The organism is Candidatus Neomarinimicrobiota bacterium (assembly GCA_021734025.1).
GTDB lineage: Bacteria > Fidelibacterota > JAANXI01 > JAANXI01 > JAANXI01 > JAANXI01.
In genome coordinates, this window is the sequence record JAIPJS010000003.1 from 1 (window position 1) to 230,686 (window position 230,686).

Below are 230,686 nucleotides of genomic sequence, written 5' to 3' on the forward strand. Positions count from 1 at the left end.
TATATCGAGATCTTCTATAACCGCCAGCGGAAACACTCCACCCTCAACTACCAAAGTCCGGAACAATATGCACAGATGCTCCACAACCAAGCCGCCTAACTACTTCGGGTGTCCATTTTATTGTTGCAACTCCAGGGAACGGGTTTTTCACGCTAGGAAAGCCCTGTTCCCCCTCTCTTCGAAGAGAGGGGACCCAGGGGGTGAGTTGAATCAGACGCTGCGAATCCCAAATACTGAGTGAGTTTAATAGTCATAATTTTTTTATGGCTATTAAGTTACCCCATGAACATAGAGGAACGATTAGCCCTTTTCTCCCAATTGGATATAACGTAACCTTTTGTAATTCTTGAACGTAGAGACGTGCCATGGCACGTCTCTACAGAAGAAGAAATCGTGACTTGCGCTGTATTTTCTACCAAGTGTTCTGTCATCCTGAGTAGATTAAATAAACATAATTTTTTTACCCGCAATTAGTTATCTGTCAGTTTTTTCATCCAGTCAATCCTGTTAATCCTGTCTAAAAGATGTCGTTTGATGGGAATCAATTCCTCCGGCGGATTAAATGCAGGGCATACAGGTACTCATCTTTTTCCTTGATCGGCAAAAAAAACGATATTATAAACACAGTTCAATTGTACAATTCCGGTTATATTAGAACTTTCGTAGCAGTCAACGACGGAGCCATTGTATTAGTATCAGAATTTTCCAAACTCTATAGAGTATGAGAAGTATCTTCCGGAATATTGAGTGAAGCGATGCCGGAACCAATAGAGTTATAAAATAAAAACTTACTTATATCTAAATTCGAAGATCTGCGAAGATATGGCCTGTCTCTTGGTTAACATAATCTACTAGTCTTGCGGGCCAATGTGATAACCAGGTGTTGATGGTCGTCAATGCTGCTGCGGGATTGTCCTGTGTAGTTGTCTCATTTCCTGAATAGATGAAATGCTAAAAACTAGAGTAGCGATTTGAAAAATTCATTTTGGAGCATACTATGTTGAAACTTTTGAAATTCCTTATAGTCCCATATTTGGTTTTATTTTTAACAAGACCCTGTGTCGGAAATGACGACTATACCTTTGGAATAAAAGCCGGGCCAACCATCAGCAGAATGGCAATGCTCGATGGATATAAATGGGCCAAGCATGAGCACCGGTATCCCCTGGGAATGTCAATCGTTGGCACGGTCGAAACGCCAATCTCTCACATCTTTCATTGGGGAGGAGCGTTTGGATATTATTTTTCAAACCAAAAAATCCAGATCACTGAAATTGATAAAATTAACAATTCCTACACATTTCACTTTTTATCGGGTTCTATTTATACCAGAGTTGCGAATCTTCTACCACTGAAGTTTGCTTTCCTGGGTGGAGTAGGAATTGATTATCTGGTTCAAGCTAAGGGGGAGCTGTTCAATGCTTCATATGGAGCATTATTAGTACAAGATGAAATAACCGATGAATTTCCTAGGTTTAACCCGACTATCTGGTTCGGGATTAGAAAACCTTTTAAAGTAAAATTTGGACAACTGTATTTTGAACTAACCGGCCAATTAGGATTAAGACGATATAACCATAATAATTTACGTTGGAATAATGTAGGTCTCTCCCTCTTAACAGGCGTACAATTTTAGTTCAGCAGATTTTTCCACTATTGGTGCGCTGTGAAGAAATTTTTACTTTAGTTATTCCGCCGGTTTCTGCTTCTTAAAGCTTAAAAACCCAATCAAATGCCAGATGCCCCAAATCAGGCCCAGGTACCCGATCAAAATTCCCAGGGTGACCCAGTAACCGAACAGGGAGTTCCCGAAGACATTCATCGGCACGTTCAGGACGATGAGTAGCGGGAAGCCGGTGAGCAGGGCAACGCCGCTGCCGTAGACCAGGTCTTCCGCCACCGGCGTCCGGAACTCCGGATCGGTGACTCTCACCAGCACCAAGCCGGAATTGATGGTGCCAGTCATTTCGCCGAAAATGCCGATGAAACGCTCGAAGTGGTTATCGTCGAACGCGCGGTACTGGAGCCACCGGCAGAGGAAATAACTTCCGATCCCGCCAGCTGCGGACATCAACACTAGCGGCAACCAGTATTGTCCGACGATGACCAGCGAAATGGCCGCAATAGCGCCGACGACAAGATAATCCACGAACACCCCCGCCGAGCGGGTCATAAGGCCGGCATCAATGAGATAACTCTTTTTGGTCATATCCATGACCTTCCGGAAACCGATGGAGAGGAGGTTCCCCAGCACGAAGTGGAACGACCAAAGTGTGCTGGTAAAATCGTGGAGTCCGGCAGACTCCATAAGTCCCGACAGGAAATAGACCAGGGCATAGGTCAGCAGATAGATAAAGCCGATGAGTCCCAGCTGGAAGGCATACGGCTCGATGGCTTCCGTGGAAAGCGTCAGCCGGCCGGCGACTTCCGGTTCCTTGTCCTGCACAACGCCGATCCGCATATCTCTGGAGATCCCTTCCATCCCGTCGATGAGTTTGGTCTCCCGGCGTTTAATCCCGATCTGGATAAGCCAGATTCCGGCGAAATAGGCGATGAGATATCCGATGGCCGCAAAGGTAAGTCCGACGTTCCCGCCGCCGACAAACCCGAACGCCTCCCAGGAGTGTCCCATGGTATACGCCACGCCGGGGCCCATCCCGTATCCGAGGGGCAGCAACAAGCCCATCCCGGCGAACAGGTCAGGCATTACCGTGTAAATCAGAATTAAAGCGATCGCCAGCCCGAGGATCCCCTGGATGAGATAGTTTGATACAAAGGCCAGACCGGTGCTGATGGGCCCCTTGCCCCAATCAGATTTCTCCTCCCGGAGACCGATGGCGATAAACGTGAGCGCCAGGAGGTGATACACGTACAGGCCCAGGCGATCGCTGGTGATATCCGTAATCCCCAGGATCTGGGGTCCAACGATCAATGCCAGAAACCCCGCCACGATATTGTTCGGGATAAGGAACTTCTGGAAGAAAGTCACATAGCGCCGCAAAATGGTTGCGATAACCAGGAACAGACTCAGCAGACCAAAATCTATAACCACGTCCTTCAAGTTGACGGTAAGATCCCAGGCGTTCACGGGGTGCTCCTTTCAAGATTGGTGGAATGAATCGTGACGTTGAGTGGAAACGAAATTTCGGAGATTCTGGCTGAGAAAGCAACTGATTCTATTACTGCCCCTGTCGATGACCGCTATCAGCGTCGCCGACAGTTGTTTATAGCAAAGTGCCAGCTTGCATAAAGAGGGGGGAGGGGAGTTCCTTTTGATTTTTCAGATTAAAACAAGAGGGCACATTTTTATACACACTCCGCTCATCGTGAATTGGCAGTTGGAGTCACGACTCCGCCTTTGAATGAGATTCAAAGGCTACATTTTAGCCTCGCAATCTCATTGCGAGGCGGGATTCATACCGCTTTACGAGATTCCTCGGTGCGTCCCTGAGCCATCAGAAACATACTCGGAATGACTAATATTTTCTCAATACCAAATGGTAAAAGTATCACCAGTCATCCTGAGCGAGTGGAGCGAGTCGTCCCAACGGGATCCCTTCGGGGAAGGATCTGGTAATTATACCTTTAGAGCCCGAATGGCGAGATTCCTCCTCCAGCAGCTGCCAGACTCAGTCGGAATGACTCATCAATGAAAAAAACCTCGCCTTTGAATGAGATTCAAAGGCTACATCAATAGCCTCGCAATCTCATTGCGAGGCGGGTGGTCATGCCGGGGGAGAAAAACTCGCGAGATTCCTCGGCTCCCCCGGTAAACCGGGGTCGCTCGGATAAGCTCCCTCCGCCGTCGGTGATCGCTGTAAGCGTCGCTGACGGTTGGGCCTGCAAACACCGCGATAGATTATAAACAATGGTGGGAAGTCACTGAATTGTATTTCCCAGCCGACCCAGTCCATCCGCTGCGACAGTCACCCGGTCACCCGGGTGGAGGATGCGGCGGGATTCTTCTGCGGACTGCGCCGGGCTAAAGGCCAGCACCTCTCCGGAGTGCAATTTTCCATCTTTGCTTGTTTCGGCAATGATTTTCGGGAGGGTCTGTAACAAGTTTCCCCAATTACCATTGGATATGGATAAATTATTAATCATTACATTAACATCGAAGCTGTTCCCATCCGGATCAAATTCGTCTATTGTCACCAGCCACGGCCCGACTGAAATGGCAGAGCATTCGCTGTTCGCATCGCTGAGATGCACCCAGGTCAGCAGGCTCAGGCCAACAATATGGGTTATGGCATCCTCTGCTGAGAGATCCTCTCCCGGCTTCCAGATGATTGCAGCGATGGCGTAATCGAAGGTCAATTGAGTTTCCTCCGGTGCCTTGAGCGTATCGCCAGGACTGATGAGCTCGGGAGATTCCAGTTTGAACAGCAGAGCTGGGCTCAGCATCTGTGTAGAATCCGAAGCGCTAGTCCCTTCATTGGAAATAGGCATCTCTGGCAATCTGTACACAGTAACCGATGGCGGAGCAGGAATTGGCGGAAGTAGTGTCGCCTGGCCAGCGGGGAAGTACAGTTCCGGTCGCCTCGCAGGAGTTGTGCTTTCGAACATGTCAACAGCGATTGGATGAAAGTCATCGAACCGGGCGACAAACTCTGGTAGCGTTTCCGGTATGGTGGTATTGCCAAATGATCTGGCTGCATTCGGAATGTCGAAGATCCGGCAGTCCGAGCTGAAACCACAGGAGATTAAACCGTCTCGCATGTACGAAATATATTTCATAGTATGCTCCGTTCTACATGGAAATCTCTGCAAAAAGGGAGGTCAGATTCAGTGCCTGGGAATCATAATACATTACTTGCTTTTTGTTCAAAAGGCAAGCGGACAGATGTCAGGTCGACCCGCCGGGGAATACCAGGGGCAGATGCGAAAAAATGTTCATTGCAGGTTGGTTTCGGCGTTTGCTCCTATCTGTGAAAATAGTTACATTTTGTGCTCAGATGTGGAACCTAACAAGAAAATATATCAGATTTTCGACCGACCGGTTAAAATCCTGTCGTTCTTTTAATATTCCTGGTTATTTATATTTAAATCTGTCCCTAACAACATGAGGTAACGACCCATATGAGTAACAACAATTCTGAAGCGCAGCAGTATAACGAAGTTGAACGGCGTGAATGGCTGGAATCGCTGGATTACGTTCTGGAGCATGGCGGCCCGGATCGGGTTAAGCAGCTATTGCAGGTCATGGAAAACCGGGCATACGAGGAAGGAGTCCGGCTTCCGTTTACTGCGAATACGCCGTACGTCAATACCATCCACGTGGACGAGCAGCCGCCATTCCCTGGCAGCCGGGAAATTGAACGCCGCATAAAAAGCCTCTGCCGCTGGAATGCCATGGCCATGGTGGTCCGGGCGAATAAAGAGGAAGACGGCATCGGCGGGCACATCTCGACGTATGCGTCGTCTGCCACGCTATACGAAGTCGGATTCAACCACTTTTTTCGCGCTAGTGAAGACGGCTACGGCGGCGATCAGATTTATTTCCAGGGACATGCCTCGCCGGGAATGTATGCCCGGGCGTTCCTTGAAGGGCGCCTCACTGAGACCCAGTTACGAAACTTTCGCCGGGAGTTGCGAGAGGGCGGAGGCGTCTCCTCCTATCCGCATCCCTGGCTGATGCCGGATTTTTGGCAGTTCCCCACGGTGTCCATGGGACTCGGGCCGATTCAGGCTATCTATCACGCCCGGTTTATCCGCTACCTGGAAGACCGGGGACTGAAGGAACCGGACGATCACAAGGTCTGGGCGTTTCTCGGCGATGGCGAAACGGACGAGCCGGAAACGCTGGGAGCTATTTCGCTGGCCTCCCGGGAGAACCTGGATAACCTCATCTTTGTGATTAACTGTAACCTCCAGCGTTTGGACGGGCCGGTACGTGGCAACAGTAAAATCGTACAGGAACTTGAAGCCGTATTCCGTGGCGCCGGTTGGAATGTAATTAAAGCGCTCTGGGGTAGCCAGTGGGACCCCCTTTTCGAAAAGGATGAAGACGGCGTTTTGAGTCAAAAGTTGCTGGATATCGTGGACGGCGAATCCCAGAAACACAGCATTGAGTCCGGTGATTATATTCGCGAGCACGTCTTTGGCGGTGACCAGCGCTTACAGTCCCTCGTTGAAGATATGAGCGACGAGGAACTGGAGAAGATGAAGCGCGGCGGACACGATCCGGAAAAGGTTTACGCCGCGTATAAAGCCGCGGTGGAACACAAGGGATCGCCGACTGTGATTTTGGCGAAAACGGTCAAAGGATATGGCCTCGGCGAGAGTGGTGAAGGCAAGAACATCACCCACCAGCAGAAAAAGCTGAACGAAGAGGAGATGAAGGAATTCCGGAGCCGGTTTGCCATCCCGCTCTCCGATGATGACGTGGCCAAGATGCCGTTCTACAAGCCGGATGACGATTCGCCGGAGATGGAATATCTCCACGAGCGGCGGAAAAAGCTCGGTGGCTATCTGCCCAAGCGTAATACGGAAGCTCCGGAGCCATTGGACGAGCTAGATCCGGAAATTTTCAAGGAATTTCACGAAGGCACCGAGGACCGGGATGTGGCCACGACTATGGCATTTGTCCGAATCCTGGCTAAACTCCTCCGGAACAAGGATATAGGGAAATACATTGTCCCCATCGTGCCGGACGAGGCGCGAACCTTCGGTATGGAAGCGCTGTTTCGTCAGGTAGGCATCTACTCCCATTCCGGACAGCTCTATGAACCGGTTGATGCTGATACTCTTCTGTATTACAAAGAAGCCAAAGACGGTCAGATCCTGGAAGAGGGCATCACCGAGGCCGGTTCCATGTCCTCGTTCATTGCGGCTGGGACGGCGTACTCTAATCACGGCATCAATACTATTCCGTTTTTCATTTACTACTCGATGTTCGGATTTCAGCGAATCGGGGATTTGATCTGGGCAGCCGGCGATTCCAGAGCCCGCGGATTTATGGTCGGCGGGACTGCCGGTCGCACCACGCTGAACGGTGAAGGCTTGCAGCATCAGGACGGTCACAGCCATCTGCTGGCATACCCGTTACCCAACCTGAGAGCTTACGATCCGGCGTTTGCATTCGAACTGGCGGTTATTATCGAGCACGGTATCAAGGAGATGTACGTCGACCAGAAAAATGTGTTCTATTATCTCACCGTGGAGAACGAGCCGTATCCCATGCCGGCGATGCCGGACGGTGCTGAAGAAGGTATCATTAAAGGATTGTACAAGTTTAAAACGTCCGGGAAAAAGAAGGCCAACCATCACGCGCAGCTCATGGGCAGCGGCGCTATCATGAACAAAGTCATTAAGGCTCAGGAAATCCTGGAGGAGGACTATGACGTCGCAGCCAACGTCTGGAGCGTCACCAGTTACAAGGAGCTCCATCGGGACGCCCTGGATGCCCAGCGATGGAACATGCTGCATCCCGAAAACGATGAGCGCGTGCCGTACGTAACAGAATGTTTCTCCAGTGAAAAAGAGAGCGTTTACGTCGCCGCCTCAGATTATATGAAAGCGCTTCCGGAATCGATTGCATCTTGGATCCCGGGGCGACTGGTATCGCTGGGAACAGACGGATTCGGCCGCAGCGATAGCCGTCAGGCCCTTCGTGACTTCTTTGAAGTGGATGAGCGCTACATTGTGGTGGCAACGTTATACGGGCTCGCCAAAGAAGGGAAAATCGAGATGGCCGAGGTCAAAAAGGCCATCGACGATCTGGATATCGATCCGGAAAAACTGAACCCTATGATTTCGTAAACTGAGAGGTATAGGGCATAAGGTGATAGTGCATATGGCGTGTTGTTTTTATTCCGCTCTCCTGGTCTGATTTAAAAGGAGAAGGGAATGCGGAGAAGGCAGAAGGGTAAATAGATAAAAGAATACGGAAGGAGCGGTATTGGCAATTTCTAATTATAATGTGAGATTTTGTTGTTTCTCCCTGCTCCTTTCTCCTTTTTCCATCCTTCACTATTTTACGCAATACGCGGTACGCAATTTTCAAAATTACGGAGACAAGAGATTGCGCGAGCATCTATTCTTGATTAAAAATACAGCATAACAAAGGATTACCCACATGGCACAGGAATACAAACTTCCCGAACTCGGTGAAAACGTCGAATCCGGCGATATCGTTGGTATACTGGTCGCGGAAGGCGATTACATAGAGGAAGACCAGAATATCCTGGAGATCGAAACGGACAAGGCAGTCATTGAGGTGCCGTCTTCCATAAGTGGCACAGTGAAGAAAATTCATATCTCAGAAGGTGATACCGTCGAAGTCGGCGCCACAATTTTTACCATAGAAGAGGGTGACGCCGCGGCCGAAGCGGAGACCGACGAGGCAACCGAAGAGAAAGCAGAGCCGGAGAAAACCGAGAAGGAGCAGGAGGGGGACACATCCGAGGAGCCAGCGGAAGAAGAACCTGAGCCGGAACCCGAGCCGGAAGCTGCAACCGAAGCGGCTCCTGCTGAAAAGCCGGAAACAGTTGAAACCGCTGGCGGGCGGAAACTCGTACCGGCAGCACCGAGCGTCCGGCGTCTTGCCCGGGAAATTGGCGTGGATATCGCCGAAGTGCCCGGAACCGGCCCTAAGGGACGCATCAGCAAGGAAGACGTGAAAGCGTTTTCCAAGAAATTGCACAAAGAACGCGGAACCGCCGGTGGCGGTGGATTTGCCATGCCGTCCGAACCGCTACCGGACTTCGAAAAGTGGGGCGAAGTGGAACGGGAAGCCATGAGCAACGTCCGGAAAAGCACCGCGGAGCATATGGTGGCGTCGTGGACGCCGGTACCGCACGTGACCCAAAATGATGAGGCCGATATCACCGAACTGGAACGCCTCCGGAAGCAGTGGGCAAAACGGGTGGAAAAAGCCGGCGGAAAACTCACAGTGACCGCAATCCTGTTAAAGGTGGCAGCCGCCGCCTTAAAGAAATTTCCGCAATTCAACGCCAGCATCGATATGGAGAAGAAGGAGATTATCTATAAGAAGTATTACCATATCGGCGTGGCCGTGGACACGGATCGCGGTCTGCTGGTACCGGTGATCCGTGACGTGGATCAGAAGAATATCGTTGAATTATCAGCGGAACTCTCCGAAGTCGCCGAAAAAGCCCGAAACCGCAAACTCGGCCTCGAGGACATGAAGGGCGGATGTTTCAGCATCTCCAACCTCGGTGGCATCGGCGGAACGTCGTTTACCCCGGTGGTCAACAGACCGGAAGTCGCCATACTTGGCGTTTCCCGCGGTAAACGGAAACCGGTCTACATAGACGGCGAATTTGTTCCCAGGATGATGCTGCCGCTCTCGCTCTCGTACGACCACCGCATCATAGATGGCGCCGATGCGGCGAGATTCACCCGTTGGATCTGCGAAGCGCTGGAGGAGCCATTATTGCTGGCGCTGGAAGGATAGGTTTTTTCTTAATCCTAATCTTACTCTTAATCTTAATCCCCGTGATGAGATGAGGTTACGATTTACTCAAACTGCTGAAAAGGTGAAATACCGTGAAATCACAAGATAAAGGCAAGCCCGTTAAGAGCAGGACGTATTTTGATCATGAAAAACTCAAGGTATATCAAATATCTCTAAAATTCCTTGGTTGGTTGGAAGAATTATTTCCCGAACGTCCAAAAGGAAGAGCTGTCATAAAGCAACTCGATCGTGCAGCCGTTTCTATTCCATTGAATATTGCTGAAGGTAACGGTAAATACACCCAGTCAGATCGCTGTAATTATTTTGATATAGCCAGAGGCTCGGCATTAGAATGTGCCGCCAGCCTTGATGTGCTCGTCGCTCAGGGGATTAAGGAGTTGACTGATATTGAATCCGGGAAAGGTATACTACGATCAATCGTTTCGATGCTTGTGGGATTGATAAAAGCGAATTCAGATCGCGTTCATGATCCGTTAGATGATGTTTACGCCAGTGATTTTGATGAAGCATAAAAGATAACAGCGATTATGAGTAAGATTAGGATTAAGATTAAGAAAAAACGATTGAGTTTAATAATTGTAATACGATAGGATTATAATCGATGGCAAATAAATCTACTCAGCTAGCAGTCCTCGGCGGCGGGCCCGGCGGATACGCCGCGGCGTTTATGGCCGCCGATCTGGGACTGGACGTGACAATGGTTAATCTGGAAGAGAACCCCGGCGGTGTCTGCCTGTATCGGGGATGTATTCCGTCCAAGGCGCTCCTCCATGTGGCGAAAGTGATTACTGAGTCCAGAGAAGCCTCCGAGTGGGGGATTACATTCGACGAGCCGGAGATTGACCTGGACAAGCTGAGGTCATGGAAGAACGACGTAGTGAGCCAGATGACCGGCGGACTCAAAACCCTCAGCGGGCAGCGAAAAATCACCTATATCCAGGGACGCGGACAGTTCACCGGCCCAAACTCCATGAGCATTGAAACTGATGATGGCGAAAAAACTCTGGAATTTGAACACGCTATCCTCGCCACCGGTTCGGTGCCCGTAGAAATCCCCGGACTGTCGCTGGATGACGAGCGAGTCATGGACTCCACCGGAGCGCTGGAACTCCCGGAACTCCCGGGGAAAATGCTGGTCATCGGCGGGGGATATATCGGACTGGAACTGGGACAGGTTTACAGCGCACTTGGTTCGGAAGTCTCTGTAGTGGAAATGATGTCCAATTTGCTACCCGGCGCGGATCAGGATCTGGTGAAACACGTGGCGAATCGAGTCAAAAGCCAGTTCGTCGATGTTATGACCGACTCTAAAGTTACTGAGATGAAAGCCCAGAAGAACGGCATCAAGGTGACCATCGAAGACAAGGACGGCGGGCAGCAAAACAAGATTTACGATCGGGTGCTGATGTCAATTGGACGAAAGACGGTCACCGACGGACTGGGACTTGAGAACACTGCCATCGAAATTGATGACAACGGATTCGTCGTCACAGACGAACAGTGCCGGACGGCGGAGGACTCCATCTTCGCCATCGGTGATATCGCCGGCGAACCCATGCTGGCGCACAAAGCATCCCACGAAGGCATCGTTGCTGCCGAGGTTATCTCTGGCGAAAAGGCGGCGTTCGAGCCGTACGCCATTCCCGCAGTCGTGTTCACCGATCCCGAGCTGGCGTGGGCCGGACTCACCGAATCTCAGGCAAAGAAAGAGGACATTGATTACGAACTGGCACGATTCCCATGGGCAGCGTCTGGACGCGCAACCACATTGGGCCGCAGCGACGGCATGACCAAACTCCTCATCGATCCCGAAACCGAGCGCATCCTTGGAATGGGCATTGTCGGGCCCGGCGCCGGTGAGCTGATCGCCGAGGGAGTGCTGGCTATTGAAATGGCCGCCACTGCCGAAGATCTGAAAATGAGCATCCATCCCCATCCGACTCTTTCGGAGACGGTGATGGAATCCGCAGAAGTCTTCTTTGGGCACAGTACGCATATTTACCGGCCGAAGAGGAAATAAATCTCTGTAAAACTGAAACGTAGCGCTTGAAGTCCTGGTATCGGGACTTTAAGCGCTTTTCTTATTTAGAGCCGTTACTCTCCGCTTGAATCTGGAACGGGGAGGGAATATATTCATCTGTTGCAGAGGAATTGAAGAGAGATTTTTGACAACTGAGGCTGTGCTAGACGGGGCGGTAGCGGTGCCCTGAACCTGCAACCCGCTATAGCAGGGTCGACGGCCGGGATGAGGATTGCCGACCTGGGCGGTTTGCGGTGAGCGGTGTTGAACACTGGAGTCCTGCGCAATAGGAAAATGCCAAACCCCGTCAGGCCCGGAAGGGAGCAGCGGTAGGCATCGTACTATGTGCCGCAGGGTCACTCCGGTGGAGCTGGCTGCTGTAAAGCGTTCAGCCACCGGCGGTTCGAACCTGGTGCACAGCCTTTTTTTATATTGGGGCTGAAGCCCCGCATTTGATATCGATTGAATAATTTGAATTATTAATGGTGAATTTTACAAACAACTCAACTCCATCCCTCCCAAAGGGGTGAGTTGTGTTTTATGTTCGACCTCTAATGACTATGGAATTTATATTACTTTGAAAACCACACCATCTAACCAGGAATAATAACCTCACATGGCCTATCAAGTCCTGTCCAGAAAATGGCGGCCTCAGAAATTCGAAGATGTCATCGGCCAGCAACATGTGACGTCCACACTGCAGAACTCCATCGAGCAGGACAGGCTCGCCCACGCCTATCTGTTTACCGGGCCGCGTGGCATCGGGAAGACGACGACGGCACGTATCCTCGCAAAATATCTGAATTGTAAAAATCCCAAAGATCTGAATCCGTGTAACGAGTGCAAGAACTGCACGGAAATCACAGCCGGACGGAGTTTTGATGTCCGCGAGATTGACGGCGCGTCCAATACCGGGGTGGACAACATCCGGGATCTCAGGGAAGAGGTCAAGTATCCGCCAACGGACGGCGACTTCAAGATCTACATCATCGATGAGGTACATATGCTCTCCACCTCGGCGTTTAACGCGCTGCTGAAAACCCTGGAGGAGCCGCCCTCACACGTCAAGTTTATTTTCGCCACCACCGAACCGGAAAAAGTCCTGCCGACCATCATCTCCCGAACCCAGCGGTTCGATTTCAAACGGATCCCCTTACCAAAGATTATCGGGTTGCTGAAGACTATCTGCGAGTCGGAAGACGTGGACATCAGCGACGGAGCACTCACACTTATCGCCCGGAAGGCCGACGGCAGCATGCGGGACGCCGAGAGCCTGCTGGATCAGGTGATTTCGTTCTCCGGCGAGGAAGTCACCGACGAAAGCGTCGCCAGCATCCTCGGTATCGTCAGTTACGATCTGTATTTGCACCTCAGCGAAATTTTGCACGAACACGATGTCTCCGGTGCGCTGGATCTGATATCCGAAGTCATGAGTGCCGGGTATGACCTGAGCGAATTCCTGGACGGCCTCTCCGACTTCTGGCGGAACCTGTTGGTGCTGGACTCCACGGACGATTACTCGCTGCTGGACGTCCCGGACAGCTACCGGGAAGAATTCGAATCAGCCGCTGCAGAATACGACTCCCGGGATCTGTTGCGTCTGCTGAATCTAACTCTCTCCGCTCAACAGCAGTTTCGCGATGCCCGGAGCCATCGCATCTTTGTGGAGAACTTTCTGCTAAAACTGGTACACTTTACTGAGAGCATCACTCTGGATCAATTGGCAGGCGACGGGAAGGGGGGAAGTCCTCCGGAATCAACACCCTCCGAAAAACAAACTGAAGAATCCAAATCATCGAAATCTTCCTCAGGGACCACTTCCAAGACCCGGCGGAATATCGGACAAAAAAAAACTAGACTTCCTGGCTCAGAAGACAAATCCGGGAAAGTATCCGACAAATCAGGGCAGAAATCCGCCAATCCAACAGGGAAATCCGGACAAAACCCCGGAAAACCGGCTGTTGAATCAGCGAAAAAGCCGGAAACACAGGAATCCAAGGCATCAGAGACCCTGCCGTTAAGTGAATTTCAGGAGAGATGGCCGGAGTTCGCGGAATTTGTCCACGAGAACAAGCCCATCCTTGGAGAATACCTGAGCGAGTGCGTGCCGAATCGGGCTGAGGGTAAGGTTTTGAGCGTAGTATTCGATACTTCAGCGAAATTCCACATGAAGAGCATAGAGCGGAAGTCCAGACAGGTGGAGAAACTCATTAAAAAATTCTTCGACGCAGAAGTCCGGTTCAAGTGCCTGCTGGGTGATACCGGGAAAAAGTCGGAAGATGACGAGGGGGAAGATATCATCGACGATCCCATCACGCAGGCGATCATCAGCAACTTCGATGGGGAAATTATTAACTGAAATACTAATTGCACGCAGATGAACGCAGAAAAAACGGATTACCACAGATAAATTTGAAACTCAAAACAGAAAATATTTTTTTAGCCGCGAAGGAACGCGAAGAAAGCACAAAGAACAGAAAGAACAAGTAAACCAATGAACGAACATCATCCCAATCTCAGGTGCTACTAATATGTAATGCAATCCATTTATAAGCCTATGAACTCAACCATTGACCGATTTTAACTGGAACACTGGAACACATGAACACTTTAACACTACGATACCGAACGGTAAGAATCTATATTGCCCGAGTCAGAAATCAATAATTTAGAAAACAAAAGAGGGGTCAGAAGAAATATGGCAAAAGGCGGAATGGGCAACCTGATGAAACAGGCACAGAAAGCCCAACAGAAAATGGCAGAAGCACAGGAACAGCTCGGCGACATTACGGTCGAGGGTACGGCCGGCGGCGGTATGGTCACCGTAACAGCCAACGGCAACCAGGAGATCCTGGAAGTGGACATCGAGGAAGAAGTGATGGAAGACGATGTGGAGATCCTGGAAGATCTGATCGTGGCGGCCGTCAACCAGGCGCTTGAGAAAGCGAGCGAGGCCGCGCAGGAAAAGATGAACGAAGCCACCGGCGGACTGCTGGGCAACCTCCCGAAAGGGATGAATATCCCGGGACTGTAACCCATGCAGGGAATCCCCGAGTCGCTGCAGCAGCTTATTGACGAATTCAAAAAATTCCCCGGCGTTGGGCGGAAGACCGCCCAGCGGTTGGCGTTCCACATTCTGAAGGTCAACCGCGAAGACGCCGCATCCCTGGCCAACGCCATCCTGGCCACAAAGGATAACATCAAATATTGCAGCCAGTGCTATAACATCTCCGAGGCCGATCCCTGTGAAATCTGTGAAGATCCCAAGCGCGATCGCTCGGTGCTGTGCGTGGTGGAGGACGCCATGGATGTCATCGCCATCGAGAAGACCAGCGAGTACCGGGGACTGTATCACGTGCTTGGCGGACTGCTCTCGCCGCTTGACGGCGTCGGCCCGGACGATCTGAATATTCAGGGCATCGAAAATCGTCTGGACGAAGTGGAGGAGGTCATCCTGGCCACCAATCCCAGCGTGGAAGGGGAGACCACGGCGCACTATCTCACGAAACTATTAAAATCCAACGATGTGAACGTCTCCCGGCTGGCGCGGGGCATCCCCGTTGGCAGCGACGTGGAGTACATCGATGAAGCAACGCTGGCACGGGCGTTAGAAGGTCGAGTGACAGTCTGATGGCAAACGGTTCGTTGCCGCATCCCTTTGTGGCGCGGCTCCCCAATATTCTGACCTACCTGAGAATTCTCCTGACTCCTGTATTCCTGATACTGATTTTTTCCGCAGGATACGTGAACCACATTTTCGCGCTTCTCGTATTTATCATCGCCTCAACCAGCGACGCATACGACGGGTATATCGCCCGTAAATACGATATCGTCACCGAGCACGGTAAGTTTGTGGACCCGCTGGCGGACAAGATACTCGTCCTTTCGGCCTTCTTTGGCTTCTGGTATCTCGACCTGTTTCCGTTCTGGATGCTCGCCATTATCATCCTCCGGGATGTCGTCATCACTGGGCTCCGCATGTGGATGATTGTCCGGGAACAAACAATGGAAACCAGCATCTTCGGCAAATCCAAAACCGCCGTCCAGATGACCGCCATCTACATCCTCATCGTCTTCGTGACCATCCGCGGCTGGGAGCTGTTCGACTTCCTCAGTCCCGCTCTCATGTGGATCTACACCCACAACATCCTCTGGTGGATGATGCTTGCCGTCTCGCTCCTCACCGCAGCATCCGGCATCCACTACCTTAAGGTCAATTGGGGCACCATTAAACAATTCGTAGCAAGCCAGTCGTAGATGTCCGCACCGTCGAGCGACTCGTGGACTGACCGGCTGAACCTTCTCTTTGCCACAGTCGGCGGCTCCGGATTACTGCCAATAGCTCCGGGGACGTGGGGGAGCCTTGTCGCAGCCATTATATTCTGGTTACTCCCAGAGATGCTCCCAGCGATGGAACTAGCGATCATCGCCCTGCTGCTTCTGCTGGGTGTCTGGAGCAGTGCCGTCGTCGAGCAGCGGAACGGAATCACCGATCCCGGCCTCATTGTTATCGATGAACTCGTTGGAATGTGGATCGGATTGCTCTTCCTGCCAAAAACATTTGTACTCTACTTGTTCGCCTTCCTGATCTTTCGTATATTTGACATCGTGAAAATTCCGCCGGCCAAACAGCTGCAAAACCTCCACGGAGGATGGGGCGTGATGCTCGACGACGTGGCCGCCGGATTATATACGCTCATTCTCATGCAAATCGGACTCGCCATTCTGTGAAATCAGCGCTCCTGAACATCGGAAACGAACTCCTTTCCGGCGCCACGGTGAACACTAACGCCGCGTGGCTCGGGAGGACACTGTTGTCCATCGGACATCCGGTGTCGCAAACTCTGGTAGTCAGCGATTCCAGAGATGCAATCCTGGACGCGCTTACTCATCTTTGGGAATATCATGACATTATTATCGTCACCGGTGGACTCGGCCCCACTCACGATGACATCACCGTGTCAGTCGTGGCGGAATTTTTTGGCAGCGAACTGGAATTTCATCAGATCACATTCGACGCGCTCGAAAAACGATTGAGTGAACGGGGAATCGAGGTTACTGAGCGCCATCGCCAGCAGGCGACCCTGCCAATCGAAGCAAAGGTGATTCTAAATCAGGCCGGTACCGCCTCGGCGCTGCATTTCGATCGAGATAATAAGCACCTGTTTTGCCTCCCAGGCGTGCCACACGAGATGCGCCACCTGATGAGCAACAAAATTCTGCCGTTTCTGGAAAATCTGAGCAGCGAACATTACAAGACTCAACTGTTTCGTACAATTGGGTTGCCCGAATCCCGGCTATACGAGGACGTGAAGGATATCATTGAGCCGCTGCAGGAGGGCGCCGTGGCATTCCTCCCTCAGATTTACGGAGTCGATTTAAGGCTGATTGAGAAAAATGACAACTTGGAGCAAGGATTTCTCCTCGAAATCTCAGAACAAATCCGGAAACGAGTTGGAGAGAACATTTATGCGGAGGAGGATATCCCACTGGCACAGGTCATCGGCAACATGCTCCGGGAGCGGGACATGACCCTCGCCACGGCGGAGTCGTGTACCGGCGGACTCCTGGCGGATATGATTACCGATATCCTCGGCAGCTCGGACTACTTCCTGGAGGGATTCGTCACCTACAGCAACACCGCCAAGATGCGCGATTTGGGCGTGCCGGAAGAATTGATTCAGCATCATGGCGCCGTCAGTGAGCCGGTTGCGAAACACATGGCGCTGGGTGCGAAAAATGCCACCGGAGCGGACGCGGCACTCTCCACCACCGGCATCGCCGGCCCCACCGGAGGAACGGCTGAAAAACCGGTGGGACTTGTCTATATTGGCTGTGCGGTGGATGATAATGTGACGGTAAAACGCTACCGGTTCTCGGATGAACGCCGGCTGAATAAACAACGCTCGGTGTACGCAGCGTTGAATTTGTTACGGGGTCAGATGCAAAAGATTTAAACCATACATATTCTGTAGAGACGTTTCATGAAAAGTTTCTACAGAAGAAAATTATGTAATGATGCTATCAATAACCTCACCCCCTCCAAAGGAATCCCTAAGGGAAAACCCCTCTCCTCCAATGAGGAGAGGGCTTAAAGAACGGATAAAATTTAGGAAAGGCATGAAATCTTTTTGCTCTCCTCCCTTTGAGAAGGAACGGGACAGAGAGTGAGGTTAATTGACTTCTGTCGACGGTAATTTAAGCATAGAGGAACCATGCAACGTATATTTTTCGCCATCCCGTTAACGCAGGAAATTAAAGACGTGTTGGCAGACGTGCAGAATCAGATGCAGGATCTGCCGGGGCGACTCAAATGGGTGAAGCCGGGGAGCACGCATCTGACGCTGAAATTCGTCGGCGAGGTGGAGTACGGCAAGCCCACGGAATACGCGGATGCAATCCGTGAGCTAAATTTACCGGAACCGTTCACCATCACCCTGGGAGATACCGGCGTCTTCCCGCATCCGAGGAAGGCACGGGTGCTCTGGGTTGGACTGCAGGACTCCCCCGAACTGGCATCCATGGCCAACGATATCGACGACAGGCTGGAAAAGGAGGGCGTCAAACCGGAAACCCGGGAATTTCACGCCCACCTTACCGTCGCCCGTGTCAAAGGCCGCGGGCTCCCCGGGGAAACACTGAATACTTTTTTGAATCTGGAGATTCCGGATGTGTCGATGGAAGTGGACGCTGTGGTGTGCTACGAGAGTGACCTGCAGCCGAGTGGAGCGGTTTATAGTGTGTTGGAGACAATCCCCCTAAAATAGGATCTCCCTGATAGAATCAATTAACTACTTTTGCGATGCTATGGAACTGAGGATACCATATACTAACCCTGTTACCCCTTTTTTCTTGAGACTTGTATGGAATACCTGGACATCAAAAAAGGGGTAGAAAAAATCAAGCCTCAAAGAGATCCCTACGGGAGAAACTCAGAACTCTCACCCATATATCGAATCATGGTCTTTCATAATTAACATAAGAGGAATTGGGAGATCATGAATTTCCTATCCGGGTGCTCAAACACTGAATCTCCAGAAAAAAACTATAACGGGTATTCAAGGCTATTTCGTCTCAATGCCCGCCGCACCGAGGAAACCGGTGCCGTTGTATGGGGAGAGTTTTATTAACTGCAGAATTAGAGGTGCAATCTAAATTGGAAAACCGATAATATGGTTTTTCGGTATTGGCATTCGTTTCTTAGAATTTCTGGCGGTTGACCGTCACCAAACCCAGCTGTTTGACGACGCGAAGCGGAGGAGTTCTGGGTTTGGTAGGGAAACCGCCGTAGAATTTCTTGAAACGGATGGCGTAACCGGATTTTTTCGCACTTTTTTCTAAAAAAAGTGCATTAGAAAGAACTCATGAAACCCATTGAATACTTCCGGAAAATTGTTAATTTCCACAACCATGATAGGTAGCCTTGGTGATTGTACCCTTCCGGAAGCACAGTGGTTATGAAGTTGTCACCTTTTAGATGAAATACACGAATAATTAAGAATGAAAAATGAAGAATGCAGAATGAAGAAGTAATAAGTGAGCATGGTGGATGGACAACGTGAACACCCGAACACCTGAAAACTATAACACTTTATAAGGAGAAACCATGGCAGACAATAACAAAGAAAAAGATAAGGCGGTCGAACTCGCCGTCTCGCAAATTGACAAACAATTCGGCAAAGGATCTATTATGCGTCTGGGTGAGGAGGGAGCCAAGGTGGACATTCCGGCTATCCCCACTGGATGTCTTTCTCTCGATGCGGCGCTGGGTGTCGGTGGATTCCCGCGTGGTCGTATAGCCGAAATTTACGGGCCGGAATCCTCCGGTAAAACGACACTGGCACTACACATCATTGCGGAAGCTCAAAAACGTGACGGATACGCCGCGTTCATCGACGCCGAGCATGCGCTGGATCCGATCTATGCCAAAAAGCTGGGTGTCGACGTGAACAATCTACTGGTATCGCAGCCGGATAACGGTGAACAAGCGCTGGAGATCACCGAAACACTTGTGCGATCCGGCGCTATTGACGTCATCGTTATTGACTCGGTGGCGGCGTTGGTACCGCGCGCCGAACTGGAGGGTGAGATGGGCGACGCCCACGTGGGACTCCAGGCGCGTCTCATGTCCCAGGCACTCCGGAAACTGGCCGGTGCCGTAAATAAGTCACACACTTCGGTTATTTTCATCAACCAGATTCGCGAGAAAATCGGCGTAATGTTTGGGAATCCGGAGACAACATCTGGTGGGCGTGCGTTGAAATTCTATACCTCTGTACGGGCGGATATTCGACGAATCGGTTCCATTAAAGATGGCTCAGACGTGGTGGGCAACCGCACCCGCGTCAAGATCGTCAAGAACAAGGTGGCGTCTCCATTCAAACAGGTAGAGTTCGACATCATGTATGGTCAGGGCATCTCGTACGAGGGTGACCTTCTTGATTTGGCTGTAGATGCCGACATCATAGAGAAGGCTGGCTCGTGGTACTCCTACGGAGAAGAACGGCTGGGCCAGGGTCGCGAAAACGCCAAGGATTTCCTCATGGAAAACGATGACATCCTGGAAGAAATCGAGCACGAGGTGAAGCTATCCCTGGGGATGATTGAAAGTGAGGAAGAGGAAGCCGAGACTGCGGAGAACGGGGAAGATGAGGAATAGGGATTAGGTATAAGGGTATAAGGGTATAGGGTAGGTGGTTCTTAATCCTAATCTTAATCGTACTCTTAATTCCTTTGTTTGTAGTTCGTAGTTTGTTGTTACCGCATTGTGAATTGCCCCGCATTTCCATGGGGAGATAAGAGAAGGGAAAAAGCCCCAAAGGGGCGCAATATGAATAGCCCCAAGCGGAGCCTGGGGACCATAAACGCGTATACAAGTAGAGCCCTGAAAGGGTGAAAGAATGGCTCAATTAAAGAATGATTAAATGAGGAATGGAAATCAAAGAATGCAGAAATGCTAAATTCCAACCGCAGAATATCCAACTCCCAATATCCAGGTGCCCAACTCAACACCCCGGTTGAAGAAGGCAAAATGAAAAATGAAGAATGAAGGCAATCACAGTGGAGAAGAAAAAAGAAGCCGAAAAAAATAGGTGCCGGCGACCGAGGACACCGAACTCATGGCAGGTTTAACCGATAACACTATAACACAATAACACGAAAACACAGGGTTTACCAGAACACTCGAACACCTGAACACTTTAACACCGTCGTTAAATCCGCGTTCATCTGCGTACTTTTTTTTGTATCTTTTCTTCCATGCAAGTCACCAAAATTGCCCAGCAGAAAAAAAACAAACGCCGCTATTCGATCTTCCTCGACGGCGAGTTCGGCTTTGGTATCCACGAAGCGATTCTGCTCGAATCCGGACTACACTCAGGGGATAAACTCACTCATTATGATATAGCAAAATTAGAGCATCAGGATGCCGTCTATGCAGCGAAGGAGGCGGCATTCAATCTGCTGAAATACCGTCAGCGAAGTGTTGGGGAGATGCGTTCGAGGTTATACAAGAAGGATTTCGACGACGCGGTAGTCGAGGAGGTTGTAGAACATCTGCTGGATAAGGACTATCTCAACGATGAGGAATTTGCGGAGACCTTCGCCGAAGATCAGCTCACCCGGAAAAACATCGGGCCAATACGGCTGAAGGCGGAGCTCTCCAAAAAGCGGATCCCTGATAAAATTATCGAGGACACCGTAGCGTCAATGTATCAAAAATTTAATGTTGTGGATCTTGCGAGGGAAGCAGCTGAGAAGAAAATGAGTTCCCTGCGCAACGTTGATTACGAAACTGCGTATCGGAGACTCACCAGCTATTTGGGGCGACGCGGGTTTCCCTGGGATGTGATCAATGAGGTGATAGATCTGGAAGAATGGGATTGAATTTAAGCCGGTACAGAAATACTTTTGTAGACTTGATGGGAAACGGAAAAAAATAGCACGCTGTCCCCGACAAGTCGGGGAACGCAGAAACGACAAGATTGACGCAGATTAAAAGAGAAATACAAAATGTTTTCCGAACTTTGTGATCTGTGTTTATCTGCGTTATCTCTGATATCTGCGTCATCTGCGTGCCATTATCTTTTAAATCTTTTGGAGTGATAATAAAACAGATATGATGACATCATCCGAAATTCGCCAATCGTTTATCGACTATTTCAAGGATCACGGGCACAAATTCGTCCGGAGCAGTCCGGTGGTTCCCATCGATGATCCGACGCTCCTGTTTACCAATGCCGGTATGAACCAGTTCAAGGGGATCTTCCTTGGAGTGGAGGATATTCCGGATCCGCCGAGAGCCGTAAACTCACAGAAGTGTATCCGGGTCAGCGGCAAGCACAACGACCTGGAGGAGGTGGGGAAGGATACCTATCACCATACCTTCTTCGAGATGCTCGGCAACTGGTCGTTCGGCGACTATTATAAAGAAGGCGCCATAGAATTCGCTTGGGAACTGCTTACCAAGGTGTGGGGACTCCCAAAAGAGCAGTTATACGCTACCGTTCATTATTCCGATGATGAGGGGCGGGATCTCTGGCCAAAGGTGACCGACATCCCGGAAGAGCGCGTCCTGGACTTTGGGGACAAGGATAACTTCTGGGAGATGGGCGACACCGGCCCCTGCGGCCCGTGTTCGGAAATCCATATCGACCGGGGCGAGGGCTATTGCGACAAGCAGGATGTGGAAGACCATGAGTGCTGGGTGAATAACGATTGCGCACGGTTCATCGAGGTCTGGAACCTGGTCTTTATTCAGTTTAACCGGGACGAAGAGGGCGACTTGCACGACCTCCCGAATAAGCACGTGGACACCGGCGCCGGTTTCGAGCGCATCGTGGCGCTTTTGCAGGAAAAGACTTCAAACTACGATACCGATCTGTTCATGCCGCTGATTGAGCACATCGAGGATTTGAGCGGAGTGAAATACGGCGACGGCCAGCAGGGAACGCCGCATCGGGTCATTTCCGATCACGTGCGGACACTGGGATTTGCCATCGCCGACGGCGCGCTTCCCTCCAATGAAGGACGGGGCTACGTCCTCCGCAGAATTCTCCGCCGTGCCGCCCGGTTCGGCCGGGAACTCGGCCTGAAGGATCCGTTCATCTACAAACTGGTGGATACCCTGGTCGGCAAGATGGAGGACGCCTTTCCGGAGCTCCGGGAGAAGCAGACTCACGTGGAGAAGGTCGTCAGGGCGGAGGAGGACTCGTTCAACGAGACTCTGGATCGCGGTCTGGAGATCTTTGAGTCGATGGTCGAGGACATGGAAGAGCGCGGTGAAACCGTGCTTCCCGGCAAGGATGCGTTTCAGTTATACGATACCTATGGATTCCCCGTGGATCTCACCCGGCTGATGTTGGAGGAGCGGAATTACGACATCGACATGGACGGCTTTCAGGATCATATGGAGGCCCAGCGGGAGCGCGCGCGACAGGCCGGGAAATTTAAGGGAGGCACAGAGGAAGACGTCGGTGACTGGATTTCGGTCTCCGAAGGCCCGCACTCGAAATTCGTTGGCTATTCGGAATACGAAGTCGATACCGTTGTGCGAAAATATCGCCATACCGATGAAGGTGCGGAAGTGGTGATGGAGACGACACCGTTTTACGCCGAGGCCGGTGGTCAAGTAGGCGACACCGGTGAAATCACTGGCGAAGGTTTTACCTTCCGTGTACAGGACACTCAGAAACACCCGGACGGCGAGACGTCTCTGCATCAGGGGGAATTTACCGAGGGCGACGAGATCACCGTACCGGAAGTCCACGTCAAAATCGACGTGGAAAAGCGGTTGCGCACCATGCGAAACCATACGGCGACGCATCTGTTACACAAAGCGCTGAAAAAGCACGTCGGTGAGCACGTGAATCAGGCGGGTTCGTTGGTGCATCCGGATTATCTGCGGTTCGACTTTACCCATTATGAAAAACTCACTCCCAAGCAGATCGAAAAGATCGAGCGGGAGGTCAACTCCAATATACTGAAAAATATCGCACTGGACGACCACGTCACCGAATTCGACAAGGCCAAAGAAGAAGGCGCCACGGCGCTGTTTGGCGAGAAATACGGTGATGAGGTGCGCGTCGTGCAAATCGGAGACTATTCCAAAGAATTGTGCGGCGGGACGCACACCCATCGCACCGGGGATATCGGACTGTTCAAAATCACGCAAGAGACTTCAATTTCTGCTGGAATGCGACGTATTTTTGCCATCACAGGCGATGCCGTGGAAGAGGAACTCCGGAAGAAGGATTCGGTACTTGAGGAAGCGCGTCAGCTGCTGAGTTCCCGCGTCGAAGAAATCCCTGAACGGATTGCCTCGCTCCAGGAGCAGACCAAACAGATGGAGCGGGAACTGGAGCAGCTTAGGCAAAAGCAGCGCGCTGAAAATCTGGATGACCTTATGGCGGAGGCGGAAGAAGTAAACGGCTACCGGGTGATCGCCAAGCGGATTCCGGATACCGATCGCGACGGACTGGAAAACTATGGGGATCTCCTGCGAAATCAGCTCCAGAACAGCGACGGCGGGGGAATCGGAATCCTTGGGACAGTTTACGAGGAGAAGCCGTTCGTGGTCTGTGTCGTCTCGGACAATCTCGTCGAGAAAGGCGTAAAAGCCGGAGACATCGTTGGAAAAATCGGGAAGGCGCTTGGTGGTGGTGGCGGCGGACGCCCACATCAGGCCACGGCCGGCGGCCGGGATACGGACAAACTGAACGGCGTCCTGGGCAACATCGAAGACTATCTCCCGGAGATAGAAAAATAAATACTAATTGCGCGCAGTCCCCGACAAGTCGGGGAACGCAGATATCACAGATAACGCAGATTGTCACAGATAAAAACAAACTCTGTACAATACTATATTTTCATTTTTTTAATCTGTGGTTATACTGTCGTTTCAGCGTCATCTGCGTGCTATTTCTTTAAAAGGTTTAATCTATGTCAACATCGCTACTGAATGAGCTGAGCACCCCGGGCAAGCAGGGTTGCACGCTGCCGGAGTGCGACGTGCCGAAACAAGAACTATCAAATCTTATCCCTGAAGAATATCTCCGGGATAAACCGGCGGAGCTGCCGGAGGTGAGCGAGCCTGAACTGGTGCGGCACTTTACCAATCTCTCGGCGAAGAACTATCACGTGGACAAGAACATGTATCCGCTGGGCAGCTGCACCATGAAGTACAATCCCAAGATTAACGACGCCATTGCATCGCTGCCGGGTTTTGCGGAAGTTCACCCCGAGCAGCCTGTGGAGACGCTCCAGGGGGTATTGCAATTATATTACGAGTTGGAGCAATTGCTTTGCAGCATCACCGGGATGCACTCCTTCACGCTGCAGCCGGCGGCGGGTTCTCACGGCGAGTTGACCGGCGTCATGATCATGCGGAAGTATCACGAGATGCGCGGCAACAAACGGAAACACATTATTATTCCGGATTCGGCGCACGGGACGAATCCCGCCAGCGTGGCAATGGGCGGATTCGAGGCGCTGGAGGTGCAGTCCAACGATCGCGGCATGGTGGATGTGAATGACCTCAGGAATATCATCACCGACGACGTAGCCGGGATGATGCTCACTAATCCGAATACGCTTGGATTATTCGAGGAGGATATCCGCGAAATCACCGACGTACTCCACGAGGTGGACGCACTGATGTACATGGACGGCGCCAATATGAATGCGCTGCTGGGTATTGCGCGTCCCGCCGACATGGGCTTTGATATTACGCATCTGAATTTACACAAGACATTTTCAACCCCGCACGGAGGAGGCGGCCCGGGTTCCGGGCCCATCGGCGTGACCGAGGAACTGGCGAAATTCCTGCCGAAGCCGATTATCACATACGATGAGGAGCAGGACTGGTATGACTTCGACTGGGACTTACCTGAATCCATTGGAAAAATCCACGGATTCTACGGCAATTACGGCATGATGGTGCGGGCATACACGTATATCCGCATGTTGGGTGCACAGGGATTAAAGGAACTGTCGAAGAACGCCATTATCAACGCGAACTATCTGAAAGAGCAGCTGAACGAGACCTTCGACGTGGCGTATCCCCAGCACTGCATGCACGAGTTCGTGCTGAGCGGGACGCGCCAGAAGAAGCGCGGCGCCAATACCATGGATATGGCCAAGCGGCTCCTGGATTACGGATTTCACGCGCCGACGGTCTACTTTCCGCTTATCGTGAAAGAGGCGTTGATGATTGAGCCGACCGAGTCCGAAACCCGCGAGACGCTGGACAATTTCGCCAGCGTTTTGAAACAGATTGATCAAGAAATTGACGAAAACCCGGAACTGGTGCACGACGCACCGCATACGACGCCACTCCGGCGACTTGATGAAGTAACCGCAAACCGCGAACCAAACCTGAGGTGGTAAACGATATGAACGTAGAAAAAACCAATTACGGCTATTATATCCAGCTCGTCAAGGGCGATAAAGTGATGGACAGTCTAACCGAATTTGCGAAGGAACACGGATTGACCTCCGGAACATTCTCCGGGATTGGCGCCTTCCGCGAATTGACGGTAGGTTATTTCGATACCGAGACCCAAAGTTATCCCGAGCGCCATTTCAAGGAGACTCATGAAGTTCTCTCTTGCAAGGGCAATTTTTCGCTGAAGGACGGCGTGCCGTTTCCGCACTGCCACATTGTCTTCGCCGACACTGATTATAACGCCAAGGGCGGCCACCTCATTGAGGCCACCGTTCAGGTCACCGGCGAATTCCGCGTCCTTACCTCGGACAACGAAATTACCAGGGAATACGACGAGGAGATCGGCCTGCATCTCTGGGATTTTTAACGGCAGTGTTTCCGCCTTAGGCGGAGTGTTTCCCGGAAGGGACTCCTCCCGGAGCATGTGTTAAGGTGTTCGGGTTCCCGCCCTCGCACCGCCCAAGAAATTGGTAGGGCTGAACCTAGTACCCCTGATTTGATCTAACTACCCCAACTGTATAACGGACCCCCGCCGAAGGAAAGCGGTACCAGACCGGAACTAGACAGTCATTTGGACCGAGCGCAGGCGAGTGTCCCGTGAGGGATCCCTTTGGGAGAGGAATCTCGTGAAGGAACCTCCACCGGTAGAAAACGAGATCCTTCGACTAAGGTTCTGGCGAACCTTCGCTCAGGATGACTCATTTGCTTATTGACCTTTTCAGGGGTCAACGACCCTGATTAAAAAGGGTCATCTAACACGACGAAGCACAGAGCGGTCACTTAGAGCGCTGCAGATCAATCCGTAAGGTGCTTGGGTTCGCCTTTGAATGAGATTCAAAGGCTACCAAAGTATGTTTTTGGAAATCTCGGTTAACCTCCATATTCGGTATTGAGCCTCGCAATCTCATTGCGAGGCGGTGGGAGGGCGCCTGACTGTCGGTGTCAGGTGAATCACATAACCCACCCGCAGCGAATACAGTCATCCCGACCGAGTCCGGCAGCCGCCGGACGAGCGGAGGGATCTCGTGAAGGAATCTCCGCCGATAAATCAGCGAGATCCCTCGACTCAGGTTCTGGCGAACCTTCGCTCGGGAAGACTGGTTTGCTTTACATAGCCAGGGCCCGAGAGGGAAGTCATTTCGACCGGAAGCCGGCAGCCGCTGGATGGAGTCGAGGAATCTCGCTTGCGATACTCCGAAGTTGAGATTAAGAGAACGAGATCACTCCCTACAGAGATCCCCGCGGGGCTTTTTCCCTTCCAGTCTCCGGTTTATCCCCCTTCTCCCTTCGTCATTTTTTATTGTTCACTCTTCAATCGGGACGCGGGGAAGTGGGCGCCTGGACATTAGAAATTGGATATTCGGCGATTGATATTCGCTCCGTTTTCCTTGCTCTGTGTGAGAAAACCTGATTACGATTACGAAAACACACAACTTTAACACGGTAACACGGTAACACAGTAACACAGTAACACAGTTTTCCCTGTCAATTCATGTCGTGCTTTTTGTATTATTAACGTCATGGAAAAAATCCAACAGCGGCTGGACGAAATTGCGGAAACCTATCTAGAGCGTTCCGGGGAGGAGACCTGTCTGCAGCTGACCGGCGCCGTGGATTCGGTCTTGCTGAAGGCGGCGAGCCATTTCCGGGAAAAGGTGCTGCTCATCGGCATCGGCGGATTCGGGCGCCGGGAGCTTTCCAGGTTTTCGGACGTGGATCTCCTGGTGCTTTATTCGGAGGCCGATAAGGACGAAATAGAGGAACTGCTGAAGCAATTTCTGCATCCGCTGTGGGATGCACGTCTGGACGTGAAATACAGCGCGCATACGCTGTCCGAGGTCGAAGCCAAAGCGGTTGAAGATTCGGATTTCGCCAGTGCGCTTACCGAATACCGTATCCTGTTCGGCCGGGAAGACCTGGCCAAAGATTTCAAGGGCTGGGCTGATAAGTATTTCGATGGCGGAAAAAAAGAATTTGTTAATATTAAACTTGAGGAATCCAAAGCTCGCCGGGATAAATACGGCAATACCTATAAGTTGCTGGAACCGAATATTAAGGAATCCGCCGGCGGTCTCCGGGATTTGCATACCATCCACTGGATTGCGGTGGGCAAAGGCTGGTGCACCCCCGGAGTCACCTCGGAAGAAAGCATCGGCTCCTCCGAAGTATTACAATGGATGGTTAACAACGATTTTATTACGTCCAGGGAATATGCAGCCATTAAAGACGCGTATGACTTTTTGCTCCAGGTGCGGCACGGCACCCACTTTATTACACAGTCGAAGGGGAGCAAGTCCAACTTCCTGGATATCAACATCCGGCACACACTGGCGGAGCAGTTCGGCTATATTCTGAACGGGGAGCCGGACGTCCAGGCATTTATGCTGGCGTATTACCGGGCGGCCAGGGAACTGGATTACGCGCACAATTTTTTTCTGCAGGAAAAGCGCTACCGGGAGCAATCAGGACAACGTTTCCGGCGCACCAAATCGCTGAAAGGGTTCCCGGGGTTGTTGCGTCAGGGAAACAAGGTCATATTGGATGAAAAGCAAAGTCTGCCGAAGGAACCGACCTTACTGGTGAAGTTTATCCTGTACGCCCAGGAACACGATCTGCAACTGACAAGCGGCGTTCGCCACACGATTGAACAGGTCGTCCATTCCCTGGACGATTCCGATTTCCAGACGCCGGAAGTCGGGGAAATCCTGAATAATATTCTCCTGAATCCGGACGCCGGAGAAATGCTCCGGACATTACTTTACACTGAGATGCTGGTCAAAATTATCCCGGAGATCTCCACGATCCGTCGGCTCCACATCCAGAGCATGTTCCATTATTATACCGTGGATGAACACACCTTCAGGGCCATCGATAACCTTCAAAATAAACTGTTCAACTCATCGAACAGCGATCCTTACAAGTTCGAAGAAGTCTACGAGAATCTGTCCGACACCATCCCCCTCTACTGGGCACTGCTGTTACACGATTTTGGCAAAGCGGTGGATCGGGATGAGCACGATGAGATCGGTGCGGAACTTGTGGGAACTATACTGGAGCGGCTCGGCCAGGAAAAGTATACCGACACCGTTAAATTCCTCATCGCCGAACACATGGAGATGGAGATGCATGCCCTTCGCCGGGATGTGAACAGGGAAGAGACCATCCGTTCCTTCGCAGAGATAGTGCAGGATGAGGATTCGCTGCGGCTCATGTACCTGATGACGTTCTCCGACATCAGCGCGGTGAAGCCGGATCTCTGGACGGACTGGAAGGCGACGCTGCTCTACGAACTCTATTGGAAGACGCGGCAGTATCTCCGGAAAGAGCCTATTCGACCGCCAAGTGATGAAATCGGTGGAATTTCAGAGGAATTGCAGGAGGAATTTCATATTCACACCGACGAAATGGGATTCCGGTACACGGCGCTCTTCTCCGAGCAGGAGATTCAGGAGCATATCCGGGCCATCAACCGCCTAAAGGATCCTGACGATGAGCGCAGCGTAGTCGTGTATCAGGTAAACGAGGTTGGATTTACCAAATTGTCCGTCATCACCAGGGATCGCCCCAAACTTCTCTCAACCGTCTGTAGCGTCCTGACTTCGCACGATTGCGACATTATCGACGCCTCCATTTTTACCAGAGAAGACGATATCGCTATCGATCAATTTCGTGTAATACCTGTGGGCGGCGGTACCCATCTTAATAGTGATTCGCACAAAGCCATCAGGAAGACGCTTGAGAAGGTGTTTGCCGATGAAGAGACGCCGGAGCAACTCATCGAACAAGCGGAACAGCGCTGGCGATGGCACGCCCAAAGCAGTTTCGGTGTCGCCGTCTCTCCGCATATTCAATGGACGCGGGAGCAGAAATACATCGTGCTAGAGGTGACCGGTCAGGATCAGACCGGATTATTATACTACCTGACTCGAATGATCGCCGAAGTCGGGTTCAATATTCACTCGGCGAAAATTCACACCGAAAACCACGAGATTACCGATATTTTTTATTTGGGTCCGCCGAACGGCTATGGTGTGGATTCTGAAGAAACGAATCAGGTGCTGAATGAGTTGGAAAAAACTTTACGTAAATTCCTGAAGTAACTTTTTCCGAAGTGTAGTGTTTGCCTCTTGCCCGCGTTGCAACGTTTCCCGTACTGTTTCCTCCAGAGACTCCGGCCCCCCGAACCCGGCATTGACAGCAAGATAGTCCCGTTTTTGTGCATCGATTGGCACGGAATTGATGGAGCCCTCAACGAATAATCCCAGAAACCATCGTAATCGCTGATAAAATGCATAAACCTCTCTGAGAGTATACACGGAATCACCAGAGACCTGAACGCCGGGAAGATCAACCCATTCCAGGCTATTCCGGACAGGAAAATATCCACCGGCCTGAAAGGAGAAATCAAAGCCTTTGGTCGAACGTTTTTGGCGATTAACCGTCGCTTCCCACTCCAGTAATGAGTCCCAGAAGTTCCGTTTAGATATCCGGTTATGTACCTGCTCATCCAGTAACTCAGACGCATTGTTCCAGAGAGACCGTTCACCCCAGAGATGGTACGCCTTGGTCATGGCCTGGAATTCCCACCCGGACATCCGTTCCCTGATGTAGTGTTTATAGTCATTAACCGGCATTATCAGGGGAGAAGAAGACCCCTCCGGCCGCAGCCTGAAATCGAATGACACCAGCCGGCCCTGCACAGTGTATTGCTGGAGTGTAGCGACATATTCCTGGACGGCTTCCGTGATTTCGGTGTAGATGTCCGTTTTGGAGACCAGAAACACCAGATCCAGGTCAGACGAGAAAACCATGGAATTTGTTGCCGCCGATCCGGCAATGATGACACAGAGATCCTCGCGGTAGTCCTGTAGCCAGTAATCCAGAGATGCAGAGATTAGCGCACGGTGCGCGATGGCGAACTGGGCTTGCGTTTCCTGTAATGTCATATGATTGGCTATCCAGTGGATGATAACAGTCAGGAGGACATCGTGGTGCAGATTCTGTGCTTCTTCGAGCCAGTTGTCTTCGTCTATTTCGCGGTGACTCAGCCGGGCATAGATTTCCGGGAAATGATCGTCCGGTATGCTGTCGGAAGGCAAACTGATGAGCGTATCCAGGAGTCCGGGCTGCTGGATAATCCATGGAATGACCTTGGGAGCGACCGAAATGAGCCGGAGGAAAAGCGAGAGCACTTCCGGATTTGACGTAAAAATTTTATACAGACTGCCCAGGGCATAATACGATCGGAGCACCCGCTCGAAGTCGGTCAGCGCCTGCGCCGGAGCCGGTTGATCTTCCAGTTGCGACAGCAGCGTGGGGCAGAGATCCCAGAACGCCTCCCGTGTTGGTGCGTCGTGATGATTGGGGAATTTCCCGGTCGCCAGCGACTGGATTTGGGTGGCCGCCTTTCGCGGTTCAGAGAACCCGGCGTCGGAAAAGTATTGATACCAGTCTTCATCGGAGTAGTTACTGTAGTCATCGCCGCCGGCTTCACTCGTAATATCGAAAACCGAGTTGTAGATATCCCGGATAACCTCCATAGTTTCCGTCGCTTTTTGGTACAGGGTATCATAATCATCGAACTTGATGGAGGAGGCGATGAGCTGATTGTCCGGTTCTTCCCTGGGAAGGATATGCGTCTGCCGGTTCTCCTGCAGCTGGAGTGCATGTTCGATTTGCCGGAGAAATTTATACGCCGCCTGGAGGGTGAGGGATTCATCCGTGGTCAGGTACCGGTCGTCAACGGAGAGTTTTTTAAGGCTTTTTACGGAATTGCCGGAACGGATGTCGGGGTTTTTTCCGCCAAATTGCAGATGGAGAGCCTGCACAATAAATTCGATGTCCCGGATACCGCCGGGATCGGACTTCACATTGAGGCCGTCGGAAGTAATAGTCTCGGACTTTTTCCGCATGCCAACCACCTCTTCCAGCGGTGACTGTATTGATTTCGGAAAAATAAAGGGCTCGAACCGCCGGAGCGCTTCCTCACCGAATTGGATATCGCCGGAAACGGGTCTGGCCTTGAGGAGCATCTGCCGCTCCCAGAGCCGGCCGCGGATTTCGTAGTAATGGAGATACGCCGACAGCGACTGGCAAAGAATCCCTGAGGTGCCGTCCGGCCGCAACCGGGTGTCCACGCGGTAGAGCATGCCGTGCTCCGACTGCTCGTTCAAGATGCGGCATATTTCCTCGGCGATCTTCTGGTAGGCCGCATTGTAAGATTCGCCGCTGGGCAGCTTGCCGTCTTTATCGTAAATGAACATCAGATCGATGTCGGAGCTGTAATTCAGTTCAGCGCCTCCGAGTTTGCCCAGTGCAATAACCGTAAACTGGGAATCCGGCAGCCGGTCCTTTGCTGCGAACGACCGTGTGACCATCCGGGTAACGATCCGGATCAGGGTTTCCGCCAGGTTGCTCAGGTCGGTGGTCGTTCGCTCAAAATCGCTAATCTCCAGGAGATCCCGGATGGCGATCCGGAGAAAATGGCGCCGGTGCAGCCGGTGCAGAAAGGAATGCCGGCGATAGGGTGATTCGAACGAGAGCACCGTATTTTCGAATTGCCGCTGCAGGGCCGTCCGTTCCAGGTCTCGCCCCAGAGAGGATTCTTCGATGAGCCAGTAAAAATCTTCCGGATTCCGGATCAGCAATTCGGCAATGTAGGGCGCTTTGGAGAGGGCGTTCCAGAGAATTTCGAAGGCGGACGGATACGATTCCAAAAAATCGAACAGTGTCGACGGTTCGGACAGAGAATCCAGGAAGCGCTCCAGGTGGTTCAGGCCGATCCACGGCTTATCGCTGTGCTGAACCCAAAAGATGGCATTCGCAAGTACCGTGGGATAGTCGGTGTCGAATTGCTGGAAAATCCGCTCCCAGTTCCGCAGAAACCGCCGGGAATCCGGAAGGGAATCGGCGAGGTAGTGCCCGGCAATGCGATGTGTCGGAAAATCCATGATGCAATGTAGCTTACAGGAGAGTTGATGGCAAATGAAAAGCGCGTCAACAACAGTGGTATAGTGTTACAGTGTTCAAGTGTTCAGGTTAACCACGGCTTGAACAGCGTTATCCCCATACCATTGATTACAGGATTTGGTTGGTGATAATCGGTCTACCCTGGCGGGACTTATGACGGAATAGGTGCTTTGAATACCCACCAATAAGTTGGTGGGCTAAAATCGATCGTCCCTTCGGGACTAAAAACGGCAAAAAAGCATCTACCAACCGAACGAGTTCTATTAGAAACAATAGGGACGATAATGAATAGCCCCGGGATTTATCCCGGGGAATCCGGGAACAAAAATAGGTAAAGTCCCACCAGGGACGGCTGACAAATCCACCACCGGCAATAATATATAACGCGAGCACTACCCTAGGGGCTGTCCCGGTCAATAATTTTCATAACAAAATAACACTAAACCACCTCACCGCGTTTTTACTTGCCCCGCAGGGATCCCTTCGGGAAACACTCGAACACCTGAACACTTTACCTCTTAACACTGTTTCAACTGATATAACGTTGACATTATTGGGGGAGGATCGTAAAATCTTTTTCTGCTTCACAATCCAATCTGCTTGGAATTCAATTACACAATTATGAGGGAATTATGGGGAAAAAGGTAATTGAAACAGCCAATGCTCCAAAGCCCGTCGGAACATACAGTCAGGGAATCGTTGCGAACGGTTTTTTGTTCTCAGCCGGTCAGATAGGGATCGATCCCAAAACCGGTGAACTGGTGACCGACTCTTTTGCTGCGGAAGTCCGCCAGGTCTTTCACAACCTCCAGGCTGTGTTATCCGGTGGCGGTCTTACCCTGGACAATGTCGTCAAATTCAAGGTATTTATGACCGACCTGAGCCAGTTCGGAACGGTGAATGAAGTGTTTGCGGAATACTATCCCACGGAACCCCCGGCGCGATCGGCCGTTGAGGTCAGCGCTCTCCCAAAAAACGCCAATATCGAAATCGAATGTATCGCCGTCTGCGAATAAATTAATGGCTGCTGCCCATCGGTATAAAATTATTGCCAACCCGGCCGCCGGCCACGGTAAAACTCTACGTCATCTGGACGAAGTCCAGCATTACCTCATCGACGCCGGACTGGACTATACTCTCGAGTTTACCCATACCCCGCTGGAAGCGGCGGATATTGCTCACAAAACGACTCATGAAGATTACGACGTAGTTGTAGCGTTTGGTGGTGATGGAACGATAAACGAGGTTCTGAACGGGTTAGTTGGTGAGGATTGCCACCTGGGAATTATCCCGTGCGGCACCGGCAATGACTTTGCCCGGAGTGCGGGGATTCCAAATGATATTGGTGCCGCTATCGAGATTCTGAAAGGTCACTCCGTGCAGTCTATTGATATTGGGAAGGTAGGGGGACGATTTTTTATCAATAGTGTTGGCGTGGGATTTGATGCGCTAGTGAATCATCAGGCCACCAAAATTACTAGACTCCGCGGCGAGGCACGGTATGTTGCCGCGCTGATAAAGTCTCTGTTGCAATATGCGGCCATTGACATGGAAGTCAAGTTCAATGGTACTATCAAAGTTGGGAGGACTTACTTGGTGGCTTTGGGTAATGGACATACGGTTGGCGGTGGTTTCCGGCTGACACCTGATGCTGTACTCAACGACGCTTCCTTTGATATTTGCTACATCGAGGATGTTTCAATTGGCACCATTTTGCGGCATTTTCCCAAATTGTTCAACGGGAAAATCGGCGCCGTCCAGCAGGTCACCATGGAACGGTCCCCGGATTTATACATTACCAGCGACCACAACCTGCCCGTGCACATGGACGGTGAAGTGTTCGCTATGAATGCCAGAGATATTCATGTGCAGATAGTGCCGGATGCGGTGAAAGTCATCGGAAATTGGGACCGAAACGCGACTATTGTATGATGGGCTCTTCTGTATCTCCGCCATTAAACTCCGGGATCGGAGCGCGGCTTTGGTTCGGATTCCTTTTGGTGATAATCCCAGCGATAATCCTGCCGCAGTCTCCTCCGGACACAGCAGACAATTTACCGTCCCCCAGGGGAGCGCTGATCAGATCTGTAATAATTCCGGGCTGGGGACAGGCCTACACCGGGCATTATCTGAAAGCCGCCGGTTTTTTGGGCACGCATGCCTTTTTCGCCTATAAATTTTACGATGTCCATCAACAGCTGGATACGATATCGGATGTAACGGAAAGGAATAAAACCGAATATCGCCGAAATACATGGGCCTGGCGATATTTGGCGGCGTATTTGCTCTGTATTACTGATGCTTACGTTGATGCACATCTGGCGGGATTCCCGGAAGACGATACGGATTTATCGCTGGGATTCACACCGACGGACATAGGGTGGCAGATGAATATCGGGATAACTTTTTAAACGACGAGACGCACCGGAGGATACACAATGGATTCTCAATTGACTCGCGAACACTGGGGATCGCGGCTTGGCTTTGTGCTGGCGGCGGTCGGCTCCGCTGTCGGACTGGGGAATATCTGGAAATTTCCGTACATCACCGGCGAAAACGGCGGGGGCCTGTTCGTCCTGATTTATCTATTTTGTATCGCGTTGGTTGGAATCCCCATCATGATGGCGGAAATCACTATCGGCCGCTCCAGCCAAAAATCGCCAGTGGGCGCGTTCGCTGAGCTAGCTGGCGAAAACAGCAACTGGAAGCTGGTCGGATTTCTCGGCGTATTGTCCGGTTTTGTGATTCTGTCTTATTACAGCGTAGTCGCTGGCTGGGCTCTTAACTATACCTTTATGTCCCTGACCAATTTTTTCGAGGGAAAAACGCCGACCGAGATCGGGAATACCTTTACGACGCTGTATACTTCGGGCGGAATTAACGTCTTCTGGCACGCCATCTTTATGGTGCTAGTGGTCGGAGTCGTTATTGGCGGTGTGAAAAAGGGGATTGAACGCTGGAATCGGTTTCTCATGCCGGTGCTTATCATGATTTTCGTCATCCTTGCGATTATTTCAATGTTTCTCAGCGGCTGGGGCGAAGCGGTGGATTTTGTCTTTTTCCCGCATGTTGACCGACTAAAGCCGTCAGGCGTTTTGGAGGCGCTGGGGCATGCGTTTTTCACACTGAGCCTTGGTATGGGCGCCATGTTAACCTACGGAAGCTATCTGGAACGCGATTCGGATATCCCGAAAGCCTCCATCATGATCGGCATCCTGGATACCTTTGTAGCCTTGCTGGCGTGTATGGTCATGTTCCCTATCATCTTTACCTACGGCCACGATCCGCAGGCCGGACCGGGTTTGGTCTTCCAGACGCTCCCGATAATATTTAGCGAAATCGGCGGTGGAGGGATGTTCCTCTCATTCCTGTTCTTTGTCCTGATCGTCTTTGCCGCGCTTTCTTCGGCGGTGTCGCTCCTCGAAGTTGTTACATCGTATTTTATTGATCAAATGGAGTGGGACCGAAAGAAGGCGACGCTGCTGACCGGGGCCATTGTATTCCTGTTCGGAATTCCGAGCGCACTCAGCGGCAGCGGGGATCTGTTTCCCCAATGGGAGGCCATGTACGGTAAAAACTTCTTTGATACCGTGGATTACCTCGCGAGTAACTGGATGCTTCCGTTGGGCGGGCTGTTTATCTCCATTTACGTTGGCTGGGGACTGGATCCGGCACTCCGGAAGGCGGAGTTGACCAAGGGAACCAGCTGGACCCAATCCTGGTTCTACAAGGGATGGGTAATTCTACTAAAATATATTGCCCCTGTGGCCGTGATGCTGATTATCATCCAGCGGGTCGGGCTGATCGATATCGATGCGCTGCTTCGCTAATTTACTGGTTTTCGTGGTGATAGCAGGCGCGATCTCTCCGGTGAGGTGTGATGAGCCGGTTGTGAGCCTGCCGGATGAGCCAATAAGAAATACCATAAGCCTGAAAATGCCTCCATCCTGGAAGCAAATAGATAAGATGAAGCATATGACATCCGGTTTTATGCTGGTGATGACCTCCGGATACTACCTTCGGCAGCGTGAGGATGGAGCGCTGATCCCTTCACTGGGAATATCACTGGGGATAGGCGTATTAAAAGAGGCGAGAGACTATTGCGCTGAGGAGGGCGTCTTCAGCTGGGGTGATCTTGTGGCGGATGCTGTCGGGGTGATCGCCGGGGGAGTGGTCCTGCATCAGGTGTCGAAATGAGCAGATTCTGTTTGGGGCTTGTGAAGTGGAATGGGTTCTCTTAATATTAAGGTTATCAAAAATAACGAGGCAGAAAAATAAACCATGTGTGGAATAATTGGCGTTCACAATAATCCGGAAGCATCGGTGCTCAGTTACCTTGGCATGTATGCGTTACAGCACCGGGGACAGGAAAGTGCCGGGATTGTCTCGACAGACGGGAATGTGGCATTTAAGCACCACGGGATGGGGTTGGTCGCAGATGTGTTTTCGGATCGGAAGATCCTGGAAAACCTGAAGGGCGGAAGTGCTATCGGGCATAATCGGTATTCCACCACTGGCGGCTCGCACATGGTGAACGTCCAGCCGCTGCTATTCAATTATCGCGGTGGTAAACTGGCGATCAGTCATAACGGTAACCTGGTAAACATCGCCGAGATTCGCGATCGGCTTATCAATAACGGGGCATTGTTCCAGACGACGTCTGACACGGAAATCATCATGCACCTGATCGCCCACAGCGATAAGGACACCCTGGTGGATCGAACGCTGGACGCCTTTCGGCAGGTCCAGGGGGCATATTCACTTTTAATTCTGACCGAAGATGAACTAATTGCTGCCAGGGATCCCCATGGATTCCGGCCGCTCTGTATGGGGAAACTGGGGGAGACCACTATCTTTGCAAGTGAGTCGTGTGCGTTTGATCTGATTGGCGCCGAGTATATCCGGGATATTGAGCCGGGCGAGCTGGTAAGCGTCAATAACAGCGGACTCCAGTCATACGAAATTACCAACCAAATTGACCGAAGACACTGTGTCTTCGAGTACGTTTATTTTTCGCGTCCGGACAGCCGGATTTACAGCGATAACGTGGACAAAACCCGCCGGAAACTCGGGAAGAACCTGGCGCACGAAGCGCCATGTCCCAACGCCGATATCGTCATCTCCGTTCCGGATTCCAGTAATACCGCCGCCCTGGGATATGCCCGGGAAAGCGGTCTCCGGTTCGAGCTGGGACTCATCCGGAATCACTATGTTGGGCGGACGTTTATCCATCCGACCCAAACCATGCGGGACACCAGCGTGCGCATCAAGTTTAACACCGTCGAAGGTGTACTCAACGGAAAAAAAGTCGTGGTCGTGGAAGATTCAATTGTTCGTGGCACCACGCTAAAATCTCTCACGAAACTTCTCCGGGAATCCGGTGCGGCAGAAGTGCACATCCGGGTCAGCTCACCGCCGATTAAGCATCCCTGCTTTTACGGATTGGATTTTCCGGAACGAGACAGTCTCATCGCCAATAATATGAGCATTGAGGAGATGCGGACATTCCTGAACGTGGACAGTCTGCAGTATCTTTCCATAGAGGGGATGATCACCGCGTCGGACCTCGATCCTGACGATTTTTGCCACGCCTGCTTTTCCGGTGATTATCCCGTGTCGATCCGGGACGAGGGGATGCACGATAAAACCCGGTATGAATCCGAACCGGAGGTCGCCGCCCCGTAAACATCGTTTCTTCAATCACAAAATTCCCCGAGGTCTCTGCCTCGGGGTAGTTCATTTTAGCGGCACTGTGGTGTATTCACTTTATCATACTCCTCACAAGAATCCTTTGGACTCGGAATTAGGAAAAATTACAAGATCCTGAAAAGTTTTGTATCCTGACAGAATTAGCCTGCAGAAAAGTGCGGGCCATTAACAGGCTGACCCGGGAATTTCTATCATTTGCCTGCCCACAAATGTGTCAGACATTTCTTCGTATTGTAACAAGGTTAAACCCTTTACAATATGGATTATAGATGTATTATCTGATAATCTACTTGAAGTCAAATTTTCTGAGCCCACAATAGATATACCAGACGGCAATGAGAACCTGAGCAACACCTCGAGACTTGGAAACCATGACTGCATCGAAGGATCTCCGGAAAAACCTCTACTATTGCTTGAAAGACGACTTCACTATGGTTTTGTCTCTTCAAGTACAGTAACAAATTGAAATATAGTAGGATATAAGGAGAAGTAAAAGTATCACATGAGGAACGCGCTCCGGGAGCCACTTGCTTTAAGGGGGATTTTATACGTACGAAGATATTGGACCGCATAGCTTCGGAATTATCACTTGAAATATCGATTACCGCATTTATGCTAAATCCTGAAGATTAGCATGTTAAATTTAATTGACAATTGACGAGTGGTTGTTGATTTTAAAAGTACATTTGATTGTTAAATTGCCCTGATTATAGACTGAAAATTATCGAATTGCATAGCGTTCAAAATAGGACGTATGCCGCGGAAAATATTTTTTGTTTCGGGAAATTGTGGATTCATTTTTTATCACATCGGTCGATATTAGAATATGGTATATAGGGTAAAGTTATATAAAGGGTCTGAGTTTTTTCTCTGACTATGCGACGGTTGCGTAAAATATCGAATTACCTCTCTGCCTTTCAGGGGTTCCCTGGAATTTGCTTGTTGGTGCTCTTCCTCAGTCTGCATTTAAATTTATTTGCCAAGCAGGAGCTTGGTACCTTTGAACCCCTGACGGTAGAAGACGGGTTGTCCCAAAGTGCCGTTAACGCTATCCTCCAGGATGAAAGAGGATTTATCTGGTTTGGCACCGATGAAGGTTTGAATAAGTACTCCGGGTATGATTTTGAAATATTGAAATCATCCTTCACGGATACTGCCTCTCTGCGAAATAACAAGGTTCTGGCACTTGCGCAAAACACTCCGGGTTACATGTGGATTGGCACCGGAGGCGGTATGGACAGGCTAAATATCCGTACCGGAGCATTTCAAAAATTTCCGGAGCAGTTTCGCGTCGAAGGTAACTTGACGAATAGTTATGTCACGGATTTGTATGCAGAGAATGACAGTCTTCTCTGGATAGCCAGTGCCTGGGGACTAAATAAATTCAATATCGAAGAGAATAAGGTTCTTCAGTACCTGGAATGTGATTATGATACGACACCCGACTCAGTTAATATGGCTAGGATTTGGAACATCTATGACGATGAAAATGGGCTCCTCTTATTGGGAACGGATGGTGGAGTCAGGTTCTTCGACAAGACGAAGGGAGAATACGTTGCTCCCTACAGCGAATTTGCGGATTTCTTCTATGGAATAGAGGATTTGCAGGTGAGCGCGGTCACCGGCACAGGCAACACTGAACTGTGGCTCGGGACGGAAAACGGATTATATCATCTCAATCGTGAAACCGGGGATATCCGGCACTATGTACAGGATCCCAATTCCGAAAACACCTTGTCGAATTCCACAGTATTATCTCTGCTGCAGGATGATGATGGAAATCTGTGGATAGGAACCAACTGGGGACTGAACAGATTTCGGCCGGAAAGTCAGGAATTTAATCAGTTCCATCACGTTCAGGGCAATCGGTACAGTTTGAGCAGCAACGGCATCTCCACCATGTATATGGACAAAAGTGGAATCCTGTGGTTTGGAACCTATCGCAACGGTGTGAATAAATATGTCCCGTCTAAGCAGGTATTTAATAATTATCGGAGTATGACCACCGCATCCGGTGAGACACTGCAGGACAGAGATGTACATGGCCTCCAGGAAAAAAATAGCCAGGAAATATGGCTCGGAACTTACACCGGCATCTATATACTGAATCCGGAAACCAATACACTTAATAAATTTGAGCCGGACCAGTGTGATCTCTCAGAAAATTTTATTCGGGACTTTCTTATCGATAGTCAGGGAATTCTTTGGGTTTCAATTACCGGTCAAAACAGCCCTCAGCTCCTGAGGTATGAAATGAAGTCCGGCGATTGCCGGGTTTTTCAAAACGATCCGGCGGATGCGGAAAGTCTTCCCCGGGCAGGCGTACTCGCAATTTACGAGGACCGGTCCAACACATTGTGGCTCGGCACGGACGGAGCAGGGCTCATCCGGTATGACAAAAAAACCGATCGGTTTATTCAGTACGTGACGCCGGATTATGAGGACACCACGGCAATCGCCGGGAATTATGTGGTAAATATGATGGAGGACCAGCAAAATAATTTTTGGATTGCAACAGACGGCGGTCTCAGTTTGATGGACCGGAAGTCGCAAACTTTTACCACAATACCGACCCGGGATGTACAGCCTGGCGGGCTCAGTCATTATGAAATTACCGATATTTATGAGACGCGCGACAGTGTACTCTGGGTCGGGACATCCAACGGTCTCAACCGTTACGATTCCAAAGCCGATACCTTCAAAATCTTCAATGAAGATGATGGCTTAAAGAGTAGTAATATCTATGGTATAACGGAGGATGAAAATGGCGGGATCTGGATAAGCACTTCACGCGGCCTCGCAAGATTTAGCCCGGACAGTTACTCCTTTGCCGTTTTCAGGCGCTCTGACGGGATTATTGTATCGGATTTTAATCTTGGTTCCTGTATTACCACGGAGTCAGGGGAAGTCTTTTTTGGTGGTCGGAAAGGGCTGGTGAGTTTTAAACCTGGTAAATTAGAGCCATCTCAAATTAAACCGCCTGTCGTCATTTCTGAGTTTCGTCTGTACGAGGAGCCCCATATCATACCGGAGGATCACAGCATTGAGCTCCGACATGATCAACAATTCTTTTCATTCGAATTTGCAGTGCTGGATTATACTCATCCGGAAGAAAACAAATATCAGTACATTCTGGAAGGGCTGGACACACAATGGCGCAGGGCAGGAACGCGGCATGCAGTCGGTTACACCAATGTGAGTCCGGGTGAATACACATTTCGGGTGCGTGGGGCGAATGTCTGGGGACAATGGAATGAGGCAGAACCGGTGCATATTACCATCATTCCGCCGTACTGGCAGAGAGCCTGGTTTCAAATATTAGTCGGACTATTCATTGTTGGAATAATTGTTGGAACAATCCGATATAGGGTTTATCAGGTTAATGCCAGGGAGCGGGAATTAGAGCACCAGGTTAATGAACGTACCCGGCAGATACGGCAAAAGAACAAGGAACTCATCCGTACCCGGCAGGCATTGGCCGAGGAGAAGGAACGGTTGGCTGTAACGCTCCACTCCATCGGTGACGGGGTAATTACCACGGATATCCATGGGGATGTGGTTCTGGTGAATGAGGTAGCCGAAAAACTGACAGGATGGCCCCACGAAGTGGCCATGGGAAAGCCGCTGGAGGAAGTCTTCAGGATTATCCACGAGCGAACCCGGAGACCTCTGCCAAATCCCGTAGAAAAGGTACTGGAAAGCGAATCGATTGTCGAGCTGGCCAACGGTACGGTACTGGTAGCCAAAGATGGTACCGAGCGGATTATCGCCGACAGTGGCGCACCGATCAAAAGCCAGGATGACGAGACCATTGGCGTTGTGCTGGTTTTCCGGGATGTCACCAAGGAGCACCGTCTGGAAGAAGAGATACAGAAGACCGAGAAACTCCGGTCAGTGGGAATCCTTGCCGGCGGAATTGCGCACGATTTTAACAACGTTCTGGCAGTCATTGTGGGGAATTTATCCCTGTCAAAGTTGAAACTTGAGGAGGAGCACCCGGTTAATAACTATGTTTCGATTGCGGAAGAAGCCGCATGGCGGGCCAAGGAGCTCACCCAGCAGTTGCTGACGCTCTCCAAAGGTGGTGAGCCGGTCCGGGAGATCGGCACCATCGAAGAACCGGTATCCCAGGCCGCAGAGATGGCGCTGAGAGGGTCAAACGTCTCGTGTGACATCGATATACCGTCCGACCTGTCCGAAGTAATGATTGATGACAGTCAAATTCATCAGGTGGTCAAAAACCTGGTAATTAACGCGGACCAGGCGATGCCGGACGGCGGGAACATCAGAATTAATGGAGAAAATGTAACCATAAAATTGGATTCAGAAGTTCCGTTGAATCCAGGGGATTACGTCTGCATCCAGGTGCGTGATGCCGGGGAAGGTATCCCGCCGGAAAACCAGGACAAAATTTTCGATCCCTATTTTACCACGAAAGAGGATGGCACCGGTTTGGGACTCTTTGTTGCCTATTCCATCGTAAATAAGCACGACGGCTTACTTACCGTTGATTCACGTCCCGGCGAAGGAGCAACCTTCACGTTTTACCTGCCTGCGGCCGAAAATGTATCCGGGGAGAAGGAACAAATTGACACTGAAGCCTCGGGCGAACAGGACGTGGTGCCCGCTGATAAAAACACAGAAGAAGTAGGGGAACTGAGGATCCTGGCTATGGATGATGAGGACGCGGTGCGTCAGGTGGTCAGGGATATGCTGGAAATCCTGGGCTATAAGGTCATCACCGCCAAAAACGGGGAAGAGGCAGTCACTTCGTATCAGGAAGCGATGGAAAACGAAAACACGTTTGATGCCGTCATACTAGATTTGACGATTCAGGGAGGAATGGGCGGCAAAGAGACAATTGAAAAACTCCAGGAAATCGACCCGGACGTTCGCGCAATTGTATCGAGTGGATATTCCAATAATCCGATTATGGCTAACTACGAAGAATATGGATTTAGGGGTATGGTTCCCAAGCCGTATAAATTAAACGAGATGCAAACGGTGCTTCGGAAGGTTGTACAAAGTTAACGGCAGTATCTGAGTGTTAGGGTGATCAGGTAACGGCGTGTTATGGTGTTACTGTGTTTTCGGGTTATCGTTAATGGCGGTTAGGAGTCTTGAGTCCTTCGTCCGTGTGTCAAACGTTTTAATAGTATCTACTTCAGCGGATAATCGATAGTAGTTGGTTGTTTATAGTTCGTTATGCTCGTTACCCCCTCTCCTTCTTTCATCTTACTAAAAATCCACGTACAGCGAAAAAAATCAGATAAAAATATATATTCGCAAGTCTAGTGATCAACGATCCACAAACAACGGACAACCTACAGTTTTTCCCCTTCTCCCTCCTGCTTTCTCCTTTCCAGGTAACAACCGAGTATGAGTAAGATTAAGAAATACCGTACTCTCTATACCCTTATACCTTTATCCCTCTTTTTCCCGAATTCCCGCTATGAGAAATACACGCAGAATGCTACCTTAAAGGCTGGTAACCACTGACCCGAGGAATAGTCTATATCCATGTTAGATGACAAAATTTTTCAGAAGATTCACCTGGAGACCTTTATATCCCTGGACACCGAAACCACCGGCTTCGATCCGTTGCAGGACGACATCATCGAATTTGCTGCTGTGAAGTACGAAAAAGGGGAACCGGTTGATGAAATCAGCTTTCTTATTCAGCCACGAAAGACGGTGCCGGAAGAGATTACCCGGATTACGGGTATTTCCAACGATATGGTCAAAGATGCGCCGCGATATGAGGATTTCCACAAAGAAATCCGGGACTTCCTTGCCGATTATCCCGTCGTAGCGCATAATATTGATTTTGACATTAATATGCTGGAAGCCCACTATCAGCGATCCGGTAGTGATCCGCCGGAGAATCAGCTGTATGACTCGCTGATCCTGGCCAGAACCTTTGCCTGGTGGCTTGTGGATCACAAATTGAAGACGGTGGCCAGGGCGTTCGGCGTGGAACGTTCCAACGAGCACCGGGCGCTGGCCGACGCGAAGATGGCCGGCGACAGCTTCCTGAAACTCGTCGGTATGATGGTCGCTACGCCGCTGGAGACCATACGCCAGTGCAATCACCTGTTGTCAGACGTGGACGTCCACACAAAGCAACTGTTTGTCGACGTGGCCAACCTCCTGATTTCCCGGAATGAACCTGAGGGTATTGGCGAGCCGCCGCTGAAGCCACCGAAGCGATTCAACATCTATGGGGAAGGCGGCCTGGAGTTCGACGGCATGGGGGAACCGCTGGAATCCATCGATACGTTCGAGCTGACCCGCTATTTTACCAAAGATGGCGCCCTGGGACAGTCCCTGAGCAAATTCGAGGAGCGGGACGCCCAGGCGGCTATGGCGGAAGCTGTGGCGAATTCATTGAACGATGGCACCTTTCTGGTGGCGGAAGCCGGCACCGGAGTCGGCAAGTCCCTGGCGTATACGCTGCCCGGCATCCTCTGGGCGCTGAAAAATAACGATCGCGGCGAGCGGCTGGTCATCAGCAGCAACACCAAGAATCTCCAGGAGCAGCTCTTTTACAAGGATATCCCGTTTATTCACGACAGGCTCGGACTTGAGTTCAAAGCCGTCCTGCTGAAGGGGCGATCCAACTATCTTTGTAAAAACAAGTGGGCGGACTTTTTCAGGAACGTCAGCCGGTTTGCAAAGAGGGAGCGTGTCGGAGCGCTGCCAATTGTGATTTGGGCGTCACAGACCGAAACCGGGGATATTTCCGAAAACAACGGCTTCCATGAGGGGCGCAATGCCAATCTCTGGAACAAGGTTGCCAGTGAGAGTGGGTACTGCACCACCAAGCGGTGCCAGAAATTCAACGGCTGTTTCCTGGGGCCGCTGAAAAAGCATGCAACCAACGCACATTTGGTATTGGTGAATCATTCGCTGCTGTTGGCGGATGCGGCATCCGGGCACATGGCCATTCCCGAGTATCACCATCTGGTGGTGGATGAGGCGCACAACCTGGAGAACAGCGCGTACCGGTATTTTGCGTCGGAGTTCGACATCTGGAAGATACGAAACGCGACAGGAACGCTTTACACCAAGAGTCGGGCGGAGTACGGCATCCTGGCGACGCTCAGGGTGGCTGTGACGCAAATGGACGAGGAGAAGGAGACTGGTGGTCTTGAATCCCAAATCGATGCTTCCATAGAAGGCTTAAGCGCCCTGGAGAAGGCGGCAGATGCGTTCCTTTCTGACTTTCACACCCAGGCCGCCCGTAATCAGCGCCAGTTTACCTACACCGAACGGGTGCGCTATACCAGCGAGTCCAGGCCGTTCGATTCGCTGGGCAAGCAAATCCAGGTAGTAAGGAACAGCTTTAAAGAGGTGATGGGCGTTCTGAAGGAACTCCATCAGCACCTGAAGGATTTCAGCGACGACTATATCACCGATGTGGATCAGATCCGGCAGGATATCCAATACAGTTACGATGAGCTGATAGAGATTGCGCATACCTTCCACGCCATCACCGAGGCCGCGGATCCCGAACAGATCTACTGGTACGAGCTGCCGGTGAGCGAAAAGGGCCAGCCGAAGTTCATTACCACGCCGATTTCCGTTGGGGAGGTGCTGACCATGCACATGTACGACGAACTCCGCACGGCCGTTTTCACCTCGGCAACGTTAAAGGTGGCCGATTCGTTTAAGTATTTTAAGAGTCGCACCGGACTGGATACGTTGGAGGAACGGGAAGTGGTCACCGCGGACTTCGGGAGCCCGTATTATCTTTCGGAGCAGATCATCGGCTGCGTGACATCCTATGTTGAACGCCCGGGATCGGAGGAACACAGCAAGCAGTTAGCCGAGATTGTCAGGAATATCACCGAACGATATCAGCGCGGTACTTTGGTGCTGACGACCTCATACCGGAATATGGATCAGATCTTCAGCGGCATCGAGAGCTACTACCGGGAGATGGAAATCGGGCTCTTGCGGCAAACCAGAAACATCTCCCGCACCGACCTCATCGAGCAGTTCCGGGATGAGCAGTCCTCGGTACTCATCGGCACCGAAAGCTTCTGGGAGGGGGTAGACGTACCCGGGGAAGCGCTCCAGGTGCTGCTCATTGGCAAACTGCCGTTTTCGGTGCCCACCGATCCGGTGGTGGAGGCCAATACGGCGGCTATCGAGGAGGCCGGCGGGAACGGATTTATTGATTATACGCTGCCGGAGGCCATCATCCAATTCCGCCAGGGCTTCGGCCGGCTCATCCGCTCCAGCACCGACTCCGGTGTGGTCATCATCGCCGATCCCCGTGTCGCCACTAAACAGTACGGCCGCTACATTGCCGATTCGCTCCCCATCGACCTGGAAATCTGCCAGACGCAGGATGCACTGTTTGATATGCTGGATAACTGGTTCCGGCGGAATTGAGGGATTTGTAAGCATCTTCACATGGCTTGTTATTAAATTTGTTTAGACGGAGGGGATTGGATTCAGCGGCCGTCCCTGGCGGGATGTTTCAGTTTCTTGGCTCATGAAACCCCGGGATGAATCCCGGGGCTATTCACTTGTCGCCCATGACAGAACTATTCCATGATCACCAGTATAGTCCCGGAGGGACGATTGCATTTAGCCCACCACGATAGTGGTGGGAGAATGATCCACACCGATTATAAGTCCCGTGGGCTCGTTAAATGTTTGCGTAACATTGATAGCGAAAGGCAATTTTTGAAGTTCGAACAGATGCTGTTGCTAAAATAACATTAACTCTTCAGAATCAATTAAAAAAGCCCCGGCTTGCGACGCGCCGGGGCTTTTTGTATATAATTGAAGTTTGGCTTTCTTTAAGTTGAGTTCATAAACAAATTCTTTTTGGCCAGGATTTCCGATCTGTAGTGACATGCCATGGCATGTCACTCATTCCGTGGTTAATCAATCCGCTGGCTGAATCCACGCCAATTCATCTTCCTGTAATTCACGTTTTCTGAACAGGGGATAGCCGCAGGAGCAGTGAAACATCTCCTCATCCCGGAGCCAGGCGTATTCGGTCTCGGCGGTGGACCAGGTGGTGTTGCATATAGGGCATTGAATCCCTTGCTGATCTGTGAGTGTGCTCTCCATAATAACCTCCGTTTCCTGTATTACACTTATATTATCGGCATGTTCCGGGAAAAGCAACAGTAAAGAGTACAAAAAGTGAACAAAAGGCGGGCAGGTGATTTATATCATAGAAATGGTGAAGTGAAAATTGGGTAGACGTTTCAGGCGCAAATCGGTAATATTTATTAGACTTAAAAAAATAGCACGCTGATTAACGCAGAAACTAAAGATAAACACAGATTAAAAACCGGGAATTTATTGATCTGGATAAGGTGAATATCCCTGATGATAATTAGTTAATGGATATCTCAATAAAAACTTAAAGTAAGGAGGAGTAAATGCCTGATATAAAGAACATTCTGTATACCACAGATTTCTCTGAATATTCAAAGTATGCGCTCCCGTATGCCGTCGAAATGGTGGAGAAATTCAATGGAACGCTCCATTGTATGTATGTAGTTGAACCGATTAATGCGCCGGTGGATTTCGGGTGGACCCAGGTGAATTATGCCGAACTGGAGGAGAATCACACCGAGCACGCCAAAAAGAGCCTGGATTCGATTATTGAAGAGGATGTGCCTGCTGGTATTCCAACCAGGTCAGAAGTTCGTCTCGGCCGGAGTTTTAAAGAGATTATAGATTACGCCAGGGAAAACGACATCGACATGATCGTGATGGCTACACATGGCCTGAGCGGACTCAGCCACATCCTGTTCGGCAGTACTACGGAAAAGGTTGTCCGGAAGTCTCCATGTCCAGTGCTGACCATCCGTCACCCGGAACACGAATTCGAAATGCCGTAGTTTGCATAGATCTTATCACCACGCAATCTGGATTATACTCCTCCTCTGTGGAAGTCTGTCGGCCCAGCCCGTACCGCCGATTCCTGGCGACAGCCTGTTACGGGCCGGTATCCATCATATGTACAACTACGATCGACGCCAGGGGAAAGAGCTGTTTCAGCAGGTTACAGAGCGGTACCCGGAACACCCGGCAGGGCCGCTGCTCATCGGGGTGGCGGACTGGATGATCGTCCGCGGCACCCACGGCGTGGAAGCCAGCGAAGAGACGCTCTTGGTGCGGATTGATGAGGCAGCGAAGCTTTGCGAGCCGTATGTGGAAGCGCATCCCGGCGATCCGTATGGCTGGTTGCTCTACGGAATGTCGCTGGGGATCCAGGCGCGGGTCGATCTGGCGCGTAAACACTGGGTGAAGGCGGCAGTTCACGGATATTCCGGAATTCAAAAGGTCAAGAAAGCCGAGGAATTAGCGCCAAACCTCGCGGACACAAAACTCGCGATGGGCGCGTTTCACTACTACGTTGGCATGTCCGGAGCACTCCTCAAAACGGCGGCCCGCATCATCGGGTTGCACGGTACCAGGGAAGAAGGGAAAGCGGAGCTGACGCGGGCAGCCAATCACGGGCGATACGGACATCCTGAAGCCAACAGCATCCTGATGTACATCGATGGCTATCTCGAGGATAATGTTCCCGCAGCGCTGGCGCGGGCCGAGTCGCTGACCGCGGTCTACTCCGGAAGCCCGTACTATTGGGCAATGCGCGGCGATTTCGAGTATGCCGTCGGAGACACAACAGCGGGTAAGGCGTCACTGGACACACTGCAAAAACTCATCCCCGGCTTAGACCGCTTTTACCAGGAGGAATTCGGCAATAAGGTAACCTACCTGCGGGGATTGCAGCTGTTTGCCAGAGATGAGTCTCGGAGCGCTATCGATTGTTTACAGGTTTATCTCAGCAATAATGTAGACGAATACGATTTCCACGGAATTAACGCGAATTTGGTTATTGGGCGGGCGTATCTGCAGCTCGGTGAACGGCACCAGGCAGAACAATATCTTGACAAAGTAACCTCGGAGGATATACCATCACGGATGCGAACAGAGGCCAAAAAAGTTTTACAAACCTTGGAATGAGGGTTACAGTCATTTTTTCTTGTAAATATCAAAAGATGTATAATTCCGCTTGTAGTCCGATGAAATCGGGTTCAAACGGGAGAGCCTCTGGGGTAGTTTTTTTGAACGAGCAAACTGGAAAAAATTCCATTTGATTCCAAATCCCCCCGCGGCTACTTTTCATCAGTGATGAATCAGGATAATTTTATGAGTAACTCTTCCCACAGAAAAGCGACCCGGCAGGTGATGGTTGGCAACGTTCCGGTGGGCGGAACGGCTGCGATTTCCGTGCAGTCCATGACCACGACGAAGACTGAAGATGCCGTAGCAACCATCGATCAAATCCAGCGCCTGGAAGAAGCCGGTTGCCAGATTATCCGCGTGACCGTACCCAGCCAGGAAGCCGCGGCATCTTTGGAAAAAATTAAGCAGGCGTGTAGTATACCGGTAGTTGCCGATATTCACTTTAATCATGTGATGGCGTTGCACGCAGTGGACGCCGGCGCGGACAAGATCCGCATCAATCCCGGGAATATTGGAAACGCCCGACGGGTGGCAGAGATTCTGGCGAAAGTCAAATCAGCTGGGATTCCGATACGCATCGGCGTCAACGCCGGAAGCCTGGAAAAGGATCTGCTGGAGAAATACGGCTATCCCACCGCTGATGCCATGGTAGAGAGCGCCGCCCGGCACATCGATATCTGCCGGGAACACGGATTTGACGATATTATCGTCTCGCTCAAAGCCTCAGACGTCCCATTGATGATCGCGACGTATCGCAAATTTTCCAAGCAGTATGACTATCCATTGCATCTCGGTGTGACGGAGGCGGGGCCATACCGGCAGGGCTCCGTTAAATCTGCCGTAGGCATCGGAACCCTCTTATCCGAAGGTATTGGTGACACCATTCGGGTTTCTCTGGCTGACGATCCGGTGAAGGAAGTGCAGGTGGGTTACCAGATCCTGAAATCGCTGAATCTCTCTACGAAGGGCGCCACGGTGGTGGCGTGTCCCACCTGTGGGCGGTTGGAGGTCGATCTGTTTCCCATGGTGGAGCAGGTGGAATCGTATCTGGAGAAGACCGACAAGACGCTGAAAGTCGCCATCATGGGATGTGCGGTGAACGGCCCCGGCGAAGCGGGCGATGCGGATATTGGCGTCGCCTGCGGGAAGCACGAGGCGTTGTTATTCCGGGCCGGTGAGCCGATCGGGAAGATTCCGGAAGACCAGGTGGTTGAGCGGCTTATTCAGGAAATTGATGCCTGGCCGGAAGAGGAATCACTCAAACCAGAGGTTGCATGATGAAGATTACCGGATCGCTTTTTCTATCGCTGGGAATAGTTTTATTGGGTTTTGTGCCGGTTATGGGACAATCAAAAGCCGCCGGTCAAAAGCCTTCGGCTTCAAACACGGAAGTCGTGTCAACCGGGATGGCTATCTATTGGAAGGCCATGTCGCAGGAAGAGAAGAATACATTCCTCACCGGGTATCTTACCAGCCACTATGAAATTGTAAAAAAGACGGAATCCTCCCGAGCAAGTCATTCCAAAGAAATCCGGGAATTGCGGGAAGAACTCAGAAAAACGATATCATATCTGAAGGTCAGTTCGTACGAAGACCGGCAGGCATTCATACAGTTGATTGACCGGTTTTACCGGCGGAATCTGCACAAGGGCAGCGATTTTGAGGACGCGCTGGCCTACGCCTACCGGATGCTGCCATCGCAGCAACAGTCCTCAGCAGCAGAGTAGTCGTACCGAAGTAAAACGAGTTCGTAGGTAGTGCCTGCGTTGACATCAGTCTTGCAGGATAAGTATTTCCGTTTCAGTTAAAAAAAATTGGAGAATGCAATGTTTGCACAAGTACTCAGCAGTACGGTACTGGGCATCGATGCCTATATCGTTAAGGTCGAGGTACATCTGGAAGATCAGGTGCCGAAATTTTTCATGGTGGGACTGCCGGAAGGGGCGGTGAAGGAGAGCAAGAGCCGGGTCTTTTCGGCTATTAAGAACTCCGGCTATTTTTATAAAGCCAAGCGCACTACCATCAATCTGGCGCCGGCGGATATCCGCAAGGAAGGTAGCGCATTCGATCTTCCCATCGCTATCGGCTTGCTGGCGGGACACGGTCACGTGAAGCATGAGCTGCTGGAAGAGTATATCCTGCTGGGAGAGCTGGCACTGGACGGCAATCTCCGGCCGATTCACGGCGCGCTGCCAATCTCCATTTGCGCCAAGTCCAATGATGTGAGGGGCATTATCCTCCCGGAGAAGAACGCGAAGGAGGCGTCGCTCACCGACGAGCTGGAGATTATCCCGGCGAAGAATCTCCGGGACGTGGTGGACTTCCTGAACGAGGAACACTCCATTCCGCCGTATTCCATAGATATCGAATCCATATTCGAGGAGCAGTCCCAATACCGCATCGACTTCACCGACGTCAAGGGGCAGGAGCACGTGAAGCGCGCTCTGGAGGTTGCCGCTGCCGGAGGACATAATATTATCATGATTGGGCCGCCCGGTTCCGGGAAAACCATGATAGCCAAGCGATTTCCGACGATCCTTCCAAAGATGGCGCTGGAGGAGGCGCTCGCTACAACGAAAATCCACTCCGTCGCCGGTCTGATGCCGGATGGTGAGGGTATTATTGCAACCCGGCCGTTCCGGAGTCCGCATCACACGATTTCCGACGCCGCATTGGTTGGCGGCGGACGAATTCCGCGTCCCGGCGAAGTCAGCCTGGCGCACCACGGTGTGTTATTCCTGGACGAGCTGCCGGAATTTAAAAAGAACGTGCTGGAGGTCATGCGCCAGCCGCTGGAAAATGATACGGTAACCATCTCCCGGGCTATGGTTTCGTTGTCGTATCCGGCCAACTTCATGTTGATCGCTGCGATGAATCCGTGTCCATGCGGCTACGCCACCGACCCGACCAACACATGCAGCTGTTCCGTCCCACAGATTCAGAAATACATGAGCAAGGTGAGCGGGCCGTTGCTGGATCGGATCGATATCCACATCGAGGTGCCGGCGGTGAAGTTTTCCGAACTGAGCAGCGACCGGAAAGGCGAGCCGTCGGAGTCCATCCGGTCGCGGGTGCAGACCGCCCGGGAGCACCAGCTGGAGCGATTCCAAAAGCGGAAGGATATGTTCTGCAACGCGGATATGGAGAGCAAGGACATCCGCAAGTATTGCCAGGTTGGAGAGCAGAGCCGATCGCTGTTGAAAGCGGCAATCAACAAACTCGGCCTCAGTGCCCGGGCGTACGACCGGATTCTGAAGGTCTCCCGCACCATCGCCGACCTGGAGGGTGCCGAAGACATTCGACCGGAGTTCATCAGCGAGGCCATCCAATACCGGAGTCTGGATCGGCAGTTGTGGGCGTAACGACAGTGTTCAGGTATTGGAGTGTTCAAGTGTTCAGGTTCTGGTTTCCTTTATAAGGGAGAAGTATTAAAACGGGAAGTTGGAAACTATACCAACAGCCAATCGTCCGTGCCGGGACTATGGTTTGATTTCGACTCTGCCACCCACCACTGACGTGGTGGGCTGAAGGCACTCGTCCCTCCGGGACTCTTTCAAACAATGACCGCTTACACTGGAAATTAATGGTGTCGCTTTCCGTCCCGGCAGGGACGGACTGCTTTCAGCCTCGGGCGTTAACCCGGGGAACAATGGTCTCATAAACAAGAAAGTCCCGCCAGGGACGACTGATACCCGGTAAAACTTGTCAACAATGGAGAAAATGTTATGGCACATTCGTATGCAGCCCTGTTTATCCATTATATTTTCAGCGCGAAAAACAGACAACACCTCATCACCCCGGACATCGAACCCAGAGTCTGGAAATACCTCGGTGGCATTGCCCGGGATAATGATATGAAATCGCTGGCCGCCGGTGGGACGTCCAATCATATTCACATGCTCGTGGAGCTCCCCCGGACAATGTTTGTGGCGAAAGGCATCCAGCTTATTAAAACCGGATCGTCCAATTGGATTTCGGAGACGTTTAAATCATTGAATGATTTCGAATGGCAAAGAGGGTACGGCGCGTTCACGGTGAGTGTTTCCCGCATTGAACCAACCATCGAATACATTAAAAATCAAAAAGAACACCATCGGCATCGCACGTTCAAAGAAGAATATTTATTGTTTCTGGATAAGCATGGGGTTGATTACGATAAACGGTACGTATTGGATTAATTGGCAGCCGTCCCTGCCGGGACTTGGGGTTGATTGCGACTCTGCACTCTTTTAAACAATGAACACTTGCCCTGGAAATTAATGGTGTCGTTTTCCGTCCCGGCAGGGACGGACTGCTTTTAGCCCCGGGCGTTAGCCCGGGGATTAGTGGATCATAAACCAGAAGTCCCGCCAGGGACGACTGGCACCGGTGATATCTCAGACCATTTCCACTTAAACCGTAAATATCAGGGTATTCTCAGGAGAATCTCAGGGGATCACCCTATAGATCTCTCTCCGTCACTCTAGTATTATTTTACCGACTCAATTGGAACACATTTATATCAGAGGAGAGAAAAAATTGGCGAGCAAATTTTTTTACTCAGCATTTGTTTAAAATATTGTGATGAAGCGTTGCAGAGGTATACGATAATTTAATCGGAATCATCGAAAACGGGGGAAACTAAACTACCTTTACACACAATTATTCTCCCCCAAAGTAACAGACCGTACCCCGCAACGTCTTCCCCTCTTCCCGGGTCTCCCCGCCCGGGAAGTTTTTTTTTGCCTTGAATAAAAGCATCTGAAAAAGAGACAATCTGTCATTACATTAATTTTTCCAATCTATCCTCTATTCTTTGAAAGGAAAGGATCTTTGCATGCAATTCAACGAAAAGGAAGATCACAGCATCACACTCGAGCAGGCCAGGCGATGGACAAAGAACTACAGAGAAACAGCTGGGAAAGATGCACCGCTTGGTGCGTTTTACGGTAAAGAAGCCGTATTGGAATTACTCATACAGGAGGAAGTCGTCGGATTTCGATATTATAACGCAATTAATGATGATGGCGATTCTGTTTTGGTATTAGTAGGCGTGAACAGTGACGGAGACGATGTGTATGAGGGCAACTTAATGGAACTTGGAGTGCCGTGTCCTCCGTACTGTTCCTCAGCCAATCCGTTAAACACGTGATGAGTGGGACCATACCGGTTTACATTTATATCTCTTCACTTTCGGCGTGGATACCTGCTGTTGTAGGTATTATCGCCTGGCGGAAATTATCTGACGATTTAAAAATATTTTTGATTTTGTTTCTAATAGCAGGGACTGTGGAGATCCTGAGCCTTGTACTGGCGAATTTAGGAGTACGCAACCTATTGCTCGGGAACCTGTTTATCATGTTTGAGTTCAGTTTTTTTGTCTATGTCATTTCTATGTGGAAAACAGGACTCCGGCGAAAATTGCTCGTTGGACTAATTCCGGTATTTTTAACGGTGTATGTGGTTTTACAGCTCATGTACTACTCATGGCAGGATATCAATCAACTCGGAAAATTACTCCAATTACTGATACTGATTATTGTAGCACTCTTTTCGCTTTATGAAGATGTTATTTTGTCGCTCCAAAGTGTCGTGCGGAATTACAAAACGTGGATTCTCCTCGGAATGCTCTTATATTTTGGTGGGACAGCATTCAGCTTTTTGCTAGGTGAGGCAATGTTTGCCGGCGAAATGCCACACGGGTGGTTAGTTCACTCAATAATTAATACAATCGCAAACGTAAGCTACGGTGCAAGCTTTCTATGGGCGAGAGTGGAGAATTAAATTGGATCGTACTGTTCGGAGGCACGCTCACAATCCTTTTGTTTATTGTGGCGATTTTGCTCCTCTCCTGGGCCAGTCACCGCCGGCTCCTGAAAGCGGAGGCGTTCACCCGGCAGATAATCGACAGAACATCGGCACTCATTGTTTTGATTAATTCCACCGGCAACATTTCCAGTTTCAATAATGCGTTTGGAAGCCTGTTTAAATCGCAACTGTCGGATAATGACACGCAGAATTTTTTTAAGATTCTTCCCCTGGAGCAATCCAAAATTGACGCGATCCGGGGCGGGAATGAAGTCAACGTTGAAAGTTTTGTGGTAACGGGCGGTGAAGAAAACGTAGGGGACAGAATCTATATCGACTGGATTTTCCGTCCGTTTCAGTTTGAGTTTGGCGATGAACAATTAATTCTGGCCACCGGGATTGATGTGACTCAGCGAACTCAGGCGGAAGAAAAGGTACGGTTACACCAGAAGCGATTAAAACAACTCTCCGCCCAATTGATTCACGCACACGAACAGGAACGGGAACGGATCGCACGGGAATTGCACGATGAATTCGGACAAGCGTTGACCGCAATCCGGGTGAATTTAACCGAAATTGAATACGATATCCGCGAGAAGAAAGAAGAAAGCCTGGCCCACCGGATTCAGGACTCGAAGGCATTGATCGCCTCCAGCATCTCGAATATGCGGGATTTGGCACACGAACTCCGCCCGAGTATTATCGATGACATCGGGCTAGTAGCCGCCGTCCGGTCCTATGGAAATCAATTCGCGAACCGGTTAAATATCGGTTTCGATTTTAGAATAACCGGTCAGGAACGGAAACTGTCCCATGAGGAAGAGATTGTCATTTACCGCATTGTCCAGGAGGCGTGTAATAACATCACAAAGCACGCAGAGGCTGCCAACGTATGGATTCACATAAGCTTTCAAGACTCCAGGGTGGATCTGACAATCCGGGATGATGGCAAAGGGTTCGAACCGTCCCGGATTGAATCGAACGGCGACATCCGGTGCGGCATCGGATTGCTGGGTATGGAGGAGCGCGTCTCGCACATCGGCGGGCAATTTCAGGTGGAATCCCAGGTTGGCAATGGAACAAAAATTCACGTCAGTATACCGGAAGGGGGGGGACATGAGTAAAATCAGAGTGGTACTCGCGGACGACCATACTGTTGTGCGTGAAAGCATCCGTGATCTGCTGAATCGAACAAATAAATTTGAGGTGGTTGGCGAAGCGGCCACCGGATCGGAAACCATTCAACTCGTGCAGGAAGTGGAGCCTGACGTAACCGTAGTAGATATCGGGATGCCTGAGCTAAACGGTATCGAAGCGACAAAACAGCTCCTCCGCCGGGATGAAGATATTAAAATCATTATCCTCTCGATGTATTCCAATGAAGAGTATATCTCGCAGGTCTTTAACTCCGGAGCACAAGGCTATATTCTGAAGGATTCGGCGTCGGAAGAATTAATCGAAGCCATTCAAACCGTTCATACCGGGGGAAACTACATTACATCAAAACTCTCAACTCTCATCGTGAATGAATACATCAAGCCAAAAAAGAAGGCATATGATCCGCTTGATGAACTGACCGAGAGGGAACGCGAGGTCTTGCAACTCATCGGCGAGGGACACACCAACCAACAGATTGCCGAAAAACTGTTTATCAGCGTCAAAACCGTGGAAACCCACCGGACGAACCTCTCTAACAAGCTGGACATCCACAATAAGTCCGAGTTGATTCGATATGCGGTGAAGAGAGGTATCGTCACGATTCAGTAAATCGAATTTGTACTGTTGTTCCCCCAAGTATGCCATGCGGGGAAAACCATCCCGCCTTACTAATTGATTCTCGTCCTCCCCCGGAGTAAATTTACACATCCAACCGTAATTTCCCGATTGTCATGCACAACGGATAACTGACCAATGCCTGACCGGCATTTTTTCTATATCAAGATACACTATTTCCCTAAACCATTCCGTGGAGTCAGCCGCTGAAAGCACCGAAAGGAATTGTACAATGATCCGTTTATCCGTCCCGAAAAAATTGACTATGGTCGTCTTGTGTTTCGTAATCGGCACAGGGATACCGGCACAGGACTCACCGGAAATGACGGCAACTGTCCAGATTTCCGAAACCGGGGAGCCAATCCATCCGTACGTCTACGGTATGTTTACTGAACTACTGGGCAATATCTTCGAACACGGCCTCTGGGCGGAGATGCTGAGCGATCGAAAGTTCTTTTATCCGGTGGATACGACGACAACACTTACCCCGGTGAATACCCGGCGCAACCAGAATCGATGGCGTCCGATTGGCGGGCCAACCATTGTAGAGATGGACAGCACGAATTCCTATGTCGGCGAACATACGCCGATGCTACCGCTCTCCGAAACTCAACCCCGCGGCATACAGCAATCAGGATTAACCCTTGCCAAAGATATGGGATATACCGGCCGGATTGTCCTCGCCGGTGATCCGTCTGCCACGGTGAATGTAAGCCTGGTCTGGGGGCTTAATCCGGAAGAACGGGAAACCGTGACAATTCGTTCGGTGACCGATGACTATTTGAAATATCCGCTCTCATTCACAGCAGGGACTGATACGGAAAACGGCATTCTTGAAGTAACTGCAACTGGAACCGGGAAGTTGTACGTCGGCGCCGTTTCGCTCATGCGGGCGGATAATATCCAGGGCTTTCGATCCGACATCGTCGAACTATTGCGGGAACTCGACTCCGGGATTTACCGCTGGCCCGGCGGGAACATGCTGGCGGGATACAACTGGCGCGACGGCGTCGGCGATATCGATAAGCGCCCGCCACGATACGATTATGCCTGGAATGCGGTTGAGTCCAACGATGTGGGAACTGAGGAGTTCTTGGTGCTCTGTGATCTGCTGGGTATAGATCCGTATCTCGTAGTCAACATTGGATTCGGCGATGAACAGACCGCGGCTGACTGGGTGGAATACGTAAACGGATCTCCGGAATCGCCGATGGGACGCCTCCGCGCGATGAACGGTCATCCGGAGCCGTATGAAGTGAAATGGTGGGGGATCGGTAATGAAATGTACGGAGAGTGGCAATTAGGCCATATGTCCATCGAGCACTACATCCTGAAACACAATTTGTTTGCCGAGGCCATGCTGGATGTTGATCCATCCATCAAACTGATTGGCTGCGGGGCGAATCCGTTCGAGACAAGCACCACTGCCAGACATCACAGAAAGCCCCTGCCGGACAGCCTGCCGTATGAGTTTGGATCGCGGCAGGACTGGTCCGGGAAACTCCTGGATGGCGCATCGCACAACATGGATTTTCTGGCGGAGCACCTCTATCCTGTAACGGACCAGGCATTCGATGCAGACTCACAGAAATTCGTCCCCGTGAATGATCCCGTGGTTGATCAGGTGCGCCGGGTGCCGAACCGGGTGAAGGCGATAGCGGAATCCTGGGAGCATTACGTGGAGGCGATGCCGCAGCTAAAGGAGAGCAGCATCACCTTTGCCGTGGATGAATGGACCGGCGGCGGCTGGGGCAGCGGCTTCGTCAGAACGTTATGTGCTGCAGAAGGATTACACGAAATGTTTCGGCATTCTGATATCATCACCATGGGAGGGTACACCGCCGTAACGTCTAACGTCCGCTGGACGCCCACCGATGCCACCTATACTTCAATCGGACTATTATTCAAACTCTATCGTCACCATTTCGGGACGATACCGGTGCAAATCACCGGAAATTCTCCTCAACATCACGTGAAAGGCACCATTGGCGTCGATCTTCCGGCGGAAACGTCCGGAAGCGATACCTACCCGCTGGATGTGGTCGCAGCGCTCACAGAAAATGGCGACACAGTGACGGTTGCCATAACAAATCCAACAGAATCCGTGCAGGAAATATCCCTGGAATTTGATGGCAGCAGATTACGCAATAATACAAAGCAATACCAAATCGCTGTGCCGGAATTGCAGACACGAAATGTTCCCGGTGAAGAACCGGCCATCATGATCGAGGAGACGGACATCGGTCGTATGCCGGGTACCATCGAGGTTGCGCCATGGAGCATTACGTTGTACGAAATTGGATTACGATAGAAGGGCATATCCTGATTTCAGCCGTCCCTGGCGGGACTATGGGTTGATTTCGGCGCTGGAACCCACCACTGACGTGGTGGGTTGAAGGCAGCCGTCCCTTCGGGACTAAACCGAGGAGTATGGGATTTTCATCCCACAAAAATTGGTGCTTTACGGCCAATCGTCCCTGGTGGGACTTGGGTTTGATTTATGTTCGGCAACCCACTAGCGTGGTGGGCTGAAGGCAGCCGTCCCTTCGGGACTAAACCGAGGAGTATGGGATTTTCATCCCACAAAAATTGGTGCTTTACGGTCAATAGTCCCTGGCGGGACTATGGGTTGATTTCGGCGCTGGAACCCACCACTGACGTGGTGGGTTGAAGGCATTCGTCCCTTCGGGACTCCCTCAAACAATGACCACTTGCACTGGAAATTTATGGTGTCGTTTTCCGTCCCGGCAGGGACGGACTGCTTTCAGCCCCGGGCGTTAGCCCGGGGAATAATGGCACCATTACCAAGGGAGTCCCGCCAGGGACGACTGAATATGCCTGATAATTTTCCCGGGACACCACACATTGAATCTCACCATCCATATTGCCTATATTTACAACAATTATCACCCTTCCAATTTGAATCAAAAATCGCGGGGAGCCCACCATGAATTTCGAATTCCGCTTTTCTTCCGTCTGTCTGCTGGTAACGATTATACTGATTTCACCTGATCTGTGGAGTGCCGATCGCGACACCTATTACGATTACTGGGATCAATCTCAAATCCATGAGACGTGGATCGATATGAACGGCAACGGGACCATGGAACCGTACGAAAATCCGGAATTATCTACGGAAAAGCGAATAACCGATCTGGTATCGCGTATGACGCTGGAGGAAAAAACGGAGCAGCTGCAGAACTCAGCACCGGAAAACCACAGGTTGGGTATCCCGGATTACCAATGGTGGCTGGAGGGACTCCACGGCGTCACCGGCGGGGACTGGAGTATGCCGGGCGTCGGCACGGTGTTTCCCCAGACCATGGGAATAGCAGCTTCATTCAATACTGACCTGGCCAGCGATGTTTATGCCGCTGTCAGCACCGAGGCGCGGGCAAAGTACCATCATGAAGGCAGCCCGGGGCTTAATTTTTATTCGCCGGGAGTGATGGGCGTCATGCGTGATGCCCGCTGGCAGCGGACGGAGGAATCGTTCGGCGAAGATCCGTATCTCATCTCGAAAATCGGGGTGGCTACCTTTCGGGCGTTCCAGGGAGAAGACGAGGATGTCAAATACCGCAAGGCAGAAGCCACGGCCAAGCACTTTGTAGCGAACCGCGGCCCGTTCGGACGGGATCATCCATATACGGATAAGAAGGGGCCCATCTCCGAGCGTCTGCTCCGGGAAATTAGTTTGCTTCCATACGAGGCGGCTATCCAGGAAGGAAACGTTGGCGAGATTATGGCCTCGTACAGCCGGCGTCCCACCGGACTGTCACCAGCAATGGTACCGGCCAGCTTCAGCAAGCCGCTACTGACCGGTGTCCTCCGGGAAGAGCTGGTATTTACAGGACACATTACATCGGATTGCGGTGCAATCGCGGAATCGATGGGACTGTTTAATTCGCCAGAGATGACAAACACGCGTCCCGGTGCCGCCGCAGCCGCGGTCATCGCCGGGATAGACGTGAACTGCGGAAGTATGCTGGGCTCCGGCTTGCTTATCGAAGCCGTGGAACTCGGCTTAATCGAGGAGTCCGTTATCGACGCGACAGTCAGCAGGCTTTTCAGGTCGCGTTATAATCTGGGTCTGTTCGACCCGACGCAGATGAATCCGTATACCGAGATCTCTGCCGATACTATCGGTTCCGAAACGCATACCAGGATTGCACTCCGGGCAGCCAGGGAATCTATGGTATTACTTAAAAATGAAGGTGATTTGCTCCCGTTGAGCGAAGATGTTTCATCAATAGCGGTAATCGGGCCGTCGGCGGATGTGGCAGAGTTCGGCGGATACAGTGGCAGAGCGCCGTATCAGATATCTCCGCTGGAAGGAATACGCAAATTCGCTGGTGATAAAGTTGAAGTAAACGCCGATGCTGCCGGGATGTTACACGGCGTAAGCCAAGCCAGGGAGGCCGCAAGTGGGAGTGAGGTCGCTATCGTTGTTGTCGGTCCGCCGGAAGAAGGAGAGAACGCCACCCGCCCGAATCTTGCTGTCCCCGAATCGCACCTGAAAATATTGCGGGCCGTCCATGAAACGGGCGCTCCCACGATAGCCGTACTGATTAACGGAAGCCCGTTTGCCAGCGACTGGCTGAAGGAGAACGTGCCGGCTATCCTGGAAGCGTGGTATCCCGGCATGGAGGGCGGCACCGCTATCGCCGAAGTCCTGTTTGGTGAGTATAATCCAGGTGGGAAACTACCCATCACCTTTTCCCGTCCGGGGAAGGAACCGCTGTATTATAATCACAAAGGCGAAATCACCTATGACGAATCCACCTATCTCTGGCCGTTCGGATACGGGCTGAGTTACACTGATTTTGCATACAGCAACCTGCAGGTAACTCCCGCAGAGTCCCGTCACGGAGACGTGACGGTGAGTGTGACGGTCGAGAATACCGGCGACCGCTCCGGAGATGCCGTAGTCCAGATGTATCTCAGGGATGTGGAAGCCAGTGTCGACCGACCGGTGAAGGAGTTGAAGGGATTCGACCGCATTTCGTTGGCACCGGGCGAGAGCCAGCAAGTGAAGTTCCAAATTACTCCAAAGATGCTCAGCCTCTACGATCGGGCTCTGAACAGGGTTGTGGAATCGGGTGAATTTGAGGTAATGATCGGAAAATCGTCACAGGATATCGTCCTTGAGAAAACTTTTACCGTCCGGCAAGATTCGGTGATTACGCGAGGCCCGTCACTCGAATATGCGGATCTGCAACTTTCCAAAGAGGAAATTCTGGCTAACGAGCCGCTGTTCGTGGAGGCAACCCTTCAAAACACCGGAGAAATGACCGGATGGGATGAGACCGTTGTGATGCTCGATGGGGAAGATTACGCCTCTGCGATGTTTGGTATCGGTCCGAATCAGGATGAGAAGGTGAGTCTGCAAATACAGCTCTATGAACCGGGAGAGCACAAGATCTCGCTGGGGGGATTACCGGCAAAAACGGTGACGGTCTCTGTGCGGGAACCGGTATTCCGTTTCGACAGCCTGAATGTCACCTCTGATGTGCGATTTGGCGAACCGGTCGATGCGAGCGCGACGATATGGAACATGGGCAGCCGTGAGGGAGATCTCACTGCCAACCTATTTGTCGATGGGATGTTGGCGGAATCAAAAACTTTATCGGTGACACCTGGTTCCGGCGGTGGGAAGTCGACAGTTAGTTTTCGGCATCAGTTCGAGGAACCCGGAACGCATCAGATAGGTATCGGGAATCTCGCCCCGCAACCGCTGTTGGTATGGACGCAATTATCTGAACTCGCCGGTTACAAACCGGTAAAGCCGGCATTCCTGAATTCCAGTGGAAAATTCGGGAATTCCATCTCGGTTGGAAGTGATGAATATATTCAGCTGGTGGATAAAATTGCTGAGATCACCGACGGGGAAAAGTCCTCATTCTTTCCGGAAGATGGCGAATTTACCATCGCATTCTGGTTTAAACCTGACCGGGAACAGTGGGGGCCTGCCACCCTGTTTGACGCCACGCAAAATCCCATTTATTTCTATATTTCCGGAACAGACAGCACTATCGGTTTACACTTTGAGCCTGCTGACGACAGTGACATGGAGATGGAGACCCGGTATCGCTTTCAGCCGGGGCAGTGGTATCACCTTGCAGCGGCCGGTCGCTTCTCAACCATCGAACCGCAGCGTCTGTATATCAATGGGAAGCAGATTGCCGAGCGGCAGGCGAAGGTAGTAAATCACGGCGTAACCGGTCAGCCGATCCTGGGCGCTTCGCGCGAGAATTATGGCTCGCCCAATACCGGATTTGCAGGCAGTTTCGACGAATTGCGGATGTACCGGCGGGCATTGTCAGCAGAGGAAATCCAGCGGATTTTCGAGGAGAATGCGGGAGATGTTGAGGGCCAGGTATTACATGTTTCATTTGATGAGTAAAGAGTAGCAGTCGTCCCTGGCGGGACTCCGGGCGTTTATTGAGTTTTTGCATCCCACCACTTGCGTGGTGGGTTAAAGGCAATCGTCCCTTTGGGACTCTGTTAAACAATGACCACAGGCACAGGATTTTAGTGTTGTTGTTTTCCGTCCCGGCAGGGACGGACTGCTTTCAGCCCCGGACACCAGTCCGGGGAATCATGGTACCAAAAATAATGGAAGTCCCGCCAGGGACGCCTGAACGACCTATAGCTTCGCTAATTATCCCGCATCATTTTATCCCGAATTGACCGAAATTCTGTGCCTTCACGCCAGTTGGGAAAATATCTAACACCTTAACATGAACCCGACAGGGTTCCTTACAAGATTTTATTTTCCTGTTGTGTTTCGTTACCAATCAGAGTAGTATAACTTGAATTAACTGATACTCTCATCAGTTAACTGCATTCGGGTTTCAAAGATGGACAACTTATAGATGCTGTTGGATGGTTAACTGTCATCCTAATGTGGGAATTTTGGGTATAGACTCAATTTCCTGAACACCTGTTCAATTGGAATCCGAATATGATTTCCTGCGCAAATAAATCCATTTTCCCAGTACTCTTTATACTATTATTTCCCGGCCAATTTCTCACGGCTGCCGGTACCAACTTTGTTCCTGAATATCTGACCATCAATGATGGGTTATCGTCTAATTACATCACCGATATCCACAAAGATCCCTCTGGATACATGTGGTTCGGGACAATGGACGGCCTTAACAGGTATGATGGGTATTCTTTTCTAGTCTTCAGAAATATGCCCAATGACGAAGAGTCATTGCTGGGCAACCGTATCACAGCCATTGAAGAAGACCACCATGGGAATTTTTTTATTGGTACCACCACGCCGGGACTGAACTATTTTTATAGAAACTCCACCCGGGTTAAAAGGATTCCCTTAGCGGATTCAACCGGCCGTGTTTTCTCGTCTGTGCATACAATCAAATGTGCGAACGACAGCCTGGTCTGGTTAGGGACAATTGACGGATGTATCATTCGGTTTAATTCAATAAGGGATTCGATAGAGTGGTATACCAGGATTCCCAGCGATTTTCCCAATGGTGATCAGAATACGATCAATGGATTTTATCCGGATTCGACAGAGAACCTGTACATTGCATCGGAATTCGGCGGACTGGATTGTTTGCCATCCACCCGGAGCGCAATCACGCATATTTTACCGGCTGATACATTAGACGAGGAGTTCAGGCGAAACGGGTGCCGGGGAATAATAGAAGCTCGGGACGGTAACCTGTGGATTGCGCGGGCTGCGGGTGTAACTGCGTATAATCCGAGGACAACAGAAATAAAGCAATTTTCCTTCGCGGACGGTAAGGGGGAGATGTTGAAAGCGCGGAATCTACAGATAAACCGGGATGGAAAGATAATCTTAAGCTCCTATCATGACCTGCTGATGATAGATCCTGTGACTGGAACTCACACGAATATCACCAGTGTTTTGCCGCAATATTTCACCTCAGCGCTTCTTGTGGATGAGAACAATATTATTTGGGCCGGTACCAACGGATATGGCGGGGTAAAAATTGATCCACGGAAAAGCCGTTTTCATAACAGTACCGGTAGTTTTCTTCCGGAGGTTTTCGGAGAGCAATTCAGCGCTCTCTCAGGTTATCCAGGTGTGAACCAAAGCCTTCGTGATATGAACTTCCTGTCAGTAATCCGGGACCGGCACAGCAATCTCTGGGCGGCGACACAGTTCTCTGGCCTTTATAAAGTGGAACATGAAACTGCGATGGTCCGGATTTTCCGCATGGGGACTCCGGATCTTCGCGGACGATATCAGGTAATGTATGAAGTATACGAAGGGCAGGATGGCCGGATTTGGGTAAGCACGGTCGGCGGAATATCCCTGTTGGATGAGAAGAACGGATCTTTTACATACTTTCGCCTCTATCCCGGAAAAGAGACAGCAAGCTTTGCCCTGAATAGCCGGGGATATTTTGACATCAGCTGCATGTATCAGGACCGCAACGGGACATTCTGGCTGGGCACACCGGAGCTTGGCTTGCTCTCTTTTCATCCCGTTACAACTTCCGGAAAGAATATACCTGTCATCTATGGGATCTCCGGGAAGGGACTTTCTTTTCCCATCTTAACTATTGCAGAAGATCCCACAGAACCCGACGACTATCTTTGGTTAGAGACCGAAGGTAATGGTTTAGTGCAGTTTGATAAGCGCACAGAGGAGATGTCTTTTTTCAATACAGGGCACGGTTTACCCAACAATATTGTCAATGGTATCCTGACGGATGCGCGCGGCCATCTCTGGATGAGTACGAACAGAGGAATATGCACGTATGACCCGGTGGGGGAACGTTTCGCACATTACGACAAGCGGGATGGATTACAGTCAAACGGGTTCAATCGCCGGGAATTTTACAAAACCGCTGACGGCGAAATGTACTTTGGGGGAGTGTACGGCTATAATCATTTTCATCCCGGCGACGTACTTGAGGTGACTGAAGCCCCGCCAATCGTGTTGACCGGGGTAAAACTTTTGAATACGCCACTCGATATTGGAGCTGTAGCAGAGGAGTCCAACCACTTTCCTCCATTAGAGAATAGACTGGTTCTGAAACACCATCAAAATAAAATGATCACATTCAATTATACTGCACTGGCGTATACTGATGCCCACAGAATCCGTTACGCGTATAAACTGGAGGATTTTGACCGGAGTTGGATTAACAATGGCCCCAACAGATCGGCAGTTTATACCAATCTAAATCCTGGCGAATATTTGTTTCGGGTACGACAGTACCGGGATATTACCAACCCGGAGGCCCCGGAGCTTACTTTAGCCCTGACCATTTTACCATCGGCCTGGGGGACCTGGTGGTTTCGTCTACTGTTGAGCGCGGCATTCGTAGGGCTCATCAGCATGTATTTCCTGGTTCGTCAAAAAAACCTGGTTGCGAAGACCCGGCAACAACAACGGTTTGCGCAACAGCTCATCCTGGCACAGGAAAGGGAACGCAAACGAATTGCGAGCGAACTCCACGACGGACTCGGGCAGAACCTGCTCATCATTAAAAATAAATTGATGGCGGGACTCAAAACACCGTACGGTTCGGATAAACAGGTGAATTTTATCACGGAAGCTTCGGATTTGACTTCCCGGACACTTGAGGAAGTCCGGACCATTTCCCAGGGTCTTCACCCGAGTTACCTGGAATACCTGGGATTGACCATGGCGCTCGAATCCACGGTTGACCATGTTAGTGAAGCACCGGATATGACCTTCCACGTGGAGATAGAAAACATTGACGGGATTGTGTCCCGTGAGAAAGAGATCAACATCTACAGGATAATTCAGGAAAGTATGAATAATATTCTCCGTCACTCCGGGGCGGCTGAAGTATTGATCACTGCAAAGAAAACCGATGCACAGGTCGTAATCAGGGTGGAGGATAACGGACGGGGATTCAATTTCGAAAAAACAGTTGCCAGCAGGCGGGGACTGGGAATCGGCAGTATGTTCGAGCGCTCCATGATCCTTGGAGCGACCTTTACTATCGACTCATCACCGGGAAGCGGAACGAAAATCTCTCTCACAATCCCAGTGGAAGGGACGAGTCATGACTCAACCTGAACCCCGACAATCTGTAAATATCCTTGTTGCTGATGATCATCCACTGTTCCGTGCCGGTGTTGTAACCGAACTAAAGAAAAACCCGGATTTCACCATCGTTGCGGAAGCCTCTGACGGACAACAGGCGTTTGATTTAATCGTCGAGCACGAACCTGATGTTGCCGTGTTGGATGTGAAAATGCCGGTGCTGACCGGACTGGAAGTCGCCCGGAAATTGCAGGAAAAAGACGTCACAACGGAGGTAATCCTGCTAACCATGTTAACTGAACAAAAGATTTTTCTGAAAGCACTGGGATACGGAGTACAGGGATATGTGCTGAAAGATGCTGCCGTGCAAAATATTTCAACCGCAGTGAAGCGGGTTGCAGGGGGCTGCTATTATCTGAGCCCGGAAATGACCGGGGTGTTAGTGAAAAAATCCCCCGAACCTGCCACAACTGACACGCCTGATGAAATACAGTCGCTGACTCCGGCGGAACGCACTGTGCTGTCCCACGTGGCGGAATTGGAGTCAAACCAGGAAATTGCAGAAACATTATTTATCTCTGTCCGCACGGTGGAAAACCATAAGGTCAACATTAATCGGAAGTTGGGATTGCAGGGCAGAAACACCCTGCTGAAATATGCGATAGCGCATAGATCTTACCTGTAAGTCTCTTCATTTAAATCTGCCGCATTATGGTAGCAACAATCCGATCGTCCCTGGCGGGACTTGGATTATCATTTTTAAACCATAATCTGTGCGTAAACCCACAGGTATGTGCGTTAACGCATAGAAATTTGAGTACTTCCCCCTATTCAAATCAATTCAGTCATACGGTACATTTCAATAATCCAGGATCCGGTTCACCACGAAAGATGGGTGGAATGGGTGTGTTAATCGGCGAGGACAAGCCGGAGTGTCGTTATAACATCCGGGAAATGGGGGACTGTGAGAACCAAATCATCCGGTGTTCCGAGCCGTTCCCCGTCGATGACCTCCTGTGGTCATTGGCTTTCACATGGATACCAATTTTGGCTGCCAACTCGTTAAAAAATGGGAAAATTAAAATGAAAACGAAAACTTTTGGAAAACTTTTGTTTGGGTTGGTTTTATTAATTGGCCTGACAGGACCAGGCTGGAGTGTATCCTATCCAACTGCAACTGCACCCGCAACCGGGGATGGCAGCAGCGGGAACCCGTATCAGATAGCCAATCTGGAAAATCTATACTGGATTGCAGCTCCGGAGGCTGTAGTAGCAAGCCCGACACAAGCGACCCGCTGGGCAGCCCATTATATACAGACTGCGAATATTGATGCATCGGATACCGATGGAGGAACTGGGTGGGGTACAGCAGGTTGGTCACCAATTGGCAACAGTACCACTAAATTCACAGGTTCATATGATGGAGACGGGTACATTATCGATGGACTGTTCATCAGCCGTTCAGCGACAAATTACCAGGGATTATTTGGGTATACTGACGGTGCTACAATTTCCAACATGGGGATCGCAAACCTCGATATAACCGGTCTTGATAACGTCGGCGGTCTGGTTGGATATAGTAATAACTCTGCCATCAGCACCTGTTATACAAGTGGCACCATCGTTGGCAATCCTAGTGGGATGGCGTATACCGCTGGTCTCGTCGGATACGTCAATTCGGGTTCCGTCAGTAACTCGTATGCCACATGTTCCGTCACTGCTAGCGGGAGATATGCATTGCTTGTAGGGCAGGTGATAGGTGGAACCATAGAATACTCATACAGTACAGGTCGGATTGGCGGAAGCGGTGGATTGGGACTAATAGGATATCAGTCTACAGCGACCATCACGAACTGTTTCTGGGATATGGAAGCCTCGTATTATACAACTCAGCCTTCCGGGAGTTTTGGTGGTGGAACCGGAAAAAACACTGCAGAAATGATGCAACAAAACACCTTCACAGGTTGGGATTTCACCGCCACCTGGAATATCTATAGTAACGGGGAAAGCTATCCTTATCTCCGGAAGATGCAAACGCCTCCGTCGCTTTTAAGCACCTCGGTTTCCGGTGGTGACGTGAATCTTTCCTGGGGTGCTCCGTCCCCGGCGCCAAATGGGTATAACGTCTATCGCAACGCTGAGAAGATTAACGCAAGTTTAGTTACAAGTCTCACATATAATGATACGGAAGCGACAATAGGCACGAATTATAATTATTATATAGAGGCAGTCTATACAACCGGCCTTTCCCAGCCATCAAATTTTACACCATACCTTGATTTACGGTTTACTGCGGGTACGGGAAAGTCCGGCGCTCCCTACCAAATCACCACGCATTCACATCTAAATTACATCGGGGACCACCTGGGGTACCCCTATGTCTCGTTTAAACTAATGAACGCCCTGGATCTTACATCCGAATGTGCGTCAGGTGGCACATATTATAATAGCGGTGCCGGCTGGGAGCCCATTGGGACCTCGGGTACCGGAAATCAGTTTCAGGGCGGTTTCGATGGTAATGGATATGTAATCACCGGTCTGATGATTAACAGGGCTTCAACATCCGATATCGGCCTGTTTGGGGAGGTGAAGAGTGCGAGTTTTAGCAATGTCAAACTTGAACAAGTAAATGTGACCGGGAACGATGATGTCGGTGGACTGGTTGGTTACAATGGCACTTCCCCTATAAACAACTCCTATGTAACCGGTGTGGTAAATGGAAGTGGCGCGGTAGGCGGCCTGGTAGGATATAGTCAGAACTCTGCTATAAGTAATAGTTACACCACCGGTGAGGTGACAGCCAGTGCCTGGGCCGCTGGCGGACTCGTTGGATACAGTTATGCCGATACCATAACTGATGCGTACTCCGAGATGACAATCAACGGTAACAATGGTGTTGGCGGGCTGTTTGGAGAGAGCGATAATTCTGTCATCAGTACTAGCCATGCGACCGGGAGTGTCACCAGTCCAGCTGGCTATGGGGGTGGGTTTGTCGGGTATTCCTCTAGTAACACCTTCACCAATTGTTATGCCGACGGGAATGTGGAAAGTTCAGGACAATACGCAGGAGGATTTGCCGGGTACTTTTCGAATGATGACGTGAATAACTGCGACGCCAATGGCGATGTCACAGGGATGACTTCAGGTAATTCATATGCCGGCGGTCTGGCGGGATACAGTTATCAGACAACGGTGAGCAACGCCTCCGCGGATGGTAAAGTTACCGGTGATATTTGGGTCGGAGGACTAGTAGGATTTAGCCGGCTCGGTAGTATCGAGTACTCCTCGGCGACCGACACGGTAGACGGCGGGGAGATGCTCATTGGTGGACTGGTGGGAGAAGCGGAAGGCACCGCAATCAGTAACTCTTACGCCTCGGGCATCGTTACCGGTAACACCGGGACGCCACCATCTGGTCATTATTATACGGATGTTGGTGGCCTGGTTGGATATGCGGATGTGTATTCCGGCACGGTGACGGCGATCACGAATTCCTATGCCTGTGGTTCTGTAACCAGTGAGGAAGAAGTCGGCGGACTGGTCGGCTATCTCACAAGCACCTGTACAATCAATAACTCGTATGCCGTCGGAGTTGTGACCGGCAACACGAATGTCGGCGGGCTGGTTGGTACGAACGGCTCCACGGATAACTCTAACGTCACCAATTCCTTCTGGGATACCCAGCACACCGGGCAGGCATCCAGTGACGGCGGCACCGGCAAAACCACGGCGGAGATGAAGAGCGTCGCCACGTTCACCGACGAAAGTACCGCCGGTCTGACCACCGCCTGGGACTTCGAGACCGATCCCAACGATGACGCGGCGAACGAGGATTACTGGGATATGGATCTGTCCGGGACCATCAATGGGGGCTACCCGTTCCTTTCATACCAGAACGGCACCGACTGCTCGCTGCCGGTGGAACTGGCGGCGTTTACCGCGAAAGTCACGGACAAGGGCGACGTGCTCCTGCAATGGATCACGGAGAGTGAGATCGAGAATCTGGGGTTCAATCTCTACCGGAGCGCCAGCGAGACCGGCGATTATCAGAGAGTAAACAGCGCATTGATTCCGGGCGCGGGATCGTCGCCGGACCGGCACACGTACAATTATACCGACAAAAAGCCCGGTCCGGGCCACGTCCTCTGGTACCAGCTGGAAGACGTGGATTTTACCGGGAAAACCACCCGGCACGAGGCCATCTCCACCGCCCCGGTGGTGAACGCCAGGCCCGAGGCGTTCCGGCTGTACCCCAACTATCCCAACCCGTTCAATCCGGTGACACGATTCACCTACGAAATTCCGGCAACCCGGGAGGTACACATCGCCATCTATAAAATTACCGGGGCAAAGGTCTGCGATCTGTTCAATGGGAAGCAGGCGCCGGGCGCCTATACCCTGCGCTGGGACGGAACCAATGCCGGTGGTCAGGCACTCCCCTCCGGTATTTACTTTGTGGTGATTCAGGCAGGCAGGGATTATGATAAATTCAAAATGACCCTGCTGCGGTGATATCCCTCGACAAAGATTCTTAAACCGGTCGTCCCTGGTGGGACTTGAATTGTTCTTAAATATCCTTTTCCCCACCACTGACGTGGTGGGCTAGTCAGCGATCGTCCCTCCGGGACTTGCCCATTCACAAAATTGGGGCACAAGCAATGTCATTGGCGGAAATTATAATAATGACCCCTTTAGGATCTGCAACCCATAAAAGGGGCAATGTAAATAGCAAACCTTTCACGGATTTCGTATGGTGTGGCATACATTTTGGGGACTGGTGTTTGATCGATGTCCCGCATATCCCTGCAAAAAAAGTGGCAGGCTATACATCGATCGTCCCTCCAGGACTTGAGATATTGCCCCAGGCTACTTTTACCCACCACTTCAGTGGTGGGCCGAACGCCACCGTCCCTGCCGGGGCTTGCCAAATAAGAACCGTGAGAAATACGGTCGGTTTTTTGTCCCGCCAGTGACGAAACGCCTTCATCCCCGGGTGGCAACCCGGGGGAAAGAATGCCCATACAAATCCCAAGTCCCGGCAGGGACGTTCGGAAAATGAATATTACAGCCCATCGAAGCTCAGGTTGTCGGAAAATTGTAGAGTGTCCGTTGTGTGGGGACGACCCGCAATTCGAATTTTCCGGAGATGCAATGCAACATCTTGGAAGGGACTTCTCGTGGAGGAATCTCCGGCGGGATAGTGTAGGCTCTGTAATCGTGTCATTCCTCCGGTTAAACCGTTATCTGTTTTTTGTGATTTGGGACAAAATTTATTTTAGTAATTTTTATTAAGAAATAAATGCTAAGTGACAGTTATTATTACACCTTATAAAAGCAATTTAATTAGCATAAGGGGATACAATTGATAAATGCAGGTTATCTCTGTTCTTTTATCTTGACAAAGCTGAAGTTTCGTATGTAAACTTATTCTCAAAATAGAAGCCTTTGATGAACATTGTATTAAATTGGCCGATAACACCTTTTGTCATTTGCAATGCATTTTGTCAGTACTTTCATTTCTATTTCCTTAAAACTATAACTGCTCCGTACATTGATTTATTTCCACGGTTTCAGACCAAAAACCATTTCAGGTCTTTCACTTAAATATGAGCTGTACTCCCAAATATACTTTCAAATTTCTCATTCCTGACTATACTCGGTTTTTCCCGTCCGGGTATAATAAACCGGGTCTCCCTTTTGGAATTACAGTAACTCATATATAGCCTGTCGGGAGTCATTCAGGCTAAATTCCCGAGGTGTAACGAGGGCCTGAGGGGTAGATTTAACCATTTCAGGAATTTCACTTTTGTTGATACGGGGTTGAATAATGACAATTTTACGTGCGTTTGAGGTAAATCGGTGGATGATGTATGTGTGTATGGCTATGTATATTCCAGCGATATTTGCAGGTACGATATATGTCGATGCCTCTGCTTCCGGCAATAACGATGGCACTGACTGGAGTAATGCACATACTTCCTTGCAGTCCGCACTGAATGCGGCTTCTTCCGGAGACGAAATTTGGGTGGCAAAGGGGACATACTATCCCAGTTCTGTCTACTCTCTGACCAATACGTCCCGTTATTATCATTTTGAAATGATAAATGGCGTGACCATCTATGGTGGGTTTGCCGGTACAGAAAGCGCTGTAGCTGAAAGAACCAGCTATGGATCAGGCGAGACTAACGAAACCACGCTAAGTGGTGACATCGGAACGGTAGGGGATAACAGTGATAATTGTTACCATATTTTTTACCATCGAGACAATACTTCGCTAAATAATACGGCAATTCTGGACGGGTTTACGATTTCAGATGGCAACGCCAGTGGGAGTTCTCCGCACACTAGTGGTGGTGGAATTTATAATTATTATAATTCACCTCGTATCAGAAACTGTGTCTTCATTGATAATTCTGCCAGTTCTGGTGGGGGTGGTATGTATAATGGAACAGGTTCTCCCGCACTTTTAGAGAATTGCCAGTTTATTTCAAATACATCACAATATGGTGGTGGGGTTCATAATTCATCTGCAGCTGCAACCTTCAAGAATTGTGTTTTTCGCGCCAACTCGGCAAACCTTCAGGGTGGCGGCATGTATAATTACGCAAATTATGAGGTAACCGTGACCAATTGCCTGTTTTACCAAAATACTACTGGAACAGGGACGGGAGGCGGTGTCTATAATTATTCAAATGGACCAGTTTTCAATAATTGTACCTTTACGGAAAACATCGCCAGTAATGGTGGCGGTGTTTCCAATCGCAGCGGGTCTGTTCAAACCTACAACAATTGCATTTTTTGGAGCAATAGCGCATCAAGTAATGGTGATGAGATTTATATGGATGGTGGGACCGGTACCACCCTCAATTATTCCTGCTATCAAAATGAAGAGGGTGATATTTATGGGACCCTAACGACATCGCACTGTATCAACACCGATCCACAATTCGTGGGTGTGTTAAATAATTCAGATCACCCCTACAGCATCGGTGGAATCTCCCCCTGTGCTGATGCCGGCGATAACACCTATAACAGCGAGCCGTACGATATCCGTGGTCCAGGTTTCCCCCGTACATTGAATAAATTAGATGGCACCTCAGGCACAATTGATATGGGGGCGTATGAGTACAAGATTGGTACCGACGCTTCATTGCCTGTCACTCTCTCATCCTTTATTGCTACTGCCGGCAATGGTGAGGTGACTTTACGTTGGACTACGGAGTCCGAAATCGACAACCTGGGGTTTAATATCTACCGTAGCTACTCAGAGTCCGGAATCTATGAAAAACTGAATAGCCGGATCATCCCCGGGGCAGGCTCTTCACCGGATCGGCACGAATACTCGTATACCGATACCTACTTGGCGAACGGAACGACATATTGGTATAAACTTGGGGATGTGGATTTCAGTGGATACACGGTCCTTCACGGACCAATGTCCGCCACCCCATGCGTCGGAACAGTTCCTGTCGTCTTCCGACTCTATGCGAACTATCCCAATCCCTTTAATCCGGTGGTGGTTATTCCGTACGATCTTTCTGGTGATTCGTACGTCAGAGTTTGCATTTACGATGTTGCGGGGAATCTGGTTCGGGACCTTTATAGCGGACGCCAGGTGCCTGGCAGCTATACATTGCGCTGGGATGGCACGGGGCAGCATGGCCGGGCAATGCCCTCGGGACTGTATCTGATTCACCTGAAGGCCGGGACAAGATCCGCCGTTTCACGGGTGACCTTGGTGCGATAGACGCGAATAGGGGTTTTTGGTCGTCCCTGATGGGACTTGAATTATTTTACGTGGTCTTTTAACCCACCACTTAAGTGGTGGGCTATTCAGCGGTCGTCCCTCCGGGACTTACCAATAAAACTTGGGGTAAGGAATCACAATCATGTCGTAGTTGTCAGCCCTGCCAGGGGTGATTAGCGGTTAGCCCCGGGTGTCAACCCGGGGATCCCGGGAATCAAAAAAGAAAAAAGTTCCGCCAGGGACATTCGAAAACAACGTGGCCGCTATACCTGTCCTGCGATTGACCAACGAGCGGCAATCACCAACAACTCTCTCGCCCTCACACAGAATTACCTCTCTTGGTGGTTCTCTGTCTTTCGCTCTTCAATTTTTACTTCTCACCGTTTTTTTATTGCTTATTGCTGAATAGCTCTTGTCATCCACCCCTTACCGACGCACTGTATTCTCTCACGTTTCACTGTTTTTCCTCTCCATCATTTCATCGCGTATAGCCCGAAATTCCGTTCCTTCCTTCCAGTTCGGGAATTCATTGGACTGACTCAATTGATATCCGATCTGGAAATACATTTGCGTATCCTGGACAGCGCCGGCCAGGTCCCAGGTATCCTCATTATAGACATCTGATGGCTTATGGTAATGCTGCTCCGTCCAGGAATCAATGGCCTCAAGCATCCATTCTTCACCGTGGTCCGCATGCTCTGCTCCGTGTTCTGTAGCCAATGCGGGAATACCCTTTTTGGCGAAGCTGAAGTGATCCATGCGGTAGAATCGTCCCTTCTCGGGTTCAGGATCAGGCCGGACATATCGTCCTTGTTCCTCCGCAACCTCTTCCACGAGATCATCCAGCTCGGAATTTCCGTACCCGATGACCGTAACATCCCTGGTCGGACCCCAGATGTTCAGCGCATCCATGTTGATCACTGCGACCGTGTTCTCCGGCGGGATAACCGGATGGGCAGCATAGTATTTTGAACCCAGCAGCCCACGTTCTTCGGCCGTCACCGGCAGAAACAAAATTGACCGGTCGGGAGGATCCGGCTGCTGGGAAAATTGTCTGGCGATTTCAATCATGGCTGCCAGGCCGGTGGCATTATCTCTGGCGCCGTTATAGATTTTGCCCTCGCCATCGACGCCAAAATGGTCCCAGTGCGCCGTATAGATAATAAATTCATCAGGCCGGGATGCTCCCGGGAGCTTTGCCAGCACATTTCTGGAAGCCGACTTCTCAATGGAATTGTGCAGGGAATAGGTGAGTGAGAGATCTAACGGTATCGCCGAAAAGTCCGGCTGCAGCGCCCAGTCTTTCATGGTCTCAAGGTCCATATCTGCTTTGGAAAATAGCTTTGTAGCGGCATCGACGGATATCCAACCCTCAATTTCGGTTCGAGACATATTCCCGTCCTCTGACTCCATTAAAAACTGCGGACCGCCGAAGGAATTCTCTACGACTTCCCATGGATAGCCGGCCGGACCGGTTTCATGGACAATCAGCACGCCAGCTGCGCCCTGGCGGGAGGCCTCCTCAAATTTGTACGTCCACCTACCGTAGTAAGTCATAGCTTTGCCGTTGAACAGTGAATCATCTTCTGTGGCATAACCAGGATCGTTGACGAGGACGATAACCGTTTTCCCCTCGACGTCGAGTCCTTCGTAGTCGTTCCACTCATACTCCGGGGCGACAATGCCGTAGCCGGCAAAGACGAGTTCGGAATCCTTCAGGGAAATTGTATCCACCATTCGTCGGGTGGAGGCAACCATCTCCTTTTTGAATTGCAGATGAAACGACTGATTCCGTCCGGTGATTTCCATAGAATCGTCGTAATCCGTGTCGAACTTCACCAGGGGCACCTCCTGGAAGTAACTTTTGTAGTTCCCCGGCTGCAATCCCAACGACTGAAACTTTTCCCTGAGATAATTGACGGTTTTCTCTTCGCCTGGTGAAGATGGCGCGCGCCCTTCGAATTCATCGGAGGCAAGCGTCTTAATATGGGATATAAGATTTTCCTGACTGATTGATTCCGAACGTTGACTCATAAAAGATCCTTTCTTCACTAATATTCGTAATAAAATAACCTCTGTGATGTTGAATACACACCCCGAATTACGTCAAAACCCGTTTGTAACCCAAATTGACTCGGTTCCTCTAAACAAGTGAATTAAGAATAATAAAAGCATCAGGAAGGGAATGAGCCCATGGCCAAGCCGAAACGAAAATTTAAGACGTTCAAGTATGAGACGAGTGTTGACTGGACTGGGAATCGTGCCGGAAATCTGACGGCTGAAGGAAAACCTGACGTTGAAGTCTCCAGTCCGCCGGAATTCAAAGGTGAAGCAGGGAAGTGGTCACCTGAGGACCTGTTTGTGGCTGCCGTGGAGAGTTGTACCATGACGACTTTTTTGGCGCTCGCGTTCCATAAAGACCTGCCGTTGGAATCCTACGAAAGTTCGGCCGTTGGCACCATGGAAAACGATGGCGGCGGATACGAGTTCACGAAGATAGTGGTGAAACCAGTAGTGAGAGTGGAAACGGAGGAGGCAATCGATCTAGCCGAACGTCTGATGGAAAAAGCGCACGACCGCTGCCTGATTTCCAACTCCATCAAAGGGAAGACCAGGGTAGAGGCGGACATCCAGAGTTTGTAGATAGAACGGATTAGGTGGAGATGGGGCTATTGGACTGCGTATCGCGTGATGGAATTTTACGACGTAAAACACGCAATACACAGTCCGCAATAAGAAGATAATACTATCATTCGCTAAGAGATGCAGAGTACGATTTTGGCCACCTATATATACCCTTTTAACAAATTTCTCTTAACCTATCTCATTATGGGCTTTGTTCCGGTAACGGTCACACTCAGTACTTCAGCATCCGATTTCAGGAATTTTTGTACCTCCGGATCATCCCTGTATTTTTCCAGCAGATCTTCGGGAATGGGAACTGAGCGTTTTTCTTTCACTTCCGGTTCGGGAAATCCGGCCGTCTTAATTATCTCCAGATACTCCTCCAACTGAACGGCTCCGGCAATACACCCGGTGTAAAGCTCGACCATTTCCATGAAGCGTGGGGACAACTGTCCGCGGGTGACGATATCGGAGACACAAAACGTCCCACCAGGTTTCAGTACCCTGTAGATTTCACGAAATGCAGCCTGTTTGTCCGGGACTAAATTCAAAACACAATTGCTGAGTACCGTATCTACAGAAGTGGTTTCAACCGGCAGATCCTCGATATCGCCAAGCCGAAATTCTACGTTTTGGAATCCAAGTTTGGCCTGGTTCCGCTCGGCTAAATTGATCATCTTTTCCGTCATATCCACCCCGATGACTGTACCGGAGTCGCCAATAATTGATCGGGCGACGAACACATCGTTTCCGGCTCCCGATCCGAGATCAAGGACAGTTGTACCCGGCTTCAGGTCAATATGGTTGGTCGGAATCCCGCATCCCAGGCTGAGGTCGGCATCTTCAACGTATCCGTTCATTTGGGAATAGTCCTCCGCAAGCGTCTCGCAGTTTCCGGAGTCTGAGGACTGTGATGAACAACAGCATCCCCCCGCTTGATCGGCTCTCTCTCCATAGGCTTGTTTCACTTGCTCTTTCAGTTCTGCATTTGATGGCATGGTTGACTCCTTTTTTGTTTGTGTGCGCATATATGCATGCATATAGTTAAAAAAATCGGGTAATCAGCAGCAGTTCGGATAGCAGACCCGGACGCAAGTTTGCAGCTTTTGTGCGATTTCTTTCATCTTCCCGGAAAACGATTTTGCATCGACGCGATAGTAGACGTGGCGCCCCTCTTTCTCCGACCTGACAATGCCGGTCGATTCCAACAGTGAGAGATGCCTGGATATGACAGATCTGTCCTGGGGCATATAATTGGCGATGGTGCCGATATCTGATCGGCCCTGTAACAACAATACCTTTAATAGTTCGATCCGGACCGGTTCGGCTAGAGATTTAAAGAACGCCGAGTCCAGAAATTCGACTAATTCCCCGGCAACCTGTTCTTTGGTGATAATCTCATTCATTATGTGTGCATGGTAATGCATGTTTGATGAATTGTCAATACTTTAGATCCGCAATATGATAGAAAAGTCAATTCGAAGACATGGTATGACTTCATTTATCTGTCGACTATATTTAACTTCTTGATTGCAGGGCTAAAAATAGAAAAAGGGCGCTCAGATTCCATTGGTTCCGGGAATTTGATTCCTGCATACTTTAAATCTACGGAAACCCAAATTATCCGACTGGAAGAGGCAGATGAAGTTTTTCTATAAATCAGTTATTGCATTCTTCTCTTTTTTGCTAGTACTGGCGTGCTCCGATTCACCGACAGATCCGGAAAAAAACCTCGTTGAGCGTGGCGCATACAAGGAAGTTGTGCAACTGGAACAGTATAGTGCGGAGACAATAAGAAATGCAGTGGAGCAGAACGACTACGAATCGCCACTGGAATTCACATCGGACGTTTCCGTATATCGCATTGTGTATTATACCGTCGACCTCGCTGGTGACATTGTGGAGGCATCAGGCGCGTTAATGTTACCAGCGGAAGCCAATACATCGCCAATGCTGAGTATCCAGCACGGGACCGTTTTTGAGCAGACCAGTGTGGCTTCGGAAGGGGCATTCATGGCGGCCGAAGGGATGCTCGGAGTGGCGTTCGCGTCATCGAATTATGTTACGATTCTTCCTGACTACCTGGGCTACGGCATCTCTGATATGATGCACCCGTACGTCCATGCAAAGGGGAATGCCAATGTAGTTATCGATATGCTCCAGGCAGTGAAATCGTGGTGCGCAGAGAATAACGTTAATTTGAACGATCAAATATTCCTGGGTGGATATTCGGAAGGTGGCTATGTTACTATGGCTGCACAGAGACTAATTGAAGCAGAATACAATACTGAACTTCCGCTGACCGCAGTAGCCCCCGCTGCCGGGCCGTTTGATTTAAGCGGTTTTGTGGTTGATGTCATCAATGGAATGGATTATCCCGAACCAGTGCTCGCCGGGTTTCTCCTCACCGCCTATGATGAAATTTATAACTGGAATTTATTGGATGAGATCTTTGTGGCAGCATTTGCCGATCAAATGCCCACCCTCTTCGATGGCAGTAAATCCGGAAATGATCTGCGTAACATTCTGCCGGATTCGATTGGAGGTTTAATCCGCCACCAATTTGTCGAGGGCTACCGGGCCGGCGATTTCCCTGAAGTTGAATCCGCATTTGCGGAAAATACCTTGTTAGACTGGTCACCGCAAACCCCGATACACCTGTTTCACGGGAACGCCGATAACGTGGTAACTGTTCAAAATTCGCTGCGTGCGTATGACTCGTTGTCAGCAAAAACAAGTGCCACGATCGATATCACCACCTACGAGGGATTAGGACATCAGGCTGCAGCAGAACATGTGTATTATGACATTGCATTATGGTTTGAGTCGTTTCGATAATCAGTCAATCTGCAAATCGTTTATTCAATAACTTCTTGTCAATGATGAAATTCCTTAAAAAGAAGCGGTATCCCATCGATTTCCGCTTCGTAACGGAATAAGAGCGTCGTATATTTGTACTGTTATGGATAATATTACCGAGCTAGTCCGTTCATACGCAAATTTCTTTTACCGGGTGAACAGAGAGGCACCCCCGGCCGGCGAACGGATTTTAACACTCCCGTTGTCGAAGGCCCTTGGCTGGGCGAAAGAACTGCTTCCGGATCTCCATCCGGATGAAATTTCGGTGAATATCCTCCCTGAACATATCCGGGAAGAGATCATCGAGATCATGGAAGATTCGCCGGATCAACTGCTCATGGATGCCAGGTATCTCTATCTGGAACAGTTCCTGTCACAGTCATTTTTTTACTATTTCATCCTGCAAGCCTCGTTAGGCCATGATGAGGATGAGATTAACCGGATGGCCGAAGAAGATTTTAATATCACCGGGGAATACAAGATCTATAAACCACCCCAGCACCGGAACAAGTATGCCTCGCGGAAGACAACTATTTTTCTGGATTGGGACGACACCATTGATACGGGTTCCATCCGGGAAAAATTTAATGAGTTTATCGACCACTATCGCACGAGCAATTATGTGACCACCGGGCATTCGTATTCGCTTGTGGTAACCTCCGCCTCTATTTCTCTGGAGGAAAAGCTCAAACGGCTGGATAAAGATCTGTTACACGGACTGGATGCGGTCTATACCGTACCGGCCTGCTCCAACTGGGTCCCAAATACCGGGAAACTCACCGAACATGCAGATTATCCCGGGTTCTACCGCCACAATAATTTCGGAATTAGCGAGGTATCGCGGCTGGTGACACCCGATATGCACAATGCCGTGCTGGGTAAACTCTATACGGATGTCTCTCAGCAACTGGATGTCGATCCGGAGCACGCCATAATTATCACCGACCAGTTTGCGGATCAGTCTGCCGACAAAAGTATTCCGCTGGTTACGTTGGTAGTTCCCAGAGATGAATCTGTCGGTGCGGATATCTGGATCCGGGCGATTAACTTTCTGGAGAATAAAGGCGATTTTAATATTTATCATGGCGCGAACCGGCTTACCTGGGGGCTACAGCGACCACGTGGGAATTACGAATTTCGTCGGTACAAGGCTGCGGACGGTCTGGAACTCTACCGGACTCCGCGATTCCCGAACTGCTATTTCCTGGGGCACGCGCCGACCTTCAAAGACGGAATCATCAGGTTCTAATCACATTATCTCTGAATTCATTTTTCCACGGACTCATCGATCGTGACTCTGGAACGAACCATCCACATTGACCAAATCGGTCCCGTCCGATTTGAACGGAGCAAGCGAGCGCAGAGACTGAACATCTCCCTGCGGCCGTTTGCCGGAATCCGGGTAGCTGTTCCTCCAGGGGTACCGCTTCACACAGCGAGGAAGTTTGTCCTATCCAAACAGCGGTGGTTGGCGCGTCGGACGGATCAGATGCGGGAGACGGAAGCACAACATCAGTGGATGGTGGACGCCTTACGGGATTTGGAACCATCCAGTGTGAAAAAAGAGCTTCGGCAGCGCCTTGATGACCTGTCACAGCGGCATATGCTTCCCTATAATGCTATGACACTTCGCCATCAAAAAACCCGATGGGGGAGCTGCTCTTCACAGAACAATATCAGCCTGAACATCCAGCTAGTGCTTTTGCCTGATGAATTTTGTGACTATGTGTTGACCCATGAGCTGGTACACACCGAGGTAAAAAACCACGGGACCAAATTCTGGGAGCATCTCGGTAAAATTATTGACCACCCGAAAAGAGTCGATAGCCAGCTCAGGCAATATCCCATTATCCCGAGGGAAATTATTGGTTAACAAAGTTTAGTGTTCCAATCCTGCTGTTCCTATTTTACCGGGCAGTGCTTAATCTATGACTGGAAGATGTGATTTCATGGATAAACTGTTTACATATTTGGGACGGAAAGCTGGCCGAACCTACGTAAAAGGCAAATGGATATTCCAATCCGTTTTCGGCTCAGAAGAAGAGGGAGTGGCAGCGGAGAACGATCTCGGGAAGGCGCTTGCCAAAGATTTGGAATCACAGGAAGCGCTTATCCGGGACTCCACGCTCGAAGGGGAGGTAAATGGTATAGGGAAGGAGCTGACGGCATGCGTCACTGCGCCAGACCGAACATTTCGGTTTCGGATTACTGAATCCAAAGAGGTGAATGCTTTTGCCCTGCCGGGCGGATTCATTTATTTCACCAGCGGACTACTGGAATTGCCAGGCATCTCGAATCATGAAGTGGCCTTTGTGATGGGCCACGAGGTTGGCCATGTCATTCGTGGGCATCCCTTTGATAAGCTGCTGGCGAACACATCCATGGGATTTTTGAAAAAGATTATGGGAGCCACAACACCGGCGGGTGGATTAACGCAAAAAGCCATCGGGGCGCTGCTTCGAAGTGACTATTCGCAAGAGCAGGAGCTGGAAGCGGACTGGTTTGCCGTCAGACTGATGGCTGCCGCCGGGTATGATGTGCAGGCGGCAATTGATATGCTGCACCGATTCCAGGCTCTTAGAGGAGAATCGGGGACCGCTCTTTCGTATTTTGCCAGCCATCCATCGCCGGATGAACGGGTCCGACATCTTTCGCATCGCCTGGGGAAATAGGAATGGAAGAGTATGTGGAAATAATGTGTCCGTACTGCGGGGAGTCTAATGAATTGTTTATAGACTATTCCGGCGGGAAACGCCAAACATATTATGAGGATTGCCGAATCTGTTGCCAGCCCTGGCAGGTTGATGTTACCATTTTAAATGAAACACCATCTGTCAGAATTCGTCGTGCAGAGTAAAGGCCGGTTAAGTTAAAGCACGAAAGAAACCCCGCTTTCCCCTGATTGACCGGGGATTCCGTGATAATTTAACTTTTTTTTGAGATTGTTCTTTTCTATAATACTGCTCAGCATGATTTGTCAAATTTTATGGTGTTATAATTTGCATTCAACCTGTATTGGACAATCGAGTTAACGAATGACCAACTATAATCGGATAGCCACATCACTGTTGATTTTTCTGGTGGCACTCATGAGTACAATCGCTGCCCAGGAATCCCAAACTTCCCAAAAATTACTAACGGCTGGGATGGCTTGGGTGGAAGCCTCTAACCTCAATGTACGCGCCGAACCATCCCTAAATGCCAATGCCATTGGTTCATTCTCCGAAGGAACCGTGGTGGATGTCCTCAGGACGCAGGGCAACTGGGCTCGGGTACGATCCCGGGGGACGGAAGGATGGGTTGCACAGGATTACCTGAACATGGGACAGACGGCCTGGGTAAATGTCTCTATTCTGAATCTGCGTGAAAGTCCCGATTCTAATGCTGACGTCGTGTTTAAACTGGTATACAACCAACGGGTTATAGTGCTGAACAGACAGGAGGGATGGGCATTTGTTGTCACGGATGAATATGACGGCTGGGTTGCCGAACAGTATCTTCGGACGGAATATGCAGCCTGGATTTCAGCCGCAGTCCTGAACATGCGGACTAACTCATCGCTGGACGCAGAAGTCGTGGCCCAGCTAGAACAAGGGCAAAAGGTCGACGTCTTAGATGAAAACTCCGAATGGGCAAGGGTCGCCGCAGGTAATGACACCGGCTGGGTTTACAAAACCTACCTGAGTACTGAACCCGTGGCGGATGCCAGCGTGGAGCTGGAGCGCCGGAGAGAGTACCTGGAGACCAATCCCGATCTGCCGAATGTTATTAAGTCCGCCATTCAAAGTGGTTCGTTCCGCATCGGGATGAACAAAGAACAGGTACTTGCAAGTCTGGGGAAACCCGACCGGGTTGAAAAAGGGCGGGACGTGGATTCCAGCGAAAAATGGATCTATAAAAATAACGGTACGATTACCACACTGAATTTCAGCAGCGATTATCTTTCATCCTGGAGCCGGGACATCCCGACTGAAAATTAACTTCTGTCTTTTGTACCATCTGATATCACAATCTATTTTTTTCCGGAATTCCCACTAATCAGAGATATTATTGCACCGGTATATCGATCGCTGATCTCTATTTTATCGAAATTTCAGTTGATGTCGCTTGCGATGGCCATCCACAGATCAACGATTATCTATACGTAAATTGAACTTTCCCGGCCGGCCTCCAGCTCCTCGACCATCGCGGTGTGCTCTTCCTGGGTGAGGGGATATTGGGATACAATCCATACGGCTACAGCCAGGAGGAACATCGGAATAAATGAAACGCCAATTCGTATGGCCGTAAGCGCGGAGTCTGGTTGCTCTGCATTCGCCACATATCCGGAATAGGCCAGGATATTTCCAAGGAAAAAGAGGCCAACTCCGGTGGCGACCTTGCGCATAAAGGTGAGTATGCCAAAATAGATACCCTCTCGCCGTTCACCGGTAATTAGTTCGTCAACTTCCACTACGTCTGCGGCAAGGGCCATCGGGATCACGTGAATGGCGGCAACACCAACTCCACTTAATATGGCCACGGTAAACAGTGGTCCGGGAGATTTCGATGGAATGAAAAAGAGCAAAACGAGGTTGGACATCCAGAAGGCGATGGCGATAATATAAGTCATCGGCTTGCCGAACGTGTTCGAGAGCCAGAGAATCAATGGTATGCAGAGTGCCGAAGAGATAAACAATGCGCCGAGGATAGCGGGAAACATCGGTTTGAGTTGTGCCACATAGGTCACATAATATTCCATGGATGCAGCGACTACATCAAGCACCATCCAACTGAATAAAAACACCAGAGCAGCGATTCGAAACGCGACATTTTTCCAGAGCGTAGAAACCGTCTCCCGGAACGAACGAATCCGGTTTGGAGCGGCTTTGAATTTTTCCCGGGTGGTAAACGCGGTTACCATCATTGGAATAAAAATGAGGGCAGAGAAGGTCAGCCCCATAAGCATATAACCGGTGAGGCGATCCGGCTGGCTGTCTTTGACCAGAGGCGGGAGCGCCGCAGCCACTAGCCCAAACAGTATAGAGAAAACCATACGGTAACTGAAAAGGCTGGTCCGCTCGTCGTAATCCTGTGTCAGCTCTGCCGAGAGCGCATTGTACGGGACAATGACAACGGTCAGGGCCGTACTGTGGAGGAGAAAGATGGCTGTGTAATAAATAAACTCCAGACCGCCAGTGATAAATGCCGGTTTTATCCAAAGAAGAATGAACGTGATGGCGTACGGTAATGCGCCCCACATCATATACAAGCGCCTTCTCCCGAAATTACTGGCAGTCCGGTCGCTGATGATGCCCATAGCGGGATCGGTAATGGCGTCCCAGACTTTGCCGAACAGCAGCACGTATCCCGCCAGCCGCGGATCGATGCCCACTACATCGGTCAGGTAAAAAAGAAAAAAGAAACTGACGATCGTGAACCCGGTCGTTTGAGAGATGTCGCCGATGCCGTAACCGAGTTTTTTCCAAATTGTAAGCTTCCTATGCCCCATATAACCCTAATTTCCGTCGAAAAGTTTTTGAAAAGTGCTGTGCCTCCGGTACACCACCCCGCCGACCGCTTCAATGCTGCGTTGCATCAGCCAGTTCTCTTCGCCGGTCCAGGCGGCGAGTACTTCGGTGAACCGTGGATGCTGATCCCGGAAATGGCGGATACCCTTTACAAACATACCTGCTTCAAGGCCGAGACGTCGGTACTTTTTAATAGTACCGTATGCCAGTACCCGGAGCCGGTCAATTTTCCGCTTATGCCAGAGAAAGCGTGGGAGCGTAAGCAGGTTCAGTTTCCCGTTCAGATACCGCAAAGCCTGGTTGATATCGGGGATTGTCAGGACGAAGGAAGCGGGTTCGCCGTTTACGAACGCCAGCCAGGCACCTTCGGGAAGGAGAATGGGCTTGAGCTCCTGAATCATCTGCTGTACGGTCTCTTTGGTCAGCGGGGTAAAGGTGTCGAAAAAGTTATCGATATCCATCTCCTGCCAGGCTGTGTTATAAATGTGGCGGATGGTCTCCGCTTCGGATTCCAGCCGATTCGTATTTATCATCCGGATTTCGATATTCGTCCGTCCTAATACTCGCCCGGCTATTTTGACCAGGCGCTCCGGCAGCGGCTTCTCCAGGCCGATGACATATGAGAGCTGCCCGTGCCGCTTGGTGAAACCGTACCGTCTCAGCAGATCCACGTAATACGAAGGATTGTAGTTCATGCCGTACGCCGGGACGGTTTCGAAATTTTCGATGAGTAACCCCCACCAGCGATCAGTTTCACCAAAGTTGATGGGGCCGCGCATGCCATCTAAATCTCTTGCCTGTAACCATCCTGCGACAGCATCGAACAGGGCGGAGGCAACAGAATCATCGTCGATAGATTCAAAAAAACCAAAGCCGCCCAGAGATGGCTTTTGCTGGTAATCTTTGGCACGGTTGACCATACCGGCGATGCGTCCGACCGGCTCATCATCCAGGAATGCAACGTACCGCACGGTCTCGCCCTTCTGGTAGAAGGCATTTTTCTCAGAGTCGAAAACCGACTCTATATCGCTGTGGAGCGGCTGGACCCAGGAATCGTCTCCGGCATAAATCTTCCGGGGAAGAGTGTAAAACACCTGGTTCATTTGTTTGGTTTCAACCTTCCTGATTTCCAGGGACATAGGCTTACCCGGTTGAAGTAAATTTTTAAGTAAGAATGGAAATTCTTAATTTGAATGGATTAAAATTTCGGCTCTAAGAAAAGGATGTGCAAGGAAAGAATGGCTTGCAACTACGTTAGCGCCTTGGGATGAGATTCCGAACCTGAACCCCGCAACCTAGTTGCGGGGTGATACACTACGAAGAATGCAGATCAGAACCACTTCTTCTTTTTGAAGTAAAACACCATACCTGCCCCGATGATTATCATAAATCCCCAAACGGTGGGGTAGCCCCATTTCCACTGGAGTTCCGGCATGTAGTTGAAGTTCATTCCGTAAATGCCGGCAATAAACGTCAGCGGAATAAAAATTGTCGCGATGATGGTGAGTACCTTCATCACGTCGTTCATACGGTTACTCAGTGTGGAGAGGTAGAGATCAAGCAGGCTGGAGAGCATATCACGATAGGACTCAATGGTGTCCATCACCTGGATGGTGTGATCGTAGACATCTCTGAGATACACCAGGGTTTTCTTCTGAAACAGGGAAGATTCTCCGCGATTAATCTGGGCGATGACCTCCCGAAGCGGCCAGACTGATTTCCGAAATAATATCATCTCCCGCTTGAGCCCGTGGATGGATTCCAGATCCTCCTGTTCCGATTCCTCCATCAGTTCTCCCTCGATATCGACGATAGTTTCGCCAATGCCTTCCAGCGCAACGAAATAGTGATCCACAATGGCGTCGATCAGGGCATATGCCAGATAATCGGCCCCGAGACTACGGATCTGTCGCTTGGAGTTTCGCAACCGTTCTCTGACTGGATCAAACACGTCGCCGGGCTTCTCCTGGAAGGTGATGAGAAAATCACCCCCAAGTATCATGCTGAACTGTTCATCTTCTATCTTTATGTCATTTTCATCGGTGGTCAGCATACGAAGGACGATGTAGACATAATCATCGTAATCCTCAACCTTGGGCCGCTGACGGGTACTAAGGATATCCTCAAGCACCAGAGGATGGATGTCATATTGCTCACCCAGTGTCTCTAACATGTCAACCTCATGGAGCCCATCGATGTTAATCCAGGTGACCGATCCGGTATCTTTATACGGGGCGCATTCGTTGATATCTTCTATGGTGCGTTCGGCGAGACCCTGTCCGTCATAATCGATAACAGTGATTTGCACATCTTCCGTTCGCCGTTCGCCGGAATGGACCAAGGTGCCTGGAGCGGTACCAGGCTGTTTTGCGCGACCAAATTTCGGTAATCTGGGTTTAAGCATATCGGAGACTCCTGTCTGGATTCATTTTCCTTAATAATACGAAATAATTTATTGGAGTGAAATCGGGAAGAGAAAAGCAGGTATAAGGGTATAGGGTATAAGGTATGAGGAAAAGCCGCCGATACCGATCGCTTTACGTGACGGTGGGAACCGTGGACAATTCCACTTTAATACACGAACACTATCCTAACTACTCATATACCTCCGCCAGATCTTCCAATCCTTCAACATCGGTCAGGTAAATATCCCGCTTTTTCACCGCGATGAGCCCCTCGCGTTTTAAATTGTTTAACTCGGTGGTGGTCGTCTCCCTGGTGGAGCCGATTAGATTCGCAATCTCCAGGTGCGTCAGAGGAACATCGAGCAGCAGTCCCTCAGGTTTTTCCACACCATATTTTTCTGCAAGATTTAACAGCAGGTGAGCGAGTCGTCCGGGAACGCTGCGAAATACCATATCTTCCAGCCGGCTTTCGATTTCCCGGCGGCGTTTACCGATCTCTTTGGTCAACTTTAGTGACAGCTCCGGCTGGTTTTTCAGCATATCTTCAAAATCCCGCCGGTAGACGGTACAAACCAGGGCATCGTCCAGCGCTTCTGCCATGGTTGAGCGGGTTTTGCTGTCACTGTACAGAGCGCTTTCCCCAAAAATTTCACCCGGTTCCAGAATCACCATGGTCATCTCCTTGCCATCCTCGGAAAGTCGGGAGACCTTGACCCGCCCTTCTTTCAGAAGATAGACCTTGTCACTGCGATCGCCAGGAAGATAGACTAATTCTTTTTTCTTAAGAAACTTGTGAATGGCAAATTTTTCCACCTTCTGCAGCTGGGGTTCTTTCAAGTCCTGGAAAATATCGATCTGTTTGAGGTACCACATCTTGTCCATAACGGAACTCCGATAAATCATGGGCAGTTGAAAACAATGAAGCATAAAAGTATAGCTTCCCTGGTCAATCTGCAATACGGGATACTACCCCATATATTCATTGGAAAAAATGTAAGTCGCTTTACATAAAGGCCAAATAAATTGACGTATTATCTGACTACATGAGGAAATCCCTGAATAATTCATTGCTTCAACTGATCCAACACTGTTTCAACCTATAAAGCATGTACACTTTTTCCTATCCGGCAGAAGACAGTACGGCATATCCGGCGGTATCCGCTAAAGAAATGACTAAGATCGATCGGGCGATGTTTGATGTATCGCAGGTATCGATTTACCAGATGATGGAGCGGGCGGGGGAGGCTGTCGCAGAAATTGCTGAAAACTATACCTCTGAAGACCATCCGAAGGTAGCCGTCCTTGTCGGAAAGGGGAACAACGGCGGGGGCGCATTATCGGCTGCCCGCCAGCTGGCAAACCGTGGTGCAGAATTACAGGTTATACTCACGACGCCGGTACAGGAAATTGGGGAGGTACCGGCAACTCAACTCCATATCCTGCAATCTCTGCATCCCGGAACGCCAGTGCATGATATGAGCAAGGTGCATGCAGATAATCTGCCGCCCATGCCCAAGTGTGACATCATCATCGACGGGCTGCTGGGATATAACATCCGGGGAGTCCCCCGGGAGCCGATTTCGACACTGATTACAATCGCGAATAATGCGGAAGTCCCAACCATCAGCGTTGATATGCCCAGCGGATTACATCCCGATACCGGCGAACCGGCATTTCCGACAATACTGGCATGCGCCACGGTGACCTTGGCATTACCCAAGCAGGGATTCCGGAAACCGGCGGCAACTTCATATCTCGGTGAATTGTATCTTGCCGATATCGGGATCCCGCCGTCGCTTATTGAAAAAAATATTTCTGTCCACAATTTTCCCCAGCGACTACCGTCAATTATGTATTTAGTGAATAAGCATTCGGGTTCATTTTCCCCTGATAATTAACGAAGCCGGCATCCAACAAAACATTAGACCTGTTCTTATTTATTATGAGTTTTCTTTTATTGACTGTGGGTGGGAATACCCAGGTGATTGATGATTCGCCTTTCAGGGGCATGCTTCCGAAGGATGCGATACAGGCTATACCAGAGCCGGAATATGTGTGCGGAAAAGCTCGGAATTTTCGGACACAAAAGAACCACGACAGGGCAGGGCCATTCTCAATTTAAAAAGTAAATTCGCATATGATCGTAACTGATGATAGCACTTCGATAAACCTGATTTCCGGCAACTCAGAATCTCTACCACTTGATCTGCAAAGATTTAACGTAACTCAGGCATACTTGGATGGCTGGCACAATTTCTATCCTGAAACCAAGATTATCCGTCCGGAATCCGAATAGATCTATTTCATCTGTTTTCTGGGAATCGTATTATATTTTAACCATAGTATGGTGATTACCTGATTAAGGCAGTCCGGAATTTTACACAAAGAGATAGGGATCGGTTGCATGTCGGATTTACAAAGTATGACCGTGAACGAAAGACAGGATGAGGTTATCAGCGAATTTGAGGAGATGGGCGCAGACGGAATGCAAAAATACGAATATCTCATCAATCTGGGACACCAATTGCCTGCGTTCGGAGACAAGCACATGACAGAGGAGAACAAGATTAAAGGATGCCAATCCTCTGTTTGGCTGCATAGCTATGTAGAGGATGAGAGAATATTTTTTCAGGTGGAGAGTGATTCTGCCATTATCAAAGGGATTGCCGGACTGTTGATCAAAGTATTTTCCGGGGCACCGCCTGTGGATGTAGCGAATGCAGAATTATACTTTATCGAGGAAGTCGGGCTGCAAAAGCACCTGTCGCCAACCCGTTCCAATGGTTTGCAGGCTATGGTGAGAGAGATGAAACTAAGAGCAGAAGATTATGTTACCCGTGCGACAAAATCACGGGAGTAGTTATTCTGGCTGACCCGTCGCTATGGGATTCTCCGGATTCCCACTCCATTCGAACCAGCCCCCGTCGTACACTGAAATGTGCGGCCACCCCATAAGCCAGGCATTAAAAAACGCCTCGCTGCCACGCCAACCGGTCCCACAGTAAAAAGCGAGCCGCTTGTCCGGCGTAATCCCGGCCTCCTGCCATAATGCTTCGATTTCGTGATATTCCCGGGTGGTATGATCAGGATTCCGGTAATTTTCCATGTGATAGGCGTCGGTCCCGCAGTCAGCGAATACGGCGCCGGGAATGCGCCCCGTTTTCTCTATATAATTATAGCCGCTCACCTCGCCGATAAATTCCTTCCAGCTTCGCACGCTGACCAGAGCACCGTCCTCAGCACTTAACAGTGCCTTTGCTCCTGGAAGGTCTGTCGCTATCCCGGGATGCGCCGGAATTTCTGGGCCAAAATCATCAATAGGCTGAGGGACCGTCTCCTCTATAGTGAGTGTGTATCCGGCATCTTCCCACGCCTGAATGCCTCCATTCAATACTCGTACGTCCTCCACACCGGCGTACATCATGATAAAGGCGCATCGGATGGCTCCAAGGTGACCGGCGCTGCTTCCCGGAAACGCGTCATCGTTTTTCGGATACGAAAACCGGCCGTACAGGACAACGGTGGTGTCATGGGTGATACCGAGGCTTTCAAGTGTGTCCCTGAGTTCCGCAGGAGAACGCCTGTTCCAGGTTTCCGGTGACTCCAGCGTCAATGTATTAAGTGGTATTGCGCCCGGAATATGTCCCTTTTCGTAATCCTCCGGATTGCGATAATGGGCATGGCAAACCACAAAGTTTTCTTTTGCATGATGTTGAGGCGTCCCCCCGTCCAGCAACGATTTAATCCATGGAGCCGGGACCAACTGTTGATACTTTTCCAGCCGTTCCATCGGCAATTCGGGATCCGCGGCCCATTCGTCAGTAAAATCCGAGTAGATTTGTATATCCGAGTACCCTGCCTTCTCAAATGACTCCCGAACGCGAAGTATCTCTTCTATATCATAACCATAGAGTACGATTGGATCACCGGTTTCAATACCCTTTGACCGGACGATTTCGATCCAGTCGAGATAGGTCGTCCACTTAGCAGGGAGGCTCTTTGCACCAGAAATATGTCCGCCGCGGAACTCATCTTCAAGTTGCCATCCGTTGTATGCGTCAATCGGACGGACGTCAATAATCCAGGTATCGTCTGATGAAATGAGTTGGCGCATTGCTCTGGTTGATAACGTGTTGCTACCTGTATCCGGATCCATAGAAATGAAAACCTCGTCGTGTTTATTATTAAAAGCCCGTAACTATTAAAACCATCAAAATAAAAATTTAGAGACTCCAAGGACAACATGCACTGGATAATAGTTCAGCACTTCACCCAGGTCATGCCCGTTATCACGATCCGTGGCATAATGTACCCTGAGGATGACATCTCCGGCGAATTTCCTTACATTCTCTTTGACGTGAAGACCAACAATAATACTGGCCGGAGATAGACTGATGACCTACGTAATTGGCTCGCCGTGCGTGGCGGTATGTGACACCTCCTGCGTGGAGGTTTGTCCGGTAGACTGCATTTATGCGCCGATTCCAATCGATGAAATACACGAAAAGCAGATAGAGTCGGGAACACCGGTCGGCGAGCAAGTGGAAAAATTGCAAGGCATTCAGCTGTATATTCATCCCGATGAATGCATTGACTGTGCGGCGTGTGAGCCGGAGTGCCCGGTGGATGCTATCCGTGCGGAGGGCGCGTCCCATGAAGAATACAACGTGGAGAAATATCTGCAGATAAACATTGATTTTTTCGAAGAGGGGAACGATGCATACAATTCCACGGGCAAATATTGAGAAAATAGTGATTATGTATTTGTGTATTCCGGTATTAGTGTAACATTTTTCGTTTCCACCCCATAACAGATTTGGGTATGACCAATAAGTCAGGGACGATTGTAGTTGCCCGATTTGTTTTCATAAGTGAAACCTGCTTATTAGCTTCTAGAGCCAAATGGGGAAATTATGTGATATAATGAGATTGCTACCTACCTATATTTTGTCAGTTTTACTTCTCGTAACCTGTCTCCCAGATGGGCTTCCCGGGCAAATAACTGATTACAGAGATGATTTTCACTCCCTGGAGCACTGGAAGCATTACAAATTTCCAAATGTTGATCGGGCGACTCAATACGAGATCACCGTGATGGGTAAAGATACCGTTCTTAAGACATCCAGCGACAATTCGGCATCATTGCTGCTGCTCCGGAAAACGTTTGAGGTGGATTCTTTCCCGGTACTGGAGTGGAAGTGGAAGGTCGAAAATATCTATGAAAAAGGGGATGAAATAACTAAGGCCGGTGACGACTACGCTCTGAGAATTTATGTGAATTTTAAGTACGATCCCAGCAAGGCATCACTGTGGGAGAGGACAAAATACAGTGTGGCGAGATCTGTCTTCGGGAAATACCCGCCGCATAGTGCCCTCAGCTATATCTGGGCGAACACCGAGCACGAAAAGCGAATCCTTCCGAACCCGTTCCAGGAGAAAGCGCAAATGGTCATTACCAGAGAAGGCGAATCAGGGGTAGGCGAGTGGCATACGGAACGGGTCAACATTCTGGCTGATTATCGGGAGGCGTTCGGGGCGAAACCACCAGACATTGCATCGCTTGCAATTATGAATGACTCCGACGGCACCGGGGAGAGTTCGGTCTCTTACCTGGATTATATCTTGCTGGAGCCAGCGGAGTGAGTCCGGGTGTCCCGTCATCTTAAAAACCATCCCGCCGTTATGGGGTGGATAACTAATTTTCAATGTGGGGAATTCAACGACACCCCGTTCCTGCCTGGAGGCGTGCACCGAACCCCGGCTATGATGCCAGGAGACCCATACAATTTTTAGTACTGACTTGGTGAAAGGAGGCTCCTTCTAATGAAGGCAATCGCTGTTGCGCCAGGAGAAAAAAATTCCATACATCTCCGGGATATTCCAAAGCCTTCGATAAATGAAATTGCAGCCGGCTGTGGTGTATTGGTTAGGGTGTTGCGGGTCGGAGTGGACGCCACGGACAAGGAGATAAATGACGCAGAATACGGGGCGGCGCCCGAAGGGGACGACTACCTGATCATTGGCCACGAATCGTTCGGCGTTGTCGAAGAAATCGGGGAAAACGTAGAAAGGTTCTCACCAGGTGACTATGTTGCAGCCACCGTTCGTCGTCCTGGTGATTCGCTGTACGATCGGATCGGATTATCGGATATGTCAAGTGATGAGGAATATTATGAACGAGGGATCAACCGCCTTCACGGATTTTTAGCAGAATATTTCGTGGAATCGGAGAACAATCTTGCCAAAGTGCCCGGAGCCTGCAGGGATGTCGGCGTATTGATGGAACCGACGAGTATCGTCGTGAAAGGCATCCGGCAGGCCTTCGAAATTCAGCGGAGAATGCAAATCTGGCAGCCGAAACGCGCTGCCGTAATGGGGACCGGTACACTCGGCCTGCTCGCCACTATGATACTGCGCCTCAGAGACATTGACGTGGTTGCGTTCGGGTTGGATCAGATGCCATATAAAAACGGGGAATTGGTAGAACAACTTGGTGGAAGGTATTTCAGCGTCAAAGACAAAACGCTAGGGGAATCAAAAGAACAGTACGGGCCGTACGATCTCATCTTCGAAGCCACCGGAAACTCGGGAGTCGCGTTTGAGGCAACCGAACATCTCGGAAAGAACGGGGTCTTGATCCTCACCAGCATCACCGGCGGTGAGCGGAAAACCGAAATCCCGTCCGACAAGATTAACCTGGAATTTGTGTTGGGCAACAAGGTGATGTTCGGCACAGTCAGTTCGAATCTGACTCATTTTCAGCTGGCCGCGAAAGACCTTTCGCACGCCGTATCTCAATTTCCGGGATGGTTGAACCAGCTGCTAACCCACCCAGTGAAAGGGCTGGAGGAGTACGAGACCATGATCCGGCTATTGGAATCCTCGAATGACGCAATCAAAATATTTGTGGAGGTCTAATGATGGTTAACGTGAGGAAAGGATGCTATTAAAATGGTGTATCAGCCCATAGAGAATTATGGCGTGATCGGGGATACCCGAACGGTTGCGCTGGTGGGAATGAACGGTTCCATTGATTGGTTTTGCTTCCCCGACTTCGATTCACCGAGCCTGTTCGCGAAGATACTGGACGATGAGAAAGGCGGATATTTTTCTATTGCGCCCGTCCGGGACGGGGTGACTCAAAAGCAACTTTACTGGCCGGATACCAACGTACTGGTGACCCGCTTTTTATCCCCGGATGGTGTGGCCGAGATAATCGATTTTATGCCGATTAATGAGGAGGGAGTCAGCAATCAGGCCCGGTGTATTATCCGGCGGGTGGAGTTGGTCCGTGGGAGTATGGACCTTGAAATGCGCTGTTTCCCCGCGTTCGATTATGCCAGGGATCCACACGAGATCGCCTTCTCCAGGGACGGAGCTGCGTTTCATGCATCCGATTTGAGTGTAGGGCTTGCAAGTCCGCTAGAGATTAAGCAATCCGAAAACGGGGTGGTTGCGGAATTTACGCTCCGGGAAGGACAAAAAACTAACTTCATCCTGCGGGAAATTGAGCCAGATGCCACCTGTGGATTTGCGCTCACCAGGGAGGAGGCGGATGCTGAATTCCAGGACACGGTTAAATACTGGCGAAACTGGATTGCCCAGTCCACCTATGAAGGGCGCTGGCAGGAGATGGTGGAACGCTCTGCACTTACGCTGAAACTGCTCACCTACGAGCCAACAGGTGCGATTGTCGCCGCTCCGACTACCAGTCTGCCAGAAGCAATTGGTGGCGAGCGTAACTGGGATTATCGGTATACCTGGATTAGAGATGCGGCATTTACGCTCTATGGTTTGTTGCGGATCGGATTTACTGAGGAGGCGGCCAATTTTATGAAATATATAGAAAGCCGGAGCCACGAACTGGAACCGGACGGCACCCTGCAGATCATGTACGGCATCGACGGGCGTCACCAGCTCACGGAAGAGACACTGGATCATCTCAAAGGATACCAGGGATCAACGCCGGTCCGCATCGGGAACGGCGCTTATGATCAGCTCCAGCTGGATATTTATGGTGAGTTGATGGACTCCGTCTACCTCTATAATAAATACGGCAGTCCCATATCGTATGATCTCTGGACTCATTTGCGGAAGATGATCAACTGGATTGCGGATAACTGGAAACAGGAAGATGAGGGAATTTGGGAGACCAGAGGTGGACGAAAACACTTCGTCTTCTCCAAACTCATGTCCTGGGTAGCGCTGGATCGCGCACTTCGGTTGGCCAACAAAAGGTCGTTTCCAGCGGACAGGAATAAATGGGAAAAAGTCCGGGATGAAATATATGAAGACATCATGGCAAAGGGCTGGAATGAGGAGCGAAAAGCTTTTGCCCAGAGCTACGGAAGTAATTCCCTGGATGCCTCTAACCTGATCATGCCCCTGGTGTTTTTTCTTTCACCAAACGATCCCCGGATGCTGCAGACACTGGACGCCATTAACAAACCGCCGGAAAAGGGAGGATTGGTATCCAACAGCCTGGTATATCGATATAATGTGAAAGAAGTCAATGACGGACTCCGCGGCGAAGAAGGCACGTTTAATATATGCACATTCTGGCTGGTGGAGGCACTCACCCGTGCAGGGAAAACCGACAAGGACCGACTGGAGGAGGCCCGGCTTATTTTTGAGCGTATGCTTGGCTATTCCAACCATCTCGGATTATATGCGGAAGAGACGGGACCGTGCGGGGAAGCCCTGGGAAATTTCCCTCAGGCGTTTACCCACTTGTCCTTAATCAGCGCAGCATATAACCTGGACAGAACGCTTGAATAGTCCGAAGATTCCGCTACCTTGTAATTGTAGTAAGTAACCGCCCGATCAGCGAAGTAAGGTCGCTTTTCTCATTGCAGAGTGGAGCACGGGGGATACCGGGTCGGAAATATCAAATTGCACACTCCCTCCCAGGCCACCTGGGACAATCATCAGGTTTTCCACAATCTCCACGCCCAGCAGTTCATAATTATTGACGTCTTTAGAACTCATCGCCCGAACAATTGACAGGTTCTGTGCCATCATATTCGAGGTACAGATCGTCAAAATCAGGGAAAAGTTGGCTATTATCACAAACTGCTGGGGAGGTGGAAACCTTTTCATACAGTATCATACCTATTTATCATTCGCAAAGACGTAGTCATCTCCGTCGGCCCCGGCATGGCAGGAAATACATCCCGAATCCATACCCTTGGCGACAGCACCGGCCAGTTTCATCCCCTTGGGATTGGTATCGAGCGTTCCATCCGGATTATATTTAACCCAATACCAGTCATAATTGTCGCTGTCATATCCCTTGAGACGCGCCATCACCGTGACCGGTCCCAGTTTTTCCGCATCTTTGGCCATATAGTTTTCTTTGATGATAATGGAACCGTAAGGAAATTCGTCCGTATTGCTTTTGGCCGTTTTATTCAGGTAGTACTTCAGGAATTTTCCGTGAGGACTGTTGCCCGGTTGAAATCCTTTGAGACCAGGATACTCCACCCAGGTGTCCTGATATCCCTCGATGGCAGACCAGAGCAATTTGGCCATCTGGACATCCTGCATAGTACCGAACGGCGCCTTTTTCATTTTCTCCGATTCGTGTGATTCTGATCGGGCACTGATAACAATAAAGATTCCAACAAAAACCAGTGATAGAACAACAGCAAGTCGTTTCATGGTTTCCTCCCTGGATGAGATTCACATTTGAATTATGCATTCTAAATTATGCATTCTAATTGTAACCACGTCGCAGGTCGGGTTGTGTAATAAAGCCAACACTTATGGAGGAAATTTCCAGTATGCCCTGTGTTGAACAATTTGAAATCGGTTGGTAAGTTTACTTCAGCATGAAATTTTCAGACCAACTTCTTCGAGTAGTAACCCTGGTATTCCAATGATTTAAAAACGATCGGAGCACGCAATGGCCCATGACAACAGTAGGAGAATTTTAGTAATTGGCGGCGATGCGGCCGGAATGAGCTTCGCCAGTAAAATTAAACGTGAGCAACCGGAATGGCGAGTAACCGTGCTGGAGCGTGGCAACTATGTGTCCTATGCTGCGTGTGGGATTCCCTATTATGTATCCCGGGACGTTGAGAAACTGGAAAACTTACAGATTGTCACAGCCGACCAGTTCCGCAAAAAACGTGGGGTGGACGTCCGGATGGGGTGGGAGGCAATCTCCATTCATCGGGACGACAAATCCGTACGCGCACAGCACGTCGAATCCGGTGAGAAGGAAAATTTCCAATACGATACCCTGATGATTGCCACTGGCGCCGATCCGGTGAAGCCGCCAATCGATGGTTTGGATCTTGATGGGATTTTTTCCGTCCGGGACCTGAACGACGCCGATCGCATTCACACATTCATCGATGAGCAAAAGCCTGAAACCGCCGCGATTATCGGTGGAGGGTATATCGGCCTGGAGATGGCCGAAGCGCTCCGGTCCAGAGATCTGCAAGTATATCTGATCGAAATGCTGCCGCAGGTTTTGAATCCTATGGATAAACCGATCACGGAGAAAGTGATGGCGGAACTGGACCGGCATGAGGTCCGGACCCGGCTGAACACCAGGGTGAAGCCAATCCGGGGCGAAGGCGGAACCGTCAACACCATTGATATTGGCGAAAATGACGAATCCCTTCCTGTCGAAATGATTATTCTGGGAACAGGTATCCGGCCCAATGCTGATCTTGCTGAACGCGCCGGTTTGGCAACCGGAGAATTCGGCGGCATAACCGTGGATGATCACCTGTTAACCGACGATCCGGATATCTACGCGGCCGGTGATTGCGTGGAGCAGCACCATCTGGTGAGTGGAAAGCCTGCATACGTTCCGCTGGGGCCGGCCGCGAACAAGCATGGGCGGATTGCTGCACTCCATCTCCTGGGTGAACCTGTTGCGTTTCCGGGGATAGTTGGTACAGCCGTAATGAAGGTATTTGATCTGACCGTATCCAGAACCGGATTAACGGAGTCCCAGGCTGAAGAAGCCGGATTTAACTATTTTAGCCAGACGGTGAAAAGCCGGGAACGGGCCGGTTACTACCCGGGCAGTGGAGAACTGACCATACATTTGGTGATCGAGCGCGAGTCAGGCCGATTACTCGGCGCCCAAATCGCCGGCGGAGAAACAGCTGCCAAGCGTATCGATCCGTATGCCGTGGCATTACACAATCAGATGCGAATCCAGGATATTGCGTTACTGGATTTGAGCTACGCACCACCGTATTCCCCGGTGATAGACCCTGTCGGGCTGGCTGCTCAGGTTGCTTCAGGAAAAATGAATAAAATGCCGGGAACCTGAAAGGGAACAGAGAATAATCAAGCGATATGGAAAATTTGGAGCAAAGGTGTCTTTCGGAAGACCCTCATTGTACTTGTAGACATTTGAGATGAGATATGAACGAGTAAAACTGCAGAAATTTACGTATGATAAATTCCTGCTCGGTTTGTATATTCATGCGGAATGAAAAGAAACAACCCCGCACATAACAAACATATTGGTTATTATCGGGTTAACATGAAGAATGTGGGAAGACATATATGACTCCAGAACAATTCTTGCAAATTGAAAGAACCGCCAGGCCAGATTTAGATGAGGACGGCACCGAGACTGCTGAATTATTCGACGACACGGTCTCGAAATGGGGAAATGAGTGGCAGGAATACGGGAGTTTTCGGTTGACCACGGGAAAGCACGGTCTTGCGCTTCATTTTCAGTTACCCACCGGGAAGCGTGAGGTGGCGATATTTTCACTTCGAGCTGAACACGAGCACGGAAATTTCAATCTGAAAGGCCCCGATGCCGATCGGGAACGCAGGAAGCTTTCAGATAGGGAGCTGGACCTCCTGGATAAAATGTACGATAACTGGCGTGCACTTCCGGATAATGAAGGACAGGGCACCAAGGCGATTACACTCGATTTTTCCAATACGTCTGAAGACGCCCTGAAAGATTACCTTGACGTCGCAATCACTACCGCCGAAAAATGGTTAAACGGACAAGAGTAATCCTCAGGGCATTCACTGCAACAATTTGTTCAACTAAGTACCTATTACACTAGCTTTATGGATTATCCCTTGTGGTACATTTGAATATTCTCTACATTAATCGACATTAGAAAATGCGAATATTCTAATATAATGATATAATTCGATGCAAATTGACTATCAAAAAGAGTCTGAGATTTTGAAAGCGCTGTCAAACCCAATCAGACTGAAGATTATTGACGCCATCCGGGAGCGGGAGGTTTGTGTGAGTTCGCTGGAAGAAATTACCGGCGCGAGCCAATCCTGTGTCAGTCAACATCTGTCAGTGTTGCGAAACCTGGGGATGGTGGAGACTTCACGGAATGGAAATCTGATCTGCTATTCTTTGAACAATCGACTGGCAGAGCGGATAGTCAATAGCATCTATGAAGAATATAAATCTGATTAATTGCAAGTAACGAAGGAGGATTTATCCTATGGCTGCAAATACTGTTGAACTAACGGATGATAATTTTCAGAATGAAGTGATGGAGTCGGACGTTCCGGTACTGGTAGACTTTTGGGCTGACTGGTGCGCACCTTGTAAGGCGATAGCCCCCGCAGTGGAAGAGATCGCAAATGAGTACCAGGGAAAAGCCAAGGTCGGTAAACTGGATGTGGATAACAACCAGCAGACCGCGATGAATTACGGTATCCGGAGCATTCCGACGTTGCTGATTTTCAAAGACGGGGAAGTGGCCGAGCAGATTGTTGGCGCCGTACCAAAGAAGCAATTGAGTTCCAAACTGGACTCGGTTATCTAACCGTCCAAAACTGAGAACTCCTTAAATATATGCGGAGGCTCTCCAATACCGGAGAGTCTCCGCTTTTTATTACGAAATCTTATGGAACCGACAGCACAGAACGTTGCTTGGGTGGATGAACGTCTGGCAGAGGAATACGGAAGACAGGAGCAAAAGTCCCGGCCAGGTCCACTTGATGACCTGATAAAGACTATTCTCTCCCAGAATACTTCCGATGTAAATAGTCGACGGGCATATGCATCCCTGCGGGAACGATTTGATACCTGGGAAGATGTCCGGACGGTCGAAGCAGAGGAGATTGCTGAAGCCATTCGGAGTGGAGGGCTGGCAAATCAGAAGAGCCGTCGGATTCAACGAGTATTAAACTGGTTACATGAAAATTACGACTCTCTGGATATTGAATGGATTTGCCGTGAAGATCCGTATAAGATGATTGACCTGTTTACCGGTATAAAGGGGATTGGTGTCAAGACAATCTCCATAGTGCTCTGTTTTTCCTGCCATAAGAATATTTTCCCGGTGGATACCCATGTGAACCGTGTCTGTAGGCGACTCGGATTATCACCGAAAAATGCTACGCCAACAAAGACGTTTTGGATTATGGACGACCTGGTGCCGGACGGAGAAGCCAGGACATTGCATCTCAATGTAATCCGGCACGGACGAACCGTCTGCACTGCCAGGAATCCCGGGTGTGAACAATGTGTATTGCTACCACAATGCAACTATGGAAAAGTACAAATGCAGGATAAATCATAGATGACGAAAATCGCAATTTACCTGACCGGCACAACCTATCCGGAAATTCGGTATTCCTACGGCGATTTTGAGGATTGGTTCGCCAGAGGACTCACTAAATTTGGTGTTCAGACTGTTACCTGTGATGTCCGGAAGGAGGAATACCCGGCCTTGGATCAGGTTGATGGCATTGTAGTAACCGGGTCACCTGCTTCGGTCGTCACCGATCCCGAACCATGGGTAGAGCCACTGAAAAAGCATTTACGCACGGTGCTGGAGTCCGATATTCCCACACTTGGGGTCTGTTTTGGACATCAGATCCTGGCAACCGCAGCGGGAGCAAGGGTGGAGCCGCATGCTCTTACCAGAGAGATCGGCACTGTTGAGCTTTCGTTAACCAAAGCGGGGGAAGATCATCCATTATTTCAGGATATCCCAGTACAATTCCGGGCGCAGGAAACCCACGAAGATGTGGTGACCGGTCTGCCGCCAGGTCTCGGTATTGAAATACTTGCGGAAAACCCGCATAACCCATATCAGGCGCTGGCGTATTCCAACAATGCATTCTCCGTCCAGTTTCACCCGGAAATTACCGCAGATATTATGCATGCCTACCTGCAAATCTATGGGAAGAAATTAGTTAAAACCGGGGAGCTCTCGTCAGAGGAATATGAGGAAATTAAGCAGGGCATTCGGGAAACATCCACAGGTGATACTGTCTTCAGGAATTTTTGTCGTATCGTATCTGCCCGGCTGTGATAATTCCGGCCCCAAACTTTCTCCTGGATCACTCGTTCAACTTCCGGAAAAAATATATTTCCATGGTTCAGCACTCATCTGCATGATACAATATTCTTGATTTTATCGCTGGACACCCCTAACCTTTTCAACATAATAATTCATCTATCTGAAAATACCTTTTCGGATAACAAGGTTCACTAACAGAATATAAGAGGTTATGCTTCAGGAAGCATTTATACAGCTATTTACCGGCGAAAAGATCGTCTGGATGAATCTGGCGAACGCCGTGGAAATTGCAGGCTATGCAATCGTGATTGCCCTGCTGGTCAGCATTCCATTTGGCCTTCTGATCGGGATTGAGCGTTTTCCCGGAAAACGCCTGCTCCTGTTCCTGGTTCATCTCTGGATGTATGTCCCGGCTGTCGGCCTCGGTATATTTCTGTATTACCAGTCAACCGGTGAATTTATTTCCCCAATCGGACTCATCCTCTGGAGTGCAATACTGATTATCCCATTGATGACAGGGCTGATTGCCGATATCCTTCTGGAGCGGGACCAGCGAGTTGACGAGGAAATCTATGCACTCGGTGCCTCGAAATTGCAGATGTACTTTACCCAGATGAATGAAAAGCGAACAGCAATTTACGGCGCCATCTCTGGAGGCTTCGCCCGGATATTTATTGAAATTGGTTCGTTTTACCTCGTGCTCAGTTTCCTGTTTGGACAAGGATTTCCATCGAAGCCGGTATTCAATTTGTCTGGAGCCAGTGCGCACCTCGCTGTTGCGCTGGGGTTATTCCTTATCGGCGGAATAATTTATCTCGGTATTCATTTTCTGCAATTCTACCGGAGGCGTTTATAGATGCCGAACCTCATCGAAATTAGCGATATCCATCACCAGGTACATAAGCGCCTGTCTATCGATATCGATCAGCTCTTCTTCCAGGATGGGCCGATCTATGGACTGATTGGTGAGGCCGGCTCGGGTAAAACAACTCTCCTGAGAATTTTAGCACTGCTCCAGCCGGTGGAAAAAGGAAAGATTACCGTATTTGAAACTCCGGCCGATGCGAAAAAACACCCGAAACAACTCCGTCGGCGCCTCGGCTATCTGCCACAGCAGCCCACGATGTTTTCCGGAACGGTGGCGGACAATATCGCCATGGGGCTCCATTTTCGACGAAAGGATGAAGAGGAAATTGAGGCGCGTGTAAAAAACCTGCTCGCGGAATTCCATTGTAGCGATCTGGGACGCGTACCGGCGAATCAACTCTCACGGGGACAACAACAGATTGTCGCCCTCTTGCGGACGCTGGCGCCTTACCCGGAAGTACTGCTGATGGATGAGCCCTCTACGCACCTGGATAAGGATCAATACGATCTGTTTCTCAACTATATCAAAATGCTCAACAATGATCGTGGCGTTACTATTATACTTTCCACCAAGTCCAAAGATATTGTACGGCGGGTTGTGAATATTTCTATCAGCATGCGGTACGGCAAAATTGTCCGGATACGAACCGGGGAACACCAGCTCAAAGACGAAAACGGTTCAGGCCCCCGTATCTCGTGACAGTAGACCGGAATCATCCCTGGGATTTAAGCCCCGCCGATGCCATACACCTCCAACAGGAAATTAAAGAACTGATCGTCCATCACTGGGACAATCGAGAGGTCCGGACAATCGCAGGCGCGGATGTTTCGTATATCCGGCGGTGGCAACAGGCGTTTGCGGTTATAGCGCTGTTTGAAGTCGAATACGGTAGTTCCGGAATAATCCTGCATCACCTGAAATCGGTGACAGACTCCCGGGAGATAACGTATCCGTATATTCCCGGTCTTTTGGTGTTCCGGGAAGGCCCGGCGCTGGAAAGCGTCTGGCAACGCCTGGAGAAGAAACCGGATCTATTGATGTTTGATGGTGCGGGAATAGCCCATCCACGGCGATGCGGGTTGGCTGCACACCTGGGATGGCGGTGGAATATTCCGGCCATCGGATGCGCCAAGTCCCGGCTGACCGGTGAGGCGGAAGAGGTTGGTATCGAAAAAGGGGCACACGTTCCGTTATTCCACAAGAAAACGCAGATCGGAAACGTCGTTCGGACACGGACCCGGGTGAAACCGCTATACGTATCCCCGGGACACCTGATGGATTTTGAAACGGCGGTGGATTGGACCCTCCAAACTACAACAAAATACAAATTGCCCAAACCGACCAGAATTGCAGATAACCGGACTAAAAAGTTAGTGCGGGAATATCAATCCACTCATGAAACCTGAGTTTACGGATATTGACGATGTTCGTAAAATTGAGCCTCTGGTAGCCGTCACAGTGTACCGAAATTATACGACCGGTATCCCTTGTAAAATATTCCGTTTCACACTATCGTCGAATCCCGTAAATTATAGTCTATGACAGCATCGTCGCTACGGCAGGAACGGGAAAATATGGTGAAGGTCCAGCTGAAAAGGCGGAATATTGCTGACAAGCGGGTACTGGATGCCTTTCTGAAGGTCCCCCGCCACGAATTTGTCCCGGAGAAATATCGGAAATCGGCATATACTGACAATCCGATCCCTATCGGATATGACCAAACCATCAGTCAGCCGTATGTGGTGGCACATATGCTGGAGGAGGTCTCGATTCAGGAGACCGACCGGGTGCTTGATATCGGTACAGGATCAGGGTACGCTGCGGCAGTTGCAAGTCTGCTATGTGATAGGGTTTACGGCGTTGAGCGGATTAAACCGTTAGCCGAGCGAGCGCAGCGGGTGTTAACATCACTGGGGTATGACAATGTGGAGGTGAAATGTGGCGACGGTTTCAACGGTTGGCCGGAAAAATCGCCGTTCGATGTTATAATGTTAGGAGCAGCACCGGCTGAGGTGCCTGACGCATTAAAAGAACAACTTGCAGACGGCGGGCGGTTAATAGCACCGGTCGGTGAATTGCAACAGGAACTCGTGATTTTAATCCGGACTGGCCATTCATTTGAAGAAACAACTGGTACAATGGTTCGGTTTGTCCCAATGAAACACGGTAAATACTCAACAGAGGAGAATTCCAGATGAAACGGCTCTACAAATCCAGAACTGACCGGGTCATTGCAGGTGTCTGCGGCGGAGTTGGAGAATATTTTAACCTCGATCCCGTATTGATCCGCATTTTGTGGGTGCTCTTTGCGGTATTGGGTGGCAGCGGAATTCTTGCCTATATCATCGGAATGATCATTATTCCGGAGCCACCTGAATCCGTAGCGGAAAACCACGGCTCTTCCACTCCGAAACGGGATCGCTCAACCACCCAAACGGTTTGGGGAGTTATTCTGATTGGCATTGGCCTAATTGTGTTGTTACAACAATTCCATATTTTTCGGTTCTTCTCCGCCCGATTCTGGCATGTGAGCTGGGGAGTCATTTTTCCGATATTTATCATACTCATCGGAATACTTATCCTTTTCCGGCGTCAGGAGTCCCGAAAAAATACATCGAATGTATCCGACAGCGATGTGGGCGAAGAAGGTTCTAAATCAAATATTACCGGCGGAACAATTGTCCGCCCGAAACGGGACAGAAAACTTGCCGGAGTCTGTTCCGGGTTAGCGTACTACCTGGAAATCGATCCGACAATTGTGCGGTTATTATGGGTGATTGGCGTCTTTGCCACCGGCGGAGTTGCGGTGTTACTCTATATCATATTGGCTATTGTATTACCCGAAGATAGCTTTGAGGAATTTGACGATACTGCGTCTGCGCAGGCAAGCAGCTCACCTGGCGATAAAGGAAATACCTAAACGATTGTTCACTCCGAAAAGGTTGTATAGGCCTGGCGGGTTGGATGAACGGTGAGGGTATCACTCTCGCTGATGAGGAGTAATTTCGAGTGTGGTTGAATTTGTAAATCGCCTACAATCCGCCAGGTGTTTTCTGCCAGAGTTGCGTGTAGTGTATCTCCAGCCGATGTAAGTACAACCTGTGTGCCCTCAGTTACCTCCCCAGCTATGGAGCCGTCCGACACTTCTGTTATAACCAGAAACGGTTTCCCTTTGCTAAGCCCCAGATGATACTGGTAGAGTGCCTCCAGAGAATCCCCATGTACCGGCGCTCCTCCTGGACCGGCTGCCATCTCGTCAACTGTATGCTTTAACTCTGCCGGGGAAAGATCCGCCGCAAACTGGTCACCATAGAATGAACCGCCCGGGCCGTGGCATCGGGCACACTGGTTATTAAAGTATGAGATAGGGCGGAAGTCCAGGGTTTTACTCCCGGCGACAGAATCGGCACCTGAGAGTGGTGGAATTTTGGCGATGAAGAAAAAGAGAATGCCGAGAAAACCTAACGGTAGAAGATATCTGTTCATCAGCGACCAGTATATGTGATTCTGTAAACACGTCCGCCGTGGTCTCCGCTGAACAGAATTGAACCGTCTGGTGCCTCCACACAATCAACCGGGCGCTCCAGTACGGTTTCGCCGTCATCCGCCAGGGTCTGGACAATTTCCAGTTCACCGTACGGATCGCCGGTTACGTCGTCAAACAATACCCGGACGACGGCGTATCCAACCTTGACACTGCTGTTCCAGGAACCGTGCTGAGCCACGAAGGCATCACCCTGATGGTCGGGAGGGAAGTGGTTATTTTCAAGGCTGACGAAGGTGAAGCCGTTGGTGGCCACGTGAGCTCCGAACATCCACTCCGGCGGTACCGTTTTCGACGCGAGATCAATGATATCGTCCCGGTCGTAATATTCGACGCGCGGCAGAATATTGCCCACGATAAACGGATGTCCGTAGAATTCGCCTTTTCGGTAATGGTTAAACTCATCCGGTGGATTGTGATCCGTAATCGGCTGTTGGGCACGAGTATCGCCGATGGGCCGCCCGTACCAGTCACTACCGTGATCGGCGCCCCAAACTTCGTCAGTACCAGGGCGAAACCGCAATTTTTCGGTGTTTCGGATACCGGAGACAAAGAGTTCTTTTTCCATCCCATCAAGTGAGTATTTCCAGATCTTCTGCCGCTCGGTCTCCGTCTGGATACTGATATTCCCGCCGTCACCGATTGAGGTATATATTCCATCATCCCCCACTAGGAGTGAGCGCCACCAGTGTCCGCCTCCTTTGCTGTAGATTCTTTCTTCCGGGATCACCGTTTCTACTTCGTTGGAAACGCCGTCTCCATCGGTATCGCGGCTTTTGTGTACGGCGCCGGTCTGGGTGAACCAGAGCCAGCCGTCTTTGTAGTGTAAACCGTGCACTCTGGAATAATTTTCCACGTAAGTAGTACGGGATTCGAAGAATCCATCACCATCCTGGTCAGTGAGCCCGACGATATCTTCATGCCGCGGTCGGCTGACATACAAGGTACCGTCGTCGCCCATCTCCAGGAATCGGGCATTATCCAGATTATCTACGGCGAGTGTGACTTCGTAACCCGGACGTACCTTAAAGTCCGGCAAATCTTCCTCGGTCATATTTTGTGCACACGCAACGCCGGTAATACTAAAAAATGTTAAAACTATTGTTGCAATACCCATCGTTGGAATAGTGATAAAACGTATATATCTCATTCGTCGCTTCTCCGGTTTGTGTATTCGCTATCGCCAATTGACGAAATAATTCATGCGTCCCTGTAACAGTCGCCATGTAGCCATGTAAATATAATAAAAAATCGGTCTCACCCGTGACAATTGCAACATTTCCGTATTCAATCTTTAATATCCCCGTTTGGAATTCCGATGTTTTACAGAATTTTTACTTTGGACTTTTTCCAGTCTGCTTTATACTTGTCTGACGAATTCATAATGGGAGATCTATTTGTGGCCAGACAAATCCTGATTGCCGACGACGAGGAAGATTTTCTGGAAATTCTCACCTACAACCTTGAGAAGGAAGGATTTGACGTTATCGCAGTGCAGGATGGCAAAGCGGCAATGGATGCCCTGGATACTAATCCCGATCTTATCATACTTGACGTGATGATGCCGGAGATGGACGGATACGAAGTGTGCAAGGCCATTCGCGCTAAAGGCATCGACACGCCGATTATTTTCCTGACTGCCAAAGATTCGGAATTCGACGAAGTCCTGGGCCTGGAGATCGGCGGTGACGATTATATTACCAAGCCGTTCAGCCCGATGACGCTGATTGCCAGGGTACGGGCTCATCTGCGCAAGTTACAATCCGAACCAACCCCAGAGATAATCCACATCGGCAAACTCGCCATCGATCCCGAGAATTATACGGTGAAATTGGATGGGGAAGAGATAGATTTTACCAAAACCGAATTTAATTTGCTTGCATATCTGGCGCAACGTCCCAATGTGGTCCACAGCCGGGAAACACTCTTGTCAAGTGTGTGGGGGAATGATACTTTTGTCATTGACCGAACCGTGGATGTTCATGTCGGGAAAGTCCGGAAAAAGCTAAAAGATTATGGCCAATATATTGAAACCAAGGCCGGCGTGGGATATCGACTGAACACCCGCCGAATTGAAAATGGGAATTAGACGCAGACTCCACCTCTCTTTTGGTGGGATTATAGTCGGCGGGCTTATCCTGCTCACCGTCTTACTCTCTATCCTCACAAAAAGTTATCTGTATGACCTGCTAACCGACAATCTCCGCAAGGAAGCACACGCTATTGAACAGATGCTGGAGTACCTGCCGGAGAATGAATTCGCTCTGGCACTGGATTCCCTCGCGACGACGCTCAGCCGACAACTGAAAATCCGGGTGACCTTCATGTCCGAAACCGGCGATGTTCTGGCGGACTCAGATGTGGACTATGCCGCTCTGGATACAGTGGAGAACCACATTAATCGCCCCGAAGTGGGCGAGGCCCGTGAGATTGGCTGGGGTACCGGCCGGCGCACCAGTGCTACAGTACAAGAGCCGTTTTTGTACGTCGCCATACATCAAATTGAGCCGGCAACTCCCGTGTCCTATGTCCGCTTGGCTATGCCGCTTAGTGAGGTCAACAGCACTGTCCTGCATTTACGGATGCTCCTGATCATCGGCGGTGTTATCATACTGATTATTGTGAGTGGCACGACCTTTTATATGTCTTCCCGGATTACGAATCCGTTGAATAAGATGGCGCGAACGGCGCAGGCCATTGCCGATGGAGATTACTCAGCGCGGACCAGGGTCTCCGGCGAGGATGAAATGGGTAAACTCGGCGATGCGCTGAACCGAATGGCTGAAACAATCGAATCCGACATCCGGCAGATGCGGAAACTGGAACGGATGCGCACCGAATTTATAGGAAATACTTCCCACGAGCTGAAGACGCCAATCGCGTCGATTAAGGGATACATTGAGACGTTGCTCTCTGGTGGGCTTGATGACAGAGAGGTGAATGTCCGGTTCCTGGAACGAACGCTACAGAATGCCGACCGCCTCCAGCTGCTAGTGCAGGATCTTATCCAGATATCCCGAATCGAGAGCGGTGAAATGCGGATGAGCCTCCGGTATTTTAATATCCTGGAGCTGGCCAGAGATCTTGAACAGGAATACGCCCCGCAATTCAGGGACAAAGCGGTCGATTGGCGGCTCAGGATACCGGAGCAGGGTGATTTGAAAGTCCGGGGGGATATGGCCAGGATTAAACAAGTACTCACCAATCTAATAACCAATGCAATGAAGTATACCCATGAGGGTGAGGTCGTACTGGAAATCGAAGATTGGGAGAACAAGGTCAAAATTGCTGTCAGGGACACCGGCCCCGGCATTCCTCCTGAATACCAAAGCCGGGTATTCGAGCGGTTTTATCGGATCGATAAGGACCGCTCGCGCAACATCGGCGGCACCGGGTTGGGACTGGCTATCGTAAAACACATCGTCTCTGCTCACGGTTCGGAAATTCAGCTGGATAGCGACGGGCAATCCGGATCAACCTTCTGGTTCCTGCTTGAAAAATAGAGAAATGTGTCTGGCCGTCTGCCGGGATTTTACAAAATTTTTACATATCTTTAATACTTGGATTACATTGATGTGTTACACTCATTTATCTATGAGAGGGAAAATATTGTCTAAAGTAATATCGCCGGGTTTAAGTCAACAATCTTCATTTCATTTTATAACTTACACATCGGCTAAAATTGAGGGGGCATCATGAAGAAAGTATTACTGTTTGTTACCGCGGCATTCTTATTAATTGGATGTGGCCAAAAGCAGCAAGAGGGCATCACCGGGAAAATTTCAATTGATGGATCAAGCACAGTGTACCCAATCACCGAGGCGGTGGCTGAGGAGTTTATGAAGGAGTACAGTCGGGTACGTGTGACCGTTGGCACGAGCGGTTCCGGGGGCGGCTTCCAGAAGTTTACTTCCAAAGAGACAGATATCTCGGATGCGTCGCGCCCTATCAAAGAGACTGAAATTTCCAAGGCGAAGAAGAATGGCGTGCAATTTATCGAACTCCCGGTGGCGTTCGATGGATTATCCGTGGTCGTGAATCCGAAAAATGACTGGGTGGACTATTTAACTGTCGAAGACCTGGAGCGGATGTGGAAACCGGAAGCCCAGGGAAAAATTACGCGCTGGAGCCAGGTTCGATCCGAATGGCCGGACAGGGAGTTAAACCTGTATGGTCCGGGTGTCTCCTCCGGGACGTTTGACTACTTTACGGAAGCAGTTGTTGGCAGAGAAGGTGCAAGCCGGGGCGATTATACCGCCAGCGAAGACGATAATGTGCTGGTGCAGGGCGTAGCCGGTGATATCAATGCACTCGGTTTTTTCGGATTTGCATACTACCATGAGAATCAGGACAGGCTCAAAATTGTGCCCATCGATGACGGAAATCCGGATAACGGTAAAGGCCCGATTGCTCCGACTTTTCAAACCATTGGGAACGGGACATACCAGCCGCTGGCCAGACCGTTGTTTATCTACGTTAGAGAGGAATCAGCGAACCGGGCAGAGGTGCAGGAATTTATTCACTTCTTCTTTGAAAATGCCCCCCAACTGGTACAGGAGGTTGGCTATATTCCGCTGAGCGACACCACATACGCGCATGCAATGGATCGGTTCGAGGAGCGGGTAACGGGATCTGTGTTCAGCGGCGGCTCCCAGGTCGGTGTTAACATCAATGAACTGCTGCAGACCCGGTAACGGTAACCGTCATATACCGAGGAGTTCAGGGGTAAAACGTGAGTAGTACCCAAAAATATCGTGGATTTCGACTGCCCCGGAAGCAGTATATTACGGAGAGAATCATTCGGGGCCTGCTGTTTGGAAGCGGAATTCTCTCCATCTTTGTAACGATCAGCATTGTGGTTATCCTGGTCCTGGAATCGTCTAAATTTTTTGGCTATGAAGATGTGAGTCTGATCAAATTCCTGACAGATACCCAGTGGACCCCGTTATTTGCAGACAAGCACTTCGGTATTATGCCGCTGCTAGTCGGAACGCTGATGGTGGCATTTATCGCCTTACTGGTGGCGCTGCCGCTGGGATTGTTGAGTGCCATCTATCTGAGCGAATATGCCAAGCGTAACGTGCGATCGTTTTTAAAACCTCTGTTAGAGATTCTGGCGGGGATTCCGACAGTTGTATACGGATATTTTGCGCTGGTGACTGTCACGCCTTTCCTGCAGAAACTGATTCCGGGACTGGGCGTCTTTAATGCGTTGAGCGCCGGAATGGTGATGGGAATTATGATTCTGCCGATGGTCTCCTCATTAAGCGAGGATGCCATTCGGGTGGTACCGCAGAGCCTCCGGAATGCATCAACTGCATTGGGTGCAACGAAGTTCGAGACCACAACGAAGGTGGTGGTCCCTGCGAGCCTGTCGGGAATCGTCTCGGCATTTATTCTGGCGGCATCCCGGGCCATCGGTGAAACGATGATCGTTGCCATTGCCGCCGGGATGAACCCCACACTTACGTTTAGCCCGTTCAATTCCGTAGAGACGATGACCGCGTATATCGTCCAGGTGAGTCTGGGGGATACTCCGGTGGGGACGCTGGAATACCAGAGCCTGTTTGCTGTGGGTATGGCGCTGTTTGTAATGACACTGTTCTTTAACCTTATCTCTCATTTAGTAGTGAAGCGCTACCGGGAGGTGTACCAATGAGCAGTCTCAATATTTCCAGCAGAGAAAATCAGGAATTGTTTCCCGGAAAACCCACCAGATCCCTGGGAGAGAATAACTCCACCATTGAAAGGAGCCACCGGTATGGCACCATATTTAAATGGGTGGCGGTAGGGGCAGCCTCCATTGCTGTGGCCGTGCTAGCAGTGTTGCTGTTTGACATCTTCACCGATGGTGCCGGGAGGGTTAACTGGGAATTTTTCCAGAACTATCCATCCAGGCATCCGGAAGGAGCTGGTATCAAATCGGCGCTATACGGGAGCATCTGGGTCATTGTATTCACTGTAATCATTTCGCTGCCGTTGGGAATTGGCGCGGCGTTCTACCTGGAGGAGTTCGCCCCCAAAAACCGGCTGACGGAGATCATCAACATCAATATTGCGAATCTGGCGGCTGTGCCCTCCATTGTATACGGTATCCTGGGACTGGCGCTCTTTGTTAGAGCATTTTCCCTGGGACGCTCGGTGCTGGCAGGCGCGTTTACCATGGGGCTGTTGATTCTACCCATCATCATTATTGCTTCCAGAGAAGCCATACGTGGTGTGCCGAGCTCTGTCCGGGAGGCATCGATGGGGTTGGGAGCCACCAAATGGCAGACCGTGCGGCATCATGTCTTCCCGCAGGCGTTTCCCGGCATCCTGACCGGAACGATCCTGGCACTGTCCCGCGCAGTGGGGGAGACGGCGCCGCTGATTATGATTGGCGCGCTGACCTTTGTTCCCTTCGTCCCGGGGAACATTGAATCGTTGTCAGATGTGCTTTCCGATCCGCTGGCGCTCATCACCTTTGCGCCGTTCGATGGATTCACCGTGCTCCCGATCCAGATTTTTAACTGGGTCTCGCGGCCGGAAGCTGCTTTCCATGTGGCAGCCGCGGCAGCAATTGTGGTGCTCCTTGCGATACTACTCTCTATGAATGCACTGGCAATTTTTCTCCGCTATCGATTTGAGAAGAAAGGACCGCAGAACCGATGAACGAAGCGCTCATTGCCAACGAAGGATTTGACGGCGCAACTGAAAAAATGGAGAGCATTAACCTATCGGTCTCCTATGGTGATGACCCTGCCATCAGTGAGGTTTCGATGAAGGTATACGAAAACGCCATTACGGCGTTAATTGGTCCGAGCGGATGCGGGAAAAGTACTCTTCTGCGAAGCTTTAACCGGATGAATGAATTGATACCGGGGGTGAAGATAGACGGACAAGTGCTTTTTCATGGAGAGGACCTGTATGCCAAAGATGTCGATCCTGTTGCGGTGCGCCGACGGATTGGTATGGTCTTCCAGAAACCGAATCCATTTCCCAAATCCATCTATGATAATGTGGCGTTTGGACCTCGAATTTATGGGTATCAGGGTAACATGGATGCCTTGGTGGAAGAATCGCTGAAGTCGGCGGCTCTCTGGGACGAGGTTAAAGATAAACTGGACAGTAACGGGCTGGAACTCTCCGGTGGCCAGCAGCAGCGGCTCTGCATCGCCCGGACCATAGCGGTAAAGCCGGAAGTTATTCTTATGGACGAACCGACCTCAGCCCTTGATCCGATAGCGGCCGGTAAAATTGAAGATCTGTTGCAAGAGCTCAAAAAAGAATATACAATACTTATTGTGACCCATAACATGCAGCAGGCAGCCCGAGTGAGTGACCTGACGGCGTTTATGATGATTGAGGAAGAACGCCGGACGGGAGTATTAGTAGAATACAACCGAACGAATGAACTCTTTACCAATCCGATAGTCCAGAGTACCCAGGATTATATTACCGGACGATTCGGCTAATAGAGCGCAGGAGCAATCTATGACAAAACGTTTTGTCAGAGAACTGGAACGGCTCCGGGATCTTCTCCTGGAGATGGGGAGTCTGGTTGAAGACCAGATCAACGGGATGATTAAGGCGCTGATGACCCGGGACAAAGATCTGGCCAGAGAACTCATTGAAAAAGATAAAGAGATCGATGACCTGGAAATTAAGATTGACCAGCTCTGCGAGGAAATTATCGCGTTGTCTCAACCGGTGGCATCCGACTTGCGTCTTATTGTCGCCGGATTTAAAATGAGTAACGACCTGGAGCGCATGGGGGATCAGGCGAAGAATATCGGCATACAGGTCGTACATATGAAACCGGTGGACGAATCCACCCTTAAGAAAATGCGGTTGGACGTGATGACGTCTTTTGTGGAGGACATGGTCACCGACGCGCTGGATGCCTTCGTCCACGGCGATGCACCCCAGGCAAAGAGTGTGTGCGATATGGATGATGAAGTCGATAACATCAATCTCTACCTGATGAAAAAATTCGGTGACGAGGATGGGTTCGGGCTCTCCGACGCCCAGCGGGTTAACCTGCTGATTATTGTGCAAAATCTGGAGCGGATCGGCGACCTTGCAACAAATATCGCTGAAGATGTAATCTTCCTGGTGAAAGCGAAAGTTATTAAACATGGATATGAAGAATTTGATGAATCCTGAATCTTTTTTGGCTTCTTAATTTCTGTCAGTATTGCAGCGAATGAATCAATTCCAACCTTTATTGGTTCGGCTTCATGACCACATTCGTTCATATTTAAATGAGAATGCCTCCTTTTGTCCTGTAATCCTCACCGATCTTGAGGTTGACTTTGATAATTCTTTTGTAAGAAATACCCTTATTCCGGCAATGCGGTGGTTTCAGATAAAATATGGTATAAACCCGGGTTTTTTGGCTTCCGGGAGGAATACCAGCGATGGCAAAATTTTAAAATCGCTGGAAAAACACTCGGGACCATTCCGGCTCCAAATAGATAAGAACTTGATAATTAATCGGGACACCCTTTCGTCTAGCCCGGAAGACTATCTCAGGAATCAGGGATACCAGGCGATTGTGTGGATTGGCGAAGGTGGTCCGGTTGAAGATGAACATCAGTTGATAATAACACCGGAGGAGATTTCGCGCGCCGCTGGTGGAAATTATGGGCTCTCCCAGATAATTACCGAGCAGGATTTGCCGGACAGTATTTTGTATTGCTGGCATGGTATCAACGATTACGAAAATCTACGTCGGTTTTTGGACTCTTCAGTTCAGTGGGGAGAAGTTGACGTTCGTGTTGACCCGGAATCCGGAGAGCTTATCTCCCGACACGATAGTCTCGCCAGATCGCCTAGGTTTAGTAATGAGGAATTTCTGACACTCCGGGAATCGCTGGTTAGATTTAAAAAAAATGATCGCGGCGTGAAAGTTGACCTCAAGATGGGTGGTGCGGTAGTTGCGGAGACCCTCAAACTTCTAAAATCACTGGGATTCTCCGCAGAGGAGGTATGGTTTCATGCAGATATCCAGGTCATCGGAATTCGTGGATTTAACTCACTCGTTACGACGTACCCGTATGCTATGGTACAGACCACCATTGATCCGTTGGCGCCGTTTATTGCGGGAGTTCCGCCATTCGGCAAATGGATGTTGCGTTTTGCGAGACACTGGGGCGTGAACCGGTTTCTCCAGACGTGGAAAAGCCGGTACCGGGTACGGGTTTTGGAGAGGATGGAGAGATGGGGATTACCGGTAAACCTGTACCAGATCCCTGATCTGGAGGAATTCCTGAAGGCCGTACTCCTGCTGCCGTCCTCAATTACCACCGATTTTAATTTTCCGGAATGGGGATATTACGGTCGGGGTTCCGGGCAGAATCTGCAGTGGCATGAATACCCGGATCACTGTTGAGGTTTTTTTCGCCCGCCAATTTATAGGTGGGTGCCAGGGACGCCCAATCATTCCTTTTGATAATAGCTGAAAATTTTCTCCGCCATCCGGCTTGATAGGTTCTGCAATTCTCTCTAAATTAAGTAATTTTAAAATACCAAGTGCAGGAGATCTCGAAAATGCGAAATGTGACATTGATAATTATGGACGGATTGGGGTTGCGGGAAGATGAAGAGGGTAATGCCGTCGCCAAATCCGGGGTTCCCCATCTCAAGCGATATATGAAGGAGTATCCTATGGTGCCAATCAGCGGTTCGGGGACCGACGTCGGGCTTCCTGATGGCATTATGGGAAACTCGGAAGTCGGCCACATGAATATCGGTGCCGGCCGGGTAATTCCACAGGATGTGGTGCGGATATCCAAGGCAGCTCAGGAGGGCGACCTGGCGGATAATGACACCATTCGAGCCCAGTTGAATCATGTAAAGGAACACAACTCGGCCTGGCATCTCATCGGATTACTTTCTGACGGTCAGGTACACAGCTATAACAAGCATGTCTATGCCTTGCTTAAGGTTGCCAAAGATGCCGGAGTTGAGGACGTCTATATCCATTGTTTTATGGACGGCCGTGATACGTCGCCTACCGGGGGGAAGGACTACCTCGCCGAACTCCAGGCACAGATCGACGAAATCGGCGTCGGAACCATTGCGTCGGTGATCGGGCGCTATTACGCCATGGATCGCGATAACCGGTGGTCGCGAACGGAAAAGGCTTACCGTCTGCTCACATATGGCGAGGGCAATGAAGCCTCCGATCCGGTGGAAGCGGTAAAACAATCTTACGATGAAGACGTGACGGACGAATTTTTGCAGCCCATCGTTATAATGCGGGACGGCGAACCAGTGGCAACGATTGATGACAAAGACGCTGTCTTCGGATTTAACTATCGTGCTGATCGGATGCGCCAGATTACAAAAGCGTTTACGCTTCCGGATTTTGAGCCGTTCGACCTGAAAAATATGGATATCAATTACGCTACGATGACTCAATATGACGAAGAATTTGACCTGCCAGTTGCGTTTCCACCCATCCACACTGAACAAGTGCTTGGGGAAATTATCGCCAATCGGGGTTTGAACCAGCTGCGGATAAGTGAAACGGAAAAATATGCGCATGTGACCTACTTTATGAATTGCGGCCGGGAAGAGCCGTTTGCGAACGAAGACCGGGTCTTGATCCCGTCTCCCGACGTAGCGACGTATGATCTACAGCCCGAGATGAGCTGCCCGGAAGTGACGGAACAGGTCCTGGAAGCCCTGGACAGCGAGAAATATTCCCTCATTATTATGAACTATCCCAACCCGGACATGGTAGGCCACAGTGGCGATATCGAGGCCACAACGAAGGCCGTCACAACTGTTGACGAAGCGGTTAACCGGGTTGTGGAAAAAATCCTCGAACAAGACGGAATTGCCATTCTAACAGCTGATCACGGTAATTCAGAGCAACTTATTGACGAAAATGGTGGACTCCACACCTCGCATACCACGAATCCTGTCCCGTTTATCGTTATCGATAAGCACAAAAAACATACCCTGCGGGAGGGGGGCCGGTTAAGCGATATCGCCCCGACCATTCTCAGGTTAATGGAAATTGAACAGCCCGAGGAAATGACCGGCACCTCACTGGTCACTGATTAAATATGACACAGGACGAGACAACTGCTCTCCTGGAATCTCTTCAGGATTTTCAGGGAAAAAATATCGCCGTCGTCGGTGACGTAATGGTGGATATTTACCACCGCGGGACAGTCAATCGCATTTCACCGGAAGCACCGGTCCCGGTGGTCAGTATTGACAGCGTTGAGCACCATCCCGGTGGAGCAGCAAATGTCGCCATGAATTTGAAAGCGCTCGGCGCCGAAGTCGATTTGTTGGGCGTGACGGGTGAAGATGTCAATGGCGATGTGTTAATGAGTCTCCTCAGAGAGGCCGGTATCCGGATTGACGGTTGTGTTTCCGATCCGGACAGACCGACTACGGCAAAAACCCGTGTTATTGCCGGATCGCAGCATGTAGTCAGGACCGATCTCGAGACGACCAACATATTATCTGATCGACACCGTGAGGCCCTGGTAGAATTTTTAAAGGCCGGATTGTCCAAGTATGATGCCGTGATCTTACAGGATTACAACAAAGGTGTCCTCCAGCCGGATACTATCAGGACAATAATCAAAACCTGTCGTTCCAACGATGTAATCGTAACGGTGGATCCGAAATTTCAGCACTTTTTTGAGTATCGGAATGCTACGATGGTCAAACCGAATCTCAAAGAAGTAGAAAGCGTGCTGGGTCGAACCGTTCAGACGGACGGACAGATTGCCGACGCCGGTAAAGAGCTCATCGAATCTCTGGAATCGGATTATTTGCTCGTGACATTGGGGGCGAGAGGTATGGAACTCTTTGCAAGGTATGATACCTTTGAACGGTTTCCGACACAGGCAAAAAAGGTGGCCGATGTTTCCGGCGCAGGCGATACGGTGATTGCGACAGTTACGCTTGCCCTGGCAGCCGGCTCGGATCCGAAAACGGCGGCTATCCTTGGCAATATCGCTGCCGGCAGAGTTTGTGAAGAGGTTGGGATCGTCCCGATAACTGTTGAGACTTTGCGGAACAGTATTTCCGGGTAAACGTACACAGGTTGCACAAATAGCGCATTCTGAGAGGGACTTTCTGCTTTGCACTTCCCTCTGTGGTGCATAATTTCGGATAAAAGTTAACCGTCGCATTTACAATTATATATGACGCATACTAAAATCATCCTTGTTTTCGTTGGCCTCTTTGTATTTCATTCCACCGCTATCTGGGGTCAATCCGAACGGGCCGCCCGATATGAGCCCGGAGACTGGATTACCTACGGTAATTTTCACTATATCACCGGTTTTGCCAAAGGGGATAATCAATTCTTTATCGGGACTACACACGGAGTACTTCGATATGATCAGTTGTCCCGGGAGTGGAAATATCCGTATACCGCCGGGAGTGGTTTGTCCGATAGTTATGTCTTGAACGTCCAATATGTGGATTCCAACCAAAAATTATGGGTTTTTACGCGGGGAGGAGTGGATGTCATATCCCTGGTGACCAATCGTTGGGAGCATATCGAAAATACGGAACACATCCTTCGATCAGACGTCCGGCGAGTAACGGTTCGAAACTCAGGACAGGATGTGTATGTTGTCAATGGAGCCAATCGTGTCTACCGAATCAATAAGTTCACACATTACGTCAGGGAAATTGAGAATTTGCCCTCGAATATCGGATCGGATACCCAGGCAATTCCGAATCCGTTACCGCTGTACAACCTGAACGGACCGTGGATAATCGATCGCAATACGAACCGGCTGGAGGATGACAATTTCCGGGAATATCCCTTTACTTCGATGGTCAGGGATTCACGCCAGCAAACCTGGTTGGGAACCTGGGGAGCGGGGTTTATCCGGGCAGATGCCACCTCCAAAGTGGGACGAGTGTGGCGTATTGGTCCAATTAGCAACGCGGTCGGAGCCATGTATAAAGATGGGGAGCAGTTCTGGTTCGGCGGAGCGCAGTCTCGTTATTCAGGGCCGCCCTCAATCGAAGGTGAACCGGGCATCTCCTACTGGGATATGGACCGGGATGAGTGGCACCATTGGCGTCAGAATGAAGAATATCGTATCAATGACGCAACTATTTATAATATCGACGGAGACGAGCACAGTGTATGGTTTGGGACAGAACGCGGCCTCCTGCATTACAGTAAGGAAAAATCCCGGTGGATGAATATTTCCAACTCATCGCTTGGATCCCATCAAGTGTACGAGGTGCTTGTTCAGGATACCTCCGTCTGGGTGGCCTCCCGATCCGGACTGTACCGTGTAAGCAATCCCACCGGGGGATTTACAGAGAATATCTCCATCCTGAAAGAGCGCATGATAGGAGTATACGCGTTGGCTCGAATCAACAATATACTTTATGCCGGAACAGATAATGGATTAGTTGAGTTAGATTTGGCAACTATGGAAATGAAATATTACGACCGGAACGGCAATTATGTCCCTGCGGAAAAATTCAGTGAATTTCGGGTGTATGCTATCGCAGCTGGGAAAAACAATGTATATTATGCCAACGATTTTGGATTATTTGAACTGAATCTCGTATCGAAATCGGTGCAAGAACTCCCGAAAATCGGTATTTACGCCCGGTCAATTCCACGAAAAATTGAAGTGGGCCCTGGTGGAGTATGGGTGGCTTTCGATGATGGGTTGGGCCAGTACAACCCGGAAAACCGGGAATGGGAATACTTCACACGCGAGGACGGATTGGCCTCGAACCTGGTTTATGATATCGTTCCTGAAAACGAGTATATTTGGATTGCTACTCACCAGGGTGTGACGCGATTCAATCCATCAAATCTCAACTTACGATAGAGAGCCATGATGAGAGAACTCATATTGATTATATTAGGTGCTGGCGTCTTGTGTATTACAGCAACGGCATTTGGCCAGTTTGAGTCAAAGATGCGGGAACCAGGTACTCCGGTTTACCATACTGAGGTCATCCGCTATCCTACTGCGAATGCAGATTCCAGTAGGATTACGGTCTATGTGAAGATGCCGTACGATAACCTGCAGTTCGTCAAATTTGATTCCGTGTACCGTGCAAAATATGAAATATCCCTGGTACTGTTTGACAGGGAAGGAATCCAGGCGGACAGCCGGATTGACCGGCAAAATATTGAAGTCGAGTCATTTGAGGCAACAAATCGTCAGGATATCTTTGACGTCTCCCAGTTTTCGTTCCAGCTCCATAATTCTGTGTACAAATTGAGTGTCGGTTTGATGGATCTGGATACCCGGAAGACAACATATCGGAAACATACTATTGATTTAAAATCGTTTGGTGAGGGCGCAGTCCAGATTTCTGACTTACTCATTGTGGATCAAACAATAGGCCAATCTCCGGACAGCACGACCAGGTACGTCCCGAACGTCACCAATATTCTTGACGATAGCCAGAAGGATTTCTACTTATACTTTACAGTAGCCGGTAACGAAGGCCCGGCTTTTGTAAAGGCAGATATTCTGGATACGGATGGGAACAAGGTACAGTCACAGCGGGATACCATTTCAGTTTCTGCTGCCCCGACTGAAGTCTTGATGAAAATGCCTGGTGAGCATCTACGATACAATCGTTACAAGTATCGGGTCAGGTTTACGCAGGGGGACGAGGAGAGCGAGCGAACCAAAGATTTCCGGGTCGGCTGGGTTGGCATGTCGAACTATATTTCCAACCTGGATAAAGCCATAGACCAAATGGTGTACATTATTTCATCGAAAAAAATAAATAATATGAAAAACGCCAAACCGGAAGAGAAAAAGCGTCTGTTTACCGAATATTGGGACCAGAAAGATCCATCGCCACAGACAGATGGTAATGAATTAATGAATGAATATTTCCGTCGTGTAAGTTACGCCACCGAACAGTTTGGCTCCTCCATTCGGGAAGGCTGGCGTACGGACATGGGTATGGTCTATATTCTGTTCGGTACTCCCAACGATATTGAACGCCATCCATTTGATTTGGGGAACAAGCCGTATCAAATATGGTACTATTTTGATATCAATCGCCAGTTCGTGTTCGTTGATGATTCCGGTTTTGGAGATTATCGCCTTGTCACCCCCCTTTACGACACCCACCAATCGGCATTTTAAATACGGGATAATCTCTACACTCCGCAGATTTCACCATGCGGCACGGTAAGCCATGAAAAAGAAAATTGCAGTAATCCCCGGCGATGGGACAGGGAAAGAGGTAACCCGGGAAGCGACAAAAGTTCTCGAAACCCTCACCGATCTTAACCTCATTCAGTTCGAAATCACCACCTTTCAATATGGCGCGGATCATTATCTGGAGACAGGTATTGGATTGCCTGATGAAGCCGTAGAGGAATTTCGCAAGAATTATGATGCCATTCTCATGGGATCGTTGGGGGACAGCCGGATTCCCAACATGGCGCATGCCAGAGAAATCATCCTGAAATTGCGTAATAAACTTGACCTGTATATCAACGAACGCTGGATCAAAGTCCTGGATCCCGAACTGTATCCGCTGAACTACGGAAATCCCGAAAAAGTTGATTTTCACATATTTCGTGAATCAACAGAAGGGGCCTTCGTTGCGGCAGGTGGGGCAACCTATGAGCACACAGAAAAGGAAATTGCGGTACAGGAGATGTTGTATACCCGAAAAGGTGTGGAACGTATAATCCGCTATGCATTCGAATATGCGGTGGACCACGGGATGCAGAAAGTCACCATGGCGGATAAAAGCAACGTGTTGCGCTTCACCGACGGCCTTTGGCTGCGAGTATTCCGGGAAGTCAGTGAAGAGTTCGAAGAACAAGTCACGAGCTCGCATGTTTATATTGATCATCTTGCATATGAGTTGCTCAAAAGGCCACAGGAATTCCAGGTAATCGTCACAACTAATCTGTTTGGGGACATTTTATCTGAGATTGGAGCTGTCCTCCAGGGCGGACTCGGACTGGCGGCCTCCGGCAATTACAATCCCGGGGAAATAGGTGTTTTTAAGTCGATTCATGGCTCCGCCCAAAATATCGCCGGGAAAAATATTGTTAATCCATTCGGCGCGATCTTGTCCATTCAATTGATGCTGGAATTTTTCGGGAAACCGAAGTTGGGCCTGTTGATTGAGGATGCTGTAAAGCAATGCCTCCGGAACGGACTGGTGACCAGGGATTTGGACGGCAGCCTGGGTACTCAGGAGGTTGGGGATTCACTTTGCCAGATCCTGGAAAACCTGTATAAGAACCATTCCCGGTGAGATGTAGTGGAGATAGGGTTTAAGGTATAAGAGTATAGGGGTATAGGGGTATAGGGATATAGGGATAAAATGGAGAATCGAGAAAGAAGAAAGGAAATATCCAATATCCAATTTCCAATTTCCAGGTTCACCACACAACAGGAGAAAGCCGTTGGGAGTCATCGCTTCAGCCGTTTTTTGGTTTTGAAAAAAGAATGAAAATTGAAGAAGTGAGAAACAACGAACTAAAGCGCGACGAATGCCGGGACTACCAACGATCAAACGGTAATACTGTATCATTCCGCCGTCGTGGTAAAACGGCGGAAATAAGGTAACCCTTTCTGTTTACACTGCAATAAACCCCACAATTACATAGATAACCAATGCGATTCCGGCGCTGACGAGGGCATACGGAATCTGGGTGTTAACATGGTCAATATGGTCGGTGGCTGCGGCCATGGAGGCCACGACTGTAGTATCCGATATCGGGGAGCAGTGATCGCCGAACACGCCGCCGCCGAGCACGGCGGAAACCGCCAGGGGAATGCTGACCCCTGCGTCCATCGCTAAGGGAAGCGCAAGTGGCATCATAAGCGCAAAAGTACCAAAGGAGGTACCGGTGGAGAATGCGATAAATCCGGCGGTTATAAACACGACGGCCGGAATCAGTGCCGGCGTAAGAAAACCTGAAGCCATGGATGCGATATATTCGCCGGTACCGAGTTCGTTGCATGTATTCCCCAGGGCAAACGCCAGTAGCATAATCGCGCCCAGAGATATCATACCGCCGGCACCTTTCACAGAGACGTCCACCACTTCGGTGACTTTCATAATCCCGGTACTACGATACAGTATGCCAGCAGCGCCAATCGCAAACATTACCGCCCAAAAGACCGATGTTGAGCCTGAACCCTGCGTAATACTTCCATCACCTGTGATATACATGGCTACCGGCATCGTTCCCACCATCACGAGGACCGGAATCACCATATTGCGGGCATGATGCCTGATGTCCGGCTTCGCATCGAGCATTGTGATGCTTTCATCCATCAGCGGCATAGCGCCCTTCCGTAAAAGGGCGCCCGTCTCCCTGATCCTGGTTTCGGCTTTATGCATTGGGCCGAAATCCGATTGACTGAAGATGATATAAAGCACAAAGAGTATGGCTACGATGGAGTAAAAATTCATTGGAATAGACCACAACAGCTGCCGCACCGGATCGTCAATACCCTGGGCAGCGATTAATCCAATGGCAAACGCACCCCACGCATTCAATGGGACCAGCATACAGGCCGGGGCCGACGTGGAATCCAGGATATATGAGAGCTTCTCCCGGCTGATTTTCATGGTGTCAAACAAGGGACGTGAAATTGCTCCGGCGACTAATATCTTGATGCTGCTTTCAATGAATATGATAATCCCGAGAATCCAGACCAGGAGTTGCGCCGTAAAGCGGTTGGTAATGAGTTTTTTCCGGATTACGTAATCCACAAAGCCTTCCACACCGCCAGAACGCTGCATCAGAGCAATTAAACTCCCTACCAGCACGCTAAACAGGATCACGCGGGTGCTGCCGGCGTCAGCGAAAACCGTCACCAGAGAGCCGAGCGCGTCCGTGAGTCCAGCCAGCGGATTCCAGGAATTAAGCAGCATCCAGCCAAACCATATTCCGGAAAACAGGGAGAGGATAACCTGTTTCGTGCGCATTGCCAGGAGTATCGCCACCACCGGCGGGAGAATGACCAGCCAGCCAGGTTCTGTCATAAGAACTGTCCTATGTCGGTTGTCGGGAAGAAATTCGGAGAAAAATAATAAAACCGGGTCCGAAATGCGATGGGTGAATTGCGTATCGCGATCAATCCGCCATTTCTCAACTTGTATTGAAAACGAGAGTTTTGTACTCTTTAATCACTCTTAATGAGTCTGCCAGAGAATTGTTGTATATTACGAGCCTATGAAACCACTCAGGTTTATTCACACTGCTGATTTGCACCTCGGAAGCCCGCTGAAAAGTATCGGCGAGGTTTCCGGAGAGCTACAGGAGCAGCTTCACAACGCCACGTTTACTGCATTGCGACAAATCGTTAGTGCTGCTATTGAGCTGGAGGTGGACTTTGTCCTGATCGCCGGAGATTTATATGATCTGGAATCCAGGAGTATCCGCGCCAACCGAATTGTTGCTCAGCAACTCCGCCGATTGGATGAAGCCGGAATCAACGCTTATCTCATCGCCGGGAATCATGATCCGCTTACCAGAGAAGGAGCGGATGCCTTTGATCTTCCAAAGAATGCCCATGTCTTTGGCACCGAAACGGAAATATGCGAATATTCCAGAGATGGTGAAGTAGTTGCAAGGATTTTAGGGCAATCATACCGTTCGTCATCCGAACCACGGAAAATGTACAGCGGGTTTACGCCGCCGGATGCATCGGTTTGGAATATCGGGATGCTGCATACAGCGCTTGACCCGAATAACACAAGATACGTTCCCTGCCATCCTGACGATTTGGCCTCAAAACAAGAAATTCACTACTGGGCGTTAGGTCATGTCCATCAACAGCGGGTTGTGCAATCCGGAGAGCAGCCGATTGTCTATCCCGGGAATCCGCAGGGACGCGATACCGGCGAAACCGGTATCAATGGATGCGTACTTGTTGAAATGACACCGGGCGAGGAACCGGATATCTCGACGATCCCGACTTCGTCAATTATCTGGGATATCAAAGACATCAGCATTGATCCGGGTGATTCTGAGCCACCAGAATCAATTGATGCTTTACTCGATCAATTCCGAAGTGCAATCGAAGATATGCCTGACGAAAATTATATAGACGAACCTATACTGCCGGCACATCCCAATTTCGAGGACGAATATAGGATCGATGGTCACATCATCCGGTGGCACGTGACAGGGAAAGGGCCGCTTCATGACGAGCTGGCCAAAAATCGGGAGGAGGCTGGCGAAACAATCACCGAGGTTCTTCGTGAGGAATTTGGGCAAATGTCGCCATTCGTCTGGACCGAATCCGTTCGGATTCGCACCGGAAAACCGGTCCCACCGATCGAGGAACTCGCCGGGAACAGCGAACTATTCAGCGACATCCGAAAAATTATGGATGAGTTCTCATCCGGGGAGCCATCCGTAGACTTCGATGATATTTTGGGCAAGATATGGGATACATCAGGTGATTACGAGAATATGAATCCGGAACGGTTTGTCGCCGGGCAGAGAGATATTGAAGGGTTCATCGAAGAAGCCGGCCAGCGAATTGTCGAGAGTATCCTGGAACGGAGAGACGACTCATGATCATCAAATCTCTCCTGATACAGGACTTTGGCATAATTCAGGGGCAGGAACTTCGGGACTTGAATAATGGGATCAATGTGATCGCCGGGCCGAATCGTGCCGGAAAAACAACCCTGATGCAGTTGCTTCGATATCTGGGGTATAAATTTCCGAAAACAGATCTTATGCCAGCGCCAAAAGTCTCTCGCCGGGCCAGGGCAACGATGCAACTCGAGGACGGCGCAGAAGTTATTCTGGAGCGGGACGGGCAGTCTGATCCTGTCCTCGCGGTTACCAGTGGCAGCAGGGATATTTCCATAGAGGACATTTTTCATGTAGATGATTTTACCTATCGTCAACTATTTACTATCAGCCTGGATGAGTTGCGCAGATTCCCGGCAGGTGTAGATGGTAAAAAAGAGAGCCGTCGGCTGCAGTCGGTGTTACTTGGTGCAGGATTGACGGATGCGGCCAATTTGTCCGAGGTTTTGCGGGATTTTCGGAAGCAAGCGGAGGATATTGGGGGGAAGCACGGAAATCAACGGGTTTCGGAGTTTAAAGATCACAATCAGGATATAAGGGAGGCCGTTGAACAGCGGAAGGAGGCCAACCAACAAATCCGGATCTACCAGGAGAACCTGGAAGAAAAAAACGAGGTCGAATCTGAGCTGGCTGCACTAAAAGAGCAGAAGTCTTCTCTGGAAAAACGGCGCGTCCGGCTGGAGTTTTTGCATCAGTATGCGGAAACATTTTTAAATTATCGGAATTTGACCGATGAATTATCCGGTGAAGAGAACCGGGAGTTACTCACTGATTTCGAAGAAGAATATTTGTCGACAGCCAAACGCTTGCTGGAAACATACCCTGAGGTCATAGAGAAGTACGGAGAGGCAAAGCGGGATTTTAAGCGTCAGGTGCCCGGTGATAAGTGGCAGGAAGTGAAAAACTCGCTACTGAATGCAACTGACGAAATTCGACGCTGGGAGCGGGAACTCTCGGGACTCCGGGAACAGATACAAACCTTTCGAAATGAACAACAACAGATCGCGGAGAAACGAGAGGAAATTGCCACGGATTTAGGGCAGGTAAACTCCGACTGGGGCGAAGATTTTACAGCCCTTGAGACGATCCGGACTGACCGGGTTGATCGCGCAGTACTCCGCGAAAAAATTGCCGAATTCCTCAGAGTAACCGACCGGAAGAGAGGCGCCAGCCAGGAGATTGATACGCTCGAACAGCAAGTCGAGTCGATAGAGGATGAAATTTCAGAAATTGAATCGCACCGGAAAATCGACCCTGTGAAAATGTATGGAGTCGGGTTGTTAATCATAATCTCAGGAATTCTCCTGGGAATACTGACCTACCCCTGGATTGGTTTACTGGTGGGAATTGGCGGTGTTGGAGTGCTGGTGGTCAGATATCTGGGCGAAACAGAAGCCCGGCAGCAGATGAGTCGGCTTGAATCGGAATTGCGGCAAACGAAGAAACAGTTACAGTCCCGAAAGTCAGAACTTGAAGATCTTGAAAGTAAGTGGGAAAAATTAAACGAAGAGGTTGGCCAATACCGTGATACCCTGGGATTACCGGCTGAGGTACACCCGGAGAGTCTCCGGAATTATTTTGACGATGTAGCAGATCTCAAGAAACGTATAGCACAGTGGAACTCCCAGCGTGAAGACCTGAAGCGGGCAGAGCAAGATATATTGGAAAACCTGGATGATCTCCGCGGTGTCCTGGACAATATTTATCCGGAGGATATTGGGGAACCCGCTATTGACGATGCAGACGAATTGATGCATCGAATAACGCAGGCATCGGAGTGGCTGGACTCGGCGAAAGATCTCAATTCTCTGGAAGAACAGAAGGAAGACCAGGAGAAACAAATACATCGCATCTGTTTTCCGGATTCGGGACAGATGAACCTGGACGATGCGCCGTCTACCAGTGAAGATTATATTCGCTCTCTTGAAGAGTTTGTTGAGGAAGGACAAAGATATTCTGAGCTGACGGAAAAGGAGGACGAGGCGGAAAGGTTAGCATATTCTCTGGAAAACGGTTTTAACGCCCGTGTCAAGAGTGTATTCACCAAAGACTCCATGGAGGACGCCCCGGACACTCTTGAGGATTTACTCAATATTTTGGAGGAATATTACGAGCAATTTGCCAGTGAAAAGGAGATAGCCGATAACCTTCGATCGGTGGAAAATTCCATTGAGCAGGTGACCGGAGAGATTACGGATGCGCAGAAGCGCGTGGAACGCCTGAACGTTCGCCTGGAAGAATTGGCGACCACGGAAAAGCTGGAACAGGCCCAGGAACAGATCGACAAGGCCAGGAGCCGCCTTGAACCGCTTGCGAGGGAATTTGCGATAAACAGGATTGCAACCGCTATTCTGGAGCAGGCCCAGGAGCGATTTATGCATCGAACGCGGGATGAACTTCTTACGTCAGCCAGTGAATATTTTAGGAGAATCACTTCTGACGACTATGCAAGTATCGCCCTTCCAAAAGAACTGGAAAATGCTGATTTCGTGAGCCTGACCGAGGACGGAAATTCGGTGGAGACCACCCGGTACCTGAGCCGGGGCACCAGAGAACAACTGTTCATGAGCGTCCGGCTGAGTCGCATCAAAGAGATTACACCGCCGCTGCCGGTTATCCTGGACGACAGTCTGGTGAATTTTGACAGTGCACATCGGAGACAGGCAGTTCGGGTGCTACAGGAATTGGCAAAAACGAATCAGATATTTGTGATGACCTGTCATCCCGAACTCGTGGAATTCCTTCATGAGGCTGGTGACGAGATAAGTTATATGACAATCGACGCCGGAGTAATCGCCGGGAGCAGTTATACTAAAGTACTGGAGCATCTCCGTAGATAATTACCTGGTGTGAAAAAGTAGTACGTACTGCGCAGCGGGGGACTCGAAACTGGAACACCTCAACACTCGAACACTCCGCCGCAGGAGGATACACTGCCGTTAAAACCGTAACATTGGAAAAAGTCCCATGAATAAGTCATTCCTCATCTGTCTTGGAGTTGCATCTGCATTTGTATTAACTGGAAACCTGCAACTGTTTGCGCAGGGTACCGATGAATTCGGTCGATATGAGCGGAAATCTATCTCCTATATCCCTGCCGTGTATATTCCGCGCTCAGAAGCCTATGAGATGAAAAATCATGAGATCGAATTTCTCATTGAGACAGTGAAAGACTACATCGAAATGCCCCGGTTCGATTACAACGAACTACCGGAAGAGATTACGGATACATTTGTGAAGCGCGCCCGGAAAAAGGGCGGTGTGACGCCATCCGAAATGAAGGAATTGCTGAACGAAACCGTTGTCCCGGTGATTATGGACATCCTGAACACCCAGGCGGAAATCCGGGCCAGAGATTTGGTCACCGATGAGCAAAAAGAACAGTTCATAGCTACAAAGGCTCAGTCGTATGGGATTAACGCCGATCAACTCGAAACCATATTGAATTCCGCTTACCTATATATCCCGTATGTCGATTGGGTAAATTTTGATAAGGACGAAGGAATGTTTACCTGTACAGTGCGGGGTGGATTGCTCTGGTTTCACGTTATACCTGACTCTGAAAATCCACGCGTTGAGTCTTTGTTAACCCAGGAGACCAGCTCATTTGGAAAGGGACAGGATGATCAGCGGTACTCTTTCCGGAGTAAACTCCTGGATGGCGATGAATTCGCACTGTATTCGGCGGTAGACAACTTCGCCCGGAATTTGCAGGTGGCAACCCAGTCAATACCGGAATTTCAGCTCACGGGAATGGTCCAATACGTGAATAAGCAGAAGGTGGATTTTGATTTAGGCCGCCGTGAAGGTATCAAGGTAGATGATGGCTTTTTCATCAAGGAACAGTACCAGTCAGGAGATGGAGAGATTGATCAGCGCAAGGTCGGTTTTGTCCGTACCGTCTCTGTCGGCGACAACACAGACGATCAGATAGCAGCATCGCAAGCAGTTGCCGTTACCGGAAACGAATTCACACGAGGAATGGCGTTGGTTGAGCATCCCCGGCTGCCGCTCGATATCAGTTTTAGGATTAGGACGTTGAATTATAATCTCTACAAAAATAGCGGGTACATCGCGATCGATTTTCCGTTCACCAAGACGGAAATTCTGGAGGCATATTTTGTGGAAAGTTATTCAGGCGGGATCCCGGCGGTGGATCTGGAAGCAGCTTACCACATCGGTCGCTGGTTCGACGTCCCAATGCTCTTGGCAAACGTAGGAGCAACTGCTGGCGTCGTTCCTGTAGAAGTACAAGTGCGTACCTTCGAGGATCACCAATATCATTGGGAATCCACAAACCCCACGCTGTTTCAGTTCCGGTTCGGATTAACCCAAAAATATTTTTACCGACGGTTCGGCCTCCAGTTCGGCGCAGATGTCGGACTCTCGGCTATGTCAGCCACCGATCAGATCTGGTGGTTTAACGAAGACTTCGAGCTGGAACAATATAATATTTCACTCTCAAACAGAACTGTAGGAGGATCACTATACGGCGGTTTCGAAATGTTCCTGACGCCGGATATCACTGCCGGATTCGTTACCGGATTCCAGGCCTACCCTGAATCAGCCGCCTGGAGCTTTGATGTTGCCAGCGATTCCTACGATATTACCAACCTTGCAGAAGATCGGCCGAGTTATGACATCTCCGGTCGATTTATGAGCGTGTATGTCCAGTATCGGCCGCCGGCGCTCCCGTTTGATCCCTGGAATCTGATACGGGCCTCCCTGGGGATTTAATACTACAGGTATAAGGTATAAGGGTATAGGGGGAAAAGATGGAAAAAGGAGAAGGGAGAATGGAGAAGGGTAAAAGATTAACTGCGAAGAAAATATGAAAATTGCAGAATGAAAAATGAAGAAGGAACAAGATGAATGTCCAACCGCCCCACAGGGATCTCTGTGGGAGGGGTGGAGTTGTGTTGGAAAAAATAATTAGTAGAATGCAAGAGGTGAAAAATCCGGAGAGCGGCTACAAACGCCAACCTATGAAAATTCGACTCGAACACTCGCACACTCGAACACTTGAACACTATCTACAACCCTCGGTGCTAAATTCAGACTGGAGAATTACCTATATGCATAAGTTAAAGTTATTTCTCAGTATAATGCTGTTACTGTCTTTTGTCGGCTGCGCAGGTACGAACCAGCAACAGTCTAAAAGCGATACAGCGACGGATACGGGAGAATCCGCCTATGCCCTGGATCAGGAGTTGCCTGTTGGACCGCATGTTGAAAAGGGGCAGTTTGCCAATGGGCTGACCTATTACATCCGAAAAAACTCCCGGCCAGAGAATCGGATGGAGCTGCGCCTGGTTGTGAATGCCGGTTCAATCCTGGAAGACGAAAATCAACAGGGTTTGGCACATTTCACTGAGCATATGGCGTTCAACGGGACGGAGCACTTTGAGAAACAGGAACTGGTGAATTATCTGGAGTCCATCGGGATGCGGTTTGGTCCGGATATTAATGCGTATACCAGTTTCGACGAAACCGTCTATATGCTACAGCTACCGACAGACAGTGCTTCGGTCATGAAGGAGGGATTTCAGGTGCTGGAAGACTGGGCGCATGCATTAACATTTACTCATGAGGAAATAGACAAGGAGCGGGGCGTTGTGCAGGAAGAGTGGCGCCTCGGCCGTGGTGTACAGGCCAGGATACGGGAAGAACAGTACCCGATACTTTTTCACAATTCCCGGTATGCGGAGCGGCTACCGATAGGTAAAAAGGCGGTACTCGACACCTTTCACTACGAGGCGCTTACCTCGTATTACAATACTTGGTACCGCCCGGAACTGATGGGCGTTGTTGCTATCGGGGATTTTGATCCTGGGCGAATACACACACTTATTGGAGAGCATTTTCAGTCGCTGGAACCAAAACCCGAAGCGCCGGAGCGAAAAATATATCAGGTTCCGGATCATGAGGAGACGCTTTTCGCCATCGCATCCGACCCGGAAGCCACGCAATCTGGCGTCTCCATTTATTACAAGCAGCCTGCAACACATGAAGAAACTGTGGCTGATTACCGGCAAGGCATCGTGGAGCGCCTGTACAACCAAATGTTCAACCAGCGGCTGTCTGAGTTGACGCAAACCGAAGATCCGCCATTCCTCAGTGGATATTCAGGGCAGGGACAGTTTGTCCGGTCTAAGGAGTTTTACTATCTCGGCGCCACGGTGGAAGATAATGGCCTACTGCGGGGATTTGAAACGCTGTTGACCGAAGCGGAGCGGGTGAGAAAGCACGGTTTTACAGCGACCGAGTTGGAGCGGGAAAAACAGTCGATTCTCCGGTCAATCGAACAGACGTACCGCGAACGCAACAAGACTAGATCGCGTCGATATGCCTCCGAGTATATCCGGAACTTCCTGTTTAATGAGCCAATCCCGGGAATCGAATATGAGTATGCCGTATACCGGGAATATGTCCCGACGATTAGCCTGGAGGAGGTGAACCAACTGGCGGAGGAGTGGATTACGGATAAAAATCGGGTGGTTATGACCGAATCGCCGGAAAAGGAAGGGAACCGTATTCCCGGTGAAGAAGATCTCCGTGGAATCATGCAAAAAGTTGCTGATAAAGACATCGTGGCGTACAAGGATGACGTCAAAGATCAACCGCTAATGGAAAAGGTGCCTGAACCCGCTGAGATTGTCGCCGATACCATCTACGAAGATGTCGGGGTGACGGAATGGACGCTGGCAAACGGAATCCGGGTTGCACTGAAACCGACGGATTTCAAGAATGACGAGGTGCGTTTCGCATCCTTTAGTTGGGGAGGAACTTCTCTTGTTCCGGACTCCAATCTGATTCCGGCAGAGACGGCGATAAGTATAATCGGACAAAGTGGAGTAGGTGACTTCAGCGAGATCCAGCTGGGTAAGCTGCTTTCGGATAAGGTCGTCAGCGTAAGTCCGTATATCGGTCAGCTCAGTGAAGGAATGTCCGGCAGCGCTTCCCCCGAAGATCTGGAGACCATGTTCCAACTGATTTCTCTCTATTTTACCGAAATACGACGGGACAGTACGGCCTTTGCATCGTTCAAATCCCGGTATAAGGCCTATTATGCTAATCAGGGCGCCAACCCTGAGAGAGCCTATCAGGATACGTTAACTACCACTCTGACTCAGCATCACCCACGGTTCAAACCGTATACTGTGGAGACCTTTGAGCAAATGGATCTGGACAAGTCCATGCATATTTACCGCGAGCGCTTTGCCGATGCCGGGGAGTTTACCTTTGTATTCGTCGGGAATTTCAATCCTGATTCGCTCAAACCGCTGGTCAAAACATATCTTGGTAGTCTCAAAGATTTACCAGGTGAAGAACAGTGGCGGGATGTGACCTATTCGTATCCGGACTCGGTTATTAAAAAGACAGTGAGAAAAGGGATTGAACCCAAAGCACGCACGGCCATCGCCTTTACGGGAATGGAAGATTGGACCCCGAAGAAAAGATATGTGGCTAGTGCGCTGACTGATTATCTGAGTATTAAACTCCGGGAAGTCGTCCGCGAGGATTTGGGCGGGACCTACGGTGTGTCAGTCAACGGTCGATTCCCGAGACTTCCCAGAGAAAGATATCGCATCCGGATATCGTTTGGAGCCGATCCCGAACGCATCCAGGAGTTAACTGACGTGGTATTTGCCCAGATTGACAGCCTGAAGGAGCATGGTGTTGGCAAAGAATACCTCCAAAAAATTACGGAGATTGACCTTAGAAACCACGAGACCAACCTGAAGGAAAACAGTTACTGGATGAATCAGATCAAGAATGCCTACTATTACGGAACGGATATGGGGAATATACTCACGTACCCGGATCTTGTGAATAGTATCACGACGGCTGACATTCAAAAAGCCGCGCAACGGTACCTCAATATGGATGACTATGTACAGATAACTTTGCTACCTGAACAACAGTAACTGACTGGAGTATTGAGGTCTCATGTGTTGAAGTGGAAATGTGTGATGTGAAAATGACCAGGTACAAAAATTGAGTTTTCAGTTTAGCCTCTATGCATTAAAAACAAGTCGATCACAGGAGGCATTAATCTATCTACCTACTCCTAATATAAATACGGTTTTTACTTGAACACCTGAACACTCGAACACTATAACACTGTAGTTATTCTCCCGACGGTACCAACCCAATCACATCCTGCATTGCCTGATGAATTTTCCCGTTGGATGCCAGAATTTCGCCGTCGAATATGGTTGATCCCGAGCCATCGAATTTACTGACTGTGCCACCGGCTTCCTGCAGGATCAGCGTTCCAGCTGCTACATCCCAGGGATTTAGATCCAGTTCCCAGAATCCATCGAATCGCCCGGAAGCTACATAGCAGAGATCCAGTGCTGCCGATCCATCCCGCCGTACACCGTGACTTCGATAATAAAAGAGTTTGAAAAGCTCCATCGATTTGTACCATCGTTCAGAGACCTTGTACGGCAGTCCCGTGGAAAGCAGGGAGGAGGACAGTTTTTCCGTGGAGGATACCTGAATCGGTTCCTTGTTTAAAAATGCCCCCTGCCCCCTGATTGCCGAGTACAACTCACCATCTTTGGAATTATGGACAATGCCGATCACCAGTTCACCGTTCTGCTCGACGGCAATGGAGACGGCATAATGTTGATACCCGTGTACGAAATTTGTGGTTCCGTCCAATGGATCGATAATCCATCGGGTTTCGGCATCGGATTGTTCAACGTCGCTTTCCTCAGCCAGAATGTCGTGATCGGGAAATGTCTCGTGGATGCTCTCCACAATGAGCCGTTCCGATGTTCGATCCACGTCGGTGACCATATCCGCACGGCCCTTATAATCGATGGAACCAAGCTTTCCTGCGGATTTCTCGATGTGATCGCCGGCGACCTGGGCGGCGTTTAGTGCAACCTGAAAAAGTTCGTTCATTACCGTATCTCCGGATGTTTGACGCTGGTGTACAATTTCGTCCAGTCGGCAACCTTGTTCACCAACCCCAATGTGGCCAGTAGATTCGGAATCGCCATCAGCGCCATGGCGATATCGGAAAATAGCCAGACCGTATTCAGTGTTAAAAGTGATCCTAAAAAGATAAAGATTACAAAGATGATTCGGTACGGCAGAATGCCCTTTCTGCCCACAATATATTCAATAGAACGGTCTCCGTAGTAAGACCATGCCAGCGCGGTAGAGAAAGCAAACAGGATAACGCCGATGGAGACAATGTAGTTCCCCCAACGTCCGGGCAGTCCACGGCTGAAACCCTGTGCGGTGAGTTCGGCTCCGGTGAGTGCCACTTCTCCGGACACAGCGAGATCTGCTGAAGGATCGGAGGAGACGATTTGACCCTCCTGTATGGTAATCGTCCCGGAAAAATCGGAATAATCAGTCAACTCATCCTGAGCAAGAAAAGAATAGTTGTCCACGGTGCCGGTTTCGTGATAGATGCTGAAGTCACCGCTGATTGCGCCGTCTTTGACGGTGATTGTCCCGGAATACGGCTCTTTGACCTGAAGGCTGTTCGGGGTGATTTCTCCGGCATAGACAGTGAGTTCAGAGAGATAAGCACCTTCCAGGATTTCATCAAATTTTTCTTGCCACACACCGGTCGTTACCAGCACCAACCCGGTAAGCGTACAGATGATGAGTGTGTCGATGAACGGACCGATCATGGCGACTACACCTTCGCGCACGGATTCCTTGGTTTTGGCAGCAGCGTGTGCAATCGGCGCCGATCCCAGGCCCGCTTCATTGGAAAACAGACCGCGTTTGATTCCCCAGGTGAGGGTAACAATCCAGGCCGAGCCGAAGAATCCGCCCATCTGAGCGGTTGGCGTAAAGGCATTCTCAAATATTAAAATGATTGACGGAATGATATTCTGGTAATTCGCTGCGATAATAATTACAGCACCGATGACATAGATCGCTGCCATAAAAGGCACCAAACGACTGGCCACGCGACCAATACGCCGAATTCCACCGACGATAACTACGCCGACTAATCCGGCCAAGACCAGTCCGGTAATAAATGGCGGTACGCCAAAATCACGATGTAGGGACACGGCGACCGTATTGGACTGTACCAGGTTGGGGATTCCTAGTGATGTAATAAGGACCAGAGCGGCAAAGGTGATTCCCAGCGGTTTCCATGCGGCGCCCAGCCCGCGCTCAATGGAGTACATCGGGCCGCCGGACGCCGTGCCATCGCCATGGATCGTCCGGTACTTGTGGCTCAGGGTACAGGTTGTAAATTTTGTCGCCATTCCGAAAAGCGCGGTAATCCACATCCAGAAGAGAACGCCGGGGCCGCCCCAGTGCACAGCGGTCGCCACACCGGCAATATTCCCGATTCCGATGGTAGCGGAAAGGGCGGCGGAAAGCGCCTCGAAATGATTGATGTCACCTTCGTCGTCTGGATTGTCGTAATGCCCGGCGATCACCCGCCACGCATGACGGAATAGCCGAAATTGCGGGAATCCGAGCCGAAAGGTCAGAAAAATGCCTGTGCCAACAAGGATAATCACCATCGGCCAGCCCCAGACGACACCCGATATCGAGTTCAGAATTGATTGCAATGCTTCCATGTATGTGCTCCTCTGAAGACAGTATTCAAGTGTTAATGTGTTACCCCATGTTATAGTGAAAAATTATCACGAGTCGCGGGTCTTTCTAACGTTTTCCACCTTCAATTCTATCTATATGCAAGTTTCAGGTATCCACTTTTTCCGGTTTCCTTCGTCGCGGTGGACTCCGATCGCATTCTTTTCGCAATACGTAATGCGCAGTACGCAATACTCGCATTGCTTCAGAGAAATCTGGTTTTGTTCTCTAAAATCCCACAAGGCTTCAGTGGGATATAATGTTGAATATGAAGACGAAAATTAACACCGGGCTTTCTCAGAATCAACTAAGTGTCCGGCACTCTGCCACGCTAATTTTGAAATTGTGGCAATTGGTCGGTATAATATTCCTGAACATTCAGGAATCAATGTAACGTAAATCAAGGAGGTTTATAATGGCGAAACGAACAGGCTCTGCACAGTGGAAAGGCGGTCTGCAGGACGGGACCGGTACAGTCAGCACAGAAACCGGTGTATTGGACAACACTCCATACTCCTTTACGTCCAGATTTGAAGAAGGCAAAGGATCCAATCCGGAGGAGCTTATCGGAGCCGCGCACGCGGGGTGCTATTCAATGGCGCTCTCTGCAGAACTCGGCGAAGACGGATATACGCCGAATTCCATCGATACCACTGATAAAGTTCATCTGGTAAAGAAGAATGACGGCTTTGCTATCTCAAAAATCGAAATTCATACCGAAGCGGACATTCCGAATATTGATGAAAATACATTTTTAAAATATGCCGAGGCGGCAAAAAAGGGCTGCCCGGTTTCCAAAGCACTAGCCGGCGTCGAATTTGAGCTCCATGCTACGCTGAAATAAAAGAAGAGCTTTGTCGAGCGGGGTTCTCGGAATGAGGATCCCGCTTTTTTTATTCCTCAGAACGGCTCTACCACAATTGCATAAAAATTCATTGTGATGGCAATTTTACACCATGAATAGCCCAATGAAGGAGGTAATATATTCATGTCAGAACCGTCTGCACGAGCTCAAGTGGTTGAAACTGTCGCTCCGGCCATTCTCCACTGGACACTTGAGGATGATCGAATCCATAACCGGAGCGATTCGTATGCAATCGAAACGCCGGATGGCAATGTATTAATAGACCCGCTGCCACTGAAAGAGTCTGCGCTCGGCGACCTCGGAGAAATTCGTGCTATCTGTCTGACAGGGAGATTTCATCAGCGTGCCGCCTGGCGGTACCAGGAACACTTTAGCGTTCCGGTATACGCTCCGAAAAACGGTAAAGGATATGAGGGGGAACCAGACCACCTCTACGAATCCGGAGATATGCTTCCGGGGAATCTCAAGGTTGTACACGCGCCGGGGCCGACGGATGCTCATTATAATTTTTACTATACGAGTGATAATTTGAAGGCCATGTTTATTGCTGATCTGCTTATTCGGAGATCTGCGGATAACATCTTCAGGTTCGTTCCGGGCCAGTTCATGGACAATCCGGATCTCACCAGAGAAAGCGCCAGGAATCTGCTCAACTACGATATCGATTTACTCTGTCCCAACCATGGCGCAGTCCAAAAAGGGAATGTTCACCAAGTCATCAGGGAGGCACTTGAACACGACCTGGAAAAGGGGCAATAGGTAAAAAGAGGGGATGTCGGAATTTTACATTCCGTCTATTTCTCGATTTTGCGTTTTTACCTTGATATGTAAAAGGCGGTCGAATAAATTTGTAAAATTTAAACGAAGGCCGCATGCATGGATCGTTTGATTCTCGACGGTAACAGTTTATCCCTCGAACAATGTTCCGATTTCCTTGCCTTCAACTCGCCTGTGACTATTGAGGACACCGCCATCCACCGGATGGAACAATCCCGGGAGGTTGTGGAGCAGGCAATTGCCTCCGGAAAAACCGTCTACGGGGTTAATACCGGATTCGGTAAGCTGTCGGACGTTCGGATTGACAATGACAAACTTGAGCAGCTCCAGGCGAATTTGGTCCGGAGCCACGCGGCCGGTGTCGGCGATCCGATAGGCGATGATATTGTTCGCTTAATCCTATTATTTAAGATTAATGCTCTTGCCAAGGGAAATTCTGGCTGCAGGGCGTTAATCGCCGAAACGCTGGCCGAGGTGTTGAATGCCGGTATCCTGCCAGTTATTCCGGCACAAGGCTCCGTTGGCGCAAGCGGAGACCTGGCTCCTCTGTCTCACCTTGCATTAACTCTTATGGGGGAAGGGATTGTCCAGTATCGCGGTAAAAAAATACCTGCTATGTTTGCACTTAAGCAGGAAGGAGTCGAACCGGTCACATTGAAGGCCAAAGAGGGGTTGGCGATTCTGAACGGAACACAGGTCTCCCTGGCGCTTGGTGTGGAGGCGCTTCTTCGGCTCGACAATCTGGTGAAGGCAGCAGATATCATTGGGGCGATGAGCGTAGAGACACTCCAGGGAACTGATCAGCCTTTTCGGGCAGACGTTCAGGAAATCCGGGCTCAGGATGGACAGGTCGCCAGCGCCAAAAATCTTTACTCACTATTGCAGGACAGCGAAATACATGACCATCACCGGGATTGCGGGAAGGTACAGGATATGTACAGTCTGCGATGTATGCCCCAGGTACATGGTGCGTGCAGAAATGCACTGGAATATGCTCGCCCGGTGTTGAGCAGGGAAATGAACTCCTCGACGGACAATCCCATCGTGTTCCCGGAATCGGGCGAAATTGTGTCCGGCGGGAACTTCAATGCAGAACCAGTGGGGATGGTGCTGGATTCACTTTCAGTTGCGGCAGCAGAACTCGCAAGCATTTCCGAGCGTCGAATCGCCTCGATGATGGATCCGCAGATGAGCCAGATGCCACCATTCCTCACGGAAAACAGCGGATTGCAGTCAGGGTATATGCTGCCACAAATTACGGCGGCCTCGCTTGTCTCCGAAAATAAGGTGCTGGCGCATCCGGCGTCCGTCGATTCCATTCCGACATCCGCAAATCAGGAAGATCATGTCTCAATGGCCCCGCATGCCGGCAGAAAGTTACGTGATATTACCGCAAACGTTGAGAATGTGTTCGCCATTGAATGGCTCTGTGCTGCCCAGGGATTAGATTTGAAGAAACCACTGACTCCGGCAAAATCCTTGCAGCCGGCATACAGACTGATCAGGGAGCATGTCCCTCCATGGGAAGGAGACAGAAGCCACGAAAAAGATATTCATGTGGCTGCACGGCTTATAAAAATGGGAATGCTCGTTAAGAGCGTTTCAGAAACACATCCCTTAAAATGAAATCCAGATATGACGATAACAATCAGCAAAAGGTAACGAAAAGATATGACTGATCTGAATAACCTCGAAATAGGCTGGACGTTCGACGATATTTTGCTGGTGCCGCAGAAAAGCAATGTACTGCCCAGTGAAGTCAACGTTGAGACCCGGCTGACGAAATCAATACATCTCAATATCCCGTTGGTAAGCGCGGCAATGGACACCGTCACCGAAAGTGAGATGGCCATCGCTATTGCCAGGGAAGGCGGGATCGGTATCCTGCACAAAAATATGAGTATGATTAAGCAGGCGGAGCAGGTAGACAAGGTGAAGCGCTCGGAAAGCGGGATGATTATGAATCCGGTAACGCTTCCGCCGAACCGCAAGGTCTCGGACGCGCTGGAACTCATGGCGAAATACAAAATATCCGGCATCCCCATTGTGAATGAGGAATCCAAGCTCGTTGGCATTCTGACAAACCGTGATCTGCGGTTTGAAACCGACCATGATCAAATCATCGAAGACGTCATGACCAAAGAGAATCTCATCACAGTACCTGTTGGAACGACTCTTGATGAAGCGGAATCCATCTTGCAGGAACATAAAATCGAAAAATTATTGGTCGTCGACGACGATAATACGCTCCGTGGATTGATTACGGTTAAGGATATCCAGAAACGATCCCAATTCCCCAATGCGGCCAAAGATGAACACGGTCGGCTCCGGGTCGGAGCGGCGATCGGGGTCTCCGGCGATACAATCGAACGGGCAGATCTCCTGATTGCCAATTCAGTGGACGTACTCGTTGTGGATACGGCGCACGGACATTCCCAGGGTGTCATTGATACCGTGGATAAACTGAAGAAAAAATATCCGGATACGGACATCATCGCAGGCAATGTGGGCACTGAAGACGGAGCAAGGGCTCTGATCGAAGCCGGTGCCGATGCAGTGAAGGTAGGGATCGGGCCCGGATCAATATGTACAACAAGAGTCGTCGCCGGGGTGGGAATCCCGCAGATTACCGCTATCTCCGATTGCGTGAAAGTTGGTCAGGAATACGATATCCCCGTTATTGCCGACGGCGGTATCCGGTACTCCGGGGACATTGCCAAGGCGCTGGCCGTCGGTGCAGACTCTGTCATGATAGGCTCCCTCTTCGCCGGAATGGAAGAGAGCCCGGGTGAGACGATCCTGTACGAAGGCCGGACGTATAAGTCCTATCGCGGAATGGGGTCGGTGGAAGCGATGAAGGAAGGCAGTAAAGACCGTTACTTCCAGGATTCTGAAGATGAGGTAAAGAAGCTCGTGCCAGAGGGTATAGAAGGAATGGTGCCGTATCGCGGTCCGGTGAAAGAGACAATTTATCAGCTGGTTGGCGGGGTGCGTTCCGCGATGGGATATTGCGGAGCACCGGGTATTCCCGAGTTACAGAAAAATGCGAAGTTTAAGCGAGTGAGCCCGGCTGCGGTGCGGGAAAGCCATCCTCACGATGTAAAGATCACCAAGGAAGCTCCGAACTACCGGGTAGATTTATAACGGGAGATAAAAAAAGGGCAGCAACCGGGCTGCCCTTGCAGAATAAATTCTTCCAAAGGAAGTGAATGCTACAGACTATTCACGTGCTTAGTTATTTTGCTCTTTTCCCTGGCGGCCTTGTTTTTATGAATGATACCCTTGGAAGCCACCTTATCGATAGTGGAAACCGCGTCCTGGTATAACGATTCGGCCGTTTCCTTATCGCTGGCATTCATCACTTTTTTTACGGCCGACCGCACCTTGGTTTTGTAGTGCAGATTATGCTTCCGGCGCTTTTCGGCCTGTCTGACTCGCTTCTTTCCGGATTTTGTTATTGGCATGTGACTCCTTATCCATTGCTATTATTTTAAATCGAATTAATTTATACGGCCGAGCCAGCAAAGTCAACTCTCCTTTAACATAAACCCCAATGTGTACTTATAATGTTCATTCTCTGGACAATGTTAGCGATATTTCTGGTGATATTACTCCTCCCGGTGAAGTTTTCCGCGGAATGGAATCGTGAAAATCCGGAAGACTCCCATACGTTAGAATTTCGGATTTCGTGGATGGCAATTCTGCAATTTTACGGGACGGTTGATAGTCTGTCCGGGCAGGATTTCTCGCTGAGAATCTTTGGGTATTTAAAATCTCTGGAAAAAGAGTTGCCCAGGGAAGAGGATAGTGTTGACGAGGCGGAGGAGCCGGAAGAACCACGGAAGCCACTACAAAAAAATCTGCGAAAAAAATATATTAAATTCCGAAAGTATTTCGGCATCGCCGAGGTGAAAAAAGTTCTGCGCCTTGTCCCGGATCAAATCTGGCATTTTTTGCATATTAAACAACCGGAGGTAGCAGTGGTATTCGGAGTCGGCGAACCCCACAAAACAGGACTCATCATGGGCTTAATTCACAGCTCGGGAATCTTGCGAAAGATAAACGGGACAATTACTCCGGATTTTCTCGCTGAGACTATGTACGGGAATGTCAGATTCCGCGGATGGATAATCCCCGGAGAGATAATTGGAAGACTGGTTTTGATTGTTTTTACTGTAATTTCACTTGGCATTCGACATCGAATTGGCGTAATATTTTACAGTTCGCGACAAAAAGGAATATCGGCTACATAAATCGGACAACGAGGAGATGAAAGTATGATCGAAGAACTAATTAAATCCGTTTTACCGGAACTCAGGCAAATTGCGAAAGGGCAGACTGTTGTGGGCGAACCTATACAGGCTGGTGACTCTACTGTAATTCCGGTATCAAAAGTGTCGGTCGGATTCGGCGCCGGCGGCGGTGGCTCGGAAAAGGACAACGGACAGGGTAGCGGCACCGGTGGTGGTGCTTCAATTGAGCCGGTGGCGTTTATCGTGATTACGGATGGCAAAGTTCAGCTCGTGCCGTTGACGTCCAAAGATACAACCATCGGTAAGGTGATCGATATGGTTCCGGAAATCCTGGATCGGGTCGGGTTGAAGGGGCAGGGTCCGAAGCAATCCGACGAAGAAACGCCCGATGATGAACCTGTTGAAGAGGAAGGTTCAGACGGATAATCAAAAGCGCTTGCTTTTAAAATTTACGCCCTCTATTATCTTTTAAACCAACCAGAGGAAACCTTTATGGATACATCAATTCTTGCAACCGTTCCTATATTTGCTGATTTGGATGAGGACGCACTGGATAAGATTGCTGAACTGATGCGGAAGCGGACTTATCCAAAGAATAAAATGATACTCATGGAAGAAGACGAGGGGGACACGCTGTTCGTGATCGACGAAGGCAGCGTGAAAATCACTCGCATTAGCGAAGATGGCCGGGAAGTAATTCTCTCCATGCTAAACGCCGGAGATTTCTTTGGTGAAATGAGTATTTTTGACGGGGAATCCCGATCGGCAAATGTCGTAACCCTGGAAGAATCCGATGTTTTTCTTCTGAAACGCGCCGATTTTCTTCATCTACTGGAAAAATATCCAAAAATATCAGTATCCCTGCTGCAAGAACTGGCCAGCCGGCTGCGTAAATCCGATGAGCTTATCGAGAGCCTGAGTCTGAGCGATGCCGAAAACCGGATTGCCCTGACGCTGCTGCGTCTGGCGGACGATCTCGGCATATATAAGGCTGGGAAAGTTGAAATTGATAACCTGCCGTACCAGCAAGATATTGCCAATATGGCCGGGACCAGCCGGGAGACAGTGTCCCGGACGCTGAAGCTCCTGGAAGATAAGGGATTTATCGCCAAGGATGGGCATAAGGTCGTTATTCATGATTATAACGAATTTAAGAAGCATTTTAGTTAAATCCAGTTCGACAGATTTTATTAAACTAACATAGTGTAGGGATGCACCACTCTTTTTCTCTACTCAAATAAAAATCGACCGCACTGTTCTTCGGCCTGGTTGCTTACATGGCAATGAACTGTGGGGTGAATTTACGGTCATACATCTTGTAACCCGCACCGCATATACCTATCTTACTATCTATGGAAGTCCATAACCGTGAACATATCGCCGCGGAGGCGAAGGGCGAATCGCCGTTGGGACGAGCCTGGGTTGAAATCAAGAATCTTCCTAGAAGACTAGTCCACGATTTCAAAGCGATTGCCAAAAATGATCCTGCTGCAAAAAACCCCATAGAAACGTTTTTCGTCCATACACCTTACCACGCGATTGTGATGTACCGGATCACCCATATCCTGCATATCCTGAAGGTCCCCATTTTGCCGAGATTTCTGGCCACGCTTATGCGGTTTTGGAGCGGACTGGAAATCCATCCTGGTGCTAAGATTGGATGCTGTTTTTTCATCGATCACGGAACCGGAGTGGTCGTCGGCGAAACAGCGGAAATCGGGCATCGATGCGTTATTTTTCACAATGTAACGCTGGGAGGGACAGGACACCACAAGGGTAAGCGTCATCCGACGATCGGCAATGACGTCCTGCTTGGAACCGGCGCCACACTTCTGGGACCGATAAAAGTCGGTGATAATGTAAAGGTCGGCGCCGAAACCGTAGTCATAAACCGCGATATTCCGACGAATTGCACTGTTGTCGGTGCTCCCGGAAAAATAGTAAAGCGAAACGGCAAGCATGTCCACGAGGACCTGCCTGAGGCCGAATACCACCTCAAGCGGAAAGTCCGCGCCTCAGCAGCATAATCCACATCTTATTCAGGATATATCGAATAATTTCCCGTATTGATTTTATCCCCGGGTTCGAAGTATCTTTGCCTTCATATGTTTTCGCATACTTCGCACATCAGAGTACTCTATGGCCACGTAGACAAGATGGATTTCGTCTATTACGGCCGGTATTTCGAATATTTTGAACACAGCCGGAATGAGCTGCTTCGGGCATTGGATCTGCCATATACCAAAATCGAAGAAAAACAGATCCGTCTTCCGGTCATTGAGGCCCACGCCAACTACCGATCGGCAGCAAGGTTTGATGATCTCATCAACATAAAAGCGACAGTTGCAGAGATGCCCAGGGCCCGGATTCGCATCGAATACGAAATTACCAATGAAGCCCAAGAACTGCTCATTACCGGGCATACCGTCCATAGCTTCTTGAATTCCAGGGGAAAACCAACGCGTGTTCCGGACGTTCTAAAGCAAAAACTACTACCACACTTTGAGGAGAGCAATGGGTAACGAACTACTGTTTCTTATTATGAGTTTGATAGGATTGGTGTTCACCCTGTTCTGTTTTCGGATGGGACGGATCTGGCTTTATGCGTATGTGGGAGTCGCTATTGTACTCGCCAATATATTCGTAACCAAGCAGATCATGCTATTCGGACTCTCCGCAACCGGCGGGAATGTCATGTATGGAACCATTTTCCTGGCAACGGATCTTCTGAGTGAACACTACGGTAAATTTTACGCGCGCCGGGCGGTTTTTATCGGATTTTTCGCCGCCATTATCTATCTGGTCATGTCGCAGTTAATGACGGCGTTCACACCGGCAGAGTACGATACCGTGCACAACGGGATGCAATCTATCTTCAGTTTTGCACCGCGTATCATTCTGGGAAGCTTGACAGCCTATCTCGCTTCACAACTCTATGACGTTTGGTTTTTCCATTTTCTCAAAGAAAGGACTCAGGGGAAATTACTCTGGTTCCGGAACAACCTCTCCACCTGGGTGAGCCAACTTATCGATTCGGTTATATTTACGCTTGTCGCGTTCTTCGGTACATTCGAGTGGAGCGTCATCCTGCAAATTATCCTGACCACCTATGTCCTGAAAATTATCATAGCAGCTATCGACACACCGTTTATTTATCTGAGTTATAAAATTAAGCCACAGGGAGAGTAATGCAGAAGGTTTCCGGCGGATACATTCTGAAGTTAACTGTCTCCAAAGAAACAGAAATCCAGGTAGGGAAACTCGGCCTGATGGAGTTAACACCAGGGGAATACTTGTACGGAGGATCAGCAAAAAAAGGAATTGTATCCCGGATAAACCGGCATATGGAGCCTGAAAAAAAACGGTATTGGCATATTGATTATCTCACGACGCATCCAGGCGTGGACATTGAAGAAGTCTGGTGTTTCCCGGGACAGTCGGAGATTGAACATCAGTTGGCCGATCACTCGCAGGCCGGAATTGATAGCATCCTCAGAGGCTTCGGAAATAGTGATTGTGCACAGGGCTGCCCGGCACATCTCTGGAAAGTTACTGGAGAGATTTCCCCAGAAGATCTCTCGGAAGATTATTATATTGTGACGCACGCGCAAACGTATGCAACCTCGTAACATCGGAGCATTATGAGAACTATCGGCACGCCGGTTTCGGACTGGGATCAGGAACAATATTCAGCGAACCGAACCTATATGGAAGAACTGCTTCAGGAGATTGATGCACAGGAGAGCCAGTTGAAGCTCGGTGGTGGCCAGCAGCGTATAGATCGCCAGCATTCCAAGGGCCGTCTTACCGCCAGAGAACGAATTAACCTGCTCACAGATGAGGACTCTGAATTTACCGAGCTCAGCATTTTTGCGGCCTGGGAGATGTATGAAGAATACGGTGGGGCGCCAGCATCGGGAACAATAACCGGTGTAGGAATTGTGGCAGGCAAGGAAACCGTCATCGTTGCCAATGATGCCACGGTCAAGGCGGGCGCGTATTTCGAGGTGACCCTGAAAAAGACACTCCGGGCCCAGGAAATCGCGCTGGAGAATAATTTACCGATTGTCTATTTGGTTGATTCGGCCGGAGTCTTCCTGCCACTGCAGGATCAGGTGTTTCCGGATGAAAAACACTTTGGACGGATTTTCTTTAATAATGCACGGCTCTCAGCAGAAGGCGTTACCCAGATAGCAGCAGTGATGGGCCCATGCGTAGCCGGTGGCGCGTATCTCCCGGTCATGTGCGACAAATTTATCATGGTGGAAGGCGCCAGTATGTTCCTCGCCGGGCCGGCCCTGGTGAAGGCAGCCATCGGCCAGGACATCGATGAGGATACCCTGGGCGGTGCAACGACGCATAACGCAATTTCCGGAACGGCCGATTATCACGAGGAAGATGACGAATCAGCACTCAACAGAGTACGGGAAATCCTCCGGACCATCGGACCGACAGACCGGGCGCCGCTGAATAAAAGGGAGTCCGCGTCGCCAACATATGATGCAGATGAGCTCAACGGCATTATACCTGAGGAGGGCGGCGTGTATGATATGAACGAAGTTATCGCCCGGATTGTGGATAACAGTGAATTCAACCCGTACAAGGATGAATACGGAAAGACGCTCATATGCGGACATGCACGCATCGGCGGGTATTCGGTAGGAATCGTTGCGAATCAGAAAACGGTAGTAAAGACCGAAACCGGCCAGATGCAGATGGGAGGTGTGGTTTACAACGATAGTGCTGATAAGGCCGCCCGATTCATCATGAATTGCAGCCAGGACAGGATTCCCCTGGTATTTCTCCACGATGTGAACGGTTTTATGGTTGGTCGGGACGCGGAACACGAAGGTATCGCCAAAGATGGAGCCAAGATGGTGAATGCCGTCTCCAATGCCGTGGTACCGAAGTTTACGGTGGTGATCGGCGGCTCGTACGGTGCCGGTAATTACGCCATGAGCGGTCGGGCATACGATCCCCGGCTGATGCTGGCGTGGCCGACGGCCCGTATCGCGGTGATGGGCGGGGAATCCGCTGCGAAGACGCTGGCCCAAATTCGCCTGGCCAGGATCGATAATCCCACAGAAGAGCAGCGCCAGGAAATCCTGGACGAAGTTCGGGAGATCTACGAAACCCAGAGTGATCCCCGCTACGCAGCCGCCCGGATCTGGATCGATGCGATTATACGACCAGCGGAAACCAGGGACTGGTTGATCCGCGGACTGAACATGGCCATGCACCAGCCGAAGATGCCGTCGCCGAAATTTGGGGTGTTGCAGGTGTGAAGACATTGGATGAAAACGGGAATAAGGTATAGAGAAAAATGGAGTCCGGAGAAAGGGAAGCAACCGGATAAACGGTTTTGCTTCAAATGTAATCAATCTCATACAGCCCCTTAGGGGATGAGTAGGAAAGAAATCCATTGAAAGATAAGGTACTCATAGGCAACGGACAGGGATTCTGGGGAGATTCAATCCTCGGTCCCATTAGATTGGTCAGAGAAGGGCCGCTGGACTACCTCACGCTGGATTATCTAGCTGAGGTGACCATGAGCATTATGCAGAAGCTAAAATCCCGGGATCCGGAGAAAGGGTACGCCACCGATTTCGTCCGGATGTTGGACCGGTTGCTTCCTGAAATTGTTGAAAATGATATTAAAGTAGTGGCCAATGCCGGCGGAGTAAATCCCGAAGGTTGCGTCAACGCCATTGCTGAGGTGGCCAAGAAACATGGTATCTATAATCTGAAACTGGCGACCGTTACCGGTGATGATATCTACGGTAAAATCGACGGGTACATGGATGAAGGTGAGAAATTTCTAAACATGGATACTGACGAGCCGTTGGATAGGATCAAAGATCTGGTGACCAGTGCCAACGTCTACCTTGGAGCATTTCCGATAGCCGAAGCCCTGAGTGATGGGGCGCAAATCGTGGTGACGGGCCGGTGTACCGATCCGTCCTTGGCCCTCGGGCCGATGATTCATGAATTCGGCTGGACGCCAGAAGATTACGATCAGCTGGCGGCCGGAACCGTCGCCGGTCACATCCTGGAGTGCGGTGCCCAGGCTACCGGAGGCATCTATACGGATTGGCAAGAACTGGAGAATCTTGCCATGATCGGTTACCCCATCGTTGAAGCTATGCCATCCGGTGATTTCACGGTGACGAAGCACGACGGTACCGGGGGCGTTGTGAATTTTCAGTCGGTCAGTTCCCAGCTGGTGTACGAAATGGGCGATCCCAGGGAATATCTTACTCCCGATGTCATTGCGGATTTCACTTCTATAAAACTAGATGACCTCGGCGATAACAAAGTGCGCGTGTATGATATCGCCGGGAAAAAGCCGACGGACACTCTCAAAGTTTCCATGAGTTATTCCCGTGGCTGGAAAACCGTAGGCCAAATTACCGTTGCCGGCCCGGATGCAATTGAGAAGGCCAAACTGGCGGCGTCGATGGTATGGAAGCGGCTGGAATACGACGGCACATCATTCGGCGAAGATCAGAAAATCGTGGAAGTACTAGGCACAAACGTTTGTCATACGGGAATTATGGAGTCGCCTCAGGAACCCGGGGAAGTGGTGTTGCGTATCGGTGTAGAAGACGACGATCGCGAAAAGGTTGCCAGATTTGGTACTGAATTGGTCCCCCTGGTCACCAGCGGTCCGCCGGGAGTGACGGGGTTCGGCGCCGGCCGGCCGAAGCCCAGTGAAATTATAAGCTACTGGCCGACGCTTATTTCCAAAGAAAGAATTGAACCCGAAGTACAACTCATGACGGTGTAAACTTTATGCCTAAACAAGATGTCACAGAAGTTATTCAGCAGTATAACGGCGAGCTTAATCCCGAAGCCGGGGCGACAGCAATTATTCTGGCTGCGGGGCACGGAAAGCGCATAAAATCCCAGCGATCGAAAATGTTACACAAGATCTGGGGTAAGGCGACGGTCGAGCGTGTATCGAATGCAGCACGAAAGGGACTTTCTGGCGCGAATGTCTGTATTGTCGTTGGAATCAAAGCGGAAAGTGTCATAAAGACGGTCGGAAAACGGGATCAGCAGGTCTTCGTCTACCAGGAAGAGCAAAATGGGACGGGGCATGCGGTGCAGGTCGCTCTGGACGCGATGCCGGAGTTCATTCAAAAACAGAAAATTTACGTTTTCCCCGGGGATATTGGCCTGCTCAGAGATTCCACGGTAAAATCATTTCGTGAAGACTTTCGTGATTCCGGAAAGGATATGATGGTTCTTACCGGCCGATATGAAGGAGATCCTGCGGAAAACTACTATGGCAGGATTGTCCGGGTACCTGATGATGATCAGAATAAGAATGCCGGTAATGTCATCAAGATTATGGAAAGCAAAGATATTCAGGCGCTGGATTCTGACGAGCCATATCCGTTGGAATATGACGGGAAGACGTATGAATTTTCACGACAGGAACTCCTGGAAATCCCCGAGTTTAACACGGGTGTGTTTGCCTTCAACGGAGTACCTTTAAACGAGAACATTGCCAACCTGGATGCGAACAACGTACAGGGAGAACTCTATATCACCGATCTGATCGGAATTTTTAATAGGAAAGGTCTCTCCGTAGGTGCCGTGACCGCCCTGGAGAACCGGGATGTTCTCGGATTCAATAACAAGGCGGTTCTGAAGGAGATGAATTCGCTTTATCAGCAGGACGTCTATAACCAGTTGAAAAACTTGGTGCGGTTCCGGGATCCGGACGACTTTTTCATCAATGACGAGACGGCAGAAAAGCTCATTCAGATGGACGTAAACGGGACGACTCTTGATCTTACAATCGGGAAGGGAGTCTACATCAATGGGAAATTTGAGTTCGGGGCCGGCGTGGAACTCAAAGACGGAGCGCATATCACCGGGAATGTTGAATTTGGCAATAATGTCACTATCCACAAAGGTGTGGAACTGAGTACATATCCGGATCAGACACTCACTATCGGCGACAATACCATCATTTTTCAGGATAACATAGTGAAAGGCAACACCTCCATCGGAAGCCAGTGCCGAATTGAGTCTGGTGTAAACGTCACCGGCAGCGACAGATATCCGACCCGCATCGGTAATCGGGTGATGATTAAGGGGACCTCTTACATTTTTGGTTCCATTATCGAGGAAAATGCCTGGATCGAGCACTGCATTCTGAAAGCGAAGCGTGTCCACTGCCATTACGATCGCAATGGGGACGTGGCGCCAGTTCGCTATGTAATCCCACAACCGGAAGGGCTGGACGACGTGGAATCCATTGGCGACGATCGGGAGGAGTATACATGGCCACCATCAAATTAAAGAAGATCGCCTTTGCACGGTCAGGGGACAAGGGTACCGGCAGCAATGTTGGTGTCGTGGCCCGAAGCGAAGCGGCGTATGCAATTATTAAGAAGTATCTGACCCCGCCGGTGGTGAAAGAGCATTTCCATAAAATTTGCAAAGGGCCGGTCGACAGGTATGATCTTCCGAATCTCCGTGCAGTCAACTTCATCCTACACGATTCTCTGGGTGGCGGCGGTTCCGAGAGCATGAAGACCGATGCCCAGGGAAAAGCGCACGGTCTGGCCATGCTGGAACTGACGCTGAAGATTACTAATGAAGAGTATGAACAATTAGGGTTAAAAAAATAGCCATTCCATATTTTAGGATCCAAAAGCCTTCATTTAATTGCCAAAACATGAGGTTTTACACTTGATTCATTAATAGAGCATATTGACTTGCCAGCCTTGACTTTTTCCCACTTTTGGGTCAAGCAAGAAGTGGAATAGTTAAGTAGACTAAAATAGAGTGAAACCTTGACCAATAAGCCAACTATTTTCACTAAGATATTGGAAAATAAATTTTTTTGACTTCTCTTTTGTTCGGAATTCCCTCTTGATTTTAAGAGCCATTCAACTAAAAAAGTGATTGTCAATTCAATACCGAATTACATGTATTCATAAGGAATAATCCATGAAACATCTCACCATATCAGAAGACGCCAAAATTTATACCGTCACCCTTGATCGCCCTCCGGTGAATGCAATAAATACCGGGCTGGTGAATGAACTCTACCAGGCTGCCAACAAAATTTCCAGTGACGAAAACGCACGTGTTGTTCTCTTGACAGGGAATGGTAAGCAATTCTGTGCCGGCGCCGATCTGAAAGAGCGAAAAACTATGAGTGAAGATGAGGTCCGGGAGTATATTAAGAAAATTCGCACCTGTTTCTATGAATGGTATTCCATTCCTATTCCGACGATCTGCGCTATGAACGGTGGAACATACGGCGGTGGACTCGAATTGGCGCTGATGTGCGACATTCGGTATATCGTTCACGAGGCAAAACTCGGGTTGCGTGAAACCCGGCTGGGTATCATTCCCGGTGCGGGCGGCACACAACGATTATCCAGAATAGCGGGGGAATCGGTTGCGTTAAAATGGGTAATGTCAGGTCAGGTTTTTACCGCACAGAACGCCCTGAACGATGGAGTAGTTGATAAGGTTCTACCCACTGCGGATCTAACTGACGAGGCTACAAACCTGGCCAGGGAATTCCTTCGAGCCGCACCGATTGCCGTCCGACAGGCAAAAAAAGCCATACGGGAGGGCTTGGAACTTCCGTTCAAAGAGGCACTGGAATTCGAGACCGGGTGCTACGAAAAAACAATCCCGACAGAGGATCGTCGCGAGGCACTCAGGGCATTTGCTGAAAAGCGAGATCCGAATTGGACAGGTAAATAGAAAGTATTTTAAGTGCTTTATATCAGCGGGTACTATTTATCACTTAATGTAAAAAATTATATCAAGTAAGAGGGATTTATGCGGCAAATTTGGATAACGAAGGCCGGGAGGCCGGAAGTCTTGCAACTCAAAGACGCGCCGGATCCGAGTCCGGGTGAAAATGAAGTAGTAATAGATGTCAAGTCGGCGGGAATCAATTTTGCCGATATTATGGCGAGGCTTGGCGTCTACCAGGATGCTCCGGATTTGCCATGTGTTGTGGGATATGAGGTTGCCGGCGTGGTGGAGTCTGTTGGATCCAAGGTCACGCGTTTGAAGATGGGCGATTCGGTCTGCGCACTCACCAGATTTGGCGGATATTCTACGAAGATCGTAGTTGCGGAAAGCCAGGCGTATCCGATACCATCCGGATGGAGTTTTGAAGAAGCGTCAGCTATGCCAGTCAATTATCTGACTGCTTATCAATTGTTGGTGGTTATGGGAAGTATTCGCAATGGATCCAGTGTATTGATTCACGGGGCCGGTGGCGGCGTCGGAACAGCGGCAACCCAGATCGCAAAGTTGTACGATGCCACCATCTATGGAACGTCTTCCAAAAAGAAACACGATTATATTCGGAGTAACGGTGTGCATCACGCCATCGACTATCGGAATGAGGATTTTGTTGAGCGCATCAACGAATTAACTGAGGACAGGGGTGTGGAAATTGTACTGGATGCCATAGGAGGAAAGCATTTTAGCCGGAGTTATGACGCATTACGCAGTACCGGCCGGCTGCTCATGTACGGGATGTCCTCCATGGCACAGTCAAAACGGAAATCGCTATGGAATGCGCTGAAGGCTGTTGTGAAATTACCACTGTTCAAGTTTTATCCGGTGCGATTGATTAATGAAAATAAGGGTGTCCTCGGCGTAAACATCGGCCATCTCTGGCATGAACGGGATTTGGTGACCGGTTGGATGCAAGAGCTCATTGTTTGGGCAGAGGAGGGAAAAATCAGGCCGGTGGTAGATACGACATTTTCGTTTGAGGAGGCACCAAAAGCGCATCATTACATTCAGGATCGAAAAAATCTCGGGAAAGTCTGCCTCGTACCGGAGTAATGATTCTCTTTTTTGCAATGAGTAATTGCCTTGCGGTCTTTCTGGTATTAAGTTTGAGACGATGACGCGTTTTTTAGAAAAATTTAAACGGGAGTAATGTTATGACCTATGTCATTGGAACGCCGTGTGTTAGTGTATGTGATACGGCATGCGTAGAAGTTTGTCCTGTTGATTGTATTTATGCTCCAATCCCACTGGATGAAATTCATGAAAAACGGGAAGCCTCGGGTGTGCCCGAAGGTGAACCCGCCGAAGAATTAAAGGGCCTGATGCTCTATATTCATCCTGATGAATGCATTGATTGCGCAGCATGCGAACCTGAATGTCCGCCGGATGCGATCCGAGCTGAGGACGATACCCATCCCGATTTTGATGTGGATGAGTATCTGGAGATCAATACGAAATTCTTTGAGGAAGGCAACGACGCCTATAACACGGCGGGTTTAGCCTAAGGCTCAAAACAGTTTGCATTGAAAAAGCCTGTCCGGAATTCCGGGCAGGCTTTTTTTATGCAGGATAGCTAAAAGAGTATTCAGGTTCTCAAGTATTCAAGTGTTCCGGTAAAAACGCCTGTCCTCCAAATCCCTGGCAGAGTAGAGTTTTATCGTTGATAGTCGCGGCATTCACCGCGCTTTTGTTCGTCGTTTTTCATTCTTCTTTCAAAACCAAACACCGCTGAACCAATCATGGGGCCGGTCGAATGAGCGGGACCCCCTACCAGTTTTCTCCTGTTTGATGGTGAATTTTGAAATTGGATATTGGACATTCAATCTTTCCTTTATCCTTTCTCCTTTCTCCCTTCTCCCTTCTCCCTTCTCCATTTTATCCACGTTTAAACCCGCTTTGCGGACTTTAAGCGTCAGCCTAAGCCCTCTTACTTATACCCTTATACCCATCTATCCCTTCCATCTTTCCCGTCAAATCTGTAGAATCTATTAGTTTTGAGGTCGTTGTGATATTGTAGTTCTGAGTTGAAACAAAGGTTTTACCATGGATTGGTATCGCCGTCGCCCGCTTCTTTGGTGGGGGATATTTATCATCGCTGGAATGCTCGGGGCATCTGTCTTACCGGAATGGATGTTTTTCATTCTGATAGTTTTCATAGTAATTCTATTTATTATTTACCGGGTAAGCGCCAGGGCTTCGGATACTTTAGTATTCCTCATTTTAATCCTGACCATGATATCATTAGGCGCTTTTCGACACTATGCGGATAATGTTGTTCCAAATCCAATCCTCAAAGACCTGGCGAGTTCCGATACTGATGTCCTGTTCACCGGCGTGGTGAAAAGCATTGATACCACTTCCATCAGTACATTGCACGGTACAATTGAACCGTTATCTGTTTATGATCATCAGATTACCGCTCAGCCGGTGCAGATTTGGTTGCCGGAGAATATTCCGTTGGTAACCGCTGGTGACACTATTACCGGTTTAGGGAATTTTTCCAGGTTTCCCCGTGCACGGAATCCCGGAGAGTTCGATTACCGCAAATATCAAGAGTTGCGGCATCAGTTTTATCAGGTGGAAGTAAAACATCCGTGGGAGGTAAAAATCCGTTCCGGAGAAGTCCCGGGGTATCAGCGATTAGTTCAAGCGACCCAGGATTATATCACAACAACCCTGAACAGGATGCTCTCATCATCTTCTGCCAATTTCGCCACGGCGCTTGTCCTTGGACAGCGGGATGCCATAGACGATAGGATCATCGAGACCTTCTCATCCCTGGGGGTTATTCACGTGATGGCCGTTAGTGGGCTCCATGTGGGATTCGTAACACTGGTTTTAATGGTTATCGGCCAGGTGTTTCGACTCCCGTTTCGATACCGGGTGGCGTTTGCGATTGTTGGGTTGGCGTATTACGCTGCTTTAGTGGAATTTCGTCCGTCGGTAGTTCGCGCCTCGATTATGGCCGGAGTGCTTCTCCTCGCCGAGGCATCGGAAAAACGTTATGATATTCTGAATCTCCTGGGATTGGCAGCGATTATAATACTTTTGGTTAATCCCGGCGAACTGTTTAGTCTGGGATTCCAACTCTCATTCCTTGCGGTATTGAGTATCGTCTTGCTGTATGATCGGATGCAAAATTATCTTGAGAATTTAGGCTTCTCTTTGTCCGAATCACCCTATCTGGTGCGCTACACAGGTGGGTTGATTTTAGTCTCCACCGCGGCCTTCATTGGTACTGCACCGCTGACTTCCTATCATTTCGGCATTCTACCGTTATGGGGAATCCTGATTAATCTGATAGTAATTCCACTGATTGGCCTGATTGTAATTACTGTTTTTGTCTCACTCATTGTGTCGTTTGTCTGGTTTGATATTGCAGCACTCTATGCTGAATTACCCGACCTGATAATAAGTGGTCTCCAAAGATTGCTCCCCATGATGAAACAACAGGGGTTCGGCGCAATACAGCTAGCCAACTTTCACTGGATGTGGGTAATTGTTTTCTATATTGGAGTTGCCATTATACTTTTCTGGCGATTTGAATTCACCAAAAAAATCTCTCTGTATGCAGCCCTCCTTGGTGTCAATGTTTGGCTGGTTTTCCTTCCGCAGAACGCGGATAAGGCTCGGGTAACCTTTCTGGATGTAGGGCAGGGTGACGCTGCCCTAGTGGAATTGCCGGGGGACAACAATATCCTTATTGACGCCGGTATCCGGACGACGCATGGCGATCGTGGAAGAGATGTCATTTTACCGTTTTTACAATACCGAGGTATCCGGGATATCGATATCGCTGTGCTTTCCCATCCGCATAACGACCATGTGGGCGGGTTTCCCGCAGTACTCCGAAAATATCCGTTAGGGGAGATCTGGGATACGCGACATTCCTATTCTACGCAGATTATGGATGAGATTGCCTTCCTGGCGGATTCACTGGGAATCCAGGTTCGCACAATCTCAGCCGGATTCGACACTATCATTGGCCAAGCCCGATTCGAAACGTTCTTCCCCGGGTCGGTACATCTGAACGAGAATATCAACGATCACTCAATCGTCCAGAGAATTACCATCAATAATACCTCTGTCCTTTTTACCGGTGATATTGAAGATGACGTAGATGAAATACTCGTTCAGTATGATACCCTGCTCCGGGCAGATCTGTTGAAAGTACCGCATCATGGCAGCAGAACATCGTCTACAGTTCAACTCCTCAACGTCGTACAGCCAGAATATGCAGTTGTGTCGGTCAGTGAAAATAATAAGTTTGACCATCCTTCACCGGAAGTAATTCAGCGCTACAGGGCTCTTGATATACGAACGGCACTCACAAAAGATGACGGTGCCGTTATCTTCGAATCCAACGGAAAAGAATGGCAACGAATTCACTGGAGGTGAACCTGGTGATAGCGGTCTTTTCACTTGAGTATATAGCATAGCATAGATACTTTTTCCCGTCATGACTTTTGAACCGTTTGAACATAAACTCCGGAAGCAGGGATATTCCCGGATCGCCGGTATTGATGAGGCCGGTCGCGGCCCTTTGGCCGGACCGGTAGTGGCATCGGCCGTGGTCCTGAACCGTGATATTCCGGATGGACTCACCGACAGCAAAAAGATATCTGCCAGGAAGCGGACCCAATTGTATGATGCGCTCCGGGAAAGTGACTGTGATTTTGGTATTGGCGTGGTCGAGCAGTCCAGGATCGACAAAATTAACATCCTGCAAGCGACCACACTGGCAATGAAAAAGGCCATCGGTGCGCTTAAGCGTCCGCCGGAGTATCTGCTGGTTGATGGAAGTTATCTCCCGAAATTTATTCACCCGGCGCAGAGTATAACCAAGGGAGATGGCCGGTGTCAGTCCATTGCGGCAGCATCGATCATAGCAAAGGTTACCCGGGATACGATGATGGAAAACCTGGATGCCTTCTTTCCGGGATACGGGTTCGCCAAGCATAAGGGGTACGGAACGACTGCGCATTTGGAGGCTATCGAAAAGTACGGACCAACGCCGATACACCGGCTGACATTCGGAGGTGTCCGGGAACATTTGCCCAAGATTCGCCGGGAGCAGAAAGCCCTCGGAAAATGGGGAGAGGATTACGCGTGTTTCCATCTCTGGAAAAAGGGGGCCCGGATTGTTGAGCGGAATTACCATGCCGGGAAAGATTCCGAGGTGGATATCGTAGCGGTGATGAACGGGACGCTGCGGTTTATCGAAGTAAAAACGGCAGGCACTTCTAATTATGGAAGTCCGGAAGAGTGGGTGGACGATAACAAACAGAACAAATTGTACGATGCGTCCGAGCATTTTTTGTATCACCGGGATGAATATGAGGGCATGCCGTGTCAGTTTGATGTGGCTGCGATTGAAGTGCGCAATTCGGCAACCAATGTACAGTATTTCGAGAATGCATTTGAACTGTAGAACTTTTTTCTTCCGGACACTCTTCTATTTTGCTCTACTGTCAGGGGGCTTTGCCTCGGTCACCGGGGCCATGCCGGATTCCGCCAGCCATGGAATGGTAACTTCCTCAAGTCAGTATGCCTCTGATATCGGTACGGAGGTGCTGAAGAGCGGGGGGAATGCCGTTGATGCAGCCGTGGCTGTTTCATATGTATTGGCGGTGACGCATCCCGCAGCGGGCAATATTGGTGGCGGCGGATTTATGGTAATACGTCTGGCAGACGGAACTGTGACCACTATCGATTACCGGGAGGAAGCACCGGGTTCGGCAACCAAAACGATGTACCAGGATGACAACGGGAACGTGATCACCCAGCTGAGCCGGGTAGGAGCAAAGGCCTCCGGCGTGCCTGGAACAGTCGCCGGAATGTCATATGTCCTGGAGAAATACGGAACTAAGTCCCTCAAGACGTTAATTGAGCCGGCTATATATCTTGCCAGAGAAGGATTTGCAGTGGACGAAGATCTGGCGAATACCCTGAATCGGCATCGCAGCTACCTGCAGCGTGATCCGGTGGCAGCCAGCCAATACACAAAAAGGGAGATATTCAGTGCAGGCGATACCCTGAAGTTGCCTCAACTCGCTACCACGCTGGAGCGGATTGCAGAGAAGGGAAAGCACGCGTTCTACCAGGGAGTGATTGCGGAGCAAATTGTCCGGACAATGCAAAATCTGGACGGGCTGATTACCAGAGAAGATCTCCGCAGTTTCAAAGTTAAGGAGCGGCAGCCAATTCACGGAACCTATCAGGGATACGAAATCTATTCCATGCCGCCGCCGAGTTCAGGTGGCATTGCCCTGGCCGGTATCCTCGGGATACTGGAGCCGTATCCACTTGACAAATGGGGACACAACTCCGCAAAGACGCTACATTTTAAGACCGAAGCAGAACGACACATCTATGCAGATCGGAACTATTTCCTCGGCGATCCGGAATTTGTGGATATGCCTATCCAAACATTGACTTCCGAACCGTATTACAGCTATTTGCGGCAGCTAATTTCGCATAAGGCCACGCCGAGTGAGCAGGTGTCGCACATCAGCTGGGACACCGCAGATTCTTTGGGATACGTTGCGGAACACCTGGAGACCACTCACTTTTCTGTTATCGATGCTGACGGAAATGCCGTTGCCAATACCACCACACTAAACGGTGCCTTCGGCGCTGGGTATGCCGTAGAAGGAGCCGGATTCATGATGAACAATGAGATGGACGACTTCAGCGCCAAGCCCGGCGTCCCGAATATGTACGGTTTGATTGGCGCGGAAGCCAATGCTATCGAACCTCGCAAGCGGATGCTGAGTTCTATGTCCCCAACAATTGTCACCCGTGATAGAAAACCGGTCATTATCACGGGAACACCTGGCGGGTCGACAATTATCACCACCACCGCGCAGATTATTATGAATGTGATTGATCATGGGATGTCTATTAGAGAGGCAGTAGATGCGAAGAGAGTTCACTCTCAGTGGCTCCCGGATTTTATCTACTACGAGGAAGGCGCATTGACCCAAATTGACAAGCTTTTATTGATGCAGGTCGGCCACACCCTGAAGCCCAGGCAGTCGATTGGAGAAGCAAACTCCGTCGGTATCGATCCGGCAACAGGGACCATATATTCCGGTGCGGATACGAGCCGCGGCGGAACAGCAGCGGGATACTGATATGGCGGGAATAACAGATGTCACTGGCGTAATAGTCGGGCACAGCACAAATACCGACGACAATACGGGCTGTACCGTGATTTTATTCGAAGACGGTGCGGTCGCCGGAGCGGATGTACGAGGATCTGCAACCGGAACGGTGGAAATTGAGGTGTTGAAACCGGTCCGTCTGGTACCGAAGATTAACGGGTTGTTCTTCACCGGCGGAAGTGCATTGGGATTGCCGGCCGTAAAAGGGGTACTGGATTTTCTCAGGGAGAACGATATAGGATACGAAACCGGCAACGCCCGAATTCCGATTGTTCCCGGTGCGGTAATCTACGATATTAGCGAAGATAAAAATTCGGCAATTCCCACGGCGGAAATGGCGTATGAAGCATCTGAAGCGGCAAAATCTGAATACACCGGGGAAGGCACGGTTGGGGTGGGAACGGGCGCGACAGTTGGAAATATGTTCGGTCCGGAACTTACCCGGCGTGGCGGGCTGGCAACGCTTTCAGATACGACACCTGACGGAATTACCGTTGGCGTACTCCTGGTGGCGAATCCGTTTGGCGGTATTTTCAGTCCCTGGGAAAATCGCTGGCTTGTCGGGCATGAGAAAACGGAGGAATCGCTGCTCTATAAGAAGCCAGAAGATCTCTGGACCTCAAACACAACGCTTATTGCCGTTGCTACAGACGCCCAGCTGACCAAGGAGCAGTGCATCAAGGTTTCGCAGATGGCACAGGACGGTTTGGCGCGGGTGGTTTCGCCGGCTCATTCCATGTTCGACGGCGATCTCTCGGTGACGGCATCTCTGGGAGAAAAACAGGGCGAAATCAACGGTATTGGTCACCTGGCTGCAGAACTAACCTCAAAATGCATTATACGTGCTGTGGAACTCTCCAATGATACTGACGTTTTATCATAGGCAATAACGGCTAACATATACTGTAAGGAACGGACAGCAGATGAACGAAAAGAAGAATTCAGAGCACCAGAAGTCGGTTTCGACACCACCGCAACCGTCAAGAAAAGAACGGATAATCCGTGAAGTCAAATCTATCGCGCTGATTATCATTATTGCGCTGTTTGTCCGTTCAACAATTATCGAGGCGTATCAGGTGCCGACCGGTTCTATGGAAAATACCATACTGGTCGGAGATTTTATCCTCGGGAACAAGTTCATTTACGGTGTCAGGACGCCGGACTGGTTCGGAATTCCGTTTACCAAGGTCGGTTTTCATGTGCCAAACTGGAGAACGCCACCGCTGGATGCGCCGGAGCAGGGGGACGTAGTCATTTTTCAGTATCCACTGGACGATCGGGTCAATTACATTAAGCGTCTGGTTGCATTACCCGGACAAACGCTGGAGGTGCGGGATAAAGTCCTCTATGTGGACGGAGAGAAGTTTGACAACGCCGAGGGAACAAAATTCACCACCAACCACGTGCGTCCAGATCAGTGGCAGGAACCCAACATTTTTCCTCCGGGCTATGGGAATAAGGATAATTACGGGCCGCTTACGATTCCGAAAGAGGGGATGACGTACAATTTTGGTCAGGATAATACGGCGCTGATACGATACCTGATTGAGCAGGATGGTCACGAGTTTGCCCATTCCGGGGGGCGGTATTATGTGGACGACGAACCAGCAAACAGTTACACCGTGGAACAGGATTACTATTTTATGATGGGCGATAACCGTGACAATAGCTGGGACAGCCGTTATTGGGGACCGGTTCCTGCGGACAATATTCTGGGAGAGGGGATGATTACATATTTCTCATGGAATAAAAACGTGCCGCTGTATCGGCTGGGCGACAAAATTCGGTGGGGCCGGATTGGCGATTTGGTGAATTGAACGTATGCATAATAAACGGTGATTAAATCATTTCAGCCGCGGAGAGATAAAAAGAAAACACGAAGAGGTTGTCTATAAATAATTTTGGCGCAAGATCTAAAAATTTTTTCTAAAGTGGCAGTATATAAAATCTTGTGAATAATTCAGAGAAAGAACGCACACGTAACACAGAGCCGGTCAGCCTGTATTTCCACATTCCGTTTTGTAAGGTCAAGTGTATTTATTGCGATTTTTATTCGGTCGTCGACCGGGATGAGCAGATTCCCATGTTCACTGAAGCACTTATCCGCGAATTTCAACGCAACAAACCTCCCGTTAATGATTACGACGAAGTTGAAACGCTCTACCTGGGAGGCGGCACACCATCGATGCTGTCCGGATCACAATTGGAGCAAATACTGGAAGCCATATCCCGGGAGATTCACTTCGCAGAGGACATCGAAATTACATTAGAGGCTAATCCTGGCGAAGTGGATTATGATCGGCTCGCGGCGTACCGATCGCTCGGAGTGAACCGGGTCAGCTTTGGGATCCAATCCTTTGACAATGCACAATTGGAACGGTTAGGCAGATGGCATCGCGCACATCAAAATATACCCAGTGTGGAAATGGCCAGAGAAGCCGGTTTCAACAATATCAATGTGGATCTGATATTTCATCTCCCCGAGCAATCGCTTGACAATTTTCTGCGGGATCTCCGGAAAATGTTAGAATTGGAAACGGAGCACATCTCTATCTATAGTTTGACTGTTGAACAAGGGACCCCGTTATTTCGATATGTTGAGGATGGACGGATAGAAATGACCTCCGACCAACTGGACGCGGAAATGTACATGATTCTTTGCGAAAAGATGCATGATGCCGGCTTCGAACATTACGAGGTGTCGAACTTCGGAAAGCCCGGGTATCATAGCCGGCATAATTCCAACTATTGGAATGGCCGCCATTATTACAGTTACGGACCATCTGCACACTCATACAACGGGGAATATCGCTGGTGGAATGTCCGGGATCTCAGCAAATATCTGACCTTGGTCCGTAATAATGGTTCACCGATTGAAGACCGTGAATACCTTGACCCGGAAACACGGAAAAATGAATACCTGCTTACCCGATTACGGACGAACCACGGAATTCGCTTTGCAGAATGGGAATCACTTTTTAACGAGCCATTCCCGGAATCATTACGCAGTTATTTCCGGGGATTAATTGACCAATATCCTGGCTGGATCGATGAGCATACGGATGGCATCAGCCTCACCGAAACAGGGTGGTTGTTCACCGATTCCATTGTGGATGGGGGCATCACTCATCTGGAGGCGGCTTAAATGAAAATTGGATTGGCACTTGGCAGCGGTGGCGCCCGGGGGTTGGCACATATTGGGGTGCTGAAGGCGCTTCGTGAACGAAACATCCAAATTAAGTATATCTCCGGGAGCAGTATGGGAGCTTTCGTCGGAGCCGTGTATGCAGCTACCGAATCTATCGAGCGGCTGGAAAATATGTCCGCCGATTTTACCTGGCGGAAGATGTTTCGGCTGTTCATGCCGTCCCTCCCCAAGGCCGGCCTTATCGATGCGGCAAAAATCACTCAGCTCCTGGAAGAGAACCTGTTATTCGATACATTTGCCGAACTGAAAATTCCACTCGCCATAGACACAACGGACATTGAACGGGGGGATTTGATTACCCATACATCCGGAAACCTGATTGAGGCCGTTCGAGCAAGCATTTCGATCCCTATTATTTTTCAACCGGCGGAAATCGACGGAAAAATTCTGGTCGACGGGGGGCTGGTCAGTCCGGTGCCGGTAAATACGGTCCGCGAAATGGGAGCGGATTACGTAATTGCCATAAATGTACTGGATAAAAATAAAAGTTGGATGCGTGCGGATAAGATCCGGAAACAGCTGGAGCCGGAAGAACCGTCCAATTTTCGCCAGCTTCTGAAACGCATTAATCTGGATGATAAGATTCCGGAACGCCGTACAACCCGCGAGCGGAATCTAAGCATGCTGATGGTCATTGCCCAGACGGTGGGTATCACGATTTCCATGATGGCCGATTACCAACTCCAGGTGGAAAAGCCCGATCTGTTGATCCAGCCGGACACCCGAAAGATCAACGTATACGACTTTCACAGGGGAGAGGACGTGATTCCGGCGGCTTACGAACTGACGAACTGACAATCGAAAAGTTAGATGAAGCAGGATTGTAACCCGGGGAGATCTACAACATCATTCGTAAATTTAGTCTGACTTCCCTCGCACTGCAATTGTGAGGCTTATCATAAGATTTCTCCCGGTTGGACGATTCCGTATTTCCTAGGTCAGAAGTGCAGAGATATCCCCATTACCAGCACGACCATTTAGATGGCGGGCCAGAAACTGTTCCATTGCCCGGTAGAAGTCAAAGCGGTTTTCTTCATTGTGGAAACCGTGTCCCTCGTTTTCCTTGACCATGTACGGTACTTCAATCCCTCGGTCCCGTAGCGCTTCCACCATTTGATCTGACTCGTCCTTGTTCACCCGCGGATCGTTGGCACCTTGCGCGATCAGCAGGGGGGCCTTGATTTTATCCACGTGCATAACAGGTGATGCCGAGGCCAACAGGTCTTTATCCTGCTCCGGATGGCCAACCATTTCGTAGAGCATTTGCCGGTACTGTTCCCAATAGGGCGGGATAGATTCCATAAAGGTAAACAGGTTCGAAACTCCCACATAATCCACCCCGCACGCATACAGATCAGGTGTAAAAGTGAGACCTGCGAGGGTGGCGTAACCACCGTAGGAGCCGCCGTAGATTGCAACCGCGTCCGGGTCGGCGATGTTTTCCTCAATTAGTGCATGGACTCCGTCGGTGATGTCGTCCTGCATGGCTTTGCCCCATTCCTTGAAGCCCCGCTCCCAGTAATCCCGGCCATATCCGGTTGAACTCCGGTAATTCATCTGCAAGACGGCATAACCGCGATTCGCAAGAAATTGCACCTCGGGATTAAACCCCCAGTGATCCCGGACCCATGGGCCGCCGTGGGGATTGATTACTACCGGTAGGTTTTCCGGGGATTGGCCTTTCGGCAATGTAAGATAGCCCGGAATTGTGAGGCCATCTCTGGCAGAATACTCTACAGGATACATTGGCGCCATTTCATCTTCCTTCAACCACGGACTCACGTCCACCAGTTTTGTCAATTCGTTGGTATCCCGATCATGAAAATAGTATGCACCCCGGGAACGGTCGCTGTGGGTTCGCACCAGCAGCCGGCGTTCGTTCTTGCTCGAGCTGCTGAGACTGACTTCATATCCCGGCAGTTGTTCTTCCAGAGATGTCTGGAGTTGGGCCCTCTCCTCATCAAAAAACTCGTAATTTCGATAATCAGTAAAATAGGTGACACCAGTAATGACTTCTCTTTCTTTGGACCGAAGCAGGTGGGAAACATCCACCTCTGGATGCTCGTAAATGATGTCCAGTTCGATATTATTTTCGAGGTCATATTTTACTATGGCCTGCTTATCACGCCCCAGGTTTGAGGCAGCATAAATCGCATCATCATTAAATGTGAAAAACAGGGGATTCAGCGTTTCTCTGAAGGTTGTCGTCAGGACCTCGTGAAATTTCTCTTCTTCCGTATTGCGGTACAAAATGCCGGTATTCACCCCGTCCGTCGTGGTGGCTACCCGCAACTTCCCTTCGTTATCAGTATGCCATCCGGAGATATTCCCCGGGTTTTCAGCGATCATGGACATCTCTCCGGAATTCACGTGAAGCCGATAGACGTCAAAAATCTGTTTATCACGCTTGTTCATGCCGATAAGTATCTCGTCCTCGATATCTTCCAGGTCATCCACAATTTGCACCCGGACATCATTAAAAGGGGTGAGCCTAGTGTGATTTTTTCCATCGATATCAACGGCAAACAGGCGAAAGTTCTCGTCCCCGGCAGTATCCTGGAGAAAGACTATACGGGTATTATTTGCCCAAAGATAGCCGGCAATATCCCGTTCGGTCGCTGCGGTGATCCTTGTACTATTGTCGGTTTCAATTTCCCGGATATGAATATTCAGTCGATTTTTCCACGGTGCGAGAAAGGCCAGTTTTTCACCATCCGGGGAGAGCTGAAAGGACGTTTGCTGCGGGTTTCGGAAAAAATCTTCCATAGGAATGAGAGGTGGATTTTCCAGGGTGTCAAGCGTTGATATGTCTCCGGAAATTTTCACTGCGACATTGCTCCTATTCTAGGGTTTGCAATTTGGTAAACGTAAAAGGTAGAGAAGGTATGGTTGAAATACCAGTCTACAAGAGTAGGGCGGATACTCAGATGAAAAAAAAGGCCGGCCATTCCGGCCGGCCTTGAAGGAATGACATACCTAAGTGCTCAGACTCAGTTTTGCATCAGATTACGATACCGGCTCTGGAGTTCCTGATCGGCGCGGATAGCGGTAAGAATCTTCTGGAATCGCTGGGGAGCAAAGCCTTCTTCCTCAATTGCCGCTGTGGTTTTCTGTTGAGTTTCAGTCTGGATACTTTGTAATTCCTGTGAAGCAGCCTGGAATTTCTGCTTTTCCTCTTCAGTCATTTCTACATCGGATTGGCCCTGCCCACGCTGAGACTGCATAATCTTCTGAAATCGCTGTGGTTCGAGTCCCTCTTCCTGAATAGCGCCGACCATTTCCTGCTGGGCGGACTGCTGAATTTGCTGAACTTCCTGGACGGCGGCGGCAAATTTTTTCAACTCCTGGTCGCTGACATCGACATCAGGTGCCTGTTGTTGCTGTTGCATCTGCTGTTGCATACGTTGACGGAGCTGGGCTTTCTGTTCTTCGGACAATTGCTGCTGGCCCTGACCCTGCATTTGCTGTTGTGCCTGCATCTGTTGCTGTTGTTGGTTCTGTTGCATCTGCATTTCGGAGGTGGATTGCTGCTGGGAGGTATCGGTCTGAGATGATTGATCCTGTGAGGAGCAAGCCACAAATGTCAGGGCGATTAGGAGCATACCTGCCATTCCCAGGGCGGTGTTCAATTTATGAGTCAATTTTTGCATGAAAACTTCCTTTCGTTTAGCTGTGCCAAATAACTCTTGAAAATAAACAAGAGTCTCACTGAATCTCAAGGTATGATTCGAAATAGGATGCTTAAACCAAATCAAAACTAAAAATCCCAGCGAAGGAAAGGGATGTCCATCGCTGGGATATTAGGCAATATTGAAATACAAAAATGTCTAAAACTCTTTTACTTCGTAGTTTGCCTCTTCCTTCAGCTGGTTGACATAATTATCATAGACGTCTTGCTTCTTCTGCTGGCTTAATTGTTGTTCGAGGTCCGGCCTGACCTCATCGAGTGGCTTTTCCTCCTGGGCGCGACTCAATACCTTAATAATATGATAGCCATAACGGGTTTCAACCAATGTATCGCCGACCGTACCAACGGGAATGTTAAAGGCAGCATCTTCGAACGGTTTGACCATCATGCCTTTTTCGATGTCTTCGTACAATCCCCCCTTATCGCTCGATCCCGGATCGTCGGAGTACCTGGCTGCCAGCACGCCAAAATCCGCTCCTTCTTTCGCCTGTTCGAGTACCCGCTGAGCGCTGTCCTCAATGGCTTCCGTTTCGGCCGGGGATTCGCCCTGCGTGCTGAAAAGTATATGCCGGACTGTGGCTGTTTTGTCCTCGGAATATGCTTCCTGGATGTCTTCTTCCGTTACTTCAACTTGTCCCTGGAGTTTCTCTTCCAGGTAATTATTGATAATTAGACCCTCGCGGAACTGCTTCCTGACCGGTTCCATGGAGATACCGGCGCTCTCGATACGCTGTTTAAACTGTTGCTCTCCGCCTACCTGGGTATATTGGAGTTGCATCAGGCTATCCACTTCGGAGTCGGTCACAGTCACATTTGCTTCGGCTGCTGCCTGAAGCAGTAGTTTCTTCTCTCCAATTTGAGAAGCGTTACTGGTAATAACCTGCCGCAGTTGCGAAGCCGGCAAGTTCTTCAATTGACTAACCCGGGTGCCATAATTGTCCTGCATGGTTTTTAATACTTCACCGGTAGAAACGACAAAGTCATCTGTGGATACTAAAATATTGTTCTTGTCAGGACTCAGGTACGGGAGTGTGTCTGAGAGGGCAGCGGCGAGTTCATAAGCGTCAGTACCCTTTTCAAGTTTTACTTTGGACTGTTGCGAGGAACAGGCAGCAATTATTAAAAATACAGGCAACAGTGCCAGCATAATTTTTTTCATTCGTCTTCTCCGAAAGATTGTTTTAGTCTAATGTTTACTTAATAATATCAAGATGAATAAAAAGTAAGGATCATTTCGGGTGAATCATAACCTTAATATTGTTATACCGTTTTCTCCAATTTAGTACTGAACCCTCAAAAAAATGTTTCTTATTCAGACAATTTTCTTCTATTTTACAACATTAGAGAAGGTCAGGACAGTAATTTAGGAGTGTTTTATGAGTGTTGCAGGGATACAAGCACAAATCTTATCCGCACAAAAGGCAGAAATTACCGAGTATTACATCTACAACAGATTGGCAGATATGACGGGTGATCCGGAAAATGCCAGGGTGCTTCGCCGTATTGCTGAGGAAGAGTTATCTCATTACAATTTCTGGAAAGAACGGACCAGCAAGGAGGTCTCCCCGAGTAAATTCAAGATTTGGTTTTATTCCCTGGTCGCCAGATTATTCGGTTTAACCTTCGGTATCAGGCTTATGGAGAACGGGGAAGACCTAGCTCAGGATACCTATCATGATATCGCCACTGTAATCCCCGACGTCGCTCAAATCGAAGCGGACGAGCATGAACACGAAGAGCAACTCATCGATATGCTGGATGAAGAGAGCTTACAGTACGCCAGTTCTATCGTTCTCGGCTTGAATGACGCTTTGGTAGAACTGACCGGTGCAATCGCCGGGCTTACTCTGGCCTTACAAAATACCGGCCTTGTAGCAGTGGCCAGTTTGGTTACCGGTATCTCCGCTTCGCTCTCAATGGCCGGATCGGAATACCTTTCCACCAAAACCGCCGACGACAAAACGAAAAACCCCGTGAAAGCATCGGTTTATACCGGAATAGCCTATTCTTTGGCAACGGTCCTGTTAGTGATTCCGTATTTTATCTTGTCAAATCACTTTTGGGCTCTAGGCTGGACTTTGCTGAATGCGATATTAATTATTTTCGTATTCACCTATTATATCTCCGTGGCGAAATCATATTCATTTAAGCGTCGTTTTTGGGAAATGGTCTTTATCAGTATGGGCGTTGCTGGCATTTCTTTCATTATCGGACTGGTCATCAGACACTTCCTTGGTGTTGAAGTGTAAAGCAGGCCCGATCAGATTTAACCGGACCAGACAAAGATTCTTCGGTATTAAGCCCGGAGATTTACAGTAATTTAAGTGGAATATTTCCGGGAATATTTATACAATTAAGACACCTGATTGAGCATCAAATAGTCAAAGCATATGAGCTAAGGGCAAGTTCACATGTGAGTGTTCAGGGTCAAGTATTGTTATGGGAGGCGCAATATTATGATTGATATATTGGTTGCCGACGATCATAAAGTGGTCCGGGCCGGCTTAAAGAAAATATTCGAACAAATAACGGACCTAAACATTGCTGACGTTGCCACAACGGGACAGGAGGTTATCGATAAGGTCTCGAAAGAGAATTTCGACGTTGTCATCATGGATATTTCAATACCGGGACAAGATGGACTGGCTGTAACGGAATTTCTGAGAACCAACCATCCGGATGTCCGCGTTCTTGTTTTAAGTATTTATCCGGAAGATCTTTATGCTGTTCGTGCAATTAAAGCCGGTGCCTTCGGTTACCTGAATAAGAAGAGTACTGCTCAGGAAATTATCAGTGCTGTACGCACAATTGCAAATGGACAACGGTACGTTCCGCCGGCGGTGGGAAAGCAATTGGCGGTTGATGTCCAAAACGGGTCGGCGGACAAACCCCATAAACTTCTGTCAAACCGCGAATTTCAGGTGTTGCGAAAAATAGCCAAAGGGCAGACGGTTACTGAAATTGCAGAGGATCTCTCGCTGAGTGTGAAAACCATAAGTACGTACCGCTCCCGTATTCTAAGAAAAATGGAAATGAGTAATAATTCCCAGTTGACCAGGTATGCCCTGGAAAATAAAATTACTATATAAATCTTTGTGCAGACCCTACCTGATAGAACCTTCTATAGTAGTAGCTCTTAAACTGGCCTTGTTAGTATAGCCTGTTTCCAATATCCCGGACATTTCAGTGGGTGGCCATTTACAGTTTAAACACAAAGTCAAAGTTTTACTTTCCATTTTGTAAGATTAAATCTGACAAAATAGTTAAATATTCTTACAAAAATTTCAGTACCAGTCCGATGTTCATTCTCCCTGATAAAATCTAACTTGGCGGTAAGTTAAATATCCTTTTTACTTAAGGTAAAAAACAGTGGAGGGCAAAATGGTTCGACGTGGTACTCTATTTCTACTCACTATGCTGGTTGCGGCAGGCTTGCTTGCCCAATCTGCAGGAAAGATATCAGGTACTATCACTGACAGTGAGACGGGTGAACCGCTTGCGGGTGCCAATATATTAGTTGAAGGTACAAATTATGGCGCATCCGCTGATACAGACGGAAACTACTCAATTCTGGATGTTCCTCCGGGGACATATACAGTAACCGCCAGTTTCATTGGATACAGCACTATTGAAAAAAGTAATGTTCAGGTTACTTCCGGATTGACAACCCGTTTGAATTTTGAAATGGAAACATCTGCCATTGAAGGGGATCGGGTTGAAGTGACGGTAGAGCGGCCGCTTGTACAGCCGACGGCAACCAATGTACAGCGCACGATTTCTCAGGATGAATTTGAGAATATTCCCACCAGGAATGTTCAAACATTTTATTCGATGCAGGCCGGAGTGGTCGAGCAAAATGGCGAGATTCACATTCGCGGTGGGCGAGCCAGTGAAACCGGATATATGCTTGAAGGGTCTAGTATTAAAGGAATGGTCGGTTCCGATGCTGTCGTAACTACGATTCCGGAAGCCCTTGAGCAGGTTAATGTACAGTCCGGTGGATACAGCGCCGAAATCGGGAACGCAAATGCCGGAATTGTCCAGCAGTCCTTCCGGACAGGTGGTCAGCGATTCAGTGGTTCTGTGCAATATGAGACCGATACCTTCGGCTCAGCGCTTGGTGATAATTCGTATTCCTACGGATATAATGATTTTACTGCTACATTAGGCGGGCCACTTTTTAGTCAGCGTCATCGGTTCTTTGTGGCTATCGACAAGTCTTACACCGATGATTATAATCCTTCGTTCTGGACTGGTGCGGATTTTGACACCCTGTATGATTCGGGAAGTTCAGGAGCGCCAATTGGGCAACCTTCTCCTGGGGAAGTCGCCTGGGAAGACGGTAACCTGCCCGGAGACAGTCCGCGCTTTCAGGATCAATTGACCGCGAATGGAAGTTTCCTGCTTGATTTTAACCCCCTCCGTTTTAGAATTGCTTTTGCCCGAACCGATCGGACCCGACAAATCAATACCGTGCCGATCTGGGATATGTTCAACCAGAAGCGACTTTCCCACAGGGAAGATACCCGGCAGCTCTACAATCTCCGGGGCACGTATTTCTTCGATAATAATACATTTGTGCAGGCTCAGGTTAGTTATTTTGACTACGATTTTGAGGTATTTGATCCCAATTTCGACCAGCCTGAGGCAGACGGAGCTGGTGGCGCTGTTTGGGATTTGATGGATTATATCGATAACGCGCCTGAATCAGTCGACGGTGATCCGCATGGATTGTTGGAATCCGGCTTATACACAATTGCCGAAGAAGCCGACACCATGTTCAACCAAAACGGAGAAATTGTTGAGGACGTTAACGGGAATCAGATTATCGTAGAGCCCGGAGACACTGTCCATTCCGAATACGGATTTGACTATTATCGAGGCTATTATCAAGAGCCAGCGGAATTGACATATCACGGATTTCGATTTACTGCCCCTGGTGCTATTTCTGGGCCGGATGGCTTAATGACGAATTACCGGAAGCGAAATCAGAATTATATGGATTACAAGGTGGATTTCGTCAATCAGACCGGCCGGCATGAAATAAAGGCCGGTGGCCATTTTCAAAAATGGCTTGTCCGGGATTACGAATTCACCGCCTATAACGCTTTGGGATCCCAGATACACAACAATCCCGGATACGCGGATTCGATCCGGGCTGGGACTGATGGCGTTGCATTCGCCATTCGCCAGGCTGGTAGTGGTGGATATGGCTATGATGAGTTTATGAATAAGGTCGGGGAAGGTGGACTCAGTGCCTTACTTCCCTGGGGATCCGCAGAAACGGATGACGAGTTGAATGCACCTCGGGAGCCGTATCTGGCTGCAATGTATATCAACGATAAAGTTGAATATCAGGATATTGTAGTGAACGCCGGACTCCGACTGGACCGGTTTTATATGGATCAGTGGGAGCCAACGGACAGAACCAGTCCCCCATATCAATCTGAGGATTGGTTAATGGATGCCGATTCATTAGATAAAGCTGATGCGATTACGGCGATTCAGCCCCGGATTGGCCTGGCCTTTCCGGTGACTGATATGACTGTCTTCCATCTCCAGTATGGCCGGTTTGCGCAGATGCCGGATATGGCCAACGCCTATGATAACGTTTCTGACTATGCACAGACATTTTCCGGCCAGTATTTTATTACTCAGCCATTTGCATGGTCACTTGACCCCATCAAAACAACCCAGTACGAAGTTGGGTTCCAGCAACAGTTCTCAAATTATGCTTCGTTTGATATAACGGCATTCTATAAAAATACAACCGGCCAGATTGAACTGATTTATCAGGAAACGGAGCAGGGGTCAGGTATTGCTAATTACGCTCTTTGGCAAAATGGTGACTTTACCACTACCAAGGGGTTTGAACTGACTCTGAAAACCCGTCGGTATAAAGGGCTGTTGACCCAAGTGAATTATACGTTGAGTTCTGCCAAGGGAACCAACTCGGATCCCAGTGCTCAGGCGGGCTTGATGGATCAGGGCACAGCACCGCCGTCTATGATCCAGCCTCTGCGGTTCCAGCAAAATCACCGCGGAACGATTAACCTGGATTACCGGACCTCCCCCGATGCTGGTATGATGTTAGGCGATTGGGGCGTAAACCTGCTGATGTCATTTAATAGTGGACATCACTTCACGCTGTCCACCGGGGGCATAGGACAGCAGGGTCCGAATACGGGCGCCTTGCTTTCCAATGATGCACGCTCTCGGGTCCCGGTTGAATCCATCAACGCATCAACTACTCCATGGTATTTTAACACCGATCTTCGTGTGACGAAAGGATTTGACGTAGGAGGCGTTCGGTTTGGTGTTTACGCCTATGTCCAGAACCTGTTTAACCGGAAACACGTGTTGAACGTGTATTACCGGACAGGATCTGCAGAAAATGATGGTTTCTTGTCAAGTCCGGATCTGAGCAGCGATATCGTAGCCGGACTCGGTGAACAGTATACCGAATTATATCGGGCAATTAACCTGGAAAACCGACAGCACTGGTTGAGCGATGGCCAGTCTGATATCTACGGTACTCCCCGGCAGTTCCGGGTTGGAGTCCAGGTCGAGTTATAAAAAGCATTACAACTCGTGTTGGATAAACAAGAATATAATGGCGATAGTATTTTGGAGGACAGGCTTATTATGAAACTACATAAACTTTGGTCAATGCTAATTGTATTGGGGTTGCTGGGTACACTCGGCTTTTCTTCCGATCTTGCGGCAAAGGAAAAGGGGCAGGTCACTCAACAGCAGTCCCTCATGAAAATGACCCAAACTGATCCCATTGAAACGGTGTTCGACATCAATAATATGACAATCTGGTCCCGAAATGACGGGTACTATCACTGGTCGGACCCATTTTCCGGCGTGAATGGTACGTATCCCAAAGGTCTGGCTGCCGGGGTAGTGTTCGCGCAGGGTACTCTGTGGGGCGGCATCGTCGATGACGGAAATACTCCCGAAGTCAGGGTCAACGGGAGTACCTATAATAATGGAATGTCCCCAGGAAAGATTCTTCCTATAGATGGCGGCATTCCCACAGGGCCGGATACCGATAGATCGTATCACGCCTGGAGGGTCAGAACAGATTACGAAACTGCTGACCTTTCCACGGATGCGTCCCAGATAAATGGAGTTCCGTTGAGCGAAGTGACCGAAACCATGATTCAGGAATTGCGCGCACAGTATGAAAGGGATTGGAATAACTGGCCTGCCGAACTCGGGGCCCCGTATGAAGATGTGAATAATAACGGAACATATGAACCAAGTACGGACATTCCAGGATATCCCGGTGCGGACCAGACTATCTGGTATGTGGCAAACGATCTGCCTGAAGGTGCTTCGGAAAACAGTTATGGTTCCCCGGAGATCGGTATGGAAGTTCAGACCACGATCTGGGGTTATAACTTTCCATCCAGCAATCCACTGGGGAATATGGCGTTTATCAGGAGCCGCCTGATATATCGCGGTGACCCGGGCGCCCCGAAAGTTCAAAATGCACAGATCGACTCCATGTATATTGTCCATTGGGTCGATCCCGATGTCGGAACCTACGATAATGACTTTGCCGGGAGTGACACATCCACCTCGATGGGATTTGCATATTCCGGTGTGAAAAATGATCCGACATACTTCGATAATTTTGGTTTACCATCACCGGCAGTCGGTTGGGATTTTCTGCAGGGCCCGATTGTCAACGGCGATACGCTTGGATTAACATCTTTCTCTTATTTTGCAGCCGGATCGGACGTGAGTGACCCTGATTTGACAGAATACCAGGGAACTCTGCAGTGGTATAACCTGATGCGGGGATATAAACCGCGTCCACCGTATCCGAGTGCCTCACCATGGGTAAATTCGGTAACCGGCGAAAACACAAAATATGTGTTAACCGGTGATCCTGTGGCTGGTGAAGGCTGGATCGATGGTATGGATTTGCCACCGGGTGACCGCCGTATTGTGCTAAGTTCCGGACCATTTACGATGGCTCAGGGTGATACACAGGATGTCGTTGTGGGGCAGATAGCGGCTATGGGACAAGATAACATCTCCAGTATTTCTGTCCTGCGTAGCTATGATGAATTTGCCCAGTACGCATACGATAACAACTTTAATCTCCCCTCAGCTCCGGCTGCTCCCCAGGTTGAGACAGTTGGACTTGATAAAAAAGTCGTGCTGAACTGGGGCAGCGATAAAAATGCAGTAGATGCGACGGAAAATACGGTTATCCAGGGATTTAATTTCCAGGGATACAATATTTATCAGTTACCGTCGCCTAATTCACAATTATCTGAAGGGGAAAAGATTGCCACCTTTGATAAACAGGATTCGGTGCTGAAAATCTTTGAGACTCGCTTTGATATTGATGCCGGTCGTCTGCAGGAGCTTCTGGCACAGGAAGGGACCAATAGCGGAATTCAGCGGACCCTGAGTATTACCCGGGACCGGGTAAGGAGTCGACCAGTGGCCAACGGCGTAACCTATCACTTCGCCCTTACGGCCTACAGTTATAATCCGGATAGCCCGCTGGCGCCTGCCATCCGTTCACTGGAGAGTAGTCCGACAGTAGTTTCGGTGACTCCGCAGCCTGCCAAGGCAACGGAGAACTTTGGCGGTGCGCAAGGAGATACTGTAGAAGTACAACAAGTCCAGGGAACTTCGGACGGTGTGGTCACACCAATTGTTGTGAATCCGCATCAATTAAACGGCCATACCTACCAGGTTACCTTTGATACCTCCGGTGGACAGGTTACATGGAATTTAATTGACCAGACCACAGGTGAGGTCAAATTGAGCGATCAGACGAACCAGTCCGGAAACGAAAATTACCTGATCGTTGACGGTATGATGGTGAAAGTTTCCGGACCAGAACCGGAGTTTTCGGAAATCATTGAGGTCGCGTACGATGGAAATCCGCTCGATTCTCCGACAAGTGTTTGGCACTCATTGAATTCCACTAGTACCTACTATCTCAGTGCCGGAGGTGGCGGTGGTGGTATTGACCGCTTAGCAAGGAGTGTCGCCAATGCTGTCCCAAGAGATTATGAGTTGCGATTCACCAGCGGTGGAAGCGATGCAGTCTGGTATTTTGATGGTGAAGAGGTTGGAACGGTTCCCTTTGAGCTATGGGATATCGGCCAGGCAACCCCGAATGATCCGTCTGATGACACCCAGCTGATTCCGTTGTTATATTCGGGTGGCGACGGCACACCGGGAACGTTTGATATCGGCTACACCGATCCGACGTTTGGCTATCCTGCCACCGATTGGGTCTACTGGTATGGCGGCGATTACGCCCAATTTGAAGCCGATGTGGCCGACGGCAGTCTGGACGATCTCTCTTACCTCACTGACGAGTATATCGCCCGAATGACCATCGGTGATTTTGACGATGACGGCAATCTGCCGCCGAATGGGACGACAGTGCGGTTTGTTACCGCCAAGCCGAATACGGTAAACGACGTATTCGAATTTACCGCACCGGAGACCGATCTGAATGATGAGATAACCGATGCGGAAATCGATGAAATCAACGTCTTCCCAAATCCGTATTACGGACGGCACCGTCTTGAGACCGGCCGGTTCGAAAAGTACGTGACCTTCACCCATCTGCCTCAAAATGTAGACATCAGGATATTTAATCTTGGTGGAGTGATGGTAAGAGAAATTAATCACAATGCGGAACAGCAGTTCCAGCGCTGGGATCTTACCAACCAGGATGGTTTACCTGTCGGAAGCGGGATTTATATCGCACATATCACGGTGAACGATGCGGACGGCAGTAAGGTTGGTGAAAAGGTCTTGAAACTGGCGATTATCCAGGAAGAAGAGATATTGCCAGTCTATTAATGCCATTTCGGGACATAAACATTTTGAGGATTATGAAGTGAAAGGAGTTCTATAAATGACTAAAAGTAAAATATTGATACTTGTAATAATGACCTTAATCTGGAGCGGAATGGCGTTTGGCCAGGAGGTGCGTCATGGTACGAACTCCGCCTCTGAGTTGTTAGTACCGGTTGGCGCACAATATCTACAGGGTGGCGGTGCAGCCGCCCTGGCCAGCGGCCTGGAGGGAGCACTCTGGAACCCTGCAGCCTTAGATAAAGGCAATAAATCTGTAATGGCTGTGTTTTCCCACCGCAGTTATATTGCCGATATTGGAATTAATTTTGCTGGTGTTGGAGGCCAGTTCGGCTCAATAGGGGCAGTTGGCTTAAGCTTACGTTCCTTTGATATTGGAGAAATACCGGTGACGGATGAATACAATATGGATGGGACGGGCGCGACATTTTCACCCACCGTTTTTATCCTGGGTGGAATTTACTCCAAACAGCTAGCAGATAGGATCAGAGTCGGCGCGACCGTGAACCTCGTAAACGAGACTATTGCGGAGGTCGAGGCCCAAACAGTAACCTTTGACGCCGGGGTACAGTACAGTGATTTCCTGGATGTCCAGGGATTGAGTATTGGGGTGGCAGTCAGAAATGTGGGATCCGCAATGCAGTTCGATGGCCCCGGGCTACTTGTTGACGCAAATGAGCCCACTGCAGAGCGTGGCGTAACCAAATATAAAATTACCGCCATGGATGCCGACATGCCCACCGTGGCCGATCTTGGAATTGTATATAAACCGATTGATAACCTGGATATTGGGGTCTCATACCTGGAGAATAACTATGGGCCGAACAGTGTGAAAATGCTCGGGGCATATCACCTTGGTGAGTTTGCCTCTGCAAGGGTATCTTACCAAACCGCAACTGAAAGCGACCAGGTCTTGCAGGATATTTTTGCCGGAGTCTCCTACGGGGCAAGTCTGAATCTGGAGCCGGTAATCGGTACCGATTTAGCACTTGACTATGGTTTTTTACCGGTGGAATATTTTAATAACAATCATGTGTTCTCACTCCGGTTCGGACTTTGATTAAATAGGAAATAAAGGAAATACAACGGGCTCCGGATTTCCGGAGCCCGTTGTATTTTAAAGACGATTTTGGAAAACCTGTCTTCTCTGCTTATCGTAATTCAATGCCAAAAGGTGTGAAGGCCAACCGGGCGAGCTTTAAATGCTGTTTTGCGAACGGGATACCGATAATGGTAACTGCGGTCAATATGGCAAATATGACATGAGTCAGGGAAATCCAGATACCACCAAGCAGAATCCAGATAACGTTCATAATCAGCGAAAGCGGGCTGTCTGCTGAATTGCCGTGCTCAATTTTTACGCCAAACGGGAAAAGCCCCAAAATTGAAAGTTTCATCGACTGAATACCGAACGGTATTCCGATAATCGTCAAGCACATCAGTAGGCCGCTGATCATATATTCCAGGAAAATGAAGATCCCACCGCCAAAAATTATCCAGAGTAGGTTGCCGAGAAGGCTCATAATACCCCCTTTTCTTACAGATTAGTGGTCAATGGAAATAACGTCAACTGCTATTTTATAGAAGTACCCATCTCCTTGCATTCCCTTGGGAGCCAAACTATTTTAACAGCTATGGAAATTCCATTGAATCAACTCTTGTCAGGGCCGGAATTTTACCTTCAGTTAAATTAAATGAATGAGACGGAAAAATCCTGGCCTGGTAAAGAGCAATTACGAAAATTATTGCACTCCCAATGGTCTGCCGAAGAACGGCAGAGCGAGAAATTTACTTCAATTTTACATTCCGAACTCGGCCAGTTATTAACCGGGGTTAAACTTCAGTTATCACAGGCGAATTCAGCGTTGGAGGATGTAGCCGGTACGGACAAGGTGAAACAGCACATTGAGTCCGCTGCATCCATGACTGATGATATCGTGAAATACATTCGGGAAATGATGGGGGATCTCAGATCAGAAGTATTTGAGAATTTTGGCCTGGGGGAAGCCCTGAAATGGAAACTGAAGTCCCTCGAGGAACAGGTTGGAATTCGAACATCATTTCAAGGAAATTTAGTCGTATATGAAGATCCTGACCAGGTCCGCAGGGAGCTTTTCTCCGGAATTACGATGCTACTGGAGAGGCTTACAGAGGATGATTCTCTGCAAAATATTGATCTAGAGGTAAATGAGTCCCACGGAGCGATCGAGCTGAGGTTGTTGGGAGGCGGACCTGGATTAGACTCTTTGACCGAAACTTCGGAATTCGAATTGATGTGGGTGGAGTTGTCGGAGCGACTTCGGAGGTATGGTGGTAGGGTGGATATGGAGGCGAGTAAAGCGGACCAGATAAAAATCCATATAGCTGTAAAATTGGATTAATGGCAAGTTCAGGATTTCTCGGGATTTTAATAATATCTGATACCAACAGTAAAGTAGGTGGAATGTCCTATGTTTAAAATTTTTGTTGCAGACGACCACGATTTGATCAGGGAAGGATTTAAAAATGTAATCAACAGCGAAATGGATATGGAGGTGGTCGGAGAAGCAAAAAACGCAGGCGATGTCATCGATTTTTTACATCATCAGGATTGTGACGTAGTTGTTCTGGACATTACCATGCCTGGACGCAGCGGCTTAGACGTTCTTAAAGAAATTCAATCTCTGGATACAAGGGCAAAGGTGTTAATCCTGAGTATGCACCCCGAAGATCGGTTTGCTATCAGGACGCTTAAAGCGGGCGCGGCGGGATATATTACCAAGGAAAAGGCCCCGGATGAACTGGTAAAGGCTATCCGGAAGGTTGTGGCCGGCGGTAAATATGTAAGCGAATCGTTAGCCGAAAATTTAATCGATGCACTCAGCGGACAGGATAAAGGCCCGCCACATATCCAGTTATCAGACCGGGAGTACGAAGTATTTGAACTAATTGCTCAAGGGATTTCAACGAGCAACATCGCCGAAAAACTATCGCTCAGCCAGAGTACTATAAATACCTACCGCATCAGGGTACTGGATAAATTGAACATGAAAAACAACGCAGAAATAGTAAAATATGCAGTAAACCACGGACTCATTGAGTGACACTGTCACCGTAAATCTTCTTTCAGTATTGCGGCATTCCGTCGTAAATAATACGACAAAAATCCCCCTCAAAATTGACGTAAAAATCACAGGCACCGCTATACCGGAAGTGCCCCTCGGCATTGTATTATTCCATAGAAAGAAACGAGACACATTCTATGGAATTAAGGAAATATATGCCGGACAAAAAGAAACCCCGGAGAAGAAAGTATTCCTGGGCAGTTTTAGGTTATCTCATTATCATCGTACTTCAGGGATCGTTTTTACACGCCGAACCACATGTCGTTCCTCCAACACTGGAAAATGAGCCGGTTTTTAGCGATATACCCTTTGTGGTGACCGAGATATCCGCTGCTGACCGGCTCAATGCAGACGGGGACCTGTATACGGTATTGTTGCAGACCAATACGCCGCCGGATAAGGGGAGTATGGCTCAAATCGTCAGAGAATTATGGCAAAACAGATTACCCCGTACCACTCAATTTCTGGAAGTACAATTTTATTTACCGCAATACGAAACACGCGAAATTCCATACGCGGCTGTAACCATCTCCAAAAGCGGAATTACGGCAATCAACGTGCAGGATTGGATTTTGGAGAAGAGTGAGTCGAATATTAAATACGGTCTTTCCAAAGAAAAACGGCAGAAAATATTCCGGAAATTGGTTGATATCGAAAGGGGGAAAATCCAGCAGCAATCGTTGACAACCCTTCAAAATAAATATAAAATTTCAAAAGATGTCCGGCAGGCAATAGCGTTTGAGGGTATGGCCAACGGCTGGCTGGAAAAGTAATCCTTTTTATCCGTCGGGATTTGACAATCCTAACGTTTTATCTACCTTATCTAATAGTTCAGAAAACTGAAACGGTTTACTCATCATTGCCTGAAAGACTTCAAGATATTTCTCTGAGAGGCCTGGTTCATTAATTAGTGCACTCATCCCAATTACCGGGAGTTCAGGTGCAATGTCCGATAATTGTTCCCTGACCTTGATTCCGGAGATATCAGGGAGTCGCAAATCAGTGATGACCAGGTCAATACTGGCAATATGTTCACGAACGTAGGAAACTCCTGCTGATCCGGTAGAAAAGTCCTGAACCCTGTACCCGTTTTTGGTCAGGGCATTGGAGATTAAATTTCGGACATTATCATCATCATCGATGACACAGATTTTGATCGTTGCATTCGGCATAAAAAATTGCTCCATCTCCAATTTTATTCACATTAAAATTTGTCGATAAATTTGTTGGAATAGCAACCGGTTTCCAAAGTAAATAATTCAAAATTCATACGATTCAAACCGTATTATTACACAACCAATAGTGGCACCATATCAACATCTATTTACTCCCCTCGTGTTTTTTGGTATTTACAGGAGATAAAACATTAAAAATATTTGACAACTTATTTTAATATAATTTGTAGATATCTTCTGAAATTTATAATATATAAGCAACCAATGCCTCAGGTTCAGACCTGCCGCAATTTCCTTACAGGACAAACTTGTTAAAATTCAGAAGTAAACTGGTATCCAGGGATGCCAACAAGAGAGAAATTCACGTGAAAACACTTCGCATTCACTGGTGGTCTATGCCGCTGCTAAATACCGAAGACCTCATAGGGTTGAGCCTGAAATCAACTCCTGGATCATACATCCTGGAATGCGAAAATATACCGGCATACAAACAGAAATATCAGACAGCACCACGCATAGATAAAATTGTGATCCGGGGACCGGTGGGGGACGACTCCAAACCAATTCGTCAGTGGACTTATCGCACACTGATACTTCAGTGGTTATGTAATCAATTGGTTCCAGGGCAAAAAATCAATTTTCCCCAATCGCAGCATGAACGTCAGAAATATTGCAGAGAATTGATTCGGAAATCACTCAACCAGGTGAATGGAGATCTGCGCGAGTTGGGTCAGCAGAAGTTATCAGGAGCATACTAGACTTCAGCCGGATTTTGTCCATCTTAAAATAAGTATATCCTATGCAAGTATCTGAAAACTCCAATTTTCTGCATTCTCTCAGTATTTTCCGGAGCAAATCGGGAAAAACCAGTATAATTATGATATAAAATATTTTATTAATTGCTAAGTGTGTGTAACTATTTATATCTTTTAGGTAAACATTCCATTCGGTAATGGGCATTTTGTACCATTACCTCTCAGGATTTAAAACTCGGTCAGACCGGGAAACTTGCAGCATTATTAAAACGGGAGGGGGGTACTGCTCGTCGTTATTCTATTTATTCGACTGATACCCTTCCAGACTACACATTTTGATTAATATTGTTTGCGAAATGGGGCGAAGGAACAATTAACTAGGAGCAGTAGATGAGAAAGTCTTTTTTGTATTGGGGAATATACTTCCTTTTAATTCCGGCTTTTATGCAGGCCCAACAGGTCGCCTTTCCCGGTGCCGAGGGATTTGGTGCCTACACCACTGGTGGCCGCGGTGGATCTGTATATGAGGTGACAAACCTGAATAACTCCGGACCGGGCTCACTGCGGGAAGGGGTACGTATGAACAATGTGACTATAGTTTTCAGAGTTTCCGGATATATCGATCTTCAGTCAACACTCGAGATTACCGGCAGTAACATTACTATAGCAGGCCAGACTGCCCCGGACGATGGTATTTGTGTCCGGTATTACCCGACCAATATCCAGGGAAATAACGTCATTATCCGGTATATGCGTTTTCGGCTTGGCGATAAAAACAACCTGAGCTCCGACGCCTTCAATACCAACGATCGTGAAAATATTATAATTGATCACTGTTCCTTCAGCTGGGGTGGTGATGAAGTGGTCTCCTGGTACGGGAATGAGAATATGACGGTGCAATACTGTATGATGGGAGAAGGATTGGATTATAACAACCACTCCATGGTTGGGCTCTGGGGTGGGCAAACCAGCTACCATCACAACCTGATCTATTCATCCGGTACCCGGCATCCCAAGTTTGCCTACACCTACAATGAAGACATCACCGACCACCGGAACAACGTAATTTATAACTGGGATTATCAAAGCGCATACTGTAGCCCAACAGGTCGGGTGAACATTGTAAATAATTATTACAAATACGGACCTGCTACGGATAGTGGTGTTAAAAATCGTATTGTCTATTCCGAATACGATTCCAAAAAATTGCATGTAACGGGTAACTTCGTTTATGATTATCCTAATGTAACATCCGATAACTGGAGCGAAGGTGTAGATGGTGTGCCACAGAAATTTGACAATCCGTTCCCGGCGCCGGCGGTAACGACCCATACTCCGGAGGAAGCGTTGAATATCGTCCTGGATCACGCCGGGGCGTCTATCGGCCGGGATGCGGTTGATCAGCGTGTCGTAGAGGAGGTACAAAACGGTACCGGAAGGTCAAGCACGGCTGACAGTCAGAGCCAACTCGGTGGATGGCCAACGCTCCAGGCCGACACGGCGCCTACCGATTCCGACCACGACGGGATGCCGGATAACTGGGAGAGTACCGAAGGTCTTGATCCAAACGATTCGTCGGATCGGAACCTTGATCCGGACAGCGACGGTTTTACTAATCTGGAGGAATACCTGAACAGCCTGGTGCCGGTAGACTACGGAACCATAACCGAAGACACAGAGCCGCCTGTTGCACCTTCGAATCTGGAGGCAACCACATTTTCCGGAGATCGTATCGATCTCACATGGTCGGACGAGGCCGACAACGAGCGGGGATTCAGAATCCGGTATTCCGATGATAACTGGAATACCCAGGAAGAGGTCACCAAGGCAATCGCAAACCTGACCGAAGCTTCTATCACCGGATTGGATGCGGAAACAACCTACGAATTTCGGATTGTGGCCTACAATACCAAAGGCGAGTCTGACACCTCAAATACCGCATCAGGGACAACACTGTCTGCTGATCATTACCGTGTTTGGACCCGCTCGGAAGGACCGGGACACCTGGAACTTGACCCTGCCGGCGGTATTTATGCCAGTGGGACCGAGGTGACGGTAACGGCGGTGGCGGACAGTGGATATGTCTTCAGCAGCTGGCTTGAATATTTCGAGGGCGTTAAAAATCCCGAAACGGTCACCATAACCACCAGTATTCACATTGCAGCACAGTTCGGCGAGAAAAATAAGGCGCCCACCCTGTACGACTTCGGTCCGGGACCCGTGGAACCGGGATACATGCAGGTGGTTGCCTCCACGCAGTACACCGTATCTTCCGGGTATGGATTTACCTCGACGGATGGACTGGATCAGCGGGATCGCGGAGATCCGGATAACATTTTGCAGGATTTTGTTGTCGCAGAGCGTCGTGCGGAATTCAAGGTCGATCTCAACAATAATACATACTATATAACGGTAAGGGCCGGTGACCAGCTGTCAAACGCCCCGAATGGGCCAATGGATTTCTATGCAGAGGGAGAGGAAGTGATTTCCGGGATGTCCTCGGATGGCGGGGAGTTTGCCGCAGAACAATTCTCCGTAGATCTTGTCGATGAGCAGCTGAACCTGGAGATGGTCCACAGCAATGATGAAGCCGGAGTCTGGCGGATCAACGGCTTAATTATTTCCACGACGGTGCCGACCGTCGACGAACCGGGAAATATGGTAACGAATTTTTCTCTGGGACAAAACTTCCCCAACCCGTTTAACCCGGTGACTACAATTCCGTATTCCATAAATAAGCAGGCCCATGTGCTCCTGACCGTCTATGATATTTCCGGGAGGGAAGTTGCCGTTCTTGTTAACGAAAACCAGCCGTCCGGCAGATATACGGCAAAGTTTGATGGAAGCGGATTAGCCTCCGGAGTCTATTTTTATAAGCTTATCACACCGGAAAAGTCTGTAACAAAGAAATTTGTGTTAATGAGATAAAGTGACACATGATATATAAAAATTTGGAAAATCGCAGCATAAATTGCAGGCAGCGGAGGATGTCATGAACATGATGACCTCGGCGGACAGGATAATTCCGTGCCGTCTGATTTTGGTTCTTGTCATAGCATTACCAGCCTTTATCTCGGGACAGGAAACTGAAGTTCCGGGAGTGTGCACGGCGGAGCACGAGCATTTCAGGGATCGTCTGGAACCCGCACCGGTAGACGGCGGATTCCGTATGGAAGACTACTGGATTTGGGGCGCCTCAGTTATCAAAGGGGACGACGGACGCTATCACATGTTCGCCTCACGGTGGCCCCGGGCGCTGCCGTTCACGCCACACTGGTTGACGAATTCGGAAATTGTCCGGGCGGTATCTGACACGCCTGAAGGGCCGTACGAGTTCCAGGAAGTTGTGTTGCCGCCGCGTGGAACCGAATATTGGGATGGCAAGATGACCCATAACCCGGTTATCAGGAAGGTGGACGATACCTACCTGCTATTCTATACCGGCACAACCTACGACTATCCCATGCCGACGCCGGACAACCCGACTACCAGCGATTCTGACCTGAAACTGGATGCGCACAAGCACGAACGTATCGGGCTGGCTACGGCAAAATCGGTCACCGGACCCTGGAAGCGCCGCGATGAGCCGATACTGGATGTACGTCCCGGCACATGGGAGCGTTACCTGGTGAGTAATGCCTCGCCGCTGGTGAAGCCGGATGGCACCATTCTGCTCTATTACAAGGGGGTAGCAAAGTTGCGCCATCACGCCATTAGTGTAGCGAAGGCGGAGCATTTCGAAGGTCCGTACCAACGGATTTTCGAAAAACCGTTCGATGTGGGAGTCGGCGCCGAGGATCCCACCATGTGGTACGAGAACGGCAAGTACCATGCCCTCATGATGGATACTCAGCGGGAATATTCTCCCAAGGAAATTTATTATGCTTCCTCTGAAGACGGTATGTACTGGGAAACGGCGCCGAATCCGGTGACCGTATCCAAGCATATACTGTTTGAGGACGGAGAATACCGGCGGAGACGCAGTACCGAACGCCCGCAGATTCTCGTGGAAAATGGGAAGGCAACCCATGTGTTCTTCGCTACCGCCGAAGTGGTAGACGGCAGGCGTCACACCTGGAATATGGTGATCCCGTTGAAGACGCAGTCCGAAGTCAAAGACCGGCTGGCATGGTGGAGAAAGAGCCGCGTAGGCTTGTCTGTGATATGGGGCCTGTACTCGGCGGCCGGTGACGGGAGCACTGATATCCCCGGTGAAGATATGATGAAGCGAGAGCAAATTTCCGTTGATGAATATTTTAGACTCACAGAGCAATGGGATCCCGGAAACTTTAACCCGGAGACAATTGTAAGTGCTGCGAAAAACGCCGGAATGCGATATATTGTTTTCTCAGCCAAGCTCCGCGACGGTTTCGCTATGTTCAACTCCGAGACCAGCTCCTACAATGTTGCCCGTACCGCAGAAATCCCGGTTGATCCGGTGGCAGCCCTGGCAGAAGAATGCCGGAAACAGGGAGTAAAATTCGGCCTCTCCTATTCGCTGGGTACCGACTGGCACTATACCAGGTCAAATATGGGCGCATGGGAGTTTGCGGATTCCTCCAACGCGGATTATGAAAATTACATTGAAGAAAAAGTGAATCCACAGATCCGGGAATTATTAACGAATTACGGTCAAATAGATTTACTGGTGTTTGATTCGCCCGGGCCAACTACCATACGCCAGAGCATCGAATTGGAAATGACGGCAAAGCGGCTACAGCCGGACCTAATCGTCAATACCGGGCTTGGTAACGGTGTCGGCGACTATTGTGTACTAAATCAAAAAGCCGCTCCAACCGATTCGATACCAGCCGCGTGGGAATTGACCGGTTTTGTCTCAGGGAAGCAGGCGAAAGCAATTGTACAGGAGATTACGGAGACTGCGGGATACGGCGGGAATTACCGCCTGCAAATTTCACTCGACTCCGGAGGCAGTGTCCCAGAAGTAACTTTGTCAAAACTAAATTCTGTCGGGAAGATGGTTCTGGAACATGAGGAAGCAATCTACGGGAGAGGCTCAAGGGAATAGATTTTCTGGCTTGTCCCAAAAGGGAAGGCCGTTGTTACAGGGCGGCATTTCGCAATGCTACAAGACACTGCAGATTAATAGTTGAAAACAATCAAACAAACGCGAGGTCGCTATGAGATTCCGTGAGACATTAAAATGGCTCCCAGTCATTTTTACGCTCGTTCTCCTGGCGTGCGCAGGTTCAACTGCGGACGTTTCTCTGGAGAATGGTTATCCGGTTATTACCATCGAAAATCCGGGCGACAATCCGGTTGTGATTGCGCCGGTTTCCGAAGATGAGGGCAGCATCGGATACGAAGCCAACGGAGAAATCACCTGGGTGGAGGGCGAGCCGGAAATGAGCAAAGACGGAAAAAACAGCGTGTACACCTGGGCTAAGTCTGGAGTCACGCTAACGCTTGCGAAGGACGGGAAAGATGTGATGGTGAATATGTCTCTGGACAAGTCGAAAGAGTCGTGGGAGCACTGGTACGTAAATCTGCAGGCCTCGGACGATGAATATTTTACCGGCGCGCTGGAACGCGTGGTAGACGGGCCGCAAAGTCTCTCCTGGGCAGAGGGAATCGAAACCGGTATGAACCTCCGTGGTGAAGTCGTAGGAATGAAGCTGAAGCCGACAGTCTCCGCGTACGCGCCTTTTTATATTTCATCGAATAATTATGGCTTTTTCGCGAAGGGAACCTGGCCGGGGGAATTCGATTTCGCAAAAACAAATCCGGGTTTCGTCAAGATAAAATTCCAGGGGCCGGAACTCTTCTTCAAGATCTACCGTGCCGATAATCCAGCCGCAATTATCCAGCAGCATGCGTTGGATACCGGCCCCTCATATAATCCGCCGAAATGGTCATTAGGGCCGTGGCGCTGGCGTGATAATCACGTGCATCGGGAGACCTATTACGACGGGACAGGGGTAAACGCGCCTTACAACAGTGAGCTTGTCGAAGATATCTTAATGATGAAAGCATATGATATCCCGAATTCGGCGTACTGGGTTGATCGTCCCTGGGCAAAAGGCCCGCGTGGCTTCAGCGACTACGAGTGGGATCCAAACCGATTTCCGAACGCGCAGGAGATGATTGACTGGACCCGGGAAGAACACGGTATGGAGTTTATCGTCTGGATTGCACCGTACATCATGGGTGACATGGCCAACTACGCCAAGGAACAGGGCTATCACATGGAGAGCAACCAGCGATATCAGTGGGAACAGGTCCTGATGGATTTCACCAATGAGGAAGCTGTGGAGTGGTGGGGCAAGGAAGGCCCAGCCAAACTCGCTAAAATGGGTGTCAAGGGTTTCAAGCTCGATCGTGCCGATGGCGAAAAACTCCTGGACGGTACCGACATGAAAACCGAAGCAGGCACAACATATCGTGAGAACTTCAACGACTATCCCGTGCAGTATGTGGAAGCCGCGTTTGAAGGCGTGAAACCAATCCTTGGCGATGATTTTCTCCTGTTTCCGCGGGCACAATATACCGGCAGCGCCAAGTACGGTGGGTTGTGGGCCGGCGACATCCGCGGTATGCCGGAAGGACTGCGTGCCGCAGTGATTGCGCTCCAGCGGTGCTCCGTCATGGGCTATCCCGTTTGGGGATCGGATATTGGCGGGTACGGCAGAGATTTTCATCGGGAAGTCACCATGCGCTGGCTCGGATTTGGCGCGTTTTCGCCGATTATGGAGGTCGGACCAACCCTCGATGTTGGTTTCTGGGACCTGCCAGGAGAACCATCCTATGATACAGACCTTATCGCCACCTGGCGACTGTACGCCAAAGTCCGCATGAAACTCATCGATTATATCAGTGAGCAGTCGAAAGTGGCGCAGAACTCCGGGATGCCTATCGCCCGGCCGCTTTTCATGATCTATCCGGAGCAGGAAGAGGCCTGGAACGACTGGCAAACCTATCTGTTCGGCCCGGATATTCTGGTGTCTATCATCTGGCGAAAAGGAATCACCTCACACGAGATGTATCTCCCGGCAGGGGAAGAATGGGTTGATGCCTGGAACAGGGAGAAGACGTATAAAGGCGGTCAATACGTGGAGGTGGACGCGCCTCAGCACAAAACACCGATATTCATCAGGAAGGGCGCAGACATCGCTCTCGGCGATCTGAACGCCTTATACGAGGAATCGCTGGAGATTGCGTCAGAGAAACCGGACCTGGGTAAACTTGAACAGGCCGAAGGATGGAGGTAAATCCGATGAAATTCATAAATCGAATCACTATGCACCTGGTTTGGATACTCGCGATCCTGGTGTGTACCGGGAGTGTCGTCGATGCACAGGAATTGCCGGACAAGCGGGACGTGCTGGAGGATATGATTTTGGCCAACGGTTATTTTATGAATAAATGGCCTGATCCCGGCGATTCGGTCACCACAAACAAAACGCGCCCCAGTCATCTCTGGACACGCGCCGTGTACTATGAAGGCTTGATGGCGCTGTATGAGATTTATCCCAGAGAAGAGTATTACGACTATGCCGTCGCCTGGGGCGAATCTCATGAGTGGGGATTGTGGGGCGGTCCGACGACCCGGAATGCCGACAATCAGTGTTGCGGGCAGACATATATTGACCTGTATACCAAAGATCCGGAAGAGGTGAAGCGTATCCGGAAACTGAAGGCGAGCATGGATATGATGGTCAATACGCCACAGAATGACGACTGGTGGTGGATTGACGCCATTCAGATGGCAATGCCGGTCTTTGCGAAACTCGGTGTCCTGTACAATGACGACAGCTACTTTGAGAAAATGTACGATATCTACATGTACACCAAGACCGAGCACGGCGACAACGGCCTGTACAATCCCGAAGATGGGCTCTGGTGGCGGGATGCCGACTTTGATCCGCCGTACACGGAACCGAATGGGGAGGACTGCTACTGGTCCCGCGGCAACGGCTGGGTCTTTGCCGGGCTGGCCCGGGTGCTGGATGTCATCCCGGAAGATGCGCCGCACCGGGAAGAATACGTAAAAACATTTAAGGAAATGGCGGCAGCCATTAAAGCTGTACAACGGGATGACGGCTTCTGGAACGTCAGCCTGCACGATCCGAACCATTACGGCGGTAAAGAGACCACCGGAACCTCGCTCTTTACGTTTGGATTCGCCTGGGGTGTGAATAACGGCATCCTTGCGGAAGAGGAATACCTCAAAACTGCCCTGGACGGTTGGAATGCTCTGGCGACCGAAAGCCTGCATGACAACGGATTCCTGGGCTATGTCCAGTCCACAGGAAAACAGCCCAGCGCGGGACAGCCGGTGACCTACGACAGCGTCCCGGATTTCGAGGACTACGGTTTAGGCTGTTTTCTGATGGCAGGTAGTGAAATCTATAAATTGCAGTAGCATAAATATCCGTTGAAGGTCTTAACTCTATGGTTTTCAGCGGTAGACTACTCAAGAGGTATATCATGATTAAACGTCTCTCGTATCTGTTGCTGGGAGTAATTTTACTCGTGCCTGTCATAACACCGGCTCAGCAGTCTGCAGACGACTATCTGGAATGGCCGGAAGTGACCAACGAAACCAAGCCATGGTCCAGATGGTGGTGGCAGGGGAATGCCGTCACCGAGGAAGATCTCACCCGCTCCATGGAGCGCTACGCCGAAGCTGGACTCGGCGGGCTCGAAATCACACCTATCTATGGCGTCCACGGATACGAAGATTTATTCATCGAATACCTCTCGTCTCAGTGGATGGACCGGCTGGAATACACACTAACGGAGGCGGATCGACTTAACCTGGGGATCGATATGGCCACCGGGACGGGCTGGCCGTTTGGCGGGCAGTGGATCAACCAGGAACACGCATGTAAGTACCTCGCGCACAAAACATATGAATTGAGGGGAGGCGAAACCCTGGATGAGCCGGTGGAATTTATCCAGGAGCCGATGGCGCACGCCGTACGGAATCGAATTAACATTGAGGATATTAAAAAACCCATCAGCGCGAACGAAAATCTCCAGGCACTTGCGTTGGCCCAAATCCGTTTTGAAGAGCCGTTGCCGCTGCAGACACTGATGGCGTTCTCAGACGAGGATACGCTCGATTTGACCGGGAAGGTTACTGCGGATGGCACGCTGGACTGGACGGCGCCCCAGAGTACCTGGACACTGTATACGCTGTTTCAGGGCTGGCACGGGAAGATGGTCGAGCGCGCGGCACCGGGCGGAGAAGGAAACGTGATTGATCACTTTTCCGATGCCGCACTGGAACACTATCTTTCCAAATTTGACGAAGCGTTCGAGGGAAGAAATACTGACGGTCTGCGGGGGTTCTTTAATGATTCGTATGAGGTCGACGACGCCAGCGGTGATGCGGACTTTACGCCGGAATTCTTTGAAGAATTCGAATCCCGCAAGGGCTATGACCTGCGCCGGCATCTGCCGGATCTTTTTGCCGAAGAGCCGTCGGAACGTACGATTCGCTTAATTACCGATTACCGGGACGTCATCTCCGATCTGCTACTCGAGGAATTTACCCAAAACTGGGATGCCTGGGCGAAAGAACAGGATGCGATCGTCCGGAACCAGGCCCACGGATCGCCGGCCAGCATTCTCGATCTGTACGCCGCCACCGACATACCTGAAACCGAAGGCAGAGATGTTATCCGGTTTAAGTTTGCCTCATCGGCCGCCCACGTGACCGGGAAGCCGCTGGCATCTGCCGAGGCAGCCACCTGGCTCAACGAGCATTTTCAGTCGTCTCTCAGCGATGTAAAAACGGCTGTGGATGAGTATTTCCTGGGCGGAGTCAACCACATCGTCTATCACGGGACACCGTATTCTCTGGATGAAGCGGATTGGCCGGGATGGTTGTTCTACGCAGCGGTACATTTTGGACCGACGAACAGCTTCTGGACGGACTTTCCAAAGCTCAACCAATACATCACCAGAACGCAGTCGTTTCTGCAGGCAGGGAAACCAGCAAATGATGTGCTGGTCTATTTCCCGATCTACGACGCCTGGGCGGAACCGGGACAATCACTGCTCAGGCATTTCGATGGTAATGCGGAAGGCACGACAACCAGAGAAGTGGGCGAGCATCTCCTCTCCCTGGGATACGGATTTGACTTTATCTCTGACCGGCAAATTCAGGAGGTTGCATTCAAATCTGGCAGATTCAATACCGGAGGAGGAGAATACAAGGTCGTAATAGTACCGGAATGCCAATTTATACCGCTGGCAACCATGGAAAAACTGGTCGCGTTCGCCAGAGATGGCGGTGCTGTTGTTTTTCAGGGATCGCTCCCGACTGACGTCCCGGGGCTGCCAAACGTGATAATCCGACAACATCAATTTGACGAATTGGTGAATTCCATTGATTTTTCTGCAGAATCAAATAACGATGTATCAGTTGGTAAGATAGGATCAGGTAAAGTTATACTTTCAGACAAGATTTCTCCGGCACTAGCAAAATCTCCGGTACAGCCGGAACAGATGGCGACCAAGGGATTTCGCTTTGTAAAACGTATGATTCAAGATAGAACTGTATACTTCGTGGTCAATTCCACAGATTCCGGATTCACCGGATGGACAGAATTGAACACCGCGGCCGAGTCGGTTATACGATTCAATCCGATGACAGGTGAGTCCGGGCTGCTCCGGTCAAGAGCCTTAGCTGGTAAAATGGAAATCTATTTGGATATGAAGCCTGAAGAATCTTGTATACTCAAGACAGTCCCTGAAAAAGTCAAAGGGGCGATTTATACCGACTACGGAGAGTCTGGTAAACCGGTTATGTTAGAAAATAACTGGACTCTTCAATTCATCAGCGGCGGCCCGACTATTCCTGAAAAAACGTCAGTGAATCAGTTGGGCTCATGGACAGAACTGGATTCGGATGGGACCACATATTTTTCTGGTACTGCTAAGTATATCACCGATTTTGATGCCCCGGATACGGATGCCACCGCCTGGGAACTAAATTTGGGAGAAGTGCATGAGAGTGCTGTAGTTTCGGTGAACGGGACGACAGTAGATACGTTGATTACTCCGCCCTACCAAGTCACTATTCCCGGAGAATTACTGGAATCTTCTAACACACTTGAGGTTGCAGTAACCAATCTCATGGCGAACAGGATTATCTACCTGGAGCGTGAAGACATTCACTGGAAGAAATTCTACAATATTAACTTCCCGCCTCAGACCCGGGAAAACATGGGGGCGGACGGCCTGTTCGATGCCTCGGATTGGGAGCCGTTACCATCCGGGTTGATCGGGCCGGTGTCAATCACTCCACTTAAAATGAAATAAGCCAAATTACTCTTTAAATACGGTAATTTGAGCATTTCCGAAACTTATAGTTTATGGATTTCGGAAAATTGCCAGGTCAAATTCGGTAGGAATAGTCCCGGGTTTGCCCTCTCATTGAGTATTCTCTATATTACATTTGTCAGTACTACCCTGTCATATTTTAACGGGAGGAAGTATGTCCCTGGTATTTATAAAGCGGTTTTTGAGCAAAGCCGAATTTAAGATTGCTTCGTTTTACATCCTCATAAGCGGAATATACATCTATATTTCTGATAATATCCTGCCGGCACACCTTGAAGGTACAGATGCATTAATACGCTACCAGACGTATAAAGGCTGGGGCTTTGTGTTAGTCTCCGGTTTGTTGCTCTACTTTCTAATCCGGAAATATAAAGCCTACCAATCCAAATATGAAACCAGGCGGGAGCAACTGGAAACGCACTTCAGGGCGGTGGCGGAACACGGGCGGGATATCGTCTATCGATACACATTTCAGCCAGAGGAGGAAATCGAATATATCAGTCCGGCGGTAGAAAAAATAACAGGTCGGCCCCAGGGATACTTCTACGAGGACCCGGCCCATTTTAGAAAGGATTTGTTCCCTTGGGATAAGCAACGGTTTAACCACCTGCTGGAAAATCCCCAACAGTTTTCGAATACGCTGACCCATCAATGGAAGGATTCGATCGGGAAAGTTCTCTGGTTCGAGCATCGTATAACACCGTTGTATGACGAAAGCGGTGATTTAACAGCCATTGAAGGAATCGCCCGTGAAGTAACCCGGGAAATGGAGCAGCGCCAGCAGCTGGAATTTCACTCCGAAATCTTACGGAATATCCACGATGCGGTGGTGGGTACGGACAAAAATTTACGGATATCCTACTGGAATGCGGGCGCTGAACGGTTATACGGTTATGCGAAAAACGAGATTTTTGGCAAGCATGTTTCCATTCTGTATGATGAGGTAAACAAATCAAATTTAGAAGACATTAAACAAACCGTCACACAAGATAATAAATACCGGCAAACCCGGAAGGCAAAGCGGAAAGACGGTGAGATTATCTGGCTGGATCAGGTCATTACCGAACAGAACGACGATCTGGGGAATCGGACCGGGTTTTTGAGTGTTTCCAAAGATATCACGGAGCAACACGAGAATGAGGAAGAACTCCGTGAAAACCTGGCGCTCTTTTCCACGCTGATAGGGAACCTGTCTGTCGGAGTAGTTGTTGAGGATGACTCGCGGAATATCATCCATGCAAACCGGGTGTTTTGTGACTATCTCGGATTCGAAAATCCGGGCGAGTTAATCGGAGAAAACGGGCCGGACCTGATTGCCCGAATTAAAACTCTTTTAAAAGATCCCGAAGAATTTGAGAAGGAGATAGAGGCCCGGATCGAAAACAAGACCCGGACGATCGGCGAAGAAATTTCGTTGGAAGACGGCCGTTTTTTTGAACGGGATTTCATCCCTATTCAGATAGAGAGTCAACAGCGCGGTAATCTGTGGCTGTACCGGGATGTGACCAAGCGTAAAAAGATGGAGGCGCGTCTTCGGGAGAGTAACAACCTGTATGAACGGACGTTATCAGCACTGGAGGAGGCTGTTTTTGTTGTTGACTCGAAAACAAGGAAAGTGATCTCGTGCAATCAGGCTGTGGAGCAGATCTTTGGTTATTTACAGGATGAAATAACCGGACACACCACTGAACAATTGTACTGTAATTTGGAGGATTACCAGAAATTCGGGAAATGGAGTGAGTCCGTTCTGGAAGAAGACTCGGTTTTCCATGGCGAGTATCAAATGTGCAACAGGGACGGAGACGAAATAATTACAAACCATACCATTTCCTGGCTTTCCGAGGATGAGCCGCCAGACGGTAAAGTGGTTAGCGTGGTACGGGATATCAGTGAACGGAAAAAACATGAAGAAGCCTTGCGTGAATCCGAGCGGCAATTCCGGGAAATCTTTGAGAATATTCAGGAGGGCTTTTACCGGATTACCCCGGAAGGAAAATTTCTGCTGGTGAATCCCCGATTTGCCGAAATATTGGGATATGAAGATCCGGAAACCTTCACCGGGATGCGGGTTGAAGATTGCCCGTGCTTTGATATTTATCCCCGGGATAAATACCAGCGGCTACTTGAGGAACACGGAAAAATTACGGGCTTCGAATCTACCTGGATGCGAAAGGACGGCATAGAAATAACCGTCAGGGAAAATGCGCACACGGTGGAAACTGAGGAGGGTGAAATTCTGTTCTACGAAGGGACTGTTACTGACGTTACCGAACAGAAAAAACTGGAAGAGCAGCTGATTCACTCCCAGAAGATGGAATCAATGGGACAGATTGCCGGCGGTATCTCTCACGATTTTAACAATATCCTGGCAACACTGAGCGGAGCCTTACAGATGCTCCAGCTCAAGATTGAGGCGGAAAATTCCACGGAAAAATATTTTGAAATGATGGAAGCTGCTCTGGCCCGGGGAGAGACTATTACGGACAGGTTACTGACCTTTACCCGCTCCGACAAACCAAAGGTTCAACCGGTGTCGCTACAGTCATTTTTGTACTCCATTAAACAGATTGCCAGACATACCCTCCCCACAGATACTAAAATTAAGGTGGAAGGCTACCAGGGAAATGATTTGGTTGCGGTGGAAAAAAACCAGTTACAGCAGGTGCTGTTGAACATGTGTATTAACGCCTCGCACGCCATGAATTCAGGTGGGACGATTGCACTTGGAATTCGCAGGGCAAACCCGGAGGAAATCAATACGCATATCAAAGAACCCGCGCAAGAATATCTCTGTGTTGAAGTCGTCGACGAAGGCCATGGGATGAGTGAGGAGACGCAAGAAAAGATATTTGAACCGTTCTTTACCACGAAAGAACATGGAAATGGCACCGGTTTAGGATTAGCCGTCGCCTATAAAATCGTAAAAAACCATGACGGATGGATTGACGTGGAAAGCAGTCCTGGAAAAGGCACCACATTCACAATCGGGTTACCCGTAACCACAGATCTCGTTGAATCTGAAATTCCAGCGGATATCCCTCCGGATTTTACGGGAGACGGCGAATTCATTTTTATAATCGAAGATGAAGAACCCATCAGGATAATTCTGACAGAGAGGTTGAAATCCAGTGATTATAGGGTAGAGTCTGTGGAAACGGGAGATGACGGCATCCGGTATTTTCGGGAACACGTGGATGGCATTGATGCCGTAATTACCGATCTGGGATTGCCGGATATGAGTGGAATGGAAGTGGCCACAATACTCCATTCAGTTGATCCGGAGATGCCAATCATTGGCATTACAGGATATGTGGACAAAGAAAATTACCTCTCTCTGCAGGAAGCCGGCTTTCGGGAAATAATTAAGAAACCATTCGAATTGAAAGAAGTCCTCACTAAAATTAAAGAAGTACTCCGGGGGCAGCGTTAGCGAACTGGACAGACTGATACGGTTTTCCGACTTTTTCCTAGTTACAAGATGACTGTATTGAGCATAGATAAGATGGTTGAAGTTATAGTATTGTTTGCACTTTTTCCTACCCGCTCTCCAGAGATTATAATGGTGAGATTCGACCCTTTTTTTGATTCCCTCGGCTTTAGGTTGGGTTCATTTCGGGCCTCCTGGAGAATTCCGAGGAAGGTATAGCGCCTTCCCTGTTGTGAAGAAATCGGATTTTGAGTAATATCGTATACCTGATTCAGGTTGCGTTCATCCAATTCGAAAAGCACAAGGACACTATTGACTCAAACAGCATTTACCCATTCAATCACTCTGTGAGGTATAATCCATGAAAAAATTTCCAAAGATTTTGATGTCGTTTCTGTTGATCCTGATGACCGCCGTTGCTTATCCCGCCGATGGGAATCAGGTCACGACGTTCCCGCCCGCAGATGTGACACTGCTGGAAAGCCCTTTTACCCAGGCACGTGCCACCGATCTGGAATACATGTTTGAAATGGAACCGGATCGATTATTAGTGCCATATCTTCGAGAGGCCGGGCTGGAGCCGAAGGCTGAGATCTACGGAAACTGGGAGGGCACCGGACTGGGAGGCCATACCGCCGGGCATTATATCTCCGCACTCTCCAGAATGTATGCGGCGACTGGAAACCAGGAAGTACTGGATCGTCTGAATTACATGGTCTCTGAACTGAAGCGATGTCAGGAGGCGAACGGAAACGGATATGTGGGTGGAGTGCCGGAGAGCGATCGGATATGGAGCGAAATTGCCGCCGGAGAAATCAATGCGGAACCGTTTGGTCTGAACGGTGGCTGGGTACCGTGGTATAACATCCACAAGACGTACGCGGGGCTGCGCGATGCCTATCTGTATGCCCGAAACGAGGAAGCGCTCGAGGTGCTGGTTGGAATGAGTGATTGGGCGCTTGAGCTGACCAGCGATCTGAGCGACGCGCAGATTCAGGAGATGCTGCAGGCGGAACACGGAGGCATGAACGAGGTTTTCGCGGACGTAGCTGCCATAACCGGGGAAGAGAAGTACTTGAAGATCGCTCAACGTTTTTCTCACCGAGAAATTTTAAATCCGCTGATTCAGCAAGAAGACAGTCTCACCGGTCTGCATGCCAATACTCAGATTCCCAAGGTTATAGGCTTTCAGCGGATTGCGGCACTTACCGATAATCAGGGATGGCACGAGGCATCTCAATTCTTCTGGGAAACCGTGGTGAAAAACCGGTCGGTGGCCATCGGCGGAAACAGCGTCCGGGAGCACTTTAACCCGGCAGGCGATTTCACACCAATGATTCAGGATCGCCAGGGGCCCGAGACGTGTAATACCTATAACATGCTGCGACTTTCCGAAAAGTTGTTCGAAGCAGACGGTGATCCTCGTTATGTAGAATACTACGAGCGTGCACTGTACAATCATATCCTGTCTTCGCAAAATCCGGACGAGGGTGGATTCGTTTACTTTACGCCGATGCATCCGCGGTACTATCGCGTCTATTCCCAGCCGGACAGCAGCTTTTGGTGTTGCGTGGGATCCGGCATGGAGAATCATTCCAAATACGATGAATTTATTTACGCCCACGATAATGATGCCGTTTACGTGAACTTATTTATTCCGTCGAAAGTGCGGTGGCAGGAAAAAGGGATCTCAATTACGCAAGCGACCGACTTTCCGGACATCGAAGCCAGCACTCTCAGCATTGAGGCTGATTCGCCGGTGAAATTTAGTTTGAAGGTCCGGTATCCGAGCTGGGTCATCGAAGATAAATACGAGGTAAAAATCAATGGGAAGCAGCAGAAGGTAACCGGAAGCCCCGGCGGATTTAGCACCATTACCCGGGAGTGGCAGTCCGGCGACACAGTGGAGCTCAGAATGTCGATGAAAACCCGGCTGGAGTCTCTGCCCGATGGTTCAAAATATTACGCGGTGCTCCACGGCCCGTTTGTCCTCGCAGCGAAAACCAGCAGGTCCTATTTGGAGGGCCTGTTCGCTGACGGCGGCAGATGGGGACACATCCCGGGGGATACCCTTTATCCTGTGGAGGCTTCACCCGGATTTGTCGGGAATCCGGATGAAATAGCAGATAAAATCCAACCGGTGGAGGGGAAGTCTTTAACGTTTACGGCTTCCGACGTAATTACCCCGGCCAGGTATAAAGACCTGGAACTGGTACCGTTTTACCAGGTACATGAAGCGCGCTACGTGCTTTACTGGCCGCACGAGAGCGTTTTTAAAGGGAAGGAGTAATAAAGCGAATCAAATCAAATAAGCCACTGAGGATGTGGATTGCTGTCGGTGCAGTTATTAGCGCAGCTATCGGAGCCGCAGCGTAACCACTGGCTCTTTGAACGACAATCGGCGTCGCAATTGGGGTGGTAATGGGATTTGTACTCAGAAAATAGCATCACCCGCTTAAAGCCAAAGTAATTAAGGCTTTAAACGGGTAATCATATAAAGCAGTTAGTACCTCGCAAGCTCACGTTCGTTTTCAGGCGGTTTGGGATTTACATCGAAAACCGGATCTTTGAGCCAATCCATAGTCTGTTGAACGCCGGTCTGCGTTCCAATAAGCGTAATAGTATCGCCTTTCTGAACTATCGTATTTCCATGGGGAATAATGAGTTCGCCATTTCTGACGATAAACGGAATCAGGCAATCCTTGTGAATCCATAATTGACCGATGGTGTGATTGGGCAGCAGTGATTGCCCGACGGTAATTTCGTCGATTGTCTCCGAGTGGAGAAAGTGCTCCTGAATCGACTGCCGGCTCCACTGCCGCCATTCACCGGTAAAATCGATGCCGTCTGCGCGGTTGGCGATTTCCGCGAGGAGCCGAAGGTGCTGACGAGCCGTATCAGTGGGACTAATCAGGACAAAAAGCGCATAGACCGGTTCGTCATCGGGCCCCAGCTTCAGTCCCTCGGAAGATTGCACAACGGCCAGTTCGTGGGATTTCAGGTCCGGCAGATATGCGTGAGGGAGCGCCATGTGATTTGCCGAGGGCGTGAATCCTTTGTCATCCGCATCGCGCAACGCTTGAAATATTGTCTCCGCCGGGACCTCGACCCGTTCCGAAAAGAGTTGCGCAACCTGGTTTAGCGTTTCGTGGTAATCATTGCCGGATTTGTGCCGGAAAATTAGTGTTCTGTAGATCACGTCGTCCAGGGAGTCCTCTTCCCGTAATCCTCTTTCCCGAAGTGCCTGCCGCAGATACTCATCTACTTTGGTTTCGGTGTCTTCACCCAGTTGGGAGAAGATATGCACCAGCGCGCTGCTTCGTTTTGCTTTCTCTTTGCCGTACAGGAAGTACCAGAGCAGTCCCACTCCCACCAGTCCGCCGGCCGCGATCCTGGGCACCATACCCAAATACGGGATTAGTACCACGGAAACGGCGATTCCCGAAACCTGCATCCATGGGTAACCCGGGGACCGAAAGCCGGGATCGTAGCTTTGAATATTGCTCTCGCGCATTATGATCACCGCCAGGTTTAGCATCCCAAAGATGACCAGGAGAAATGCGCTGGCGAGCTTGGCTACGCCTTCAGGATTCAACAGCAGAATAAATAATATCATCACACCAACCGTCAATATAATGGCAGGTGTCGGCGTCTGGAATCGACCCAGTTTGCCGAACCATTTTGGCGCCAGTCCGTCCCGGCTGAGCGCCAGGGGATAACGCGAAGCCGCAGTGAGTCCGGCGTTAGCCGAGGCGCTGAAAGCAAGGACGGCGGCTGCAGACAGCCCGATAACACCCCAGTTGCCGAGATATTGGCCGGCGGCGTCGGCCACCGGTGTCAACGTAGTATCCAGCACGGAACCGGGTACGATCTGCAGGATGAGGAACATTCCGACGAGATAGAGGGCAACGGTTACCGCCAGGGCGGTGAACATCCCCATGGGGATGTTCTTATCCAAATCTTCAACCTCTTCCGCCATGCTGATAATTTTGGTCAGGCTGGCAAAGCTGACGTACACCAAGCCAACCGCTTCAAGGAATGCGGTAGTGCTCCAGGTTGTCTTCGCCGTGATAGCACCGTGATCCAGGTTGAACAGGCCGGTGGCAATAAAATAGGCCAACCCAGCCAGAATGATTGCAACCATCACTTCCTGCAAACGCCCCACATGTTTGGTGCCAACGATACTGAGTATCGCAAATCCGATACAGAGTCCAATGGCGACTGGCTTAATCGGAAGTGTTAAAAAGAGCAGGAGATAGGCGCCGAGTCCGATGAGATCGAAGCTGCTCTTGAACACGAGAGAGAGCCAGGTCCCTAGTCCGGCAACCGTTCCCACAGCTGGCCCCATGCTTCGGTCGAGCACGTAGTATGCGCCGCCTGCCCGGGGCATAGCAGTGGCTAATTCGGCCTTGCTCAGGAGGGTTGGAATTATGAACAAGCCGGCGACGAGATAGACCCATCCGGCAGTCGATCCGACTTTGCTATAAATTAAACCTGGGAGCAGAAAAATACCGGAAGCCAGCATACCGGCCACGCCAAAGGCAAAAATGGACCTGGCGGTAAAATGTTTTTCCAGTGATGTCTGTGCCATGGTCACCCTCCCTGCAGTTAAATAAACATGACTGTTTTAGTATTGATTAATATACTCACGGAAATTTGAAGGATCAAAAGAGACCGAAAATACTCGAGTCTCAGGTATCGTCCTTTTCCATATGGACAATTGCCCGGGGATCTGAAACGTTGATTTCGGGCTTCTATGGCCGCCCGAAATGCTGTTCGCCCAGCCGATCACGCAGAGATAGAACGTGAATAGCCCGGGTTTCAACCCGGGGTTTATAATTACGAGCGGGGCAACACGCAGGGATTGAATCACCTGAACCCGATAGACGCGTTAGGACCAGCAGACAACCTCTTTTCACATCCCCTGCCTAACAATGTATAACACACTGCGATCCGGTGTGGGCGGCAACTATCTGTATGAACTAACTTATGAAAAAGACGAGATTTCCCGCCGGGTTAAAAGTAATCGGAAATGATACTGCATCCCTGGAATGCAATATGTCGGTACATATTGGAATGGCCTTCTTAATAGATTCAAATCTGAAAAAAAACCAGTACCGGATTACTGACGAAATAACTTTGCCCGGTAATCCTATTTTATATATACCGCCTTTTGGGTTTGAGCGATTTTACCGTCAACCTCCAGTCGTATAACAAACACGCCGGATCCAACGTCTTCCGGCTGCCAGGCCAGCTGATGTTCTCCTGGTGAGTAACGTTTATCTGCCAACGTAGCGACCTTTCGCCCGGACAAATCGTAAACAGCAAGCGAGATGTAAGCTTCACCGGGAAGAGAAAATGGAATGTGGGTTACCGGGTTAAACGGATTGGGAAAATTCTTTCTCAGTTGCGCACGTTCCGGTAGGGTGTGTTCATTATCGGCGGATGGTGTCACTTGTTGTGCTATTGTATCAATCGCATCCTCTGCCGATTGGGCAACGTCCGGGTCGGAATCGTCCATAGCGACATGAAGAGTATCCAGAACTTCCGCTTTGCGTGTATACAGCTGTGACTGGAGTGATTGCCACTGTTCCAAATTCTCATTGTCAGGGTTCGACCATGGATTCTCACTTTTGAAAAACCGGGCAGTCCCTTCGATAGCGTGTCGCCGGATCCACTATCGTTCGTCACCGGTGATCGCAGTCAGAATTGAATCGGCATCCGGAAACATTGTCATGGAATACCGGGGAGGAATGTTCCAGCGATAAAGGATTGGTTCCGTAAAACTTCTATGCTGATCCCCTTCAAGCGTTGAGAGAGTATCATTCCCCGGTATCATTACAGAAACATACCAGTAATGCCGTTCTTTACATCCGGCCGGGCGCAGACGAGCGTCCCGGAAGGGACTCCTCCCGGAGGAGGAATCTCGTAAATTAAACTCCTAAGAAATTAATGACGAGATCCCTTCGGGAAAAAAATCAAAAAAAACTTCGAACTCACGCCTCTGCCAATTCAACACTTTCCAATTTCTGATGTAAAGCAGCAATATAGATGCTCATTGAGATGTTTTACAGGGCGCTCAGACAGCGAAGTATTATAAACAATATACGGTTATCACTTGGCCTTGCCGTTCATTTTGGGCACCGTTTCGGTGAGCGGAAGGAATCCAGAATCGGCTGTCTGACCGGAGGGAGTTCCGGTTCTGGTCTGACGCGAATCTTGAAACGGTCAAAATGAACGGCAGAGCCTTGATTTTTTTTCTCCTTTTGCATCAAGGCAAAAGGAGGAATAATTGGGAAGATAAGGGAGGTCGGGAGAAGGATTACTACCCGTGAACTACAACTCAAGAATTCAGAAATCACGCTTCCCTTTCCTTGCGAAGGAGCCTGACCCGAACCGTCGGGAAGGAACTGTGGGTGAGGTTTAAACAAAAAATGCCGCTGCCTTGCACAACGGATTTGGTAGTAACGGTAGCTGGATTTTCCCACGGTGATCCCTGCGGGGGAACCAGCGCCCCTGGTCCAGTTTCAGTGAGGACCCGGCAGAAGTCTCCCCCAAATAAAAAACCCCACAATTCGAAAATTGTGGGGTTTCCAGAGTAGCGGGAGCTGGATTTGAACCAGCGACCTTTGGGTTATGAGCCCAACGAGCTACCAGACTGCTCCATCCCGCGGTATAATTTTTCTTCTCTCAAAAAGCGATACTAATATAACCCGTGGACCAGCACGTGTCAACCTCCATTCTCAGGAAATTGACCGGCTGAATTTCCTGAAGCTTTCGTACTTCTCCCGTAGAAAATTTTGCTGTGACTTATCCATATCCAGGTCATAGACCGGATCGGCATCGTATGGGATGGCGTCAATGACTGCGCTGTCTTCGGCACCGAGTTTATACAGATGCCAGCCGTCGCCATTTTTCGTGTATCGGTGACCGTCATAGATAAACCCGAACTGATCTGATTGAAATTTTGAGAGCGTTTTCCCGTTCTTGTCATACCAGAAACTCTCCAGCAAGGGAAGGGCATCGTAGAATTGAGGTTCCAGGCGTTCTGGCTGAATTCCGGTTTCTGCGGCATTCACGATAAACTGCTTCAGGAGCCTGATGGAGGTCGGCGTTGTGGTTTCTTCGCCAGCAGGGACTTCCGGCCCGGCAACGAACAGGGGAACACGGTTCCCGGCTTCGGTAACGTTACTGAAATGGTAGCGCCAGCCCTCATCGCCGAAATTATCCCCGTGGTCCGAGGTGAAGATGTAGAGCGAGTCGGGGTAGGTATCTCGTATCGACTCGGAAAAGGAATCGATGGCGTACGAGAACTTCCGCCAGGAGGTTTTTTGCCGGCTCCGGAGCAGGTTCAGCATCCGGGGCTCGATGTACACCTTGTCATTCGCAAGCCAGGACTGATTCACCATATGGAACATACTCTTCAGTTCCCGGAACTTGTCCAGTATACCGCGAGACATTACCTGGAATTTATTACTCACGTGATACGGAAAATGGGTCTCCATCAGATTGATAAACAGGAAGACCTTTTGACCCTTTGCCGTGGCAGCTTTCAGAATTTCATGTGCCCGCTGGAACTGGGATTGGCAAAACGAGTGTACCCATGACTGGCCGGCCTGGATATCCTCTGTCATTTTGCCGGTGATAAAGTCACCCTTCAGGAATTTGTCCCGGATACGCCGTTTGCCGAGTAAAACCAGAATGTTCGCCAAAGGTATCGTTCCCGGATTCATCGAGCGCCAGACCCGTTCAATTTTATCAAAACCACGGTCCAGGCCAAAGATGTGCGTGGTCACCGGGTTCGCCGTGAGCTGGACGGTTTTATAACCCTTGTCACCCAACGATTCCGCTAACGTCTGTACCGACTGATTCACCCCGCGGGACCGGGTTGTAGCGCCGTGCTCATGCGGGTCCAAACCAGTAAACATCGACGCTGTGGAGGGTAGTGTCCAGCACCCGGCCGAATACGCCTGGTGATAAGTCGTACTATTCTCATTTAGCCAGGGTAGGGCCGGATCACCCTCGTTCCAAACGCTGTCGTAGCGCAGGCTGTCGGCGATCATTAAAACGATATGTTGTGGAGTCTGGCTCATCGGTTATAATGGGAGGTCACACAACGATCGTCAGGAGACCTCCAATAATTCAATGGCATAGCCGTCCGGGTCCTTGACAAACGCCATCTGTTTATTTCCGGATGGAGAGGTCGTAGGGCCGCGATCCAATTCGTATCCGGCAGATCGAATCTGTGCTACAGTGGCATCCATATCGTCCACGTACAGCGCAATGTGTCCGTATCCGTCGCCGAGGTCGTACGGCTCTTCCCGTGGCCAGTTGTAGGTCAGTTCCAATTGGGCATTACTGTTCGGTATATCGAGGAAAGCAAGGCTGAATTTTCCACTCTCGTGCTCTGAAGTCCGGTCAAGTTCAAATCCGAGGGCATTCTCATAGAAGTCCAGAGATTTCTCAAGGTCAAAAACCCGGATCATTGTGTGTGCGAATTTCATTTATATTTACTCATACCTTTCTGTCATTATTCCCATCTTCTTCAAACTAAAATATAGGGAGGAATCGGAGAGACTTCAAACTACTCGGCGTCCTGGTGAAATAAATGAATTTGCCCATTGATGGAAGGGCGTATGAATTCCTTGGTGGAGAGCGGAAACGATTCCTGGTTGAGCTTCGATTTTTGTATCCCCAGGCGGAATAGATCGGCAATTTGGTCAGCGAATTTTCCATTTCCTTTCATGCGCGTTCCAAATTCCGTTTCGTTCAGATCTCCGTCCCGCATCTGCCGAATCCTGTTCAGGACTTTCTCCTTCCTGTTCGGAATATTGGTCTCAAGCCACTCCTCGAACTGCTTCTTCAGATTAAACGGGAGCCGGAGAACTATGTATCCCGCAAATTTCGCACCGGCGGATGCTGCTTCCTGGAGAATTTGCGGAATTTCGTGATCTGTCAGACCGGGAATCACCGGCGCGACCAACACGCCGACGGGAATTCCGGAATCATTCAGGGTCCGGATTGCCTCCAGGCGCTTGTCCGTATGGGAAGTACGAGGCTCCAGGAAGCTCCGAAGGGAATTATCCAGCGTCGAGATGGATAAGTGCACCTTCGCGGCCTGATACGAGGCCAATTCCAACAACACATCCACATCTCTGGTAATCAGGTGGTTTTTAGTAATAAGCGCCACCGGATTCCGACATTTGGCCAGGACCTGCAGGCATCGACGCGTCAGTTCAATGTGCCGCTCAATCGGCTGATACGGATCGGTCACGCCACTCATGGCAAGCACCTGTGGTGTGTACGATTTGGACGCCAATTCATTCCGAAGGAGTTCCGGAGCATTTTCCTTGACCATGATCCGGGTTTCAAAGTCCAGTCCCGCCGAAAAACCCAGATACTCATGCGTCGGACGGGCGTAACAATACGCACAGCCGTGCTCACACCCGCGATACGGATTGATACTGGCGTCAAATCCCACGTCAGGACTTTCGTTGTAGGTAATGATAGAAGATGACGCGTCCCGGTAAAATTTTGTCGCCGGGCGTTCATTATCACCGGTATCGAAATCGTATTCCAGCTCTTTGAACCGGTTCTTCGGGTTCCCGGTGGCACCGCGACCTTTGATTCTGTTAGTATTCTTCTCCTGAGCCATTTCCTATTGCGGAAAAAATTTATTTAATTTGCACGGCATAGTTGTGAAGGCCTTCCGCCTTGGTTAATTTACCAGCACTGATGATATCTTTGGATCGCCAACAAGTCGTTGCCACAGAAGTTCCGCCTGTTTATACTTGTACGCACAAGACTCGTCCCATTCTCCGGATACGGTCCGAAGAACGGCCGGCGATTTCACTCAAGGATACGGGAATAAAATGACGAACTCAACGCGCCTTTTTCAGCCTGAATCCGATGCAAAATATCTCATCTATGCAGAAGGAAAATTCGGCGCCGGTACCTCCAAGACCGCAAACGTCCTGTTACGCTATCAGCCGGACAAAATCTGCGCTGTTGTCGACTCCCGGTATACCGACAAGACGGTCCGGGATGTCAATAGCACCATAGATTCGGATATCCCGGTGGTCTCTGGAATAGCGGCGGGGCTAGCTTACAATCCGACGCACCTGATTATCGGGGTGGCTCCGTCCGGAGGACAGCTGCCGGAGGAATGGCTGGAGCCGTTGAAAGAAGCCATCACCGGCGGACTGCATATCGTCTCCGGCTTACATTCTTTCCTGTGTGATAACGCTGAGCTGGTCAACCTGGCCAAAGAAAAAGACGTACAACTTATCGACCTCCGCAAGCCGCCAAAGATCCCGGAAGTTTCCCAGGGATTCTGGCGGGAGCGGACGGTGCCGGTGGTGCAAACCATTGCCCCGGACTGTGCCTTCGGAAAATTGACTGCGGCGTGGGAGCTGAAGCGTCAGTTTGAGCAGCGGGACTATTCCGTCGGATTTGTTGCCACAGGCCAGACCGGAATCCTGTTGAACAACGGCGGTATTGTAGTTGATGCAGTACCAGGTGACTTTATTTCCGCTGCGGTGGAGCAGCTCATCCGGAAGGAGCTGGAAAGTGATCCGGATGTCATAATTGTGGAGGGACAGGGCGCAATCTATCATGAAGGGTTTTCCGCAGTAACCCTTGGCATTCTACACGGCGCTATGCCGGACGCATTCCTGTTTGCACACCGCCCCAGTTGCAGCGCCAACGATTATGGGTTCCACTTCCCGCCTTACCGCCAGATGATCAACGATTACGAGCGGATTATCGAATGGTTTAAGCCGGTGCATACGATTGGGGTGCAGCTGGATACCAGCGAATTCTCCGACGATACTGCACACGCGCTTTGCGAGGATATAGGTCATCACACAGGGCTGCCCGCTACTGATTTGGTGCGCTTTCCCGACGATTCAGCCGTGGATACCATGATCCAGAAACTGCACCTGTAATCCCTTTGATGGAAGTATCCGCCGCCATATACGAACTCATTCCAACACACCGATTCGGTATCAGCCGGGAGACCTCCGAGTTCTATAACACTTTACTTGTTAAAATTACGCATAACGGTATCACCGGTTACGGTGAAGCGTTTCCGTCGGCGCGATACGAACAATCGGCGGAAAAGAACCTTCGTGTACTCCAGCAGATTGATTTTCCGGAATTTTCTGATCTTTGCGACATCTTCCAACCCTGGATATTACATGAATGGCTGACTGACATCTGTGAAGGCGTTGACTCACTGATATCTGCTATGACTTCTGCGTATTATGATGTCTTCGGACAGATATTCGATACACCGGTAACATCTTTGGCAGGGAGCGCCGGGTTGGAGTGGCCGCTCTCGTCCTTTACCATCGGCATCGACAACCTGGAGACTATCCGAACAAAGGTCGCCGAAGCAGAATCGTATCCGTTGTTGAAAGTCAAACTGGGCTCAGACAACGATGAACAGATAATGGCCAATGTCAGAGAGATGACCGATAAACTGGTGCGGGTGGATGCCAACGAGGGCTGGAACAAGGAAGAGGCGCTCGAGAAAATCGAGTGGCTCGAGACACTGAACGTAGAATTCGTGGAGCAGCCGCTGCCGGCCGGGAATCCCGATGACGTCCAATGGCTGCGGGAGCAATCGCCACTGCCCATTATCGCAGACGAGGACTGCCGTCATATCGATGACTTGCCGGAAATTTTACCGGCTTATGATGGTATCAATATCAAACTGGTCAAATGTGGCGGTATCACCGCGGCATTGCGAATGTGCCACACCGCAAAGACATTCGGTAAATCGGTAATGCTTGGCTGCATGGTGGAAAGTTCGGCAGGAATTGCTCCCGCCGCTGCCATCGGAGGGTTTGCAGATTATCTGGACCTGGACGGAAACCTGTTACTATCCAATGATCCATTTACAGGCCCGCGCGCCAAAAACGGGTCGTTCTCTGAACTGACCGCACCTGGATTGGGAGTCACAGAGCAACAATACATCGCATGGGAGACCCTCTATAAATCATGAAAGCCGCCGTTTTTCGTAAACCGTACAGCACGATGGAGATTGAAGACTGGGATACACCGGTACCGGGGGCGAGAGAAGTCCTGATCAAAGTTGCGGCCTGCGGAGTCTGCCATACGGATCTCCATTTTATCGATCATGGTGTACCCCCGCTAACGGAACCACCGGTGATTTTGGGGCATGAGATCACCGGGACGGTAGAAACCGTGGGAGAAGCCGTGGATTCGGTTAAAAAAGGTCAACGGGTTCTGGTGCCGGTGGTTATCCCGTGTGGAGAATGTACATTTTGCCAGTGCGGCAAAACCAATCTCTGCCGCGAACGTACCATCCCGGGGAATAAAATTCACGGCGGCTATGCGGAATATGTGAAGGTCCCTGTCAGTGGTGCGCTTCCGCTACCGGATGAAGTTCCACTGGAAACAGGGGCCGTATTGGCGGACGCATTTGGTACCAGCTTTCACGCGATAGTCGACGTTGGAAAAATCCAAAAGGGCGAAACGCTGCTGGTGTTCGGCGCGGGTGGTTTAGGGACTGCTGCAATTCAGATCGCCAAACACGCTGGGGCGCGGGTTATTGCGCTGGATATGAACCCATTGAAACTCCAGTGGGCTGAAGAAATGGGCGCGGACGAAACCGTGAATTCTCACGGCATCCGGGACTTGGGAGCGCACGTCCGGGATCTTACAGATGGGGGCGTCGATGTGGCTTACGAGGCTATCGGTGCGCCGAGAACCATTTACCAGGCGTTTACGTGCCTCGGACCCGAGGGACGCTTGATCGTCGCAGGATACACCCGGAACGAAGTGAAATTTCCGGAGCCCAATCTTATTTTTGAAGAACGGAGCATCTTCGGCGTGCTCGGGTGTCCGGTCAGTTCGTATTATACCTTGTTTGAACACGTTGTTGCAGGTGATTATGATATTGAGGCACTCGCGACCAAACGGATGCCGCTTGAGGAGATAGAGAAGGCGTTGACCAGCGTACGCAGCGGACAAACCCTGCGTACAATCCTCACGCCATGGCAGGATTAGATTACAAATAAAACCACCGGGATCATACACTCCCGGGCCGCAAACATTGATGCGTAAAAGGAGCAGACATGGCTAAATTTCAGGGTGTGGATTATTTCAAAATGGACGACCATTTCTCGGAAGAGGAACTCATGATCCGGGACATGGTCCGGGACTTTGTTGATAATGAAGTCATCCCTGTCATCGAAGAACATCACCGGGAAGCAACTTTCCCTATGGAAGTCGGAGGTCAGATGGGGGAGTTGGGGCTGTTTGGCTCCAATCTGCCGGAGAAATACGGTTGTCCGAATCTGAATAATGTGGCGTACGGTCTCATCATGCAGGAGCTGGAGCGCGGGGACAGCGGAGTCCGGAGCTTTGCCTCGGTACAAGGTGCGCTGGTGATGTATCCGATCTATGAATTTGGCAGCGAGGAACAGCGGCAAAGATGGCTCCCGAAACTAGCCTCCGGAGAGCTCATCGGTTGCTTCGGCCTGACTGAGCCGGATTACGGCTCGAATCCCGGAGGAATGAAGACAAAAGCAGTCAAAGATGGAGACTCCTACATCCTGAACGGGACCAAGATGTGGATCACCAACGGAACTATCTCGGATGTAGCCATCGTCTGGGCGAAGCTGGACGGCGTCGTGCGTGGTTTTATCGTCCCCACAGATGCTGAAGGCTTCTCTGCGCCAGAGATGAAGGGGAAGTTCTCGCTCCGGGCGTCGATCACCTCGGAACTGATAATGGAGGATGTGCGGATTCCCGCCGAAAATATTCTGCCGGAAGTAGAAGGATTACGCGGACCGTTGAGCTGTCTGACCCAGGCACGGTACGGTATCGCCTGGGGAGCAGTCGGATCGGCGATGGCAACGTATGAAACGGCGCTCAATTACGCAAAGGAACGAATCCAGTTCGACAAGCCGATTGCCTCCTTTCAGCTGATTCAGGATAAACTCGTCACGATGGTGACGGAGATCACCAAGGGACAAATGTTGGTGTATCATCTTGGGAGGAATAAAGATGAGGATAAGATGCGCCATCAGATGGTCAGCATGGCCAAGATGAATAACGTCAGTATGGCGCTGGATACAGCGCGTACGGCACGGGAGATTCTTGGCGCAAACGGCATCCTGGACGAGTACCCGGTAATCCGGCATATGATGAATCTCGAGTCGGTCTATACCTATGAAGGGACCCACGACATCCACCGGCTGATCATCGGAGCCGACATCACCGGGATAGAGGCGTTTGTGTAAAAATGTTACGTGCAGCCTACAGCCTAAAAGCAACTCCTGTCGGTGACCGCTTCCAGCATCGCCGACAGTCGTCGTCTTGACTATAAATACCGTCACCGACGCTGGAAGCGGTCGGCGACGGTAGCGGGCATGCCATTTTATACATGGAGAAGCGGAGCTTTGATTTCGCCCAAGTGAATCATTCCAGGACTTGGAAAGTTAGAACGAGACCCAACACAAGCGGGACAATTAACAGGCTGAGCGTTTTTGACAACCGACAGAGGGCACTCGACTCATGACGTCTTTAACAATAACTCTATAACACGGTATCACTATAACAATTGAATCCCCGTACACTTGCAAACCCCGGCCTATTATTTCAAATAGTACTTATCGCCTCCCTGGTACTCCCCGGCGCTCTCACTTATGCCACCGCTCAGGGAAATGAAAATGGAAGCGAGATTGTGGCCACTTTTATTGCTCAGACTGAACAGTACGAATCTCACGCATTTCCGGGGATCACCTACAGGAAGATCAAACGCCCGAAAATCGGACTCGCGCTTTCCGGCGGCGGAATGAAAGGAATTGCCCACGCCGGAGTATTGCATGCACTCCGGAAAAATGATATTCCCATTGATAATATCACCGGCACCAGCGCAGGGAGCATTATCGGTGGGTTGTACGCCCTCGGATATTCGGTGGAGGAAATCGACAGTATAGCCAAATCCATCGACTATGAAACCCTGTTTATCGATCAGACTCAACGCCGGAATTTGTTCATCAGCCAAAAGCAGCAGGCCAGCAAATACCTGATCGATGTCCGGTTTGATAGTTTGCGACCATATATACCTATCTCCATCACCCCCGGGCAGGGGATTGGCAGGGAACTGACATCGCTGTATATGCGATCACCGATGAATACTATCCGGAATTTCGACAATTACCGCGTCCGGTTCAGGGCGGTGGCGACTGCACTGGAAACGGGGAATCGGGTGGTGATTGGGCAGGGGGACTGGGTCCACGCAATAAGGGCGAGTATGTCAATCCCCATGGTGCTCGCGCCGGTGCGCTACCAGGGCCATCGGCTTATCGATGGAGGCGTCGCCGACAATATCCCGATTTCTCTTTCCAGAGATTTAGGGGCTGATATAGTTATCGCCGTGGATGTTCGGGCTAAATTATACGAACCAAAGGAGTTGAAAAACCTGCTTACGGTGGCAGATCAGGTTATCAATATACTGATGAACACCAGCAGGGATGAAGCGCTGGATGAAGCCGACATCGTGATCTCTCCGAACTTCCAGGGCGACGTTGAATCTGCCGATACTCTGTCCGCTGAATATATCAGACGCGGATACAAAGCGGGCGAGCAAGCGGCGAAGCAGATCAGACAGAAGATTCAGGAGGTCACTCGAACAGATACCAATAAGTTCACACTGGATCGGGTCAATATTATCGGGAACAGCCATCTGACTGATGGCAATGTCCTCGAGATTGCCCGGCTCAACCAGGTGACATTCCCGGTACGACTCACTGGCAGCCGGATTGACTCATCGGTCACATATCTCATTGGCTCAGCATACTTCACTAACGCGGTAGCCGTTGTAAAATCCCAGGGGGATCGGAATATTCTGGAACTCCAGGTAAAGGAAAACCCGGTTACTCAATCAGTGAATTTATCAGGCAACACGGTTTTTCCTGATTCAATTTTGAAGCGGCATCTAATGGCGATGGTTGGCGTGCCGTATAACCCTCAAATGCTCGAGGGGATGCTCACCAATCTGTTACACAGGTACCGGCGAGCGGGATATCCGCTGGCCAGGGTGGATAGCGTCCGTTGGAAGCCGGAGAACGGCGTTATATCCATACAGGTATCGGAAGGGCAGGTCAATGCTATCCGGGTGGAAGGTAACCGAATTTCTCAGCGGTTTGTGGTGACCAGAGAAGTGAATTTCAATCCAGGCGATCCGGTGCGGAACGATAGGGTTAATCGATCAATTACGAATATTTATAGCACAGAATTGTTTGATTATGCCGGCGTGGAGTTTATTCCGGCCCCGGAAAGCGATGGATGGGATGTTGTTTTTCACGTGTTGGAAAAACGATACCTGAGTACAAAATTCGGATATAAAGTCAATAATCAGCGGGGCAATGCCGGAATTATAACTTTAGAGCACCAAAACTTTCGTGGACGAGGAGTGCGGGTATCAACCGAATTGAAGATGGGGACAGAGGAATTCTATGCCCATGGACATTATTCATCCAACCGGCTATTCAAGTCGTATATCACCTATAATTTTGCGGTCGGATACGAATGGGACTGGCATCGGATTTACGAAGAGGAAAGCGACTTCCAGATAAGTAATTTTACCATCGACCGGAGTTTCGTTTCCTATTCACTAGGTCACCAGATTGCCCGGCTCGGACTCGTCGATTTTACAGGGAAGGCGCAACGGGTCATAATTGGCGGTCCCGCATCGCTGGGAGATCGATACAATTCGGATTACACTCTGGTGAGTCTTGCTGCGAGTTCAGTGATCGACACAAAAGACCGGACAGTCTTTGCCCAGACGGGGAATTATCAGATGGTATCCTATGAAACGGCTTCCAAAACCATCGCCGGAGATCGGGGATTCAGCAGGTTCGAACTGCAGACGGATTGGTACTTTACCTTCCTGGAAAGGAATACCATTCACCCAGGTATTCGGATTGGGGTAGGTGATCAGACGTTGCCATTTTCGGAGTGGTTTACGCTTGGCGGTATCGATTCATTCTTTGGATTGCAGGAAATGCAGGTTCGGGGAAATAAGCTCTATCGGGGAAGCCTGGAATACCGATATCGTATGCCGGTCAGTTCACTGTTCGACCTGAATTTTTATACCCGCTACGATATAGCTGCCTTCTCCAGGGAAGTCCTGTACGAAATTAGCCGGAAGGATTTTTTCCACGGGGTGGGAATCGGTGTTGGCGTCACAACTCCGGCCGGTCCGCTGAAACTCGGCTACGGGGAAACCTCGCGCGGAGACGATGCATTCTATTTCTATTTCGGATGGGATTTTTAAAAAAAGAATTGCACGCAGATAAACGCCAAAACACTTGATTATCACCAACCAAAAACCAAACAGAATATAAATTCAGTCACTCGTTTTTTAAGATTCCGACTAAGAAATTTTAACACTAAATATGTGGCCGATAAACTATGAATACCTAAAAAGTAGCGGTTGCTTTTATTGACTTAAATTATAGGCAACTTCTTTAAAAATTAGGTTTATACCATGTATATAGTGTGGCTTATAGAGAATTATTGCATAAAAATTCCATTAGAAATAGGAAAAATGCAAAAATGTTCACCTGTATATTGTGTCGGAATGTACTCTTAGTAACACCGAAAATTTAAAAAAACGCGAATTTTACTCAGGGGAAAATCGATCCCGAAGCGATGAACGTTTCACCTTTCCGGATGCTGTTCTCGGGAGTTCTTTTACGGTGAATAATTTCTTTGGATGTTTAAATCCTGCAAGATTTTCAAACCGTATTTTCAAAAGATCTGCTACTGAATTTTTTTCCGGATTATTTAAAATGACAGCCCCAACAACAATTTCATCCCACTCCGGATCGGGGATTCCGAACACGCAGATATCTTGGATTGCCGGGTGCGCCCGATACACCGATTCCACTTCAGCGGGGCTGATATTTTCGCCGCCGCTGACGATGCGATCTTCACGTCGTCCAACGGGATAGAGGTAACCATCGGAATCCACATATCCGTAATCACCGGTGAGCAGCCAGCCGTTTTTCAATCTCCCCTCGTTCGTTTCTGTAGCATCTAAATATCCGGATGTGACATTCGGCCCCCGTACGGCGATTTCTCCTGTCTGACCTGTTTCCTTTTTTACACCGTCTCGGTCAATAATTTTGACCTGCATCATCGGAAGCGGTTTTCCGGAGGAGCCAAGTCTGCTTTTCACTTCCCCTTTAGAAAGGGTAGTCAACTGCGAACTGGTTTCCGTCATTCCGTAGGTTGGACAAACCGGTATACCTTTTTCTATTGCAGCCTCTAACAGATCCTGAGTAGCAGGGCCACCTCCGATGAGAGCGGCACGAAGATCATTTTCGCCAGAGAGGCCTTGGTTCAATAAACGCCGTAACATCGTGGGAACAAGGGAGGCCATGGTTATATCATCGGATTGAATGGAATGCATAGCACGGGACGCATCGAATTTTCGGTGAAGAACTACCGCTGTCCCGTAGATAGCTGACCGGATAAGTATGGAAAATCCGCCCATGTGATCCAACGGTAAAACGGTCAGCCACTTGTCATTTTCATCGACCCCCAGATTCAGAGCGGAAGCGATTGCACTGCTGGCCAGGTTCCACCACGTCAGGGAAACAGCTTTCGGCGTTCCGGTCGTTCCGGATGTGAGAAAAATTACGCCAGTCGAATCGGAAGGTAAATTTACCTCAGGCCATTCTACGGTCTTTCTGGGAAACAGCTCCACGGATGAGAGCGGAAGTGATTCTGTGTTGACGGTGGAGAGAGAAGAAAGTTCCAAAGTATCATCATACACTACCAGTTCAGGATCAATTAATGATAAATTTGCTTTGAGCTCCTCATGTGAAAACCGGTGATTGATCGGAGTGACTACACAATTAAGCAGGGTGACCGCATGGATTGCAATAACCTGGGCTGGTGAATTCTGGCTAATTATTGCGACCCTGGAACCGGATGAAATTCCCCTGGATTTTAGTTTCCTTGACAAGAGGAATGATGCGGTAAAAAGTTGAGAATAGGTCCAGGATCGCTCTTCGCATTCCAGAGCGATGGATTCAGGCACTCTGCGGGCTGCTGAAAGCAGCCAGTGTGTAAATCCGGCCTTCATTTGACAAACAATTCACCCAAATCCGAGTCGACCTCGACTCCAAGACCAGGAGAATCCGGTATAATAACTTTACCATCTTGCGTGGTGTAGCTCATTTCGGCAAAATCAGCCTGCAGGTATCCATCCGCGAGCCCGTGGGTTTCGCCCGGAAGAAAAGCGGCAGCCAGCTGGCATGCCATTGCACGTCCAACTGTAGTATCGAACACAGATGTCAGGACAACACGCATATTGTGAGATTCGGCGAATTTTATCGCTTCGATAGTTGTCCGGACACCGAGAAAACCCGGTTTCAGGATAATGACATCGGCTGCTCGTCTGTCAGTAATTTTTTTCACCGACTCGAGCGTGCGTGCATCTTCGTCTGCAGCAATGGGAATCGGAGAATTCTTCTTCAGTTTAGCAAGCGCAGTTAAATCCCCTGCAGGGATCGGTTGTTCACAATATTCGATATCGTATTCTGCGAGTTGCGTAAGATTGTCAAATGCCGCCTCCGGCGCCCATGCCTGATTGGCGTCGAGTCGGAGTTGAATACTTTCCGGTACGGATTCGCGCAACACACGAATACAGGCGAGATCTTCCTGAAAGTGGGCTCTGCCGATTTTGATCTTCAAGACCCGGAATCCGGCCTCAACCAGTTCTCTGGCAGCAGTAAGCGTCTTCTTTTGTGAATGCTGGCCGATTGTTCCGTTTACATCTATGGAACGGGCGGGATTCGTTGAAAGGAGGGCTGCTACAGGTTTTTTCGTAAATTGACCTGCCAAATCCCAAAGTGCTGTATCAAGCGCATACTGTAACGTAGGTAATTCTGAAGTAAGCAACTCCGGAATTTGCATATGTTCGAATTCCACGGGAATCGTTACCGGTGTTTGTTTTATCTGGTCCTGCAAACGATGAATCTCATGTATGACATCTTCTGAAAATTCTGTCGAGAATCCTGACAGGGGAGCGGCCTCTCCGACGCCGGACACCTCACTTTCGGTGTCCAACCATATGAGAACCCCCTTTCGGAAATATATTACGCCTGAAGCCGTTCTGAGGGGCTTTACGAAGGGAATCCGATACGGTTTATATCGTATTCCGGTGATGTTCACAATAGTAGACCGATCGAGAAGAGAATGCCGAAGATGAGTGAAAACTGTGCCGTCCGTTCTAACAAAGGATTTAGCGCTTTACCGCAGGTGTCGGAATAGAGGGTACGAAGATTCTTTACTGCAATTGGGAGGGAAAGCAAGGGGAGGAGAATAAACAAGGAGAAATCGTACACAAACAACAGGAAGACCGGTACGACGTAGCTCAGGAATAATAAAATGAGGTATTCCATCCGGCTGCCGGAGTGACCTATTATTACAGCAAGCGTATTTTTTCCCGTCTCCCGGTCAGTCTTGATATCCCGATAGTTATTTACCACGAGAATATTGGTTATCAGGGCACCAGCTGGTATTGCCACAAGCACGCTTAAAGTCGTTATCTGAAGCGCCTGGACATAATATGTGCCGACCGTGGCTACGAGTCCAAAGAAGATGAACACGAACAGGTCCCCGAGGCCATTATACGCCAGCGGATAGGGTCCGCCGGTATAGGCGATCCCTGCAGCGATGGAGCAGAGACCGATCGCAAGTACCGGCCATCCCGCAATCCAGATAAGATACAGTCCGACCGGGACTGTCAGACCGAATGCGGTGACCGTTCCCCAGAACATCTCTTGCTCCGATATCCATTGGTTTGCCACCGCGCGCTCCGGGCCAAGCCGTTGTTCAGTATCCATGCCTGCCTTGAAGTCCAGGAGGTCGTTGGCGAAGTTGGTCCCAATCTGGATGAGCAGGGCGCAGAACAGCGCCGCAAGGGCTGGCCCGGGCGTAAACGCGCTATCGTGAAACGCGACCGCACTGCCAATGAGTACCGGCATAACCGCTGCCGGGAGGGTCTTCGGCCGGGAGGCGAGGAACCAGGCTTTGGGTTTGGTTGGTACTGTTCCTTCCACTATTGATGATTCCTAACCTTTATCACAATTTACCTCTTAATTGGAGTTTAACCGGAAAGTGTCAATGTGTTCCTGTGTTTCCAAAAGGGATCCCTTCGGGGCAAGTGTTCCTGTAACGGCGTTTTATAGTGTTATAGTGTTATTGTGTTATCGTGATAGTGCTGGTAGTCGCGGCTTTAGCCGCTTTTGTTGTCCTTGGTTGTTATATGGTAAATCGTTCATAAGCATTCAATTTCCCTCTGGATCCCTGCTGATTATAATAAAACTCACCACTAACTACGAACAACCAACAGATTTTCACTTCTTCAATCTTCACTTTTCATTTTTAATTCCGGGTGTTGGGGGGGCACCTGGAAATTGGACAATGGGAATTCTGCCACAAAGGAATCCCTGAGGGACTGATGGAAATTCAATCTGTTCCGATTTCCCATAATTTCATTCTTCATTCCCGATGTTGGTTTGGGTAGTAGGGATGCTCGCAAATCGATGATTGATGAGTGAACTGTCGGCGACGCTGTAAGCGATCACCGACAGCAGGTGGGAGGCCATCCTTATACCCTATACCTCTATACCCATCTTTACGGCAGCCGAGGTTTATCTTTGAAATTCGGCTTCCGTTTCTCCAAATAGGCATTCTTGCCTTCCTGGCCCTCTTCGGTCATATAGAAGAGCAGGGTGGCGTTGCCAGCAAGCTCCTGGATGCCCGCCTGACCGTCCAGTTCGGCGTTGAAGGCGGATTTGAGGCAGCGGATCGCCAGCGGACTTTTTTCTAGGATTTCACGCGCCCACTGGACGCCTTCTTCCTCGAGTTTATCCACAGAAACTACGGTATTGACTAATCCCATATCCAACGCTTCCTGCGCATCATACTGGCGGCACAAATACCAGATCTCACGCGCCTTTTTCTGCCCCACGCTCCGGGCCAGATAGCTGGCGCCGAATCCGCCATCGAAGCTGCCGACCTTCGGGCCAGTCTGCCCAAAGATGGCGTTCTCAGCAGCGATGGTCAGATCACAGACCACATGCAGGACGTGTCCGCCGCCGATTGCGTAGCCCGCTACCAGCGCGATCACCGGGATCGGCATGGAACGGATGAGTTTCTGCAAATCCAGCACATTCAGGCGAGGCACGCCGTCATCACCGACGTAGCCGGCATCCCCACGCACCTTCTGATCACCGCCGGAGCAAAACGCGTATTTCCCATCTTTGGCAGGACCGGCGCCGGCCAGCAGGACACATCCGATTTCCTGATCCTCCCGAGCGTCAGCAAAGGCGTTGTGCATCTCCTGCACCGTCACCGGAGTGAAAGCATTCCGCACTTCCGGCCGGTTGATGGTCACCTTGGCAATGCCCTCCGCCTTTTCGTAGATAATATCCTGGTAATCCCCGAACTGTTGCCACTCTATGGACATATATTCCCCCTCTGCTTATTCGTCGATTTCGCGATAGAATTGTCCCGTAATTTCAACAAATTTTGTCGGACGTTCAAAGTGAATATTGTGGCCTGCATCCTCTACCACGACTGATTGCGTCTTCGGTAACGCATGCGCCATTTCTACGTGAGTTTCAATATGAGATTTATCCAGTTCACCCGTTATCAACAAGATCGGCATTACCATGTCCTGAAGATCTTCCCAGAGATGGGGCATGGCTCCGCGGCCCATACCTTCCAAACTATTCGCCAGTCCGATGGAGGATTGATGCAGCCGGATTTGTCTGGCTTTTTCAAGTTTCTCTTCGGCGACAGCCCCCTGAGACTCGAATATTGGATGGTTCATCCATCGTTCCACAAAGGCATCGATTGGATTCCGCCGGATAAACCGGGCCATCTGCCGATCCCGCTTCAGTCGTTCTGCCCGTTTCCTGTCATTCGCTATCCCGGGAGTAGTACTCTCCAGTACCATGGAATTCACAAGTTCCGGATATGCTTTTGCCAGAGAAAGAAGGACGCGTCCCCCCATGGAATAGCCAATCCAGTGCGCTGAAGATATACCAATCTGTGCCAAAAGGCCCGCGACTTGTTCCACACAGTGCACCATGGAATAATATCCCAAATCCACAGGAGCGTCGCTCTTTCCATGCCCGATTAAATCAATTGCTACTGGTTGGAAATCTTGGGTGTAATATGGCAGCAGCGGTTTCCAATCCTCCGAAGACAACGTAAAGCCGTGGAGGAATATCAGGGGAGGGCGGTCAACAGCGGGATCGTGATCGCCTTCAATATTCAAAGATACGGAGCCTGTAGAGATATACATATCCAGGGTTAGGCGCAGTGCCGTTGTTTCTTAATCCTAATCTTACTCTTAATCGGTGTTTTTCGAAAAGGTGTTATTATGTTACTGTGTTTGGGTGTTATCGTGTTATTGTTATAAACGTCCTGTGTCTGGTGTCTTCTGTCTTTCATCTAAAAGAGCGAGTTTGTTGGAAGTCTCTGCTTTCGCTGGTTCTCACCCGGTCCATCTCCGCCTTGGAATGAGATTCCAAGGCTTTTAGTATCAGCCTCGCAATCTCATTGCGAGGCAGGCTACTCCCACAAATCTAATTATCTCCCGCTTAAACCCGCTACGCGGAATTTAAGCGGGATTAATCATAGAACTGAAATTTCATCGGCAATAGCATCCCAGATTTCCCGCCTATGACTCATTGAAGCCTTGCTCTCAGTCTTCACCTCAATGACGTCAAGAGAATCCGAATTAAGGGTCTGCGATATCTTTTGGCGAAAGTCCTGACGGGATTGAACGGAGTGGAAATTACCTCCGAATCCCTCCACAAATTTACGGAAATTCAGCCCATGAGCGGTCTGGAAATACTCCCGGTATTTCGCTTCATCCAAATTTGAGATGGGCAGCATGTCAAAGATACCGCCGCCATCATTATTGATGAGGACGATGGTCAGAGGAATCTGATATCGTTTCCATGCCAGCAGGCCATTCATGTCGTGATGAAAGGCCAGGTCGCCAGTGACCAGAACCGTCGGCTTTCCGTCCTGTGCGGCGATACCGAATGCGGTTGAGATTATACCATCGATACCGCTGACACCGCGATTGAAGTAGACGTTGATATCTTTTTCCGACGATGGCGCAAACCAGTCCAGATCCCGAACCGGCAGGCTGTTGGATAACATGAGTTGGGAACCGGCCGGTATCAGGGGGATTAACGCCGGAAAGATTCCTGGTTCACTGGGTGCATCATCCGGCCATGAATTCTCTTCGACAAGATGCTTTATCTGTTTTTCTGCAGAAAAATAATATTTCAGTAATGTTGCCTGAGTTTTTGAAATATCGCTGCTAAATCCTGCAGATATATTTTTATATAACTCGCCAATATTACAGGGAATTATACGATTTACTGAATGTGTTGCATCATCTATTCTCCCAGTCTGGTTGAAAAGTATCTGTTCGGCCTTTTTATGATTCGACAGAAATGTATTCAACGTATTAGAGGTCGGCATCCTGCCGAACCGCAGAATGAGGTCGGGAAAGAATGCTTTCGGAAGGTCTTTTGATCGAAGAATATCTGATGCGTGGTGTATTAGCAGTTGTGACGTTTCATATCCGAAGCGGAATCCGGACAGCCCGTCCGCCAGTATGGGATAACTCAAAAGTTCGGCGATTTTGAGGATAGATTCCCTGGCGGAGCGATTGACGGAAAGCGGTCCGGCTAATATTAACCCATGCTGGGAACGGTCGATGGCCTCGGCGATGTAGGAGATATCGTCATCGGAAAGTGGGCGCGGATTATCCCTGGGAATTTCTGCTGATTCTTCCACGGATTCCAACACCGGAAGATCGCGCAATGATTCCGGTTCCAGTGGCTTTCGAAAGGGGAAATTCAGGTGTACAGGCCCCTGCTGACTGCTCATGGCCGCCTCCACAGCTGTGATTGTGGCATCCCGCAATTTTTCAAACTCAGCATCCACATCGCTGGGAAGACCGACGTTGTGAAACCAACGAACATGACGTCCATAGAGATGTCGCTGGTCTATCGTCTGGTTCGCCCCTGTGCCGTGTAATTCCGGCGGTCGATCTGCGGTACATACAATAAGTGGCGTTTCACTGGCGGCAGCTTCAATAATGGCAGGATAAAAGTTCGCTCCGGCAGTCCCGGAGGTGCAGACGAGCACAGTGGGCAGTCCGGAGGATTTCGACAAACCCAGCGCAAAGAAGGCGCCGGAGCGCTCGTCGATGTGGGAATAGGCTGTAAAATCCGGATGTCGGGTAAATGCCAGCGTCAGAGGGGTGGATCGGGAACCGGGAGTAATACAGACGTTTCGGATTCCATACCGGGAAAGTGAATTAACAAAAGTATCGGCCCAGCGGAGGTTAAGTTGCCTCGGTGAATTACTCATGTACCGGTGCAGCCTGGAAGGCGTTCAGCAGGGGCTGGAGCTTCAGCTGGAGTTCTTCGTATTCGTCGTCGGGATCGGAGCCCTCTACGATTCCAGCGCCTGCATATAAATGAAGGGTTTCAGAGTCGAGCAACCCGGATCGGAGTCCCACGGCGAAATCGAAGTCTCCATCCGCGGATATCCAACCCATGGGAGCAGCGTAATAGCCGCGCTCCAACTCCTCGACCTTCCTGATGAAATCCAGAGCGGTTTCCGATGGAATTCCACCCACCGCAGGTGTGGGATGCAGCTGTTCGACCACCTGCATTGGCGAGACTCCTGATTTCAGCCGGCCCGTCATCTTGGTATATAGGTGTTGCACATTATAAAGTTTTTTCAGCGTTGGTGCATCCTGACTCCGGGTATCATCGGCAAGATGCTGCATTTTGTTTTCCAGGTATTGCACGACAAAATCGTGCTCTGACCTGTTTTTTCTGCTCTCCAGAAGTTCCTGGCCCAGCTGCCGGTCAACAGACGGATTCTCGCTTCGTCCTATGGATCCGGCAAGCGCGTCACACGTCAAAATACCATCATGCATTCTTGCGAGCCATTCCGGTGTCGCTCCGAAGAAGGCTTTCCCGTTGGCTTCTCTAAACAGAAAGGTGACGCAGCCGGGATAAATTGAACGCAGGTTGCGAAGGGTATCGTAAAGCGGCGCCGTGCTGACCACGTCGATTTCGGATTTTTTCGCAAGAACAACCTTGTCAATCTCATGATCTTTGATAGAGGAAATGCTCCGGTTAACTGCTCGAATCCATTGGGGCTTTTCGCCGTTAAGATACGGGGCAAGCTCGACGACAGAATCTGTTAGGGAAAAGTCGGTACTCGCTGAGAATGCTCTGAAGGCATCTTCCTGCTGTTGGATGTCACTGAGCAGGGAATCCGGGTTTGTATTTCCCGTGATTTCGTAATTTAGGCAGATGGTTACTGTTTCACCATCTTTGGCAATCAGTATTTCCGGGAGATAGAGTTTGGCGGGCGAGAACCCGTCCCATTCAGAGTCCTGTGCTATCTGATGGAAAAAGGAAGAGAAAAATAAAATCGCCGGCATCTGGGTTGTCGCTGTTGATTCGTTCAGGATTGACAGGCGACTTTGCAATTGTTCCAGTCTGCGGCCAGTCCCGGCAAATCGCTGGGGTCCATTTGCCGTCCATTCCGCTACGTCTCCTAAAGCCAGAAAGGAAAAATTTTCTTTCGGCAGATCCCAATAGGCGAGTTTGCCATTGACAGGGGCATTATTTTTTAAATAGGTGAGCAGGGCGCAGTGATCAACCCGAAACCGATATTGAAAATAAACTGAATCGTTATTCTGTTTTGAATCGTCTATTAACGGCCTGAGAAATCGAAGTACCTTGTTACTATTCAATGAATTCGCTTCGTAGTTTTTATGCTGGTTCATTATTTCAAATAGAGCAAATATAGTGATATTTTACCCAACATTGCAATAATACCGGGAATTGAATTTCCATTCCTTCTGGAACAGAATCGAGGATTTACTTGTGATTTAAGAGATAGACATTGTCGGGAGATGGCGCCAGATCGTTGACCAAATTAAGTATCAGGTGACGTCACTCTGCATCATCAGGTCCGAGTACGCCCACGGAATCAGTACCGAACAGGAATCGGGTTGTTCCTTTTTTACCTCGCTCAATCAGGAGATACAATACGGGCACAACAATGAGGGTAAGAAATGTAGCAAAGAGGAGCCCTGTGATGACGGCTGTGGCCATCGGACTCCACCACGCTGCCTGCTCACCACCCATATAAAGGTATTGCCCAAGGTGCCTGAAAAATTCTGCAGGATTGCTGGTGAGGACAATAAAATCCAGGTTGAACCCGATTGCCAGGGGGATCAATCCTAATGTCGTAGTGATTGCCGTCAGAATAACCGGACGAAAACGGACTCTTCCCCCTTCTACAAGGGCATCGTACAGCGACAGGTTATCTCTGGTGCGGAGAATGTCAATATAATCAATCATGACTATGGCGTTGTTGACCACGACTCCGGCCAGAGATATAATTCCGACACCGGTCATGATTATGCCAAACGGCATCTGGAAGATGACGAGTCCGTATAGTACACCGGAGATGGACATGATTACAGAAGTCAATACAATGATCGGTTTGGAGACGGAATTAAACTGCGAAATCAGGATAAAGGCCATCAGGAATACGGCAATGAGGAAAGCACCGGAGAGAAAATCCTGGGCTTCCTGCTGCTCCTGTTGCTGACCTGTATAAGTTGTCGAGTACCCGGATGGTACGTCTGACAGGTACGGCTGGAGGGCCTGTTGCACTTCACCCAATACCGCATTGGCCTGGTAGGGGGAACGTACATCGGCACTTACGGTAATAACCCGGGTACCGTCGATATGATTGATTCCACCGAATCCCTCGCCCACCGTCCAGTCCGCCACCGAAGAGAGCGGAATCTGACGACCCTCTTCGGCCATAACATTCAGATCCGAAAGGGTATTCAGATCGTTTCGATATTCTTCTGCCAGCCGGACGGTGATGTCGTATTCATCTTTGCCGTCACGATATTGCGACGCTGTGGCACCGCTTACCGCCTGTCGTACGGTCGAGCCGATATCGCTGGTGGACAGCCCGAACACCGCCGCTTTTTCCCGATCCACCCGGATCTGCACTTCAGGCCGGCCTTCCGGCAGATCGGACTCCAGGCCTTCCAGCTTGGCATACACCGGATCGTTTTCCAGAATGTTCAGGACTTCATTGGAAATTTCTGTGAGCGTTTCCATGCTCTGGCCGGAGATTTCCAAATTGATCGGCTTACCGGTAGGTGGACCCGCCTGTGGACGCTCCACCGTGATATTTGCACCGGCGATACCCTTTGGAAATTCTGAGCGCATGTATTCCATCGCTTCAATAGAACTGCCTTTGCGCTCCTGGTAATCCACGAAATTCAATACGACGGTTCCCCGGTGCGACGAACTGCCCTGATTGCCGAATCCTGCAGATATTGCGGATCCGGCTGTGGAAAGGACACTTTCCACATCACCGGGATGGGGAATGGTTGGCACCTTGGCCAAAATTTTGTCGACAGTTCGCTTGGTAAATTCGACGTTGGTGCCGACCGGTCCTTCAATTTGTACATATGCATCGCTCGGTGGAATATCCTCCGGGAAAAATTCCACACCGCTGTTAAACATACTAAAGACTACAAAACTGAGAAAAAGGACGCCGATAGAGACCCCGAAAATCTTTCCGGGATTATCCAGCGCCCAGCGAAGCTGTCGCTCATATATATTCAGCACCCGGTTCAAGCCACGTGTCTGCCACCAGTCACCCAGCGGCTTCAGAATGAATTTGTGCCCTATCCATAAGAGGAACGCAGCCACGAGGAGCATAATCCAGGTGAGGAAATCACTTAGCAGGAAGCCACCGAGAAGAAGGGCGCCGATTACACCTGTTGTGTATTTCCCCTTTTTGGTCATACGGGGTTTGGAATCGTTGTTTTTATGATCTACATCCATAAAAAGGGCACAGAGCACCGGGTTAATTACCAGGGCTACAAACAGCGAACTTCCCAGGGTGATGATTAAGGTAATAGGGAGGTAGGACATAAATTCGCCGACGATACCCGGCCAGAAGGTAAGCGGAAAAAAGGCCGCAAGCGTGGTTGCCGTTCCAGAGATTATTGGGGCGGCCACTTCGCCTGTGCCTTTCTTGGCTGCTGCAAAGTTGTCGAATCCTTCCTCCAGATAGCGATAGATATTTTCCACTACCACGATGGAATTATCCACCAACATTCCCAGGGCAAGGATCAGGGAAAAGAGCACCACCATGTTCATGGTCATATCGATACTGTCAATGATGATAAATGCCGTGAACATGGAAAGAGGAATGGCTACCCCGACAAATGAAGCATTTCGCAGGCCGAGAAAAAAGAGTAGAATTCCAATGACCAGCAAAAGTCCGGAGATAATATTGTTCTCCAGGCTTGTCACAATGGAATCGATATTTTTGCTCTGGTCAGATGTAATTTTAATGTCGGTTGAGGGCGGGAGCCCCGGAAGCTCTTCGTTGATTATTTCCTTTACCGCCTCAGCGGTCTCGATGATATTTTGTCCGCTTCGTTTCGTGATCGACAGACTGATGACCGGACTTCCGTCTAAACTTGCGTAAGTCTCCCGATCCTTGTTGGCGAATTTGACCTCTGCAACATCCCGGATGTAAATCGGTCTGTCGCCTGGGGCGGAAACGACGATATCTTCAATGGGCTTGGGTGTTTCGTATTCACCGGGTATCCGCAGGAGGAATTTTTTAGTGCCGACGTCAATATTTCCGCCGGGGATGGTCACATTTTCACCCTGGATAGCATAGATAATATCGGAGAAAGCCAGCCCGTAATATTTTAATTTTGGCAGATCTACATTAACCTGGACTTCCTTTTCGAGCCCACCGGACAGATTAACCTCCAGAACAGAGGGAATAGTTTCAAATTTATCCTGGAGATCCTCCGCGACGGTTTTCAGGTTTTCAAGGCCGTAATCACCAGAGACATTCACCTGCATGATCGGGAATTCCGACAGGTTAATCTCTTGAATCATCGGCTCTTCGACGTCATCCGGCAGTTCCGGTCTAGCCAGATCAACTTTCTCCCGAACTTTCTGCAGGGCCTCATCCATATTCACATCCGTATTAAACTCCATCATAATGTTGGAATACCCTTCGGAAGAGGTGGAGGTCATCTCCTTGATATCGGAGATATTGCTGAGTTCGTCCTCCAGTTTTCGGGTGATGAGGCTTTCCATGTCCTCCGGTGAAACACCAGGGTACAGGGTGATTACCAGGACGTTTGGTATTGTAATATCCGGCTGGGCTTCCTTGGGAATGGCGAGATAACTTCGAATACCCATGATAGCGATGAGTGCTATCATAACCAGGACGCTAATCCGGTTTTTTACGCTGAAGGAACTCAGCCAAAATTCTTTCCGATCGTTTTGTTCAGCCATAATTTGGTCGTCATTCGCTCACATTATTAATTATATAGAAAGGAGGTTATCGTTCGGAGACTACATTGATACGCATCCCGTCTTCCAGGAAGGAGGAGCCTACGGTGATGAGGCGCTCACCCATCTCCAGCCCGGACTCTACCAGTACATTGTTCTGTTGTCGTGGACCAAGCTGAACTCGGCGTTTGCTGGCGATTGGTTCTCCGGAATCAGTGTTATTCACAACGTATACATGGCGTGCGTTTTCGGATTCATATACAAATTCTTCACCTACGACAACTGAATTGGGACGATGGAGGGTCCGGAGCCGGAGATTTGCCAGCATCCCGATTTTGTAGCGATGGGCATCGTTTGGTAATACAATTTCGATTTCGAAGGTTCGGCTCTGCTGGTCAATACTGTTGCCAACAAAGGTGAGGTCACCTTCCAGGGTATCTTGTACCTGGGTATCGAACCAAATTTTGACATGTTTTTCAGGGGTAACGGAATTCGCGTATCTGGCGGGAACCCCGGCTGTAATTTTTATGATATCTGATGCAATAAGCCGAACCAGGGGCGTGCCTACTGCGGCCATTTCACCCGCTTCGGTGAGTATATCTTCAATCCGTGCATCAAAAGGGGCTTTGACTTCAGTGTTTTGTAGCTGGACTTCGATGCCCTGTAGCGCCGATTTACTCTGCTGGTAATTATATTTTGCGTTCAAATACTGGATCTCGGACCCGATACTATCTTCCTCCCAGACCTTCTTCTGGCGGAGATATACCTGGCGTGCTTGCTCAGTTGCCGATTGCAGCCGGTCCCGTTCCTCCCGGAGTTGGGCATTGTCAATTTTTGCTATAAGATCACCGGACCTGACGAAATCTCCTTTATCCACTTCGTACCGCAAGATACGTCCGTTTGCTTCCGCTGACAGCCGTACATCATTGGCAGCTTCGGTCGTGCCAACCAGGCGGAGATAACTGGAAAATTCTCTGGGCTGTATCGTCACGGTTTCCACATTGACCGTTTTAACGGCGGCATCCTCCTGGGGGGGCGTACTGTTTCCGCACCCGATAAGACCGGCAAGCAAGGTGAATAGAATCGTGTATGTCAAATATGTCTTTCGCACAGTTATTGTCCTTCTTCAATCGGATTTGTGGTTTTATCAACAAATGGTACCATACCAAGTGCCTGATCATATCTGGCTTTGGCGCGCAGATAATTAAAGACCATCACGGCATAATTGAGCTCGGCTTCCCGGTATTGGATCTCGGCGTTGGTTACGTCGAGCTGGCTCCCGATCCCCTGATCGAGGCGGGTATTGGCTATTTCATATCCGCGCCGGGCCTGCCGAAGGGCCTTTATCCGGGCTTCTTCGGTTTCAAGCGCCTGCCGGATGGATTCCCTGGCAGACTGGATTTCGTTTTTCGCGGCACGCCTGGCGTTTTCCCGCTGCAGCGCGATTTCTTTTTCCTGGATCTGCGCTCGCTGCACGGCAGTATGTCTTTGCATTCCCTGGAAAAGGGGGAGGCTGAAGCTCAGGGAGATCGCCTGGGAACGGGCTCGCTGCCTGTCCGAGGCGAAAAAGTTGGGATCGCCACGCTCAGAAGCATTCCAACGCAATTGATACGATGCCGAGAGTGAAGGGAAGTACCGGCTACGGGCCGCAAGTAGTTGGCGATCGGTGAGTTCATCTCTGGCATCCAGGATGCGTAAATCTCCCCGAAGGTCAAACGCTTTTTCTGTCAATCCAATGGACGGATCCAAAACCAACGGGGTCATTGTATCCAGTGATTTCAGACTCGCATTGACGGAATCCGCCGACGACCGATCAGAAAGGTTATACTCCCTAAGGTTGCCCTCCACCCTGAAGTCAAACTCCAGGGGTAATCCCATGGTGATTTTCAACTCACGATAGGCTTTGGACACCGCGTACTCCGCCTGGGTGAGTTGCGGGCGCTGATTGCTTAACTGTACTTCGACCCGGAGTACGTCATATTCGTCCAGCAGCCCTGCGCGCTGCCTGGCTTGGTTTTCCTTCAGGTTCTTCTCGAGGCGCCTGATGGAGGCCTGCTGGAGGGAGAGACGTTCTTCGGCAATCAATACATTATAATATGCAATTCTGGTCTGGGTGACGATTTGCTGGGAGGTCGCCCGGTAATTCTCTGATTGCACCAACTTGTACACCGCCGAACTGCTGATCCCTACCAGCGCCTGGCCGCTGAAAAGGGTCTGATTTATGGTAATGCCTCCGGACCAGTTATTGTCCGTGCCGAACTGTACCGGCACCAGTTGTCCGGCTGGGGCGGAGGGATCGAACACCCGGGCGGGGATAAAATTAACCGGGATCTCCATATTTCTGGTATAACTCATATCGGAGGAGATACTGGGCATCACTTCACCCCAGGCGGAAAGTACCTGCTGATCGGCATCTTTCACTGAAAGTAATGCCTGTTTCATCTGGGTATTATTTGCCAGAGCGATTTCCACTGCCTGCTTGACCGTAACTATCCTGTCTTGGCCGTTGTCCTCAAGGTCGACTGGTATTGCCGCTGAATCCGCCCGTTGGGCAATGCCAACTTTGGCCGTGAAAAGAACAGCGGATAATACTGTCGCAGCGATAAAAATGGTTCGGGTTATTTTTTCTGGATTATTCATATTGTTTGAACACTAGTTATTGTTGTTTTGGTTTTGTATGCCGCGTAAAAAAATACTGATAAAATCGTTAAACATTGGCTCGACCTCTAAGTCTTCGTTCTCGAAGATCCGGTCATTTTCTGCATCGGAATGATAGTAAAAAAGTTGCATGATCCCCCTGAGGCTACCCCAAAATTGAAGAGCAAGCCGTTCCGGCTGATATGCGCTGTTGATGGTGCCGTCCTGAATCCCGATCTGGAATGCCCGCACTGCGAAGGTGAACGCCTTTTTACCCATGTTTTCGCACTTATTTGCCATTTTACTTGACTGGTTCACAAGGATGTCCGAGTTCTCATGATACATAAAGGTGTGAAAATAGTCAGGATATTCCCGGACGAAGCGGAGATATACCTCACCGAGGCGCTTTACCATCTTAAGTCCGGTACGATCTTCCGCAATAACGGATGCAAACTGTTCAGTCAGGATCGTCAATCCCCGATTATTGATGGCCAGATACAGATCAGTCTTGTCATTGAAATAGTAATACAGGGTACCTTTGCTGAATTCCGCCTTTTCGGCAATCTCATCCATCGTTGCATGCTCAATACCCTTGGAGAAAATGACCTCTTCAGCGGCATCCAGCAGAGCATTTCGTCGTAATTCTTTTTCCCGGGATTTACGTGCTTTGGTATTCATGGTTTCATTTTTTTATCCTGAAGTTTGACTCCCAGTCAAAATTTGACCGTAAGTTTAAAAGGAAGGTTTTGGAACATCAAAGAAAAAATGGCTGAATAGTCTATATCACCGGAATTGATTGAAAAAACGGGCATTGGGCGGTTTCTTTATTATTTCAAGTCTGATTTTTATGTTTTTTATATAGAACGAATCTGAGAAAGCTGATATGAATAAAAGAACGTTTTTTCTCCTGATTATTCTGGCGGTCATTTCGCTTGCCTGGATAGCACCGAAATCGATTAATGCCCAGTATTTTGGCCGAAACAAGGTGCAGTATGAAGATTTCTCCTTTAAAGTTCTGAAAACCGAACACTATAAAGTCTATCATTATCCCAGCGAATCGGAG

Annotated in this window: 172 protein-coding genes, 1 tRNA gene, 1 other RNA gene and 1 pseudogene (1 of these 175 cut by a window edge); 133 read left to right on the forward strand and 42 right to left on the reverse strand. The window is 49.7% G+C overall.

Annotated features, from left to right (window positions below; translation table 11 throughout):
* Window positions 1-997 precede the first annotated feature (997 nt).
* Window positions 998-1,636: a hypothetical protein gene (locus tag K9N57_04290; protein ID MCF7803387.1), complete on the forward strand. Its 639-nt coding sequence runs from the start codon at window positions 998-1,000 to the stop codon at window positions 1,634-1,636.
* Window positions 1,637-1,687: 51 nt separating this feature from the next.
* On the opposite strand, the gene K9N57_04295 is transcribed toward K9N57_04290, so the two are convergent.
* Window positions 1,688-3,088, reverse strand: a complete 1,401-nt coding sequence (locus K9N57_04295; GenBank protein MCF7803388.1) for a sodium:glutamate symporter — start codon at window positions 3,086-3,088, stop codon at window positions 1,688-1,690.
* Window positions 3,089-3,879: 791 nt separating this feature from the next.
* Entirely contained in the window at window positions 3,880-4,737 is an 858-nt protein-coding gene (locus K9N57_04300; protein ID MCF7803389.1) for a fumarylacetoacetate hydrolase family protein, read from the reverse strand.
* A 342-nt stretch (window positions 4,738-5,079) separates the two neighbouring features.
* Between K9N57_04300 and aceE the strand changes: the two genes are divergently transcribed.
* The 18 genes from aceE (at window position 5,080) to K9N57_04390 (ending at window position 30,002) form a co-directional block, all read left to right on the forward strand.
* On the forward strand, window positions 5,080-7,761 hold the full coding sequence (aceE, locus tag K9N57_04305) for a pyruvate dehydrogenase (acetyl-transferring), homodimeric type (GenBank protein ID MCF7803390.1): 2,682 nt from the start codon (window positions 5,080-5,082) through the stop codon (window positions 7,759-7,761).
* Between the two features lie 316 nt (window positions 7,762-8,077).
* Window positions 8,078-9,418, forward strand: a complete 1,341-nt coding sequence (locus K9N57_04310) for a 2-oxo acid dehydrogenase subunit E2 (GenBank protein ID MCF7803391.1) — start codon at window positions 8,078-8,080, stop codon at window positions 9,416-9,418.
* Between the two features lie 92 nt (window positions 9,419-9,510).
* Window positions 9,511-9,951, forward strand: a complete 441-nt coding sequence (locus tag K9N57_04315) for a four helix bundle protein (GenBank protein ID MCF7803392.1) — start codon at window positions 9,511-9,513, stop codon at window positions 9,949-9,951.
* A gap of 89 nt (window positions 9,952-10,040) precedes the next feature.
* A complete protein-coding gene (gene lpdA / locus K9N57_04320) occupies window positions 10,041-11,459 on the forward strand; it encodes a dihydrolipoyl dehydrogenase (protein MCF7803393.1) in 1,419 nt (472 codons plus the stop codon).
* A 158-nt stretch (window positions 11,460-11,617) separates the two neighbouring features.
* An RNA gene (gene ffs / locus K9N57_04325) (signal recognition particle sRNA large type) lies at window positions 11,618-11,879 on the forward strand.
* 196 nt (window positions 11,880-12,075) lie between these two features.
* The gene (dnaX, locus tag K9N57_04330; GenBank protein MCF7803394.1) at window positions 12,076-13,818 is read left to right on the forward strand and encodes a DNA polymerase III subunit gamma/tau; all 1,743 of its coding nucleotides are present in this window, start codon (window positions 12,076-12,078) and stop codon (window positions 13,816-13,818) included.
* Window positions 13,819-14,157: 339 nt separating this feature from the next.
* Window positions 14,158-14,493: a YbaB/EbfC family nucleoid-associated protein gene (locus K9N57_04335; protein MCF7803395.1), complete on the forward strand. Its 336-nt coding sequence runs from the start codon at window positions 14,158-14,160 to the stop codon at window positions 14,491-14,493.
* Window positions 14,494-14,496: 3 nt separating this feature from the next.
* Entirely contained in the window at window positions 14,497-15,090 is a 594-nt protein-coding gene (gene recR / locus K9N57_04340) for a recombination mediator RecR (protein MCF7803396.1), read from the forward strand.
* Window positions 15,090-15,716 (forward strand): CDP-diacylglycerol--glycerol-3-phosphate 3-phosphatidyltransferase, encoded by a 627-nt coding sequence (pgsA, locus tag K9N57_04345; GenBank protein MCF7803397.1) that lies wholly within the window; start codon window positions 15,090-15,092, stop codon window positions 15,714-15,716. Before recR ends, pgsA begins: the two co-directional genes overlap by 1 nt.
* Window positions 15,717-16,190 carry a phosphatidylglycerophosphatase A gene (locus tag K9N57_04350; protein MCF7803398.1) on the forward strand — a complete coding sequence of 158 codons (474 nt, stop codon included), beginning with the start codon at window positions 15,717-15,719 and terminating at the stop codon, window positions 16,188-16,190. It begins immediately after the preceding gene.
* Entirely contained in the window at window positions 16,187-17,416 is a 1,230-nt protein-coding gene (locus tag K9N57_04355; protein MCF7803399.1) for a competence/damage-inducible protein A, read from the forward strand. The genes K9N57_04350 and K9N57_04355 overlap by 4 nt, the downstream gene beginning before the upstream one ends.
* A gap of 258 nt (window positions 17,417-17,674) precedes the next feature.
* Entirely contained in the window at window positions 17,675-18,226 is a 552-nt protein-coding gene (gene thpR, locus K9N57_04360) for an RNA 2',3'-cyclic phosphodiesterase (protein ID MCF7803400.1), read from the forward strand.
* A gap of 839 nt (window positions 18,227-19,065) precedes the next feature.
* Window positions 19,066-20,118: a recombinase RecA gene (gene recA, locus K9N57_04365; GenBank protein MCF7803401.1), complete on the forward strand. Its 1,053-nt coding sequence runs from the start codon at window positions 19,066-19,068 to the stop codon at window positions 20,116-20,118.
* Window positions 20,119-20,717: 599 nt separating this feature from the next.
* Complete coding sequence (locus K9N57_04370; GenBank protein ID MCF7803402.1) at window positions 20,718-21,344, forward strand: RecX family transcriptional regulator; 627 nt, start codon at window positions 20,718-20,720, stop codon at window positions 21,342-21,344.
* Between the two features lie 232 nt (window positions 21,345-21,576).
* Complete coding sequence (gene alaS, locus K9N57_04375; protein ID MCF7803403.1) at window positions 21,577-24,225, forward strand: alanine--tRNA ligase; 2,649 nt, start codon at window positions 21,577-21,579, stop codon at window positions 24,223-24,225.
* Window positions 24,226-24,398: 173 nt separating this feature from the next.
* Window positions 24,399-25,844 (forward strand): aminomethyl-transferring glycine dehydrogenase subunit GcvPB, encoded by a 1,446-nt coding sequence (gene gcvPB, locus K9N57_04380; protein ID MCF7803404.1) that lies wholly within the window; start codon window positions 24,399-24,401, stop codon window positions 25,842-25,844.
* 5 nt (window positions 25,845-25,849) lie between these two features.
* Window positions 25,850-26,269, forward strand: coding sequence for a DUF296 domain-containing protein (locus K9N57_04385; protein ID MCF7803405.1), 420 nt, complete (start codon window positions 25,850-25,852; stop codon window positions 26,267-26,269).
* A 1,153-nt stretch (window positions 26,270-27,422) separates the two neighbouring features.
* Window positions 27,423-30,002: an HD domain-containing protein gene (locus K9N57_04390; GenBank protein ID MCF7803406.1), complete on the forward strand. Its 2,580-nt coding sequence runs from the start codon at window positions 27,423-27,425 to the stop codon at window positions 30,000-30,002.
* Here the strand turns inward: K9N57_04390 and K9N57_04395 are convergent.
* Window positions 29,982-32,852 carry a hypothetical protein gene (locus K9N57_04395; GenBank protein MCF7803407.1) on the reverse strand — a complete coding sequence of 957 codons (2,871 nt, stop codon included), beginning with the start codon at window positions 32,850-32,852 and terminating at the stop codon, window positions 29,982-29,984. The genes K9N57_04390 and K9N57_04395 overlap by 21 nt on opposite strands.
* A gap of 651 nt (window positions 32,853-33,503) precedes the next feature.
* Here K9N57_04395 and K9N57_04400 point away from each other — a divergent pair.
* The 8 genes from K9N57_04400 (at window position 33,504) to K9N57_04435 (ending at window position 46,980) form a co-directional block, all read left to right on the forward strand.
* Complete coding sequence (locus tag K9N57_04400; GenBank protein MCF7803408.1) at window positions 33,504-33,887, forward strand: RidA family protein; 384 nt, start codon at window positions 33,504-33,506, stop codon at window positions 33,885-33,887.
* 4 nt (window positions 33,888-33,891) lie between these two features.
* Window positions 33,892-34,803, forward strand: a complete 912-nt coding sequence (locus K9N57_04405) for a diacylglycerol kinase family lipid kinase (protein MCF7803409.1) — start codon at window positions 33,892-33,894, stop codon at window positions 34,801-34,803.
* The gene (locus K9N57_04410; GenBank protein ID MCF7803410.1) at window positions 34,800-35,282 is read left to right on the forward strand and encodes a hypothetical protein; all 483 of its coding nucleotides are present in this window, start codon (window positions 34,800-34,802) and stop codon (window positions 35,280-35,282) included. The genes K9N57_04405 and K9N57_04410 overlap by 4 nt, the downstream gene beginning before the upstream one ends.
* A 27-nt stretch (window positions 35,283-35,309) precedes the next feature.
* Window positions 35,310-36,701 (forward strand): sodium-dependent transporter, encoded by a 1,392-nt coding sequence (locus tag K9N57_04415; protein MCF7803411.1) that lies wholly within the window; start codon window positions 35,310-35,312, stop codon window positions 36,699-36,701.
* Window positions 36,685-37,068, forward strand: a complete 384-nt coding sequence (locus K9N57_04420; GenBank protein MCF7803412.1) for a hypothetical protein — start codon at window positions 36,685-36,687, stop codon at window positions 37,066-37,068. The genes K9N57_04415 and K9N57_04420 overlap by 17 nt, the downstream gene beginning before the upstream one ends.
* A gap of 84 nt (window positions 37,069-37,152) precedes the next feature.
* Window positions 37,153-38,556 carry an amidophosphoribosyltransferase gene (gene purF, locus K9N57_04425; GenBank protein MCF7803413.1) on the forward strand — a complete coding sequence of 468 codons (1,404 nt, stop codon included), beginning with the start codon at window positions 37,153-37,155 and terminating at the stop codon, window positions 38,554-38,556.
* A 900-nt stretch (window positions 38,557-39,456) separates the two neighbouring features.
* Window positions 39,457-43,611, forward strand: coding sequence for a response regulator (locus K9N57_04430; GenBank protein ID MCF7803414.1), 4,155 nt, complete (start codon window positions 39,457-39,459; stop codon window positions 43,609-43,611).
* Between the two features lie 489 nt (window positions 43,612-44,100).
* Window positions 44,101-46,980: a DEAD/DEAH box helicase family protein gene (locus tag K9N57_04435; GenBank protein MCF7803415.1), complete on the forward strand. Its 2,880-nt coding sequence runs from the start codon at window positions 44,101-44,103 to the stop codon at window positions 46,978-46,980.
* A gap of 501 nt (window positions 46,981-47,481) precedes the next feature.
* On the opposite strand, the gene K9N57_04440 is transcribed toward K9N57_04435, so the two are convergent.
* Window positions 47,482-47,670 carry a hypothetical protein gene (locus K9N57_04440; GenBank protein MCF7803416.1) on the reverse strand — a complete coding sequence of 63 codons (189 nt, stop codon included), beginning with the start codon at window positions 47,668-47,670 and terminating at the stop codon, window positions 47,482-47,484.
* A 317-nt stretch (window positions 47,671-47,987) separates the two neighbouring features.
* Here K9N57_04440 and K9N57_04445 point away from each other — a divergent pair, with 317 nt between their 5' ends.
* The 16 genes from K9N57_04445 to K9N57_04520 all read left to right on the forward strand — a co-directional run bounded on the left by K9N57_04445 (window position 47,988) and on the right by K9N57_04520 (window position 74,915).
* Window positions 47,988-48,452 (forward strand): universal stress protein, encoded by a 465-nt coding sequence (locus K9N57_04445; GenBank protein ID MCF7803417.1) that lies wholly within the window; start codon window positions 47,988-47,990, stop codon window positions 48,450-48,452.
* 1 nt (window position 48,453) lies between these two features.
* Window positions 48,454-49,584 (forward strand): hypothetical protein, encoded by a 1,131-nt coding sequence (locus tag K9N57_04450; GenBank protein ID MCF7803418.1) that lies wholly within the window; start codon window positions 48,454-48,456, stop codon window positions 49,582-49,584.
* Between the two features lie 186 nt (window positions 49,585-49,770).
* A complete protein-coding gene (gene ispG / locus K9N57_04455) occupies window positions 49,771-50,865 on the forward strand; it encodes a flavodoxin-dependent (E)-4-hydroxy-3-methylbut-2-enyl-diphosphate synthase (protein ID MCF7803419.1) in 1,095 nt (364 codons plus the stop codon).
* Entirely contained in the window at window positions 50,862-51,314 is a 453-nt protein-coding gene (locus K9N57_04460) for a hypothetical protein (protein ID MCF7803420.1), read from the forward strand. The genes ispG and K9N57_04460 overlap by 4 nt, the downstream gene beginning before the upstream one ends.
* A gap of 99 nt (window positions 51,315-51,413) precedes the next feature.
* Window positions 51,414-52,949, forward strand: a complete 1,536-nt coding sequence (locus K9N57_04465; GenBank protein ID MCF7803421.1) for a YifB family Mg chelatase-like AAA ATPase — start codon at window positions 51,414-51,416, stop codon at window positions 52,947-52,949.
* Window positions 52,950-53,312: 363 nt separating this feature from the next.
* Window positions 53,313-53,765: an IS200/IS605 family transposase gene (gene tnpA, locus K9N57_04470; protein ID MCF7803422.1), complete on the forward strand. Its 453-nt coding sequence runs from the start codon at window positions 53,313-53,315 to the stop codon at window positions 53,763-53,765.
* Between the two features lie 638 nt (window positions 53,766-54,403).
* Window positions 54,404-54,718: a hypothetical protein gene (locus K9N57_04475; protein ID MCF7803423.1), complete on the forward strand. Its 315-nt coding sequence runs from the start codon at window positions 54,404-54,406 to the stop codon at window positions 54,716-54,718.
* A 137-nt stretch (window positions 54,719-54,855) separates the two neighbouring features.
* The gene (locus K9N57_04480) at window positions 54,856-55,350 is read left to right on the forward strand and encodes a hypothetical protein (GenBank protein MCF7803424.1); all 495 of its coding nucleotides are present in this window, start codon (window positions 54,856-54,858) and stop codon (window positions 55,348-55,350) included.
* Window positions 55,329-56,498 (forward strand): sensor histidine kinase, encoded by a 1,170-nt coding sequence (locus K9N57_04485; GenBank protein MCF7803425.1) that lies wholly within the window; start codon window positions 55,329-55,331, stop codon window positions 56,496-56,498. The genes K9N57_04480 and K9N57_04485 overlap by 22 nt, the downstream gene beginning before the upstream one ends.
* Window positions 56,491-57,141, forward strand: coding sequence for a response regulator transcription factor (locus K9N57_04490; GenBank protein ID MCF7803426.1), 651 nt, complete (start codon window positions 56,491-56,493; stop codon window positions 57,139-57,141). The genes K9N57_04485 and K9N57_04490 overlap by 8 nt, the downstream gene beginning before the upstream one ends.
* A 238-nt stretch (window positions 57,142-57,379) precedes the next feature.
* Window positions 57,380-59,458 carry an alpha-N-arabinofuranosidase gene (locus K9N57_04495; protein MCF7803427.1) on the forward strand — a complete coding sequence of 693 codons (2,079 nt, stop codon included), beginning with the start codon at window positions 57,380-57,382 and terminating at the stop codon, window positions 59,456-59,458.
* 636 nt (window positions 59,459-60,094) lie between these two features.
* On the forward strand, window positions 60,095-63,550 hold the full coding sequence (locus K9N57_04500) for a glycoside hydrolase family 3 C-terminal domain-containing protein (protein ID MCF7803428.1): 3,456 nt from the start codon (window positions 60,095-60,097) through the stop codon (window positions 63,548-63,550).
* 561 nt (window positions 63,551-64,111) lie between these two features.
* The gene (locus K9N57_04505; GenBank protein MCF7803429.1) at window positions 64,112-67,201 is read left to right on the forward strand and encodes a hypothetical protein; all 3,090 of its coding nucleotides are present in this window, start codon (window positions 64,112-64,114) and stop codon (window positions 67,199-67,201) included.
* Window positions 67,188-67,853 (forward strand): response regulator transcription factor, encoded by a 666-nt coding sequence (locus K9N57_04510; protein MCF7803430.1) that lies wholly within the window; start codon window positions 67,188-67,190, stop codon window positions 67,851-67,853. Before K9N57_04505 ends, K9N57_04510 begins: the two co-directional genes overlap by 14 nt.
* A 398-nt stretch (window positions 67,854-68,251) precedes the next feature.
* A complete protein-coding gene (locus K9N57_04515) occupies window positions 68,252-71,680 on the forward strand; it encodes a T9SS type A sorting domain-containing protein (GenBank protein MCF7803431.1) in 3,429 nt (1,142 codons plus the stop codon).
* Between the two features lie 1,315 nt (window positions 71,681-72,995).
* The gene (locus K9N57_04520) at window positions 72,996-74,915 is read left to right on the forward strand and encodes a hypothetical protein (GenBank protein MCF7803432.1); all 1,920 of its coding nucleotides are present in this window, start codon (window positions 72,996-72,998) and stop codon (window positions 74,913-74,915) included.
* Window positions 74,916-75,362: 447 nt separating this feature from the next.
* On the opposite strand, the gene K9N57_04525 is transcribed toward K9N57_04520, so the two are convergent.
* Window positions 75,363-76,949, reverse strand: a complete 1,587-nt coding sequence (locus K9N57_04525; protein ID MCF7803433.1) for a M28 family peptidase — start codon at window positions 76,947-76,949, stop codon at window positions 75,363-75,365.
* 159 nt (window positions 76,950-77,108) lie between these two features.
* Here K9N57_04525 and K9N57_04530 point away from each other — a divergent pair, with 159 nt between their 5' ends.
* Entirely contained in the window at window positions 77,109-77,558 is a 450-nt protein-coding gene (locus tag K9N57_04530; protein ID MCF7803434.1) for an OsmC family protein, read from the forward strand.
* Window positions 77,559-77,734: 176 nt separating this feature from the next.
* Here K9N57_04530 and arsM read toward each other — a convergent pair whose 3' ends face one another.
* Complete coding sequence (gene arsM / locus K9N57_04535; protein MCF7803435.1) at window positions 77,735-78,538, reverse strand: arsenite methyltransferase; 804 nt, start codon at window positions 78,536-78,538, stop codon at window positions 77,735-77,737.
* A 63-nt stretch (window positions 78,539-78,601) separates the two neighbouring features.
* A complete protein-coding gene (locus K9N57_04540) occupies window positions 78,602-78,946 on the reverse strand; it encodes a metalloregulator ArsR/SmtB family transcription factor (protein MCF7803436.1) in 345 nt (114 codons plus the stop codon).
* Window positions 78,947-79,181: 235 nt separating this feature from the next.
* Between K9N57_04540 and K9N57_04545 the strand changes: the two genes are divergently transcribed.
* The 6 genes from K9N57_04545 (at window position 79,182) to K9N57_04570 (ending at window position 84,379) form a co-directional block, all read left to right on the forward strand.
* Window positions 79,182-80,378 carry a lipase family protein gene (locus K9N57_04545; protein ID MCF7803437.1) on the forward strand — a complete coding sequence of 399 codons (1,197 nt, stop codon included), beginning with the start codon at window positions 79,182-79,184 and terminating at the stop codon, window positions 80,376-80,378.
* A 124-nt stretch (window positions 80,379-80,502) separates the two neighbouring features.
* The gene (locus K9N57_04550; GenBank protein MCF7803438.1) at window positions 80,503-81,648 is read left to right on the forward strand and encodes a hypothetical protein; all 1,146 of its coding nucleotides are present in this window, start codon (window positions 80,503-80,505) and stop codon (window positions 81,646-81,648) included.
* A 42-nt stretch (window positions 81,649-81,690) separates the two neighbouring features.
* Entirely contained in the window at window positions 81,691-82,272 is a 582-nt protein-coding gene (locus tag K9N57_04555; GenBank protein ID MCF7803439.1) for a M48 family metallopeptidase, read from the forward strand.
* 76 nt (window positions 82,273-82,348) lie between these two features.
* Complete coding sequence (locus K9N57_04560) at window positions 82,349-83,071, forward strand: M48 family metalloprotease (GenBank protein ID MCF7803440.1); 723 nt, start codon at window positions 82,349-82,351, stop codon at window positions 83,069-83,071.
* 2 nt (window positions 83,072-83,073) lie between these two features.
* On the forward strand, window positions 83,074-83,256 hold the full coding sequence (locus K9N57_04565) for a CPXCG motif-containing cysteine-rich protein (GenBank protein ID MCF7803441.1): 183 nt from the start codon (window positions 83,074-83,076) through the stop codon (window positions 83,254-83,256).
* Window positions 83,257-83,434: 178 nt separating this feature from the next.
* On the forward strand, window positions 83,435-84,379 hold the full coding sequence (locus tag K9N57_04570; protein MCF7803442.1) for an SH3 domain-containing protein: 945 nt from the start codon (window positions 83,435-83,437) through the stop codon (window positions 84,377-84,379).
* Between the two features lie 158 nt (window positions 84,380-84,537).
* Here K9N57_04570 and K9N57_04575 read toward each other — a convergent pair whose 3' ends face one another.
* The 4 genes from K9N57_04575 to K9N57_04590 all read right to left on the reverse strand — a co-directional run bounded on the left by K9N57_04575 (window position 84,538) and on the right by K9N57_04590 (window position 89,196).
* Window positions 84,538-85,890 carry an MFS transporter gene (locus tag K9N57_04575; protein ID MCF7803443.1) on the reverse strand — a complete coding sequence of 451 codons (1,353 nt, stop codon included), beginning with the start codon at window positions 85,888-85,890 and terminating at the stop codon, window positions 84,538-84,540.
* 6 nt (window positions 85,891-85,896) lie between these two features.
* Window positions 85,897-87,048, reverse strand: a complete 1,152-nt coding sequence (locus tag K9N57_04580; protein MCF7803444.1) for a hypothetical protein — start codon at window positions 87,046-87,048, stop codon at window positions 85,897-85,899.
* 191 nt (window positions 87,049-87,239) lie between these two features.
* On the reverse strand, window positions 87,240-88,313 hold the full coding sequence (gene corA / locus K9N57_04585; GenBank protein ID MCF7803445.1) for a magnesium/cobalt transporter CorA: 1,074 nt from the start codon (window positions 88,311-88,313) through the stop codon (window positions 87,240-87,242).
* A gap of 190 nt (window positions 88,314-88,503) precedes the next feature.
* Window positions 88,504-89,196 carry a Crp/Fnr family transcriptional regulator gene (locus K9N57_04590; protein ID MCF7803446.1) on the reverse strand — a complete coding sequence of 231 codons (693 nt, stop codon included), beginning with the start codon at window positions 89,194-89,196 and terminating at the stop codon, window positions 88,504-88,506.
* A gap of 287 nt (window positions 89,197-89,483) precedes the next feature.
* On the opposite strand from K9N57_04590, the gene K9N57_04595 reads away from it, so the two are divergent.
* Window positions 89,484-90,212, forward strand: coding sequence for an NAD(P)H-hydrate epimerase (locus tag K9N57_04595; protein ID MCF7803447.1), 729 nt, complete (start codon window positions 89,484-89,486; stop codon window positions 90,210-90,212).
* A 524-nt stretch (window positions 90,213-90,736) separates the two neighbouring features.
* Entirely contained in the window at window positions 90,737-91,174 is a 438-nt protein-coding gene (locus K9N57_04600; protein MCF7803448.1) for a SufE family protein, read from the forward strand.
* Here K9N57_04600 and K9N57_04605 read toward each other — a convergent pair whose 3' ends face one another.
* Complete coding sequence (locus tag K9N57_04605; GenBank protein ID MCF7803449.1) at window positions 91,175-92,470, reverse strand: thiosulfate sulfurtransferase; 1,296 nt, start codon at window positions 92,468-92,470, stop codon at window positions 91,175-91,177.
* An 87-nt stretch (window positions 92,471-92,557) separates the two neighbouring features.
* On the opposite strand from K9N57_04605, the gene K9N57_04610 reads away from it, so the two are divergent.
* From K9N57_04610 to K9N57_04630, 5 genes are all read left to right on the forward strand, one after another.
* Window positions 92,558-92,704 carry a hypothetical protein gene (locus K9N57_04610; protein ID MCF7803450.1) on the forward strand — a complete coding sequence of 49 codons (147 nt, stop codon included), beginning with the start codon at window positions 92,558-92,560 and terminating at the stop codon, window positions 92,702-92,704.
* A 4-nt stretch (window positions 92,705-92,708) separates the two neighbouring features.
* Window positions 92,709-93,059 carry a ferredoxin family protein gene (locus K9N57_04615; protein MCF7803451.1) on the forward strand — a complete coding sequence of 117 codons (351 nt, stop codon included), beginning with the start codon at window positions 92,709-92,711 and terminating at the stop codon, window positions 93,057-93,059.
* Window positions 93,060-93,237: 178 nt separating this feature from the next.
* On the forward strand, window positions 93,238-93,957 hold the full coding sequence (locus tag K9N57_04620) for a DUF3047 domain-containing protein (protein ID MCF7803452.1): 720 nt from the start codon (window positions 93,238-93,240) through the stop codon (window positions 93,955-93,957).
* A gap of 180 nt (window positions 93,958-94,137) precedes the next feature.
* Entirely contained in the window at window positions 94,138-95,232 is a 1,095-nt protein-coding gene (locus K9N57_04625; GenBank protein MCF7803453.1) for a glucose 1-dehydrogenase, read from the forward strand.
* Window positions 95,233-95,265: 33 nt separating this feature from the next.
* Window positions 95,266-97,092 carry a glycoside hydrolase family 15 protein gene (locus K9N57_04630; GenBank protein MCF7803454.1) on the forward strand — a complete coding sequence of 609 codons (1,827 nt, stop codon included), beginning with the start codon at window positions 95,266-95,268 and terminating at the stop codon, window positions 97,090-97,092.
* 45 nt (window positions 97,093-97,137) lie between these two features.
* Here K9N57_04630 and K9N57_04635 read toward each other — a convergent pair whose 3' ends face one another.
* Both K9N57_04635 and K9N57_04640 read right to left on the reverse strand, forming a co-directional pair.
* Window positions 97,138-97,413 (reverse strand): hypothetical protein, encoded by a 276-nt coding sequence (locus K9N57_04635; protein MCF7803455.1) that lies wholly within the window; start codon window positions 97,411-97,413, stop codon window positions 97,138-97,140.
* 12 nt (window positions 97,414-97,425) lie between these two features.
* Window positions 97,426-97,884 carry a cytochrome P460 family protein gene (locus tag K9N57_04640; GenBank protein ID MCF7803456.1) on the reverse strand — a complete coding sequence of 153 codons (459 nt, stop codon included), beginning with the start codon at window positions 97,882-97,884 and terminating at the stop codon, window positions 97,426-97,428.
* Window positions 97,885-98,218: 334 nt separating this feature from the next.
* Here K9N57_04640 and K9N57_04645 point away from each other — a divergent pair, with 334 nt between their 5' ends.
* The 12 genes and pseudogenes from K9N57_04645 to K9N57_04700 all read left to right on the forward strand — a co-directional run bounded on the left by K9N57_04645 (window position 98,219) and on the right by K9N57_04700 (window position 106,369).
* Window positions 98,219-99,607, forward strand: coding sequence for an FAD-dependent oxidoreductase (locus K9N57_04645; protein ID MCF7803457.1), 1,389 nt, complete (start codon window positions 98,219-98,221; stop codon window positions 99,605-99,607).
* A 239-nt stretch (window positions 99,608-99,846) separates the two neighbouring features.
* Window positions 99,847-100,314, forward strand: coding sequence for a hypothetical protein (locus K9N57_04650; protein MCF7803458.1), 468 nt, complete (start codon window positions 99,847-99,849; stop codon window positions 100,312-100,314).
* A 145-nt stretch (window positions 100,315-100,459) separates the two neighbouring features.
* Window positions 100,460-100,741 (forward strand): metalloregulator ArsR/SmtB family transcription factor, encoded by a 282-nt coding sequence (locus tag K9N57_04655; protein MCF7803459.1) that lies wholly within the window; start codon window positions 100,460-100,462, stop codon window positions 100,739-100,741.
* A 28-nt stretch (window positions 100,742-100,769) separates the two neighbouring features.
* Complete coding sequence (gene trxA / locus K9N57_04660) at window positions 100,770-101,096, forward strand: thioredoxin (protein MCF7803460.1); 327 nt, start codon at window positions 100,770-100,772, stop codon at window positions 101,094-101,096.
* An 81-nt stretch (window positions 101,097-101,177) separates the two neighbouring features.
* Window positions 101,178-101,855 (forward strand): endonuclease III, encoded by a 678-nt coding sequence (locus K9N57_04665; protein ID MCF7803461.1) that lies wholly within the window; start codon window positions 101,178-101,180, stop codon window positions 101,853-101,855.
* Window positions 101,856-102,593 (forward strand): gamma-glutamyl-gamma-aminobutyrate hydrolase family protein, encoded by a 738-nt coding sequence (locus K9N57_04670; GenBank protein ID MCF7803462.1) that lies wholly within the window; start codon window positions 101,856-101,858, stop codon window positions 102,591-102,593. It abuts the gene before it with no gap.
* Window positions 102,594-102,792: 199 nt separating this feature from the next.
* Window positions 102,793-103,437, forward strand: a complete 645-nt coding sequence (locus K9N57_04675) for an ABC transporter permease subunit (GenBank protein ID MCF7803463.1) — start codon at window positions 102,793-102,795, stop codon at window positions 103,435-103,437.
* Window positions 103,438-104,148, forward strand: coding sequence for an energy-coupling factor ABC transporter ATP-binding protein (locus K9N57_04680; protein MCF7803464.1), 711 nt, complete (start codon window positions 103,438-103,440; stop codon window positions 104,146-104,148).
* A complete protein-coding gene (locus K9N57_04685; protein MCF7803465.1) occupies window positions 104,145-104,855 on the forward strand; it encodes an endonuclease V in 711 nt (236 codons plus the stop codon). Before K9N57_04680 ends, K9N57_04685 begins: the two co-directional genes overlap by 4 nt.
* 132 nt (window positions 104,856-104,987) lie before the next feature.
* A complete protein-coding gene (locus tag K9N57_04690; protein MCF7803466.1) occupies window positions 104,988-105,647 on the forward strand; it encodes a protein-L-isoaspartate(D-aspartate) O-methyltransferase in 660 nt (219 codons plus the stop codon).
* Window positions 105,644-105,823 (forward strand): annotated as a pseudogene (locus K9N57_04695) (PspC domain-containing protein). Before K9N57_04690 ends, K9N57_04695 begins: the two are co-directional and overlap by 4 nt.
* Window positions 105,800-106,369 carry a PspC domain-containing protein gene (locus K9N57_04700; protein ID MCF7803467.1) on the forward strand — a complete coding sequence of 190 codons (570 nt, stop codon included), beginning with the start codon at window positions 105,800-105,802 and terminating at the stop codon, window positions 106,367-106,369. The pseudogene K9N57_04695 and the gene K9N57_04700 overlap by 24 nt, the downstream one beginning before the upstream one ends.
* An 8-nt stretch (window positions 106,370-106,377) precedes the next feature.
* Here the strand turns inward: K9N57_04700 and K9N57_04705 are convergent, their stop codons facing one another.
* On the reverse strand, window positions 106,378-106,935 hold the full coding sequence (locus K9N57_04705; GenBank protein MCF7803468.1) for a cytochrome c: 558 nt from the start codon (window positions 106,933-106,935) through the stop codon (window positions 106,378-106,380).
* A complete protein-coding gene (locus K9N57_04710) occupies window positions 106,935-108,143 on the reverse strand; it encodes a PQQ-dependent sugar dehydrogenase (protein MCF7803469.1) in 1,209 nt (402 codons plus the stop codon). Before K9N57_04710 ends, K9N57_04705 begins: the two co-directional genes overlap by 1 nt.
* 249 nt (window positions 108,144-108,392) lie before the next feature.
* On the opposite strand from K9N57_04710, the gene K9N57_04715 reads away from it, so the two are divergent.
* The 13 genes from K9N57_04715 (at window position 108,393) to K9N57_04775 (ending at window position 123,232) form a co-directional block, all read left to right on the forward strand.
* On the forward strand, window positions 108,393-109,082 hold the full coding sequence (locus tag K9N57_04715; protein MCF7803470.1) for a response regulator transcription factor: 690 nt from the start codon (window positions 108,393-108,395) through the stop codon (window positions 109,080-109,082).
* The gene (locus tag K9N57_04720; protein ID MCF7803471.1) at window positions 109,072-110,496 is read left to right on the forward strand and encodes a HAMP domain-containing protein; all 1,425 of its coding nucleotides are present in this window, start codon (window positions 109,072-109,074) and stop codon (window positions 110,494-110,496) included. The genes K9N57_04715 and K9N57_04720 overlap by 11 nt, the downstream gene beginning before the upstream one ends.
* 192 nt (window positions 110,497-110,688) lie before the next feature.
* A complete protein-coding gene (locus tag K9N57_04725; GenBank protein ID MCF7803472.1) occupies window positions 110,689-111,687 on the forward strand; it encodes a PstS family phosphate ABC transporter substrate-binding protein in 999 nt (332 codons plus the stop codon).
* Between the two features lie 38 nt (window positions 111,688-111,725).
* The gene (gene pstC / locus K9N57_04730; protein MCF7803473.1) at window positions 111,726-112,652 is read left to right on the forward strand and encodes a phosphate ABC transporter permease subunit PstC; all 927 of its coding nucleotides are present in this window, start codon (window positions 111,726-111,728) and stop codon (window positions 112,650-112,652) included.
* Entirely contained in the window at window positions 112,649-113,644 is a 996-nt protein-coding gene (gene pstA / locus K9N57_04735; GenBank protein ID MCF7803474.1) for a phosphate ABC transporter permease PstA, read from the forward strand. The genes pstC and pstA overlap by 4 nt, the downstream gene beginning before the upstream one ends.
* Complete coding sequence (gene pstB, locus K9N57_04740; protein ID MCF7803475.1) at window positions 113,641-114,447, forward strand: phosphate ABC transporter ATP-binding protein PstB; 807 nt, start codon at window positions 113,641-113,643, stop codon at window positions 114,445-114,447. Before pstA ends, pstB begins: the two co-directional genes overlap by 4 nt.
* Window positions 114,448-114,466: 19 nt before the next feature.
* Window positions 114,467-115,138, forward strand: coding sequence for a phosphate signaling complex protein PhoU (phoU, locus tag K9N57_04745; GenBank protein MCF7803476.1), 672 nt, complete (start codon window positions 114,467-114,469; stop codon window positions 115,136-115,138).
* Between the two features lie 319 nt (window positions 115,139-115,457).
* Window positions 115,458-116,366 carry a DUF2181 domain-containing protein gene (locus K9N57_04750; protein ID MCF7803477.1) on the forward strand — a complete coding sequence of 303 codons (909 nt, stop codon included), beginning with the start codon at window positions 115,458-115,460 and terminating at the stop codon, window positions 116,364-116,366.
* A gap of 149 nt (window positions 116,367-116,515) precedes the next feature.
* Window positions 116,516-118,048: a 2,3-bisphosphoglycerate-independent phosphoglycerate mutase gene (gene gpmI / locus K9N57_04755; protein ID MCF7803478.1), complete on the forward strand. Its 1,533-nt coding sequence runs from the start codon at window positions 116,516-116,518 to the stop codon at window positions 118,046-118,048.
* A gap of 2 nt (window positions 118,049-118,050) precedes the next feature.
* Window positions 118,051-119,037 carry a D-glycero-beta-D-manno-heptose-7-phosphate kinase gene (gene rfaE1 / locus K9N57_04760; GenBank protein MCF7803479.1) on the forward strand — a complete coding sequence of 329 codons (987 nt, stop codon included), beginning with the start codon at window positions 118,051-118,053 and terminating at the stop codon, window positions 119,035-119,037.
* 111 nt (window positions 119,038-119,148) lie between these two features.
* Entirely contained in the window at window positions 119,149-120,816 is a 1,668-nt protein-coding gene (locus K9N57_04765; GenBank protein ID MCF7803480.1) for a hypothetical protein, read from the forward strand.
* Window positions 120,817-120,822: 6 nt separating this feature from the next.
* Window positions 120,823-122,100, forward strand: a complete 1,278-nt coding sequence (locus K9N57_04770; GenBank protein MCF7803481.1) for a GWxTD domain-containing protein — start codon at window positions 120,823-120,825, stop codon at window positions 122,098-122,100.
* A gap of 52 nt (window positions 122,101-122,152) precedes the next feature.
* The gene (locus K9N57_04775; GenBank protein MCF7803482.1) at window positions 122,153-123,232 is read left to right on the forward strand and encodes an isocitrate/isopropylmalate dehydrogenase family protein; all 1,080 of its coding nucleotides are present in this window, start codon (window positions 122,153-122,155) and stop codon (window positions 123,230-123,232) included.
* 324 nt (window positions 123,233-123,556) lie between these two features.
* Here the strand turns inward: K9N57_04775 and K9N57_04780 are convergent, their stop codons facing one another.
* Window positions 123,557-124,975, reverse strand: a complete 1,419-nt coding sequence (locus K9N57_04780) for a sodium:solute symporter (protein MCF7803483.1) — start codon at window positions 124,973-124,975, stop codon at window positions 123,557-123,559.
* A 190-nt stretch (window positions 124,976-125,165) separates the two neighbouring features.
* Here K9N57_04780 and K9N57_04785 point away from each other — a divergent pair, with 190 nt between their 5' ends.
* From K9N57_04785 to K9N57_04800, 4 genes are all read left to right on the forward strand, one after another.
* Window positions 125,166-126,518, forward strand: coding sequence for a DNA repair exonuclease (locus K9N57_04785; protein MCF7803484.1), 1,353 nt, complete (start codon window positions 125,166-125,168; stop codon window positions 126,516-126,518).
* Window positions 126,515-129,379 carry an AAA family ATPase gene (locus K9N57_04790; GenBank protein MCF7803485.1) on the forward strand — a complete coding sequence of 955 codons (2,865 nt, stop codon included), beginning with the start codon at window positions 126,515-126,517 and terminating at the stop codon, window positions 129,377-129,379. Before K9N57_04785 ends, K9N57_04790 begins: the two co-directional genes overlap by 4 nt.
* Window positions 129,380-129,506: 127 nt before the next feature.
* The gene (locus tag K9N57_04795; GenBank protein MCF7803486.1) at window positions 129,507-131,276 is read left to right on the forward strand and encodes a hypothetical protein; all 1,770 of its coding nucleotides are present in this window, start codon (window positions 129,507-129,509) and stop codon (window positions 131,274-131,276) included.
* A gap of 338 nt (window positions 131,277-131,614) precedes the next feature.
* A complete protein-coding gene (locus K9N57_04800) occupies window positions 131,615-134,467 on the forward strand; it encodes an insulinase family protein (GenBank protein MCF7803487.1) in 2,853 nt (950 codons plus the stop codon).
* A gap of 202 nt (window positions 134,468-134,669) precedes the next feature.
* Here the strand turns inward: K9N57_04800 and K9N57_04805 are convergent, their stop codons facing one another.
* Both K9N57_04805 and K9N57_04810 read right to left on the reverse strand, forming a co-directional pair.
* Window positions 134,670-135,455: an inositol monophosphatase gene (locus tag K9N57_04805; GenBank protein ID MCF7803488.1), complete on the reverse strand. Its 786-nt coding sequence runs from the start codon at window positions 135,453-135,455 to the stop codon at window positions 134,670-134,672.
* The gene (locus K9N57_04810) at window positions 135,455-137,053 is read right to left on the reverse strand and encodes a sodium:alanine symporter family protein (GenBank protein MCF7803489.1); all 1,599 of its coding nucleotides are present in this window, start codon (window positions 137,051-137,053) and stop codon (window positions 135,455-135,457) included. The genes K9N57_04805 and K9N57_04810 overlap by 1 nt, the downstream gene beginning before the upstream one ends.
* Window positions 137,054-137,538: 485 nt before the next feature.
* Between K9N57_04810 and K9N57_04815 the strand changes: the two genes are divergently transcribed.
* The 4 genes from K9N57_04815 (at window position 137,539) to guaB (ending at window position 141,912) form a co-directional block, all read left to right on the forward strand.
* The gene (locus K9N57_04815) at window positions 137,539-137,970 is read left to right on the forward strand and encodes an OsmC family protein (protein MCF7803490.1); all 432 of its coding nucleotides are present in this window, start codon (window positions 137,539-137,541) and stop codon (window positions 137,968-137,970) included.
* A 144-nt stretch (window positions 137,971-138,114) separates the two neighbouring features.
* The gene (locus K9N57_04820; protein MCF7803491.1) at window positions 138,115-138,750 is read left to right on the forward strand and encodes an MBL fold metallo-hydrolase; all 636 of its coding nucleotides are present in this window, start codon (window positions 138,115-138,117) and stop codon (window positions 138,748-138,750) included.
* 117 nt (window positions 138,751-138,867) lie between these two features.
* The gene (gene hutH, locus K9N57_04825) at window positions 138,868-140,394 is read left to right on the forward strand and encodes a histidine ammonia-lyase (GenBank protein MCF7803492.1); all 1,527 of its coding nucleotides are present in this window, start codon (window positions 138,868-138,870) and stop codon (window positions 140,392-140,394) included.
* Window positions 140,395-140,439: 45 nt separating this feature from the next.
* A complete protein-coding gene (guaB, locus tag K9N57_04830) occupies window positions 140,440-141,912 on the forward strand; it encodes an IMP dehydrogenase (GenBank protein ID MCF7803493.1) in 1,473 nt (490 codons plus the stop codon).
* 68 nt (window positions 141,913-141,980) lie between these two features.
* On the opposite strand, the gene rpsT is transcribed toward guaB, so the two are convergent.
* A complete protein-coding gene (gene rpsT / locus K9N57_04835) occupies window positions 141,981-142,232 on the reverse strand; it encodes a 30S ribosomal protein S20 (protein ID MCF7803494.1) in 252 nt (83 codons plus the stop codon).
* Window positions 142,233-142,460: 228 nt separating this feature from the next.
* Between rpsT and K9N57_04840 the strand changes: the two genes are divergently transcribed.
* From K9N57_04840 to K9N57_04940, 21 genes are all read left to right on the forward strand, one after another.
* Window positions 142,461-143,021 (forward strand): hypothetical protein, encoded by a 561-nt coding sequence (locus tag K9N57_04840; protein ID MCF7803495.1) that lies wholly within the window; start codon window positions 142,461-142,463, stop codon window positions 143,019-143,021.
* A 24-nt stretch (window positions 143,022-143,045) separates the two neighbouring features.
* The gene (locus K9N57_04845; GenBank protein ID MCF7803496.1) at window positions 143,046-143,447 is read left to right on the forward strand and encodes a sporulation protein; all 402 of its coding nucleotides are present in this window, start codon (window positions 143,046-143,048) and stop codon (window positions 143,445-143,447) included.
* Window positions 143,448-143,513: 66 nt separating this feature from the next.
* Entirely contained in the window at window positions 143,514-144,191 is a 678-nt protein-coding gene (locus K9N57_04850) for a Crp/Fnr family transcriptional regulator (protein MCF7803497.1), read from the forward strand.
* A 182-nt stretch (window positions 144,192-144,373) separates the two neighbouring features.
* A complete protein-coding gene (locus tag K9N57_04855; GenBank protein MCF7803498.1) occupies window positions 144,374-145,048 on the forward strand; it encodes a serine O-acetyltransferase in 675 nt (224 codons plus the stop codon).
* Between the two features lie 78 nt (window positions 145,049-145,126).
* Complete coding sequence (locus K9N57_04860; GenBank protein MCF7803499.1) at window positions 145,127-145,543, forward strand: acyl-CoA thioesterase; 417 nt, start codon at window positions 145,127-145,129, stop codon at window positions 145,541-145,543.
* Window positions 145,536-146,210 carry a queuosine precursor transporter gene (locus tag K9N57_04865; protein ID MCF7803500.1) on the forward strand — a complete coding sequence of 225 codons (675 nt, stop codon included), beginning with the start codon at window positions 145,536-145,538 and terminating at the stop codon, window positions 146,208-146,210. Before K9N57_04860 ends, K9N57_04865 begins: the two co-directional genes overlap by 8 nt.
* A complete protein-coding gene (locus K9N57_04870; GenBank protein MCF7803501.1) occupies window positions 146,210-146,650 on the forward strand; it encodes a GIY-YIG nuclease family protein in 441 nt (146 codons plus the stop codon). The genes K9N57_04865 and K9N57_04870 overlap by 1 nt, the downstream gene beginning before the upstream one ends.
* A 12-nt stretch (window positions 146,651-146,662) precedes the next feature.
* Window positions 146,663-148,306, forward strand: a complete 1,644-nt coding sequence (locus K9N57_04875) for an acyl-CoA carboxylase subunit beta (protein ID MCF7803502.1) — start codon at window positions 146,663-146,665, stop codon at window positions 148,304-148,306.
* Between the two features lie 137 nt (window positions 148,307-148,443).
* On the forward strand, window positions 148,444-149,808 hold the full coding sequence (locus K9N57_04880; protein MCF7803503.1) for a DUF1446 domain-containing protein: 1,365 nt from the start codon (window positions 148,444-148,446) through the stop codon (window positions 149,806-149,808).
* A 5-nt stretch (window positions 149,809-149,813) separates the two neighbouring features.
* On the forward strand, window positions 149,814-151,334 hold the full coding sequence (locus K9N57_04885; protein MCF7803504.1) for an NTP transferase domain-containing protein: 1,521 nt from the start codon (window positions 149,814-149,816) through the stop codon (window positions 151,332-151,334).
* Window positions 151,316-151,666 carry a hypothetical protein gene (locus K9N57_04890; protein MCF7803505.1) on the forward strand — a complete coding sequence of 117 codons (351 nt, stop codon included), beginning with the start codon at window positions 151,316-151,318 and terminating at the stop codon, window positions 151,664-151,666. Before K9N57_04885 ends, K9N57_04890 begins: the two co-directional genes overlap by 19 nt.
* A gap of 322 nt (window positions 151,667-151,988) precedes the next feature.
* Window positions 151,989-152,759: an enoyl-CoA hydratase/isomerase family protein gene (locus K9N57_04895; GenBank protein MCF7803506.1), complete on the forward strand. Its 771-nt coding sequence runs from the start codon at window positions 151,989-151,991 to the stop codon at window positions 152,757-152,759.
* Between the two features lie 78 nt (window positions 152,760-152,837).
* Window positions 152,838-153,863, forward strand: coding sequence for a medium chain dehydrogenase/reductase family protein (locus K9N57_04900; GenBank protein MCF7803507.1), 1,026 nt, complete (start codon window positions 152,838-152,840; stop codon window positions 153,861-153,863).
* A 101-nt stretch (window positions 153,864-153,964) separates the two neighbouring features.
* Entirely contained in the window at window positions 153,965-154,315 is a 351-nt protein-coding gene (locus K9N57_04905; protein ID MCF7803508.1) for a ferredoxin family protein, read from the forward strand.
* Window positions 154,316-154,853: 538 nt separating this feature from the next.
* On the forward strand, window positions 154,854-157,208 hold the full coding sequence (locus K9N57_04910) for a DNA internalization-related competence protein ComEC/Rec2 (GenBank protein ID MCF7803509.1): 2,355 nt from the start codon (window positions 154,854-154,856) through the stop codon (window positions 157,206-157,208).
* Window positions 157,209-157,269: 61 nt separating this feature from the next.
* A complete protein-coding gene (locus K9N57_04915) occupies window positions 157,270-158,241 on the forward strand; it encodes a ribonuclease HII (GenBank protein ID MCF7803510.1) in 972 nt (323 codons plus the stop codon).
* Window positions 158,225-159,946 carry a gamma-glutamyltransferase gene (ggt, locus tag K9N57_04920; protein MCF7803511.1) on the forward strand — a complete coding sequence of 574 codons (1,722 nt, stop codon included), beginning with the start codon at window positions 158,225-158,227 and terminating at the stop codon, window positions 159,944-159,946. Before K9N57_04915 ends, ggt begins: the two co-directional genes overlap by 17 nt.
* A gap of 1 nt (window position 159,947) precedes the next feature.
* Window positions 159,948-160,859 (forward strand): P1 family peptidase, encoded by a 912-nt coding sequence (locus tag K9N57_04925; protein MCF7803512.1) that lies wholly within the window; start codon window positions 159,948-159,950, stop codon window positions 160,857-160,859.
* 40 nt (window positions 160,860-160,899) lie between these two features.
* Window positions 160,900-161,793 (forward strand): signal peptidase I, encoded by an 894-nt coding sequence (gene lepB, locus K9N57_04930; GenBank protein MCF7803513.1) that lies wholly within the window; start codon window positions 160,900-160,902, stop codon window positions 161,791-161,793.
* 134 nt (window positions 161,794-161,927) lie between these two features.
* Complete coding sequence (gene hemW, locus K9N57_04935; GenBank protein MCF7803514.1) at window positions 161,928-163,121, forward strand: radical SAM family heme chaperone HemW; 1,194 nt, start codon at window positions 161,928-161,930, stop codon at window positions 163,119-163,121.
* The gene (locus K9N57_04940; GenBank protein MCF7803515.1) at window positions 163,122-163,979 is read left to right on the forward strand and encodes a patatin-like phospholipase family protein; all 858 of its coding nucleotides are present in this window, start codon (window positions 163,122-163,124) and stop codon (window positions 163,977-163,979) included. It begins immediately after the preceding gene.
* A 138-nt stretch (window positions 163,980-164,117) separates the two neighbouring features.
* Here the strand turns inward: K9N57_04940 and K9N57_04945 are convergent, their stop codons facing one another.
* From K9N57_04945 to K9N57_04955, 3 genes are all read right to left on the reverse strand, one after another.
* Window positions 164,118-165,950, reverse strand: coding sequence for a S9 family peptidase (locus K9N57_04945; protein MCF7803516.1), 1,833 nt, complete (start codon window positions 165,948-165,950; stop codon window positions 164,118-164,120).
* Between the two features lie 224 nt (window positions 165,951-166,174).
* Window positions 166,175-166,834, reverse strand: a complete 660-nt coding sequence (locus K9N57_04950; GenBank protein ID MCF7803517.1) for a DUF4168 domain-containing protein — start codon at window positions 166,832-166,834, stop codon at window positions 166,175-166,177.
* Between the two features lie 177 nt (window positions 166,835-167,011).
* Window positions 167,012-168,031, reverse strand: coding sequence for a peptidylprolyl isomerase (locus K9N57_04955; GenBank protein MCF7803518.1), 1,020 nt, complete (start codon window positions 168,029-168,031; stop codon window positions 167,012-167,014).
* 217 nt (window positions 168,032-168,248) lie between these two features.
* Between K9N57_04955 and K9N57_04960 the strand changes: the two genes are divergently transcribed.
* The 5 genes from K9N57_04960 to K9N57_04980 all read left to right on the forward strand — a co-directional run bounded on the left by K9N57_04960 (window position 168,249) and on the right by K9N57_04980 (window position 177,799).
* Complete coding sequence (locus K9N57_04960; GenBank protein ID MCF7803519.1) at window positions 168,249-169,121, forward strand: VIT1/CCC1 transporter family protein; 873 nt, start codon at window positions 168,249-168,251, stop codon at window positions 169,119-169,121.
* Window positions 169,122-169,328: 207 nt separating this feature from the next.
* Window positions 169,329-169,961 carry a response regulator transcription factor gene (locus K9N57_04965; protein ID MCF7803520.1) on the forward strand — a complete coding sequence of 211 codons (633 nt, stop codon included), beginning with the start codon at window positions 169,329-169,331 and terminating at the stop codon, window positions 169,959-169,961.
* Window positions 169,962-170,253: 292 nt separating this feature from the next.
* The gene (locus K9N57_04970) at window positions 170,254-173,448 is read left to right on the forward strand and encodes a TonB-dependent receptor (GenBank protein ID MCF7803521.1); all 3,195 of its coding nucleotides are present in this window, start codon (window positions 170,254-170,256) and stop codon (window positions 173,446-173,448) included.
* Between the two features lie 69 nt (window positions 173,449-173,517).
* Window positions 173,518-176,724, forward strand: a complete 3,207-nt coding sequence (locus K9N57_04975; GenBank protein MCF7803522.1) for a T9SS type A sorting domain-containing protein — start codon at window positions 173,518-173,520, stop codon at window positions 176,722-176,724.
* A 55-nt stretch (window positions 176,725-176,779) separates the two neighbouring features.
* Window positions 176,780-177,799, forward strand: coding sequence for a PorV/PorQ family protein (locus K9N57_04980; protein ID MCF7803523.1), 1,020 nt, complete (start codon window positions 176,780-176,782; stop codon window positions 177,797-177,799).
* A gap of 91 nt (window positions 177,800-177,890) precedes the next feature.
* Here K9N57_04980 and K9N57_04985 read toward each other — a convergent pair whose 3' ends face one another.
* Window positions 177,891-178,262: a YccF domain-containing protein gene (locus tag K9N57_04985; GenBank protein ID MCF7803524.1), complete on the reverse strand. Its 372-nt coding sequence runs from the start codon at window positions 178,260-178,262 to the stop codon at window positions 177,891-177,893.
* Window positions 178,263-178,433: 171 nt separating this feature from the next.
* On the opposite strand from K9N57_04985, the gene K9N57_04990 reads away from it, so the two are divergent.
* The 3 genes from K9N57_04990 (at window position 178,434) to K9N57_05000 (ending at window position 180,616) form a co-directional block, all read left to right on the forward strand.
* Window positions 178,434-179,120 (forward strand): hypothetical protein, encoded by a 687-nt coding sequence (locus tag K9N57_04990; GenBank protein ID MCF7803525.1) that lies wholly within the window; start codon window positions 178,434-178,436, stop codon window positions 179,118-179,120.
* A gap of 69 nt (window positions 179,121-179,189) precedes the next feature.
* Window positions 179,190-179,822, forward strand: a complete 633-nt coding sequence (locus tag K9N57_04995; protein ID MCF7803526.1) for a response regulator transcription factor — start codon at window positions 179,190-179,192, stop codon at window positions 179,820-179,822.
* 158 nt (window positions 179,823-179,980) lie between these two features.
* Entirely contained in the window at window positions 179,981-180,616 is a 636-nt protein-coding gene (locus tag K9N57_05000; GenBank protein ID MCF7803527.1) for a hypothetical protein, read from the forward strand.
* Window positions 180,617-180,622: 6 nt separating this feature from the next.
* Here K9N57_05000 and K9N57_05005 read toward each other — a convergent pair whose 3' ends face one another.
* Entirely contained in the window at window positions 180,623-181,015 is a 393-nt protein-coding gene (locus tag K9N57_05005) for a response regulator (GenBank protein MCF7803528.1), read from the reverse strand.
* A 368-nt stretch (window positions 181,016-181,383) separates the two neighbouring features.
* Between K9N57_05005 and K9N57_05010 the strand changes: the two genes are divergently transcribed.
* The 8 genes from K9N57_05010 (at window position 181,384) to K9N57_05045 (ending at window position 198,803) form a co-directional block, all read left to right on the forward strand.
* Window positions 181,384-181,776, forward strand: a complete 393-nt coding sequence (locus K9N57_05010) for a hypothetical protein (protein ID MCF7803529.1) — start codon at window positions 181,384-181,386, stop codon at window positions 181,774-181,776.
* A 387-nt stretch (window positions 181,777-182,163) separates the two neighbouring features.
* On the forward strand, window positions 182,164-184,701 hold the full coding sequence (locus K9N57_05015; protein ID MCF7803530.1) for a T9SS type A sorting domain-containing protein: 2,538 nt from the start codon (window positions 182,164-182,166) through the stop codon (window positions 184,699-184,701).
* 64 nt (window positions 184,702-184,765) lie between these two features.
* Entirely contained in the window at window positions 184,766-186,802 is a 2,037-nt protein-coding gene (locus tag K9N57_05020; protein ID MCF7803531.1) for an alpha-L-fucosidase, read from the forward strand.
* A 112-nt stretch (window positions 186,803-186,914) separates the two neighbouring features.
* On the forward strand, window positions 186,915-189,002 hold the full coding sequence (locus tag K9N57_05025) for an alpha-glucosidase (GenBank protein MCF7803532.1): 2,088 nt from the start codon (window positions 186,915-186,917) through the stop codon (window positions 189,000-189,002).
* 29 nt (window positions 189,003-189,031) lie between these two features.
* Entirely contained in the window at window positions 189,032-190,156 is a 1,125-nt protein-coding gene (locus tag K9N57_05030) for a glycoside hydrolase family 88 protein (GenBank protein ID MCF7803533.1), read from the forward strand.
* Between the two features lie 65 nt (window positions 190,157-190,221).
* Complete coding sequence (locus tag K9N57_05035) at window positions 190,222-193,065, forward strand: glycoside hydrolase family 2 protein (protein MCF7803534.1); 2,844 nt, start codon at window positions 190,222-190,224, stop codon at window positions 193,063-193,065.
* A 175-nt stretch (window positions 193,066-193,240) separates the two neighbouring features.
* Window positions 193,241-196,516, forward strand: coding sequence for a PAS domain S-box protein (locus K9N57_05040; GenBank protein MCF7803535.1), 3,276 nt, complete (start codon window positions 193,241-193,243; stop codon window positions 196,514-196,516).
* 358 nt (window positions 196,517-196,874) lie between these two features.
* On the forward strand, window positions 196,875-198,803 hold the full coding sequence (locus tag K9N57_05045) for a glycoside hydrolase family 127 protein (protein MCF7803536.1): 1,929 nt from the start codon (window positions 196,875-196,877) through the stop codon (window positions 198,801-198,803).
* Between the two features lie 213 nt (window positions 198,804-199,016).
* On the opposite strand, the gene K9N57_05050 is transcribed toward K9N57_05045, so the two are convergent.
* The 6 genes from K9N57_05050 to K9N57_05075 all read right to left on the reverse strand — a co-directional run bounded on the left by K9N57_05050 (window position 199,017) and on the right by K9N57_05075 (window position 206,168).
* Window positions 199,017-201,104, reverse strand: a complete 2,088-nt coding sequence (locus tag K9N57_05050; GenBank protein MCF7803537.1) for an amino acid permease — start codon at window positions 201,102-201,104, stop codon at window positions 199,017-199,019.
* Window positions 201,105-201,665: 561 nt separating this feature from the next.
* Window positions 201,666-202,109, reverse strand: a complete 444-nt coding sequence (locus K9N57_05055; GenBank protein ID MCF7803538.1) for a T9SS type A sorting domain-containing protein — start codon at window positions 202,107-202,109, stop codon at window positions 201,666-201,668.
* Window positions 202,110-203,112: 1,003 nt separating this feature from the next.
* Window positions 203,113-203,186 (reverse strand) — tRNA-Met (locus K9N57_05060).
* A gap of 70 nt (window positions 203,187-203,256) precedes the next feature.
* Window positions 203,257-204,606 (reverse strand): sulfatase-like hydrolase/transferase, encoded by a 1,350-nt coding sequence (locus tag K9N57_05065; protein MCF7803539.1) that lies wholly within the window; start codon window positions 204,604-204,606, stop codon window positions 203,257-203,259.
* A gap of 30 nt (window positions 204,607-204,636) precedes the next feature.
* Window positions 204,637-205,017, reverse strand: a complete 381-nt coding sequence (locus tag K9N57_05070; GenBank protein ID MCF7803540.1) for a VOC family protein — start codon at window positions 205,015-205,017, stop codon at window positions 204,637-204,639.
* A gap of 80 nt (window positions 205,018-205,097) precedes the next feature.
* Window positions 205,098-206,168 carry a PA0069 family radical SAM protein gene (locus tag K9N57_05075; GenBank protein MCF7803541.1) on the reverse strand — a complete coding sequence of 357 codons (1,071 nt, stop codon included), beginning with the start codon at window positions 206,166-206,168 and terminating at the stop codon, window positions 205,098-205,100.
* A 217-nt stretch (window positions 206,169-206,385) separates the two neighbouring features.
* On the opposite strand from K9N57_05075, the gene K9N57_05080 reads away from it, so the two are divergent.
* The 5 genes from K9N57_05080 to K9N57_05100 all read left to right on the forward strand — a co-directional run bounded on the left by K9N57_05080 (window position 206,386) and on the right by K9N57_05100 (window position 213,827).
* On the forward strand, window positions 206,386-207,459 hold the full coding sequence (locus K9N57_05080; protein ID MCF7803542.1) for a DUF1611 domain-containing protein: 1,074 nt from the start codon (window positions 206,386-206,388) through the stop codon (window positions 207,457-207,459).
* Window positions 207,460-207,467: 8 nt separating this feature from the next.
* Entirely contained in the window at window positions 207,468-208,520 is a 1,053-nt protein-coding gene (locus K9N57_05085; GenBank protein ID MCF7803543.1) for a dipeptide epimerase, read from the forward strand.
* Window positions 208,517-209,548, forward strand: a complete 1,032-nt coding sequence (locus tag K9N57_05090; protein ID MCF7803544.1) for a zinc-binding dehydrogenase — start codon at window positions 208,517-208,519, stop codon at window positions 209,546-209,548. The genes K9N57_05085 and K9N57_05090 overlap by 4 nt, the downstream gene beginning before the upstream one ends.
* A 68-nt stretch (window positions 209,549-209,616) precedes the next feature.
* Window positions 209,617-210,786 (forward strand): acyl-CoA dehydrogenase family protein, encoded by a 1,170-nt coding sequence (locus K9N57_05095; GenBank protein MCF7803545.1) that lies wholly within the window; start codon window positions 209,617-209,619, stop codon window positions 210,784-210,786.
* A 443-nt stretch (window positions 210,787-211,229) separates the two neighbouring features.
* The gene (locus K9N57_05100) at window positions 211,230-213,827 is read left to right on the forward strand and encodes a patatin-like phospholipase family protein (protein ID MCF7803546.1); all 2,598 of its coding nucleotides are present in this window, start codon (window positions 211,230-211,232) and stop codon (window positions 213,825-213,827) included.
* Window positions 213,828-214,175: 348 nt separating this feature from the next.
* Here the strand turns inward: K9N57_05100 and menE are convergent, their stop codons facing one another.
* The 11 genes from menE to K9N57_05155 all read right to left on the reverse strand — a co-directional run bounded on the left by menE (window position 214,176) and on the right by K9N57_05155 (window position 230,301).
* Complete coding sequence (menE, locus tag K9N57_05105) at window positions 214,176-215,645, reverse strand: o-succinylbenzoate--CoA ligase (protein MCF7803547.1); 1,470 nt, start codon at window positions 215,643-215,645, stop codon at window positions 214,176-214,178.
* Window positions 215,642-216,736 (reverse strand): o-succinylbenzoate synthase, encoded by a 1,095-nt coding sequence (gene menC, locus K9N57_05110; protein ID MCF7803548.1) that lies wholly within the window; start codon window positions 216,734-216,736, stop codon window positions 215,642-215,644. The genes menE and menC overlap by 4 nt, the downstream gene beginning before the upstream one ends.
* On the reverse strand, window positions 216,733-217,629 hold the full coding sequence (locus tag K9N57_05115) for a 1,4-dihydroxy-2-naphthoate polyprenyltransferase (protein ID MCF7803549.1): 897 nt from the start codon (window positions 217,627-217,629) through the stop codon (window positions 216,733-216,735). The genes menC and K9N57_05115 overlap by 4 nt, the downstream gene beginning before the upstream one ends.
* 575 nt (window positions 217,630-218,204) lie before the next feature.
* A complete protein-coding gene (menB, locus tag K9N57_05120) occupies window positions 218,205-219,038 on the reverse strand; it encodes a 1,4-dihydroxy-2-naphthoyl-CoA synthase (protein ID MCF7803550.1) in 834 nt (277 codons plus the stop codon).
* Window positions 219,039-219,053: 15 nt separating this feature from the next.
* Window positions 219,054-219,854 carry a 2-succinyl-6-hydroxy-2,4-cyclohexadiene-1-carboxylate synthase gene (menH, locus tag K9N57_05125; GenBank protein MCF7803551.1) on the reverse strand — a complete coding sequence of 267 codons (801 nt, stop codon included), beginning with the start codon at window positions 219,852-219,854 and terminating at the stop codon, window positions 219,054-219,056.
* A 359-nt stretch (window positions 219,855-220,213) separates the two neighbouring features.
* Entirely contained in the window at window positions 220,214-221,974 is a 1,761-nt protein-coding gene (gene menD, locus K9N57_05130; GenBank protein MCF7803552.1) for a 2-succinyl-5-enolpyruvyl-6-hydroxy-3-cyclohexene-1-carboxylic-acid synthase, read from the reverse strand.
* Window positions 221,967-223,412, reverse strand: a complete 1,446-nt coding sequence (locus tag K9N57_05135) for an isochorismate synthase (protein ID MCF7803553.1) — start codon at window positions 223,410-223,412, stop codon at window positions 221,967-221,969. Before K9N57_05135 ends, menD begins: the two co-directional genes overlap by 8 nt.
* A 169-nt stretch (window positions 223,413-223,581) precedes the next feature.
* On the reverse strand, window positions 223,582-226,989 hold the full coding sequence (locus tag K9N57_05140) for an efflux RND transporter permease subunit (GenBank protein ID MCF7803554.1): 3,408 nt from the start codon (window positions 226,987-226,989) through the stop codon (window positions 223,582-223,584).
* Window positions 226,990-227,035: 46 nt separating this feature from the next.
* Complete coding sequence (locus K9N57_05145) at window positions 227,036-228,097, reverse strand: efflux RND transporter periplasmic adaptor subunit (GenBank protein ID MCF7803555.1); 1,062 nt, start codon at window positions 228,095-228,097, stop codon at window positions 227,036-227,038.
* 2 nt (window positions 228,098-228,099) lie between these two features.
* Entirely contained in the window at window positions 228,100-229,626 is a 1,527-nt protein-coding gene (locus K9N57_05150) for a TolC family protein (protein MCF7803556.1), read from the reverse strand.
* 12 nt (window positions 229,627-229,638) lie between these two features.
* Window positions 229,639-230,301 carry a TetR/AcrR family transcriptional regulator gene (locus K9N57_05155; protein ID MCF7803557.1) on the reverse strand — a complete coding sequence of 221 codons (663 nt, stop codon included), beginning with the start codon at window positions 230,299-230,301 and terminating at the stop codon, window positions 229,639-229,641.
* Between the two features lie 205 nt (window positions 230,302-230,506).
* On the opposite strand from K9N57_05155, the gene K9N57_05160 reads away from it, so the two are divergent.
* A protein-coding gene (locus K9N57_05160) for a peptidase S9 (protein ID MCF7803558.1) crosses the window boundary here: on the forward strand, window positions 230,507-230,686 show its start. 2,883 nt of this gene lie beyond the right edge of the window; the window shows 180 of its 3,063 coding nt (coding positions 1-180); the start codon lies at window positions 230,507-230,509; its stop codon lies off the right edge, out of view.

Bases quoted from the DNA above. Each gene is read 5' to 3' on its own strand.
- K9N57_04505 (MCF7803429.1), top strand. From the start codon at position 64,112: ATGATTTCCTGCGCAAATAAATCCATTTTCCCAGTACTCTTTATACTA.
- K9N57_05000 (MCF7803527.1), top strand. From the start codon at position 179,981: ATGGAATTAAGGAAATATATGCCGGACAAAAAGAAACCCCGGAGAAGA.
- aceE (MCF7803390.1), top strand. From the start codon at position 5,080: ATGAGTAACAACAATTCTGAAGCGCAGCAGTATAACGAAGTTGAACGG.
- K9N57_04510 (MCF7803430.1), top strand. From the start codon at position 67,188: ATGACTCAACCTGAACCCCGACAATCTGTAAATATCCTTGTTGCTGAT.
- K9N57_04955 (MCF7803518.1), bottom strand. From the start codon at position 168,031: ATGAAAAAAATTATGCTGGCACTGTTGCCTGTATTTTTAATAATTGCT.
- K9N57_05030 (MCF7803533.1), top strand. From the start codon at position 189,032: ATGCACCTGGTTTGGATACTCGCGATCCTGGTGTGTACCGGGAGTGTC.
- dnaX (MCF7803394.1), top strand. From the start codon at position 12,076: ATGGCCTATCAAGTCCTGTCCAGAAAATGGCGGCCTCAGAAATTCGAA.
- K9N57_04870 (MCF7803501.1), top strand. From the start codon at position 146,210: ATGCAGAAGGTTTCCGGCGGATACATTCTGAAGTTAACTGTCTCCAAA.
- K9N57_04420 (MCF7803412.1), top strand. From the start codon at position 36,685: ATGCGCTGCTTCGCTAATTTACTGGTTTTCGTGGTGATAGCAGGCGCG.
- K9N57_04790 (MCF7803485.1), top strand. From the start codon at position 126,515: ATGATCATCAAATCTCTCCTGATACAGGACTTTGGCATAATTCAGGGG.
- K9N57_04950 (MCF7803517.1), bottom strand. From the start codon at position 166,834: ATGCAAAAATTGACTCATAAATTGAACACCGCCCTGGGAATGGCAGGT.
- K9N57_05015 (MCF7803530.1), top strand. From the start codon at position 182,164: ATGAGAAAGTCTTTTTTGTATTGGGGAATATACTTCCTTTTAATTCCG.
- K9N57_04765 (MCF7803480.1), top strand. From the start codon at position 119,149: ATGACGCATACTAAAATCATCCTTGTTTTCGTTGGCCTCTTTGTATTT.
- lpdA (MCF7803393.1), top strand. From the start codon at position 10,041: ATGGCAAATAAATCTACTCAGCTAGCAGTCCTCGGCGGCGGGCCCGGC.
- K9N57_04975 (MCF7803522.1), top strand. From the start codon at position 173,518: ATGAAACTACATAAACTTTGGTCAATGCTAATTGTATTGGGGTTGCTG.
- tnpA (MCF7803422.1), top strand. From the start codon at position 53,313: ATGGCACATTCGTATGCAGCCCTGTTTATCCATTATATTTTCAGCGCG.
- rfaE1 (MCF7803479.1), top strand. From the start codon at position 118,051: ATGACACAGGACGAGACAACTGCTCTCCTGGAATCTCTTCAGGATTTT.
- K9N57_04650 (MCF7803458.1), top strand. From the start codon at position 99,847: ATGACTCCAGAACAATTCTTGCAAATTGAAAGAACCGCCAGGCCAGAT.
- K9N57_04855 (MCF7803498.1), top strand. From the start codon at position 144,374: ATGGAAGTCCATAACCGTGAACATATCGCCGCGGAGGCGAAGGGCGAA.
- K9N57_05085 (MCF7803543.1), top strand. From the start codon at position 207,468: ATGGAAGTATCCGCCGCCATATACGAACTCATTCCAACACACCGATTC.
- K9N57_04810 (MCF7803489.1), bottom strand. From the start codon at position 137,053: ATGGTGATTATCCTTGTTGGCACAGGCATTTTTCTGACCTTTCGGCTC.
- phoU (MCF7803476.1), top strand. From the start codon at position 114,467: ATGACAAAACGTTTTGTCAGAGAACTGGAACGGCTCCGGGATCTTCTC.
- K9N57_05140 (MCF7803554.1), bottom strand. From the start codon at position 226,989: ATGGCTGAACAAAACGATCGGAAAGAATTTTGGCTGAGTTCCTTCAGC.
- K9N57_04490 (MCF7803426.1), top strand. From the start codon at position 56,491: ATGAGTAAAATCAGAGTGGTACTCGCGGACGACCATACTGTTGTGCGT.
- K9N57_04705 (MCF7803468.1), bottom strand. From the start codon at position 106,935: ATGAACAGATATCTTCTACCGTTAGGTTTTCTCGGCATTCTCTTTTTC.
- K9N57_05080 (MCF7803542.1), top strand. From the start codon at position 206,386: ATGACGAACTCAACGCGCCTTTTTCAGCCTGAATCCGATGCAAAATAT.
- K9N57_04525 (MCF7803433.1), bottom strand. From the start codon at position 76,949: ATGAGTCAACGTTCGGAATCAATCAGTCAGGAAAATCTTATATCCCAT.
- ggt (MCF7803511.1), top strand. From the start codon at position 158,225: ATGCATTTGAACTGTAGAACTTTTTTCTTCCGGACACTCTTCTATTTT.
- arsM (MCF7803435.1), bottom strand. From the start codon at position 78,538: ATGCCATCAAATGCAGAACTGAAAGAGCAAGTGAAACAAGCCTATGGA.
- K9N57_04445 (MCF7803417.1), top strand. From the start codon at position 47,988: ATGCCTGATATAAAGAACATTCTGTATACCACAGATTTCTCTGAATAT.
- K9N57_05095 (MCF7803545.1), top strand. From the start codon at position 209,617: ATGGCTAAATTTCAGGGTGTGGATTATTTCAAAATGGACGACCATTTC.
- ispG (MCF7803419.1), top strand. From the start codon at position 49,771: ATGAGTAACTCTTCCCACAGAAAAGCGACCCGGCAGGTGATGGTTGGC.
- K9N57_04550 (MCF7803438.1), top strand. From the start codon at position 80,503: ATGGATAATATTACCGAGCTAGTCCGTTCATACGCAAATTTCTTTTAC.
- K9N57_04460 (MCF7803420.1), top strand. From the start codon at position 50,862: ATGATGAAGATTACCGGATCGCTTTTTCTATCGCTGGGAATAGTTTTA.
- K9N57_04905 (MCF7803508.1), top strand. From the start codon at position 153,965: ATGACCTATGTCATTGGAACGCCGTGTGTTAGTGTATGTGATACGGCA.
- K9N57_05150 (MCF7803556.1), bottom strand. From the start codon at position 229,626: ATGAATAATCCAGAAAAAATAACCCGAACCATTTTTATCGCTGCGACA.
- K9N57_04595 (MCF7803447.1), top strand. From the start codon at position 89,484: ATGACTAAGATCGATCGGGCGATGTTTGATGTATCGCAGGTATCGATT.
- K9N57_04520 (MCF7803432.1), top strand. From the start codon at position 72,996: ATGACAATTTTACGTGCGTTTGAGGTAAATCGGTGGATGATGTATGTG.
- K9N57_04895 (MCF7803506.1), top strand. From the start codon at position 151,989: ATGAAACATCTCACCATATCAGAAGACGCCAAAATTTATACCGTCACC.
- K9N57_04430 (MCF7803414.1), top strand. From the start codon at position 39,457: ATGCGACGGTTGCGTAAAATATCGAATTACCTCTCTGCCTTTCAGGGG.
- K9N57_04625 (MCF7803453.1), top strand. From the start codon at position 94,138: ATGAAGGCAATCGCTGTTGCGCCAGGAGAAAAAAATTCCATACATCTC.
- K9N57_05045 (MCF7803536.1), top strand. From the start codon at position 196,875: ATGAAAAAATTTCCAAAGATTTTGATGTCGTTTCTGTTGATCCTGATG.
- K9N57_04580 (MCF7803444.1), bottom strand. From the start codon at position 87,048: ATGTCCCTGGAAATCAGGAAGGTTGAAACCAAACAAATGAACCAGGTG.
- K9N57_05090 (MCF7803544.1), top strand. From the start codon at position 208,517: ATGAAAGCCGCCGTTTTTCGTAAACCGTACAGCACGATGGAGATTGAA.
- K9N57_04995 (MCF7803526.1), top strand. From the start codon at position 179,190: ATGTTTAAAATTTTTGTTGCAGACGACCACGATTTGATCAGGGAAGGA.
- K9N57_04410 (MCF7803410.1), top strand. From the start codon at position 34,800: ATGATGGGCTCTTCTGTATCTCCGCCATTAAACTCCGGGATCGGAGCG.
- K9N57_04655 (MCF7803459.1), top strand. From the start codon at position 100,460: ATGCAAATTGACTATCAAAAAGAGTCTGAGATTTTGAAAGCGCTGTCA.
- K9N57_04860 (MCF7803499.1), top strand. From the start codon at position 145,127: ATGTTTTCGCATACTTCGCACATCAGAGTACTCTATGGCCACGTAGAC.
- K9N57_04630 (MCF7803454.1), top strand. From the start codon at position 95,266: ATGGTGTATCAGCCCATAGAGAATTATGGCGTGATCGGGGATACCCGA.
- corA (MCF7803445.1), bottom strand. From the start codon at position 88,313: ATGCTTAAACCCAGATTACCGAAATTTGGTCGCGCAAAACAGCCTGGT.
- K9N57_04350 (MCF7803398.1), top strand. From the start codon at position 15,717: ATGTCCGCACCGTCGAGCGACTCGTGGACTGACCGGCTGAACCTTCTC.
- K9N57_05075 (MCF7803541.1), bottom strand. From the start codon at position 206,168: ATGGCTCAGGAGAAGAATACTAACAGAATCAAAGGTCGCGGTGCCACC.
- pstB (MCF7803475.1), top strand. From the start codon at position 113,641: ATGAACGAAGCGCTCATTGCCAACGAAGGATTTGACGGCGCAACTGAA.
- K9N57_04940 (MCF7803515.1), top strand. From the start codon at position 163,122: ATGAAAATTGGATTGGCACTTGGCAGCGGTGGCGCCCGGGGGTTGGCA.
- K9N57_04405 (MCF7803409.1), top strand. From the start codon at position 33,892: ATGGCTGCTGCCCATCGGTATAAAATTATTGCCAACCCGGCCGCCGGC.
- K9N57_04965 (MCF7803520.1), top strand. From the start codon at position 169,329: ATGATTGATATATTGGTTGCCGACGATCATAAAGTGGTCCGGGCCGGC.
- K9N57_04390 (MCF7803406.1), top strand. From the start codon at position 27,423: ATGGAAAAAATCCAACAGCGGCTGGACGAAATTGCGGAAACCTATCTA.
- lepB (MCF7803513.1), top strand. From the start codon at position 160,900: ATGAACGAAAAGAAGAATTCAGAGCACCAGAAGTCGGTTTCGACACCA.
- K9N57_04910 (MCF7803509.1), top strand. From the start codon at position 154,854: ATGGATTGGTATCGCCGTCGCCCGCTTCTTTGGTGGGGGATATTTATC.
- K9N57_04795 (MCF7803486.1), top strand. From the start codon at position 129,507: ATGAATAAGTCATTCCTCATCTGTCTTGGAGTTGCATCTGCATTTGTA.
- K9N57_04620 (MCF7803452.1), top strand. From the start codon at position 93,238: ATGAGATTGCTACCTACCTATATTTTGTCAGTTTTACTTCTCGTAACC.
- pstA (MCF7803474.1), top strand. From the start codon at position 112,649: ATGAGCAGTCTCAATATTTCCAGCAGAGAAAATCAGGAATTGTTTCCC.
- K9N57_04710 (MCF7803469.1), bottom strand. From the start codon at position 108,143: ATGAGATATATACGTTTTATCACTATTCCAACGATGGGTATTGCAACA.
- K9N57_04780 (MCF7803483.1), bottom strand. From the start codon at position 124,975: ATGACAGAACCTGGCTGGCTGGTCATTCTCCCGCCGGTGGTGGCGATA.
- hutH (MCF7803492.1), top strand. From the start codon at position 138,868: ATGGATCGTTTGATTCTCGACGGTAACAGTTTATCCCTCGAACAATGT.
- K9N57_04400 (MCF7803408.1), top strand. From the start codon at position 33,504: ATGGGGAAAAAGGTAATTGAAACAGCCAATGCTCCAAAGCCCGTCGGA.
- recR (MCF7803396.1), top strand. From the start codon at position 14,497: ATGCAGGGAATCCCCGAGTCGCTGCAGCAGCTTATTGACGAATTCAAA.
- K9N57_04700 (MCF7803467.1), top strand. From the start codon at position 105,800: ATGATCATTATTCCGGAGCCACCTGAATCCGTAGCGGAAAACCACGGC.
- K9N57_04900 (MCF7803507.1), top strand. From the start codon at position 152,838: ATGCGGCAAATTTGGATAACGAAGGCCGGGAGGCCGGAAGTCTTGCAA.
- K9N57_04565 (MCF7803441.1), top strand. From the start codon at position 83,074: ATGGAAGAGTATGTGGAAATAATGTGTCCGTACTGCGGGGAGTCTAAT.
- gcvPB (MCF7803404.1), top strand. From the start codon at position 24,399: ATGTCAACATCGCTACTGAATGAGCTGAGCACCCCGGGCAAGCAGGGT.
- K9N57_04890 (MCF7803505.1), top strand. From the start codon at position 151,316: ATGGCCACCATCAAATTAAAGAAGATCGCCTTTGCACGGTCAGGGGAC.
- K9N57_04590 (MCF7803446.1), bottom strand. From the start codon at position 89,196: ATGGACAAGATGTGGTACCTCAAACAGATCGATATTTTCCAGGACTTG.
- K9N57_04800 (MCF7803487.1), top strand. From the start codon at position 131,615: ATGCATAAGTTAAAGTTATTTCTCAGTATAATGCTGTTACTGTCTTTT.
- K9N57_04485 (MCF7803425.1), top strand. From the start codon at position 55,329: ATGGGCGAGAGTGGAGAATTAAATTGGATCGTACTGTTCGGAGGCACG.
- K9N57_05050 (MCF7803537.1), bottom strand. From the start codon at position 201,104: ATGGCACAGACATCACTGGAAAAACATTTTACCGCCAGGTCCATTTTT.
- K9N57_04560 (MCF7803440.1), top strand. From the start codon at position 82,349: ATGGATAAACTGTTTACATATTTGGGACGGAAAGCTGGCCGAACCTAC.
- K9N57_04845 (MCF7803496.1), top strand. From the start codon at position 143,046: ATGATCGAAGAACTAATTAAATCCGTTTTACCGGAACTCAGGCAAATT.
- K9N57_04530 (MCF7803434.1), top strand. From the start codon at position 77,109: ATGGCCAAGCCGAAACGAAAATTTAAGACGTTCAAGTATGAGACGAGT.
- K9N57_04960 (MCF7803519.1), top strand. From the start codon at position 168,249: ATGAGTGTTGCAGGGATACAAGCACAAATCTTATCCGCACAAAAGGCA.
- K9N57_04290 (MCF7803387.1), top strand. From the start codon at position 998: ATGTTGAAACTTTTGAAATTCCTTATAGTCCCATATTTGGTTTTATTT.
- K9N57_04720 (MCF7803471.1), top strand. From the start codon at position 109,072: ATGGGAATTAGACGCAGACTCCACCTCTCTTTTGGTGGGATTATAGTC.
- trxA (MCF7803460.1), top strand. From the start codon at position 100,770: ATGGCTGCAAATACTGTTGAACTAACGGATGATAATTTTCAGAATGAA.
- purF (MCF7803413.1), top strand. From the start codon at position 37,153: ATGTGTGGAATAATTGGCGTTCACAATAATCCGGAAGCATCGGTGCTC.
- K9N57_04475 (MCF7803423.1), top strand. From the start codon at position 54,404: ATGCAATTCAACGAAAAGGAAGATCACAGCATCACACTCGAGCAGGCC.
- K9N57_04635 (MCF7803455.1), bottom strand. From the start codon at position 97,413: ATGAAAAGGTTTCCACCTCCCCAGCAGTTTGTGATAATAGCCAACTTT.
- K9N57_04435 (MCF7803415.1), top strand. From the start codon at position 44,101: ATGTTAGATGACAAAATTTTTCAGAAGATTCACCTGGAGACCTTTATA.
- K9N57_05025 (MCF7803532.1), top strand. From the start codon at position 186,915: ATGAGATTCCGTGAGACATTAAAATGGCTCCCAGTCATTTTTACGCTC.
- K9N57_04885 (MCF7803504.1), top strand. From the start codon at position 149,814: ATGCCTAAACAAGATGTCACAGAAGTTATTCAGCAGTATAACGGCGAG.
- K9N57_04500 (MCF7803428.1), top strand. From the start codon at position 60,095: ATGAATTTCGAATTCCGCTTTTCTTCCGTCTGTCTGCTGGTAACGATT.
- menB (MCF7803550.1), bottom strand. From the start codon at position 219,038: ATGTCCATAGAGTGGCAACAGTTCGGGGATTACCAGGATATTATCTAC.
- K9N57_04850 (MCF7803497.1), top strand. From the start codon at position 143,514: ATGGATACATCAATTCTTGCAACCGTTCCTATATTTGCTGATTTGGAT.
- K9N57_04690 (MCF7803466.1), top strand. From the start codon at position 104,988: ATGACAGCATCGTCGCTACGGCAGGAACGGGAAAATATGGTGAAGGTC.
- K9N57_04310 (MCF7803391.1), top strand. From the start codon at position 8,078: ATGGCACAGGAATACAAACTTCCCGAACTCGGTGAAAACGTCGAATCC.
- K9N57_04670 (MCF7803462.1), top strand. From the start codon at position 101,856: ATGACGAAAATCGCAATTTACCTGACCGGCACAACCTATCCGGAAATT.
- K9N57_04840 (MCF7803495.1), top strand. From the start codon at position 142,461: ATGGCAATTCTGCAATTTTACGGGACGGTTGATAGTCTGTCCGGGCAG.
- K9N57_04970 (MCF7803521.1), top strand. From the start codon at position 170,254: ATGGTTCGACGTGGTACTCTATTTCTACTCACTATGCTGGTTGCGGCA.
- K9N57_05155 (MCF7803557.1), bottom strand. From the start codon at position 230,301: ATGAATACCAAAGCACGTAAATCCCGGGAAAAAGAATTACGACGAAAT.
- guaB (MCF7803493.1), top strand. From the start codon at position 140,440: ATGACTGATCTGAATAACCTCGAAATAGGCTGGACGTTCGACGATATT.
- menE (MCF7803547.1), bottom strand. From the start codon at position 215,645: ATGAAGGCCGGATTTACACACTGGCTGCTTTCAGCAGCCCGCAGAGTG.
- K9N57_04575 (MCF7803443.1), bottom strand. From the start codon at position 85,890: ATGGGGCATAGGAAGCTTACAATTTGGAAAAAACTCGGTTACGGCATC.
- K9N57_05070 (MCF7803540.1), bottom strand. From the start codon at position 205,017: ATGAAATTCGCACACACAATGATCCGGGTTTTTGACCTTGAGAAATCT.
- K9N57_04645 (MCF7803457.1), top strand. From the start codon at position 98,219: ATGGCCCATGACAACAGTAGGAGAATTTTAGTAATTGGCGGCGATGCG.
- K9N57_04925 (MCF7803512.1), top strand. From the start codon at position 159,948: ATGGCGGGAATAACAGATGTCACTGGCGTAATAGTCGGGCACAGCACA.
- K9N57_04370 (MCF7803402.1), top strand. From the start codon at position 20,718: ATGCAAGTCACCAAAATTGCCCAGCAGAAAAAAAACAAACGCCGCTAT.
- K9N57_04440 (MCF7803416.1), bottom strand. From the start codon at position 47,670: ATGGAGAGCACACTCACAGATCAGCAAGGGATTCAATGCCCTATATGC.
- K9N57_04725 (MCF7803472.1), top strand. From the start codon at position 110,689: ATGAAGAAAGTATTACTGTTTGTTACCGCGGCATTCTTATTAATTGGA.
- K9N57_05005 (MCF7803528.1), bottom strand. From the start codon at position 181,015: ATGCCGAATGCAACGATCAAAATCTGTGTCATCGATGATGATGATAAT.
- K9N57_05135 (MCF7803553.1), bottom strand. From the start codon at position 223,412: ATGAACCAGCATAAAAACTACGAAGCGAATTCATTGAATAGTAACAAG.
- K9N57_04680 (MCF7803464.1), top strand. From the start codon at position 103,438: ATGCCGAACCTCATCGAAATTAGCGATATCCATCACCAGGTACATAAG.
- K9N57_04980 (MCF7803523.1), top strand. From the start codon at position 176,780: ATGACTAAAAGTAAAATATTGATACTTGTAATAATGACCTTAATCTGG.
- K9N57_04495 (MCF7803427.1), top strand. From the start codon at position 57,380: ATGATCCGTTTATCCGTCCCGAAAAAATTGACTATGGTCGTCTTGTGT.
- K9N57_04640 (MCF7803456.1), bottom strand. From the start codon at position 97,884: ATGAAAAAGGCGCCGTTCGGTACTATGCAGGATGTCCAGATGGCCAAA.
- K9N57_05035 (MCF7803534.1), top strand. From the start codon at position 190,222: ATGATTAAACGTCTCTCGTATCTGTTGCTGGGAGTAATTTTACTCGTG.
- thpR (MCF7803400.1), top strand. From the start codon at position 17,675: ATGCAACGTATATTTTTCGCCATCCCGTTAACGCAGGAAATTAAAGAC.
- K9N57_04865 (MCF7803500.1), top strand. From the start codon at position 145,536: ATGGGTAACGAACTACTGTTTCTTATTATGAGTTTGATAGGATTGGTG.
- K9N57_04615 (MCF7803451.1), top strand. From the start codon at position 92,709: ATGACCTACGTAATTGGCTCGCCGTGCGTGGCGGTATGTGACACCTCC.
- K9N57_04990 (MCF7803525.1), top strand. From the start codon at position 178,434: ATGAATGAGACGGAAAAATCCTGGCCTGGTAAAGAGCAATTACGAAAA.
- K9N57_04875 (MCF7803502.1), top strand. From the start codon at position 146,663: ATGAGAACTATCGGCACGCCGGTTTCGGACTGGGATCAGGAACAATAT.
- K9N57_04805 (MCF7803488.1), bottom strand. From the start codon at position 135,455: ATGAACGAACTTTTTCAGGTTGCACTAAACGCCGCCCAGGTCGCCGGC.
- K9N57_04545 (MCF7803437.1), top strand. From the start codon at position 79,182: ATGAAGTTTTTCTATAAATCAGTTATTGCATTCTTCTCTTTTTTGCTA.
- K9N57_04985 (MCF7803524.1), bottom strand. From the start codon at position 178,262: ATGAGCCTTCTCGGCAACCTACTCTGGATAATTTTTGGCGGTGGGATC.
- pgsA (MCF7803397.1), top strand. From the start codon at position 15,090: ATGGCAAACGGTTCGTTGCCGCATCCCTTTGTGGCGCGGCTCCCCAAT.
- K9N57_04515 (MCF7803431.1), top strand. From the start codon at position 68,252: ATGAAAACGAAAACTTTTGGAAAACTTTTGTTTGGGTTGGTTTTATTA.
- alaS (MCF7803403.1), top strand. From the start codon at position 21,577: ATGATGACATCATCCGAAATTCGCCAATCGTTTATCGACTATTTCAAG.
- K9N57_04915 (MCF7803510.1), top strand. From the start codon at position 157,270: ATGACTTTTGAACCGTTTGAACATAAACTCCGGAAGCAGGGATATTCC.
- K9N57_04395 (MCF7803407.1), bottom strand. From the start codon at position 32,852: ATGGATTTTCCGACACATCGCATTGCCGGGCACTACCTCGCCGATTCC.
- K9N57_04605 (MCF7803449.1), bottom strand. From the start codon at position 92,470: ATGGATCCGGATACAGGTAGCAACACGTTATCAACCAGAGCAATGCGC.
- K9N57_05040 (MCF7803535.1), top strand. From the start codon at position 193,241: ATGTCCCTGGTATTTATAAAGCGGTTTTTGAGCAAAGCCGAATTTAAG.
- K9N57_04385 (MCF7803405.1), top strand. From the start codon at position 25,850: ATGAACGTAGAAAAAACCAATTACGGCTATTATATCCAGCTCGTCAAG.
- K9N57_04300 (MCF7803389.1), bottom strand. From the start codon at position 4,737: ATGAAATATATTTCGTACATGCGAGACGGTTTAATCTCCTGTGGTTTC.
- recA (MCF7803401.1), top strand. From the start codon at position 19,066: ATGGCAGACAATAACAAAGAAAAAGATAAGGCGGTCGAACTCGCCGTC.
- K9N57_04785 (MCF7803484.1), top strand. From the start codon at position 125,166: ATGAAACCACTCAGGTTTATTCACACTGCTGATTTGCACCTCGGAAGC.
- K9N57_04415 (MCF7803411.1), top strand. From the start codon at position 35,310: ATGGATTCTCAATTGACTCGCGAACACTGGGGATCGCGGCTTGGCTTT.
- K9N57_04820 (MCF7803491.1), top strand. From the start codon at position 138,115: ATGTCAGAACCGTCTGCACGAGCTCAAGTGGTTGAAACTGTCGCTCCG.
- K9N57_04665 (MCF7803461.1), top strand. From the start codon at position 101,178: ATGGAACCGACAGCACAGAACGTTGCTTGGGTGGATGAACGTCTGGCA.
- K9N57_04465 (MCF7803421.1), top strand. From the start codon at position 51,414: ATGTTTGCACAAGTACTCAGCAGTACGGTACTGGGCATCGATGCCTAT.
- K9N57_04770 (MCF7803481.1), top strand. From the start codon at position 120,823: ATGATGAGAGAACTCATATTGATTATATTAGGTGCTGGCGTCTTGTGT.
- menD (MCF7803552.1), bottom strand. From the start codon at position 221,974: ATGAGTAATTCACCGAGGCAACTTAACCTCCGCTGGGCCGATACTTTT.
- K9N57_05020 (MCF7803531.1), top strand. From the start codon at position 184,766: ATGAACATGATGACCTCGGCGGACAGGATAATTCCGTGCCGTCTGATT.
- K9N57_04335 (MCF7803395.1), top strand. From the start codon at position 14,158: ATGGCAAAAGGCGGAATGGGCAACCTGATGAAACAGGCACAGAAAGCC.
- K9N57_04945 (MCF7803516.1), bottom strand. From the start codon at position 165,950: ATGGAAGATTTTTTCCGAAACCCGCAGCAAACGTCCTTTCAGCTCTCC.
- K9N57_04570 (MCF7803442.1), top strand. From the start codon at position 83,435: ATGACCAACTATAATCGGATAGCCACATCACTGTTGATTTTTCTGGTG.
- K9N57_04610 (MCF7803450.1), top strand. From the start codon at position 92,558: ATGCACTGGATAATAGTTCAGCACTTCACCCAGGTCATGCCCGTTATC.
- K9N57_05065 (MCF7803539.1), bottom strand. From the start codon at position 204,606: ATGAGCCAGACTCCACAACATATCGTTTTAATGATCGCCGACAGCCTG.
- K9N57_04675 (MCF7803463.1), top strand. From the start codon at position 102,793: ATGCTTCAGGAAGCATTTATACAGCTATTTACCGGCGAAAAGATCGTC.
- K9N57_04540 (MCF7803436.1), bottom strand. From the start codon at position 78,946: ATGAATGAGATTATCACCAAAGAACAGGTTGCCGGGGAATTAGTCGAA.
- K9N57_04600 (MCF7803448.1), top strand. From the start codon at position 90,737: ATGACCGTGAACGAAAGACAGGATGAGGTTATCAGCGAATTTGAGGAG.
- rpsT (MCF7803494.1), bottom strand. From the start codon at position 142,232: ATGCCAATAACAAAATCCGGAAAGAAGCGAGTCAGACAGGCCGAAAAG.
- K9N57_04775 (MCF7803482.1), top strand. From the start codon at position 122,153: ATGAAAAAGAAAATTGCAGTAATCCCCGGCGATGGGACAGGGAAAGAG.